A 229572-nucleotide genomic window follows, 5' to 3' on the forward strand; every position below is an offset into this window, starting at 1 on the left:
TCCTGGTCGACGATCTTGAGGCGGGGCTGCGGGTGGTCGACGCGTACGCGGCCGAGCACCTGGAGATCCAGACGGTCGACGCCCGGGAGTGGGCACTACGGGTACGCAACGCCGGGGCGATCTTCGTGGGCGCCTGGTCGCCGGTGTCGCTCGGCGACTACTGCGCCGGCTCCAACCACGTGCTGCCCACCGGCGGCTGCGCCCGGCACTCCTCCGGCCTGTCGGTGCAGTCCTTCCTGCGTGGCGTGCACCTGATCGAGTACACCGAGGCCGCGCTGCGCGACGTGGCCCCGCACGTGGTCACCCTGGCAAACGTGGAGGATCTGCCCGCGCACGGCCAGGCGGTTCAGGCCCGCTTCCCGGGCGGGACGGCATGAGCGACCTGGACGATCTGCCGATCCGTGACGACCTGCGGGGGTTGTCGCCGTACGGTGCGCCGCAGCTGGACGTGCCGGTACGGCTCAACACCAACGAGAATTCGCACCCCGTGCCGGAGCCCGTGGTGGAGGCGATCGGCAAGGCGCTCGCGGCCGAGCTGCGCGAGCTGAACCGCTACCCGGACCGGGACGCGGTGGCGCTCCGCGCCGACCTGGCCGAATATCTCGGGCACGGGCTCACGGTCGAGCAGGTGTGGGCGGCCAACGGCTCCAACGAGATCCAGCAGCAGCTGCTCCAGGCGTTCGGCGGGCCGGGGCGCAGTGCGCTCGGCTTCGTTCCGGCGTACTCGATGCACCCGCTGCTGGCTCTCGGCACCGGCACCCGGTGGGTGCCCGCCGAGCGCGGCGTCGACTTCGGGTTGACCGCCGACGAGGCGGTCGCCCAGGTCCGCGAACACCGGCCCGACGTGGTCTTCCTCTGCTCGCCGAACAACCCCACCGGCACCGCACTGGACCCGGCGGTGATCGCCGCGGTGCTCGACGCCGCGCCCGGCATTGTGATCGTCGACGAGGCGTACGCCGAGTTCGCCCGTCCCGGGACGGTCAGCGCCCTCGCCGTGTTGCCCGGCCACCCGCGGCTGGTGGTCACCCGGACGATGAGCAAGGCGTTCGGCTTCGCCGGCGGGCGGCTGGGCTACCTGGCCGCCGACGCGGCGGTGGTGCGGGCGGTGCAGCTCGTCCGGCTGCCGTACCACCTCTCCGCGCTGACCCAGGCCGCTGCCCGCGCGGCGGTGTCCCACCGCGACGCGCTCCTCGGTACGGTGAGCGCGATCATGGCGCAGCGGGACCGGATCGTGGCGACGCTGCGCGAGCGCGGGATGCGGGTCGCCGACAGCGACGCCAACTTCGTGCTCTTCGAGGTGGGCGGCGACCAGACCACCGTCTGGAAAGCCCTGCTGGCCCAGGGGGTGTTGGTCCGCGACGTCGGCCTGCCCGGCTGGTTGCGCGTCACCGCCGGCACCTCCACCGAGACCGACGCCTTCCTTTCTGCAATGGAGACTGTGCAGCGGGAGCGCGAGGAGTGAGCTTGCGAGCCCCGCAGTCGCGACCGAGAGGTGAGCAATGAGCCGGACCGCCCGGGTGGAGCGGATCACCAAGGAGACCAAGGTCCTCGTCGAGATCGATCTCGACGGCACCGGCACCGCCGAGATCAGCACCGGCGTCGGCTTCTACGACCACATGCTGCACCAGATCGCCCGGCACGGCGGCTACGACCTGACCGTGCGCACCGTGGGTGACCTGGAGATCGACGCGCACCACACCATCGAGGACACCGCGCTCGCCCTGGGCGCCGCGTTCGACCAGGCGCTCGGCGACAAGGCCGGCATCCGGCGGTACGGCTCGGCGACGGTGCCGATGGACGAGGTGCTGGTCCGGGCCGCGGTGGACCTCTCCGGCCGCCCGTACGTGGTGCACGACGAGCCGGTGCTGGCCCCGTACATCGGGCCGGTGTATGCGACCAGCATGACCCGGCACATCTGGGAGTCCTTCGGTCAGGCGGCCCGGGTCACGCTGCACGTCGACGTGCTGCGGGCGGCCCGGCCGGGCGGTCACCCGGACGCGCACCACGTGGTGGAGGCACAGTTCAAGGCGGTCTCCCGGGCGTTGCGTGAGGCCACCGCGATCGACCCCCGCGCGGCGGGCGCGATCCCGAGCACGAAGGGTGCGCTCTGATGAGCGCGAGGAGTGCAGCGAAGCGGAGCCCCGCAGTCGCGAATGGATGGGGGCACTGATGGGGGCCGCGTTGCCGACGTTGTTGCTGATCCTGGCCGGGGTGCTGGTGGGTGGCGCGTGGTCGCTGTACCGCCAGGGCGCGTCGAAGGGCGCGGTGCTGGTCACCGCGGTGCTGGCGGTGCTGGCCACCGCAGGCGGGGTGCTGTGGTTGCTCCCGGAGGCGGGCGCATGAGTGACGTGGTGGTGCTCGACTACGGTTCGGGAAACCTGCGCTCGGCGGAGCGGGCGCTGGCCGCCGCCGGCGCGGACGTACGGGTGACCGACGACCTGGCCGCCGCGGCCGCCGCCGATGGTCTGGTCGTGCCGGGGGTTGGTGCGTACGCCGCGTGCATGGCCGGGATCGAGGCGCTCGGCGCCGGCCCGGTAATCGCCGAGCGGGTTGCCGCAGGCCGGCCGGTGCTCGGCATCTGTGTGGGCATGCAGGTGCTCTTCGAGCACGGTGACGAGCACGGTGTGGTGACCAAGGGGCTCGGGCTGCTGCCCGGCGGGGTGACCCGGCTGGCCGCCACCCGGTTGCCGCACATGGGATGGAACACGGTCCGGGCACCCCGGGAGTCGGTGCTCTTCGCCGGCCTGCCGGAGCAGAGCCGCTTCTACTTCGTCCACTCGTACGCGATGGGCGACCCGGCGGGACTGGCCGCTTCCGGGGCCACGGTGACCACCGCCCACCACGACACGGATTTCGTGGCCGCGGTGGAGCGTGGTCCGCTCTCGGCGGCCCAGTTCCACCCGGAGAAGTCCGCTGACACCGGTGCCGCGCTGCTGCGCAACTGGCTCGCCACGCTGCCCAGCGGTGGCTGAGCGTCGTCGCCCGGCGCCCGGCCGGAGGGGGTCGCGGTGAGCCGGGAACGGGCCCGTCGGCGGGCGGAGCGTGAGGCGGAGCAGGCCCGGGAGCGGGCGGTCCGGCAGCGTCGGGTGGCTCGCCGGCAGCGTCGCCGCGCGGTGGTTCGCCGGTTGACGCCGCGGCTGCGGCGGGGCCGGTCCGGGCGGCTGGCCCGGCACACCCGGGGTGAGCGGGCCGCGATCGTGCTGCTCACCGGCGCGGCACTGATTCTGATCTGGACGTTCGTCGACAACCTGGCGTTGCGTATCGCGCTGGTCGCGCTGCTGCTGCTCGTACTGCCGGCGATCGTCGTGATCGCCCTGGACCGTCGTACCTGATCGAGGAGAAGACGTTGAGCCTCACCCTGTTACCCGCTGTGGACGTCGCCGACGGCCGGGCCGTCCGGCTCGTGCAGGGCGCCGTCGGTAGCGAGAGCATCTACGGCGACCCGTTGGACGCCGCGCTGGCCTGGCAGCGGGACGGCGCCGAGTGGATTCACCTGGTCGACCTGGACGCGGCGTTCGGTCGGGGCACGAACGCGCACCTGCTCGCCGAGGTGGTGCGTCAGTTGGACGTGAAGGTGGAGCTCTCCGGCGGCATTCGTGACGACGAGTCGCTGCGCGCGGCGCTGGGCACCGGGGCGGCCCGGGTGAACATCGGCACCGCCGCCCTGGAGGACCCGGTCTGGTGTGACCGGGTGGTGGGGGAGTACGGCGACCGGGTCGCCATCGGCCTGGACGTGCGTGGTCGTACCCTCTCCGCGCGTGGCTGGACCCGCGACGGCGGCGACCTGTACGAGGTGTTGGAGCGGCTGGACAAGGCTGGCGCGAGCCGGTATGTGGTCACCGACATCACCAAGGACGGCACGATGCGGGGGCCGAACCTGGACCTGTTGCGCGAGGTGTGCGCTCGTACCGACCGGCCGGTCATCGCCTCCGGTGGCGTGTCCACCCTGGACGACCTGCGGGCGCTGGCGACCCTGGAGTCGCTCGGGGTGGAGGGCGTGATCGCCGGCAAGGCGCTCTACGCGGGCGCCTTCACGGTGGCCGAGGCGCTGCGAACCCTGGCCGAGGCGTGACGGTCACCCGGCTGGGCTCGGGCGGTCCGTGGGAGCAGCGGTACGGCTACTCCCGGGTCGTGCGGGCCGGTGACCGGGCCTGGACGGCGGGTTGCACGGCCACGGTGGACGGCCGTGTGGTGCACGTGGGCGACGCCGCCGCGCAGACCGCCCAGGCGCTGCGGATCGGGTTGGCGGCGCTCGCCGAGGTGGGTGTGGGGCCGGGCGACGTGGTCCGGACCCGGATGTACGTGACCGACCGGCTGCACGCCGATGAGGTGGGCCGGGCGCACAACGCCGTCTTCGGCACGGTTCGGCCGGCCGCGACGCTGGTGCTGGTGGCCGGTCTGCTGGACCCGGAGCACCTGGTCGAGGTGGAGTTGGAGGCGTACCTCGGCGATCGCTGAGGTTGCTCGGCATGACCGTCGTCATGGTCGACTGGCGCGCTGATCAGTTGTGCACAATCTAATTGTGGGCTACGGTTCAGCGGTGACCGATGATCTGGTGCTGCGCCGGCAGGTGTGCTTCGCGCTCTACGCCGCGTCGCGCGCACTGACCGACGTCTACCGGCCGATCCTCGACGAGTTCGGGCTGACCTACCCGCAGTACCTGGTGCTGCTGGTGCTCTGGGAACGCCCCGACGACGCCCCCACGGTGTCCGAGCTGGGCGCCGAGCTGCGGCTGGACTCCGGCACGCTCTCTCCGCTGCTCAAGCGGCTGGAGGGGGCGGGCCTGGTGGTCCGGCGGCGGTCGGTCCTCGACGAGCGGCGGGTCGAGGTGGGCCTCACCGAGCAGGGCCGGGCACTGCGCGAGCAGCTCTGCGACGTCCCGCTGCGGATCGCGCAGGCCACCGGGCTGGGCATCAGTGAACTCGTCGCGCTGCGCGACACCCTCACCCGGGTCACCGACACCATCCACCGACAGAAGGAGCAGTGACCACCATGCAGGTGCTCTACACCGCGTCCGCGACCGCCAGCGGCGACGGCCGCGACGGCCACGTCGAGACCTCCGACGGCACGTTCACGCTCGACCTGGCCGTGCCGAAGGAGATGGGTGGCGCCGGTGGCGGCGCGAACCCCGAGCAGCTCTTCGCCGCCGGCTACGCGGCCTGCTTCCACGGGGCGCTGCGGCTGGTGGCCCGCCGGGCCAAGGCCGACGTGACCGGGTCGGTCGTCGGCGCCGAGGTCGGCATCGGTCCGAACGGCAGCGGCGGCTTCGGGCTCACCGTGCAGCTCGTCGTCGACCTGCCCGCCGTGCCCCGCGACACCGCCGAGCAGCTGGTCGAGCAGGCCCACCAGGTCTGCCCGTACTCGAACGCCACCCGCGGCAACATCGACGTCGCACTGACCGTCCGCGAGACCCTGGCCGCGTGACGTCGCGGGCCCGGGCACGAACCGCGGACGAGAGGACGACCACCCCGTGACCAGCAACCGCGAGATCCACCTGGCCAGCCGCCCCCAGGGCTGGCCCACCGAGGACAATTTCCGGCTCGTCGAGACCGACGTCCCGACACCCGGCCCGGGCCAGATCGTGGTCCGCAACCAGTACATGTCCGTCGACCCGTACATGCGCGGACGGATGAACGACGTCAAGTCGTACGTGGCACCGTTCGCGGTCGACGCGCCGCTCGACGGTGGCGCGATCGGCGAGGTGGTGGCCAGCCAGGCGGCGGACATCGCCGTCGGGGCCACCGTCCTGCACGGGCTGGGCTGGCGGGAGTACGCGCTGCTCGACGCCACCGCCGCCCGTACGGTCGATTCGAACCTCGCCCCGGTCAGCGCATACCTCGGCGTGCTCGGCATGACCGGGCTGACCGCGTACGCCGGGCTGCTCGAGGTGGCCGCGATGAAGCCCGGCGAGACGGTCTTCGTCTCCGCCGCGGCCGGCGCGGTCGGTAGCCTGGTCGGCCAGATCGCCAAGCTCAAGGGTGCCGGCCGGGTGGTCGGCAGCGCCGGCTCGCCGGCCAAGGTCGAGCGGCTGCGGGCGTTGGGCTTCGACGCCGCTTTCGACTACCACGACGGGCCGGTCCGCGACTCGCTGCGGGCGGCCGCGCCGGATGGCGTCGACGTCTACTTCGACAACGTCGGCGGCGATCACCTGGAGGCGGCGATCTCGGCCATGAACCTGCATGGCCGGGCCGCCATCTGCGGCATGATCGCGCAGTACAACGCCACCGAGCCGCCGCCCGCGCCGCGCAACCTGGCGCTGGTCATCGGCAAGCGGCTCACCCTGCGCGGCTTCCTGGTCAACGACCACAGCGACGTCCGCGCGGCGTTCGTCCGCGACGTCGCCGGCTGGCTACGCGAGGGCACGCTGTCCTACGACGAGACGATCGTGGACGGCATCGAGAACGCCCCGGCGGCGTTCCTCGGCCTGTTGCGCGGCGACAACCTCGGCAAGATGCTCGTCCGGGTGTGCGGAGAGGCCCCCTGTTGACGCCTGCGGCATAGCAAAGGCGCCATATTGGCAGGAACAGCACCAACGGCACCGACGGTGGCCGGCCCCACACGGGCCGGCCACCGTCGTGTTCGGGAGGGATAGGCTGGCGGCATGACGGTGGCGGTACGGGTGATCCCCTGTCTCGACGTGGATGCCGGGCGGGTGGTCAAGGGGGTCAACTTCCTCGACCTGCGTGACGCTGGCGACCCCGTGGAGTTGGCCGCCGCGTACGACCGGGCCGGTGCCGACGAGCTGACCTTCCTCGACGTCACCGCCTCCTCCAGCGACCGGGGCACGATGCTCGACGTGGTGCGCCGCACCGCCGAGTCGGTGTTCATCCCGCTGACCGTCGGTGGCGGGGTGCGGCAGGTCGCCGACGTGGACACTCTGCTGCGCGCCGGGGCGGACAAGGTCGGCGTGAACACCGCCGCCATCGCTCGTCCGGAGCTGATCGCCGAGATCGCCGACCGGTTCGGCCGCCAGGTGCTCGTGCTGTCCCTCGACGTACGCCGGGCGCCGGGCGGCGGTACGCCCAGTGGCTTCGAGGTCACCACGCATGGCGGCCGGCGCGGCACCGGGATCGACGCGGTGCGGTGGGCGCGCCGGGGTGCCGAGCTGGGCGCGGGGGAGATCCTGCTCAACTCGATGGACGCCGACGGCACCAAGGCGGGTTTCGACCTGGAGTTGATCGCCGCGGTGCGAGCGGTCGTGGACGTGCCGGTGGTGGCCAGCGGGGGTGCCGGTGAGGTGGCCCACTTTCCGCCCGCGATCGGTGCGGGCGCGGACGCCGTGCTCGCCGCCAGCGTCTTCCACTTCGGCGAGCTGACGGTGGCCGAGGTCAAGGACGCGCTGCGGCACAGCGGCCACCCGGTGCGCTGAGCCGGTCAGTGCCCGCCGGAGTGCCCCTCGGGTGACCGGCGGGGCGTAGGAATCGAGCGGACGGCGTACTCCTGGACGGCCGCCGCGTGGTCGGCCTCGTCCAGACTCCACTCGGCCCTGCCCGGTGCGTGCCGGCGGGTCAGCACGCCCTGCACGGTGTCCACCATGGTCGCCACGCCGGCGCGCGGCCGGGTACGCCAGAGCTGCTCACCCTCGGCGGTGATCCGGAACCAGCCGTCGGTGACGCTGACCAGGCCGGCGCCGACCAGCCGCTGGACCGCGGCCTCCACCTCGTGTCGCTGCGGGATCGCGTGGTTGAGGTGGTCGGCGGTGGAGAGCACGTCGGTCAGGCGGACCCCCTCCGGCCGACGACTGGTCGCCGACCGACGGTGTCGTCCGGCGCCGCTCGCGATGACCAGCGACACGAAGATCCAGGCGTCCGTCCAGCGCCAACCGTTCTCCCCCATGCAGAGATGATGACGGCGCGCGTCGCGGAAGGGAACACCCACCCTCCATCCGGCACACTGCGCCACCACGCCGTACCGTTTCGCGGACGGTCGGTGCGGGCTCAGCCGGCGGGAGCGGGCGCGGCGGCGCCCGGCGCGGGCGCGTCGGGCCCGGGTGCGGTGGCGTCGGCGGTGGCCGCCGCGTCGGGCACCGAGAAGAGCGGGATGAAGAGCTGCGCCAGCGGACCGATGGCCAGCGCGTACGCGACGGTGCCCACGCCGACCTTGCCGCCGAGCAGCCAGCCCAGCGCCAGCACGGTGACCTCGATGACGGTGCGCACCAGCCGGATCGATCGGCCCGGCCGGCGGGCCACGAAGCCGGTCATCAGCCCGTCTCGGGGGCCGGGCCCCAGCCGGGCGCCGAGGTAGAGGCCGGTGGCGGCGCCGTTGGCGACGATGCCGGTGATCAGCAGCGCGATCTGGACGCCGAGCGGGCCGCCGGAGGGCAGCAGGGCCAGGGCGGCGTCCACGACCAGACCGATGACCACGACGTTGCTGACCGTGCCGAGGCCCGGCCGCTGTCGCAGCGGGATCCAGAGCAGCAGCACCAGTGCGCCGACGCCGATGGTGACGGTGCCGAAGGAGAGCCCGGTCAGCTCGGACAGCCCCTGATGGAACACGTCCCACGGGTCGAGGCCCAGGTCGGAGCGGATCATCAGGGCCATGCTGGCGCCGTAGAGGGCGAGCCCGAGGTAGAGCTGGACCAACCGTCGAACCGGCCGGTGCCGCAGATTGCCAATCAGTGCCATGCATGCCACTCTAGGTGCCAATCCTCGCGGAGGAAGAAGCCAATATTCGAGGAGTGGCCATGACTGGTCAGGTGCGTGGCGTCCAATTGGCTCGCCTGCTCGGGCAGTGGCACGCCCTGCCGGGCCGTCGGCGCAGCCCCGACTACGCCGCCCTGGCCGGCGCGGTCCGTGGTCTGCTCGCCGACGGCCGGCTGCCGCTGGGCGTCCGCCTTCCCGCCGAACGGGAGTTGGCCGAGGCGCTGCGGATCAGCCGGACCACGGTCACCGCCGCGTACCGGCAGCTGCGCGAGACCGGACACCTGGCCAGCCGCCGGGGCGCCGGCAGCTGGACGATGCTGCCGGGCAACCACCGGGTGGCCAGCACCGGCCTGTGGACCCCGCTGGACGACCACGAGATGATCGACCTCGGTGCGGCCGCGCCGGCCGCCCCGCCGCAACTGCTGACGGCCGCCCGGGCCGCCGCCGAGGACCTGCCCCGCTACCTGGGCGGAGCCGGCTACCACCCGACCGGCATCATCGAGCTGCGCGAGGCGGTGGCCGACGCGTACACCGCCCGGGGTCTGCCCACCTCGGCCGACCAGATCATGGTCACCAGCGGCACCCAGCACGCACTGGACCTGGTGTTGCGACTCGCCCTGGCACCGGGCGGCAGTGTGCTGGTCGAGTCCCCGACCTACCCCAACGCGCTCGCCGCACTGGCCGGCCGGCGCGCCCGGATCACCACCCACGGTCTGGCCGCCGACGCCGGCGGCTGGGAATCCGACCTGCTCCTGGGCAGCCTCCGACAGACCCGGCCCAAGCTGGCCTACCTGATCCCGGAGTTCCAGAACCCGACCGGGCACCTGATGCCGGCGTCACTGCGCGAACGCGTGGTGGCCGCCGCCCACGCCGTCGGCACCGACCTGGTCATCGACGAGTCCTTCGTGGACCTGCCGCTGGACGGCACCGAGCTGCCGCCCCCGGTGGCCACCTTCGACCGGCACTCCCGGGTGGTCTCGATCGGAGGGATGAGCAAGCCCTACTGGGGTGGCCTGCGGATCGGCTGGGTGCGCGCCTCCGCGCCGCAGGTGCAGCGGCTGGCGGCCGTGCGGGTAGGGGTGGACATGGCCAGCCCGGTGCTGGATCAACTGGTCGCGGTGCACCTGCTCGCCGACGCCGACGCCATCGTCGCCGATCGTCGCGTCCAGTTGGCCGCCCAGCGCGACGCCCTGCTCGGCGCGCTGGCGCAGCAGCTGCCGGACTGGCGGGTCACCGTGCCACGGGGTGGCGTGACCCTCTGGGCCGAGTTGGACGGCCCGGTCTCCAGTGCGCTGGCCCGTGCCGCCGAGGAGGTCGGCGTACGACTGGCACCCGGCCCCCGGTTCGGCCTGGACGGCACCCTGGAGCGCTTCCTGCGGCTGCCGTTCACCCTGCCCGCCGCGGACCTGGTGGAGGCCGTCGGGCGGATCGCGGCGGTCCGCTACGACCTGGACCGGGCCGGCCGTCAGCGGTGGCGGGAGCCGGCCGTCATCGCCTGAGGCCCCCACCGCGCCGCGCGGGAGTGTCGGGTGGATCGGCGGCGCGCCGCCGGCGCGGGCACCACCGGCTCGCGCCGGCCTGCCAGACTGTCGGCCGTGGCGGATGGCGGCAGGACGCGGCGTGCGTCGCGGATGCGGGTGATGACCGAAGGTTCCACGGTGACCCCGCTGGAGCTCTTCTTCGATCTGGTCTTCGTCTACGCGCTCACCCAGGTGACGGCGCTGATGGCCGACGACCTCACCGCGCGTGGCCTGCTGCGAGGGCTGCTCCTGCTGGCCCTGCTCTGGTGGTGCTGGTGCTGCTACGCCTGGCTGGGCAACACCGTCCGGGCCGATGAGGGCCTGGTACGGGTGGTGCTCTTCGCCGTGATGGCCACCATGTTCGTGGTCGCGTTGACCATCCCGGAAGCCTTCGACGACCTGCCTGGTGGGCTCTCCGGCCCGGTGGTCTTCGCCGCCTGCTACCTGGTCGTCCGGGTGCTGCACCTGGTCCTCTACTTCTTCGCCGCGCGCGGTGACGCCGGGCTGCGCCGACAACTGCTGCGCGCCGCACTGCCGATGCTCGCGGGCGCACTGCTGCTCTTCTCCGCGGCGCTGGTGCCGCAGCGGCTGACCGACTCGCCGCAGCAGGTCGGCACGATCCGCACGGTGCTGTGGGTGCTCGCGCTGGCCGTCGACTACGGCGGGATCATGGCGATCGGGGCGCGGGGATGGCGGATCTTCTCCGCCGCGCACTGGACCGAACGCCACGGCCTGATCATTATCATCGCGCTCGGCGAGTCGTTGGTGGCCATCGGCGTGGGGGTCACCGCGCTGCCCATCTCCTGGCCGATCATCATCGCCTCGGCGCTGGCTATCACGGTCACCGCCGCGCTCTGGTGGGCGTACTTCGACGTGGTGTCGATCGCGGCCGAGCGGGTGCTCCAGCGGGCCGAGGGCGCCGCCCGCGCGGGGCTGGCCCGCGACTCCTACACCTACCTGCACCTGCCGATGGTGGCCGGCATCATCCTGCTCGCCCTCGGGTTCAAGAAGGTGCTGGCGTACGTGGGGGACGATACCGAGCACGACCTGAGCGACCCGCTGCACGGGCTGGGTCTGCTGGCCCTCTACGGCGGCGTGATCCTGTACCTGCTCGCCCACCTCGGCTTCCGGCTGCGCACCATGCGCTCGGTCAACTGGCTACGGGTGGTGACGGTGCTGCTGCTGGTCGTCCTGCTGCCGGTTGCCGACCGCCTGCCGGCGCTGGCCGCGCTGGGTCTCCTGGCCGCCGCCTGCGCCGTGATGGTGGTCGCCGAGGTGGGGCTGTTCGGCACCGCCCGCCGCGAGCTACGGGACACCTTCCTCGCCGAGCACGGCGCGGGGCCCGCACCCGGCGACTGACCGAGCAGGACACCCCCGAGGCCGACCGGACACCGTGGCGGGGCGGCACCTGTGACGCCGGTGGTCCCGCACCCCAAGGGTGGGCGGGACCACCGACGGCGGACTCAGAGCTCGGCGAGGGTGCCGGCGTACATCTTGTCGATCTCGGCGGCGAAGTTGCTCTCCACCCCACGCCGCTTGATCTTCAACGACGGTGTGATCTCGCCGTCCTCGATCGTCAGGTCGCGCGGCAGGATCGCCACCTTCTTGATCGTCTCCCAGCGGTTGAGCTGGGCGTTGAGCTGGGCGACGTACTCCTCGACCATCGTCTGGGCCTCCGGTGAGGCCACGATCTCGGTGTAGCTGCGCCCCTCCAACGGACCGCCGGCGACCCAGCCCCGGATCGCGTCCGGGTCCAGCGTGACCAGCATCGTGCAGAAGTTGCGGGCCTGACCGACGACGACCGCCTGCGAGGTGTACGGACAGATCGCCTTGAACATCCCCTCGATGTGCGACGGTGCGATGTACTTGCCGCCCGAGGTCTTGACCAGGTCCTTCTTGCGGTCGGTGATGCGCAGGTATCCCTGCTCGTCGAGGGTGCCGATGTCGCCGGTACGGAAGAAGCCGTCCTCGGTGAACGCGGCGGCGGTCTCCTCCGGCAGGTTGTGGTAGCCGCGCATCACCGGCCGACCACGCACCAGGATCTCCCCGTCGGTGTCGATCCGGCACTCCAGGTCACCCATCGCCCGGCCCACCGTGCCGATCCGCAGCCCGGAGGGCGGGTTGACGAAGTTGCCGGCACTGGTCTCGGTCAGGCCGTAGCCCTCGGAGATCGGCAGGTTCGCCGCCGCGAAGAAGGTGGCGATCTCGGGGCTCAGCGGCGCGGCACCGGACACCAGCACCCGCATCCGGCCACCCAGACGGGCCTGGAGCTTGCTGAACACCAGCTTCTCGGCCAGCCCGTAGCGCAGCCTCAGCCCGCCCGGCACCGGCTTGCCGGCCTGTTCCAGGGTCACCTTCTCCTTGCCGACCCCGACGGCCCAGGCGAAGATCTTCGCCTTCGCGCCGCCGGCGCCCTGCGCGGTGGTCACCGCCCGGTTGTAGACCTTCTCGAACACCCGGGGAGCGCCGCACATCAGCGTCGGGCGGATCACCGACAACAGGTCGACCAGCTTCTCCACCCGCCCGTCGACGTAGGTGGGCAGCCCGACATGGATGGCACCGCAGAGCAGCGTCTTTCCGAACGAGTGGGCCAGCGGCAGCCACAGGTACTGCAGGTCGTCGTCGCGCAGCAGCCCGACCTCCGCCTGCGCCACGGCCTCCCAGCACCAGCCGCCGTGCAGCAGCTCGACGCCCTTCGGCCGGCCGGTGGTGCCGGAGGTGTAGATCAGGGTGGCCAGGTGGTCCGGGCCGATGCCGGCCACGAGCATGTCGATCAGATCCGGCTCGGCGGCCAGCGCTCGGGTGCCCCGCTCCTCCAACTCGGCGAGCGTCAGTTGCGGAATCGCGGCGGCCGGGTCGACGGCGCCGTCGAGGAGCACCACGTGGGTCAGCGCGGGCAGGGTCGCGCCGGCGATCTTCGCCGCCTGCGCCGGGTTCTCCGCGAACAGCACCTTCGACCCGGAGTCGGCGATGATGTACGTCGCGTCCGCCGGCTCGGTGGTGGGGTAGACGGTGGTGGTCGCACCGCCGGCGCACATGATGCCGAGGTCGGCGATCACCCAGTCCAACCGGGTGTTGGCGAGGATCGCGACCGGGTCCTCCTGGCCGACGCCCAGACCGTGCAGGCCGGCGGCGACCGCCTTGGCGCGCTGGCCGACCTGGTCCCAGGTCAGCCAGACGGGCCCCGAGTCGTCGGGGGCCGGGGAGGCGAACGCGTCCCGGTCGGGGGTAGCCGCCACACGCTTGAGGAACATGTCCGGGATGGAGCGGTACGGTACATCGAGAGCCATCGCTGTAGCCGCCTTCGGGGGTGGTGGCGTGACGGTCGTCACGTCATGGTGGTTACCGAAGAGTATTGCCTGGCACCGTGCATCGGCTAGCCCTGGTGATCGTCCGGCCGGCCCATCCCGCCAATCGGTACGGTCGGATCAGGCGTACCGGGCAGCCACGAGTGACCAGTCGTAGGTGGCCCGCACCCAGTTGCGCCGGGTGGCCAGGGCGTGGCGCAACCTGTCGTCGCCGCTGGCCAACAGTGCTTTCTCCGCGTCCAGGTACGCCGCCAACCCCTGGTTGAACCGGTCCGCCGCGGCCCGGAGCGCGGCCGCCTCGTCCGTGCCGCTGTCGTGGGCGATCACCGTCACCAGGTTGTGCGCGTCCGGGTCGGCCCGGCTCTCCTTGCCGTAGGAGAAGAGGTCGTTGCACCAGCAGACCAGGTCGACCGCCAGCAGATCCAGGGCGACCAGCGCCGGATCGGCGCGCTGGGCCGGCCCGGGTGGTTGCGCCGACGCCAGGTCGGTCAGGGTGAGGCACGGGCGTACGCCGCCGATGTGTCGCCGTAGCTGCACGTACTCCGCCACGTCGGGCACCCGCCGGCGTTCCCGGTTCCCGGCCTCCCAGAGCAGTGCCAGCAGGTACTCCCGCACCTGGCTGACGAACCGCAGCAGGAGTTCCGGTCGGCCCTGGGCCCGGGTTCGGCGGCACAGGTCGTGCAGCGCCGCGCCGAGCGGGCCGGCATCGTCGGCTGGCGGGCTGTCCGGTTCGCCGCACCGGTCCAGCACGTCGAGCAGGCCGCCGATGGCCGACGCCAGCCGGGCCGGGTCCGCGCCGAGGCCGTCCTCGTCGCAGGCGTCGTCCATCACGAACAGCCAGGAGATCAGGTCGGTGAGCAGCCGCAGCCCGTCCACCGGCCCGTCCGGGCATGCCCGGCCGGCCAGGCCCGCGGCATCGGCCCGTCGCAGCCGATGGACCGGATGGCCGGAATCGATCAGGCCGAAGGCGCGCGCCCACTCGACGCTCTCGGTCGCCACCCGATCCGTGGCCTCGTGGCGCCCCACCGGAAACGGTGGCTCCCGCAGCGCTGAGATCGCGAAACTTCGCACAGTCCGCCCGCCCCCACTCGTGCCGCCCGGCAGGCGCGGCGCGGCGCGGTGAAGCGTACGGGAAGGAGGTATCAGCGGGTGTCGCTGGGTGTGGGAAGTTCCACACTGTACCTGTGACCGCTTATGCGCAGAGAGTCACATGCCCAGGCCGGCGGCGCGTAACCGTCGAGTGGCCTCCGTCGGACCGTCCACTTGGACCCTCGCCACCCGTTGCCGGCCGGAGAGGAACAGGACCAGCTCGGCCGGGGCACCGACCACGCGTAGCCGTTCGCCGCCGCGACCGACGGAGATCTCGCCGTGACCGGGCGCCTGCACGTAGAGGTCCGCCGGAAAGCGGCGCAGTGCCAGGCGGGCCATCGGGGTCGCACGCTTCCAGAGCGTGCGCTGCAGGCCGGCGGGCAGGTCGCGCGGCTGCCACCCGGAGCCGGCGCGCCGCACGTCCTCGTGATGGATGAAGAACTCCATCGTGTTGGCCAACTCGTCGGTCACCGGGTTGCTGACCGGGCTCCACAGCGGCGGTCGCCGTACCTGCGCCACCAGCTCGGGGTAGGGTCGCGCGGCGAGCCGGCGACGGACCCGTTCGGCGTAACCGCGCAGTGGCGCCAGCACGATCCCGCCCGCCGCGTCCGGGCGGCGCTCCCGCAGCACCAGGTGCGCGGCGAGGTCGCGGGTCGCCCAGCCCTCGTTGATCGTCGGGGCGTCCGGCCCGAGGGCCAGCAGGAGATCGGCCAGCGCCTCGCGCTCGGCTCGGGCGTACCGCATGGCCCGATCGTAGGCCCGGCGGACCGCGGGGGCGCGACAGCGGAGGTTGGGTCGGCGCCCGCGGGGCCGCCGCCGTCCGGTACGTGACGGTCGACATATCCGGTCCGGGTCGGCGGCGCCGGTCCGGACCGGTAAGGATGAGGGAGATAATTGCGGCTTACGGCGGGGGAGAGCGTGGCGAGCAGGACAAGTCGGGATGTTCTCAGCCGGGGGCTGGGAGTCCTGCGGCAGGCGATCCGCGAGCAACCACGGATCTTCGCGGTGGCGGTCGTCGGCAGCGTGCTGTTCGGTGGGATGATCATCGTCAGCGCGCGGGTCGTCGGGACGGTCATCGGCGAGGTGGCGCTTCCGGCCATCGCCCGCGGCGAGGTGGGCGCCGGCACCCTGGCGCTGGCCGCCACCGCCCTGTTCGGGATCAGCGTGCTGCGAGTGGCGGGCATCGTCGGTCGCCGGCTCGGCGCCGGCTACATGCAGTACCGCCTCCAGGCCTCCTACCGTCGCCGGGTCACCCGCCGGTACCTGGAGCTGCCGCTGTCCTGGCACCACCGCAACTCCACCGGCACTCTGCTGTCGAACGCCAACTCGGACGTGGAGGCGGCCTGGTACCCCATCGCGCCGCTGCCCTTCGCCGTCGGCACGCTGGTGATGCTGGTCGGCGCGATCGTGTCGCTCTTCGCCACCGACTGGGCGCTCGCGCTGGTGGGCCTCGCGGTCTTCCCCGCGTTGTTCGCCCTCAACGTCGTCTACTCCCGCCGGATGGCGCCCCGGCAGGCCCGGGCGCAGCGCCTGCGCGCCGAGGTCAGCGGTATCGCCCACGAGAGCTTCGACGGCGCCCTGGTGGTCAAGACGATGGGCCGCGAGGCCCAGGAGACCGCCCGGTTCGCGGGCCGCGCCGGCGAGCTGCGTGACTCGTTGATCGCGGTCGGTCGGCTGCGCGGCATCTTCGACCCGCTGCTGGAGACGCTGCCCAGCATCGGCACCCTCGCCGTGCTGGTGGTCGGGGCGTTCCGGCTGCGACAGGGCGCGATCAGCGTGACCGAGTTGGTCAGCGTTGCGTTCCTCTTCACCGTGCTGGCCTTTCCGGTGCGGGCCATCGGGTGGGTCCTGGCCGAGCTGCCGCGCAGCGTCGCCGGCTGGGACCGGGTCCGCCGGGTGCTCGACGCCACCGGCGAGATGCCGTACGGGCAGCGCGTGCTCGACCCGGCCACCGCCGGTCCGGCCACCCTCACCTTCAGCGACGTGCACTTCTCCTACCCGCCGGCCGAGGCGCACGAGCCCGGCGCGCAGGTCCTCGGCGAGGTCGGCTTCACGGTGCCGGCCGGTCGGACGGTGGCCCTGGTCGGGCCGACCGGCGCCGGTAAGTCCACCATCGCCTCGCTGGCGGTGCGCCTCGTCGACCCGGACTCCGGCTCGGTCACCCTGAACGGGGTGGACGTGCGTGAGCTGACCGCCGCGTCGCTGGCCGGCACCGTGGCTCTGGTCGCCCAGGTGCCGTTCGTCTTCGACGACACGGTCCGCGCCAACATCGCCCTCGACCGGCCGGGCATCGACGACGAGGCCGTCTGGGCGGCGCTGCGGCTGGCCGAGGCGGACGGGTTCGTGGCCGCGCTGCCGGATGGTCTGGACACCATGGTCGGCGAGCGGGGCACCTCGCTCTCCGGTGGGCAGCGGCAGCGGCTCACTTTGGCCCGCGCGCTGGCTGGCCGGCCGCGCCTGCTGGTGCTCGACGACGCGACCAGCGCGGTGGACCCGCGGGTGGAGGCGGCCATCCTGGCCGGGCTGCGGTCCTCGACGGCCGAGCCGGGAGTGCCGGCCGCGTCGATCCTGGTGGTGGCGTACCGCCGGGCCACCATCGCGCTCGCCGACGAGGTCATCTACGTGGAGCAGGGGCGGGTGGTGGCCCGGGGCACGCACAGCGAGCTGCTGGCCACCGTGCCCGGCTACGTCGACCTGGTCACCGCCTACGAGCAGGCCGAGGTCGACCGCGCGCAGGAGAGCCCGTACGGCGACGAGGTCGCGCCGCTGCCGTCGGGCCTGGAGATCGAGGTGGACCGGTGAGCGCGAGGAGTGCAGCGAAGTGGAGCCCCGCAGTCGCGAACGAAAGGCGGGCCCGGTGAGTACGACAACAGAGACGACGGACGAGCGGGAGACGCGGGCGGAGACGACCTGGCAGACCCTTCGGCGGGGTCTGGCGCTCTCGCCGGAGCTGCGGACCGGCCTGGCCGGCACCCTGGCCCTGGCGTTGGTCTACATGGTCGGCCGGGTGGCCGTGCCGGTCGCCGTGCAGCAGGGCATCGACCGCGGGATCGTCGGTGGCCTGAATCTTGACGTGGTCTGGTCGGTGGTGGCGATCACCGCGGCGATCCTGACGATCACGACGATCTGCGGTTACCTGATGATGCGCCGGCTGTTCACGGTCAGCGAGACGGCGCTGGCCAACGTACGGACGCGGGCGTTCCGGCACGTGCACGACCTGTCGATGTTGCACCAGCAGTCGGAGCGGCGCGGCTCGCTGGTCTCCAGGGTGACCAGCGACGTCGACCAGATCACCCAGTTCCTCCAGTGGGGCGGGGTGATCCTGCTGGTCAACCTCGGTCAGCTGGTGGTCACCACCGCCGTCATGCTCGCGTACTCCTGGCAGCTGACCCTGGTGGTGTTGGCCGCGTTCCTGCCGGCGGTGTTCGTCATCCGGCAGTTGCAACGCCGCCTCGGCACGGCGTACGCGACGGTGCGTCAGCGCACCGGCACGCTGCTCGGTGCGATCGGCGAGAGCGTGGTGGGCGCGCCGGTCATCCGGGCGTACGGCATCGCGGGGCGCACCGGGCGGCGGCTGGACGAGGCGATCGACGGTCAGCGTCTGGCGCAGCAGCGGGCGATCCGGATCAGCATCGTGGGCAGCTCGGTCGGCGAGTTGGCCGCCGGGCTGGCGCTGGCGGGTGTGGTGGTGCTGGGGGTGACGCTGGGGGTGGACGGCACGCTGTCGATCGGCCAGCTGACCGCGTTCCTGTTCCTGGTGACGCTCTTCATCCAGCCGGTACAGATCGCCACCGAGGTGCTCAACGAGGCGCAGAACGCGATCGCCGGCTGGCGTCGGGTGCTGGACGTGCTGGACGTCGCGCCCGATGTGGCCGACCCGGGGGAGCAGGGGCGGGAGCTGCCGGGTGGGCCGTTGGACATCCGGTTCGCCGGTGTGCGGTTCGCCTACCCGGGTGGCCCGCCGGTGCTGCACGACATCGACCTGGAGATCCCGGCGAAGAGCCGGGTGGCGGTCGTTGGCGAGACCGGAAGCGGCAAGACCACCTTCGCCAAGTTGCTCACCCGTCTGATGGACCCGTCGGCGGGGGCGGTGCTGCTGTCCGGGGTGCCGCTGGCGGAGGTCCGGTTCGACTCGTTGCGCTCCCGGGTGGTGATGGTGCCGCAGGACGGGTTCCTCTTCGACGCGACAGTGGGGGACAACGTCCGGTTCGCCCGGCCGGAGCTGACCGACGACCAGTTGAGCGTCGCCTTCACCGAACTGGGCCTGTCGGACTGGCTGGACGGTCTGCCGGCGGGCCTGGACACGCCCGTGGGCGAGCGTGGCGAGGCGCTCAGCGTCGGTGAGCGCCAGCTGGTCGCGCTGGCCAGGGCGTACGTGGCCGACCCGGACCTGCTGGTGCTGGACGAGGCGACCAGCGCGGTGGACCCGGCGACCGAGGTGCGGTTGCAACGCACGCTGGACGCGGTCACCAGGGGTCGGACCACCCTCGCGATCGCGCACCGGCTCTCCACGGCGCAGGCCGCCGACGAGGTGATCGTGGTGGACCGGGGGCGGGTGGTGCAGCGCGGCCCGCACGACGAGCTGGTCCGCGATGCCGACTCGGTCTACGGACTGCTCTACGCCTCCTGGCTGGAGCAGACCCGGTGACGTGGTCACGTTCCACCTGCGCCGGTCTGGTGGACGCCGACGGCCAGGTGCTCTAGGCTCCGGGTTAGGTAAGCCTAACCTCTGAAGGAGTCGCGCCCATGCGGCCCAACCCCGCCGAGATCGTTCGTACCCTCGTCGCCGGCCGCCTGCCCGGTCTCGTCCACCTGGCCCACCGGCCGGGCCCGCACCACGCTCGGCACGTGACCGACCCGGACGGGCGGGTGCTGCTGCTGGTGCCGGTCGCCAGCCACCTGGCCGCCGCGCTGCAACCGGTCGCCGGGGGCACCGACGTCGCGGTGGTGCTCGACGTGCTCGACCTGCCGCCCGCCGCCGGTGCGCCCGGTCTGGGCCGGGCCTGGGTCTCCGGCTGGGCCGCCGAGCTGCGCGGCGACGAGGCCCGCCACGCCGCGGGCGACTTCGCCGTGGTGGGGCCGACCGGCGACCTGCTCGACCTGGGCACCCGGTTCCGGCTGTTCCGCTTCGAGGTGGTCGAGGTCCGCTGGGAGCGGGCCGGCGTCGTGCACCGGATCGATCCGGGGGAGTACGCCGAGGCCGAGCCGGACCCGGTGCATCCGGTCGAGGCGCGCCTGCTCGCCGACCTCGCCGCGCGTGACGGCGTCCAGGTCACCGAATACCTGCGCCGCCAGCTCGGGTTGACCGACCAGACCCCGGACGGGCCGCCCCGGGTGGTGCGCATCGACCGCTACGGGCTGGTGGTCGCCCTCGGCCGACCCGGCGCCCGGCGTCGGATCCGGCTCGCGTTCCCGTGCCCGGTGGCCGACCCGGCCGACCTGGTCCGGCTGCTGCCGCCGCTGCGCCACCGTGCCGAGGCCCGTCCACCGGGCTGACCGCCACCCGCTCGCCCCGGCGGTCGGTCCGCCGGCGCTACGTCGGCAGCGGCCCGGTCAGGTACCGCTGCACGGTCGGGCCGACGGCCGCGACCAACGTCTCCGGGTCGGCGGACGCCACCGGCTCCAGCCGGACCACGTGCCGCATCATCGCCAACCCGATCAGCTGGGTGGCGATCAGCGAGCCGCGCAGCGGCAGCTGGGCCGGCTCGACGTCGAGCTGGTCGAGCACCCGGCGCAGCACCTGCGTGGTGATGAACTCCCGCAGCAGCCGGGCCGTCCACTCGTTGCTCACCGCCGAGCGCAGCAGGGCCACCCCGGCGGTGCCGGCCGGGGAGTCCCAGACGCTGAGAAAGGTGCGTACCAGCCGTTCGCCGATGCCGTCCTGGTCGCCCGCGAGCACCTTCGGCAGCAGCTCCCCCGGGTCGACCGGCGAGTTCATCGCGGCCAGGAAGAGCTGGTCCTTGCTGCCGAAGTAGTGGTGCACCAGGGCGGGGTCCACACCTGCGGTGCCGGCGATGGCACGGATCGAGGCCGCGTCGAAGCCGCGCTCGGCGAACGTCGCCTGAGCCGCGTCGAGGATCGCCTGCCGGGTGTCCTGGTTGCCGGGTCGCCGGCCGGTCCGCCGCGCCATCGCCGCCTTTCGTTCGCCCGCCGGTCAGCCGCTTCGCCGGCGCAGGGTGGCCGCCGCGAGCACCAGCGCCAGCACCACCGAGCCGAGCACCACCGCCACGTCCCGCCACATCCTGCCGGTCGGCTCGGCGTGGGCGCCGACCTCCTGCAACGCCTCGATGGCGTACGACAGGGGGAAGGCGTCACTGAGTGCCTGGAGCCAGCCGGCCATCTGGTCGCGGGCCACGAACAGCCCGCAGAGCAGCAGTTGGGGGACCACCACGACCGGCAGGAACTGTACTGCCTGGAACTCGGTGCGGGCGAAGGCACTGCAGAGCAGCCCGAGGGCGACGCCGAGCACGGCGTCGATGACCGCGATCCCGATCACCAGGCCGATACTGCCGGCGGTGTCCAACCCGAAGATCCAGTACGCCACGCCGGCGGCGACCGCGGCCTGCACGGCGGCGGCCAGCCCGAAGGCGATGCCGTACCCGAAGAGCAGATCGAGCTTGCCCAGCGGTGTGGTGAGCAGTCGCTCCAGGGTGCCGGAGGTGCGCTCCCGGAGCATGGCGATGCTGGTCACCAGGAACATGATCACGAAGGGGAAGATACCCAGCATCACCAGCGCGATCCGGTCGAACGCCGTCGGCTGCCCGGGTGGGGTCGGCTGGTCGACGTACATGAAGTAGACCAGGGTGAGCAGGGCGGCCGGCACCACCACGAGCAGCGCGATGGTCCGCCGGTCGTGCCGGAGCTGGCGCAGGATGCGGCCGGTGGTGGCCGCCAGGATCCGCGGGTTCACGATCGCTCCTGTCCGGTCGTCGCGTCGATGGTGGCGGACGCCTCGCCGGCCCGGATCAGCCGCAGGAACGCCTCGTCGAGGTCTTCCACACCGGCGGCGGCGCGGATCGCGGCCGGGCTGTCGTCGGCGATCAACCGCCCCTGGCGGATCAGCAGCAGCCGGTCGCAGCGGGCCGCCTCGTCCATCACGTGGCTCGACACCAGCAGGGTGGTGCCGGCAGCGGCCATCGCGTGGAACCGGGCCCACAGATCGGCCCGCAGCACCGGATCCTGGCCGACGGTCGGCTCGTCGAGGATGACCAGCTCAGGCTCCCCGACCAGGGCGCAGGCCAGCGAGGCCCGGCTGCGTTGACCGCCGGAGAGGGTGGAGACCAGTTGACCGGCCGCCTCGGCCAGCCCGACGTCGCTGATCGCCCGGTCGGCCTCGACGCGCCCCCGCCCGTGCAGGGCCGCGAAGTAGCGGGCGTTCTCCCGGACGGTCAGGTCGGCGTAGACGCTCGGCGCCTGGGTCAGGTAGCCCACCTGGTGTCGCAGCGCCCGGGTGCCCGCCGGCTGACCCAGCACGGTGACGGTCCCGCCGTTGACCACCTGCACGCCGACCACCGCGCGCATGAACGTGGTCTTGCCGCTGCCACTGGGGCCGAGTAGCCCGGTGACGGCGCCGCGCGGGACGCGGCAGCTGATGCCGTCCAGCACCCGCCGCCCGCCCCGGTCGACGACCAGGTCGCGGACGGCTATCGCGTCGTCCATCACGCACCTCCCAGGAAACTCATCATCTGTTGAACTCAACGCTAGATGAAATGTCGATGCCGGCGCAAGGTCGCCTTCCGTGGGTCGGACGTCCACCGTTGCGCGAAGCGTGAGAACGGGCAGTAGGCTCCGGACCGGACACCAGGTCCGCCAACGGGCATTGCGCGCTGATCGGGCGTACGGCACGATGGCGCGGTGGGTCACGCTCCGTTACCGGACAGCGGTTTTCTCGAGGACTGGGCCGCGCGGCTGCGACAGGCCGCCGAGCGGCCGGTCGTCGGCATCCTGCTGCGCGGCAGTCACGCCCGCCGCGCCGCCACCGCGCACAGCGACGTCGACGTCGACGTGCTGGTCGGCGGCGCACCGTACGCCGCCCGGCAGGCGTACCTGGCCGAATCGGCAGGGCGGGTCACCCACGTCTCGGTGGCCGCCCGCGACGTCCGTTCCTGGGTGCACCGACTGGGCGAACCGGCCGACTGGGCGTTCGGACTGCCGGTCACCGCGCCGGCGCGGTTGCTCTGGGCCGACCCGCACTGGCGGCCCCGGATCGACCTGCCGGTGCTCTGCCAGCCCGCCGAGCCACCCCGACTCGAGGAGCTGATCGCCGCGCTGGGCAAGGCCGCGGCCGCACGGGCCGCCGACGACCGCCTCGGCGTCCGACTCGCCGTCGCCGACCTGGCCCGGCTCTGCCCATCGGTGCTGCGCCCGGCCAACCCGTCGGTGCGGGTCGACTCCCGCCGGGCGGCCTTCGCGGCGGCCCTGGAACTGCCGGTGGCCCCACCCGGCTACCGGGCGGACATGCTGCTCTGCCTCGGTCTGCGCCCGGGCGCCGCCGGCCAGCTCTGGGCCGCCGCCGTCCGGCTGGTCACCGGCACACTGCCGTTGATCCGGCCGTACGCCGAGGAGATCGCCGACGCGGCCGGCGCGGACCTGGCCGCCGCCCTGGTCGACGGGCGGCTGGACCGCTACGTGGCCCAGCTGGTCCGGCCCGCCAAGGTCGCGCCACAGTCCGGGCGGGAGCGGTCGCCGGTGCCCGCGCCGCGTGCGGGACAATTGGTCACTGTGCCCGTACCTGACGCGCCGGTGACCGGCGTCCCCAGCGATCCGAGCGACCCGGCGGCGTCCGTGCCGGCTCGCCCGTCCCGGCTCGACGCGGCCATCGCGGCCCGGCTGCGCCGCACCGCCGACGGCCTGGTCGCCGCCGTGGTCCGCGCGCACGACTCCGGCGAGGTGCTGATGGTCGCCTGGATGGACGACGAGGCGCTGCACCGCACCCTCACCACCGGCCGGGCCACCTACTGGTCGCGCAGCCGACGCGAATACTGGGTCAAGGGCGCCACCTCCGGGCACCACCAGTACGTCCGCTCGGTCGCCCTGGACTGCGACGGGGACGCGCTGCTGGTGAGCGTGGACCAGGTCGGCGCCGCCTGCCACACCGGGCACCGGACCTGCTTCTTCACCGAGCTGCCCGTCACCGCCCCGGAGGCACGCCCATGACTGACGGCACCGTCAGCCCCGATCCGGTCACCTTCACCGAGCTGGCCTCCCACTGGCGGGTGGTGCCGGTCACCCGGCGGCTGCTGGCCGACGCGGAGACCCCGGTCGGCGTCTATCGGAAGCTGGCCGGTGGGCCGGGAACGTTCCTGTTGGAGTCGGCCGAGCAGGGCGTCGGCTCGGCCGGCATGGCCTGGTCGCGGTACTCGTTCATCGGCGTACGCAGCAGCGCGACCCTCATCGAGCGGGACGGTGTGGCGACCTGGCTCGGCCAGCCGCCGGCTGGGCTGCCCACCGAGGGTGACCCGGTGCGGGTGCTGCGGGAGACGGTGGCGGCGCTGGCCGGCCCGGTCGGGGACCCGTCCGACGGCCTGCCGCCGCTGACCGGGGGCATGGTCGGCTACCTCGGCTACGACCTCATCCGCCGCTTCGAGCGGTTGCCCGAGCTGACCGAGGACGACCTGGGCGTGTCGGAGCTGGGCATGATGCTCGCCACCGACCTGGTGGTGCTCGACCACTACGACGGCTCGGCGATCCTGGTCGCCAACGCGGTGCTGCCGCCGCTGGACGCCCCGGACCGCGCCCCGCAGGTCGCCGCCGCGTACCACCACGCGGTCGGCCGGCTGGACGCCATGACCACCGCGCTGTCGAGGCCCATCCCGCCGATGATCTCCACCGTCGAGCGTCCGCCGGCCGGCGAGGTGCTCTGCCGTACGCCCGACGGCGGCTACCCGAAGGCGGTAGAGGCGGCCAAGGAGGCGATCCGGGCCGGCGAGTGCTTCCAGATCGTGCTCTCCCAGCGCTTCGAGCGGTCGACCCACGCCGACCCCCTGGACGTCTACCGGGTGTTGCGCACCAGCAACCCCAGCCCGTACATGTACCTGCTGCGGTTCGACGGGTTCGACATCGTCGGCTCGTCCCCGGAGGCGCATGTGAAGGTCACCGGCTCCGCGGACGGGCGGCGCCGGGCGCTGCTGCACCCGATCGCTGGCACCCGGCCGCGCGGCGGCACCCCCGCCGCCGACGCCGCGCTCGCCGCGGAGCTGCTCGCCGACCCGAAGGAACGGGCCGAGCACGTGATGCTGGTCGACCTGGGCCGCAACGACCTGGGCCGGGTCTGCCAGCCCGGCAGCGTGGAGGTGCCCGAGTTCGCCACGGTCGAGCGGTACAGCCACGTCATGCACATCGTCTCCACCGTCACCGGCACACTGCGTGACGACCAGACCGCGTTCGACGCGCTCGCCGCGACCTTCCCGGCCGGCACCCTCTCCGGTGCGCCCAAGGTGCGGGCCATGGAGATCATCGAGGAGTTGGAGCCGGTTCGCCGCGGCCTCTACGGCGGCACGGTCGGTTATTTCGGCTTCGGCGGCGACCTCGACATGGCGATCGCCATCCGGACCGCGCTCATCCGCGACGGCCGCGCGTACGTGCAGGCCGGGGCGGGGGTGGTCGCCGACTCGGACCCGGCCGCCGAGGACCAGGAGACCCGGAACAAGGCCGCCGCCGTGCTGGCGGCGATCGCAGCCGCCGAGACGTTGCGGCCGGCCCGGTGAGCGCGAGGAGTGCAGCGCAGCGGAGCCCCGCAGTCGCGAACGAAAGGCTCGGCCGGTGAGCGCGAGGAGTGCAGCGCAGCGGAGCCCCGCAGTCGCGAACGAAAGGCTCGGCCGGTGAGCGCGAGGAGTGCAGCGAAGCGGAGCCCCGCAGTCGCGAACGAAAGGCGTGAGTTGGCGTACGCCGTGCTGCTGTGTCTGGCCGGCGCGGGCCTGGCGCTCTGGGCGGCGACGCGGAGCTGGTCGATCGAGTTGACGGTGCGTCCGGCGCCGCTGCCGCCGGTGCGCGAGACCCGTTCCGGTGCTGCCCTGTTGCCCTGGCTGCCGGCCCTGGCGCTGGTGACCCTGGCCGGCGGTGGCGCGGTGCTGGCTACCCGGGGCCGACTGCGGCGGGTGCTCGGCGTACTGCTCGGCGCGCTCGGTCTGGCCGTGGCCGCCGGGGGTGGGTACGGGCTGGTTGCCGACATCGACGGCGCGGTGAGCCGGCAGTGGCCGGTGCTCTGCCTGCTCGGTGGTCTGCTGGCCGCCGCGGGCGGCTCGTGGACGGCGCTGCGCGGGGGCGACTGGCCGGCGATGGGCGCCCGGTACGAGCGGCCGGCGCGGACCACCCCGCCGACCGCGTCGGCGCCGGGCGACCCGGCGGGACCGTCGGCCCCGTTGGCCGGGCGGCGGACCACCGAGGCGTGGGACGCGCTGGACCGGGGCGAGGACCCGACGGCCGACTGACGCGTCGGCCACTGCGGCCGGGTGTCAGCCGACCGGTTGACGCTCTCGCTGGAGGCGGCGACTGGCGTTGCGGGCAGCGGTCAACTCGGCCACCAGGCGGTTGAGTTCGGCGCGCTGGTCGGCGCGGGCCCGGTCGGCGCAGACCGCCTCCCAGGCGTTGCCACGCGCGGTCCGCATCCGTCCCTCGCCCACCACGGCCCGCTCCACCGTGTGCACCACCCCGACGGCGAGCGACGCCACCGTCCGCGAGATGGTGGTCAGCCCGATGGTCGGGTGCGGCTCGTTACTCATGGTCACCTCGCACGAGGAGTGGCGACGGTCGGGGCAGGCGCGCCATCGAGTCTGCCCGAGGACGATGCTCGCCGGCTGAGGTTTCGCCGCCGTGACCGCCCGGTCAACTGTCCCGCCTCCGCACCGACCAGGGCCTGTCCTTTCGGCCTTGAGCTTGCTCACAGCATCGATCGCTGTCGCTGTCGTTGGGTGTCGACCGGTAACTGGTGGCATGCTCGACGGATCGGCCCGGCGCGACCGTGCCCGTCAGGCTCCTACCGCGTGACGGTGGTCGATATCGGAGGTGGCGCTGCGTGACATCCCGTTCACGGCAAGTCGGCCATTATGCCGCAGCCCTTTTCGTGAGCAGCGCCATACCCCCGGCACCCGGCGTCGGTCGGCTGCCCCTAGCATCGGCCCATGACGCCCGGAGAGGGGAGTCCGTTGGTGACTGCTGAGCATGCGCACGCGGAGGGGGACGACGCCGGTCAGGCAGCGTCCGTAAGCGTGCTCGACGAGATCCTGGCTGGCGTACGTGAGGACGTCGCCCGACGCCAGGAGCAGGTTCCGCTGGAGCGGATCCGTGAACTGGCAGCGGCGGCGCCGCCACCGCTGGACGCGTACGCGGCCCTGCGCAAGCCTGGCGTGGCCGTGATCGCCGAGGTGAAGCGCTCGTCCCCGTCGAAGGGCCGTTTGGCCGAGATCGCCGATCCGGCCGATCTCGCCGTCGACTACGCGGCGGGTGGGGCGCGGGCGATCAGCGTGCTGACCGAGGGGCGCTGGTTCGGCGGTTCACTGGACGACCTGGCGGCCGTCCGGGCCGCGGTCACCGTACCGGTGCTGCGCAAGGACTTCGTGGTCTCCAGCTACCAGGTGCACGAGGCGCGAGCGCACGGCGCCGACCTGGTCCTGCTGATCGTCGCCGCGCTCGAGCAGAACGTGCTGATGGGCCTGCTGGAGCGGATCGAGTCGCTCGGCATGACCGCGCTGGTCGAGGTGCACGACGAGGAAGAGGCCGACCGCGCTCTGGAGGCCGGCGCGCAGGTGATCGGGGTCAACGCCCGTGACCTGCGTACCCTGGAGGTAGACCGGTCGGTGTTCGAGCGGATCGCGCCCGGCCTGCCCAGCAGCGTCGTCAAGATCGCCGAGTCCGGCGTTCGCGGCCCGCACGACCTGATCCGGTACGCCTCCGCGGGCGCCGACGCGGTCCTCGTGGGCGAGGGCCTGGTCACCCAGAAGAGCCCCCGCGAAGCGGTCGCTGAGCTGGTCAACGCCGGTAACCACCCGGCAACGCCCCGGCCGGTGCGCTGACCCGCACCGGTGTGACGTCCCACCGAGAGGATTTCCGATGAGCGCCGACGCGCTGGCCCCGGTGGCCGGCCCGCAGCCCGACTCCGCCGGCCACTTCGGCCGCTTCGGCGGTCGGTTCGTTCCCGAGGCCCTGGTGGCCGCGCTGGACGAGCTCGACGGGGCGTGGCGTACGGCGATGGCGGAGGAGTCCTTCCGGGCCGAGTTCGCGGCGTTGCTGCGCGACTACGCGGGCACGCCGTCGCTGCTCTACGAGGCTCGGCGCTTCTCCGCGAAGGTCGGCGCGCGGGTGCTGCTCAAGCGCGAGGACCTCAACCACACCGGCGCGCACAAGGTGCGCAACGTGCTCGGTCAGGCGCTGCTCACCAAGCGGATGGGCAAGACCCGGGTGATCGCGGAGACCGGTGCCGGCCAGCACGGCGTGGCCACCGCGACCGCGGCCGCCCTGTTCGACCTGGAGTGCGTGGTCTACATGGGCCAGGTCGACACCGAACGGCAGGCGCTCAACGTGGCCCGGATGCGGATGCTCGGCGCCACCGTCGTCCCGGTCACCACCGGCTCGCGCACCCTCAAGGACGCGATGAACGAGGCGATGCGCGACTGGGTGGCCAACGTCGACGAGACGCACTACCTGATCGGCACCGCCGCCGGCCCGCACCCGTTCCCGGCGATGGTCCGTGACTTCGTCCGGGGCATCGGCGACGAGGCCCGCCAGCAGTGCCTCGACCTCACCGGCGCACTGCCGGACGCGGTCACCGCCTGCGTCGGCGGCGGCTCCAACGCGTTGGGCATCTTCCACGCCTTCGTCGGCGACGAGGACGTGCGGCTGTACGGCTTCGAGGCCGGCGGCGACGGGGTGGACACCGGCCGGCACGCGGCCAGCATCACCGGCGGTTCGGCCGGCGTGCTGCACGGCACCCGCACCTACGTGCTGCAGGACGCCGACGGGCAGACCCTGGAGTCGCACTCGATCTCCGCCGGGCTGGACTACCCGGGCGTCGGGCCCGAGCACGCCTGGCTGCACGACACCGGCCGGGCGAGCTACCTGCCGGTCACCGACGACGAGGCGATGGCCGCGTTCGAGCTGCTCTGCCGCACCGAGGGGATCATCCCGGCGATCGAGAGCGCACACGCGCTCGCCGGCACCGTCGCGCTGGCCCCGAAGCTCGCGGCCGAGTTGGGCCGGGAGCCCACCATCGTGGTCAACCTCTCCGGGCGGGGCGACAAGGACGTGCACACCGCCGGTGACTACTTCGGCATCCTCGACAAGGAGCGGTGAGATGAGCCGGATCGGGGTGGCCTTCGACAAGGCCCGCGCCGACGGGCGGGCACTGCTGGTCGGCTGCATGCCGGCTGGTTTCCCGACCGTCGAGGGCAGCATCGCCGCGATGACCGCCATGGTCGAGGCCGGCGTCGATGTCATCGAGGTGGAGATCCCGTACTCCGACCCGGTGATGGACGGGCCGGTCATCCAGAAGGCCAGCGACATCGCCCTGGCCGGTGGCGTACGCACCGCGGACACGATGCGCATCATCGAGGCGGTGGCGGCGACCGGCGCGCCGGTGGTCACGATGACCTACTGGAACCCGGTCGAGCGGTACGGCGTGGACGTGTTCGCCCGTGACCTCGCCGCTGCCGGTGGCACCGGTCTGATCACCCCCGACCTCATCCCCGACGAGGCGGACGAGTGGTTGGCCGCCTCGGACGCGCACGGACTCGACCGCACCTTCCTGGTCTCGCCGTCGTCCACCGATGCCCGGCTGGCGATGACCGTGCAGCACTGCCGCGGCTTCGTCTACGCCACCGCCGTGATGGGGGTGACCGGGGCCCGAGCACAGACCTCCGACGCCGCGCCGACGCTCGTCTCCCGGGTCCGCGGGGTCACCGACCTGCCGGTCGGTGTCGGTCTGGGCGTGGGCACCGGTGCGCAGGCCGGCACCGTCGCCGGGTACGCCGACGGGGTGATCGTGGGCAGCGCGCTGGTCCGCTGTCTCCTCGACGCGCCCACTCAGGCGGAGGGGCTGGCCGCCCTGCGTACCCTCAGCGCCGAACTTGCCGAGGGCGTCCGAAACCCCACCCGCTGACCATGCCGGCGCGTACCGGCGGCTGAGATCGACTCGGTTTCCCTGAAATCGGGGCATCGTCGCGGCTCGGACAGCCTGACATCCTGGAAACCGAGTCGATCATCGTTTGACGCCGCCAACGCACGCCGCGCGGGCACCGTCGCCGCGAGATCGACGCGATCAGGAACGCGGGGAGCGGTCAATATCCGCTTCGCCGCGCTGCTCCGGAGGCTGGCCGGGCCCTGGCCGCCCGTCGCGGTCGAGCGCGGGCCGTCCAGCGGGTTTGGGCGCGGGCAGGTCGGCGCGGTCGGCGGTGACGGGCGTCCACTGAGCGTCGCGCAGCACGCCGGAGTGGCCGGCCACCGCGTCGGCGACGGCGGCCCGGGTCAGCGGGGTGATCGCCTCCGGTAGCGCGGCTGGTGCGTGCCAGGAGAGCCGGCAGCCCGGCAGCGGCTCACCGGTCGGCCGGATGCCGGACACGCGGGCCCGGAAGACGTGCACCAGCACGTCCGGCGACGGGCCGGCACGCCCGGCCGGCGCGGCGGCCACAGGGCTGGTCAGGTGGTAGAGGCCGACCAGGTCGACCAGCTCGATGTCCCAGCCGGTCTCCGCGCGGATGTCCCGCAGGGCCGTCTGCACCGGGCTCTCGGCCGGACGCAGCCGCCCGCCGGGCAGCGCGTAGCGGCGCTCGCCCCGGCCCTGCCGGCAGAGCAGCACCCGACCGGTGTCGTCGGTGACGACGGCGGCGACCGCCCAGGTGAGCGCGCTCATGGACAAAGAGCTTAAGGCGGCGCAAACCAGAAGTCACCGAGATGCGCACACCAGCCGCCCGGGGTGCCGCTGTGGGGGTGTGCAGCGGTAGCGTGTGCACCCGTGACCCTCGCCTCGCTGTCCCCCCAGGCGGCCCTGCCCAGTCCCAGCACCGCGGTCTGGCAGCTCGGGCCGGTGCCGATCCGGGCATACGCGCTCTGCATCATCGCCGGCATCGTGCTGGCCTGTTGGGTGACGGAGCGCCGGCTGCGGCAGCGCGGCGTCGCGCCCGGCGCGGTGCTCGACATCGCCGTGTGGGCGGTGCCCGCGGGCATCATCGGCGCCCGGATCTACCACGTGATCACCTCACCGGAGAAATACTTCGGTGCCGGCGGTGACCCGATGAAGGCGTTCGCCATCTGGGAGGGCGGTCTCGGCATCTGGGGTGCGGTCGCCGGTGGCGCGGTCGGTGCCTGGATCGCGGCCCGGCAACTCGGCATCCCGTTCGGTGTGGTGGCCGACGCGCTGGCACCCGGGCTACCGCTGGCCCAGGCGGTCGGTCGCATCGGCAACTGGTTCAACAACGAGCTGTTCGGCGGCCGGACGACCCTGCCGTGGGGTCTGGAGATTCACCGGATGGACCCGGACAATCCGGGGCACGCGCTGCGCGACGACGCCGGGCAGCCGATCCTCGAACCGGGCCTGTACCAGCCGACCTTCCTCTACGAGGCGCTGTGGAACCTCGGCGTGGTCGCCCTGGTCCTCATCCTGGACCGCCGGTTGAAGCTGGGCCGGGGCCGGGCGTTCGCGCTCTACGTGATGGGCTACACCGTCGGCCGGTTCTGGATCGAGCTGATGCGCACCGACGAGGCCAATCAGATTCTCGGCGTCCGGCTCAACGTCTGGACCGCCGCCCTGGTCTTCCTCGGCGCGTTGATCTACTTCGTACGCGTGCGCGGCCCCCGGGACTACCTGATCCCGCTCGGCGCGGCGGCGACGCCGACCCCGCCCCCCACGTCCGACCTGTCCCAGGTCGACCTCTCCGAGCGGGAAACCGCCGCGCGGGCCTCCGCGCCGGAGGGCTACCGGGTGGTCAGCGAGGAGCAGTACGCCGCCTGGCAGGACACCGGCATCGTGCCGCCCGAGCCGGCCGGTGACGAGGGGTCCCGGCCGGGCGACGGCGAACCCCTTGGCGACGCGGCACCCGTCGACGGCTCGTCGACCGAGCCGGCGGACGATCCGTCCGCCTCCCGCACCGACCGGGCCGACGCCTCCGCCGCGCGGCCCGCCGACCGGGACAGCTGAGCGGGGACGGCACCGATGAGAAGCGCGGTGGTGGTCGGCGCAGGGGTCGGTGGCCTCGCGGTGGCCGGCGCGCTGGCCCGCTCCGGCTGGCAGGTCACCCTGCTGGAACGCGCCGAACGGGTCCGCCCCGAGCCCACCGCCGTGGTGCTCTGGCCCAACGGCGTCCGCGCGTTGCAGGCCCTCGGCCTCGGCGCGGGCCTGGCTGCCATCGCCACCCCGTTGCCCGACGGCGGGGTTCGCCGCCCGGACGGGCACTGGCTCGTGCAGCCCCGGCCCACCCCGGCCGACCGGATGCCGGTGGTGGTGCACCGCGAGGACCTGCACGACGCGCTGATCGCCGGCCTCGGCGACCGGGTCGAGCTGCGTACCGGAGTGACCGTGCGGCACGTCCGGGTCGAGCCGGGCGAGCGACCGGCGGTCAGCGACGGACGGCACAGCATCGAGGCCGACCTGGTGGTCGCCGCCGACGGCACGGACAGCGGCATCCGCCGCCAACTCGCCCCCGAGTCCCGGGTGGTCAGCTCCGGATGTGCCGCCTGGCGGGCCGTCATCCCCTGGTACCAGGCACCTCGGCTCCCCGACGACCAGCCGCTGGCCGGTGAGATCCTCGGCGCGGGTTACCGGTTCGTGGCCGCTTCGCTGGGCGAGCGCGGCTCGTCGGGCGGGTCCACCCGGGGTGGCATCTACTGGGTGGCCACCGCCGCCGGCGCACCACGCCCGGAACCGCCGGAGACCCAGCTCGCCCTGCTGCGCCGCTGGTACGCGGGCTGGCCGGCCCCGATCGGCGCGCTGCTCGACGCCACCGATCCGGCCGACCTCGTCCAGCAGGAGGTCCGCGAGCTGCGTCCGCTGCCTCGTGCGTACGGCTTTCCGGTCGGGCCGGGCGGTGTGGTGCTGCTCGGCGACGCGGCGCACGCCATGCCGCCGCACCTCGGGCAGGGCGCGTGCCTCGCCTTCGAGGACGCCGCCACGCTCGCCTCCTTGCTGCGCGAGGCTCGACTGCCCGACGCCGTCCAGGCGTACGACCGGGTGCGCCGCCCCCGGGCCGCGACCGTGGTCCGACAGACCCGGCGGATGTCGGCGGTGCTGCAGACCCGGGGCCGTTTGGCGTTGCGCGCTCGGGACGCCGCGCTCGGGACGATCAACTCGCGGCTGCTCTCCAGCGCCGCCGCCTCCGCCGCCCAATGGCGCCCCCCAACCTGACCTCGGTCCAGGTCAGGGGATCAGGGCTGCGGGTTCGGCGATGCAGGCGGTGCCGATGCGGCGGAAGCCGACCCGCAGGTAGACCCGGGCGATCTCCTCGCTGCCCGCGGAGAGAAAGATCAGGTCGGTGCCGGCCGCGAGCAGCTCTCGGGCGAGGGTGGCGGTCAGCGCGGCGCCCAGCCCGCGTCGTCGGGCAACCGGCAGAGTGGCCACCCCGGCGATCTCCGCGACGTCGTCCACACGCATGGCCATGCCGCTGGCCAGGGCACCCTCGGTCGGCGTGCCGGCCAGTACGGAGATCCGTCGACCGTCGGTGATCCGGGTGCGTTCCTCGTCGAGCGCGGCCAGATCGAGTTCGGTGACGGCGGCATCCCGCTCGGCCGGGCCGGCCTCGCCGGGGGCTGTGCCGGCGGCGGCGAACGACACGGCTGCCACCGCTCGCCGGGCGGCGACGTCGGCGGCGAAGCCGGGGGAGTCCGCCGCCAGTACCCGCACCGCCACGTCGGACAGGGCCGCCGGGTCGGGCAGCGCGGCCGGGTCGAGCACCATCAGCGGCGCCTCCAGCACGTTCAGGCCCGCCGACCGGGCCACCGCCAGCAGCTCGGGGGTCCTCTCGTGCACCCACTCGAAGGCTTCCGGCAGGCCCAGCTTCCGCTGCCGCTCGCGGACCGAGTTCACGTCGGCCAGCGACGGCGGCTCGGTCGCGTCGATCCGGGGGCGGGCGTAGAACGGCCAGCCGACCCCCTCGCGGACGAACAACACCAGCCCGCCATGCTCCTCCACACCGGCGACGTCGCGGGGCACCGCGTCGTAGAAGCGTTCCAACCGGTCGAAGACGTCCTTGTGTAGCGGATCCACCGCGCGAGACTACACGTCCCAGACTGTGGACGGTGTGATCAATCTCAGGTGGCCGTGCGTGTCCAGCCCTAACGTAGACTCAATAGACCCACGGGCCGACGTCGTCCCCACATGATCCAACCTGAGTGACGACAGGAGGCCCGGTGGCTCAGCCGTACGCGGACAGGACGCAGCCGTATCCGCACAGCCCGCAGGCGTCCCCGACGCCCGACCCCCGCCCGTCCGGCCAGGGCCTCTACGACCCGGCGCAGGAGCACGACGCCTGCGGTTTTGCCTTCGTCACGGACCTGCACGGGCGGCGTTCCCACGCGGTTGTCGCCAACGGGCTCGGCGCGCTCTGCCGGCTGGACCATCGGGGTGCCCGTGGCGCGGAGCCGAACACCGGTGACGGCGCGGGCATCATGATCCAGGTGCCCGACGCGTTCCTGCGCGCGGTGGCCGACGTCGCTCTCCCACCGGCCGGCGAATACGCCACCGGGCTGGTCTTCCTCCCCGACGACGACGCCGCCGAGGCGCGTGCCCGGCGGGTCGTCGAGAAGTACGCGCTGGTCGAAGGGGTCGACCTGCTCGGCTGGCGGGACGTGCCGATCGACACGAGCGAGCTTGGTGAGACCGCCGTGGCGGCGATGCCCCGGGTCCGGCAGCTCTTCCTGGCCGCGCACCGGCTCACCGACTCACCCGATGGACCGGCCGGTTCCGCGCTGAGCGGCATCGAGCTGGACCGGGTGGCATTCTGCCTGCGCAAGCAGGCCGAGCGGGAGACCGCCGAGCGGGGCGTGCCGGCGTACTTCCCGTCGCTGTCCAGCCGCACCATGGTCTACAAGGGGATGCTCACCCCCGACCAACTGCCGGCGTTCTACCCGGACCTGCGTGACGAGCGGGTGGACAGCGCGATCGCGCTGGTGCACTCCCGCTTCTCCACCAACACCTTCCCGTCCTGGCCGCTGGCGCACCCGTTCCGGTTCATCGCGCACAACGGCGAGATCAACACGATCCGTGGCAACCGCAACTGGATGCAGGCCCGCGAGGCGCTCCTGCGCTCGCCGAACGTGCCGGGCAACATCCGGCGGGTCTTCCCGGTCTGCACCCCCGACGCCTCCGACTCGGCGAACTTCGACGAGGTCCTGGAGTTGCTGCACCTGGCCGGGCGGAGCCTGCCGCACGCGGTGCTTATGATGATCCCCGAGGCGTGGGAGAACGACCCGGGCATGGAGCCGGCGAAGCGTGCCTTCTACCGCTTCCACGCCAGCCTGATGGAGCCGTGGGACGGCCCGGCCTCGGTGGCCTTCACCGACGGTGAGATCGTCGGCGCGGTGCTGGACCGCAACGGGCTGCGCCCGGGGCGCTGGTGGCAGACCGACGACGGGCTCGTGGTGCTCGGCTCCGAGGCGGGCGTGCTCGACCTCGACCCGGCCCACGTGGTCGCGAAGGGGCGGCTCCAGCCGGGCAAGATGTTCCTGGTCGACACCGTCGCCGGCCGGATCGTGCACGACGAGGAGATCAAGTCCGAGTTGGCCGCCGCGCAGCCGTACGGCGAGTGGCTGCACGCCGGGCTGATCGAGCTGAACGACCTGCCCGCCCGTGAGCACACCGTCTACACCCACGACTCGGTCCGCCGCCGCCAGCAGACCTTCGGTTACACCGAGGAGGAGTTGAAGATCCTGCTCGGGCCGATGGCCCGCACCGGCGCCGAACCGCTCGGTTCGATGGGCACGGACACCCCGATCTCGCCGCTGTCCACCCGGCCGCGGCTGCTCTACGACTACTTCCACCAGCTCTTCGCCCAGGTCACCAACCCGCCGCTGGACGCCATCCGCGAGGAGTTGGTGACCAGCCTGGCGTCGACGATCGGGCCGGAGGGCAACCTGCTCGACCCGGGCGCGGCGAGCTGCCGGCAGATCGTGCTGCCGCACCCGATCCTCGACAACGACGAGCTGGCGAAGATCCTCTCCATCGACGAGGACGGCGACCTGCCCGGCTTCAAGGCGGTCCGGGTCTCCGGTCTGTACCGCATCCGGGAGGGCGCCGCCGGGATCAAGGCGCGGCTGACCGAGATCTGCCGGCACGTCTCCGAGGCGATCGAGGACGGCGTCCGCATCCTGGTGCTCTCCGACCGGGACTCCAACGCCGACCTGGCGCCAATCCCGTCGCTCCTGCTCACCGCCGCCGTGCACCAGCATCTGGTGCGTGAGCAGACCCGTACGCAGGCGGCGCTGATCGTGGAGTCCGGCGACTGCCGGGAGGTGCACCACGCGGCGGTCCTGATCGGCTACGGCGCCGCGGCGGTCAACCCGTACCTGGCGTTCGAGTCGGTGGAGGACATGATCTCGACGGGCGCGTTGGCCGGGGTGGAACCGGCCGCCGCGGTCCGCAACTACGCCAAGGCGCTCGGCAAGGGTGTCCTGAAGATCATGTCGAAGATGGGCATCTCGACGGTCTCCTCGTACTGCGGCGCGCAGGTCTTCGAGGCGGTCGGCCTGGACACCCGGCTGGTCGAGCGCTACTTCCGGGGCACCCCCAGCCGCATCGGCGGGGTGGGGCTGGCGGGCGTGCACGCCGAGGTGGCCGCCCGGCACGCGCTGGCCTGGCCCCCGGCGGGCAGCGCCGCCTCCGACCGGTTGGAGGTCGGTGGCGAGTACCAGTGGCGCCGCGAGGGTGAGCTGCACCTGTTCAACCCGGAGACGGTCTTCCTGCTCCAGCACGCCACCCGCAGCCGGCAGTACGACGTCTTCCGGCAGTACACGGCGAAGGTCGACGCGCTCGCCGCGCAGGCCGGCTCGCTGCGCGGGCTGTTCACCCTGCGTACCGGGGTCCGCCCGGCGGTGCCGATCGAGGAGGTCGAGCCGGCCACCGAGATCGTCAAGCGCTTCGCCACCGGTGCCATGTCGTACGGGTCGATCTCGGCGGAGGCGCACGAGACGCTCGCCATCGCGATGAACCGCCTCGGCGGCAAGTCGAACACCGGCGAGGGTGGCGAGGACGTCGAGCGGCTGCACGACCCGGCCCGCCGCTCGGCGGTCAAGCAGATCGCCAGTGGCCGGTTCGGTGTCACCAGCGAATACCTGGTCAACGCCGACGACCTCCAGATCAAGATGGCGCAGGGCGCCAAGCCGGGCGAGGGCGGTCAGCTCCCCGGCAACAAGGTCTGGCCCTGGATCGCCCGGACCCGGCACGCCACGCCGGGCGTGGGTCTGATCTCCCCGCCGCCGCACCACGACATCTACTCCATCGAGGACCTCGCCCAGCTGGTGCACGACCTGAAGTGCGTCAACCCGGCCGCGCGGGTGCACGTCAAGCTGGTCAGCGAGGTCGGCGTCGGCACTGTCGCCGCCGGGGTGGCGAAGCTCAAGGCGGACGTCATCCTGATCTCCGGTCACGACGGCGGCACGGGCGCTTCCCCGATGAACTCGCTCAAGCACGCCGGCACCCCGTGGGAGCTGGGGTTGGCCGAGGCGCAGCAGACGTTGCTGCTCAACAGGCTGCGCGACCGGGTCACCGTGCAGGTCGACGGCCAGCTCAAGACCGGCCGGGACGTGCTGATCGCGGCGCTGCTCGGCGCGGAGGAGTTCGGCTTCGCGACCGCGCCGCTGATCGTCGAGGGCTGCGTGATGATGCGGGTCTGTCACCTGGACACCTGCCCGGTCGGCATCGCCACCCAGAACCCGGTGCTGCGGGAGCGCTTCACCGGCAAGCCGGAGTTCGTGGAGAACTTCTTCCTCTTCCTGGCCGAGGAGGTCCGGGGTTACCTGGCCGAGCTGGGCTTCCGGTCGATCGAGGAGGCGATCGGGCAGTCCGAGCTGCTCGACGTGGCCCCGGCGGTGACGCACTGGAAGGCGCACGGGTTGGACCTGGCGCCCGTCCTGCACCTGCCGGAGCTGCCCGCCGGAGCTGCCCGACGTGGGGTTCGTGCCCAGGATCACGGCCTCGAACACTCACTGGACAACGAGCTGATCGCGTTGGCCCGGCCGGCGTTGGCGGACGGCGCGCCGGTGCGGGTCGAGGTCGCGGTGCGCAACGAGCACCGCAGTGTCGGCGCGATGCTCGGCGGCGAGGTGACCCGCCGCTTCGGCGGTGCCGGTCTTCCGGAGGACACCATCGAGTTCGTGCTGCACGGCACGGCCGGGCAGTCGTTCGGCGCCTTCCTGCCGCGCGGGGTGACCCTGCGGCTGCACGGCGACGCCAACGACTACGTGGGCAAGGGCCTCTCGGGAGGGCGGCTCATCGTCCGCCCGGACGCCGCCGCGCCGTTCCTCGACGCCGACGCCGAGCCGGGGCAGCGGGCCGAGGATCAGATCATCGCCGGCAACACCATCCTGTACGGAGCCACCGCGGGCGAGGTCTACCTGCGCGGTCGGGTGGGGGAACGGTTCGCGGTGCGCAACTCCGGCGCGGTCGCCGTGGTCGAGGGCGTTGGCGACCATGGCTGCGAGTACATGACCGGTGGCACCGTGGTGGTGCTCGGTGCGACCGGCCGTAACTTCGCGGCCGGTATGTCCGGCGGCATGGCGTTCGTGCACCAACTGGACCACGCACGGGTCAACGCCGAGTTGGTCGACCTGGCACCGCTGGGCGAGCAGGAGCAGTCGCTGCTGCACGAGCTGGTCCAGCGCCACGTTGCCGAGACCGGGTCGGCGGTCGCCGAGGAGCTGCTCAAGCGTTGGCCCGAGGCGGTGGCCGAGTTCACCGCCGTGGTGCCCCGCGACTACCGCCGGGTGCTGGAGATCATGCGGGCCGCCGAAGCCGCCGGCCGCGACGTCGACGACGCGGTGATGAGCGCGCTCAGCGCGCCGTCCGCCGCGCCGGTGCCGCCCGCACCGCGGGTGGCGGCCCAGGAGGTGGCACGTGCCTGACCCGAACGGTTTCCTGCGCTACGACCGGCGGCTGCCGGCCCGCCGCCCGGTGCCGGTGCGGATCAGCGACTGGCGCGAGGTGTACCCGCCGGCCGGTGCGGACCTGGTCCGCGAGCAGGCCACCCGCTGCATGGACTGCGGTATCCCGTTCTGCCACGACGGCTGCCCGCTGGGCAACCGCATCCCGGACTGGAACGACCTGGTGCGTACCGGCAACTGGGACGCCGCCGTGGCGTCGCTGCACGCCACCAACAACTTCCCGGAGTTCACCGGCCGGCTCTGCCCGGCGCCCTGCGAGGCCGCGTGCGTGCTGGGCATCTCCGGCGGCCAGCCGGTGACCATCAAGCAGGTCGAGGTGGAGATCGCCGACGCCGCCGCGGCGCGCGGTCTCACCCCCCGCCCGGTGCCGGCGCCGTCCGGCCGGTCGGTCGCCGTCGTCGGCTCCGGGCCCGCCGGCCTCGCCGCCGCCCAGCAGTTGGCCCGCGCCGGTCACGCGGTGACGGTGTACGAGCGCGACGACGCGATCGGTGGCCTGCTCCGGTACGGCATTCCCGACTTCAAGCTGGAGAAGCGGCACATCGACAGCCGACTGGCCCAGCTCGCCGCCGAGGGGGTGCGCTTCCGCACCGGTGTGAACGTCGGGGTGGACGTCACCGCCGAGCAGTTGCGCGCCGAACACGACGCGGTGCTGCTGGCCTGCGGCGCGTTGCAGGGCCGGGACACCCCGGAGACCCCGGGTCGGGCGCTTCGGGGCGTACACCAGGCGATGGCTCACCTGGTCGCGGCGAATCGCGCGGTCGCCACCGCGGCCGCCGACCAGCCCGGCGTCCCGGCCACCGGCGAGGGCCGGCCGGCCCGCGCGCTGCTGCCGGACGGCACCCCGATCGACGCGGCCGGCAAGCACGTGGTGATCATCGGTGGTGGCGACACCGCAGCCGACTGCCTGGGTGTCGCACACCGGCAGGGCGCCGCCGGTGTGCACCAGCTCGACCTGTACCCGCAGCCGCCCGAGGCGCGCGACGAGGCCCGGGACCCGTGGCCGACCTGGCCGTGGATCCTGCGCAGCTACCCGGCGCACGAAGAGGGTGGCGAGCGGGTCTTCGCCGTGGCGGTGCAGGAGTTCGTGGACGACGGCACCGGTCAGGTGCGGGCGGTGCGGATCGCCGAGGTGACCGTGGAGAAGCGCGACGGGCGGCGGATCGTCACCGTGGTGCCGGGCTCCGAGCGGGAGCTGCCCGCTGACCTGGTGCTGCTGGCGATCGGCTTCGAGGGCACCGAGCAGCAGCCGCTGCTGGCCCAGTTCGGGGTGACCCGGAATCCCCGGGGCGCCGTCGACGCCCGTGACGACTGGCAGACCGACGCCGACGGGGTGTTCGTCGCTGGTGACATGCACCGGGGGGCCTCGCTGATCGTCTGGGCCATCGCGGAGGGGCGTGCGGCGGCCGCCGCCATCCACGGCTACCTGGGTGGCGTCGGAGCACTGCCGGCCCCGGTTGGTCCGGCCACGCAGGCCCTCGCCGCCCGCTGACCCGACGAGCCTCCGAGCAGCCGGCCGGCACGGCAGGAACCTGTCCGTGCCGGCCGGGCATTCCCGCTGGTGAAGCCGCTCACAAACATGGGCAAATGCGGTTAAAGCCGCAAGACTTGTCGGCTGCTGCCGAACCGCACCGCGATCGGCATGAATGATCATGCTGCCGATCGCCCTGGAGGTTCGTCGTGGCCAAAGGTGCCACCTTCGCCGCACTGCGCCACCGCAACTACCGGATCTGGGCGCTCGCCGGGTTCGTCAGCGTCATCGGTACGTGGATGCAGGTCCTCGGGGTCAACTGGTACGTCCTGAGGGAGACCGGTTCGGCGACGTCCATGGGCTTCGCCGTGCTGCTCCAGGCGGCGCCCACGCTGCTGCTCAGCGTCTGGGGTGGCGTGCTGGCCGACCGTCTGCCGGCCCGTCCGCTGCTGATCGCCGCCCAGGTGGCCCACGCGGCACTCGCCGCCGGCTTGGCGGCGGTCGCCCTGACCGGGGTCGGCGGCCTGCCGCTGATCTTCGCGATCTCGCTGGCCACCGGTGCCGTCTCGGCGATCGAGGGCCCGGTGATGGGGCGTTGGGCCTCCACGCTGGTGGACCGGGAGACGCTGGGCAACGCCCTGGCGCTCGGCTCGCTCACCAACTCCGCCGGCCGGATCCTCGGCATGAGCCTCGGTGCGGTGGTGGTGGCCGCCGTCGGCCCGGCGCTGCTGTTCGGTATCAACGCGGCGAGCTTCGCCGCCGTGGTGCTGGCGCTGTTCGCCGTACGCCCGGGGGTCGTCCCCGGTGCGCCGGAGTCGGTAACCGCCGGTGGCCCGACCCGTGGCGGGGCCCGCGCCGGGTTCGCCTACCTGCGCGGGCAGCCGGTGCTGCTCCTCGCGCTCGCCCTGTCGTTCGTGCTTGGCAGCCTCGGGCGCAACTACCAGGTGACGATGGCGGCGATGAGCGATGGGCCGCTGGCTGCCGGCGCGTCTGGCTACGGCTTCCTGTCGACCGTGTTCGCGGTCGGGACGGTGCTGGGCGCGCTGGTCGCGGCCCGCCGGCGTTCCCTGGGCTACCGGACCCTGGTCGTCGCGGGTCTGCTCGCCAGTGGGCTGCAGATCGTCGCCGGCCTGGCACCGGGAACCTGGAGCTTCGCCGCGGTGATCCTGCCGATCGCCGCCGCCGCGGTGGTCATCGACACCACGGTCGGCACCCGCGCCCAACTCGACACGGATGCCGCGATGCGGGGCCGGGTACTCGCCGCCCTGGCGGTCACCGGCTCGGTCTCCGCCGCGGTCGGCGCCCCGCTGCTCGGCTGGCTCGCCGAACACGCCGGGCCGCGCCAGACACTCGTCCTGGCCGGAGCCGTGGCGGCGATCGCCACGGCCGCGGCGGCGGTCGCCCTGGACCGGCAGCGCGGTCGTGGGGCCGCCCTCGCGCTGGTCGTTCCGCGGCCCCGCCATCCGGTACGACGAGCGGCGTTCAGGGCCGCCCGCATCGTCCGGCCCGCCGGGGCGGTCTGTGTCATCGCGCCCGCCGAAGCCGGTGCGGTTCGCCCGGGCGCGGTCCGGCTCAGGGAGTTGGCCACCACGGGGCAGGTGGCGAACCGCTGAGACAGCGGTCACCCTCGGCGGACAGCTCACGGGGCAGGACGATACGAAGATCATCGTTACGCTGCGAGCATGGAGATCGAAGAGCGGCTACGGCGAACCCGCCGATGGCTGTGGATCGTGCTGATCGGGCTCTTCCTGAGCGGTGTCACCGCGTTTCCGCTGGAGATCGAGGTGCGCTGGCTGCTGCGCGCGCTGGACCCGCTCGCCGGCCAACTGCCCTCGCTGGTCGCCTGGATCGAGCGGGTGCACACCGGGCTCGTGACGGCTGGCGAGGACTACCCGTTCCTGCTCTACGGCACCGACTGGTTGGCCTTCGCCCACCTGGTGCTGGCAGTGGCGTTCTGGGGGCCGCTGCGCGACCCGGTGCGCAACGTCTGGGTGGTGCAGGTCGGCATGATCGCCTGCGCGGGCATCGTCCCGCTGGCGCTGATCTGCGGCCCGATCCGGGACATCCCCTGGTTTTGGACGCTCATCGACCTCTCCTTCGCGGTCGGGGCGTTCCCACCGCTCTGGTTCGCCTACCGGCACATCCGCGCCGTAGAAGCGCGCACGGCGAAGACGACAGGTGCCCCAGCGGTTCGCTGAGTGGGTCTCGGTAGGCGGCCGGCTGGGCAGGTGAGCACCCCCAGCAGTGCCTGTAGAGCTGCCCCAGATATGGGCCAGCGATCGTGGGCATTCGCGACGAGCGAGCGGCGGGCCGTCGCGCGCGTGCGGCCACCGGCTGTCGTCGTCATCGCCCCATTTATGGGGCAGCTCTACAGGCAGGTGCCGGACGGCCGGCCGGCCTTCGCGGCCGGAGACCTCCGCGTGCGCGGCGGGTGCCTCCGGCCGACGTTGGGTCCTAGTGCGACAGCAGGTGGTGCGCCTCGCGGATCTTGGCCCAGGACTTCGGCTCGGTCGGCGGGGCAGCCGTGCGTGCGGCGGTGACCACGTCGGGTCGGCCGGCGGTGAACAGCCAGGTGGTGAACAGGTCGTCCAGGTCCAGCCCGGAGATCCGTTCGGCCAGTGCCTGGAACTGCGCGATCGTGCCGTTGCCGTACCGGTGCTCGGTGGCCCAGGCGGGCAGGATCTCGAAGAACGCGTCGTCGCCGACGGCCAGCCGCAACTGGTGCAGTGTCATCGCGCCCCGGTCGTAGACGGCGTTGTCGAAGACCCGGTCGGCACCCGGGTCGCCGGGCAGCACCTGCCAGAACTCCGAGTCGGCCGGGTAGCTGGCGTAGGTGAAGTCGAACACCTCCTGCGCGGTGCCCTCGCCCTGCTCCTCCGACCAGAGCCACTCGGCGTACGAGGCGAAGCCCTCGTTGAGCCAGATGTGTCGCCAGTCGGCCACCGAGACCGAGTCGCCGAACCACTGGTGGGCGTTCTCGTGTGCCACCACGTACGTGTTGGCGCCGCGTCGCCAGAAGCCCGGCCCGTACACCGGTCGGGTCTGCGTCTCCAGTGCGAAGCCGATGCCGTCGACCGGGCCGGCCACGCCGCCCTGTGCCTCGAACGGGTACGACCCGAAGATTCCGCTCGCCCAGTCGACGATCTCGGCGGTCCGCTCGATGCTGGCCCGCGCGGCGGGCCCGAGCTCGCCCAGCGAGGTGCTGTACGCGTTGATCACCGGCTGGCCGCCCGGGGTGGTGTCGGTGACGATGTCGTACTGGCCGATGGCCATGAAGGCCAGGTAGGTGGCGGTGGGGGAGGTGGTCCGCCAGCTCCACCGGGTGCGGTTGCCGGCCTCGGCCAGCGGCGGCCTCGGCTGCACGCCGTTGCTGATCACCTCGACGCCGGTGGGCACCGACACCGAGATGTCGAAGGTGGCCTTGTCCAGTGGGTGGTCGTTGCTCGGGAACCACCACCACGCCGACTCGGGCTCGTTGACCGCGAGGGCGCCGTCGTCGGTACGCGTCCAGCCGGTGTAGCCGCCGACCAGGGTCTCCGACGGGATGCCTGCGTAGCGCACGACGATGGTGAGCTGCTGGCCCCGGGTCACGGTGCGGGCCGGGGTGACCACCAGCTCGTGCACACCGGCGGTGCCGGTGTTCGCCGCCCAGCCGTTGACCCGCACCGACTCGACGTCGAGCAGGAAGTCCAGATTGAACGCCGAGAGGTCCTGTGTGGCGGTGGCGAGGATGGTGGTGGTGCCGGTGAGCAGGTCGGTGGCCGGGTCGTAGCGCAGCCGGACGTCGTAGTGCTCGACGTCGTAGCCGCCGTTGCCGTAGTCGGGGAAGTAGCTGTCGCCCAGCCCGGGCGCGCCGGGTTGCGGCGCGACGGTGACGATGGGCCTGCCCCAGCTCGTCGGAGCGGCGTTGCCGGGGGTGCTGGCGAGCATGGTGCCGGCGGTGGTGAGGGTCAGGGCGGCGGTGGCCGCCGTGAGGACTCTTCGCACGGGGTGGGCTCCCTCCATCGGGTGTTCGCCACGCCAACCTAATCGACAACTGTGAACGTCGCCGGCCCGCGGCGCCTGTACCCGATGCGTCACACTGAGTGGAATCGGAGGTGACGCGTGCGACGGTCGGAGGTCCCCAAGCGGGAGTTGATCGGCCAGCGGCAGTCGACAGTGAGTCGGGATCGGCTGCCGGCTGGTGGGTTGGAGTTCTTCGCGCTGCTCGCGCGGCTGCTGCGGCGTCCCCGCCGCGGTGACCGCCGGCTGCCGCTGCTCTGGTTGGTCCGCTCCGACACCCCGGATCTGATGGTGTCGCTGCGCCGATTTCTCGGCCAGGGCCCCCGGCGGCGGGTGCCGCACGCCGTGCTGGACGCCGACGCGCCGCCGGGTGCCGGTGACGTGCCCGCGCTGCTGCGCGAGTTGCACCGGCAGCTTTCCCTGGAGGCGTTCGGTGCCGCCCGGCTGCGCTTCCGGCACTACCCGCTCGCCGACTGGCTGATGCACCAGAGCCTCAGCCTCGGCATCGACGCCGACGACAGCCGCGCGGCCCTGGTGCGCCGGCTGCGGGACCGCCGGGGCCCGCGTACCCCCGAGGCGCTGCCCTCGGGCGGTGATGCGGTCAGCATCGTCTCGCAGGTGTTGCTCTGGCTGGTCCGCCGGGCCGTGCCCGGGGTGGTGTTCCGGGCCGCCGTCTCCGGTCGGGTGCCGGTGCTCGGGCGGCACTACAACTGGTTCATGCGCCAGCAGTACCTGGCGCCCCGGCAGTCGGTCACCTTCCTCGGCTTCGCCGAGCGCCTCACCGCCGGCTGGCGCGACGGCGAACAACCCGACCAGGTCAACAAGCTGCTGCTGCACGCGTTCCTGGAGGACCTGCGGCAGGCGTACCGGCGTCGCCCGTGGCGCCCGTCGGACTGGCGGCGCACCGCGTACCCGGCGCTGCTGCTCGATCACGTCGCCCCCGGCAACGTCGGCGGCGAACTGGTCCGCCTGATCGGCGACGTCCGCACCGAGACCGGCCGCAACGACCCGCTGCTCGTCATCGCGTCCGGCGGGCAACCCCCGCCGGAACTGCCCGAACCGCACCCGCTGACCGAGGCCGACGAGGCGTACGACGAGTGGGCCGAGGCGCTGCCGGAGATGCGGCGGCTGCGCCGCCCGGCCGCCTGGCTCGTGGCGCTTCGCCCCGACGACACCGACACCGGCCCGCCGTCGCGTGGTGGCGTGCGGCCGTTCTCCGCGCCCGACCCGCCCTGGTGGTCGCGGCGCTTCCTGCCGGCGGTGCTCTGCCTGGTGCTGCTGGCCGGGGCGGGCACGTGGGTGGGCAGCCGGTGGGGGCCGGGCTGCCACCCCTCGCTCACGGGCGGCCGGGTGTCGGTCGAGGTGGTCGCCAGCGGCGAGTGCGTCGGCTACAGCGACAGCGCGGCACAGGTGTTCAACAACGACCCCGGCCAGGACGGGCTGCGGACCATCCAGCGGCGCATCTTCGCGCAGAACCGCGCCGCCGAGGAGGTCTGGCAGCGCAGCGATCGACGTCGCCCCTTCCTCACCCTGGTCTACCTGGGCACCCTGACCGGCAACCGGACCCGCGCCGACGAGGAGTCGTACGTCTCCGAGCGGGAAGAGCTGGAAGGCATGGCCACCGCCCAGTACGCGTTGCTGAAGGAGTCGGCGGGCGCCGACGGTGCCGCGCTGCTGCGGATCGTGGTGGCCAACGGTGGCCGGCAGATGATCTACGCCGACCGGGCCGTGGGGATGTTGGCCGAGCTGGCCCGCGACGACCCCACGGTGCTCGGGGTGGTCGGGCTGGTGGAGAGCCGGACGAGCACCGCCCGAGCGCTGCGCGAGCTGAACCAGGTGGGGCTGCCGGTGCTGGCCCCCACGCTCTCCGCTGATCGGATGGACGCCAACTCCCGCCTCTACCTGCAGATCTCCGCGCCGAACGCCGATCAGGTGAAGATGGTCGACGCGTACGCCCAACAGGTGCTGAAGGTCGACGAGGCGCATGTCTACTACACGACGCTGGAGGGCAGTTCGCTGACCGAGGACCTCTACGTGGGCACCCTCGTCGACGGGCTCCGGCAGCGGTTCGGCGCCCGGATGACGCGCCTGGACGAGTGGCGCACCGGGCAGCGGCTCACCGACGAGTGCGGCTACCCCGGTCTTCTGTTCTATGCGGGCCGGTGGACGGAGTTCGACGGTTTCCTGCGGGCGCTGCGCGAGTGCGGCGGCAACCCGCCCCGGCACCTCGTCGCCGACGACTCGGTCAACCGCTACATGGCCAACCCCGGGCTGCGCGCCGCCGCGCCGGGCAACCTGCCGGTCACCTACGTCTCCAAGGCCGCTCTGGCCACCTGCGCCGCGCTGCGGGCCGCCCAGGGCCGGCGCGACGACGCCCGGGCCAGCTTCCTGTCCTGGATCCAGGCCGACGACCTGCTCGACCCGCCGCGCTGCCGCCCGGACACCGGCCATCAGGTCGGCGAGCGGGTCAGCCTCGCCTACGACGCGGCGATGATGATGATCCGGGCGGTGGAGAGCCTCGCCGCCCGCCTGCACCACGCCGATCCGCGGCAACGCTGGGAGCCGACCTCGGTCAACCCGGTCGCCGTGCACGCCGAGGTGCTTCGGCAGAACGCCAGCGAGGGCTACCCGGGGGTGGCCGGGCTGATCCGGTTCACGCCCGAGTCGGGCGCACCGGTCGACAAACGGCTGGCCCTGATGCGGGTGGAGCAGGTGCCCGACGTGGCGACGGCGCCGGTGTTCCGCTGCGGGGTGGCCGACGTGTCCGGCCCGGCGGGTTGCGGCCCGGGGTGACACGTCCTCGCAGGACTGTCCGGGTGCCGCCAGTGTCCGTTAGGGTTCCTGGGACCAGGCGGCCGTTGGCGTTGGGGGCAGAGGTTGAGCAGGCTCGCGTCGGCGTACGGGCAGGCGGTCACCTCCCACCGGGCGGCCCGGGCGCACCTGGACACCGCACGGGGAGCGCTCGGCACGGCACCGGCCGCCGGCACGCCGGTCGGCGCCGGTGAGCTGGTGGCCCGACTGGCCCGCCTCGGCGGCGCCCTGGCCACGCCCACCCCGGGCGCCACGCCGCTGACCGACTCGCCCGCCGCGGTGCGGATCGGTGAGGCGTCCACGTCGGACGGCGGGTTCCCGGTGCTCGTCCCGCTCGGCGGCGGCCACCACCTGGCCCTGGACACCGACGCCCGGGATCCGCAGGTCGCCGGGCTGCTGCGGGCGCTGGTGCTGCGGCTCGTCGCCACCGCACCACCCGGTCAGGTTCGGGTCGCCGGCATCGACACCGCCGCGCTGGGCGCCACCTTCGGCCCGCTGCGCCCGCTGCTCGACGCCGGGGTGCTCGACCCGCCGGCCACCGGCGAGGCCGAGGTGGCCGCGTTGCTCGACGCCGTCGAGCAGCACGCCCGCGCCGCGCAGCACGGCCAGCCCGCCGCCCGGCACCTGCTGGTGGTGGTCGCCACCGCCGCGCCATCACCGCGCGAGCTGGCCCGGCTCGCCGCTCTCACCCATGCCGGTCCCGCCGCGGCCGTCTGCGTGCTGCTCGCCGGCCACCCGTCCCGGCTGCCCGGTGAGACCGCGCCGCCGCTGGGCGGCACCACCGCCATTCGGCTCAGCCAGGGGTACGCGCACGTCGGCGACCCGCCGGGCACCCCGTTCAGCGCCGACGGCAGCGGGCTCGCCGCACCCGTCCTGCTCGACGGCGACCCGCCGCCCGCCTCGGTACGCGCGCTCGCCGAGCACCTCGGCGCCGCCGCCCGCCGCGCCGACGCGCTGCCCTTCACCGAGCTGCTGCCGGAGCGGCGCTGGGCCGAGTCCGCCGGCAACGGCCTGCGTACGGTGATCGGACGCGCCGGCGGCGCTCCTTTGACGCTCGCCTTCGACGACGCCACTCCGCACTGGCTGGTCGGTGGGCGCACCGGCGCCGGCAAGACCGTCTTCCTCCTCGACGTCCTCTACGGGTTGGCCGCCCGTTACTCCCCGGCCGAGTTGCAGCTCTACCTGCTCGACTTCAAGGAGGGCGTGAGCTTCACCGAGTTCGTGCCCACCGGTCGCGACCCGTCCTGGCTGCCGCACGCCCGTGCCGTCGGCATCGAGTCCGACCGTGAGTACGGTCTCGCCGTGCTGCGCGAGCTACGCCGGGAGGCGCAGCGCCGCGCCACCGCACTCAAGCGGCACGGCGTCACGAAGCTCGCCGACCTGCCCCGGGACAATCCGCTGCCGCGCGTCGTGGCGGTCATCGACGAGTTCCACGTGCTGCTCGCCGGCAACGACGCGCTGGCCCGCGAGTCCGTCGACCTGTTGGAGGAACTGGCCCGCAAGGGCCGCTCGTACGGCATCCATTTGGTGCTCGCCAGCCAGAGCATGACCGGCATCGAGGCCCTCTACGGGCGGGCCGAGGCGATCTTCGGGCAGTTCGCGCTGCGGGTGGCGCTGCCCGGTGGGGGTGGGGTGCTCGACCCGCTCAACGACGCCGCCGCGGCTCTGCCGATCGGCTCGGCCGTGGTCAACACCGCCGCCGGAGCGGTCGGCGCCGACACCGTGCTGCGTTTCCCCGACGCGCACGCCGCCGCGACGGACCTCGCCGCGCTGCGCCACGAGCTGTGGCAGGCCCGCCCGCCGGGTTCGCGGGCACCGGCGGTCTTCAAGGGGTACGAGGCCGCGCGGGTCGAGGACGACCCCACCTTCGCCGGGCTGCGCCCCGGTGGCCGGCGCCCGATGGCCCTGGTCGGCCGGACGGTCGACGTGGACGGCACCACCGCACTGTTCCTGATGGACGCCACCCCCGGCCGGCACCTCGCCGTGGTGGGCACCGCACCGACCGGCGCGGACGTGCTGCGCGCCGCGACGCTGAGCCTGGCCCGTCAGCACACCCCCGGCGACGCCCGGTTCGTGCTGGCCTCGCTGGTCACCGCCGCCGACCCCGTCGCCGACGAGACCGAGACCGCGCTGCGGGCCGCCGGTCACCCGGTGCGGCGCCTCGACGCGGCCGGGCTGCGCGAGCGGATCGCCGAGCTGGCCGCCGAGCCCACCGGCCGCGAATACCTGGTGGTGTTCGGTATGGACGCCGCCGCCCCGGTCCTCGGGGCCACCGACCCGGGCACGTTCCGCTCCGGCCTGGACGACCTGCGCACCCTCCTGCGCCAGGGCCCCGGGCAGGGGGTGCACCTGCTCGGGTGGTGGCGTGGGCTGCGGCGCCTCGCCGACGACCTCGGCGGTACCCAGAACCGCGACGACGTCGCCTGCCTGGTCGCGCTCAACGTGCCCGGGGCCGAGCTGGCCCTGCACCTCGGGGCGCACGACCTGGCCTACACGCCCCGCGCCGACCGGGCGTTGCTGATCGACCGGCACGACCAGCGCACGCGGCTGATCGTCCCGTTCGTCGGCGCTGGGCACGAGCCGGATGGGGAGCGGTGACGGTGTCCTTCGAGGAGTACGCGGCGCTGGCCCGACAGCTCACCGAGCAGCACCGCGCCGGTGAGCGGCACGCCGCCGCCGAGTCCGCGCGCCGCCGGGACCTGCACGCCGCCGCCGACTACCTGCAGCAGAGGCTGACCGCCCAGGGGCACCGCCTCGACCAGCTCGGCCGGGCGATCGGCGTCGACCAGCCACCGGCGGCTCCCGCGTCGGGGCACCCGGACGAGACTGCTGCCTGGCCCGGCCCGCCGTCCGGGCCTGGGCCGACCGGTGACACCGCCACCGTGTCCAGCCCTCCCGCCGCACCCGGAACGGGGGGCGGGGTGCCCGACGGCGCAGCCGGCGCGCCGGGGCGGACGGGGGTCGGGGCGTACCCCGAGGTGCCGGCGGGGGAGACGCGGCTGGCGCTGCCGACGGCGGTGAGTCCGGCGGGCGCCGGGGTGCCGGCGCAGCGCGCGGCGGCGGTCGACCCGGCGGTGGAGCTGGAGCTGGCCCGGCGGATGGCCGACGAGGCCGACCGGCACGGGCAGCAGGCGGAGCTGCTGGCCCAGCGGCCGGCGCTGCTGCCGACGTGGTCACCGCTGGCCCGGGCGGTCGCCGTCTACGCCGGGTGTGGGGCTGCCGCCGGGGTGCTCATGCTGGTCCTGGTCCTCGCCTCCGGGGTCGGTCTGGTGGACGGGTTCACCCTCGGCGCGTGGATCTGTGCGGGGCTGCCGGCGGTGGCGTTCTTTGCGGGTTACCTGGTGCTGGGCCGGTGGGGGCGGCCGGCCATGGTCGCCGGCACCCCGCCGCGTTACCTGCCGCTCGGGTTCCTGATCTGTTTCCTGCTGGTGCCGATGGCCTACTGCGGCTACCTGCTGCTGGTTCGCGGCCTGCGCTGAGCGTCGGCGAGGTTCTGACCGTCCCAGCCCCGTTCCAGGCCTGATCCACTCAGGTGCCCGAAGACGCCGGGCATGCCGGCCTTCCACTGTGTTCGTTCGGGTGCCGTACTCTCGCGCCCCGAGCGTTGTCGGAGCGCAATCCGTCTTCGTGAGGCCGAGGTCCTGAAACGTCAGGCCTCGACGTCTCGCAGACGGCAGGTCGAAAGGTTGGTCAGGGAATTGCATGGACAGACGTCCACCAACGTCGAGCCCCAACCAGCATGGGGAGGGGCGGTCGCTACCCGGGTGGAAGCCGATGCGGCCGGAGGGACGGCGACGCCTCGCCCCGATCAGGAGTCAGGGCTGACGGTTGTCGCGGCGTCGCAGCAGGCCAGTCTCGGCGCGGTAGTCGCGGGTTTCGGTCTGATCGCCGCCGGGGCTGCCGGCGGCTGGGTGATCTGGCGTAGCGGCGCCTCCGCGGCGAAGATCCAGCCTGCGGACACCACGGCGGTCTTCCTCACCCTGTTGGTCTTCGCCGCGGCGGTCGAGCGGATCCTGGAACCGTTCTCGCGGTGGCTGCCCGGACGCGCGGCCGAGGCCGCGTTGATGCGGACGGTGGCCGACATGGACGGCCGGCCCGACGGTCCGACGGAGGCTGACCGTCAGGCGGTGGCCGTGGCCACGGCAACGGCGGCGCGGGCGAAGGCGAACCGCACGATCGTCGCGTGGGGTCTCGCGAGCGGGCTGGCCACCGTGGCGTCCAGCGCCGGCGGGTTCTACGTTCTGCACGCGGTCGCGGGCTCCGACTGGAACGGAGTGGCGATCTGGATCGACGCCATCGTGACCGGTGTGATGGTCGGTAGCGGTACCAAACCACTGCACGATCTGATCAGCCGGGTGCAGAACGGGCCGCCGTCGCCCTAGAGCACTGCCCCGGCGACCTGTCGCCGAAGCCCCTCCACGCCGCGCGAGGGAACGGCCCTCGAAGGGCCGTTCCCTCGCACGGGCGTCGACCGGCGCCCGGCTGCCACCTAGTGGTGGGCCGGGGTGACGGGTGCGGCGTCCGCCAGTCGGGTGGCGATCGTGGCGAGGTCGCGTGCCGGCCCGGTCAGGGGACGACCGTGGGGAAAGACCAGTCGCAGGGTCCGGTTCAGGTCGAGGTCGATGACCGGCACCGGGCGCAGCGCTCCCGCCGCGATCTCGCCGGCCACCACCAGTGAGCTGAGCACCGCCGGGGCGACGCCCTCCGCGACGGCAGCCTTGATGGCGGTGGTGGACGACAGTTGCAGCACCGGGGGCACGAGGGTGAGCCCGGCCTGCCGGAACAGGGCATGTTCGAGGTAGCGCCGGGTGCCCGAGCCCTCCTCCCGGCTGACCAGGGACGTGGTGGCCAGCTCCATCGGGGTGATTCCCGAGCGGCGGCGGGCCCACGGATGGCGGTCGACGACGATGACGGTCAGTGTGTCCCGGGTGACCGTGCGGCTCCGCAGCCCCCGGGGCACCCCCGGGCTCTCGATGAAGCCGAGCTGGACCGCACCGCTCAGCACCGCCGCGGCGACCTCGTCGGAGTTTCCGGTGGTCAACGAGACCGAGACGGCGGGCGCGGTGCCGTGCAGCGCGGCGAGCCACCGGGGCAGCAGGTACTCGGCGATGGTGAGGCTGGCCGCCACCGGGAGCAGACTGTCGCGTGCGACGCGCAGCGACGTGATCCCCGCTTCCAGAACGGCGGCGGCGTCCACTGCCGTACGCGCCCACTCCGCCACCAGAGCCCCTTCGCGGGTGAGCTGCGAGCCCCGCGCGGAGCGCTGCAACAGGGCGACTCCCAGCCGGCTTTCCAGGCCACGGATGCGGGCGCTGGCGGACGGCTGGCTGATGCGGTGGGCGCGGGCCGCGGCACCGACGCTTCCCAGCTGTGCCACGGACAGCAGCAGGTCGAAGGCGGCGAGATCAGCGACTCGGCTGGGAAGGGGCATAGGCCGAGTCTATGGATGTATCAGGAGATAACCCCTGGTTGTCCGGGCTTATCGGAGTGAGTGTGGTGACATGACCGCGCTCCTCCCCGCCCCACCGGACGCCCGCCCGGCCGCCGGCCCCGCTCCGGTACGCCTGATCTGGGGGCTGCTCCGCGACCTGGAGCACCCATCGCAGCTGTTCGGCAATCTGGGCCCGAACTGGTACGCCTCGATCATGGGAACCGGCATCGTGGCGAACGCCGCCGCCACGCTGCCCGTGCACGTGGCAGGGCTGCGGCCCGCCGCCACCGTGGTGTGGGCGCTGGCCGTACTCCTGCTGATCGCTCTGACGGCCGCCTGGGCGGTGCACTGGACCCGCCACCCCGTGACGGCGCGGGGCCATGCGGAGAACCCCGTACTGGCCCACTACTGGGGTGCTCCCGCGATGGCGCTCCTGACGGTCGGCGCGGGCACCCTCATCCTGGGCCGGGACTGGATCGGCCTGACCGCCGCTCTCGCCGTGGCCGTCGTGCTCTGGGTCGGAGGCACCCTGCTGGGCCTGATCACCAGCGTCTGGATCCAGTACAGGATGATCACAAGCCACCGCATCGCACCGGACGCCGCGTTCGGCGGTTGGCTGATGCCGGTGGTGCCGCCGATGGTGTCCGCCGCGACCGGAGCGCTGCTCGTCCCGTACGCGACGGCGGGCCAGATCCGGCTCACCCTGCTGCTCGCCTGCTACGCCATGTTCGGTATCAGCCTCTTCGCCACCGTGATCATCGTCGGCCAGATCTGGCAGCGGCTCGTCCACCACGGGATCGGCCCCGCCGCCATGGTGCCCACACTCTGGATCGTCCTCGGACCACTGGGGCAGTCGGTGACCGCCGCCAACCTGCTCGGCAACGCCGCGCCGCTCGTGCTGCCCGCTCCGTACGGCTCGGCCGCGCAGGCGTTTGCTCTCTTCTACGGCCTGCCCACCTGGGGGTTCGCCATGATGTGGCTGGCGGTCGCCGCCGCGGTGACGGTCCGCACCGCGCGGATCCACCTGCCGTTCTCGCTGACCTGGTGGAGTTTCACCTTCCCCTTCGGCACGGTCGTCACCGGCACGAGCGGCCTCGCGCTGCGTACCGACTCCGTGTTCTTCCGATGGGCGGCGGTGGCCGGCTACGTACTGCTGGTTGTCGCCTGGCTGACCGTGGCGGCACGGACGGCGCGGGAGTCGGCCCGGGGCCGGATCTTCCTGCCGGCGCAGCCGTCTCCGGCGCCCAACTCCTAGTCGGCATCCTGGGACCGTCTCCTACTGGTCCGAGCTGTCGGCGGCGTGCGCGGCGGCCGCGAGGATCTCGTCGCGTTCGCGTCGGACACGATTCCGGTACGTCGAAGCCGGTCTTCGGTCGCACCCAATCGCCGGCGGACACGGGCGGCCAGCGCGGCGGCCCGGTCGGCGTCGACGCGGGCCGCAGGCAGCCCGGCGAGCACCTCACCGGCCGAGCCCGCCGGTGATTCCCGATCCGCGGCCAGGCCGGCGTAGACCAGGCTCAGTGTCCGCCAGCACTCCGTGACCGCGTCCTGCCAGGGCAGCCGCCGGCCGGGCGGCCCCGCCCCGTGCAACTGCGCGCCGGCCCGGTCGGTGGCGGCGATCGTCGCCAACCAGGCGTCGCGCAGGTCGTCCACGGTGTCAGTGCTCATTCGCCCGCCTCGGCCGTGGACTTGACCAGGAGCGCGAAGCGCACATCGGTGCAGGGGTAGTCCACGCCGCACTCGCAGAGCCAGCGGCGCACCACGCGCGGTGGATGGGTGAACAGGATGTCGTCGGCGTCCTCGACGTCCTGATCGGACACGAGGCGGTGACGTTGCTCGGGTGGGGCTGGTGGGTCGGTGGGGCTCTCGTCGGGGTCGATCGGGCATCCGGGGCTCCCGTCGTGTTGGTCTCCTTGCTGGGAACGGCTGTTGCGTCGGGGCGGTGTGCGGGCGCGCCCCGGCACGCCCGGCCAGACGGGGGGACCGACCGACCGGGCGCTCTCTGCGCGGTGGGAACGAACCAGCTCCGGGTTTGCAGACCTGGGAGACACCAATGCCCGCCAAAGCCAAGTGGGCGCTGATCGCCGACGGCATCCGCGCTCAGATCAAGTCCGGTGAAGTCGCACCGGGTGACAAGCTGCCCTCGACCTCCGAGCTGTGCCGTCAGCATGACGTCTCGGCCATCGTCGTTCGCCAGGCCATCAACGCGCTCAAGATCGAGGGCTTCGTGGAGGGTGTCGGTGGCGTCGGCGTGTTCGTCGCCGAGCGCTGAGACTCAACGCCCCCGATCCCCAGGTGCTGCTCTTGGACCTTGGACAGTTGTCGTTAGCTGGCAACGCTAAGTGTCCAAGATCTAGCCTTTCCGCAGGGACCCAGTCGAGGTCCATGGGCAACTTTCGTCGCCGTCGTCTCTCATCCACTGCCCCTCACTGACGAGAGAGCGATCGCGTGGTCGCGCTGGGTGCGCGGATCTCGTACGCTCCCATGTGGTCTCCGCCGGTGCGGTGGTGGAGGCGATGGTCGACCACGGGGAGGATGCGCGTGAGCGCAGCACAGATCATCGCGAGGTTGGCGGCAGCGTCGCAGAAGCTGGACGAGGCGAAGGCCAAGACGGCAGCGGCCGCGCAGGACGCGGCTGAGGCGCGGGCACTCGTCGCCGGTGCGCTGGAGGGCGTGGCCGCCGGCCCGCTGGTCGGCATGATCGACGCGTACCGTCAGGCGCTCGCGCAGGCATCGCAGGGTGGCGACCCGGCCAAGCAGCACGTCCAGGAGACGATCGCCAAGGTTCGAGCGCTGGGAAACTGACCACGGGTGGTGGACAAGGTGGAGGCGGCGAGGTGACTGGCGTGCCTGATCGAGTCACCCGGGACGGCGGCGAGCTGGACGGCTTTCACATTGGCTGGCTGCCACCGGACGCGGGTGACCTGGTTTCGGACTTTGCCTCCGAGTGGGAGGACGTCAGCATCGCCAGCCGTGTCTGAGAGCGCCAGGTCGAGGACGGCCATCGGGTCGACCTGAGGGTGCACGTGCTCAGGGGCGACCGGCTGGGCACCCTCGCCGAGCTACGCGATTTCCTGGCGGAGTATCACGAGCGCGATCCCGCCGACTGGGCGCTGACCGAGTTCCAGCACGGCGAGGATCACGGTCTCGTCGGTGCCGTCCAGGCGTTCTGGCTGGCCCGTCCCGGTGTCGGTATCAACGTGCTGATCGACCCGGAGCGCTTCACGACCGAGACCCTAGGGGCGATCACGAAAGGGATCGCCGGAGCTGAGTGAGCCCACCTCGACCCGCCGGCCGACGGGGTCAGCGGGTGATGCGGAACGTCTGTTCGAACCGCGGGTAGTCACAGCCTTCTTGGCTGCACAGTTCGAAGCCTCCGCTGATCAGTGCCACGCCAGGCTTGAGGACGAGGCCGCCACCCTCCACCCACGCCCGCCCGGTCACGATCTGCGGCTCGCCAGTGCAGGAGGCAGGGCCCCAACCGGAGGCGTACGCGACCTTGTTGCCCGACCGCTGTCTGATGATCAGCTCGGTGCCGCCGGACATGCCGGCTGGGCAGGTCACGGTGAGGCTGACGTCCAGGGCGACGCCCCGCGCGACCAGGGTGGCGGAGGTGACCTCGACGGTGCTCGCCGCGCTCGCTGCCGTCGGGGTCAGCAGTGCGACGAGGGACAGCCCGAGCAGTGCGATGGTGGTGAGGGTTCGGCGCACGACGATTCTCCCAATTGGAGTGAGTGGCTACCTGCGGGCACCATAACCCTCCCCGACGCTGACGGAGGTCAATCTGTCAGGGAATCGCGTTCGATGACGACGACCGGGATCTCGCGGTCGGTCTCCTTCTCGTAGCGGGCGTACGTCGGGAAGACCTTCGTCATCACCGGCCACAGCCGGACCCGCTCCTCGGCTGTCGCTGTCCGGGCCCGGCCGGCGATGTGCTCGGCGCCGACCTGGATCTCCACCACTGGGTCGGCGCTCAGGTTCAGATACCAGGCGGGGTGCCTGCTCGCGCCCCCGTTGGACGCCACCAGCAGGTAGTTGTCCCCGTCGCGCCCGTACATCAGGGCGGTGCGGCGCAGTTTGCCCGATCGGCGTCCGCGGGTGGTGAGCAGCAGCGACGGTACGCCGTGGAAGGTGGCCCCGTCGGCACCGTCGGTCTGCACATAGCGCCGGATGTGGCTGGCGACCCAGCCGACCGGGCTGTCCTCGACGGCCTCGTGCTGCTCCTGCGCGGTCACGCCATCGCCTCCGTCATCGAGCTTGGGCTGTCGAACAGTCCTGTCGATCATATGGGGAGAGTTGGCGCGATGGCCGCCGATGCGCCAGGTGCCGGCACTTCCGTCGGGGGCAGGGTGGTGAGCGTGATACCTGTGAGTCATAACGATGAGTCACAGGTATCAGGCTCACAAGGGACATGGTCCCGGGTCGTCGGCTTGGCAGCGGCGCCGCGCTACGGCCGCCGCTTCGCCTGACCAGATGCCGAGGCGCAGGCCCGCACGCGGCGGGGGAGGTCAGCCGCGCGAGCGCGGCAGGCAGCACTTCTTGTACTTGCTGCCCGATCCGCACCAGCAGGCGTCGTTGCGGCCGGGCGGCCAGGACCTGAGGTCGGGGCCGGTGAGCGAGTCGGCGTACTCGTCCTGGGTTTCCTCGTCGGTGGGGTCGCTGCCGGTGCGTTCCGCGAAGGCCGCCAGGCCCGCGACCGTGCCGGCGACCACGCCGAGGTCGGCGCCGCCCAGCCCGGACGCGTCGACGAGTGCGCGTTCGAGTTGGGTGCGGTGCTCGTCCCAGGTGGCGGGGTAGCTCTCGATCAGCGTGGGCCAGCGCACCAGCAGGGCGTCGAACTCCGCCTGCGGCCAGAACAGCAGCGTCGCCGGGCCGTCGTCGAGCGCGTCGAGGGCGTGGCTGCTCGCGGCGCGCAGCCGGTCGGCGAGGTTGTCGTACTCGTCGTGCGGCAGGCCCAGCTCTTCGCGCAGGTCGTGCCGCCGCTGACTCAGGCCGTAGATCATGGCGGCGGCCTCGTCCTGGGCGTCCTCGGACTCGTGCTGTTGGGTGCGGGTTCGTTCCAGGATCGCGTCCAGTGCGCCGGTGAGCCACTCCAGCGCCGTCTCGGTGTGGCCGGATTCGGCCAGCTCGTCGATCAGGTACGTGGCGTCGGGGTTGGTCTCCAGCAGGGGGCGCAGCTCGGTCAGCTCGGCCAGGCCCTCGTCTTCGCGGCCGAGACGCAGCAGCAGGCCGCCGCGCACCGATCGGGCGTACGCGTCCTCTTCGGGTTGTTCGGCGATGGCGCGGGTGGCCAGCGCGAGCGCGTCGGCCAGGTCACCCGCCTGCTCCAGGATGTCCGCGGCGACCAGCAGGGCGTACCCGGTGTCGTCCGGGTCGGCGACCCGTCCCTCGTCGACGGCGCCCACCAGCTCGGCGACGAGCGCGGCCGGGTCCGGGCTCTCGGATCCCAGGGCGCCGATCTCTTCGATGCGGTCGGTGGTCAGCAACTCGGACGTGGGCATGTGCTCATCCTGGTGACGGGAACGGTGGGTGGGGGAGCGGCCAGCGTACTCCCGGATACGCCGGAGCCCGGGCGGCGAACCGCCCGGGCTCCGGCCTGGGTCAGCGGGTCGCCGGCATGGTGGCGAACTCGCCGGCTAGCTCCGACTCGACGATCGTCGCGGTGGACGGCCGGCGACCGGCCGCCGCCCGCCGGGCGGACGGGACGGCCAGGGCCGCGAGCGCGGCGGCCAGGGCGATCGCCGTGAGGACGAGAAAGCCCATCGTGAAGCCGGCCTCCCGGGGCAGGCCGTTGGCCTGCGGGTTCGCGGTGATCACGCCGCTGACCACGGCGGCGCCGATCGCGCCTCCGATGGTGCGGATGTTGGCGTTCATGCCGGTCGCCACGCCGGTCTGGCTGGCGGGCACGCTGCCGACGATCAGGTTGGCCATCGACGCGAAGGCCAGGCCGATGCCGAGGCCGACCAGACCGCCGGCGATGGCGACCTCCCAGCGGGTGTCGTGCGCGGTGGCCAGCATCGCGGCGGCGGCCACATTGAGGGTGGCACCGGTGGTGAGCTGCGCCTTGGCGCTGAAGACGGCCTGCAGGCGGCCGGCGACGATGCCGGCGACGAACATCGCGACGAGCATCGGCAGCATGAGCAGACCGGCCTGGCTGATGCTGGCGCCGAAGCCGTAGCCGGCGACGGTCGGGGTCTGCACGAACTGGGGAAGGAACGCGTACACGGAGAACATCGACGCGCCGTAGAGCAGGGCGACCAGGTTGGTGGTCCAGACGCCGGGCAGGCGCATCATCCGCATGTCGATGAGCGGGTTGGCCGAGCGCACCTCGGTGACAAGCCAGCCGACCAGGAGCACCACGGCGAGCGCCAGCAGCCCGAGCACCCGGGCGGAGGTCCAGCCCCACGCCGCGCCCTGGCTGATCGGTAGCAGCAGCGCGACCAGCCAGCCGGAGAGCAGCAGAGTGGCGCGCCAGTCGATGCGCCCGGGGGTGCGGACCGGCGACTCGGGGATGAAGAGGTGGGCGGCGACGGCGGTCAGCCCCACCACGACCATCGGGATCCAGAACAGCCACCGGTAGTCCAGCGCGGCGACGATCGGGCCGGCCAACACGATGCCCAGGCCACCGCCCGCGGCGACGATCGCCGAGATGGCGGCGACGGCTGAGGAGACCCGCGCGGCCGGGAACTCGTCACGGATGATGCCGAACGACAGCGGGAAGACCGCACCGCCGATGCCCTGCACGACCCGGGCGAGGATGAGGACGCCGATGTTCGGCGCGATGGCGGCCAGCAGGCAGCCGAGGGCGAGCGCGGCGAGCGAGACGACCAGCATCCGCTCCTTGCCCACCATGTCGCCGACGCGTCCGAGGATCGGCGTGAAGATCGAGGCGGAGAGCAGGTAGGCGGTCAGGACCCAGGTCACGGTGTTCTGGGAGGTGTGCAGGTCCTGCTGGATGGTCGGTAGCACCGGGGTGATCAGCGACTGGAGCATCGCGAAGAACCCTGCGCCGGCCGCGAGCACGGTAAAGGTGAGCCGACGCGAGCTGCGTCGGGAAGTCACTGCCACGAGAGAAAACTCCCTGATTGCGTACGGAAGGAGGTTTGTCGCCCGTCGTGGGGGACGGGGCGGGCTGTCGGGTCCGGGCGATCGGGGTGGCCAGGCGGCGATCGGGCGGGTCCCGAGGTAAGCTAACCGGAGGCAGGCCTCCGGGATTCCGGAGGGGTGCCTCCACTAAGCTAGCGGAGGGGTGCCTCCGGATGCAACCAGGGTGAGGTGACGCACGTCATGACCAGCGCGGGGCAGGCGCCCGAAGTCTTCGCGCAGCGGCCCAAGCGGGCCGATGCGCGGCGCAACTATGACGCCCTGATTGCCGCGGCTCGCGACGCGTTCGCCGAGAACGGCGCCGCCGCCTCCCTGGAGGACGTGGCCCGGCGGGCCGGGGTGGGCATCGGCACCCTCTACCGCAACTTCCCCAGCCGGCGGCACCTGTTCGAGGCCGTGTACGTCGAGGAGGTCCGGGCGCTGAGCCGCACCGCAGAGGACCTGGCCGAGTTGCCTCCGTGGGACGCCCTCGTCGCCTGGCTGCACCGGTTCGTCGCGTACGTCGCCACCAAGCGGGCGCTCGCCGAGCAGTTGCTGCACGACTCCGAGATCTTCCAGAGCTGCCGGACGGAGATCTACGCCGCCGGTGAGCCGCTGATGCGCCGCGCCACGTCCGCCGGCGTGGTCCGCGACGACATCGGCTTCGACGACGTGGTGCGGCTGATCAGCGGCCTCACCATGGCCCAGTTCCCGTCACCCGAGCAGCGTGACCGGGTGCTCGGGGTGGCTCTGGACGGGCTGCGACCGCAGACCGCGTCGCGCTGACACGGCGTCAGCGGTCGACCAGCAGCAACCACTCGTCGTCGAGCTGTTCGATCAGCGTGCCCGCCGGCCAGCGGTGACCAGGATCGACCACCGCCCGGGCCTGCTCGACCTGCGGTGGCCGGCTGAACTGTGCGTCGCGGAAGCTGGCCATGCTGTGGAACCGGGCCCGGCCGAAGTTCGCGGCGTCGGTGAACCGGGCACCGTCGAACAACGCCTCCGCGCCGAACACTGTCCAGCGGAACAGCGCCATGTTGGTGAAACGGACGGAGTGAAAGCCGGCCGACCGACCGAACTCGGTGTGCTCCATCGATAGTGCGCCGTCGAAGACGGCCTCCCGGAACGTGGTGGCGTCCTCGAAGCGGGTCGCGTCGAAGCTGGTCGGCTGACCGAAGGTCGCTCGGCGGAATGAGGTCAGGCCGGCGAAGCGGGATCGCCGGCAGGACAGGCCGTCGGTGAACACGGCCCCGTCGAAGCTGGCCAGCCCGCCGACGCGAACGCCGTCCAGCATGACCTCGCCGTCGGCGGCGAGGCCCTCGAAGACCACGTCGTCGAAGGTCGCCGCCCCGAGCAGGAGACGGCCCCGCGCCGTCGCGCCCGCGAAGGTGGTCGTGCCGGTGAACGCCGTCGCCGTGAAGTTCGCGTCGACGAGTGTGCAGCCGGCGGCATCGAAGTCGACCAACCGGGCACCGGCCAGGTCGAGCGTCTGCTCCGGCCAGTAGGCCGCGTCGTCCGCGCGCAGGTGTCGGGTGAGCATGCGCTGCGCGGTGCGCCGGACCTCCGTCTCGCGCGACTCGCCGTCGGGCGCCGGCATCCGCAGGTACGCGCAGAGCACCGCCGCGATCGTCGGGCGCTGCCCCGGATTGTCCTGGCCGAGGCGCTCCAGGGCGTGCAGGCCACCGAGGCGTACCGCCGCGCTGTCGTTGCCGAGCAACTCGACCGCCCGGGTGTAGAGCTCGGTCAGCCGACGCTCCGCCGCGTCGTGCTCGACGGCTCCGGACTGCCGATCCTGGTGACGCTGCGCGGCCTCGGCCACCGACTCGGCGTGCGCCTGCACCCGGTCACGGTGTGCCTGCTCCCGTGCGGCGACGATCTCCTGGTGCCGCTGCGCGCGCTCGGTGATCCACTGCCGGCGGGCGGCCAGCAGCAGCGCCAGCCCTCCGCCGGTGCCGGCGACAACCGTCAGGCCGGTGCGGATCGCGTCGATGCGCAGGGTGGCGCGGGTGTCCGGCTGGCTGGCTCGATCGGCCTCGCTGAGCAGCAGATCCAGCACCAGCCAGCCCAGGGCGGCGGCGACCAGCAGGCCGACCAGGACCAGCCACCACGGCATCACCCGCAGTTGCTGCTCGGTGGGTTTGTCGACAGCCACGGCCACAGCATGCCAGCCACCACAGGTGTCCGATATGGAGCACGGCGGTATGCCCGTTTACACCGTCGCCGGGACAACGGGTTACCGGCGCGTAACAAGTCATTGACGTTTCTAAATTGTTGCGGGCATCATCGTCGCACGGTCGACCGGACACCCCCACCCACCCGCCCGGTTCGCCGGGTGCCTCCCCCCGGAGGTGCAGCCATGCTGCTCCGAAAGACCGCCCTCGTCCTGGCTCTCGCCACCGCCGCCCTGCTCGCGTCCACCGCCACGGCGACTGCCGCCCCCGCCGATCCCAGCCCGGCCACCGCCGCCCCCACAGTCGCCGCTGCCGCCGCCAACCCGGTGATCGTGGTCGGCGGGCTCAGCGGCATCGCCGTCGCGTACGAGCCGATCGCCGCCCGGCTGCGCGCCGACGGCTACCGCACCTTCATCTACCAACTTCCCGGGCTGGGTCTCGGCGACATCCCCACCTCGGCCCGCGCCTTCGCCACCTACGTCAACCAGGTGCGCGCCAGCACCGGCGCGGCCACCGTGGACGTCGTCGCGCACTCCGAGGGCGGCTTGGTCGCCCGCTACTACCTCAAGCGGCTCGGCGGTACCGCCACCGTCGGCCGGTACGTCAGCCTGGGTTCGCCGCAGTACGGCACCTACGTGGCCAACATCCTGGCGTTCCTCGGCCTGGGTAGCTGCGCCGGCATCGTGGCCTGCCAACAGATGACCATCGGCTCGGCGTTCCTCGCCGACCTCAACGCGGGCGACGACACCCCCGGCGCGGTGCGGTACACCACCATCCGCACGCTGCAGGACGAGCTGGTCCGACCGACCGGGAACGCCGCCGTCAACGACGGCGCGACCAACGTGCTGATCCAGGCCTACTGTCCGCTGCGGGTGGTGGGGCACCTCGGCCTGGTGCTCGACGGTACGACGTACACCATCGTGCGCGGCGCCCTGGTCGACGGCCCGGTGCGACCCAACTGCATCGCGCTCTGACCCGGTCCGGGGAGGTGGTCCCGGACACCGACCACCTCCCCGGCCCGCGGCGGTGAGTGTCGGTTGGGCGACGTTCCAACGAAACGGTATGGCAGACATCAGACGTGCTCGATAGCCTGCTCCGGCTGTCCATTCCCGACAGTGGACGCGACCCCGCGAAGGAGCAGCGCGCATGACCGAGCCGCACACCGTGGCGCCGGAGAGCACCCCGCCGACCGTGCCGCAGCTCGACGTCCGGGCCGCCGAGCCGCCGGCAGCCGACCCGCCGCCGGCCACCGGTGGGTTCGCCGACCGGCCACCCGGCTACCCCAGCGCGCTGATCTGGCTGCGCGCCGGGATCCTGCGGGACTGGCGGGGCGTGCTCGGCGCCTTCGTCGCCACCTGGTTCTACCTGCCGATCGCCCTGCTGCTGGCGTTCTGGGGTGGCCTCAGCTTCGCCGTCGTCGGCCTCTTCGCCGGCGGGTTCGGCGCCGACGACCAGGTGCCCCAGGTGCTGCGCGACGCTCCGCTGATCGGCCCGTTGCTGGAGGCGTTCCTGACCCGCTCCGGCGGGGTGCTCGGCGGTGTGGTCGGCTTCGTCGTCGGGTTCCTGGTCGGCTTCCTGACCGTGCTGGTGCTGCCCTGGCTGGGCACGGCCGACGAACCACTCGCGCTGGTCACCGGTCTCGTCGGGACGGTCGTCGCGGCGGCGCTGATCGGAGTGCTCTACACGCTCTACCGGGTGCTGCTCGAACCGCGCCTGCTGGTGGTATCCGGCGCGCGCCAGCCTAGCCGCCGAGAGGACGCGCGGTTGCGCCCCGTGCTGGACGACTGCGCCCGACGGCTCGGCCTGCCCAGCGTGCCACGGCTCCTCATGGAGGACGACCCCGTCCTGAGCAACGCCCGGACGTACGCCCGGCACGTGGTGGTCACCACCGCCGTGCTGACCGAACCGGAGGACGAGATCGCCGCGCTGCTCAGCCACGAGCTGGTGCACTGGCGTACCGGGGACGAGATCACCAGCGCCTTCGTCCGCGGTGTCGGCCTGCCGCTGACCCTCGCGCACGCTCTGCCGACCTGGCTGATGCGGACGTTCCCGCACCCGGCCACCAACCTCGTGGTCTTCCTGTTCTTCTGGCCGGTGCTGCTCACCATGCGGTACGTGGTGCTGCCGCTGCACGCCCGCGACGTGCGCGCGGCGGAGTACCGGGCCGACCTCGGCACCGTGCTCACCGGGCACGTCGACGGTATGCGGCGCATCCTGGAGCGGCGGCTGTCGTTCGAGAGTGGCCGCAGCGGCTGGGACGAGGCGGTCTGCGCCACCCACCCGCCGCACGAACTCCGACTCGACGCGCTGGAGCGCGCGGCGGTGGCCGAGGTGCCCGCCGGGGTGAGCGAGACGACCCCCGTCACCGCCGAGCGGCTGTTCGGCGGCTCTGGCCCGGTCGGCACCCGCCGCACCCGGCTGCTGGTCGGCGCCCTCGTGCTGGCGGCCTGCGTCGGCACCGGCGGGCTCGGCGTGGTGCAGTGGGCGTTCTTCCGCCCCCAGGCGGCGGTCGACGGATACTTTTCCGCGCTCGCCGACCGGGACAGCGACCCCGCGCTCGACTTCCTGGCTGATCAGAGCAGCGTGACTGATCGCAAGCTGCTCGCCCAACTGCTGCGCGGCAAGGGCTACCAACCGCCGACCGACGTCGAGATCAGCTCGTTGGAGCGCGACGGCGACAGCGCCACCGCGACGGTGGCGTACCGGCTGGCCGGCGAGCGACACACCGCCCGTGTCACCCTGCGCCGCGACGACGACGCCACCGCCGGGCTGTTTCATGGCTGGCAGCTGAGCGGCGGGCTGATCCCGGTGGACGCCCCGGTCGCCGGCCCCGGGGTGCGGCTCAACGGGGTGGCACTGCCGGTCGCCACCGAGGGTCCTTCGCTGGTGCTGCTGCCCGGCGGCTACACCGCGACCGGCCCGTCCAGTGCGCTCAGCGAGACGCCGACCGAGACCGTGACGATCGGCCCGGGGCAGAGTGCGGCCACCCTGCAACTGCTTCCGGTGCTCAAGCCGGCGGCGGTCCAGGCCGTCGAGGCCCGCGTGCGCGCCTGGTTGGACGAGTGCGCCAAGCAGACGGTCGCCGCACCGCCGGGCTGCCCGTTCCGCTACTACGGCGGCACCGCGCAGAAGGTCACCTGGAAGATCCTCGAGTACCCGCGGCTCGCCGTCGAGCTGACCAGCCCGGACACCGCCCAGGTCGCCACTCCGTACGAGACCCAGGGCAGGGTTCAGGTCAGCGGGACCACCACGTACTTCGGCACCAGCTCACCGTTCACGGATGAGGACGCGTTCACCGTCGCGGGCATCGCCACCGCCGACGGCGACGGCGTCGCCTTCCGACCCACCGCCAACTGACCGGGAGAAACCGTGACCGACAGCGACGCCGCAGCCCGGCTGCCCGTCCGGCTGACCATCAACCCCCGGCAGCGGCAGCCTCCGGCGGTCGAGCTGCTGGCCTGGATCCACCGCCGCCCGGAGTACCGGCCGGTGGTCCGCCAGGCCGGCGGTGGCGGCGGGGGACGGCCGGGCTTCAGCGACGCGGTGATCATCGCGGTGCTGGCCCAGGCGCTGCTTCCGGGGCTGTTCAACCTGTTGCAGTCCTGGGTCGACCAGCAGCGCACCGAGGCCAGCATCCGGATCCAGGCCGGCGACACCGAGGTGGAACTCCAGGTGACCGGGCGTACCGACTCGGCCCGCCTGCTGGCGCAGGCGACCGAGGCGCTGCGGGTCGCGCGGGAGCCCGGCCCGGACGCCGCCGACTGAACCGACGGCGCCCGGACCGGCGGGTCAGCTCGCCTTGGCGAGCGCCTCGAACTCGTCGTCGGTGAGCCGCACATCGGCCGCGCCCACGTTCTCCTCCAGGTGCGCCACCGACGACGTGCCGGGGATCGGCAGCATCACCGGCGAGCGGCGCAGCAGCCAGGCCAGCGCGAGCTGCGCGGGCGACGCGCCGTGCGCGGTGGAGATGGCGTCCAGCGGCCCGCCCGGGCGGGCCAGCTCACCGGTGGCGATCGGGAACCACGGGATGAACGCGAGGTCGTTGCGCTCGCAGTACTCCAGCACGTCCTCGGCGCTGCGGTTGGCGAGGTTGTACAGGTTCTGCACGGACGCGATCGTGGTGATCGCGCGGGACTCCTCGATCTGCGCGACGCTCACCTCGGACAGCCCGATGTGCTGGATCTTGCCCTCCTGCTGCAACAGCGCCAGCTCGCCCAGCTGATCGGCGAGCGGCACCTTCGGGTCGATCCGGTGCAGCTGGTACAGCGGGATGCTGTCCAGACCGAGGTGGCGCAGGCTCAGCTCACACTGCTGGCGCAGGTACTCCGGGCGGCCCACCGGACGCCAGTCGCCGGGGCCGGAGCGGCTCAGCCCGGCCTTCGTCGCGATGACCAGGTCCTCGGCGTACGGGTGCAGGGCCTCGCGGATCAGCAACTCCGAGACGAACGGCCCGTACGAGTCGGCGGTGTCGATGAACGTCACGCCCAGCTCGATCGCCCGGCGCAGCACCCGGACCGCCTCGGCCGGGTCCTTCGGGTCGCCCCACACGCCCGGGCCGGTGATCTGCATCGCCCCGTAGCCGAGCCGGTTGACGGTGACGTCGCCACCGATCCGGTACGTGCCGGACGCCTTCGCGGGCTGCTCACTGATATTGGTCGCCATTGCCCGATCCCCAATCGTCTCGTTGTGCCGGGCGTGGAAAACCCACCCACCACCCGGTAGATCATCCCCCGGAACTCGCCCGTCATACCGCTGGTCGGCCGACTGTGTGCGCGGACACGTCACCGGACCGCCGGGGGCAGTTGCCCGCAAGCGCCCGGTGGAGGGCGGTCGTACGTGCGACGCTGGCGGGGCCGGTGCGTTCCGGCGCCACGGCGGAGGGAGCACCCATGGCGGGAGTGCCGCAGGTCAACTTCGCGCTCGACACGTACGAGTGCATCGTGATCTATCCCGGCGCGGCCGGACGGGCCCTGCCCGCCGAAACCGTGCAGCGGTTGCAGGCGGAGCACGGCGAGCACATGCAGGCGTTGCAGCGACGCGGCATCATCCTGGTCGCCGGTTCGGTGGACGGCCCCGCGCGCAACCCGGATCCGCCGATCGGCTTCGGGTTGGCCCGCACCGGCAGCGTCGACGACGTCCGCAGCGTGCTGGAGGCCGACCCGGCGGTGCAGGCGGGGCTCTACCGGGTGGACGTGCTGACCTTCCTCTGCCCGGCCGGCTCCCTGGAGTTTCCGCTGGTCAAGACCCAGAGCTGAGCGGCATAGATCGGCGGCTGTCGTGATGACGACGGCGCTCGGCGGCGTGCCGGTGCTACGGTCGCGCCCAGCGAGGGCCGCCGCCGGGGCGCACCCGGCGCCATCGGTCGGCCCCGGTCGAGGAGTCGCCATGATCTCCGCCGCCACCCCCGATGTCGCCACGGCCGTCGCCCGGCTGCGCGCCCTGCTCGGCGACCGGCTCCACGAGCCGGGCGATCCCGCCTACGTCACCACCACCCGGCTCTGGAACGGCGCGGTGGAGCGCGCGCCCGCACTTGTCGCGCAATGCCTGGACGACGACGAGGTCGCCGCCGCGGTCCGGATCGCCGCCCGGTGTCACCTGCCGCTGTCGGTCCGCTCCGGAGGGCACGACTGGGCCGGCCGGGCGCTGCGCGACGGTGGTCTGGTGCTCGACCTGACCGCTCTGCGCGCCGTCCGGGTGGACCCGGACGCGGCCACGGTGACCATCGGCGGTGGCACCACGGCCGCCGAGATGCTCGCCGCCGCCCGCCCGTACGACCTGGTGGTGCCCACCGGCACGGTCGGCGACGTGGGCATGGCCGGGCTCACCCTCGCCGGCGGGTACGGCCCGCTGTGCGGCCGGTTCGGTCTGTCCCTGGACAACCTGCTCGGCGCGGAGGTGGTCCTCGCCGACGGCCGCCGGGTCACCGCCGATCCGCGGCACGACGCCGAGCTGTACTGGGCGTTGCGCGGTGGCGGCGGCAACGTCGGCGTGGTCACCGAGCTGCGTTACCGCGCGCACCGGCTGTCCGGCGTGCTGGCCGGCATGATCATGTTCGCGCTGGCCGAGGCGCCGGCCGTGCTGCGCGGCTACGGCGCGCTGGTCGCCGAGGCCCCGGACGAGCTGACCGTGATGGCGGGCTTCCTGCCCGGCCCGGGCGGCGAGCCGGTGATCTTCATCTGCCCGTTCTACAGCGGCCCGGACCTGGGCGCCGGGCTGCCGTGGATGGACCGGCTGCGCGCGCTGGGCACGCCGCTGGTCGACCAGATCGGCCCGATGCCGTACGCGGACGCGCTGCGGATGTTCGACGGCGGGATGGTCGACGGCAACCACTACCTGCTGCGTACCCGCTGGCTGCCCGCTCTCACCGGCGGCGCGGTGGACACGCTCGTCGACGCGGCCCGGCAGGTCAGCTCGCCGTTCTCCGCGGTGGCCGTGCACCACTTCCACGGTGCGGCCACCCGGGTCCGGCTCGCCGACACGGCGTTCGGCCTGCGCACCGACCATTTGCTGACCGAGATCATCGCGGTCTGGGCGCCGGGGGAGGAGGCCGGGCCGCACCGCGAGTGGGCCGAGCGCACCTCGGCGGCACTCGCCCCGCGCGCCCTGCCCGGTGGCTACCCGAACCTGCTCGCCCCGGAGGAGACCGACCGGGTCCGGCTCGCCTACGGCGCGAACTGGGCGCGGCTGCGCCGGGCCAAGCGGCGCTACGACCCCCGTGACCTGCTCACCGCGGTGCCCACCCTGCCGCCGTCGGAGCACTGATGGTGAGCCGCCGCCGGGAGCACCCCGACAGCGCGTGCCAACGGAGGCGTACGATTCCCGGCGCGCGGTCGCTGACGCCCGTCGCCACAACGTTCCCGGTGCGGTTCCGCCCGCCGGCCCGACGCGCACCGCGCGTCGTTGGACAAAAGTTCCACTGCCTGCAAGGGGTCGGCCCCGAGTCCGACCTGAAGGAGAGACTAGCCTGATGGGCGTGACACGCCGCGCGAAGATCGTCTGCACTCTTGGTCCCGCCACCTCGTCCCCGGAGCGCATCCGGGGTCTCGTCGAGGCTGGCATGAACGTGGCGAGGCTCAACTTCAGCCACGGCAGCCACGCCGACCACGAGGCGGTCTACCGAATGGTCCGGGAGGCGTCCGAGGCGGCAGGCAAGCCGGTGGCCGTCCTCGCCGACCTGCAGGGCCCCAAGATCCGACTCGGCCGGTTCGCCGACGGTCCCCACGAGTGGCGCACCGGCGACTCGGTCGTGATCACCGGCGACGACATCGTCGGCAGCAAGGATCGGGTCTCCTGCACGTACCGCAAGCTGCCGCAGGAGGTGAAGCCCGGCGACCGGCTGCTGATCGACGACGGTCGGGTCGCCGTCGAGGTCACCGACGTCATCGGCAACGACATCCGCTGCCTGGTCACCGAGGGCGGCCCGGTCTCCAACAACAAGGGCGTCTCGCTGCCCAACGTGGCGGTCAGCGTGCCCGCCATGTCGGAGAAGGACGCCGAGGATCTGCGCTTCTCCCTGGGCCTCGGCGTCGACATGGTCGCGCTGTCCTTCGTCCGCTCGGCCGACGACATCAAGCTCGTGCACAACATCATGGCCGAGGAGGGCGTGTTCCGGCCGGTGCTGGCCAAGGTTGAGAAGCCGGAGGCGGTGGAGCACCTGGAGGCCATCGTGCTGGCCTTCGACGGCGTCATGGTCGCCCGCGGCGACCTCGGTGTCGAGATGCCGCTGGACGAGGTCCCGCTGGTGCAGAAGCGCGCCGTGCAGCTGTGCCGGGAGAACGCCAAGCCGGTCATCGTGGCCACCCAGATGCTCGACTCGATGATCGAGAACTCCCGCCCCACCCGGGCGGAGGCCTCCGACGTCGCCAACGCGGTGCTCGACGGCGCCGACGCGGTGATGCTCTCCGGCGAGACCAGCGTCGGCAAGTACCCGGTGTTGACCGTCAGCACCATGGCCAAGATCGTGACGACCACCGAGTCCGGCTCGATCGGGGTGCCCCGGCTGCAGCACGACCCGCGTACCCACGGTGGCGCGCTCACCGTGGCCGCCTCGTCGATCGCCCGGGCCATCAACGCCAAGGCGCTGGTCGCCTTCTCCCAGACCGGTGACACCGTCCGGCGGCTGTCCCGCCTGCACTGTGACCTGCCGCTGCTGGCCTTCACCCCGGTCCCCGAGGTGCGCGACCAGCTCGCCCTGACCTGGGGGGTGGAGACGTTCCTGATGCCGTTCGTGCAGCACACCGACGACATGTTCCGCCAGGTCGACCAGGCGCTGCTCGGCCTCAACCGGGCCAACCCGGGCGACTACGTGGTGATCGTGGCGGGCAGCCCGCCCGGCACCCCCGGCTCGACCAACACCCTGCGTGTGCACCAGCTCGGCTCGCTGGTCGACGCGGCGTCGGCGCGGGCGCTGCAGTGAGCGACGGTCGGGTCGCGGTCGGCCAGGCGGCGGTGGACCAACTGCTGGAAGTGCTGGACCTCGATCCGACCGGAGAGATGACCTTCCGGGGGATGAGCCCCCCGGTCGGTCCACAGCGGGTGTACGGCGGCCAGGTCGCCGGCCAGGCCCTGGTCGCCGCCGGCCGCACGGTCGACCCGGAGCGGTTCGTGCACTCGCTGCACGGCTACTTCGTCCGCCCCGGTGACCCGGTCGAGCCGATCGAGTACCAGGTGGAGAACATCCGCGACGGCCGGTCCTTCTCGGTCCGCCGCGCGGTTGCCCTCCAGCACGACAAGCCGATCTTCTTCATGTCGGCGTCGTTCCAGCGGGCCGAGGAGGGTCTGGACCATCAGGCCCCGGCCCCGCTGGAGGTGCCCCCGCCGCAGGACGTGCCGACCATGACGGACCGGCTCTCCCGTTACCCGGAGCGGCTGGGCATCTGGGGTCAGATCCCGCGCCCGATCGACGTGCGCTACGTCGGCGAGCCCGGCTGGGTCCGTCCCGGCGACCGTCCCGCCGACCCGCACCAGCGGGTCTGGATGCGCATCGACGGCAAGCTGCCGGACGATCCGCTGCTGCACGCCTGCGCGCTCACCTACGCCTCGGACCTCACCCTGCTGGACTCGGTGCTCTCCGTGCACGGCGAGGTGTGGGGGCCGGGCGGGGTGGTCGGGGCGAGCCTGGACCACGCGCTGTGGTTCCACCGGCCGTTCCGTGCCGACGAGTGGTTCCTCTACGACTGCTGGAGCCCGTCGGCGTCGGGCGCGCGGGGGCTGGCCACCGGCCGGATGTTCACCACGGAGGGCCGGCAGATCGCCAGCGCCGTCCAGGAGGGTCTGCTGCGCCGCGTCGGTGCCTGAGCGCTGTCGATCATCCCCGCCAGGGACGCACCCGCACCGGAGGCGTCGTGGCGGGGATGAGGCGGGTCAGGCCTGGTAGATGGCCTCGCCGGCGATTTCGATCTGCACCGTCTTTCCGACCAGGACCCCGCCGCTTTCGAGGGCGACATTCCAGAGCAGGCCGTAGTCCTCGCGGTTGATGTCGGCCGTCGCGCTGAATCCGAAGATGTTCTGCCCGTACGGATCACGGCGAGCGCCACCGAAATTCACCTCCAGGTCGACGGCGCGGGTGATTCCCTTCACGGTCAACTCACCGGTGAGCACGAATCGTCCGGGTGTGCCGTCGGACTGGGGCGGGATAATGTGACTCCGGCCTCGTCCACCGAGCCGATGGTTGCGCAGACGTGCCCACTGGAAGATGGGGTCCTCGTTGCCCTGCCATTTGATGCCGGTGCTTCGATATTCGAGGGTGGGGTAGCGCTCCACGTCGAGGAAGTCGGCACTCTTCAGATGCGTGTCCCGGTCGACGCTCCCGGTGCTGATGCTCGCCGACACGATGGTCGCCGTCGCCGAGGAGAGCAGCGGGTCCTCCGCCACGTAGATCTGCGCCGTGGCCTCGGCGAACTCGCCGCGCACCGGGCTCACCATCATGTGCCGGGACAGGAAACCGATCCGCTTGTGCGCCTGATCGAGAAGATAGGTGCCGGCGACCGGGATGGTCATGCCATCCCAGGTGCGTGTGGCGATATCGGTCATCGTGTTGCCTTCCCCCCGAACGAACCCGGGTGTTTATCAATATGTCGCTGGAGGCCGCGCGAACGGTCAGACATTCGTACCCCCGCCCAGCATAAGGACGCTTCAGAACGGCTTTTCGGCCCCCACCGAACGGTGGATCATGACGTACTTCACCGGTCCTCGACGACTGTCGGAACGGGCGCGAATGGCGCCGTTCTCATCGATGCTTGGCCGATCAGCCGAGGGTCGCCCGTCCGGCTGGTCGACCAGCGGCTAACCTTGCCGACATGCGTCTCTCCGCCCGGGTCGACTATGCCCTCCGCGCGGCCGCCGAGCTTGCCGCGACGGCCAGCGGCCCCGGGCGCGGTCGGCCGGTCACGGCCGACCAGATCGCCCGCGCTCAGGAGATTCCGCCGAAATTCCTGGAGAGCATCCTGCTTCAGCTGCGCCGGGGCGGCATCGTGCACGCCCAACGTGGCCCGGAGGGTGGTTACTGGCTGGCCCGCCCCGCCGAGGAGATCTCCCTCGCCGAGGTGATCCGGGTGATCGATGGGCCGCTCGCCCACGTCCGCGGGCAGCGCCCCGAGCAGCTCGGCTACCACGGCCCGGCACGCGCGCTCCAGGAGGTCTGGATCGCGCTGCGGGCGAGTGAGCGGGAGATCCTGGAGCTGGTCAGCGTCGCCGACGTGGCGGCGGGCACCCTGCCCGCGCGGATCACCGAGCTGGTCGCCGATCCGCGCGCCTGGATCTGAGCGCTGTCCCGCTCGCGGGGCCCCGCGTCCCAGTCACCGATCAGGGGCTTGACCCCGGCTGCCCCGTGCCGCATTGTCGACCAAGTCGATAGGAGAAGCCGCAAAGTCAGGGGGCGCTCGTGCGCAAGCTGCTGGTCCTCGCTCTGGTGGGGCTCGCCGCACAGTTGGTCGACGGTTCACTCGGCATGGCGTACGGGCTGACCTCGTCCACTCTGCTGCTGGTCGCCGGGGTGGCCCCGGCCGCCGCCTCGGCCTCGGTGCACCTGGCCGAGATCGGCACCACGCTCGCCGCCGGGGTCGCGCACTGGCGGTTCGGCAACGTCGACTGGCGGGTGGTGTCCCGCATCGCCCTGCCCGGCGCGATCGGCGCCTTCGCCGGCGCCACCCTGCTCAGTTCGATCTCCACCGAGGCGGCCGCGCCGTGGATGGCCGGCATCCTCTTCACGCTCGGCGCGTACCTGCTGATCCGTTTCGCCCGACCGCTGCGCACCGATCGGGCCGGCGGGCGGCTGCGCGGTCGCTTCCTCGGGCCGCTGGGCCTGGTCGCCGGCTTCGTCGACGCCACCGGCGGTGGCGGGTGGGGCCCGGTGGCCACTCCGGCCCTGCTGGTCTCCGGCCGCCTGGAGCCGCGCAAGGTGATCGGCTCGGTGGACACCTCCGAGTTCGTGGTGGCCGCTGCGGCCAGCGTCGGTTTCCTGATCGGGCTGGGCAGCGAGGGGTTCCTGCTGCCCACGGTCGCCGCGCTGTTGATCGGCGGGCTCATCGCCGCCCCGCTGGCTGCCTGGCTGGTGCGTATCGTGCCCGCCCAACTGCTCGGCGCGGCGATCGGCGGCGTGATCGTCCTGACCAACGCCCGCACCCTGATCCGCGCCGCCGAACTGGACGGCCCGTTCCGTCCCGCCGTGTACGCCCTGCTGGCCGCCGGTTGGTTGGCCGCTCTGGTGCTGGCCGTGCGGGCGCTGCGCCGTACCCGCCAGGCCCGCGCCACCGCCGCCGAAGCCGCGAGCACTTCCCCCGCCGCCCCCGACGTTGCTCGTGCCGGCGCCCCTGCCGGCGCGGTCTCTGCCGAGCTGGCCGAAACGGTTACGCCCACGTCACGCTGAACCCCGCGCCGCCGGCGCGGCGCGAGGGGCGCAGGGGAGCGTGTTAGGGGGTTGGCAGGTCGTCGGCCGCGCCGGACAGTAGTGCCCACGCCTCGTCGACGTGTGTTTCGGTGCTCTGCGGTGAGCCGATCGCCAACCGCAGGGTGTACCGGCCGGCGACCCGGGTGTGCGTCAGGTGCACCCGCCCGGTGCCGTTCACCCGGGCCAGCAAGGCCGCGTTGGCGTCGTCGTCGGCGCGTAGTCGGAAGCAGACCAGCGAGAACGGGTGCGCCGCCGCCAGTTCGAACCGGTCGTCGGAGCGGACCCGCTCGGCGAACCGGGCGGCCAGCGCCACCCCGGACCGAATGTGGGCCCGCAACCCCTCGGCGCCGTACCAGCGCAGCACGAACCACAGTTTCAGGGCCCGGAACCGCCGGCCCAGCGGCACCTGCCAGTCCCGGTAGTCGATCACCGCGCCGGACTCGGAGGCCGCGTTACGCAGGAACTCCGGCAGTACGGTCAGCGCCTCGATCAGCTCAGCCCGGTCGGCCACCCAGAACGCGTCGCAGTCGAAGCCGGTGAGCAGCCACTTGTGCGGGTCGAAGCAGTACGAGTCGGCGTACTCCAGCCCGGCGTGTGACCACCGCAGCTCCGGGCAGACGGCGGCGGCGCCCGCGTACGCGGCGTCCACGTGCAGCCAGATCCCGTACTGCGCGCAGATCGCCCCGATCTCCGGCAAGGGGTCGATGGCGGTGGTGGAGGTGGTGCCGATGGTCGCCACCACGATGGCGGGAACGTCCCCGGCAGCCAGGTCGGCCTCGATCGCCGCGCGCAGCGCGGCCGGCAGGAGCGCCTGGGTGTCTGGATCCACCTCGATCGCGCGGACCCCGGTGCTGCCCAACCCGGCGATCCGGACGGCCTTCTCGATGGACGAGTGCCCGTGGGTGGAGGTGTACGCACGGTAGCGCCGGTCGATGCCGGTGTCGCGCCAGCGACCCCCGCTGGCCCGGTGCAGCGCGGCCAGGGTGGCTACCAGAGTCGCCGAGGAGGCCGAGTCCTGGATGACTCCGCCGCCGGTGCCGGTCGAGCGGAACCGCTGCGGCAGGTCCAGCAGTTGGGCCAGCCAGTCCATCATCACCGTTTCCAGCTCGGTGCAGGCGGGGCTGGCGGCCCAGAGCATGCCCTGGACGCCGAGCCCGGAGCTGACCAGGTCGCCGAGCACGCTCGGGCCGGAGGTGTTGGCCGGGAAGTAACCGAAGAAGCTTGGGTGCTGCCAATGGGTCAGCCCCGGTACGACGATCGAGTCCAGGTCGGCGAGGACCGCCTCGACCGGTTCTCCGCCGGCGGTGGGCGGCGCGGCGGGGAGAGCGGCGGCCACCGTTCCCGGTGGGTCGGCGGGGGCGACCGGTCGTTGCCCCACCGTCGTCCAGTAGTCGGCGATCCAGTCGACGACGGCGTGGCCGGCCCGGCGGAACTCGGCAGGGTCCATGTGGGGAGCGCTCACCCGAACGAGTTGATCAGGCATCGATCGGCGAGGCAAGACCGGCCGCGGTCGTCGCCCGGCCGAAATCATGCAACGGTCGTCGATGTTGCGCCGTGGAAAGCGCTTGCCCTACGATGCGCGGTGAGCCGGATCCGTGAGTTCAGGGCGTTCACCCCCGACCAGATCGCCGTCCGCCGCCGTCGCGGCAGGGCCGGTCCACCGTGCTTCCCGGGCAGGGCCGATGGGCCGCAGCGATCACCACCGGATCCCCGGAGGCAGTCCATGCACCCGTCCAGACATCGGCTGATCCTGCTCGCAGGTACGACGGCGGCCGCCGTCGTGGCCGGCACCCTCGGCCCGGTCGTCGCCTCGGCCGTCGCCGTCGGCTGCCGGGTCGACTATCAGGTCACCAACCAGTGGCAGGGCGGCTTCGGCGCCAACGTCACCGTCACCAACCTCGGCGACCCGGTCACCGGGTGGACCCTCACCTGGTCGTACGCCGCCGGCCAACAGGTCACCCAGGCGTGGAACGCCGCCGTCACCCAGTCCGGTGCCCAGGTCACCGCCCGCAACGTCGACCACAACGCCACCATTGCCGCCAACGGCACCGCCGCCTTCGGCTTCAACGGCTCCTGGACCGGCGGCAACCCGGCGCCGGGAAGCTTCGCGCTCAACGGCGTCACCTGCACCGGCACCCCACCCACCGGCGAGCCCACCACGCCTCCGCCGACCACACCACCCCCGACGACGCCGCCCCCAACGACGCCTCCGCCCACCACGCCTCCACCGTCGGCCGGGTCGATGCAGATGGAGAGCCTGGACCGAGGGCTGATCAGCGTCCGCTCCGGCAGCGGAAACCTGGTCTCCTGGCGGCTGCTCGGCACCGAGACCTCCGGTGTGGCGTTCAATCTCTACCGGGGGTCGACCAGGGTCAACGCCAGCCCGATCACCGGCGCCACCACCTACCTCGACAGCGGCGCGGCGGCCGGCTCGGCGTACACCGTGCGGGCCGTGGTCGGCGGCGCCGAACAGGCGGCGTCGGCGCCGGCGCTGCAGTTCGGCGCGGGCTTCCTGGACGTGCCGTTGCAGGTCCCGGCCGGCGGCAGCACCCCGAGCGGGGAGAGCTACACCTACAGCGCCAACGACGCCTCCGTCGGTGACCTCAACGGCGATGGCAGCTACGAGGTCGTGCTCAAGTGGGAGCCCTCGAACGCCAAGGACAACTCCCAGTCCGGCTACACCGGCAACGTCCACGTCGACGCGTACACCCTCACCGGCACCCGGTTGTGGCGCATCGACCTGGGCCGCAACATCCGGGCCGGCGCCCACTACACCCAGTTCCAGGTGTACGACTACGACGGCGACGGCCGCGCCGAGGTGGCCATGAAGACCGCCGACGGCACCCGCTCCGGCACCGGTCAGGTCATCGGATCGTCGTCGGCGGACCACCGCAACTCCAGCGGCTACGTGCTCGCCGGCCCGGAGTATCTGACCATGTTCGACGGGCGCACCGGCGCGGTGCTCTCCACCGTCACCTACGACCCGCCGCGCGGCACCGTGTCGTCGTGGGGTGACTCGTACGGCAACCGGGTGGACCGGTTCCTCGCCGGCACCGCGTACCTGGACGGGCAGCGCCCCTCGCTGATCATGGCCCGGGGTTACTACACCCGTGCGGTGATCGCGGCCTGGGACTTCCGCGACGGAACCCTGCGCAGGCGCTGGACGTTCGACTCGAACGCCTCCGGCAACGGTGCCGCCGCGGGTCAGGGCAACCACCAACTCTCCGTCGCCGACGTGGACGCCGACGGCCGTCAGGAGATCGTCTACGGCGCCGCCACCATCGACGACGACGGTCGACTGCTCTACTCGACCGGCAACGGGCACGGCGACGCCCTGCACGTCGGCGATCTCGACCCGGGCCGCGCCGGCCTGGAGGTGTTCAAGGTCGACGAGGATGCCAGCAAGCCCAGTTCCTGGTTCGCCGACGCCCGTACCGGTCAGATCCTCTGGTCCACGCCGGCCTCCGGAGACAACGGCCGTGGCGTCTCGGCGGACGTCTGGGCGGGTAGCCCCGGTGCGGAGTCGTGGTCGTCAGCGGTCGCCGGGCTGGCCAACACCAGGGGGCAGAACATCGGCCGCAAGCCATCGTCGGCCAACTTCCTCGCCTGGTGGGACGGCGACCCGGCGCGGGAACTGCTCGACGGCACGAAGATCGACAAGTACGGCACCGGCGGCGAGACCCGCCTGCTCGACGGCAGCGGGGTGGCGTCCAACAACGGCACCAAGGCCACGCCGGCGCTCTCCGGCGACATCCTGGGTGACTGGCGTGAGGAGGTGATCTGGCGAACCACCGACAGTCGGGCGCTGCGGATCTACAGCACGCCCACGCCGACGAGCACCCGGATCCACACCCTGATGCACGACCCGCAGTATCGGGTGGCGATCGCGTGGCAGAACACCGCCTACAACCAGCCGCCGCATCCGCGGTTCTTCATCGGCGATCAGATGACCAACCCACCGACCCCGAACATCTACCTACGTTGATCTGACCCCTGGTGGTCCCGACCGGGGTCGCCTAGGGTGGCAGGCACCGGGCCGCAGCCGCGGAATCCGCTCAGCTCCGGCCCGGTGCGCCACACCGCGGCATTCCCGACCCGTCCCGACCGGGAATGCCGTACCACCACCGGCACCAACATTAGGCACCGTCCGGGTCGGCAGGGTGACGCTGACGTGAAGATCGTGTTTCACGCCGTCCGGTGCAGGCCGCCCACCACCTGCTCGGCGATCAGCTCGTACGACCGCACCCGGTCCTGCACGTCGTACACCAGCGTGGTCAACATCAGCTCGTCCGCGCCGGTGCGCTCCACCAGCTCGGTCAGCTGCCGGCGCACCGTCTCCGGCGAGCCCATCGCCTGACCGTCGCGGCGCTGCAGCACGAACTCCCGCTCGATCTCGGTGTACGGGTACGCCGCCGCCTCGTCGGGCGTCGACAGCGGCTCCGGCCGGCCGGAGCGCAGCTTCAGGAACGACAACGCGCTCGGCCCCGCCAGCCACTCGGCACGCTCGTCGGTCTCCGCGCACACCGCGTTGACCGCCACCATCGCGTACGGCTTGTCCAACCACTGCGACGGCCGGAAGTTCTGCCGGTACAGGGCCAATGCCGGCAGCGTGTTCGCCGAGCTGAAGTGGTGCGCGAAGGAGAACGGCAGACCGAGCAGGCCAGCCAGTTGGGCGCTGAAACCGCTGGAGCCCAGCAGCCACACGGCTGGCTGCTCACCGCGACCCGGTGTGGCGATGATCTGCCCCGGCTTCTCCCCGCTGAAGTAGTTCATCAGGTCCGCCAGTTCACGTGGGAAGCCCTCGGCCGACAGGCCCTCCATGGTGCGCCGCAACGCCAGCGCGGTCACCTGGTCGGTGCCCGGTGCCCGCCCGATGCCCAGGTCGATCCGACCGGGGTGCAGTGCCTCCAGGGTGCCGAACTGCTCCGCCACCACCAGCGGCGCGTGGTTGGGCAGCATCACCCCGCCCGAGCCGAGGCGGATCGTCGAGGTGTTCGCGGCCAGGTGCGCCAGCAGCACCGCGGGGGCGGAACTGGCGATCGCCGGCATGTTGTGGTGCTCGGCCACCCAGAAACGGTGGTAGCCCAGCTCCTCGGTGCGGCGGGCCAGCTCGGTGGTGGCCTGCAGAGCGGCGCCCGCGGTGGCGCCCTTGGCGACCGGAGCAAGATCAAGAACAGACAACGGTACGGTGATCACACGGTCAGCCAACCCGTCGCCGACCGGATTTGTTCCGCTTGGCCGGCATCTGACGGGTGATTCACCGGCCCCCGCCGCCGCTCAGCCCATCCCACGGGCCTGTTCGAAGATCAGGCTGGTCTGGGTGTGCTGCACCACCGGATCGACGGCGAGATGATCCAGCACGAAGTCGCGCAACGCGTCACCGGACGCCGCCCGTACGTGCAGCACGTAGTCCTCCGCGCCCGCCACGTGGAACACCGACACCACCCCCGGCAGCCGCACCGACCGGGCCCGGAACGCGTCCACCGCCGCCCGCTCGTGCGCGGTCAGCCGCACCGACACCAACGCCTGCAACGGCAGACCGAGCGCGGCCGGATCGACCTCGGCGTGAAAACCACGGATCGCGCCCCGCTCGCGCAGGGCCCGCGTACGGGTCAGGCACGTCGAGGGAGCCACCCCCACCCGCTCGGCGAGGGCGTTGTTCGGCAGACGGCCATCCGCGGCCAACTCGGTCAGGATCGCGCGGTCGACCTCGTCCAGGGCCGGATACGGCCGCACATCGTTCGGCTCAGGGGGCATCCCACCATCCTCGTCCGAATCCGCCACCGAAACCAGAGACCTTGACAGAATGATCTGCCGAACCATTGCTCACCAACCGGTGGATGTTCGACGCTACCGGCATGACGACGGTGGACACCCGGGCCGTACACGCCGGCCGCGACGACCTACGCGCCCTCGGCGTGCACGTACCACCCATCGACCTGTCCACCACCAACCCACTGCCCTCGGTCGACGACGGCGGCGCCGCGTACGAGCGACTCGCCACCGGCGGCACACTTCCCACCGAGGGCGGCGCCGTCTACCAACGGCTGTGGAACCCCACCGTCGCCCGCTTCGAAACCGCCCTCGCCGAGCTGGAGGGCACCGCGCAGGCCGTCGCCTTCGCCAGCGGCATGGCCGCCCTCACCGCCACCCTGCTCGCCGCCGCCCGCGACGACCGGCGGCACGTCGTCGCCGTCCGACCCCTGTACGGCGGAACCGACCACGTCCTCGCCACCGGCCTGCTCGGTACCACCGTCACCTGGGCGCGCTCCGACGACGTCGCCGCGGCCATCCGCCCCGACACCGCGCTGATCATCGTCGAGACACCCGCCAACCCCACCCTCGACCTGGTCGACATCGCCGCCCTCGCCGCCGCGGCCGGCGACATCCCGCTGCTTGTCGACAACACCGTCGCCACCCCCGTACTGCAACAACCCGCCCGGCACGGCGCCACCCTCGTCCTGCACAGCGCCACCAAGAGCATCGGCGGGCACGGCGACGTTCTCGCCGGTGTCGTCGCCTGCGACGCCGACTGGGCAGCCCGGCTGCGCCAGGTCCGCGCGGTCACCGGCGCGATCCTGCACCCGCTCGGCGGCTACCTGCTGCACCGCGGCCTGCAGACCCTGCCGCTGCGCGTCCGCGCCCAGCAGGTCACCGCCGAGAAGCTCGCCGGCTGGCTCGCCGACCACCCGGCCGTACACCGCGTGCACCATCCGTCGGTGCACGACCCGGCGGCGCTGGTCGGCCGGCAGATGGCCGGCCCCGGCAGCCTGCTGGCCTTCGAGGTGCGCGGCGGCGCACCCGCCGCCGCCGCCGTGGCCGGCGCGTGCCGGCTGATCACCCACGCGGTGTCGCTCGGCGGCGTGGACACCCTGATCCAGCACCCCGCCTCACTCACCCACCGGCCGGTCGACGGTGCGGCGAAACCCGCCGCCGGGCTGCTGCGCCTCTCGGTCGGCCTGGAGGACCCCGAGGACCTGCGCGCCGACCTCGCCCACGCGCTCGACACAATCGCCTGATCAGCTCAGGTCGCGGTTCCCCAGCACCCGGTTGGGCGAGCCCTGCCGTGCCACCCGCAGCATCGCCCGGCCGATCCCGTCGGTGGTGGTGATCTGGTTCGGCAGCAACCGGCGCAGCACCGGAATGAGCGGACGGGTGACCGCGTACCCGATCCGGTACCAACTGGTGCGTGACACCGCCCCGTGCGTCGGCTGGATGAAACCGGGCCGCGCCGCGTAGCCGTTGGGCAGCAGGTCGATGATCGCGTTCTCGGTACGGCCCTTGACCCGCGCCCACATCAGGCGACCCTGACCCGACGAGTCGGTGCCGACACCGGAGACGTAGACGAACGTGACCTGCGGGCTCACTTCGGCCAGCAGCCGCGCCGCCGCGAGCGGGTAGTCGTAGCTGACTCGCGTGTACGCGGCCTCGTCCAGACCCAGGGAGGAGACACCCAGGCAGTAGAAACACGCGTCCACGCCGGTCAACTCGGCCCGCACCGCCTCCAGTTCGCCGACATCGGCGACGGTGAGCTCGCGCAGCTTCGGATGCCGCTGCCCGGTCGGGCGCCGGCCGACGGTCAGCACCTCCCGCACGTCCTCGGCGAGCAGACACTCGGGCAGCACGCCCTGGCCGACCATGCCGGTCGCGCCGAAGATGACCACCCGCATCAGTTCCCACCCCTGTCGTCGTCGACCCCGCCACCGGCCATCCCGCCCGCGTGCCAGCCAGGCTCCCACGGTCGGCATGACCACCGTCGCCCGGGAAAGCCGGCGTGGCCGGGGGCAGACGGGGTGCAGACCAGGCAGGTAGGAGTAGGCGGCGGGATCCGTCGGATTGTCGACATCCGGCAAGCAGCGGAAGCACCGCGATGCGGTATCGCACTTCGCCGGTTCGGGCCGATCGACACACCAGTGCCAGACCGTGTGTACGGCAATGAGAGCGCGCGGGCTACGGAGCGGATGTCGTGGCCGCGAGCGCGGAGGGTCGGGCTTGTGCCCGCATCAGCGGTGGGTACAAGCCCACAATCATCGAACAGGTGTATGACGGAGTGCCGGGAGCGGGATTCGAACCCGCAAGCCCTTTCGGGCAGAAGTGTTTGAGACTTCCGTGTATGCCGTTCCACCATCCCGGCGGGTCGCGCTTACTGTACCCGACTACTCTCATGCGGGAGCATGGGTGGTAGCCGTGCAGTGATCGATGGTGGGGGTAGGACTGGTGGCCGAGATGCCGACGGATGCCGAGCGCAGGCGCGTACTGATCGCCGAGGACGAGGCGCTGATCCGGCTGGACCTCGCCGAGATGCTGGTCGAAGAGGGTTACGAGGTGGTCGGGGAGGCCGGTGACGGCGAGACCGCCGTCCGCCTCGCCGAGGAGTTGAAGCCCGATCTCGTCATCCTCGACATCAAGATGCCGATCATGGATGGGCTGGCCGCCGCCGAGCGGATCGCCGGCGCCCGGATCGCCCCGGTGATCATTCTGACCGCGTTCAGCCAGCGCGACCTGGTGGAGCGGGCGCGGGCGGCGGGCGCGATGGCGTACCTCGTGAAGCCCTTCCAGAAGAGCGACCTGGTCCCGGCGGTCGAGATCGCACTGTCGCGCTACTCGGAGGTCGCGGCCCTGGAGGCGGAGGTCGCGAGCCTGACCGACCGCCTGGAGATCCGCAAGACCGTGGAGCGCGCCAAGGGCGCGCTGATGACCACGTACGGGATGACCGAGCCGCAGGCGTTCAAGTGGATCCAGCGCACGGCGATGGACCACCGGATGACCATGAAAGAGGTCGCCGAGCGGATCCTCACGGAGACCGCCGGCGGCGAGGTGTCGCCGCAGCCGACCGTCTGACCGCCGGGCGGGGTTCGGCGTCGGGCCATCGGATCGATAGCATCACATGCGTGTCGGTCCGGCGTGCCATCGCGGTGTTCGTGGTTGCCGTCACGCTGCTCGGCGGCTGCCGGGCCACCCGGGACGAGGGTCTTCCCGAACCGGTCCGTCCACGGTGGACGGCGTTGGAGTTGCCGATGCCGCCGGGTGCCACCGGTCGACTGATCGTGCGCGACGCGGTCGCCTGCGAGGGCCGGTGGTATGTGGTCGGCGCGGTGGGCGGGGCCGATGGCACGACCCGGCCGGCGGCCTGGGGTAGCGGCGACGGCCGTGGCTGGTCGCCGTTGTCGCTGCGTCCGATCAGCTACTACGGCGAGCGCGCGATTCTGTACGCCGTTGGTTGTCACGAGGGGCGGATCGCCGTCATCGGTGCGCGGGCGGGCGGTGCGCACGGCAACCCGCGGGTGCGGACGTGGCGGCAGGACGCCGACGGTGCTCTGACCGAGGTGCCGGCGGAGTTCGAGCTGTACGGCGGGCCGGAGGCGGTCAGCGCGAGCCGTGTCGCGGGCGGCGACCGAGGCTGGTTGATCGCGGGTGCCCGGACGAGCGGGGCGGCGGTCTGGCGTTCCCCGGACGGGGACGATTTTCAGCTGGTTGCCGGGGCTCCGGGGCTGGCCAGCGAATCAATCTTGACGACACTCGCCACGGATGCGCTGGCGGTGCCCGATGGCTGGTTGGTCGGCGGCGGGGGCCGGCCGGCCGACCGTGCCGATCGTGACCCGTTCGTCTGGTTCTCCGGTGATGCCCGGGCCTGGACGCGGCTGGCGCTGCCGGCGACCGGTGCGGACGAGATCGTGCAGCGCCTCGTGCGGGTCGGTTCCGTCGTGTACGCCCTCGGGGTGCGGGGGAGCGGGTTCCAGGCGTGGGTGCTCGACATCGCCTCCGGGGGCGTGGCGACGAGCGCGGGCCGGTGGCGGGCCGTGGGGCGGTTCGGAACGACAGGCACCGGCACGGTGGCGGGTGTGGAGTCGCTCGCCGGCGGGGGTGGTGAGGTGCTGGCCGTGACGATGGCGGCCGATGGGCACCGGCTGTGGCGGGCCGCCGCCGGCGGCGCGTCGTGGGCGCCGGTGGCCCTGCCGGTGAGTGTTTCCGCTGGTGGGGACACGTCAGCGGCGCTCACGCTGTGGGACGGTGGGATGGTGGTCACTATCGACGACGGGGTGGCGGCGAGGGTGTGGTTTGCGCCTTTGGGGGCCGACTGACGGTTTGTCGAGGCCCGCCGATGTGACATCTAAACGCGAGGTTCCCCGCCTCTGGTAACGGTTGAGTCAATGCCGCCTACGACACCTTACGGTGAGTAGTGCTTCTGGGATAACGTCCCGCCCCAGACCGGGTGAACGGTCCGGTCCGTTGCCGCCTCGCCTCTTTCGCCCGGCGGCATCGGACTCCTGGACGGAGAAGGGGTTCCAGCCTTGAGGCAAAACTTCGTGCGCGTCCTCGGCAGCGTCGCCATCGCGGCGCTCATTGCCGGCGGCGCCAGCGCATGCAAGAAGGACGAGGGCACGTCGGACGGTACCGCCAGCAAGGCGTGCGACCTCAAGATCGGTTTCTTCGGGGCGCTCTCCGGCGCTGACGCCGGCCTGGTGACCCCGATGAAGCAGGGTGCCGACCTGGCCGTGGAGAAGTACAACGCGGCGAACGCGGACTGCAAGGTCACCGTTCAGGCGTTCGACTCGCAGGGCAAGGCCGACCTGGCCGGTGGTCTGGCGACCAGTGCGGTGGCCGACACGAAGATCGTCGGCATGGTTGGGCCGGCGTTCTCCGGTGAGAGCGAGGTCGCGCTGCCGATCTTCGACACCGCGACTCTCCCCAGCATCAGCCCGTCGGCCACCCGGCCGAGCCTGTCGGAAAAGGGCTGGAAGGTCTTCCACCGGGGTGTCGGTAACGACTTCTCCCAGGGGCCGGCGATCGCCAGCTACATCAAGAACGTGCTGAAGGCGCAGAAGGCGTTCGTCATCGACGACCAGTCGGCGTACGGCGCGGGTCTGGCCGACGAGGCCAAGAAGGGCCTCGGCTCGCTGGTCATCGGCACCGACAAGGTCGTGGACAACGCGCAGGAGTTCGGTGCGCAGATCTCCAAGGTGAAGACCAGCGGCGCGACGGTGCTGTTCTACGCGGGTTACACCGAGGAGGCGGCGCCGTTCCTGAAGCAGCTGCGGGCTGCGGGCTGGACCGGCACGTTCATCGGTGGTGACGGCATCAACGACGCCAACATGCTGTCGGTGACTGGTCAGAAGGACGTCGAGGGCACCATCGCGACCTGCCCGTGTGGTCCGGCGACCGCGGCCAAGGGCACCTTCGTGACCGACTTCAAGGCCAAGTACAGCGTCGACCCGGGCGTGTACGCGGACGTGGCGTTCGACCTGGCCAACATCTACCTTGAGGCGATCAAGGCCGGCAAGACCACCCGCGCCGACATCCAGACCTTCCTGTCCACCTACAACAAGGCTGGCGCCGCCTCGGGCGTGACCTACAAGTGGGAGGCCAACGGCGAGCTGGACCCGACGCAGGTCAAGGTGTGGGCCTTCAAGGCCACCGCCGGTGCGTGGGCTCCGGACGTGGAGATCCCGAAGGCCTGATCCCGTTGGGGGTCACAGGTTTGAGGGCGTGACGATAAGAGTTGTTCCGGTGCGGTCGGGGTGTGTAACCCCGGCCGCATCGGTTCAACGCAACACCCTTCGGAGCATCGGTGGACTTTGCAGAACTCGTCCGGGGCTTCCCGGAACTAACCACGACCGGGTTGGTGCAGGGTGCGATCTACGCGCTCATCGCCCTCGGCTACACCCTCGTTTACGGCGTACTTCGCCTGATCAACTTTGCGCACTCCGAGGTCTTCATGATCGGCACCTTCGGTGCGATCTGGACCTGGGCGGCCTTCGGGCTCGATAGCAACAGTGGTGCCCCCTCGGTGGGGCGCGCGCTGCTTCTGATCGCGCTCGCGATCGTCGCGGCCGCGCTGCTGTCCGGCAGCGTCGCGCTGCTGATCGAGGTCACCGCCTACCGTCCCCTGCGTCGGCGTAACGCGCCACCGCTGGCCTTCCTGATCACGGCCATCGGCGCGTCGTACGCCCTGATGGAGCTGATGGGGACGCTGACCCAGCGTCGCCAGGTCGGCTCGCCGGCTCTGCTGCCGGCCGACACGTTGTTCAGCATCGGCGGCTGGAGCATCACGCCGGTGCAGATGCTGACGCTGAGCGTGGCCATCCTGATGATGGTCGGCTTGGACTGGTTCGTGAACCGCACCCGCTTCGGCAAGGGCATCCGCGCGGTCGCGCAGGATGCCAACACCGCCGCGCTGATGGGTGTCAACAAGAGCCGCGTGATCGCGCTGGTCTTCGTGCTGGGTGGCCTGATGGCCGGTGTGGCCGCTGTCTTCAGTGACATGAAGAGCGGAAACACCCGGTACAACATCGGCTTCCTGCTCGGGCTCAAGGCGTTCTCCGCCGCGGTGCTGGGCGGTATCGGCAACCTGCGGGGCGCGGCGATCGGTGGCGTGCTGCTGGGTCTGGTCGAGAACTACGGGTCGGCGCTGTTCGGCTCGCAGTGGCGCGATCTCATCGCGTTCGTCGTGCTGATCGTCCTGCTGATGTTCCGGCCGACCGGTCTGCTGGGCGAGTCGTTGGGGAGGGCGCGGGCATGACCGCTCTGCGAGAGCGTTGGCACTCCGCTTCGAGTGCCTTCGGTCGGCGGGTCGACGGGCTGCCGAAGTCCGCCCGGATCACCGGGTTGCTGGCCTTCGTCGCCTTCCTCTACGTCCTGCCGAACAAGTGGTTCTACGAGTACCTGAACATCCCCGGTGTGTGGATCCCGCTCTACACCACGCGGAACGACATGGCGGCGGTGCTCTTCTACTGCGCGTGGATCGTGCTGCTGTCACTCGGTCTCAACGTGGTGGTGGGTTACGCGGGTCTGTTGGACCTGGGGTTCTTCGGCTTCTTCGCCGTCGGTGCCTACACCGTGGCGTTGTTGACGTCGCCGGAGAGCAAGCTCATCACCGAGTACAACTGGCTGGAGAGCCCGTGGCCCTGGTTGGTCACGGTGCCGATCGCGGTCGCCCTGGCGCTGTTGTCCGGTGTGCTGCTGGGCGCTCCGACCCTGCGGCTGCGCGGTGACTACCTGGCGATCGTGACGCTCGGTTTCGCGGAGATGATCCGGATCATCGCGAAGAACCAGGACTGGATCCTCAACGGTGACCGGGGCATCCCGCAGGTGGGGCACCCACCGGGCAAGTACCCGGACGGGACGGCCATCTTCCAGTTCGAGTTCAAGCCGTACTACTGGCTGCTGCTCACCGTGATCATCGGCGCCGTCTTCCTGATCCGTAACCTGGCCAACAGCCGGGTGGGTCGGGCCTGGGTGGCGATCCGTGAGGACGAGGACGCGGCCGAGCTGATGGGCGTGCCGACGTTCCGGTTCAAGCTGTGGGCGTTCGCGATCGGCGCGGCGGTCGGCGGCTTGTCCGGCACGTTGTGGGCCGGTCAGGCCAACTTCGTCAACTCCTCGACGTTCTCGTTGGAGAATTCGATTCTGGTGTTGGCGGCGGTGTTGCTCGGCGGTGCGGGCAGCATCGGCGGCGCGATCCTCGGTGGCTTCCTGGTCATCTACATTCCGGAGTGGCTGCGGTCGGTGGGTGACGTGTTCGGTCTGCCGGAGACGGCCACCGTCTTCGGCAACGACTTCGACGTGAGCCCGACGTCGTTGCGCTACTTCATCTTCGGGATCCTGCTGATCATCGTGATGATCTTCCGTCCGCAGGGTCTCTGGCCGAACCGGCGGCGGGCCGCCGAGCTCAAGGACCGGCAGAAGGAGGTGGCTGTCGTTGAGTGAGCCACGGATGGGTAGCGAGCGCGACGCCACCAGCGAGCGCGACATGGCGATCGACGCGCGCACGACGGTGGGTAGCCCGCCGGAGACCTCGTCGACGCCGGACGAGGCCGTCAGTGAGCCGGCCCCGGCGACCGACGGTCGCAAGCCTCTGCTGGAGGTCGACCACGTCACGCTGCGGTTCGGCGGTGTGGTGGCTCTCAACGACGTCAACTTCACCCTCTATGAGGGGGAGATCCTCGGGCTGATCGGCCCGAACGGCGCGGGCAAGACCACCTGCTTCAACGCGATGACGGGCGTGTACACCCCGACGACCGGTCAGATCCGGTTCCGGGGCGAGAAGGTCAGCGGCCGGAAGCGGTTCCAGATCACCAAGATGGGCATCGCGCGTACCTTCCAGAACATCCGTCTCTTCCCGGAGATGACGGCCCTGGAGAACGTGCAGGTCGGCGCGGACGCCAACCATAAGACCAGCGTCCCGAGCGCCCTGCTGCGGTTGCCGCGGCACTGGCGGGAGGAGCGGCAGGGCAAGGAGAAGGCCCGCGAGCTGCTGGACTTCGTGGGCATCCAGGGTCGCTCCGGCGACCTGGCGCGCAACCTGTCGTACGGTGACCAGCGTCGGCTGGAGATCGCCCGGGCCCTGGCCACCGATCCCACCCTGCTCTGCCTGGACGAGCCGGCGGCCGGCTTCAACCCGGCCGAGAAGGTGGCCCTGCTGCAGCTGATCCGCAAGATCCGCGACTCCGGGGTGACCGTCCTGCTGATCGAGCACGACATGCGTCTGGTCATGGGCGTGGTGGACCGGCTGGTGGTGCTGGAGTTCGGGCAGAAGATCGCCGAGGGGTCGCCGGCCGAGGTGCGCGACGACCCCAAGGTGATCGCGGCTTACCTGGGAGGTGCCGAGGATGCTGCTTGAGATCGAGAACCTGAAGCTGCTCTACGGCCGTATCGAGGCGTTGCACGGCATCAGCCTGCACGTCGAGCAGGGCGAGATCGTGGCGCTCATCGGCGCGAACGGCGCCGGCAAGACCACGACGATGAAGGCGATCTCGGGGCTGCACGCCATCTCCGGCGGCAGCATCAAGTTCGACGGCACCGATGTCAGTCGGCTCCGTGCCGACCTCCGGGTGATCCGGGGGATCGGGCAGTCGCCCGAGGGCCGTGGCGTCTTCCCCGGCATGACCGTGCTCGAGAACCTGGAGATGGGGGCCTACACCCGCAGGGACAAGGCCGACATCGCCAAGGACCTGGCGATGGTCTTCGACCTGTTCCCGCGGCTGCACGAGCGGCGTAAGCAGGCCGGCGGCACGCTCTCCGGCGGCGAGCAGCAGATGCTCGCGGTCGGCCGGGCGCTGATGACCCGTCCCAAGCTGCTGCTGCTGGACGAGCCGTCGATGGGGCTGGCACCCAAGTTGATCCAGCAGATCTTCGAGATCATCACCCAGATCAACGAGCAGGGCACCACGATCCTGCTGGTCGAGCAGAACGCCCAGCAGGCGCTCTCCCGGGCCCACCGGGGGTACGTGTTGGAGACCGGCCGGATCGTCAAGGAGGGCACCGGCCTGGAACTCCTGCACGACCCGGCGGTCAAGGAGGCGTACCTCGGCGTGGCCTGAGCTACCCGTGCGACGGCCGGTCACCCCACGCGGGTTGGCCGGCCGTCGCCGTTGCGGCCGGGCTGTCCGTTTTGGCGTCGGGTCGTGCGGTGCCGCCACCCGGGGATGTCGGTGCGACGGACTAGAGTCGCTGCCGTGACAGCTACGACACCGCGCCTGCTTCTCGTCGACGGACATTCCCTGGCATACCGGGCCTTCTTCGCCCTGCCGGTGGAAAACTTCTCCACCACGACGGGTCAGCCGACCAACGCGGTGTACGGCTTCACCTCGATGCTGATCAACGTGCTGCGCGACGAGCAGCCCACCCACATCGTCGTGGCCTTCGACGTCTCCCGCCGTTCCTTCCGCACCGAGAAGTACGCGGAGTACAAGGCCGGCCGCAGCGAGACCCCGACCGACTTCAAGGGCCAGGTCAGCCTGGTCAAGGAGGTCCTGGCCGCGCTGCAGATCCCGGTGGTGGAGAAGGAGGGCTTCGAGGCCGACGACGTCATCGCCACGCTCGCGTGCCAGGCCCGCGACCAGGGCATGTCGGTGCTGATCAGCAGCGGTGACCGGGACGCGTTCCAACTGGTCGACGACCAGATCACCGTCCTCTACCCGCGCAAGGGTGTCTCCGACCTGGCCCGGATGGACCCGGCGGCGATCGAGGCGAAGTACGGCGTCGGGCCACAGCAGTATCGGGACCTCGCCGCGTTGGTCGGCGAGACCAGTGACAACCTGCCCGGCATCCCCGGCGTCGGCCCGAAGACCGCGGCGAAGTGGATCACCATGTACGGCGGGGTGGAGGGCGTGATCGCCCGCGCCGACGAGATCAAGGGCAAGGCCGGCGACAGCCTGCGCGAGCGGCTCGCCGACGTGATCCGCAACTACGAGATCAACCGCCTCGTCTCCGACCTGGAGCTGCCGCTCCGCCCGGAGGACACCCGCTGGGCCGGGTGGGACCGCGAGGCGGTGCACCAGGTCTTCGACACACTGGAGTTCCGCATCCTGCGTGACCGGCTCTACCAGTACCTGGAGGCGGTGGAGCCGGAGGCCGAGTCCGGGTTCGACCTCGCCGGCGAGGTGCTCACCGAGACCGGCGCGTTGGCGGGCTGGCTGACCACGCACGCCCCGACCGGCACCCCGGTCGGGTTGGCGGTCAAGCTCGACACCGGTCCCAACCGCCGGCACACCGCCTCGATCACCGGTCTGGCGCTGGCCACCGCTGGCGGCGCGGCGGCCTGGGTCGACCCGGCGGGGCTCGACCCGACCGACGAGGGCGCCCTGGCCGGTTGGTTGGCCGACGCGCAGCGGCCCAAGGTGCTGCACGACAGCAAACCAGCCGTGCTGGCCTGCGCCGCGCACGGTTGGCAGCTCGCCGGCATCGTCCGTGACACGCAGATCGCCGCGTACCTGGCCCGCCCCGATCAGCGGTCCTACGACCTGACCGACCTGGCGCTGCGCTACCTGCACCGGGAGCTGCGGGTGGACGTCCCGGAGTCCGGCCAGCTCACCCTCGACGGGCTGGGCGACGAGGGCGTGGCCGAGCAGAACCTGATGCTCCAGGCCCGGGCCACCCTCGACCTGGCCGACGCGATCGACGCCGAGCTGTCCCGCGACGGCGAGCAGTCCGCCCGGCTGATGGCCGGGGTGGAGCTGCCCCTGATGCGGGTGCTCGCCGGCATGGAGAGCACCGGCATCGCCGCCGACACGCACTATCTGTCCGAGTTGGAGGCGCACTTCGCCGCCGAGGTGAAGGCCGCCGCGCAGGGCGCGTACGAGGCGGTGGGTCGGGAGTTCAACCTCGGCTCGCCCAAGCAGTTGCAGGAGATCCTCTTCACCGAGTTGGGCCTGCCGAAGACCAAGAAGATCAAGACGGGTTACACCACCGACGCTGACGCCCTGCAGTGGCTCTACGCGCAGCAGCCGCACCCGGTGCTCGCCCACCTGCTGCGCCATCGGGACGTGGCCAAGCTCAAGTCCACCGTCGACGGGCTGCTCAAGTCGGTCTCCGACGACGGTCGGATCCACACCACCTTCAACCAGACGGTGGCGGCCACCGGTCGGCTCTCCTCCACAGAGCCCAACCTGCAGAACATCCCGATCCGCACCGAGGAGGGCCGGCGGATCCGCCGGGCCTTCGTGGTGGGGGAGGGCTACGAGTGCCTGCTCACCGCCGACTACAGCCAGATCGAGATGCGCATCATGGCGCACCTCAGCTCGGACGACGCGCTGATCGACGCGTTCAACTCCGGCGCCGACTTCCATGCCGCCACCGCCTCGTCGGTCTTCGGGGTGCCGCTCGACGAGGTCACCCCCGACCAACGCCGCAAGATCAAGGCCATGAACTACGGCCTGGCGTACGGGCTGAGTGCGTTCGGCCTGTCCCAGCAGCTCAGCATCGGCACGGACGAGGCCCGCGGGCTGATGGAGAACTACTTCGCCGGCTTCGGCGGGGTGCGCGACTACCTGCAGCAGGTGGTCGCCCGGGCACGCCAGGACGGCTACACCTCGACCATCCTGGGTCGCCGCCGCTACCTGCCCGACCTGGTCAGCGACAACCGGCAGCGCCGGGACATCGCCGAGCGGATGGCACTCAACGCTCCGATCCAGGGCTCCGCGGCCGACATCATCAAGATGGCGATGCTGCACGTCGACACCGCGCTCGGTGCGGCGGGCCTGCGCTCGCGGATGTTGTTGCAGGTGCACGACGAGCTGGTCTTCGAGGTCGCCCCCGGTGAGCGGGAGGCGTTGGAGGCACTGGTCCGGCGGGAGATGGGCGGGGCGTACCCGCTGTCGGTGCCGCTGGAGGTGTCGGTGGGCGAAGGCCGGGACTGGAACAGCGCTGATCACTGATCTTGCTGGTCGCGGTGGGGGTTTCGGGGCAGTCCGACCCGCTCCGGGCGGTCAGGCTTGATCCCTGTGCGGGTCGGGCTGCCCCGGAACCCCGACGAGGTTGCTGTGGTCGGTGCTGTTCGGCGTTGTGACCAGAGCGGTGGCGTCAGAGTGTGGGGTCAGCGTCCGGGTCCCCGGCGCTCCTTTGGCGGTGTGCCGTGCCGGTCCAGAGCCCGCCGAGACGGGCCGCCCGGGGCCGGAAGTGGCCCCTTCAGGGGGTCGTGGCCCCAGTTCATGAGGGACCAGCGCCACTTGGTGTCGCGGACGTCGCCGGACGGGCGCTGTGCCATGTGCCGGCGTACGTAGCCGACCACCTTGCGCATGTGTGTGTAGTCGCCCTCGGACAGGTCGCCACGCTTGCGACGCAACAGGTTGATGATCTTCCGGCCGGACTCGTGCCCAACGGACTCGCCACCACCGGAGCGGCCACCCTTGTGCCAGCCGACCTGTTTCGACTCGTCGGTCTCCAGCCAGCTGGACAGCTCGGCGGGCTTCATGTTCACCGCCTCGGTGAACTCCCGGTAGGTGTCCCGGCCCTGGTCGTCAACCCTGCTCATGGCGCAGCGCCTCGGGGCGGTGGGCCACGTCGCGGCCCGAGTCGTCGTTGCGGATCCGGTACTGCGGCTCATCCTCCGTCGCGTTCACGGCGTGTCCACGTACGTGCGTCCGGTCAACCAGCTTCTCCTTGACCACGCCGTGCGCCCGGCCGCTGTGACTGGCCCAGGAGACGTGGTCGCCCTCGCGGAATTCCCTCTGCTCGGCCATGAACTCCGGCTACCCGGCATCAGCGGAGCGAAACGACCAGCCGAAACAGCCGACTACGGCGTGATCTCGGCGATCGGTAGTTTGATCTCGAACGGCTCGGTCAACTCGATCACGTCGGCGCCGTCGGCGACCAGCTCGTACTGCCGCTCACCGCCGGGCCCCACCCGGTCGCCGATCCGGTACGCGTAGATGTGCACGGGGTCCTGCTCGATGCGCCAGTAGAACGGAATGCCGGCGGCGGCGTACTCACCCGGTTTGGCGAAACGGTCGACCCGCCGGGTGCCCGGCGAGACGATCTCCACGGCGAGGACGACGTCTTCCGGTTGCAGCATGGATCGTGTGGGAGTCACGCCCGCTCGCCGCAGCAGCACGTCCGGCTGTCGGCTGGTGTTGCGGCTGAGCCCGACTCCGATGGCCTGGACGACCCGAAGGTCGGTCGGCACATGCTGCAGCAGCCAGTGAGCGAGTAGCAGCGAAATGTCCTGATGGCCCAGGGTGGGGGAGGGTGTCACCTGGATAACTCCGTCGACGAGTTCGACGCGGGGGGCGTCGTCCGGCAGGGTGAGCAGGTCCTCCAGCGTGTAGTCGGCACGCTGCTGCCGCATCGGATCCGGACACCAGGGGCCAGGTGATGTCGGGATGGGCTCGGCGCTCATGGGGACGAGCCTACCGGCGATCGATGGTTCGCAGGTCGGACCGCGGGTGCGACGCGCTCACCCGGCCGGCTTCTCGGTGACGAAGATGGCGGTACCGGGGAAGAGGCGACCCCGCAACGGGCTCCACTGCCCCCAGACCCCCTCGTGGCCCTCCGGCCACTCCGGCTCCACCAGGTCCAGCAGCCGGAACCCCGCGCCGACCAGCTCCCGGACCCGGTCGCCGAGCGTGCGGTGCTGCTCGACGTAGGTGGCGACGCCGGATTCGTCCTGTTCCACGTAGGGGGAGCGGTCGAAGTACGAGTGAACGGCGGTCAGCCCGCCCTCGCCCGGGTCGTCGAGGAAGATCCAGCGCATCGGGTGGGTCACCGAGAACACCCACCGGCCCCCGGGGCGAAGCACCCGGTGCACCTCGGCGAGCAGGGTCGCCGAGTCGTCCACGAACGGGATCGCGCCGAAGGCGGTGCAGGCGAGGTCGAACGACCGGTCGGCGAACGGCAGGGCGAGCGCGTCGGCCTGCACCAGCGGTACGCGTACCCCGGTGCGGTCGGCGGCCTCGGCGGCGTGCCGCAGCATGCCGGCGGACAGGTCGAAGGCGACCGGCCGGGCACCCTGTGTGGACAGCCAGCGGGCGGCGGCCGCCGCGCCGCAGCCCACCTCCAGCACCCGCCTGCCGGGCAGGTCACCGAGCAGCCGGGCGTCGGCCTCGCGCAGCCCCTCCGGGCACCAGACGAAGTCCACGTCACCGAGGAACGCGCCGTGCTCAGCCTGGTAGTCGTCGGCGTCGGTGTCCCACCAGCCGCGGTTGGCCCGCCGGGCCTCGGCGTCACCCACCCGGCGCCGGGTGACCCGGCTGTCGTCATCCACGCGCTCACGGTAGGCCCCACCCACCCCGTTCGGCGCGGCGGCGCGTCCAAGATCTGCGCTGCTTCTCGCGCGGTGACGCATGATCGACTCGGTTTCCGTGAAGTCGCGGTGTCCGGGCCGGTGGGACGCCCCGATATCCAGGAAACCGAGTCGATCAAGCATGGCGTGGGAGTGGGGCCGCCTGTGCGGCAGGCAGGGTGCCTGGGGTTGGTGTGACGCACGAGACAGCAGGGGTGGTTTCCTGGCGATTGTTCGGCTTTCGCAGGTCACCGCATGGAGAGAAGCCGGGAGGGCTTGCACGCTGTGGTAATGCGCACGGTAGGCTAGACGATGCGCTCGCGGATCGTGTGTCTCGGCAGGGAGCAGGTGCGCGGTCGACGGAGCCACATCATGATCTCACTGTGATCGTTCGGTGTGCCCGGCGACGGATCCGCTGGCGCGAACAGGTCACTGCGACACCAGCCTGCTGTGACAACCCACCGACCGGAGCAACCGCCCACATGACGAGCAGCATCGAGGCCCCCTCGAGCGCCACCCGGGTCACCCACGACGATCTCGGTTCCGAGGAGGCATTCCTCGCCGCGATCGACGAGACCATCAAGTACTTCAACGACGGCGATATTGTCGAAGGCACCGTCGTCAAGGTCGATCGGGACGAGGTCCTGCTCGACATCGGCTACAAGACCGAGGGTGTCATCCCCTCTCGGGAGTTGTCGATCAAGCACGACGTGGACCCCGCCGAGGTTGTGACGGTTGGTGACCACATCGAGGCCCTGGTCCTCCAGAAGGAGGACAAGGAGGGTCGTCTGATCCTCTCCAAGAAGCGGGCACAGTACGAGCGGGCCTGGGGCACGATCGAGAAGATCAAGGACGAGGACGGCGTCGTCCGCGGTTCGGTCATCGAGGTGGTCAAGGGCGGCCTCATCCTCGACATCGGGCTGCGCGGCTTCCTGCCCGCGTCCCTGGTCGAGATGCGGCGCGTGCGCGACCTGCAGCCGTACGTCGGGCGAGAGCTCGAGGCCAAGATCATCGAGCTGGACAAGAACCGCAACAACGTGGTCCTGTCCCGCCGGGCCTGGCTGGAGCAGACGCAGTCCGAGGTGCGCACCGAGTTCCTCAACAAGCTGCAGAAGGGCCAGGTCCGCAAGGGCGTCGTGTCCTCGATCGTCAACTTCGGCGCATTCGTGGACCTCGGCGGCGTCGACGGTCTGGTGCACGTCTCCGAGCTGTCCTGGAAGCACATCGACCACCCGTCCGAGGTCGTCGAGGTGGGCCAGGAGGTCGAGGTCGAGGTCCTGGACGTCGACCTGGACCGCGAGCGGGTCTCGCTGTCGCTGAAGGCGACCCAGGAGGACCCGTGGCGGCAGTTCGCCCGCACCCACGCGATCCAGCAGATCGTGCCGGGTAAGGTCACCAAGCTGGTCCCGTTCGGTGCGTTCGTCCGGGTGGACGACGGCATCGAGGGCCTGGTCCACATCTCCGAGCTGGCCGAGCGCCACGTGGAGATCCCGGAGCAGGTCGTCCAGGTTGGCTCCGAGGTCATGGTCAAGGTCATCGACATCGACCTGGAGCGCCGCCGGATCTCGCTGTCGCTCAAGCAGGCCAACGAGGGCTTCGTCGAGGGCGAGGAGCACTTCGACCCGACCCTCTACGGCATGGCCGCGACGTACGACGCCGAGGGCAACTACATCTACCCTGAGGGCTTCGACCCGGAGACGGGCGAGTGGCTCGAGGGGTACGACAAGCAGCGCGAGACCTGGGAGAACCAGTACGCCGAGGCTCGTGTGCGCTGGGAGGCCCACACCAAGCAGGTGCAGACCTCTCGGGCTGCCGACGCCGAGGCCGCTGCCAACCCGACTCCGGCCGTCCCGGCCGCCGGCGGCGGCGGTGGCACCACCTCTTCGACCAGCCCGGCCCCGAGCCGGCAGGCCGAGGAGCCGGCCGGCACCCTGGCCACCGACGAGGCGCTCGCCGCACTGCGGGAGAAGCTCGCCGGCGGTAAGTGACCCGCTGAACGACGACGGGCCCCGTCCCCGCGATCTCCGGATCGCTGGGGGCGGGGCCCTCGCCGTACCCGGCGAGTTGCGGCTGGCGCGCCGCGCGCGGAGGCGGCTCCGACCGACAAGATCGTGCTCCATCCAGGATTGAGGGGCCTCCCGGCCGCCAACACACCACCACGTCCTGGATCGCGCACGATCTCGCGGGACCGGGGTCGGGGTCGGATGGGCGAGCGTGATCTCGCCGGGCCGTCGGTGGGTTTGGCGGCCGGGCTCGTGATCCGGTTGACTGGTCGGGTGCTGAGGGTGGGGTTGACCGGCGGGATCGGTTCGGGCAAGAGCGCGGTGGCCGCGCGGCTCGTCGAGCGGGGCGCGGTGCTCATTGACGCCGACCGGGTGGCCCGGGAGGTCGTCGCGCCGGGCACCGAAGGGCTGGCCGAGATCGTCGCCGCCTTCTCCGACGCGGTGCTGGATGCCGACGGCGCGCTGGACCGCGCCGCACTGGGCGCGGTGGTGTTCGCCGACGAGACCGCCCGCCGTCGGCTGGAGGCGATCACCCACCCCCGGGTCCGGGCCCGCACCGCGGAGCTGGCCGCCGCGGCGGCACCCGACGCGATCGTCGTCAACGACGTACCGCTGCTGGTCGAGGTGGGTCTCGCGCCCACGTACCACCTGGTGATCGTGGTGCAGACGGCCGTGACGACCCGACTGGAACGGCTGGCGCGTGACCGGGGGATGAGTCGCGCGGAGGCCGAGCGGCGAATCGCCGCCCAGGCCGACGACGCCCGTCGCCGGGCGGCTGCGGACGTGGTGCTGACCAACGACGAAAGCCTGGCGGCGCTCCACGACGCCGTCGACGCGCTCTGGCGGCAGCGGCTGCTGCCCTACGAGGACAACCTGCGTGAGCGTCGGGTGGTCCCGCCGGGCCGGGGCGACCTGGTGGCCGGGGCCGACGCGAGCTGGCCCGAGCAGTACGCGCGGCTGGCCGCCCGGATCCGGCATGCGCTCGCCTCGGACGACCTGCGGATCGATCACATCGGCTCTACCGCGGTGCCCGGCCTCGTCGCTCAGGACGTCATCGACGTGCAGGTGGCCGTGCCCAGCCTCGCCGACGCCGACGGGGCGTTGGTCGACCGACTGGCGAACGCCGGGTTCCCGCGGGTGCCGGGGCAGTGGTGGGACGACCCGCGCCCGGCCGGCAGTGGCCGGTGGGAGAAGCGGCTGCACGGCAGCGCGGACCCGGCCCGTCCGGTGCGCCTGCACCTACGGGTGGACGGCTCGCCGGGCTGGCGGTACGCGCTGCTGATGCGCGACCACCTGCGCGCGGACCCGGATCAGCGAGCCGCGTACCTGCAGTTCAAGCGGGACCTGGTCGACGCGGCTCCGGTGGTCGGCGACTCCGGCACCGCCCGGGACCCGTGGTTCGACGAGGAGTACCTGCGGGCCGAGCAGTGGGCCGCGCAGACCGACTGGCGGCCCTGACGGGCACGGCTCAGCGGGCGCCCGGCCGAGGGATGGCGGCCGGGCGGGGAACCGGGGTCAGTCGGGGCACCACGGCAGGGGTGAGATCCAGTTGGGCCCACGCGCCGGCGTCGGTGTGCAGCTCCAGCCGGCGTAGCGACCCGCCCCGGTCGATCCAGTAGCGCAGCCGCGCGTCGGCCGGGCCCACCTCGACGACGTCCACGGTTCGCCCGGCGGCGACGTCCTCGCGGATCCGCACGGCCGGGCCGCGCTGCCCGACCGACCCGGCGGTCACCGCGGCGTCGACCAGCAGGCTCAGGTCGTCCCCGCCGGATCGGGAGAACCGCCACGCCCCGGCCGGGGGCGGCAGCGGTGGCCGACCCGGCGCCTCCGCGGTGCCGCCACCGGCGGCGGCCGCCGGCAGGCCCGCCCGGGCCGCACCGGCGCTGTCGCGCCGCAGCAGGGTCCGGCGATCCGGTACGCCCAGGTCGGCGACCGCGAGATACGCGGTCCGCGCGGTCCAGCTCAACCAGCCTGTGCCCCGCAGGTTCGTGTCCGTGCCCACCGGCGCGGTCAGCGTCACCGTGGCACCACCCTGGGCGCGTAGCCGGGCCGGCAGCCGGTCCAGCCGGCGCTGCTCGACGTCGGTCAACGCGCGGGGCAATCCGGGCCGACCGCCCAGCGCGTCCACCGGCCGCAGTGTCGGCCGATCCGCCCGGTTGAGGATCATCGTGACCGGGCCGACGCCGGGCAACCCCGTCACCAGCTTGTGCAGCCGGGCGTCCTGGTCGAGCCAGTACCGGGTCCGGGTGTTCGCGACGGTGCCCGCCGACCCGGCGTCCGGCGTGGGCGCCCCGGTGTTACCCGGTGCTGCGCCGGCGGCAGGTGGTGCCCCGGCGGGCAGTGGCGCCTCAAGGACGTCCACCGGACTGCCCGCCATGGTGTCCCGGGCAATCCAGCGCGCGTTGCCACCCGGCGCCGTCCGGGTCGGGTCCGGGCGGTCGGAGGCGATGCCGAGGAGCAGATCGAGCACCGGTGCCAGGTGCGCCCCGGGTGCCAGGCGGTGCAGCCGCCAACGGTCCGTCGGAGGCACCAGTGGTGGTGCGGCGGGGGTGGGCACCGCCGCAGGGTCAGGCCGGATCACCAGCACCGGGCCGGCTCGCTGCACCAGCCCGCGCTCGGCACCCGCGCCCGGCCCGCCCACGTCGAGGTAGAGCAGTGACCGGGACCAGTCCACCCAGCCCACCAGTTCGATCCGGGCGGCGTCGCTGCCGGCCGTGACGCGGACCCCGCTGCGCAGGTCCCGCAGGTTGGTGACCCGCATGGCGGCCAGCCGCTCGCCCTCCGCGAGGGTCAGCGGCCGGGCCGGCTCGGGCGGCTCGGGTGCCCAGCTCAACAGCCCGAGCACCAACGCCGTCGCGGACGTCACCGCGGTCAGACCGAGCAACAGCAGCACCGTACGCCTGCGCCGGCTGGCCGGGGTGGGACCGGCGGTGTCCGCCGTTCCGGTCGCGGGGTCTGCGGTGTCGCCGAGGCGGGTGGTCGCCCGGTTTACCTCGGGATCCCGGCCGGAGGCGGAGGCGGTCGGGCGGGCGGTGGCGGGTCGGCTGGTGGCGGGTCTGACCGCGGCGTCGGTGTCCCGGTCGGTGTCGCCTCGCCGGGCGTCGGTGTCCCGGCCGGTGGCGGCCCGGCGGGCGTCGGTGTCCCGGCCGGTCGTGGACCCACTTCCGGTGTCGGTGGTGCGGGGGGTGGCCTCGGCGGCGCCGGCCGACCCGGTGCGGTGCCGCCCGGTGCCCGGCCGCCCGCTGGCGGGGGCGTTCGCTCGCCCGGCGGCGGGGGTGCCGGGTCGCCCGCTGGCGGTGCCGCCCGGCCGGGGCGTGCCTCTGGGCGTGGTGTCAGGTGCCGGGGTCGGAGAGGTGTCCACGGAGGTGAAACGGGCGGGGAGGCGCCGGGGTGACGAGCAGGGGCGCTCGCGGCGACCGGTCTGCGCCTCGAGCGCGACCACCCGGGTGCGCACGCCGGACGAGCCGGGTGCTGCGACCGCAGTGCCGGGGGCCGCCGGCTGTGATGACAGCCTGGCAACCGGCCCGGTCGGCCGCCGCGAGCGGCCTACATGGAGAGGGTAGTCCCGGTGACATGTGCCACACAATGGGAATATTGAAGCTGATCACGTACCTGGCGTGACGGCCGTTCCTGTCGGACCTCCGGCGTACCGTTGACGGCATGGCGCTCGACATTCCCCGGCTCGACAGCCGCTTCCAGGTCGTCAGTGAATTCCAGCCGGCCGGCGACCAGCCAACCGCCATCGACGACCTCGAGCGTCGAGTTCGGCGCGGCGACCGCAACACCGTGCTGCTCGGCGCGACCGGCACCGGTAAGAGCGCCACCACGGCGTGGCTGATCGAGCGGCTGCAGCGTCCGACCCTGGTGCTCGCCCCGAACAAGACGCTCTGCGCGCAGCTGGCCAAGGAGTTCAGCGAGCTGCTGCCGCACAACGCGGTCGAATACTTCGTCTCGTACTACGACTACTACCAGCCCGAGGCGTATATCCCGCAGACCGACACCTACATCGAGAAGGACTCCTCGATCAACGAGGAGGTCGAGCGGCTGCGGCACTCGGCGACGATGTCGCTGCTCACCCGCCGCGACGTGATCGTGGTGGCGACCGTCTCGGCGATCTACGGCCTGGGCACCCCGGAGGAATACCTCGACCGGGCGGTCCGGGTGCAGGTCGGCCAGGAGCTCGACCGCGACCAGCTGCTGCGCCGGTTGGTCGACATCCAGTACACCCGCAACGACATGGCGTTCCAGCGGGGCACCTTCCGCGTCCGCGGCGACACGCTGGAGATCATCCCGGCGTACGAGGAGCTGGCGGTCCGGATCGAGCTGTTCGGTGACGAGGTGGAGAAGCTCTACTACCTCAACCCGCTGACCGGTGACGTGGTCCGCGAGGTCGACCAGCTGGTGATCTTCCCGGCGACGCACTACGCGGCCGGTCCGGAGCGGATGGAGCGGGCGATCCGTGACATCGAGGTCGAGCTGGCCGAGCGACTCGCCGAGCTGGAGCGGCAGGGCAAGCTGCTGGAGGCCCAGCGGCTGCGGATGCGCACCACCTACGACATCGAGATGATGCGCCAGGTGGGCTTCTGCTCCGGCATCGAGAACTACTCGATGCACATGGACGGGCGACTGCCCGGCAGCCCGCCGCACTGCCTGCTCGACTACTTCCCCGACGACTTCCTCACCGTGGTCGACGAGTCGCACGTGACCATCCCGCAGATCGGCGGCATGTACGAGGGCGACGCGTCCCGCAAGCGGATGTTGATCGACCACGGTTTCCGGCTGCCCAGCGCGGCCGACAACCGACCGTTGCGCTTCGACGAGTTCCTGGAGCGGGTCGGCCAGATGGTCTTCCTCTCCGCGACCCCCGGTTCGTGGGAGATGGAGCAGGCCCAGGGCGAGTTCGTCGAGCAGGTCATCCGCCCCACCGGCCTGATCGATCCCGAGGTCGTGATCAAGCCGACCAAGGGGCAGATCGACGACCTCATGCACGAGATCAAGCTGCGTACCGAGCGGGACGAGCGGGTGCTGGTCACCACTCTCACCAAGAAGATGGCCGAGGACCTGTCCGACTACCTCCTGGAGAACGGCATCCGGGTGCGTTACCTGCACTCCGAGGTCGACACGTTGCGCCGGGTGGAGCTGCTGCGGGAGCTGCGCAAGGGCGACTACGACGTGCTGGTCGGCATCAACCTGCTCCGCGAAGGTCTGGACCTGCCCGAGGTGTCGCTGGTGGCGATCCTCGACGCCGACAAGGAGGGCTTCCTGCGCAGCGGCAGGTCGTTGATCCAGACGATCGGCCGGGCCGCCCGTAACGTCTCCGGTCAGGTGCACATGTACGCCGACAAGATCACCCCGTCGATGGCGGCGGCGATCGACGAGACCGATCGGCGCCGGGCCAAGCAGATCGCCCACAACGAGGCGCACGGGATCAGCCCGGAGCCGCTGCGTAAGAAGATCCACGACATCCTGGACGACATCTACCGCGAGGCGGAGGACACCGAGAACTCCCGGGTCGGGGGCGCGGTGCGTCAGCTCTCCCGGGGCAAGGCGCCGGTCAAGGAGACCCGCAGCCGGAGCCGGGCCGCGGCCACCACGACATCCCGCGAGGGGATGGCCCGCGCCGACCTCGCCCAGCTCATCCAGGAGCTCAACGACCAGATGCTGGCCGCGGCCCGCGAGCTGCAGTTCGAGTTGGCCGCCCGGATCCGCGACGAGGTCTCCGACCTGAAGAAGGAGCTGCGCGGGATGGACGCCGCCGGCGTGAAGTGACGACCATGCCCTGCGGAGCGCTAGGTGGCGGATTCGGTGGATCTTCTGCTCTTCTTTGATGATCGTCGGTTGGGGGCCCGGTCGGGGTCGGGTGGTGTTGGCTCGCCGGGGCGGGTCTGCTGGACGGCGTCGTGCAGCGCGGTGACAAAGGCCGCGGTGGCGGGTGGATCCGGTGGGTCGCCGTAGGTGGCGAGGTAGACGCGTCGGCGGAAGTCGGGCAGTTGGGTGGCTTCGATTCCGGGCGCCCAGTGCGTGCGTAACGTCAGGCCGGGCATGGTGGTGACGCCCATGCCGGCGGCGACGAGGGATTGTTGGACGATCACGTCGTCGCTGGTGTAGACGATGTGCGGGGTGACGCCGGCCCGCTCGCATGCGTCGATGAACTCGCGGCGGCAGTTTTCGCAGCCGGCGATCCAGGCTGAGTCGCGATGGTCCGGCAGCGTCTGCCCGGGTTCGAGGCTGAGCAGGTACATCGGGTCGTCGAACAGGTGCGTGGCGCGGACGTCGTCCGGTGTGGTGTCGTCGTAGCGGAAGATGATGGCGGCGTCGACCTGCCCGTCGCGCAGCAGGTTCAGTGCCACCTGCGGGTGGGCGTCGGCCAGGTGCAGCTCGATGCCGGGGTGGTCACGGCGCAGGCTGACGGCGGCGTGCGGCACCAGGGCGGCGAGCGCCGACTGGAAGCCGGCGACCCGGACCCGACCGGTTCGCAGGCCCACCATCGCGGACAGTTCCGCGGCAGCGGTGTCGACCCGTCCGACGATTTCCGCGGCGCGGCGGGCGAGGTGCTCGCCTTCCGGCGTGAGTCGAATGCCCCGCCCGATGCGCTGGACGAGCCGGGCGCCGGTCTCGGCTTCCAGCCGGGCCAGATGGTGGCTGACCGCTGGCTGGGAGTACTTCAGGTGCTTGGCGGCCTTGGTGACCGAGCCGTGCGCGGCGACAGCCGCGAGGATGCGTAGCCGCACGATGTCCAGCATTCATCCATGGTAGTTATGGGTAGCCGCAGAAGTTGGCATTGGACGAATGAGTCTTGCTCGGTAACGCTGAACGGGACGACCCCGCTCGCGAACGAGGAGGACGATATGGCGGGCACGGTTCTCCAGTACGTGATCACGCCCCCAGGCCGCTTCATCGCCCGCTCCACCGACGATCTCATCGCCGCGGTGCGCCACGTGATCGGCATCCGGGCCGACTGGACGCGGAACGCGGAACTCGTCGCCGATCAGCTCCGCGCGTATCTGCCCGGCCCCGACATCCTGACTCCCGAGCAGCAGCACGGTGACCCCGACGGACCGGCCGGTCACGTTCTGCACGTCGAGCTGGACGGCACGTTCTCCATCCTCGGCCTGGTCTGGCGACCTGGTCAGAGCACCAGGATTCACGACCACATCACCTGGTGCGTCGCGGGTGTCCTGCAGGGCGTCGAGCACGAAGACCTCTATGACGACGAACTCAACCTCGTCGGCACTCGGGAGAACCCCGCGGGCGAAGTCAGCGGCTTCGCCCCGCCGGGCGACATCCACCGGATTCGCAACACGGGCCCCCGCACCGCCATCAGCCTGCACATCTACGGCACCGACATCACCCGGACCGGGTCCAGCGCCCGCCGCTACTACAACTGACCCCAAACCGCCAGCAGGTCCGGGAACTCAGCACACTTGCGGTGTCGCGAACGTGGCGCTGGCTGCGTCCCCGGAAACAACATCGGCCATGACGTGCCGTGTGAGGAAGCAGGAGAACCACCATGATCAAGCGGATGGACAACGTCCTCATCGTTGTCGACGACCTTGCGGCTGCTATCGCGTTCTTCGTCGAACTCGGTATGGAGCTGGAGGGCACGGCAGCAGTCGAGGGTGAATCGGTGGACCAGCTCGTCGGGCTGGACGGCGTCCGAGCGGACATCGCCGTGGTGCGGACCCCGGACGGCCACGGCCGCGTCGAGCTGACGAAGTTCCACAGCCCGAAGGCGATCAGCGCCGAGCCGAAGGATGCACCGGCGAACACGCTGGGCATACGGCGCATCATGTTCGCCGTCGACGACATCGAGGACGTCGTTGCCCGCCTGCGCACCCACGGTGCCGAACTCGTCGGCGAGCTGGTCCAGTACGAGGGCAGCTATCGGCTCTGTAACGTCCGTGGTCCGGAGGGCATCATCGTCGCCTTGGCCGAGCAGCTCAGCTGACGGTCCGTCCAACAAGAAGCGACAGGAGCCGCCCGCCTCCACGTTGGACTCGGGCAGGACAAGCGCCCGAGTCGCTGGGACAGCGCGGATTGACCTGATTGCAGTGTGCGAGCAAGCTATTGCACTGGGTGATCGTCCTGCGTAGTCTCCCTCGGTGGGGAGGCCGGGATGCCGCTGCCAACGAGTCCTGTCATTCGACGTGTACGTCTCGGCGCAGAGTTGCGCCAGCTACGTCGGCGCGAGGCGCTGACCCTGGAGCAGGTCTGCGACCGGCTGGGCTGGGCCTCGACGTCGAAGTTGTCCCGCATCGAGCTGGGTCAGAGCCGTCCGGACCTCGCCGATGTGCTGGATCTGCTCGACATCTACAAGGTGTCGGCACCGGCCCGCGACGCGCTGATCGTGATCGCCCGGGACGCGGCGACCAGCCGAGGCTGGTGGAAGACGCTGGGCGAGATGAGCGAGCGGCAACGCACCTACGCCGAGTTGGAGGCGGGCGCCGCTGACATCGTCGAATACCAACCGGCGGTGGTGCCGGGACTGCTCCAGACGCCCGCGTACGCCCGGGTGCTGGTCGCGGCCGGCGTACAGCTCACGCCGGACGTCGACGTGGAGGCCGAGGTGCGCGCCCGGGCATTGCGGCAGGAGATCCTGCGCCGGGCGTACCCGCCGCGCTACACGGCGGTGCTCGCCGAGGAGGTCTGCGAGCCGGGTGACCTGCCGGTAGCGGTCTGGCGTGAACAACTGCGGCACCTGGTCGCCGTGACCGGGCTGTCCCACGTGACGGTGCGACTGCTGCCGCACGGGGCGGCCGGTGGTGGGCTGCGCCCGCTCACGCCGTACTCCTGCTATGCCTTTCCCGACCCGGCGGACCCGCGGACGGTGATGCTCGAGGCGTTGACCACCGACGTGCGGCTGGCCACGGTGCTCGACGTCGACCGCTACGAGCGGATGACCGAGGCGCTGCTCGCGGCCGCGCTGTCACCGGAGGAGACGGTCACCGTGCTGGCCCGCCGCGTCGGCGAGTGAGAGTCGCCGGCGGGACAACGCCCAGGCTGGAGCACCGCGCGGCCACCGGGCCCGGCGCCCCCGAGCCCGTCGGGACCGGCGGCCGGCGCGTGCGGAGAGCACGATAACCGCGGGGTACGACAGCTCGGCTCAGGCCGGTACGTCGAGGAAGTGCTCGACCAGGGGCGGCCCGGCGAAGTGCGGCCCGATCAACGCCCGCCACTGATCGAACCGCTCGGTGGCCCGGAAGTTCTCCTCGTGCGCCTCGACCGAGTCCCATTCGACCAGCAGCACGAAGCGGGTCGGAGACTCGATCCCCCGGGTCATCCGCACGGTCCGGCAGCCGGGTGCCCCGGCGAGCACCGGGTGACCCTCGGCGTACGCGGCGGCGAACGCGTCCTCGTGTCCGGGTAGTACGTCGATCAGCGCGACCTCAAGCACCATGTCGGCAAGCCTCCCACGGCGGGCGGGGCCGGTGGTGTCGCGGGGTCTGTCCCGGTGTCGGTGGTGCCCCTAGGGTGGCATCGTGATCATTGATTGGCTCACCGGCACGGCGTTCCGGGTGGCGGGTACGGGCACCACCTCGCTCACACTAGCCTCCTAGGATGCTCAAGCGGGTGTGGCCCGCGGGACGCCCGGCCCAGAGGGTGGTGGGCGCCACCGGCTGCCCGGGGTGTGATCACGGGGCGTGGTGAGCAACAATGGTCACCGAGGAGGGGAGTATTCCCCCGCAACGGAGTCGTCAGCACGGTCGATCGCCGAACATTCGGCGGCCCGACCCGGCCCCGTAGGTCGCCGCCCCGTTCACGGGTGGCGGCGGAAGAGACCTCCGACAGTCACCAGAGTGAGCGACAGCGGCACACCGGCCCCTCCGGGGGCGTACGGTGTGCCCGACGCCGCGTGTCTGCCGGAGGAATGAACGTTGGACGTGTCCGGATTGGTGTGGGCGGGGACGCTGGTCGTACTGACCGCGGTTCTGCTCGTCGACCTGTTGATCATCGGTCGGCGCCCGCACGAGCCGAGTGTGCGCGAGTCGAGCCTCTGGGTCGCGTTCTACGTCGGTCTGGCCCTGCTCTTCGGGGCCGGTGTCTGGTTGACCTCGGGTGCCAGCGCGGCCGGGCAGTTCTACACCGGCTGGCTCACCGAGTACAGCCTCTCGGTCGACAATCTCTTCGTCTTCGTGATCATCATGGCTCGCTTCGGCGTGCCCCGGCAGTACCAGCAGAAGGTGCTGCTCGTCGGCATCGTGCTGGCGCTGGTGATGCGCGGCGGGTTCATCGCCGCCGGAGCCGCGTTGATCTCCCAGTTCTCCTGGGTCTTCTACATCTTCGGCGCGTTCCTGATCTACACGGCGGTCAACCTGGCACGGCAGGGTGAGCCGGACGAGGACGAGTTCTCCGAGAACGTGCTGATCAGGTGGAGCCGCAAGGCGCTGCCGATCTCCAAGGACTACGACGGCGCGAAGCTCACCACCCACGCGAACGGCAAGCGGCTGTTCACCCCGATGCTGATCGTGATGATCTCGATCGGCACCACCGACCTGATCTTCGCTCTGGACTCGATCCCGGCGATCTTCGGCATCACCCAGGAGCCGTACCTGGTCTTCACCGCGAACGTCTTCGCGCTGATGGGTCTCCGTCAGCTCTACTTCCTGCTCGGTGGCCTGCTCGACCGGCTGATCTACCTGAGCTACGGCCTGGCCGTCGTGCTCGGCTTCATCGGGGTCAAGCTGGTGCTGGAGGCGCTGGCCGACAACAACCTGCCGTTCATCAACGGTGGCGAGCACGTCGGCTGGGCACCGCACATCCCGATCTGGCTGTCACTGCTGGTCATCATCGGCACCCTGGGCATCGCCACCGCGGCCAGCCTGATCAAGTCCTCCCGGGACCGCCGCCGCGAGTTGGCCGACGCCCGAGGCTGACCGGCCACCGGCCGGGTGCGGAACGCGCCCGGCCGGTCAGACCCGGTGTGCGCCCACCAGCGTGGCGGTCCGCTCGGCCGGCAGTGGCTCCTCGACGACCCGCCGCCGCCGGTAGCAGGCGTGCAGCATCCTCCGCTGGCCGGCGTCGCCGGGCATGGCGGTGACGATGCCGATGTGATGGATCTTGCGGCCGGGTCGGGCGAAGAAGTAGAGGTCACCGGGGCGTTCCGCGCCCATCGGCAGCGGGGTGGTGGCCACGGCCTGGTCGTCGGCGTCGCGGGGCAGTAGCACCCCGAACCGGCGCCAGGCCAGGTGCACCAGCCCCGAACAGTCGATGCCGTGCGCGGAGAGACCACCCCAGATGTAGACGACGTCGAGCAGTCGCTGCGCCACCGCGAGCGCCTGCTCGGCGGTCGGGGACGCGGCTGACGCCGCGACGAGTTGGCCGTTCGGCAGCCAGAGCGGCACGGCCTGGCCGGGGACGTGTACCGGCTGCCACCCCGCGCGTGCGGGGCCGGCCGGGACGAGGCGGGTGCCGACGACCACGCCGGGCAGCACCACCGGCCCGTCCGGCGCGGCGTGCAGCCCGGTGACCGTGGCGTCCACCACCAGCGAGGCCTCGGTGTCGGTGGTGCCGGCCGGGCCGACCGCGGCCAGTTGGTCGGTGGGGAGCCAGCCCGGGTAGCCGCGCGGGTCCAGCTTGGCGGCGGGCTGCTCGACGGCGACGACTCGGGCCCAGCCGTCCGGGCGCAGCTCGCTGACGAGGACCCGCTCGCCGAGCAGGAGCTGACTCAGCACGCAGTCGCCGACCTGCTGGTCGGTGTCCATCCCGGAGATCCAGGCCGAGATGTCGGCACCGGCGGTCAGTGCCGGGCCGTCGACCGGGCGGACCGCCTCGGGGGAGGTCCACAGCGTCGCCACCGCGACCCGGACGACGGCCTCGCGGCCCGGTTGCAGCTCCACGTCAACCCCCAGATCGTGTCGGCTGTCCAGGGAAAACCCTATGAAAGAAACCAACGATCATCAACCGTTGGTCTGCACCTTTGCTTCAGCAAGGCCGGAGATGCCCAGGCCAGGAGCATCAGGCAGCACCACTGTCGCCCCGTCGTAGCGAATTCCTCCCCGCACCGGCGACCAGGCCAGCCACCAGGCGGCGTCCAGGTCGGCGACCGCGGTGGTGCCGTACGCGGCGACCAGGCTCGCCGCCGCCCCGATGCCGACCTGACTCTCCATCATCGAGCCGACCACCGTGCCGAGCCCGTGGGCGGTGGCCAGGTCGAGGAGGGTGCGCGCCGGGTGCAGCCCGCCGCACTTGGCCAGCTTGACGTTGACCAGGTCGGCGGCCCGCCGGCGGATCACCTCCACCAGGTCACGGACCCCGAAGACCGCCTCGTCGGCCAGGATCGGCACGGACACCCGGTCGCTGACCCAGGCCAACCCGTCCAGGTCCCAGCGGGCCACCGGCTGCTCGACCAGCTCCACGTCGAGCCCGGCGTCCTCGATGCCACGAATCACCCGGACCGCCTCCCGGGGCGTCCAGCCCTGGTTGGCGTCGAGCCGGATCCGGACCCCGGGGCCGACGGCCGCGCGGACGGCCCGCACCCGGTCCAGGTCGCCGGCCGCGTCGGTGCCGACCTTCAACTTGAGTACGCCGAAGCCGTCGGCCCGCCGCTGCCGCGCGGCCCCCGCCAGGTCCACCGCGTCGCCCGCCGCCAGCGTGACGTCCGTCGGCACCCGCAGCGTGGTGCCCCCCAGCAACCGCACCAGGGGTACGCCCAGCCGCCGGGCGGCGAGGTCGTGCAGGGCGACATCCACCGCCGCCTTCGCGGCCTCGTTGCCGACCACGGCGCGCTGCACCTCGGTGCACCGGGTCACCAGGTCGTCCGGGTCGCGGCCGATCAGCCGCGGGCCGAGCAACTCCTGTACGCACGCCTGCGCTCCGGCGACCGACGCGCCGGTGACCTGCCAGACCTGGGGCGCCTCGCCGAAGCCGGACCGGCCGTCGGCGTCGACCAGTTCGACGACCAGCGTGTCCACTGTGGTGGTGCGCCGCAGCGCGGTGACGAACGGGGTGTGTAAGGGGGCCGAAACCCGGTGGGTGCGTACCGCCGAGATCGTCATGTGGGGCACCCTATACGTAGGTGAACAGCGGGAGGGGAGACCGGATGACCGGGCAGGGCTGGGAGCTGGTGGGCGCACCGAACGCACGTGACCTGGGCGGCCTCGCCGGCGCCGGCGGGCGGCGGGTCCGCCACGGTCAGCTGATCCGCACTCCGGCGCTGGGTCGGCTGACCGACGAGGACCTGCCGGTGCTCGCGAAGCTGGGGCCGGCGTGCGTGCTGGATCTGCGCGACTCCTCGGAGATCGCGGTGGCCCCGGCGGATCGGCTCGCCGGTGAGCCACGGGTGGTGTGCCTGCCGGTGCACGACCCGGAACACCCGGTCTTCACGTACGTCTCGGCGGTGCTGCTCGGCCACGACCTGGACGCGTACGCGGAACTGGCCCGGCAGGGCACGGCGGGGGCGATGGCGGCCATCTACCGGTGGTTCGTCACCGGCGAGTCGGCGCGGGTCGGCTTCGCCGAGGCGGTGCGGCTGGCCGCCCAGCCGCAGAACCTGCCGCTGGTCTACCACTGCTCCGCCGGCAAGGACCGCACCGGTTGGCTCACCGTCATCCTGTTGACCGCGCTCGGGGTGGACGAGGCCGCGATCCGCGCCGACTACCTGCGCAACAACGACCTGACCGACAGCCTGCGCGCGGTGATCGTCGAGGCGATGCGACGGCGGCAGCCCGAACTGGACGTCGACGCGGTGCTGCCGGTGCTGGAGGTCCGTGCCGAGTATCTCGACGCCGGTTACGACGAGGTACGCCGGGTGCACGGCTCGTTCGACGCGTACCTGCGGGACGGGCTGGGGCTCGCCGACGAGACCCTCACGGCGCTGCGGGCGCGACTGCTGGAGTGACCAGCGCGCCGGGCGGTGTGCTGGCGCGGGCGGCCCGGCCGATGACGATCAGCGCCTGGCCGGCGGCGTAACTCGCCATGACCAGCACCGGCGCGCCGGGCGGGTCGGCCACCCCGGCGACCCCGGCGGCGATCAACAGGTCGGACCCGAGGAACAGCGCGGCGCCGACGCCGACCCGCCAGCCCTGGGTGGCGGCGGTGCTGGCCATCGCGGCCAGCGCGAGCGCGTAACCGGCCACCGGGACGGCCAGCCCGGCGTCGGTCAGCCCCGCCCACATCCAGGTCAGTGCGACGACGGTCAGCACCGCGTACCCCAGCGGGACCGCGACCAGCGGCGCACGGCGCAGCGGGGTCGCGGCGCCGTGCCGGGTGAACGCGGTGAGATAGCAGAGGTGCGCGGCGAGGAAGCACGCCATGCCGGCCACGAACCAGCCGGTGCCGTCGCCCAGCAGCGCCACGTCGCCGCCGGTGGAGCAGGCCAGCGCGGCGAGCACCAGCCGGTCCGGCCGGGCCCCGCGCTCGGTGGTGGCCCGCCAGAGGTACGCGGCCAGCAGCGGCATCAGCAGCGGTTTGGTGATCAGCTCGGCCACGCCGCCGCCGGTGGCGTTGGCCAGCAGGTTCGCCGCCGTCACGACGAGGAAGGCGACCAGCAGGGTGCGGCTGCGGGGCATCGGCGGCTCCGGAGTGGGGGTGCGAGCAGCCTAGCCGCAATCGGTGGGATCAGAGTTGGTGGCGGGCGGCCCAGACCTGCGCCGAGATGTGCGCGAGCATCCGGCAGGCGTCGTCCTCGACCTCGTCGTCGCCGCCGGCCAGGTCGGTGGTGGTGCAGACGGCGATCAGGTACGGCGGGGCGTCGTCGGGCAGCACCAGGCCGGCGCCGTGGCGCACACCGCGTACCCACCCGTTCTTGTGTGCGATGCGGGTGCCGTCGGGCAGGCCGGCGGCCAGGTCCTCGCGGTGCTCCTGGGCGAGCAGGACGTCCAGCATGGCCGAACAGGCGGCCGGCGAGGCGAGCCGGCCCGGGGCGGTGGCGCCGGTGGCCAGCGCGCCGAGCAGGGCGGCCAGATCGGCGGCGGTGACCGTGTTGGTGATGCCGGCCTCGCGGGCGGCGAAATCCTCGATGCCCCGGCCGGTGATGCTGGTGCGGGCACCGGCGAGCGCCCACACCTCGGCCAGCGCGGGCAGCCCGACGTGCCCGATGACCAGGTTGGTGGCCAGGTTGCTGGAGCGCACGATCATCCGGTCGGCCAGCCAGCGCAGCGACGCCGTGCCGCCCAGCCGGTCCCAGACCGCGTCGTCGTTGTCGTACGGCCGCGCGCAGGAGAACCGGGGCGTTCCGGGTTGGGCGGAGTCGAACTCGTTGACGATCGGGACCGGGGCGTCCAGGTCCAGCGTGCCGGCATCGGCGGCGCGGTGCAGCGCGGCGAGCACCGCCACCTTCATCGTGCTGGCGGCGTAGTGGGCGGCGTCCGGGTGCCGGGTCCAGGTCGGTGGTGCGTCGAGCCGGCCCACGTACGCCGAGACGGTGCCGGGCACCTGATCGAGGTGGGCGTCGAGATCATCCCAGGTCATGCGGGTGACCGTAGCGGATCAGCGGCGGCCGGTCGGGCCGGCCCGCGTACCCCTGCCGGAAACGGACGGGCGCGCCGACCGCAAGCGGTCGGCGCGCCCGGTGTCGGGTGCTGGTGGGGTCAGCCGGCGTGCTTGCGGCGGGCGGCGGCCCGGCCCCGCTGCTGCTGGTCGAGCACCACCTTGCGGATGCGCACCGCGGTCGGGGTGACCTCGACGCACTCGTCCTCGCGGCAGAACTCCAGCGCCTGCTCCAGGGACAGCTTGCGCGGCGGGATCAGCTTCTCGGTCTCGTCGGAGGTCGACGCCCGCATGTTGGTGAGCTTCTTCTCCTTGGTGATGTTGACGTCCATGTCGTCGGAGCGGGAGTTCTCCCCGACGATCATGCCCTCGTACACCTCGGTGGTCGGCTCGACGAAGAGCTGGCCGCGCTCCTGCAGGTTGATCATCGCGAAAGCGGTGACCGCGCCGGCCCGGTCGGCGACCAGCGAACCGTTGTTGCGGGTACGCAGCTCGCCGAACCACGGCTCGTACGACTCGAAGACGTGGTGCAGGATGCCGGTGCCCCGGGTGTCGGTGAGGAACTCGGTGCGGAAGCCGATCAGGCCACGCGCCGGAACCAGCCACTCCATCCGGATCCAGCCGGTGCCGTGGTTGACCAGCTGCTCCATCCGGCCCTTGCGGGTGGCGAGGAGCTGGGTGATCGCACCGAGGTACTCCTCGGGGGCGTCGATGGTCAGCCGCTCGACCGGCTCGCAGGTCTTGCCGTCGATCTCCCGGGTGACCACCTGCGGCTTGCCGACGGTCAGCTCGTAGCTCTCTCGGCGCATCTGCTCGACCAGGATGGCCAGCGCCAGCTCGCCGCGGCCCTGCACCTCCCAGGCGTCCGGCCGCTCGGTGGGCAGGACCCGCAGCGACACGTTGCCGATCAGCTCCTTGTCGAGCCGGTCCTTGACCATGCGTGCGGTGACCTTGGAGCCCTTGACCCGGCCGACCAGCGGAGAGGTGTTGGTGCCGATGGTCATCGAGATGGCCGGCTCGTCGACGGTGATCAGCGGCAGCGCCACCGGGTTCTCCGCGTCGGCGAGGGTCTCACCGATCATGATCTCCGGGATGCCGGCGACGGCGATGATGTCGCCCGGACCGGCGGTCTCGGCCGGCTTGCGCTCCAGCCCCTCGGTCATCAGCATCTCGGAGATGCGGACCCGCTGGGTGCTGCCGTCGGTGCGGCACCAGGTCACCGTCTGGCCCTTGCTGATGGTGCCCTGGCGGACCCGGCACAGCGCCAGCCGGCCGAGGAACGGCGAGGCGTCGAGGTTGGTGACGTGCGCCTGCAACGGCGCGCCGTCCTCGTACGCGGGTGCCGGGATGGTGTCCAGCAGGGCGCGGAACAGCGGCTCCAGGGACGTGCTGTCGTCGGGGACCGAGCCGTCGGCGGGTTGGGTCAGCGAGGCGATGCCGTCGCGGGCGCAGGCGTAGACGATCGGGAAGTCGATCTGCTCCTCGTCGGCGTCCAGGTCGAGGAAGAGCTCGTAGGTGTCGTCCACGACCTCCTTGATCCGGGCGTCGGGACGGTCCACCTTGTTGATCACCAGGATGATCGGCATCCGGGCCCGCAGCGCCTTGCGCAGCACGAAGCGGGTCTGCGGCAGGGGGCCCTCGCTGGCGTCGACGAGCAGCACCACACCGTCGACCATGGTCAGGCCGCGCTCCACCTCGCCGCCGAAGTCGGCGTGACCGGGGGTGTCGATGATGTTGATGGTGACCGGGTCGGAGCCGTCCGCCGGCAGGTAACGCACGCCGGTGTTCTTGGCCAGGATGGTGATGCCCTTCTCCCGTTCCAGGTCCCCGGAGTCCATCACCCGCTCGGTCGTCTCGCCGCGTGCGCCGTACGCGCCGGCCTGCCGCAACATGGCGTCGACCAGGGTGGTCTTGCCGTGGTCGACGTGAGCGATGATGGCGACGTTGCGGAGGTCGGTGCGAAGCTGCATACCCTCTATCCTTCCGCCTGCGCTCGCGCAGGCTGCGTCGGGGTCACCCCTAGGTGCCCCTGATCTATGGTGAAACTGCTGTCCCGGTGGTTCCCCCGGCTGGCATGCTGGCTCCCGTGTCCCGGGGGCCTGAGTGCACGACCTGCTGACCTTGGTGCAGGGTCTGCCCACCCTGTGGATCTACCTGGTCGCCGCGCTGATCGTGGCGGGCGAGACCGCGGTGATCTTCGGCCTGCTCGTGCCGGGCGAGGCTACCCTGCTGCTCGTCGGTTTCCTCACCTACAACGGTACCTTGCGGCTCGGGCCGGCGTTGCTCGCGATGATCGTCGCGGCGGTTCTCGGCGACGGGCTGGCGTTCCGTGCCGGACGGCGGTACGGCCCCCGGCTGCGTGCCGGGCTGGGTCAGCGGGTCGGGCCCGAGCGGTGGGCCCGGGCCGACGCGATGCTCGCCCGGCTCGGTGGGCGGGGCGTGTTCGCCGCCCGTTGGGTGGCTTTCGCCCGCACGCTGGTGCCCCGGCTGGCCGGTGCGGCCGGCATGCCGTACCGACGGTTCGCGCCGTGGAACCTGGCCGGGGTGGTGACCTGGGTGGGTGGCTCGGTGCTGCTCGGCCACCTCGCAGGTGAGTCGTACGACACGGTCTCCCGACTGCTCGGCCGGGCCACCGGCGTGGCGCTGCTGCTGCTGGCCGGGCTGGTGGGTGTGGTGCTGGCCGGCCGGTGGCTGGGTCGCAACCCCGACCCGGTGCGCGCGCTGCTGTCCCGGGCGGGCGCGTTGCCCCCGGTGCGCTGGCTCACAGCCCGGTACGGGGTGCTGTTCTTCCTGGTGGCGATGCGGATCGGCCCGGCCTGGACGCTGCTGCTCAACCTGGCCGCCGGGCTTGTACTGCTCTTCGCCGCCGGGTTCGCCATCGCCGGTCTGCTCTCCGTGGCGGTACGCAACAGTGGGTTGGCCGCGGTGGACGGCGCGATCGCGGGCTGGTTCGCGGCCCGGCGCACCCCGGACGCCGCCGACGCCACGATGGTGCTGGTGTCGGTGGTACGCGGGTCTGTGCTGATCGTGATGGTGGCGCTGGTGGCGGCGGTGCTGGCGTGGCGCAACCGGCCCTGGCGGGCGGATCTGCTCAGCGTGGTGGGCACGGTTGGCGCGTTCGTGCCGCTGGTGGTGCTGGCCGTGGTGGCCGAGCTGACCGGGACCGCCCCCGGCGGCGGCGAGGCGGCCCCCCTGCCGACCCAGAACGCGGTGGCCGCGGCGAGCTTCTGCACCCTGGCCTGGCTGGTGTCGCGCAGTGCTCGCTGGCCGGTGGCGGTGGCCGCGTGGACGGCCGCCGTCGTGGGAGTGCTCGGGGTCGGCGGCGCGCGGCTCTACCTCGGCCTGGACACGGCGAGCGGGACCGCCGCGGCGGTGCTGCTCGGGGTGCTCTGGACGGTGGTGTTCATGGTCGCCTGGGCCACTCGGGACCGGGCGGTGGGGGATCGTGAGCAGCCGATGGGCCAGGCCCGGCCGCCGTCGCAGGGTCACCGCCGCCCGGTGGAACCTTGCTAGGGTGCGGCGACGATCACACGGGGGAGGCACCGGCATGGTTCGACGGACCGCTCGGCTGGGCGCGGGGGCGCTCGCCGGGCTCCTGCTGGCGAGCGCGCTGGTCGGCTGCGCCGCCAAGGGGGAGAGCCCGCAGGATCTGGCCGCGCCGGTCGCGGTCACCGACGCGCCGACGGACAGCCCCGCCGATGACGTCACCGGGGAGCCGAGCCCGTCGGTGAGCGCCGTGGCGTTGATGGGTGCCGCACCGAGCCGCAGCGCGTCCCCCACGCCGAAGCCGACGAAGAAGCCGACCCGCGCGGCGCCGAAGCCGCTGGCGGTGGCGAAGCCGCCCACCGAGACCGAGGCCCCGCCGGCCCCGCCACCGCCGCCGCCGCCCTCCTGTGAGCCGAGTTACAAGGGCACCCAGGCGACCCGGGCCGAGGTGAAGGTGGCACTGACCAACGCGGCCGGCCGCACCTACTGGCCGGTCTCCGCACCGGACATCAAGATCCCGCTCAACCTGCTCAAGGCCACCGCGTGGCAGGAGAGCGGCTGGCAGTCCAACATCTACGCCTGCGACGGCGGTGTCGGGCTGATGCAGGTGATGCCGGACACTGCGGCCTGGATGAACCAGCGTTTCGAGAAGAGCTACAAGATCGACGCCTACCAGGACAACGCCTACCTCGGCGCCACCTACCTGGCCTGGACGACCAAGTACATCGGCGACATGTACTTCGAGTCCGACTTCCGGTTGGACCCGGCCCTGTGCACCGCCGAGCTGAATTCCTGCCTGCTCAACGCGGTCATCGCCGCGTACAACTACGGGCACGGTGCGGTGGCGCAGGAGGGGAAGCCGCTGGCCATCCCCAACCCGTCGTACGTGCGCAACGTGCGGGCGCTGATGACCGAGTGCGTCTGCCTGGACTACTGACGCCGACGCCGGCCGTGGTCACCTCGGAGTATTTCGTGAGCGAGTCTCTGCGGGCCCACCGGGACGCGGTGCGCGCCGACCGGCCCCGCCGCCCGACCGGCTGACCATGCCGCACCGGCTTCTCACCCGCCTCGCCTCCGCCGCGCTGCGACTGCCACCGACCCGTCCCGGCCCGGTGCGGGTCACCCGCGGCATCCCCGTCCGGACCCGCGACGGTGTGGTGCTGCGCACCGATCACTACGCCCCGGTCGTGCGTGACGCGCCGACCGTGCTGATCCGCACCCCGTACGGGCGGGGCGGACCGCTGCGGCTGCTCGGCCGGCTGCTCGCCGCGCGGGGCCGGCACGCCGTGATCCAGTCGTGCCGGGGCACCGGCGGCTCCGGTGGGACGTTCGCCCCGCTCGTGCACGAGCGCGACGACGGAACGGACACCCTGGACTGGCTGCGTCGCCAGGCCTGGTGGTCGGGGCAGCTCGGGATGTTCGGGGTCAGCTACCAGGGCTTCGCGCAGTGGGCCCTGGCCGCCGACGCCGGCGAGGACCTGCGCGCGATGGTCGCGGTGGTGACCGCCTCGGCCACCCGGGACTCGACGTACGCGGGGGAGTCCTTCGCCCTGGACACCGTGCTGACCTGGGCGGAGCTGCTGCACGCGCAGACCGTGCCCTGGCTGGCCCGGCAGTGGGAGCTCAAGCGGGGGCAACCCCGGCTGGCCGCCGCGCTGGAGCACCTACCGCTGGCGGACGCCGACCGGGTGGCCACCGGCGTGACCATCCCGTTCTTCCAGGAGTGGCTGCGTCACCACACCCCGCAGGCCGCGTACTGGCGGACCCGGGTGTTCGCCGACCGGGTGGCCCGGGTGCGGGCGCCGGTGGTCATGGTCACCGGTTGGCACGACATCTTCCTGCCCGCCCAGCTCGACGACCACGCCACCCTGCGCGCCGTCGGCGCGCAGCCGCGTCTGGTGATCGGCCCGTGGACGCACGGCAGCCCCGGCCTGTTCGTGGCCGCCCTGCGCGAGGGGTTGGCCTGGCTCGACGAGCACCTGACGGCTGCGCCGGCGGCGGGTGGGCGGTCGGGCCGTGCCGCGTCCGCCCCGGTCCGGCTGCACGTGGGTGGTCCCGGCGGTGGCTGGCGGGACCTGCCGGACTGGCCACCGCCGACGGTCGAGACCAACTGGCACCTGCATCCGGGTGGTGAGCTGGCGGTGCGCCCGCCGGTCGTCTCGGCCCCGGACGAGTTCCGGTACGACCCGGCCGACCCCACGCCGTCGCTGGGTGGGCCGCTGCTCGTCGCCCAGCGGGCCGGCCCGGTGGACAACCGGCGCGTCGAGGCCCGCCCCGACGTGCTGACCTACACCAGCGCCCCGCTGACCGGGCCGGTCGAGGTGATCGGCCCGGTACGCGCCGAGATCCACGTCCGCGCCGAACTGCCGCACCTGGACGTCTTCGTCCGACTGTGCGACGTGGACCGTCGGGGTCGCTCGTGGAACGTGTGCGACGGTCTGGTGCGGGTGACACCCGAGCGCTTCGAGGCTGACCCGTCCGGGGTGCTGCGGATTCCGGTGCCGCTCTGGCCGACCGCGTACCGGTTCGCCGCCGGGCACCGGCTGCGGGTGCAGGTCGCCGGTGGGGCCCATCCGCGGTGGGCGCGCAACCCCGGCACCGGCGAATCCCTCGGTGCGGCGGTGACGCTGCGTGCCGGCTGGCGGCAGGTTCTGCACGACCCGGCACACCCCTCGGCGCTGCTGTTGCCGATCGTCCACTCTGCCCCGCCGTCTGCTCCAATCTGAACAGAGCCATCCTGAGCTGGGCGTTCACCGAAAATGCGGGCTATGGTTGGGTCAACGCCCGGCGCCGTGCATCAGTAGGCCGGGCTCGCCTGAAGCCCAGCACCGCGTACGCGGTGTAACGCCGTGCCCGGTCCCCGCTCGTCAGAAAGGGGGACCCCATGACCCGGGCCCCGGCTAACCTGTTGGCCGTTCGAAGCCTGCTCCTCACTCACCTCGACAACGCCCCTGGACCAGACGACCTGGATCCGGGCGAGGTCGGCATTGTCGGCGACGCGTCCCATCGGGGCGGCTACCACTGCGGATCGGACCGCGTGGTCACCAACGACTACTCGGTGGTGGAGTCACCCCGGGACCGGGCCGGCCTGACCCTCGACGCGGCGGCGCTGGACGTCGGCCAGTTCGAGGTCAGCTCCGGTGGTCGGACGCACACCATGGCCAGCTTCTCGGTCTGGTGTGTGGGGCAGTGCGCCGCGAACGCGGCCGACACCCGGGACATCCGCGAGATCATCTACAGCCCCGACGGCACCACGGTGAAGCGGTGGGACCGCCTCGGCAAGCGCAGCACCGGCGACAGCTCACATCGCTGGCACACCCACTTCAGCTTCTTCCGTGACGCCATCAAGGCGGGCCGCGACCAGCGGCCATTGTTCCGCCGCTACCTCAGCTCCATCGGACTCCTGGAGGACGACGACATGACCCCCGAAGAGCACAACTGGCTGGCCACCGTCCACAAGAACCTCACCGTGCTGGACGGTCGTAACCCGATCGGACAGATCTACACCCGGATGGCGCAGGGCGACGACCACACCGGAGCGCCAGTGACCGGCCACCCGAACCTCAAGAGCCTCGGCGCGCAACTGACCGCGTTGCAGGCGACGCTGAACACGTTGTCCGGCCGGGACTTCACCGACGAACCGGCGATCGTCCAGGGCGTGCTGGCCTCGTTGACGCCGGAGAAGATCGCCGCGGCCATCCCGCCCACCATGGCCAAGCAGGTCGCCGACGAGTTGGCCCGCCGGCTGGTCGCCTGAGCGGGGGGCGGCCCGTAGCCGCCGGGCCGCCCCTCTCCCGCTCTCCACTTCGCAACGGTTCTTGAGCAATAACTGTTGCGCAACAGTCATTGCGGATGTCACCCTGGCGGTATGGAGACCCCCGACGTACGCCAGATCACCGACTCGCGGGTGCTGGCCGCCATGGCCCACCCGCTGCGCCGCCGGCTGATGGACGTGCTCAAGGTGCACGGGCCCTCGACCGTCGGCCTGCTCGCCGAGCGCACCGACCAGGCCCCCGCGAACGTCAGCCACCACCTCAAGGTCCTCGCCGCCGCGGACCTGGTCACCGAGGCGCCCGAGTTGGCCCGGGACCGGCGCGAGCGGTGGTGGCGCCTGGTCGCCCGGCGCCTGAGCTGGTCCAACGCCGACTTCGACGCCGACCCGGCCTCCCGGGCGGTCGCCGACGCCGCCACCTCGCTCAACCTGGACCGGCACGTCGCCCTGGCCCGGGCGTGGCACGCCGTCGACGAGACCACACAGGCCACCTGGAACGACGCCCCGTTCTCCACCGACCACTGGCTGCGCCTCACACCCGAGGAACTGGCCGAGCTGAGCCGCGAGATGATCGACGTTCTCCGCCGCTGGGCCGACCGGGACCTGCCCGACGACGACGCCGACCGTCGACCGGTCTTCGTGTTCGTCCACGGCGTACCGGCCCGACCGTGACCCTCACCGGCCTGACCCCGGTCCGGCCGGCCGGCGGGTTGCTGCGGCACCGCGACTTCCGGCTGCTCTGGGCCGGCCAGGCGGTCAGCAGCGTCGGCAGCAACGTCACCACGGTCGCGCTGCCCCTGGTCGCGGTCGCCGTCCTCGACGCCGGCACCTTCCAGGTGGCGGTGCTCACCGCCGCGGCCTGGCTGCCCTGGTTGCTCATCGGCCTGCCGGCCGGCGCATGGGTGGACCGGCTGCCCCGCCGACCGGTGATGGTGGTCTGCGACCTGCTCTGCGCCGTGGCGTTCCTCAGCGTGCCGATGGCCGCCGCGCTGGACCGGCTCACCGTCGCACACCTGCTGGTGGTCGCCCTTGGCGCCGGCACCGCGCGGGTGTTCTTCGAGACTGCCGACCAGGTGTACCTGCCGGTGCTGCTGCGACCCGACCAACTACCCGAGGGCAACGCGAAGCTGCAGGCGACCCAGACCGCGAGCTACGTCGTCGGGCCTGGCCTGGCCGGCCTGATTGCCCAGCTCACCGGTGCCGTCGCCGCGCTGCTGCTGGACGCGCTCACGTTCCTGCTCTCCGCGGTCCTTCTGCTACGGATCCGCACCGTCGAACCACGCGGACGCCGAGCGGACCGGTCCCGGTCGCTGCGGCGGGACATCGCCGAAGGGCTGCGCTTCGTCATCCGGGACCCGTACCTGCGGGTGCTGGCGGTCTTCGGCGCGGCCAGCAACATCGGTCTGACCGGCTACCAGGCCGTCCTCGTGGTCTTCCTGGTCCGCGAGTTGCGCCTGGAGCCCGGCCTGGTGGGCGCGCTGGTCGGTGTGATGAGCGCCGGCGGGATCATCGGAGCGCTGCTCGCCACCACGCTGGCCCGGCGCTGCGGTACCGCGCGGGCACTGCTGATCGGGGCGGCGCTCACCGGCCCGCCCGCACTGCTCATCCCGCTCGCCGCACCCGGCATCGGGCTGGCCTGGCCGGCCCTCGGGGGTCTGCTGATCGGTCTCGGGGTGGCCATCGGCAACGTGGTCAAGGGTGCCTTCCGGCAGACGTACACGCCGCATCACCTGTTGGGCCGGGTGACGGTGAGCATGCAACTACTCAACTACGGCACGATCCCGCTGGCGGCCGTGCTGGCCGGTGCCATCGGCGCGCGGTTCGGCGCCGGGACGGCGATCATCGTGATGACCGCCTGGCTGGCGCTCACCCCGTTGACACTGCTGATCGGGCCAATCCGGAGGCGGCGGGACCTGCCCGCCGCCCCGGTGGCGTCTTGAGTGCGCTGCGACGGCGGCCGGAGACCGGCCGCCGTCACCGGCACGGAGCTACATCGGGCGGACGTTGTCCGCCTGCGGGCCCTTCTGCCCCTGGGTCACCTCGAACTCGACCTTCTGGCCCTCGTTGAGCTCCCGGTAACCGCTCGTCGCGATGGCGGAGTAGTGGACGAACACGTCCGGCCCTCCACCGTCCTGCTCGATGAAGCCGAAGCCCTTTTCCGAGTTGAACCACTTAACCGTGCCGGTTGCCATGCATCTCTCCCTGTTCAAAGCGGCTGACCCTCGGCCTCTGGCCGATGATCGCCCGTACCTGTTCGACAGTAACGGGCAAAACCCCGATCCGCTGGCCGAAGTGCCGTAGGTCTTCGTGTGATGTCGGGTGAACTCTGCGCGGCGGCACGCGAAACGCGCCCCGGCCACCCGCCGCTGGGGCATGCTTGCGCCGATGAAGGGTGCCGCAGGCGACGCGTTGACCGAGCTGGAGCGCGAGATCCACGCGCCCGGCGCGGGCCTGGACCGGCTCCGGTTGGTGCCCACCCCGTTCGTTCCCGAGGTGCGCCTGCACCTGGCCGAGGACGCGATCGTCTGGTGGGCCCGGATGGAGGCCGCTGTCGGGCACGCCCTGCCGGCGCCGTACTGGGCGTCCGCCTGGGCTGGCGGCCAGGCCCTGGCCCGCCACCTCCTGGACCACCCGGAACTGGCCGCCGGTCGCCGGGTGCTCGACCTCGCCGCCGGGTCGGGGCTGGTGGCCATCGCCGCCGCGCTGGCCGGCGCGGCGGAGGTGGTCGCCAACGACATCGACCCGTACGCCGTCGCCGCCGTCACGCTCAACGCCCGGGCCAACCGGGTCGCCGTCGACGCCGTCGGGGACGACCTGCTCGACTGCGCCGACGCGGAGGCCGACCTGGTGGTCGCCGGGGACGTCTTCTACGACCCCGCGATGGCCGACCGGATGCTGCCGTTCCTCCAGAGGGCTGCCGCCGCAGGTGCCGAGGTGCTGGTCGGCGACCCCGGCCGGGGGCACCTACCGGCGGACCGCCTGACGGTGCTGGCCGACTATCCGGTGCCCACCACCGAACCGTCGGTCGACTCGTCGCTACGCCGGGTGCAGGTGCTGCGACCCACCTGAGTGGAGACACCGCCTCAGGGGCGACCCCGAGGCGGATACCAGGGGTGGGTGGGGGCTACGACCGGATGTCCAGGGTGGTGCGGCGGTCATAGCGTACGAGGCATGACGCAATGGCTGGCCCAGATCGGAGAACTCCCCGTCCTGCTGCTGATGGGTGCGCTCGGGCTCGTCATGCTCTTCGACGCCGTACCCCTGCTGGGTGTCCTGGTCCCCGGCGATGTGGCGATCCTGGCCGCCGTCGGGGTGGGCCGCCCGACCACCGGCCTGGCCACCTTCGTCGCCGTACTGGTCGGCTGCCTGGCGGGCTGGTCGCTGAGCTTCCTGGTCGGCCGCCTCTACTCCGAGCGGCTGCGACACAGTCGGGTCGGCGGCTGGATCGGCGAGACGCGCTGGACAGCGGCGGAGGGAATCCTGCGTCGCGGTGGCGGCCGGATGATGATCGTCGCGCCGTTCCTGCCGGTGTTCAACGCGCTTCTTCCGCTGGCCGCCGGCGGGCTGCGGATGTCGTACCGTCGATTTCTCGGCTGCGCGGCGCTCGGCGCGGCCGCCTGGGCCGGTCTCTACCTCGCGCTGGGCACCGCGTCCCGGTCGCTGGCCGGGCTGCTGCCGGGGGAGCCCAGCCCGCTGCTGGTCACCATGGGGGTCGGGCTGGTGTTGGCTTCCGTCGTGCTGCTGGGGGCTCGGCGGCGGCTGTTCTCTCTGGCGGGCTGAGTTTGTTCGTCGCTTCTGCTGGTGTGGGGGGGTGCGGGGGCGGGGCCGGGTTGCGGTGGTGGGGCGGGGGCCCGCCGTGCCCGGCTCCGGGCGGTCAGGCTTGATCCCTCCGCCGGGCACGGCGGGCCCCCGCCCCCGTCGCGGTGGCGGCTCGTGCTTGGGTGCCGCCTTCGCCCTGGTTTGTTGATCTTGGTGGTCTGCGTTTGGTGGAACTGGTGGGGCTCCCGGCTCGCGGCTTCGGCTGGGGGTTTACCAGCCTCTGGCTTTCCACTGGGGGAGGGCTGGGCGTTCTGCTCCCAGGGTGCTGTCCTTGCCGTGGCCCGGGTAGAACCAGGTGTCGTCCGGTAGTCGGTCGAACAGCTTGTGCTCGACGTCGTCGATCAGCGCGGCGAAGCGCTCCGGGTCCTTGTCGGTGTTGCCCACACCACCCGGGAAAAGACTGTCGCCGGTAAAAAGGTGCGGGGTGCCGGCCGGATCGCGGTAGAGCAGCGCGATCGAGCCCGGGGTGTGCCCCTTGATGTGGATGACCTCCAGCGCGCAGTCGCCGACCGGCACGGTGTCGCCGTCCGCCAGACGCTCCGCCTCGATCGGCAGCCCGGCCGCGTCGTCGGCGTGCACCAGTGCCCGGGCGCCGGTCTTGGCGACCACCTCCTCCAGCGCCACCCAGTGATCCATGTGCTGGTGGGTGGTCACCACGGCGGTGAGCCCGCCGTCGCCGATCAGGTCCAGCAGCCGGGGAGCCTCGTTGGCGGCGTCGATCAGCACCTGCTCGCCGCTACCTGTGCAGCGCAGCAGGTAGGCGTTGTTGTCCATCGGGCCCACCGACAGCTTGCTGATGGTGAGCCCGCCCAGCTCCCGTACCGCCGGCGCGCCGCCGGGGGTGACCTCTCCGCTGTATGTCATGACGTTTTCTAGATCCATTCCGGTGGAGTAGGTAGGGGTCCGTCGGGGATGACGGAGAGATGGTCGCCGTCGCCCCGGCCGATCAGCCAGGCGGCGAGGTCGGGGACGGGGCCGGCGACGATCGGGGCGCCGACGCCGTCCCCGATCACCACGTCGTGCTCGCTGCCGTCGAGGCGTAGCACCATCGACGGCGGTGTCGGCCCGTTGGCGTGGTGGCTGGCCGCCTCGCGCAGCAGCCGGTGGGCGAACGTCGCCGACCAGTCGGCCGGCCCGTAGTCGGCGGCCAGGTCGAGGTGGTGCACCTCGATCTCGCGCAGGCGGCCCCAGACGAGCAGGGCGGCGGGCCACGGGCCGCGTCGTGCCTGCACCGTCGCGGCCCAGGCCTCGGCCGGCATCGCCGCGACCGCCTCGCTGAACAGGTCGGCGGTGCGCCGCAGGTCGTCCAGGTGCTCGGCGGGTGGCCGGCCCGAGCCGGCTTCGATGTCCGCCGTGCGGGCCGCCAGTGAGGCGTACATCGGCAGCGACTCCCCGGTGCGGGCCGAGGTGAGCAGGTTGACGAAGCCGTCGGCGTTGCGCGCCAGATGCGCCAGCACATGGCCGCGCGTCCAGCCCGGCAGCAGCGACGCGGCGGCCAGGTCCGCGGCGTCGAAGGAGGCTGCGGTACGGAGGAGCCGGCTGGTGGCCGCATCCACCTCGCCCATCAGCAGCAGCGGATCCGTGGTCACCCGTCGACCCTAGCGGTCCGCCGTCGCGCCGTCGCCGGGGAAATCGCTTTCGGCGCGTCGGCGCGCGTCCTACCGTCAGCGGCGTACGCGGCGCCGGGACATCGGACGGAGGTGGTGATCATGCCGGACGTGGCACGTGTTCCGCCATCACCAGCTTCGACACCGATGAGGATGCCATGACGATCGATCTGACCGCGCTCGGCTGGGACGCCGAGCGGGCGACGTACGCCGCACGACGCGGCGAGCACCACCCGGGTCGGGTGGCCCGGGTGGACCGGGGGGTCTGCACGGTGCTCACGGCCGCCGGTCCGGTCCGGGCCAGCCTGGGCGGGGCGGTGTTGGCCGCCGCCGCCCGTGACCCGTCCGCGCTGCCCTGCGCCGGCGACTGGGTGCTGCTCACGCACTGGCCGGACCGCCGCACCACCGTGGAGGCGGTGCTGCCCCGGCGGGCCGCGCTGATTCGGCGTACCGCCGGCAAGGACGCCAGCGGCCAGGTGCTGGCCGCCAACCTCGACGCGGCGGCTGTGGTGGAGCCGGTGCACCCCGAGCCGGACGTGGGCCGGATCGAACGGCTGCTCTCCCTGGTTCACGAGTCCGGCGCCCGGCCGCTGGTGGTGCTGACGAAGGCCGACCTCGCGGCCGACCCAGCCGCGCTGGCCCGCCAGTTGGCCGTGGTCGCCCCCGGAGTGCCGGTGCTGCCGGTCAGTGCCGAACGTGGCGTCGGTCTGGACCCGCTGCGCGCCGAGGTGGTGCCCGGCCGCACGCTCGGCCTGCTCGGACCGTCGGGTGCCGGCAAGTCGAGCCTGGTCAACGCCCTCGCCGGGGCGGTGATGATGCCGACCCAGGCGATCCGGCGGGTGGACGGCAAGGGCCGGCACACCACCACCTGGCGGGCCCTCGTGCCGATCCCCGGCGGCGGCGCGGTGATCGACACCCCCGGTGTGCGGGCGGTCGGCCTGCTGGACGGCGCCGCCGGGCTCGACCGGGCGTTCGCCGATATCGCCGGGCTGGCCGAGGGCTGCCGGTACGCCGACTGCGGGCACGACGGCGAGCCCGCCTGCGCGGTCCGCGAGGCGCTGCAGGCCGGCGAGCTCTCCACCCGACGGTGGGAGAGCTGGCGGCGGCTGCAGGGGGAGGTGGCCCACGAGAGCCGACGGCGGGAGGCGCGAATGGCGGCGGAGCGGCGCGGCGGGTGGCGTTCGGCTCGACGTCGGGCAACCCGGCCACCGGCGCCCGGCGGCTACTGACCGGCGGGTCTCGGTCGGCGCTGCCGGCGGCTGCTGATGTACGCCACCGCGGCTTTCGGCCGGCGCGGCCGGCGGCCTCTCAGGTGCGGTGCCGCGGCTTCCGATCGGCGCGGCCGACCGGGCTGAGCTGGGGGAATGTGCGGGCGGGGAAAACTGTCGTACCTCGGGGCTAGAGTTGCCGAGGCGTGTTTTCCGCGCCCGCACGACCGCTCAGAACCACCCCAGAGCGGGACAGATCCTTCGCTTCATCTTCACCCGGGAGTACACGCACCGTGGCCGACCGACTGATTATCCGTGGCGCGCGCGAGCACAACCTGCGTGACGTCAGTCTCGACCTGCCCCGGGACGCACTCATCGTGTTCACCGGGCTGTCCGGGTCGGGCAAGTCGAGCCTGGCCTTCGACACGATCTTCGCTGAGGGGCAGCGCCGCTACGTCGAGTCGCTCTCGTCGTATGCCCGGCAGTTCCTCGGTCAGATGGACAAGCCAGACGTCGACTTCATCGAGGGCCTGAGCCCCGCCGTCTCGATCGACCAGAAGTCCACCTCGCGCAACCCGCGCTCGACCGTCGGCACCATCACCGAGGTCTACGACTACCTGCGCCTGCTCTACGCCCGCATCGGCGAGCCGCACTGCCCGGTCTGCGGCGAGCGGATCTCCCGGCAGAGCCCCCAGCAGATCGTCGACCGGGTCCTCGCCATGGCCGAGGGCACCAAGTTCATGGTGCTCGCCCCGGTCATCCGCGGACGCAAGGGCGAGTACGTCGACCTCTTCGCCGAGCTGCAGGCCAAGGGCTACGCCCGGGCCCGGGTCGACGGCGTGGTGCACCCGCTGACCGAGCCGCCGAAGCTCAAGAAGCAGGAGAAGCACACCATCGAGGTGGTGATCGACCGGCTCACCGTCAAGCCGAGCGCCAAGCAGCGGCTGACCGACTCGGTCGAGGCCGCCCTGGGCCTGTCCAGCGGCCTGGTGCTGCTCGACTTCGTCGACCTGCCAGAGGACGACCCGGACCGGGAGCGCCGCTACTCCGAGCACCTGGCCTGCCCCAACGACCACCCGCTCGCCATCGAGGATCTTGAGCCCCGGGTCTTCTCCTTCAACGCGCCGTACGGCGCCTGCCCGGAGTGCACCGGCCTGGGCACCAAGAAGGAGGTCGACCCGGAGCTGCTGGTCCCCGACCCGGAGCGCAGCCTGCGTGAGGGCGCCATCCAGCCCTGGTCCACCGGGCACAACCTCGAATACTTCCTGCGCCTCCTGGAGGCGCTCGGCGAGGCCCAGCACTTCGACGTCGACACCCCGTGGCGGGCCTTGCCGGCGCGGGCGCAGAAGACGATCCTGCACGGCTCCGACGACCAGGTGCACGTGCGCTATCGCAACAAGTACGGCCGTGAGCGCTCCTACTACACCGGCTTCGAGGGCGTGGTGCAGTGGATCGAGCGCCGGCACTCCGACACCGAGTCCGAGTGGTCCCGCGACAAGTACGAGGGCTACATGCGTGACGTGCCGTGCGCGGCGTGCGGCGGTGCCCGGCTCAAGCCCGAGGTGCTCGCCGTCACACTGGCCGGCAAGAGCATCGCCGAGGTCTGCAACCTGTCCGTGGGGGAGTGCGCCGACCTGCTCGCCGGCATCGAGCTGACCGACCGGCAGAAGATGATCGCCGAGCGGGTCCTCAAGGAGATCAACGCCCGGCTGCGGTTCCTGCTCGACGTCGGTCTGGACTACCTCTCCCTGGACCGGCCGGCGGGCACCCTGTCCGGCGGTGAGGCTCAGCGCATCCGGCTCGCCACCCAGATCGGCTCCGGCCTGGTGGGCGTGCTCTACGTGCTGGACGAGCCGTCGATCGGGCTGCACCAGCGCGACAACCATCGGCTGATCGAGACCCTGATCCGGCTGCGCGGGCTGGGCAACACGCTGATCGTGGTGGAGCACGACGAGGACACGATCCGTACCGCCGACTGGATCGTCGACATCGGGCCCGGCGCCGGCGAGCACGGCGGCAAGATCGTGCACAGCGGCTCGGTGCCGGCACTGCTGGAAAACCCGGAGTCGGTCACCGGGGCGTACCTGTCCGGGCGTCGGTCGATCCCGACCCCGACCAAGCGCCGCCCGCAGACCAAGGACCGGGAGCTGGTGGTGCACGGCGCGCGGGAGCACAACCTGCGCAACCTGACCGTCTCGTTCCCGCTGGGCCAGTTGATCGCCGTCACCGGGGTCAGTGGCTCGGGCAAGTCGACGCTGGTCAACGACATCCTGTACGCGGTGTTGGCCAACCAGATCAACGGTGCCCGGCTGGTGCCGGGCCGGCACACCCGGGTCGGTGGCCTGGAGCACGTGGACAAGGTCGTCGGCGTGGACCAGTCGCCGATCGGCCGGACCCCGCGCTCGAACCCGGCGACGTACACCGGGGTCTGGGACCACGTCCGCAAGCTCTTCGCCGAGACCACCGAGGCCAAGGTGCGCGGGTACGGCCCGGGTCGGTTCTCGTTCAACGTCAAGGGCGGACGCTGCGAGGCGTGCTCCGGCGACGGCACCATCAAGATCGAGATGAACTTCCTGCCCGACGTGTACGTCCCCTGCGAGGTCTGCAAGGGCGCCCGGTACAACCGGGAGACCCTCGAGGTGCACTACAAGGGCAAGACCGTCTCGGACGTGCTGGAGATGCCGATCGAGGAGGCCGCCGAGTTCTTCTCCGCCATCCCGGCCATCCACCGGCACCTCAAGACGCTGGTCGACGTCGGCCTGGGCTACGTACGCCTCGGCCAGCCCGCGCCGACCCTCTCCGGTGGTGAGGCGCAGCGGGTCAAGCTCGCCTCCGAGCTGCAGAAGCGCTCCACCGGGCGGACGGTCTACGTGCTCGACGAGCCGACCACCGGCCTGCACTTCGAGGACATCCGCAAGCTGCTGATGGTGCTGGAGGGGCTGGTCGACAAGGGCAACACGGTGATCACCATCGAGCACAACCTCGACGTCATCAAGACGGCCGACTGGCTGATCGACATGGGTCCGGAGGGGGGCCACCGGGGCGGCACCGTGCTCGCCACCGGCACCCCCGAGGAGGTCGCCGAGGTGGCCGAGAGCCACACCGGCCAGTTCCTGCGCCAGGTGCTCAAGCTCGACGGTGAGGCCAAGGGCGCGGCCGCCGCCACCACCCGGGCGGCCAAGGCCAACGGCGTGACCAAGGCGCGGGCCGGCCGGAAGGTGCCGGCCGGCGCACGCTGATCTCGATCTCCGGGGCGGGTCCGACCGGGCTCGTGCACACCGGTTGCGGTGTGGGCGAGCCGGTCCTGGCCCGTCCCGTCCCATTTCCCGGGTCGGACGGATGCCGCGGTGAACCATCCGGCACAGTTGCCCGTGTGGAGAAGTGTGGCCGGCTTTCCGACCGGCGCAGCGGGCTAGAGAGAGGCGAGGCATGAGTGACGATCAGGCGCTGACCGGTCCGGGGACGCAGACCCGTCGTACCCTGCTCACCGGCGTCGGGGCCGTCGGCGCGGCTGTCGTCCTGGCCGCCTGCGGCAGCGACGGCGGCAATGGCAGCGACGCCCCGACCAGCGGCGGCCCCGCGGTGCCCAGCACCGGTGACGCTGGCGGTGGTGACCGGCAGGGCGCCCAGTCGCTGGCGACCACCGCCGACATCCCGGTCGGCGGCGGCAAGGTCCTCGCCGCCGAGGGTGTGGTCATCACCCAGCCCACCGCCGGCCAGTTCAAGGGCTTCAGCCCGATCTGCACCCATCAGAACTGCCCGGTGACGAACGTCGACGGCGGCACCATCAACTGCACCTGCCACGGCAGCAAGTTCTCGATCGAGGACGGCTCGGTGAAGGCCGGCCCGGCCACCAAGCCCCTGCCGCCCAGAGACATCAAGGTCACCGGCGACCAGATCTCGCTGGCCTGACGCGCACCTCGCCCGCTTGATCGACTCGCGTTCCTGGAGGCCGGGGCGTCCCGGGCCCGTCGACCACCCGGCCTTCCGGGAACCCGAGTCGATCAAGCGGTGGCGGTCGGGTGTCGGTGCCGCGGACTAGGCTTGTTGGTGTGGCTGACCCCTCGACCTACCGTCCCGCACCCGGCACCATCCCGGAGTCACCGGGGGTCTACCGCTTCCGCGACGGCACCGGCCGCGTGATCTACGTCGGCAAGGCGAAGAACCTGCGCAGCCGGCTCAACTCCTACTTCGGCGACGTCTGGAACCTGCACGAGCGCACGCGGCAGATGGTCACCACCGCCGAGTCGGTGGACTGGATCACCGTCGGCACCGAGGTCGAGGCGCTCCAGCAGGAGTTCACCTGGATCAAGCAGTACGACCCCCGGTTCAACGTCCGCTACCGCGACGACAAGTCGTACCCCTACCTGGCCGTCACCCTCGACGAGGAATACCCGCGGCTGCAGGTGATGCGCGGCGCGAAGCGCAAGGGGGTGCGCTACTTCGGGCCGTACTCGCACGCCTGGGCGATCCGGGAGACCCTCGACCTGCTACTGCGGGTGTTCCCCGCCCGGACGTGCTCCGCCGGGGTGTTCAAGCGGGCGGGCCAGGTCGGTCGTCCGTGCCTCCTCGGCTACATCGGCAAGTGTTCGGCGCCCTGCGTGGGCACCGTCTCCGCCGACGAACACCGGGCCATCGTCGACGGGTTCTGCGACTTCATGGCCGGGCGCACCGACACCATGGTCCGCAAGATCGAGCGCGAGATGACCGAGGCGAGCGAGCAACTGGAGTTCGAGCGGGCCGCCCGGCTGCGCGACGACGTGGCCGCACTGCGCCGGGCCATGGAGAAGCAGACCGTGGTGCTGGGCGACGGCACCGACGCCGACGTGGTCGCGTTCGCCGACGACCCGCTCGAAGCGGCCGTGCAGGTCTTCCACGTCCGCGACGGTCGGGTCCGCGGCCAGCGCGGTTGGGTGGTGGAGAAGACCGAGGACCTGACCACCGGCGACCTGGTGCACCACTTCTGCACCCAGGTGTACGGCGGCGAGCACGGCGAGAACGACGTGCCCCGGGAACTGCTGGTGCCCGAGCTGCCGGCGGACGCCGACGCGCTGACCGAATGGCTCTCCAACCACCGGGGGAGCCGCGTGTCGCTGCGGGTGCCCCAGCGTGGCGACAAACGCTCACTGATGGAGACGGTGGAGCGCAACGCCAAGGACGCGCTGGCCCGGCACAAGCTCAAGCGGTCCGGTGACCTGACCACCCGGGGCAAGGCACTGGACGAGATCAGCGAGGCGCTGGGTATGCGCACCTCGCCGCTGCGCATCGAGTGCTTCGACATCTCCCAGATCCAGGGCACCGACGTGGTCGCCAGCATGGTGGTCTTCGAGGACGGGCTGCCCCGTAAGAGCGAATACCGGCGGTTCATCGTCCGGGGCGCCACCGACGACCTCTCCGCGATGTCCGAGGTGCTCCGCCGCCGCTTCGCCCGCTACCTGGACGCCCGCGCCGAGACCGGCGAGGTGGGAGTGGAGTCGGCCGACGACCCTTCCGCCCCGGCGGATGAGGTCGAGCCGCAGGTCGGTGTCCTGATCGATCCGACCACCGGCCGGCCGCGGAAATTCGCGTACCCGCCGCAGTTGGTGGTCGTCGACGGCGGTGCCCCGCAGGTCGCGGCGGCCGCGCAGGCCCTCGCCGACCTGGGCATCGACGACGTGGCACTGTGCGGGCTGGCCAAGCGGCTGGAGGAGGTCTGGCTCCCCGACGACGAGTTCCCGGTCATCCTGCCGCGCACCTCGGAAGGGCTCTACCTGCTGCAACGGGTCCGTGACGAGGCCCACCGGTTCGCCATCACCTTCCACCGGCAGCGCCGCTCCAAGCGGATGACCGAGTCGGCACTGGACCACGTGCCCGGCCTGGGGGAGGTGCGGCGTAAGGCGCTGCTGCGTCACTTCGGTTCGCTGAAGCGGCTCTCCGCCGCCACGGTCGAGGAGATCACCGAGGTGCCCGGGGTGGGCAGGCGTACCGCCGAGGCGATCCTGGCCGCCCTCGACAAGGACACAAGGGCCGGCGACGGCGCGACAGCGACGCCGGGTTCGTGACCTCGCCGTCATTCGGTATCACCGCCACGCCCTGACCGGTGCCGGCCCCATCTGCCGACAATCGCCGAACGGTGCGGGTGTGGCCGATGATCGTGCTCGATCCTGGATGTGGTGGCCTCGTCCGCGCGGGGAGGGACTGTTGCCTGGATCGCCTTGGGCCAGCGGGCCAGCGGGCGGGCGGGCCGTCGGGCCCGCGGACAAGCCAGCGCGCAAGTGAGCGGGCGGGCCAGCGGGCTGAGCGGAGGGGCCGGCGCGCGAGCGGGCGGGCCAGCGGGCTGAGCGGGCGGGCCAGCGCGCGAGCGGTGGTGCCCGCTCGGGTCCCGGGGGTGGTCCGAGGGTCGGCGCGTCAGGGTGACACCCTCAACCGAGGTAGGCCCGGAATAGGTGGTATCGGAATATTTGTCCGGGTCGAGTCACGGTGCACAAACCAGTCGATTCATCGAGGCCCAGCCCGACGTGGTCAACCGGACGACGCGGACGTGATCCACTCGGTATCACCGATATCGCGGTGTCCCTGGCGTGCGGAGACCGCGATATCGCCAAACCGGAGTGGATCACGGATCGTCGCCTGCTACACGGAATCGGCCTACGGTTGATTTGTTCCGTATGGGGGATTCATCCCGTGGTCGATGCCACCCTCGGCGTGGAATCGGGGGGCGGCCGGGGTCGTTATACCTGGCATGCCGCCGTAGCCCCCGGGCTCTGGCGTGCGGCGCCCCAACCGGGAACACCCGACCGGCCGCCACGGTTACATCCCCCGTAACCGCCAGCCGCCGGGAACACCGGCCGGGCCGCCACGGTTACATCCCCCGGACACCCGAGCAGGCCCCCCGAGCCGCCGGGCAGATCCCCCTTTTTCTGAACTTCCCCGCACGGTCGCCGTCCCCCGTTGGCGTCGTGTGTATCCCCCATTGCAGAGGAGCACGCCATCATGCGTACCGATCTGATCCGTAAGACCGCCCTGACCGCTGCCGGGCTCGCCTTCACCGGCGGCGCCATCGCCGGCCCCGTCACCGCCGCGTACGCCGCGTCGGACGCCAAGCCCGCCACCCAGACCCAAACCGACCGCAAGCCCTCGGGTGAGCGTCAGCTCGGTGTGCGCTACGAGGCCCAGCCGAACTTCTACTACTGCGGCCCCGCCGCCGCCCGCAACGCCCTGTCCGTACAGGGCAAGGACATCAGCGTCGACGCCATGGCCAAGGAAATGGGCACCACCGAAGCCGGCACCAACTCCATCAACGACATCACCCCGGTCCTGAACAAGGAAACCGGTAAGAACGACGCCTACCACTCGGTGGAGATCAGCAACCCGAGCGCCGACGACAAGCAGACCGACAAGCTGCGCGGCGACATCGTGCGGACCGTCGACGACGGTCGGGCCGTGGTCGCGAACATCGCCGGTACCACCACCGATGTTGATGGTGGGGTGCACTCCTTCGAGGGTGGGCACTACATCAGCGTCGTCGGGTACCGCGACAACGGGAACGTGGTGAAGATCGCCGACTCCGCCGACCCGAACACCGCCTCCTACGAGGTCACCGTCGAACACCTCGCCGACTGGATCGCCACCCGCGGCTACGCCACCAGCTGACCCGCACCACCGCACCACCGCACCACCGCACCACCGCACCACCGAAGGGCCGGACCCCACCACGGGGCCCGGCCCTTCGTCATGTCGTCAGTGGGTGCCGAGGACGGCCAGGATCTGCTCGCCGTACTTGGCGAGCTTGTTCTCGCCGACCCCGCTGACCCGGGACAGCTCGGCCAGCGTGCCGGGCGCGTCGCTGGCGATCTGTCGCAGCGTGGCGTCGTGGAAGATCACGTACGCCGGCACGCCCTGTTCCTTGGCGGTGGCCGCCCGCCACCCGCGTAGCCGCTCGAAGACCGGCGCGGCGGCCGGGGTCAGCTCGGCCACGACGGTGGACGAGCCGCGCGGTTTCGACGAGCGGCTCGACGCCGGCCTGTCCGGCTCGCGGCGCATCGTGACGGTACGGCGGCGGCCCAGGACCTCGGCGCTCGCCTCGGTGAGCGCGAGCGTGCCGTAGTCGCCCTCCACGGCGAGCAGCCCCTCGGCGAGCAGTTGCCGGACCACGCCCCGCCACTCCGCCTCGCTCAGCTCGGAGCCGATGCCGAAGACGGTCAGCGAGTCGTGGCCGTACTGGCTGATCTTGTCGGTCTGCTTACCGAGCAGGATGTCGACGCAGTGCCCGGCGCCGAACCGCTGGTTGCGTTCGCGGTCGAGGCGGAAGACGGTGGAGAGCAGCTTCTGGGCGGCGACCGTGCCGTCCCAGGATTCCGGCGGGGTGAGGCAGGTGTCGCAGTTGCCACAGGCGGATGTCGTCGTCTCGCCGAAGTATTCGAGCAGCTGGACCCGCCGGCAGCGCACCGTCTCGCAGAGGGCGAGCATCGCGTCCAGGTGCGCGGCGAGGTTGCGGCGGTGTGCGAGGTCGCCGTCGGACGTCTCGATCATCTTGCGTTGCTGGACCACGTCCTGCAGCCCGTACGCCAGCCAGGCGGTGGACGGCAGGCCGTCCCGCCCGGCGCGGCCGGTCTCCTGGTAGTAGCCCTCGACCGACTTGGGTAGGTCGAGGTGGGCGACGAACCGTACGTCGGGCTTGTCGATGCCCATGCCGAAGGCGATGGTGGCCACCATGACCAGGCCGTCCTCGCGCAGGAAGCGCTGCTGGTTGGCGGCGCGGGTGGCCGCGTCCAACCCGGCGTGGTACGGCAGGGCGGCGACCCCGTTGGCGGTGAGGAACTCCGCCGTCTTGTCGACCGAGGCCCGGGACAGGCAGTAGACGATCCCGGCGTCGCCGGGGTGCTCGTCGCGCAGCAGGGCCAGTAGTTGCTTGCGGGGCTCCCGCTTGGGCACGATCCGGTACTGGATGTTGGGCCGGTCGAAGCTGGCCACGAAGTGCCGGGCGTCGTCGAGCTTGAGTCGGGTGGCGATCTCGGTGCGGGTGGCGCTGGTCGCGGTGGCGGTCAGCGCGATGCGGGGCACCTGCGGCCACCGCTCGTGCAGCATCGACAGCGCCAGGTAGTCGGGGCGGAAGTCGTGCCCCCACTGGGACACGCAGTGCGCCTCGTCGATCGCGAACAGGGAGATGCGCCCCCGGTCCAGCAGGGCGAGGGTGGAGCGGACACCGAGCGCCTCCGGGGCGAGGTACAGCAGATCCAGCTCACCGGCGACGAAGGCGGCCTCGACCCGGCGCCGGGCGTCCGGGCTCTGGGTCGAGTTGAGGAACCCGGCGCGTACGCCGACCGCGGTGAGCGCGTCCACCTGGTCCTGCATGAGCGCGATCAGCGGGGACACGACGACCGCGACGCCGTCGCGGACCAGGGCCGGGATCTGGTAGCACAGGGACTTGCCGCCACCGGTGGGCATCAGCACCAGCGCGTCGCCACCGGCGACAACGTGGTCGATCACGTCCTGCTGGAAACCGCGGAAGGCGTCGTAGCCGAACACCCGGCGCAGCACCGGCAGCGCGCCCTCGGTACGCAGGTCGGTGGGAGAAGCCATCCGCGGAGTCTACGAGTCGATGCCGACAGCGCCCGCCCGGCGCACCCGAGGGGCGGGCGCTGTCGGATGACGCGTCCGTCAGCCGGGCTGGCTGGACCGGTTCGCCAGACCGCGCGGCGGAGCCTTCATCCCGACCACGATGTCGACGATCTCGATGTAGCGGGCCTTGTTGCCCATTCGGAAGGCGGTGGCCGCCGCGTTGATCTCCTCCAGGGTGTCGGCCTCGACCATGGTCACCTGGTCGTACGTGCCGTTCACTCCGGTGCACACGACGTGGGTGAGCTGCTTGGCGAATCGGCCCAGGTCCCGGGCGTGCTCGGCGGAGATCTCGTGGATGCCCTCCCGGCCGAGGGCGAAGTACTCCGGGCTGATTCGCATGAACAGGAAGCCGATGTATTTGTTCTTGTCCGCCAGGTCGTGCATCGCATCCTCCAGATGTCGGTCTGACCTGCGACGATCACCATGAGCGTATTGACAGTTACTGATCGTCATCAAGGGTGGCGACTGTCGGGAGAGCGACCGCTCCTCGTCGATCGTCCGCCGACCCGTGACGGGTGCCCGGCCGCGGCCCGGCGGCGGGATAGAGTCGCTGATTGACCAATCGCGGCCGACGGCGGCCGCGGCGCCACGGCTTGGGGGTACGGGTGAGCGAGGCGCGCACAGCTGGTGACCGGATCGACGACCCGGCGGGCGTCGACGGGCGGTTGGCGGCGGAGTCGGAGACGACACTCGTGGTGGTCACCGGCGTCTCCGGGGGTGGCCGCAGCACGGTCGCCCGGGCGTTGGAGAACGTCGGTTACTACGTGGTCGACAACCTGCCGCAGGCGCTGATGCTGGACATGGCGGAGCTGGCGTTCAAGGCGGGCGGCGCGGCGCGTCGTACCGCGATGGTGCTGGACGTGCGATCGCGGGCCTTCTCCACGGACCTGGCCGGGGCGATCCGGGAGCTCAAGGAGCGCGGGTTCTCGCCTCGGGTGGTGTTCGTCGACGCCGACGACGAGGTGCTGATCCGGCGGTTCGAGAGCGTTCGCCGTTCGCACCCGTTGCAGGGCGACGGGCGCCTGGCCGACGGCATCGCCGTGGAGCGTGGGCTGCTGGAGGAGGCGCGCGACCAGGCCGACGTGATCATCGACACCAGCCACCTGAACGTCAACCAGCTCCGTCGGCGCATCGAGGAGCTGTTCGGCGGCGAGGACGCCCGCCGGCTGCGGGTCACCGTGTTGTCGTTCGGTTTCAAGTACGGCCTGCCGCCGGACGCCGACTTCGTGCTGGACGCCCGGTTCCTGCCCAACCCGTACTGGGTGCCGGAGCTGCGCGAGCACACCGGGCGGGAGGAGGCGGTCAGCGCGTACGTGCTGGGCCAGGAGGGCGCGGACGCCTTCGTCACCTCGTACGCCGACCTGGTCAACGCCACCACCGCAGGCTTCGAGCGGGAGGGTAAGCGGTACCTCACGGTCGCCGTGGGCTGCACCGGCGGCAAGCACCGCAGCGTGGCCATCGCCGAGGAGTTGGCCAGCCGACTGCGCCACTCCGGGCTGGCGGCCAACGCCCAGCACCGCGACCTGGGGCGGGAATGACGGCCCGCCGGGTGGTGGCGTTCGGCGGCGGGCACGGGCTGTCCGCCTCGCTGCGCGCGCTGCGCCACTGCGCCCCCGAACTCGACCTTGACATCACCGCGGTGGTCACCGTGGGTGACGACGGCGGCTCCAGTGGCCGCCTGCGCGCCGAGCGAGGTGGCCTGCCCCCGGGTGATCTTCGCCAGGCTCTGGTGGCGCTGGCCGGGGACCACCCGGCGACCCGACGCAGCGCCGGGCTGTTCCAGCATCGCTTCGCCACCGTGCCCGCGGACGCCGCGTGCGCGGACACGGTGGCGGACAGCGCCGACGGGCTGGCCGGGCACGCGGTGGGAAACCTGGTGCTCTGCGGCCTCATGGAGTTGCTCGGCGACCCGGTGGCCGCGCTGGAGCACGCCGGCGCGATGCTCGGCGCGGTCGGCCGGGTGTTGCCCATGTCCCGCCAGCCGGTCGACATCGAGGCGCGGGTACGAGGCGCGGACCCGGCCGCCCCCGACGAGGTGCGCACCGTGCGCGGCCAGCACCAGGTGGCCGTCACCACCGGGCGCGTCGAGTCGCTGCGGCTCACCCCGGCCGCCCCGCCGGCCTGCGCCGAGGCCCTCGCGGCGATCCGGGCGGCCGACTGGTTGATCTTCGGGCCGGGCAGCTGGTATACCAGCGTGCTGCCGCACCTGCTGGTGCCGCAGTTGGCCGACGCGATCGTGTCCAGCTCGGCCCGGCGGCTGGTCACGCTGAACCTCGCCGCGGAGAAGGAGACGCTCGGGCTCTCCGTCGCCGACCATCTCGCGGCTCTGCGCTGGTATCTGCCCGAGCTCAAGGTGGATCTCGTGCTCGCTGATGCCAAGGCGGTGGGTGACCCCGAACCGGTCGAACGTGCGGCAGAATCGCTGGGTGCCCGCCTGGTCCTCGCCCCCGTCGCCGTCACCGACGGCACCCCCCGCCATGATCCGGCTGTCCTGGGCGCCGCGCTGGTGCCTGTCCTGGGCTCCGATCGTTAGACACGTACGTAATCTCCGGCGACACGCCGGTACCGGTCCGTGAGGGGACGCACAATGGCGATGACGGCCGCGGTCAAGGACGAGCTGAGTCGGGTCGACGTGCCCAAGCCCTGCTGTCGGCGGGCGGAGATGGCCGCACTGCTGCGCTTCGCTGGCGGGCTGCACATCGTCTCCGGCCGCGTGGTGGTGGAGGCCGAGCTGGACACCGGGGCGGTGGCCCGGCGGCTGCGCCGGGAGATCGCCGAGGTCTACGGCTACCCCAGCGAGATCCACGTGCTGGCCTCCGGTGGGCTGCGCAAGGGCAGTCACTTCATCGTGCGGGTGGTCAAGGACGGCGAGGCCCTCGCCCGGCAGACCGGCCTGCTCGACGTGCGCGGCCGCCCGGTGCGCGGGTTGCCCCCGCACGTGGTCGCGGCGAACGTCTGCTGCGCGGTCTCGGCGTGGCGGGGTGCGTTCATGGCGCACGGCTCGCTCACCGAGCCCGGCCGCTCCAGCGCCCTGGAGATCACCTGCCCCGGGCCGGAGTCGGCTCTGGCGCTGGTCGGCGCCGCCCGCCGTATCGGCATCACCGCCAAGAACCGCGAGGTACGCGGGGTGGACCGGGTGGTGGTCAAGGACGGCGACGCGATCGCCGCGCTGCTCACCCGGATCGGCGCGCACTCCAGCGTGCTGGCCTGGGAGGAGCGCCGGGTGCGCCGTGAGGTGCGGGCCACCGCCAACCGGCTCGCCAACTTCGACGACGCCAATCTGCGCCGCTCGGCGCGCGCCGCGGTGGCCGCCGCCGCCCGGGTCACCCGTGCACTGGAGATCCTCGCCGACGAGGCGCCCAACCACCTGACCGACGCCGGGCGGCTGCGCCTGGAGCACCGGCAGGCGTCGCTGGAGGAGTTGGGCGCGCTGGCCGACCCGCCACTGACCAAGGACGCCATCGCCGGGCGGATCCGCCGGCTGCTGGCGCTGGCCGACAAGCGGGCCCGGGACCTGGGCATCCCGGATACGGAAGCAGCCGTCACGCCCGACATGCTCGTGGTCTGATAGGACGGTGGGACCGCACGGTGCGTCCGGGAGCACGACCCGGCGCAGCGTGGTCCCGCACGCTCGGATAGGGTCGCTGCGTACGGCAAGGGGGCCGACACAGGCACTCCTCGTCGTGCCCACCGCCTCGGGCGGTCAGGTCCTCAGACCGCGGCGGGGTGGCCGAGATGAACCGTCAACGGCCGGCTCCAACGGTCGGCGCACACCACTCCGCCGGCCCGTTGTCTGAAGCCGGCAGACCAGAACGCGAGGAGATGGGACCTGTGACCATCCGGGTTGGCATCAACGGCTTCGGCCGGATCGGCCGTAACTTCTTCCGGGCAGTGCTGGCGTCCGACGCCGACATCGAGATCGTGGCGGTGAACGACCTGACCGACAACGCCACGCTCGCCCACCTGCTCAAGTACGACAGCATCCTGGGTCGCCTGCCGTACGAGGTCAAGGCCACCGCCGACGAGATCACCGTCGGTGGCAAGACCATCAAGGCGTACGCCGAGAAGGACCCGTCGAAGCTGCCGTGGGGCGAGGTCGGCGCCGACGTCGTCATCGAGTCGACCGGCTTCTTCACCGACGCCACCAAGGCCAAGGCGCACGTCGACGGCGGTGCCAAGAAGGTCATCATCTCCGCCCCGGCGAAGAACGAGGACGTCACCGTCGTCATGGGTGTCAACCACGACACCTACGACCCGGCGAAGCACACCATCATCTCCAACGCTTCGTGCACCACCAACTGCCTCGCCCCGATGGCGAAGGTCCTGCACGACACGTTCGGCATCCAGCACGGTCTGATGACGACGATCCACGCGTACACCCAGGACCAGAACCTCCAGGACGCGCCGCACTCGGATCTGCGTCGGGCCCGTGCCGCCGCGCTGAACATCGTGCCGACCTCCACCGGTGCCGCCAAGGCGATCGGCCTGGTCCTGCCGGACCTCAAGGGCAAGCTCGACGGGTACGCCCTGCGGGTGCCGATCCCGACCGGCTCGGTCACCGACCTCACCGTCAACGTGGGTCGCGAGACCACCGTGGACGAGGTCAACGCCGCGCTGAAGGCCGCCGCGGACGGCCCGCTCAAGGGCATCCTGGTCTACAACGAGGACCCGATCGTCTCCACCGACATCGTCACCGACCCGGCGTCGTGCATCTTCGACGCGCCGCTGACCAAGGTCGTCGGCAACCAGGTCAAGGTCGTCGGCTGGTACGACAACGAGTGGGGCTACTCCAACCGCCTGGTCGACCTGGTCAAGCTGGTGGGTTCCTCGCTGTGAGCATCCGGACCCTCGACGACCTGCTCGCCGAGGGGGTGTCGGGTCGGCGCGTGCTGGTGCGCGCCGACCTGAACGTCCCGCTCGACAAGCAGACCGGTGACATCACGGACGACGGGCGTATTCGCGCGGTGCTGCCGACGCTGGGCGCGCTGGTCGAGGCCGGCGCGAAGGTGGTCGTCTGCTCGCACCTGGGTCGCCCGAAGGGCGCCCCGGACCCGCAGTTCAGCCTCCGCCCGGTCGCGGGGCGGCTCGGTGAGCTGCTCGGCGCGCCGGTGCACTTCGCCACCGACACCGTCGGTGACTCCGCCCGTTCCACCGTCGCGGACCTGGCCGACGGCCAGGTCGCCCTGCTGGAGAACCTGCGCTTCAACGCGGGTGAGACCAGCAAGGACGAGGCCGAGCGGGGTGCCTTCGCCGACCAGCTCGCCGCGTTCGGCGACGCGTACGTGGACGACGCGTTCGGTGCCGTGCACCGCAAGCACGCCAGCGTCTACGACGTGCCGGCCCGGCTGCCGCACGTCGCGGGCCGACTGGTGCTGCGTGAGGTCGAGGTGCTCTCCAAGCTCACCGGCAACCCCGAGCGGCCGTACGTGGTGGTGCTCGGTGGGTCGAAGGTGTCCGACAAGCTCGCCGTGATCGAGGCGCTGCTGCCCACGGTCGACCGGCTGCTCATCGGTGGCGGGATGTGCTTCACCTTCCTCAAGGCCCAGGGCCTGGAGGTGGGCACCTCGCTGCTCGAGAAGGACATGGTCGAGACCTGCCGCAACCTGCTGGAGCGGTCCGGCGGCAAGATCATGCTCCCGGTCGACGTGGTGGTCGCGGACGCGTTCGCCCCGGACGCCGCGCACGACACGGTCCGCGTCGACGGCATCCCGAGCCACCGTCTCGGTCTGGACGTCGGCCCAGAGACGGTGGCCGGCTTCGCCGCCGCGCTGTCCCAGGCGAAGACGATCTTCTGGAACGGCCCGATGGGCGTGTTCGAGATGCCGGCCTTCGCGGCCGGCACCCGGGGGATCGCCGAGGCGATCACCAAGGCCGACGCGTTCAGCGTCGTCGGCGGCGGCGACTCCGCAGCGGCGGTCCGTGCGTTGCGGCTGGACGAGACTGATTTCAATCACATCTCGACGGGCGGCGGCGCCTCCCTGGAATACCTCGAGGGCAAGACCCTCCCCGGCATCGCGGCCCTGGAGAACTGAATGGCGAGCACCACCCGCCGGCCGTTGATGGCCGGCAACTGGAAGATGAACCTCAACCACCTCGAGGCCAACCTGCTGGTGCAGAAGCTGGCGGCGAGCCTCACCGAGAAGCAGCTCACCGACGTCGAGACGGTCGTGCTGCCGCCCTTCACCGACCTGCGTACCGTGCAGACCGCGGTCGACGGGGACAAGCTGCTGATCGGCTACGGCGGGCAGGACCTCTCCGCGCATGCGTCCGGCGCGTACACCGGGGAGATCTCCGGCGCGATGCTGGCCAAGCTCGGCTGCACGTACGTGGTGGTCGGGCACTCCGAGCGGAGGGCCTACCACCACGAGGACGACGCGCTGCTGAACGCCAAGGTGAAGGCGGCGCTGACGCACGGCCTGACCCCGATCCTCTGCGTGGGGGAGGGGCTGGACGTGCGCGAGCAGGGCACTCACGTGGCGCACTGCGCCGACCAGCTCGACGGTGGCCTCGCCGGGCTCACCTCCGAGCAGGTGCGGCAGGTCGTGATCGCGTACGAGCCGGTCTGGGCGATCGGCACGGGCAAGACCGCGACCCCGGAGGACGCCCAGGAGGTCTGCGGGGCGGTTCGTCAGCGACTGGCGGAGCGCTTCGACCAGGACACCGCCGACCAGGTCCGGGTCCTCTACGGCGGCTCGGTCAAGGCGTCCAACGTCGCCTCGATCATGGCCCAGCCGGACGTGGACGGGGGCCTCGTGGGGGGCGCCAGCCTGGACGCGGAGGAATTCGCTCAGATCTGCCGGTTCCCGGAGCACCTCGCCCGCTGATCGCTCGGTATCCTGGACACCGCCCGTCCGCTGGTCGGTGCCACCGTGCCCGATCAGACCGGGCGAGGATCGCTACGAGAGGAACTGACCCCAGCCATGCCGATCTGGTTCGCATACACGTTGATCGTGTTGCTGGTCATCACGAGCATTCTGCTCACCATGCTGATCCTGCTGCACCGCGGCAAGGGCGGCGGTCTGTCGAGCATGTTCGGCGGTGGCGTCAGCTCCAGCCTCGCCGGCTCCTCGGTGGCGGAGAAGAACCTGGACCGATACACCGTTCTGGTGAGCGTCGTCTGGTTCGCCGCCATCGTCGGGCTCGGGCTCTGGCTACGCCTCCAGATGAACAGCGGCGCCTGATCAGGCCCGTCAAGTCGTACAATCTGCGCGCGGTCCGTCTCCAGACGGGCCGCGCGCAGGCTTTTCTCCGCTGCACCGCGTCGCCCGCCGCCCCACCCCTGAAGACGGCGGGTCCCCTCCGACGACAGGAGCGAGCAGCCGTGCCGAGTGGCAACGTTATCCGCGGCGCCCGGGTCGGGTCCGCGCCCATGCGCCCGGACGAGCGGCACCAACCCGCCCCCCGACAGGACGTCACCTACTGGTGCCGCAACGACCACCGGATCGACATCCGGATCGCCGCGGAGGCCGAGGCGCCGCCCCTGTGGGACTGCCCCCGCTGCGGCCTACCCGCCGGCCGGGACGCGCAGAACCCACCCGGCCGGGTCCGCGCCGAGCCGTACAAGAGCCACCTGGCGTACGTGAAGGAGCGGCGTACCGCCGAGGAGGGGGAGGCGCTGCTGGCCGAGGCGCTCGCCGCGCTCCGCCGCCGCCGAGGCGAGTGAGAGGACGGGCCCCTTCTCGACGCCAGGCGTCACGAAGGGGCCCGTCCCGCGCTCAGCGCAGGCTGCGCAGTCGGGCGGGTACGTCGGCTGCCGCCGCCCGGTCCAGCAGCCAGCGGGTGCGGCCCACGCCGTGCACCCCGGCGGCCGGCAACTGCACCGGCCCGGCACCGGCCAACGCCATACCCACCGCGCGGGCCTTGTCGGCGCCGCCGGCCACCAGCCAGATCTCCTCGGCGGTGTTGATCGCCGGCAGGGTGAGCGTGGTCCGCACCGGCGGTGGCTTGGGGCTGCCCCGCACCGCGCTGCACGGCCGGGTCTCGTAGTGCACCGGGTGCTCGGGGAAGATCGAGGCCACGTGCCCGTCCTCGCCGACACCCAACATCAGCACGTCGAAGTGCGGCAGCGTGGCGTGCCCGGGCCGGGCCGCGCGGGCCAGTTCCTCGGCGTACGCCGCCGCGGCCGCCTCGGGGTCGTTGCCGGCCGGCCCGTCGGAGGCCGGCATCGGGTGCACCCGGGCCGGGTTCAACGGCACCACGTCCAACAGGGCGGCACGGGCCTGGGTCTCGTTGCGCTCCGGATCACCGGCGGGCAGGAACCGCTCGTCGCCCCACCACACGTCGACCCGGGACCAGTCCACCGCGTCGCGGGCCGGCAACGTCGCCACCGCCCGGTACACGGCCGCGGCGATCCGACCACCGGTCAGCACCACCGAGGCCTCGCCCCGGTCGGCCTGGGCGTCGAGCAGCTTCACCAACAGCCGGGCCGCCACGGCCTGCGCCAGCAGGTCGGCGTCGGCATGTACGGCGACACTCGCCTCACTCATGGGTTGCGCCTTCGTTTCCCGACCGCGGGGCGGTCGCTGTTGCGTCATGCCCGGGTCGATACGCCCGGATCTGGCGGGGGCGGACCGCCCCCGGAGGTTTCGGGGCAGGGCCCGGTGTCACCCCGGCCCTGCCCCGACGTCGTGCACCGGCCGGTTCAGCCCTCGCCGCTCGTACCGGCGTGCGCGGTGACCCCGGCCTCGGCGCGCTGCGCGGTGGCCGGATCCTTCCAGACGTGCACCCGCTGCGCGGGACGCTGCTCCAGCCCTCGCAGCCCGACAGTCGCGCCGAGCGCCTCGGCGTACACCTGGTCGGCGTCCAGGCGACGCAGCTCCTCGGCCAGCTCGTCACCGAGCGGTCGGCGGACCAACGGCAGGGTCCGGTCGTCCTGGCCGGTCCGCCGGAACACCGCCATGCTGTCCTCGCGGGACAGGGACAGCTGGTCGCCGTTGGCGCAGCTCAACTGCACCTCCCGCATCCGGGGGAACTCGTCGGTGTCCACCCGATGCGGGGTGATGCCGAGCCGGCTGGACAGCCAACCCACCATCAGCGCCGCCGTCGGGTCGGTGGGCGGCGCGACGACGGTCGCCTCGGTGACCCTCGCTTCGGTGGTGTCGAACGCCCCGGCGACCAGGGTCCGCCACGGGGTGATCCGGGTCCACGCCAGGTCCGTGTCGCCCGGGGCGTAGTCCCGGGCACGCTGCCGCAGGGCCTCCACCGGGTCGGCGGCCTGCGCCGAGTCGGTGATCCTCCGATCGGCGACCACACCGAGGAAATCGGTGGCGATCTCCGCCGGTGGTTCACCGTGCCACCAGGTGACCACCGGCACGTCGGGGACGAGCAGCGGCATCACGACCGACTCGGCGTGCAGGGCCAGCCGACCGTACATCCGGGTGACCACCGCCTCGCACGGACCGAGCCGGCCACCGACCACGATCTCCGCGTCCAGTCGGTTGCGGTCCCTCTCGATCTCCGAGCGGACCACCACCACCAGCCGGCACGGGTGTGCGGCGGCGGCGATCGTCGCCGCCGCCTCCGCCTCCCGGACCCGCTTCTCGTCCACGACCACGATGAGGGTGAGCGCCATGCCGCTGGCCACCCCGCCGGCACTGCGCCGCTCGGCGGCGAGCGCCTTGACCACCTCGTTGCCGGTGGTGTCCCAGAGCCCGATCACTGGAGCCTCCTGGTCTGCGTCATCGTTGGCCCGCTGCTGTGCCTGCTGATTCGCTCGCTCACGCGCGCCGCCAGGCACGGCCCTCGCGGGCCAGCATCTCGTCGGAGGCCCGTGGACCCCACTCGCCGGCGCGGTACGGCTCCGGCTTGGTGCCCGCCCAGGCGTGCTCCAGCGGGTCGATCACCTGCCAGCTCTGCTCGACCTCGGCCGCGTCCGGGAAGAGGGTGCGGTCCCCGATCAGCACGTCCAGCACGAGGCGCTCGTACGCCTCCGGGCTGGACTCGGTGAACGCCTCGCCGTACTGGAAGTCCATCGCGATGTCGCGGACCTCCATCGTGGTGCCGGGCACCTTCGAGCCGAACTTGAGCACCACGCCCTCGTCCGGCTGCACCCGGATGACCAGCTGGTTGTTGCCCAGCGACTCCATGTCGGCGTCGTTGAACGGCAGGTGCGGCGCCTTCTTGAACATGATGGCGACCTCGGTGACCCGCCGGGGCAGTCGCTTGCCGGCCCGGATGTAGAACGGCACCTCGGCCCAGCGGCGGTTCTGGATGCCCAGCCGCACCGCCACGTACGTCTCAGTGGTGGAGTCGGCGGGGACGTCCCGCTCGTCCAGGTAACCGACCGCGCGTTCACCGCCCACCCAGCCGGGCAGGTACTGGCCGCGTACGGTGTCGCGGGCCACGTCCTTGGGCAGGGTGATCGCCTTGAGCACCTTGAGCTTCTCGGCCCGGATCTCGTCGGCGTCGAAGCTGGTCGGCTCCTCCATCGCCACCAGGGCGAGAAGCTGGAGGAGGTGGTTCTGTAGAACGTCGCGGGCGGTGCCGACGGTGTCGTAGAAGCCGGCGCGGGTGCCGATGCCGACGTCCTCGGCCATGGTGATCTGCACCGAGTCGACGTACTTGGAGTTCCACAGGGGTTCGAACAGGTTGTTGGCGAACCGCAGGGCGAGGATGTTCTGGACCGTCTCCTTGCCCAGGTAGTGGTCGATCCGGAAGACGTCCTGCCGGGTGAACACGTCGTCGACGAGGTCGTTGAGCGCCTTCGCCGAGGGCAGGTCGTTACCGAACGGCTTCTCCACCACGACCCGGCGCCACCCGCCGGACTTGTCGTTGTCGGCCATTCCGGTGCGCGCCAGCTGCTTGAGCACGGTGGGGAACGCGGCCGGAGGGATGGAGAAGTAGAACGCCGCGTTGCCGGTGATGCCGTGGGACTGCCGCAGCTCGTCCAGCGTGGCCGCGAGGTGGTCGAAGGCGGCGTCGTCGTCGAACGACCCACCGACGAACTTGATGTTGCCGGCCAGCCGCGCCCACACCTCGTCCCGCCAGGGGGTACGGGCGTGCTTGCGGGCAGCCTCGCAGGCCAACGTCTCGAAGTCGCCGTCACCCCAGTCGCGGCGCGCGAAGCCGAGCACCACGAAGCCGGGCGGCAGCAACCCCCGGTTGGCCAGGTCGTAGACCGCGGGGAGCAGCTTCTTGCGGGCCAGGTCGCCGGTCACCCCGAAGATCACCAGAGCGCACGGCTCCGGGATCCGGGGCAACCGGCGGTCCTGCGGGTCGCGCAGCGGGTTCACCGAGCCACCTTCGGTTCGCGACTGCGGGGCTCGTAACCCCGGCTCACTCCTCGCGCTCACGGTGCCCCCTCGCTTCCGCTTCAGTCACGTCGTCCATCCTCACGCCCGCAGCTCACCGACCGCGTCGAGCAGTTGGGCGACGCCGGAGGCCCGGTCGGTCAGGTGCAGCCGCAGCACCGGCCGCTCCCGTCCGGCGAGGGCCTGCCGGTCGCCGGCCGCCTGCGCCGCCTGCAGTTCACCGAAGGTGTACGGCTTGCCCGGCACCTCCAGGTCCTCGGCGACCGCGCCGGTCACCTGGAGGTAGCTGCCCACCTGCGGGCCGCCCTTGTGGTACTGGCCCGTCGAGTGCAGGAACCGGGGCCCCCAGCCGAAGGTCACCGGCCGGCCGCTCGCCTGGGCCAGCAGCGGCCGCAGCCGGGCCGCGTCGGCGTCTGCGAACCGGTCGAGGTACGCCATCACCGCGAGGTAACCGTCGTCGCCCAGCCCGTCGAGCAGCCAGCGCAGCACCCCGGCCAGGTCGCCGGGAGCGCCCTGCGGCGCATACACCTCGATCGCGCCCTCGGTGAACGACGGCGTCTCCGCCGGCAGGCCCGAGGCCAGGATCTTGTTGGTGTTCTCCTTGGACTCGGTGACGTTCGGCTGGTTGAACGGGTCGATGCCGAGCACCACACCGGCCACCGCCGTGGCGTACTCCCAGGCCAGGAACTGTGCGCCGAGCGGGCCGTTGACGGCCACGTCCGGGTCGGCGCCGCCGCCCGGCACGTCGCCGGGGGCCAGCGCGCCGCCGTAGCTGACGGTCAGTACGTCCGACCCGCTCACGCCGGGGCTCTGCGGTGACTCCACGACCACCGGGAGGATGCCCACCCCGGCCTTGCCGGTCGACTCGGCGATCAGCTGCTCAGCCCAGTCGCCGAGCCCGTCGATGCCGGTGCCGTCGGACACCAGGGCGACCTTGTCCCGGGCCAGCGTGGCGGCGGCGCCCAGGGCGGCCCCCAGCGCCAGCGCCGGATTGTCCCGGTCCGCGCCGAGCGACGCGGCCAGCGCGTCGGCCTGGTCGAGCAGTTCCCCGACCTCGACCCCGGCCAGCGCCGAGGGGACCAGGCCGAACGCGGTCAGCGCCGAGTACCGACCGCCCACGTTCGGGTCGGCGAGCACGGTGAACGCGCCCATCTCGGTCGCGGTGGTCTCCAGCGGCGAGCCCGGGTCGGTGACGATGACGAAGTGCCGGCCGGCCTCCGCCTCGGTCATCCCGGCGTCCAGGAACGCCTGCCAGTAGGCGCGTCGGTGGCTGTCGGTCTCCACCGTCGAACCGGACTTGCTGGCCACGACCACCACGGTGCGCTCCAGCCGGTCACCGAGCGCCGCCCGGACCTGACCCGGGTCGGTGGTGTCCAGCACCGTCAGCGGGCGACCCAGGGTGCGGGTGATCACCTCGGGGGCCAGCGACGAACCGCCCATGCCGGCGAGCACGACGTGGTCGAGATCGGCCAGCTCCGCGGTCAGCTCGGCCAGCTGTACCAGCAGCTCCCGGCTGCGCTGGTGGGTGTCCACCCAGCCGAGCCGGATCTTCGCCTCGGCCTCGGCGTCCGGGCCCCACAGGCTCGCGTCCTTGGCTGCCAGCTTGCCCGGAACGCCGGCCTTGACCAGCGCGTCCCGGGTCGAGGCGGGCGCGGACTTGTCGACGGCGTCCGCGCCGTACACGGCAAGCCCGGCAGCCGCCTCCACCGGCCCGGCCAACAGATCGCTCATGCCTCGCCACCAGTCTTCTCGGCGGCCTTCGCGTTGGCCTTCGCGGCCTTGTTCGGTGAACCCTTGCCGGCACCGGCCGCCGCCAGCGACTTGCGGACGCCGTCGAGGAGCTCCTGCCAGCTCGCCTCGAACTTCTCCACGCCCTCGCGCTCCAGAGTGGCGATCACGTCGTCCATGTCCACCCCGACCGACTCCAGGTCCGCGAAGACCTTGCGGGCCGCGTCGTAGGAGCCGGTGATGGTGTCGCCGCGGGTCTCGCCGTGATCGGCGTACGCGTGGATGACCGACTCCGGCATGGTGTTGACCGTGCCGGGGGCGATCAGCTCCTCGACGTAGATGACGTCGCGGTAGTCCGGGTTCTTCGTCGAGGTGGACGCCCACAGCGGCCGCTGCGGGTGCGCGCCGGCGTCGGCGAGGGCCCGCCACCGGTCGGAGGCGAACACCTCGGAGTAGCGCTCGTACGCCAGCTGGGCGTTGGCGATAGCGGCCTTGCCCTTCAGCGACTTGGCCTGCTCGGAGCCGATCTTCTCCAGCCTCTTGTCGACCTCGGAGTCGACGCGCGAGACGAAGAACGACGCCACCGAGCCGATGGTGGACAGGTCATGGCCGTTGGCCTTGGCCTGCTCCAGGCCAGCGAGGAACGCCTCCATGACCGCCGAGTAGCGGTCCAGACCGAAGATCAGCGTCACGTTGACGCTGATCCCCTCGGCCAGGGTGGCGGTGATCGCCGGCAGGCCGGCCTCGGTGGCCGGGATCTTGATGAAGAGGTTCGGGCGGTCGACCAGCCACCACAGGGCCTTGGCCTCGGCGACCGTCCGGTCGCTCTCGTGGGCCAGCCGGGGATCCACCTCGATGGAGACCCGCCCGTCGACGCCCGCGCTCTTGTCGTACGACGGGCGCATGACGTCGCAGGCCCACCGCACGTCGTACGTGGTGAGCATGCGTACCGACTCCTCGACCTCCACCCCACGGGTGGCGAGGTCACGCAGCTGCCAGTTGTACTCGTCGGCGTCGCTCAGCGCCTTCGCGAAGATCGTCGGGTTGGTGGTGACCCCGGCCACGTGCTTCTCGCGGCGGAGCTGGTCCAGCCCGCCGGAGCTCAGTCGTACCCGGGAAAGATCGTCGAGCCACACCGCCACGCCCGCGGCGGTGAGCTCACTCAGCTTGTCCGTCATGCCGTCCACGCTCCCTCAGTTGCCGGTCGTGAAACCGGTGATGTCGCCCACCCGGGCCAGCGAGGCGTGCGCCGCCGCCACGATCCGGTCGGGGGTGAAGCCGAACTGCTCGAAGAGCACGGTGTGCGGGGCGCTCGCGCCGTAGTGCTCCAGGCTGACGCTCTCGCCGAGGTCGCCGACGATGCCACGCCAGGACATCGCGATGCCCGCCTCCACGCTCACCCGTGCCTTTACCCCGCGTGGCAGGACCGACTCCCGGTACGCCTCGTCCTGCTCGTAGAACCACTCCTGGCAGGGCATCGAGACCACCCGGGTCGGGGTGCCGTCGGCCTCCAGCCGCTCCCGGGCGGTCAGGCAGAGCTGCACCTCGGAACCGGTGCCGACGATGATCACCTGCGGCTTGCCGTTGGACGCCTCGGCCAGCACGTAACCACCCTTGGCCACGCCGTCCGCGCCGCCCAGCACGTCCCGGTCCAGGGTCGGCAGTGGCTGACGGCTCAGCGCCAGCGCGGTGGGCCGGTCGGTGTGCTCCAGAGCCAGCCGCCAGGCCCAGGCGGTCTCGTTCGCATCCGCCGGGCGGACCACGTCCAGGCCCGGGATGGCGCGCAGCGCGGTCAGGTGCTCGACCGGCTGGTGGGTCGGGCCGTCCTCGCCGAGGCCGATCGAGTCGTGCGTCCACACGTAGGTCACCGGCAGCTTCATCAGCGCGGCCAGCCGGACCGACGGGCGCATGTAGTCGCTGAACACCAGGAACGTGCCGCCGTACGGGCGGGTGCCGCCGTGCAGCGCGATGCCGTTGAGGATCGCCCCCATGGCGTGCTCACGGATGCCGAAGTGCAGCGTGCGGCCGTACTCGTGACCGGGGAAGTCCTTGGTGGCGTGCACGGCCGGGATGAACGACGGCTCGCCCTTCATGGTGGTGTTGTTGCTCTCGGCCAGGTCGGCCGAACCACCCCACAGCTCGGGCAGCACCGGCGCGAGGGCCTCCAGCACCTTGCCGGAGGCGGCCCGGGTGGCCACGCCCTTGGCGTCGGCGGGGAAGACCGGCACCGCGTCGGTCCAGCCGTCGGGGAGTACGCGGCCGGCCATCCGCTCGTAGAGGGCGGTGCGCTCCGGGTTGGCCTTCTTCCAGGCGTCGAACGCGCCGGTCCACTCCTGCTGGGCGTCGGAGCCGCGGCTCATCACCGTGCGGGCGTGGGCGAGTACGTCCTCGTCGACCTGGAAGGTCTGCTCCGGGTCGAAGTCGAGGATCCGCTTGGTGGCCTTCACCTCGTCGGCGCCGAGCGCCGAGCCGTGGATCTTTCCGGTGTTCTGCTTGTTGGGGGCGGGCCAGCCGATGATCGTGCGCAGCGCGATGAAGGAGGGACGGCCGGTCTCCGCCTTGGCGGCCAGCAGCGCCGCGTACAGCGCCTCGGCGTCCTCGTGGTAGTCGCCCTGGTCGGCGTCGCCGCTGCGCCAGTCGACGGTCTGCACGTGCCAGCCGTACGCCGCGTAGCGGGCGGCCACGTCCTCGCTCTTGGCGATCCGGGTGTCGTCCTCGATCGAGATCTCGTTGTCGTCGTAGATCACCGTGAGGTTGCCCAGCTGCTGGTGCCCGGCCAGCGCGCTGGCCTCGTGGCTGATGCCCTCCTCGATGTCGCCGTCGGAGACGATGCACCAGATGTCGTGGTCGAAGACCGACGCGCCGGGCTCGGCCTCGGGGTCGAGCAGGCCGCGCTCGCGGCGGGCGGCCATGGCCATGCCGACCGCGTTGCCCAGGCCCTGCCCGAGCGGGCCGGTGGTGGTCTCCACGCCCGGGGTGTGCCCGTGCTCGGGGTGACCCGGGGTGAGCGAACCCCACTGCCGCAGCGACTGCAGGTCGGTCAGGCTCAGCGGGTAACCGGACAGGAACAGCTGAATGTAGAGAGTCAGGCTGGAGTGCCCGGCGGAGAGGACGAACCGGTCCCGGCCGGGCCAGTTCGGGTCGGCCGGGTTGTGCCGCATGACGCGGTTGAAGAGGAGGTAAGCCGCGGGCGCAAGGCTCATCGCGGTGCCCGGGTGGCCGTTGCCGGATTTCTCCACGGCATCCATGGCCAGCACGCGGACGGTATCGACGGCCCGGCGATCGAGGTCGGACCAGTTCAGTGCGGGGTGCTCGGGTCGTTTGACAGCCACGATGGTTGTGCTCCTCGGCAGATGGGCGGAACCCTCACTGATGACCCTATCGAGCGTCGCTAAACACGCGCCCAGGGATCACTGCATGGTGTGCGGTACGTGACGCTCCCGATGCCCGGTTCAACCCGGTGGTGTGACGGTCCGCACCGTTGTCGGGTCGGCCGGGCAGCCAAAACGACGACGCGTAGTGTGTGGGTCGGTGTGCGGACCCGAGCGGCCCCCGCCGATCCGATCTCCCCGCGCCAATGCCGGAAGGTGGCAATCCGTGAGCATGATCACCGAGCGCCCCGCGAGCAACCCAGCCGGGCATCCGGCACGGGCTGTCGAGGGCACGGTGGCCCGGCGGGACGTACGCGGCGTCATCTCGGCGTACGTCGCGCTCACCAAGCCGCGGATCGTCGAACTGCTGTTGGTCACCACCGTCCCGGCGATGATGCTCGCCGACGGCGGGCTCCCGTCGCTGTGGCTGATGGCCGTCGTACTGATCGGTGGCTCCCTCGCCGCCGGCGCGGCCAGCGTGCTCAACTGCTACATCGACCGGGACATCGACCAGTTGATGAGGCGTACCAAGCGTCGCCCGCTGCCGGCGCACACCGTGTCGCCACGAAACGCGCTGATCTTCGGTCTGGTGCTGGCGGCGGTGTCCATCGCCCTGATGGCGGCGTTCACCAACCTGCTGGCCGCCGGGCTGACTCTCGCGGCCATCGCCTACTACGACCTCGTCTACACCCTGTGGCTCAAGCGGTCCACCCCGACGAACACCTTCTGGGGCGGGGCCTGCGGGGCGGCTCCGGTGCTGATCGGGTGGGCGGCGGTGACCGGCTCGCTGGCGCCGGCCGCCTGGGGGCTCTTCGCGGTGGTCTTCTTCTGGCAGATGCCGCACTTCTACCCCCTCGCCATGAAGTACAAGGACGACTACGCCCGGGCCGGCATTCCGATGCTGCCAGTGGTGGCCTCGACCCGTCGGGTGAACGCCGAGATCCTGATCTTCGCGTGGCTCACCGTGCTCACCTCCCTGGCCGTCTGGCCCCTGGGGCTCAGCGCGATCTACGGGGTGCCGACCCTGGTCGTGGGCGCCATCTTCGTGGTCGAGGCGCACCGGCTCTGCCGGCGCGCGACGCGCGGCGAGGCGGTCAAGCCGATGCGGCTGTTCCACTGGTCGACGACGTACCTGACGATCGTGTTCGTGGCCGTCGCGCTCGACGCGCTGATCTGACCGACCCGCCGTACCCGCGCCGCACCCCCGGGTGCGGCGCCAGCCTACGGTCGCCCGTCGGGCGCCGATCATCTGCTGACTAATCATGGCCATGGATGAGTTGTCCGGGTTTAACGTCACATCAGCGTAACTTTCGGCATGAGTCGGATCGGCTCAACCTTCGATGGCTAGGCTCAGGTTTGCCGCTCCGTTTCGCGCTGAAAAGTCCTGATAAAAGCGGACAGCAAACCTGTGGTGTTCCTTAAACCTGTAGGTAATTGGCATCACAAAAGGTTCATGGTTCTCACCCGAGTGGGTGCGAGTCTGCTTAGGCTTCGCGTCATGGCAGATGGTTCCGATACGACGCTGACGGCCGAGCAGACCGCCGGCGAGCAGGCGCCCCACGGCCTGGTCGCGGGCCTCAAGGCATTCGCAGCCGAGCACGGCGGCGCCAAGGCGGTCATCGAGTACGTCGGCAAGCGTGGCGCGCGAATCGTCCTCGTGGGTTCCGACGGTGAGTGGGGCGACCAGTTCGCCGACGACACCGTCACGGCCCGGGAGGCGTGCGCCAAGGCGGGAGTCACCGTCGAGAACGCCTGGGAGCGTGAACTGATGGACCAGATGCGTCCGAGCAACGACCTCTGGCGGTCGATGGCCCGGCGCACGATGGCCCGCTGAGATAGACACCTGAATTGACCAACTACCAGCCGGCCCGGGGGAAACCCCGGGTCGCTCTCGTCACCTGTACCGAACTGACCGACCTCGACCCGGACGACCGGCTCGTCCTCGCCCCACTCGCCGCCCTCGGGATCGCCACTGAGCCGGTCGTCTGGGACGACCCCGACGTCGACTGGTCCGCCTACGACCTGGTCGTGCTCCGCTCACCATGGGACTACGCGCTGCGTCGCGACGAGTTCGTCGCCTGGGCAGCCTCCGTCTCCGCGCTGGTCAACCCGGCCGACGTGGTGCGCTGGAACACCGACAAGCGCTACCTCGCCGAGCTGAGCGCCGCCGGGGTGCCGACCGTGCCGACGTCCTGGGTCGAGCCGGGGGAGAGCTGGCAGCCGCCCGCCGAGACCGGCGAGTACGTGCTCAAGCCCGCTGTGAGCGCCGGCAGCCAGGACACCGGCCGGTACGACCTGGCCGACCCGGAGCACCGGGACCTGGCCGTGGCGCACGTCCGACGGCTCTCCGACGCCGGCCGGGTGACCATGGTCCAGCCGTACCTGCGCGCCGTCGACACCGAGGGTGAGACGGCACTGCTCTTCCTGGCCGGCCCGGACGGGCTCGCGTTCAGTCACGCGATCCGCAAGGGCCCGATGCTGACCGGCCCGGACCTCGGCCCGGACGGGCTCTACAAGGAAGAGGAGATCAGCGCCCGCACGGCCCGACCCGAACAACTGGCGGTGGCCGAGAAGACCCTCGCCGCGGTGCCTGGCGGCACGCGGCGGTTGCTCTACGCCCGCGTCGACCTGATCCCCGGCCCGGACGGCGAGCCGGTCCTGGTCGAGCTGGAGCTGACCGAGCCGTCGCTCTTCATCGGGTACGCCGACGGCGCCCCGGACCGTCTCGCCGCCGCGATCGCCACCCACCTGGCCCGCCGCACCTGATCGCCCCTGGCCTGGGGCGGGGCGTCAGGCGGTGACCGGGACGGGGGCGGAGTCGGCCGGGGTGGCCTCGGGTGCCGGGGCGACCGGGCGGCGCTCGCGGGTTGACCACTGCACCGACAGGGTGGCCAGCAGGACCAGGCAGGAGCCGAGCATGTGCGCGCCGACCAGGAGCGCCGGCACGTGGGTGAAGTACTGCACGAAGCCGATCACACCCTGACCCAGTTCCACGGCGACGAGGACGATCGCGGCACGGGTGGCCCGCCGCGCACCGACGGCGCGGAACGCGAAGATCAGCGCCACCGAGAGGCCGATCAGCAGGAAGACGCCGTCCGCGTGCACCTGGGAGATCGTCTCCGGGTCCAGCCCGTTGCGGGCCGCGCCGTGGTCACCGGCGTGTGGGCCGCTGCCGGTGACCCAGGTGCCGACGACCAGCACCGCGACGCCGACGCCGGTGGTGACCCGGGCCAGCGCGCGCAGCGGCGCGGGCACCATGGCCACGCTTGGGCCGTCCGGGTCGGCGATCCGCCGCCAGAGGGCGTACGCGGCGCCGATCACCGCCATCGAGGCGAGGAAGTGCAGCCCGACCACCCACGGGTTGAGGTTGGTGAGCACCGTGATGCCGCCGATCACCGCCTGGGCCGGAATGCCCAGGAATACCGCGACGGCCAACGCCAGGAGCCCGGGTCGACGCGGTCGGTGTGCCAGCACGGCCAGCACGGTGGCCAGCGCGATCAGGCCCACCGCGAAGGTCAGCATCCGGTTGCCGAACTCGATCACCCCGTGCATGCCCATCTCGGACGTGGTGACGTACGACGCGTCGGTGCACCGGGGCCAGGTGGGGCATCCGAGGCCCGAGGCGGTCAACCGGACGGCCCCGCCGGTGATGACGATGCCCACGTTCGCGATGATCGAGGCGAACGCGAGGCGGCGCAGCAGGGTGCCGGAGACCGGACGGACGATTCGGTTCACGGCGCAAATCCTACGCACCGTAGTGATCGAGGTTCGTCCGACTCCGTCGGCTCGGTGGTTCGGATCACCGGGGCCCGGGTTTGCGACCGTCAGGGTAATTACGTAACGTTGGCGTTGTGAAAAACGCGGCGGCGCTCTCCGGGCACCAGCCGACGGCCGTTCCGGCCGTCGGTGCGTCCGCGTCCGCACCCGTCGTGACCACATCGGCGGCGCTTGGCGGCGCCGCGGCGACCGAGATCTCCACCCGGGATCGGGTCACCCAGCTGCTGCTGGAGCGGGGTGCCACCACTGCCGCGCAGCTCGGCGTGGCCCTCGGGCTCAGCCCGGCGGCCATCCGCCGGCACCTGGACGCGATGCTCGCCGACGGTGACGTCTACGCCCGCGAGCAGACCGTGCAGGGCAGCCGGGGGCGGGGGCGCCCGGCCAAGGTGTTCCTGCTGACCGAGGCCGCCCGCGTCCGCTGTGGCACACACCACTACGACAACATGGCCACCGCCGCGCTGCGCTGGATCGCCCGCAGCGGCGGCTCGGACGCGGTCGAGGCGTTCGCCACCGAGCAGGTGTCCGCCCTCGAGTCCCGCTGCCGGACGGCCATGGAGGACGCCGGCGACGACCCCCTCGCGCGGGCCGAGGCACTCGCCGCGGCGCTCACCGCCGAGGGTTACGCTGCCAACGCGACCACGATCGCCTCCGGCGGTCAGCTCTGCCAGCACCACTGCCCGGTGGCGCACGTGGCCGCCGAGTTTCCCCAGCTGTGCGAGGCCGAGACCGCGGTGATCTCCCGTCTGGTCGGCACCCACGTGCAGCGCCTGGCCACCATCGCGCACGGCGACGGGGTGTGCACCACGCACATCCCGACCCAGCCGGGCCGTGTTCAATCCGGTAATCCCGTCACCACTGTGAGGACAGATAGATGACCGAGCAGATCGTCCAGCCCCTGACCCAGGAAGAGCAGCTCGCCGCCCTGGGTCGCTACGAGTACGGCTGGTCCGACCCGGACGCCGCCGGGGCGGTCGCCCAGCGCGGCATCAACGAGGCGGTGGTGCGGGACATCTCGGCCAAGAAGAACGAGCCGGCGTGGATGCTCGACCTGCGGCTGAAGGGTCTGCGGCTGTTCGGCCGCAAGCCGATGCCGGCCTGGGGCGCGGACCTCACCGGGATCGACTTCGACAACATCAAGTACTTCGTGCGGTCGACCGAGAAGCAGGCCACCAGCTGGGAGGACCTGCCCGAGGACATCAAGAACACCTACGACCGGCTGGGCATCCCGGAGGCGGAGAAGCAGCGACTGGTCGCGGGTGTCGCGGCGCAGTACGAGTCCGAGGTCGTCTACCACAAGATCCGTGAGGACCTTGAGGAGCAGGGTGTCCTCTTCCTGGACACCGACACGGCGCTGCGCGAGCACGAGGACGTCTTCAAGGAGTACTTCGGCACGGTGATCCCGGTCGGCGACAACAAGTTCGCCGCGCTGAACACCTCCGTGTGGTCCGGTGGCTCGTTCATCTACGTGCCGAAGGGTGTGCACGTGGAGATCCCGCTGCAGGCCTACTTCCGGATCAACACGGAGAACATGGGCCAGTTCGAGCGGACGCTGATCATCGTCGACGAGGGTGCGTACGTGCACTACGTCGAGGGTTGCACCGCGCCGCTCTACTCCTCCGACTCGCTGCACAGCGCGGTCGTGGAGATCATCGTCAAGAAGAACGCGCGCTGCCGCTACACGACCATCCAGAACTGGTCGAACAACGTCTACAACCTGGTGACCAAGCGCGCCGTCTGCCACGAGGGCGCGACCATGGAGTGGGTCGACGGCAACATCGGCTCCAAGGTGACCATGAAGTACCCGGCGGTCTACATGACCGGTGAGCACGCCAAGGGCGAGGTCCTCTCGGTGGCGATGGCCGGCGAGGGTCAGCACCAGGACGCCGGCGCGAAGATGGTGCACGCCGCGCCGCACACCTCCTCGACCATCGTGTCGAAGTCGATCGCCCGGGGCGGCGGCCGCACCTCGTACCGGGGTCTGGTGCAGGTGCTGGAGGGTTCGCACCACAGCCGGAGCACGGTCAAGTGCGACGCGCTGCTGGTCGACACCATCTCCCGCTCGGACACCTACCCCTACGTCGACATCCGTGAGGACGACGTGTCGATAGGGCACGAGGCGACCGTCTCCAAGATCAGCGACGACCAGCTCTTCTACCTGATGAGCCGGGGCCTGAGCGAGGACGAGGCGATGGCCATGATCGTGCGCGGCTTCATCGAGCCGATCGCCAAGGAACTCCCGATGGAGTACGCCCTGGAGCTGAACCGGCTGATCGAACTCCAGATGGAGGGCGCGGTCGGCTGACGCCGGCCGGCCGGCGCGCGGCTCCGACCCGTCGCCTCGCGCCGCGACCAGCCCAACCGACCCTCCGACTCATCGCAGAACAGACCAAGGAAGACATGACTACCCAGGCTTCCGCGCCGCCCAGCACCAAGTCGCAGGCGCTGCGCTCGTACGACGTCGCCGACTTCCCGGCCCTCACCGGCCTGGAGGAGGAGTGGCGTTTCACCCCGCTGAAGCGGCTGCGCGGCCTCGCCGGTGAGCCGCGGCCCGCCACCGGCACGATCCGGCACGAGTACGCCGACCTGCCCGAGGGCGTGGCCGTCGAGCGCATCGGCACCGACGACCCGCGGGTCGGCCGCGTGCTCACGCCGGTCGACCGGGTGAGCGCGCTCGCGTACGGCGGTGCCGGCGAGGCGCTGCTGTTCACCGTGGCCAGCGACGTCGTGGTCGGTGCGCCGGTGAGCCTGCGGGTGGTCGGCGACGGCGCGGAGGGTCTGGCCTTCGGGCACACCGTCGTCGAGGTGGGCCGGTTCGCCGAGGTGACCCTGGTGCTGGAGCACGTCGGCTCGGTGACTCTGGCCGACAACGTCGAGGTCTCCGTGGCCGATGGGGCGAAGCTGACCCTGGTCACCGTCGCGGACTGGGCCGACGACGCGGTGCAGGCGCAGCACCTCAAGATCAAGCTCGGTCGGGACGCCCGCGTGACGCACGTCCAGGTCAGCCTCGGCGGTGACCTCGTCCGGCAGTACACCTCCGTGGAGTACACCGGCCGGGGTGGCGAGGCCGAGCTGTACGGCGTCTACTTCGCCGACTCGGGCCAGCACCTGGAGCACCGCCAGCTCGTGGACCACAGCGTGCCGGACTGCCGCAGCTACGTCGGGTACCGGGGCGCTCTGCAGGGCGAGGACGCGCACACCGTCTGGGTGGGCGACGTGCTGATCCGGGCCGAGGCGACCGGCACCGACACGTACGAGATCAACCGGAACCTCCTGCTCACCGACGGCGCGCGGGCGGACTCCGTACCCAATCTGGAGATCGAGACCGGCGAGATCGCCGGCGCCGGCCACGCCAGCGCGACCGGCCGCTTCGACGACGAGCAGCTGTTCTACCTGATGGCCCGGGGCATCCCGGAGAGCGAGGCCCGCCGCCTGGTGGTCCGCGGCTTCTTCGCCGAGCTGATCAACAAGATCCCGGTGGAGTCGCTGCGCGAGCGGCTCGGCGACGCGATCGAGGCCCGCCTGACGAAGGCCGGCGCCTGATGATCCGGATCTGCTCCACCGAGGACGTGCCGAAGGGCACCGCGGTCAGCGCGGACGTCGACGGCACCCCGATCGCGCTGGTGCACGGCGAGGACGGCCAGTTCTACGCCGCCTACGACGAGTGCTCGCACGCCTCGGTCGCCCTCTCCGAGGGTGAGGTCGACGGCTGCACGCTCGAGTGCTGGCTGCACGGCTCGCGCTTCGACCTGCGTACCGGGCAGCCCTCCGGGTTGCCGGCCACCGAACCCGTACCCGTCTACCCCGTCGAAGTCCGCGACGGCGACATCTACCTCAGCCTGACGCCGAGTAATGGAGTGACCCGATAATGAGCACCCTGGAGATCCGCGACCTGAAGGTGTCGGTCAAGCTGCCCGAGGGTGAGCTCAAGCCGATCCTGGCCGGCGTCGACCTGACCGTGAAGTCGGGCGAGACCCACGCGATCATGGGCCCGAACGGCTCCGGCAAGTCCACCCTGGCGTACTCGATCGCCGGTCACCCCAAGTACGAGATCACCGGCGGCACGGTGACCCTCGATGGCGAGGACGTGCTGGCCATGACGGTCGACGAGCGCGCCCGCGCCGGCCTCTTCCTGGCCATGCAGTACCCGGTCGAGGTGCCCGGCGTCTCGGTGGCCAACTTCCTGCGGACCGCGAAGACCGCCATCGACGGCGAGGCGCCGAAGCTGCGTACCTGGGGCGGCGAGCTGCGCAGTGCCATGGAGCGCCTGCAGATGGACCCGGCGTTCGCCCAGCGCAACGTCAACGAGGGCTTCTCCGGCGGTGAGAAGAAGCGGCACGAGATCGTCCAGCTGGAGCTGCTCAAGCCGAAGATCGCGATCCTCGACGAGACCGACTCCGGCCTCGACGTGGACGCGCTGCGCGTGGTCAGCGAGGGCGTCAACCGGGTCCGCGACACCGGCGACACCGGCGTGCTGCTGATCACCCACTACACGCGGATCCTGCGCTACATCAAGCCGGACTTCGTGCACGTCTTCGTGGCCGGCCGGATCGTCGAGCAGGGCGGCCCGGAGTTGGCCGACAAGCTCGAGGCCGAGGGCTACGAGCGGTACGCCGCCGGAGCCGGCACGGCGCGGGCCTGAGTGGGAGAGGCGCTGCCGAGATGACCAGCATCGCGATCCCGCCGGGGATGCCGCAGTACGACGACGTGCCGCGTTTCGACGTGGCCCGGGTGCGCGCCGACTTCCCGATCCTGGACCGGGAGATCAACGGGTACCCGCTGGTCTACCTCGACAGCGCCAACACCTCGCACAAACCCCGCCAGGTACTCGACGTGCTCGACGAGCACTACGCGCGGCACAACGCCAACGTGTCGCGCTCGGTGCACACGCTGGGCACCGAGGCCACCGAGGCGTACGAGGGGGCGCGGGCCAAGGTCGCCGCGTTCATCAACGCACCGAGCACGGACGAGGTGGTGTTCACCAAGAACTCCACCGAGGCGATCAACATCGTGGCATACGCCTTCTCCAACGCCTCGCTGCGCCCGGACGCCGACCCGCGGTTCCGGCTCGGTCCGGGCGACGAGGTGGTGATCTCCGAGATGGAGCACCACTCGAACATCGTCCCGTGGCAGCTGCTCTGTGAGCGCACCGGCGCGACCCTGCGCTGGTTCCCGGTCACCGACCAGGGGCGGCTGGACGAGTCGGGGCTGGAGGACCTGGTCACCGAACGGACGAAGATCGTCTCGCTGGTGCACATGTCGAACATCCTCGGCACGGTCAACGCCACCTCGCGGATCACCGCGCGGGTCCGCGAGGTGGGCGCGCTGCTGCTGCTGGACTGCTCGCAGTCGGTGCCGCACCTGCCCATCGACGTGGTCGACCTGGACGCCGACTACATCGTCTTCACCGGGCACAAGATGTGCGGCCCGACCGGTATCGGTGTGCTCTGGGGCCGGGGCGAGCTGCTGGCGGCCATGCCGCCGGTCTTCGGGGGCGGCTCGATGATCGAGACGGTCACCATGGCCCGCTCGACGTTCGCCGCGCCGCCGGCCCGCTTCGAGGCGGGCACCCCGCCGATCGCCGAGGCGGTCGCGCTCGGTGCGGCGATCGACTACCTCACCGGCATCGGCATGCGGGCCATCCAGTGGCACGAGAAGGAGCTGACGGCGTACGCGCTGGACGCCCTCGGCTCGGTGTCCGACCTGCGGATCTTCGGCCCGACCGTGCCGGTGGGCCGGGGCGGCACCATCTCGTTCGCGCTCGGTGACGTGCACCCGCACGACGTGGGTCAGGTGCTCGACTCGCTCGGCGTGCAGGTACGCGTGGGTCATCACTGTGCCAAGCCGGTGTGCAACCGGTTCGGCGTCCCGGCGATGACCCGGGCCTCGTTCTACCTCTACACCACCACCGAGGAGATCGACGCTCTGGTGGCCGGTCTGGAGCAGGTGCGGAAGGTGTTCAACTGATGCAGCTCGACCAGCTCTACCAGGAGATCATCCTGGACCACTACAAGCGCCCACACGGGCGTGGCCTGCGCGACGCCGACGACTCGGGCGACCGGGTCGCGGAGGCGCACCACGTCAACCCGACCTGCGGTGACGAGGTCACCGTCCGGGTGGCCACCGACGGTGACGTGCTGCACGACATCTCGTACGACGGGATCGGCTGCTCGATCAGCCAGGCCTCGGCGAGCGTGTTGCACGAGTTGTTGCGCGGTCGGGGCGCCGGGGAAGCTTTCGAGGTGCACGAGGCGTTCGTGGAGTTGATGTCCGGGCGTGGTCAGGTCACGCCGGACGAGGACGTGCTCGGTGACGGGGTGGCTTTCGCGGGTGTGGCCCGCTACCCCGCCCGGGTCAAGTGCGCGCTGCTGCCGTGGATGGCGTTCAAGGACGCCGCGGCACGCGCCGGTGTGGGCGTGAGCCCGGAGGTGAAGGCATGAGCGAGAACACCGCTACCGCAGCGACGCCGGAGGCCGGTGACGCCACTACGGTGCCGCAGACCGACGCCGTGACGACCGACGGTGCCGCGACGCCGGGTGCCGGCGACGCCGCCGCCCCGGCGGGCGGCGTCAGCAAGGCCATGATCGCCGACATCGAAGAGGCGATGAAGGATGTCGTCGACCCGGAACTCGGCATCAACGTCGTCGACCTGGGCCTGGTGTACGGGGTACACGTCGACGACGAGAACATCGCGACCCTGGACATGACGCTCACCTCGGCGGCCTGCCCGCTGACCGACGTGATCGAGGACCAGGCCCGGCAGGCCCTGACCACCGGCCCGGGCGGTGGCCTGGTCAACGACATCCGGATCAACTGGGTGTGGCTCCCGCCATGGGGCCCGGACAAGATCACCGATGAGGGTCGGGACCAGCTCCGTTCCCTCGGCTTCAACGTCTGAACCGACCCCGGTCGGCTCTGCCCGTCGAGCGAGGCACCCCGAGGGTGCCTCGCTCGTGTGCGTCTCCGACCGTGATCAAGTGATGAGAAATAGCTCTCAGGATCGGTCGTTGACCTATTTCTCATCACTTGATCACTGCGGGCGCGGGAAATCTGGTGGCGAGGGCGAGGCTTCCGCGACCAGGATGACGGGGTGACTGAGGCGTACCCGAAGCAGGTTCCTGTCCGCGCGGCCACCGCCGCGCGTCGACAGCGCACCGTGCCCGGGGTCGCCTCGATCCGTCGCCCGTCGTCGTGACCGGGGCGTTCCTCGCCGGTCTCGTCGCCGGTTACGGCGTCGCCATCCCCGTCGGCGCGATGGCGATCCTCATCCTGGGGCTCAGTGCCCGTACCTCGTTCCGGGTCGGTGCGGCCGCGGCGCTCGCGGTGGCGACGGCCGACGGGCTCTACGCGGCGGTCGCCGCGTTCGGCGGCACCGGCCTGGCCGGGATCATCGCGCCGGTCGCCGGACCGCTGCGGGTGGTCGCCGCCGTGGTCCTGCTGGGTCTCGCCGCGCACGGCCTGTGGCGGACCTGGCGCTCCCACCGCTCGCGGCACCTGCCGACGGCGACCGTCGGACGGGGTCTGAGCACGCCCGGGCGGGCCTACGCGGCCCTGCTCGGGCTGACCCTGCTGAACCCGACGACGGTGCTCTACTTCACCGCGCTGGTGCTCGGCCGCCGGGACACCGCCGACGCGGGCCTCGGCTCCGCGGCGCTCTTCGTGACGGGTGTGGTCCTGGCGTCGGCGAGTTGGCAGTTGCTCATCGCCGGCGGCGGCACCGTGGTCGGCCGGGCGCTGACCGGCCCGCGCGGCCGGCTGGTCACCGGCCTGGTCTCCAGCGCGCTCATCGCCGCGCTGGCGGTGGCCGCGCTGCTGCCGGGCTGAGCGGTCCCCGCCCGACGGCCCGGCCGGGCCCGCCGTGCCGTACGGTCGGGCGGTGACCAGTCGACCCGCAGCCGGGGGCGGCCGGTGGGTCGAGGTCGACCCGGCCCGCGTCGGCCGCTGGGTCGAGGGCTTCGCCGACCGGCACGGCCCGCCCACCACCACCGCCCGGGAGTACGGGCTGCTGCTCACCGCCCCCGACGGGTCCACCGCCGAGCTGTACGCCCCACCCGGGGCGCCGCCCAGCGTCGACGTCGCCGGGTTCGTGGCCTCCGCCGTCGCGCCGCGACGGATCGGCCTGCTGCTGGCCCGCAAGGGCGCGGTGGCCGTCGGCGTGGCCGAGGGCGCGGACCTCGTCGTCTCCAAGGTGGACACCCGGTACGTGCAGGGGCGCACCGCCGCGGGGGGATGGTCGCAGCAGAGGTTCGCCCGGCGGCGCGACAACCAGGCCAAGGCGGCGTTGGGTGACGCGGCGGACCTGGCCGTACGGCTGCTGTTGCCGGAGGCGGCGGCCCTCGCCGCGCTGGTCTGCGGCGGTGATCGGCGGGCGGTGGACACGGTGCTGGCCGACCGCCGGCTGGCCCCGCTCGTGCCGCTGCGTGCCGAGCGGTTGCTCGACGTGCCGGAACCCCGGCACGCGGTGCTGGTCGCGGCGGTGGCCACGGCCCGAGCGGTACGGATCAGGCTGCGCGACCCGGCACCGGACTGACCTCACCGGTCGACGGTGACGCCGGGGCGGAGACGACCGCCACGCAAAACGGGTTTCCTGGCGTGGTGCCCTGCTGGTGGTCGGAGTATGGGCACGTGGAGTTTCTGGTGGACATGGTGACGACGGTGCCGGAGGGCACGTCGGAGGACGAGGTCGCCGACATGCGTCGGCGTGAGGCGGCCCGCTCGGCCGAGCTGACGGCACAGGGCAACCTCCTGCGTCTGTGGCGGCCACCGCTTGCACCGGGGGAGTGGCGGACCTGGGGGCTGTTCCGTGCCGACGACGCGGACGAGCTGGAGCGGGTCCTCGCGTCGATGCCGCTGCGCGCCTGGCGGCGCGAGACCATCACTCCGCTGACGCCGCACCCGAACGACCCCGGTCAGCCGTCCCGGTGAGCCTGGACGGGCCCGCCACTGCCACCTGACCCAGCAGGGAGATCACCATGTCCAGCGCCGAGGCCCAGATCCTGCGGACCGTCCTCGACCGGTGGAAAGCGGCGCTCGACGCCCACGAGCCGGATCGCGTCGCGTCGTACTTCACCGACGACGCGATCTTCCAGGGTCTGCACCCGTACACCGTCGGCCCTGCCGGCGTCGCCGCCTACTACGCCGCGCAGCCGCTCGGCCTGACCGCCGCGTACGACATTCGGGAGACCCGCCGTCTCGCCGACGACCTGGTCCTCGGCTACCTGGAGGTGGAGTTCGGCTTCACCGACCGGCCGGCCCTGACCGTCCACCTCGGCGTGCTCGTGCGCCGGATCGGCGAAACCTGGCTGATCAGCCACTACCAGGTGTCGCGGCTCAACTGACCGGGTCGACACGACACCGCAGCCCTCGGCCGTGTCGACGGCCGAGGGCTGCCCGGTGCGCGGGAGGGGCTACGGAGTGACAGTGGCCTGGTAGGTCAGGATCTCCGTGCCGTTGCCTTCCTCGCCGTTGTCCGGTGCGGCCCACATCGTCAACCGGTTGCCGTCGGCGGCGAGCTTGACCGGGTTGCGGGTGGCCACGTGCCCGGCGGTGGACCACTGCTGGAAGGGCACCTCGCGGAGCACGTCGTGGCTGTGCAGGTCGATCAGGGCCAGGCCGCCGAGCTCATAGGTGGCCGTGCTGCCGCCGGCGGTGGGGGTCTGGGGCAGGTTGGTGACGCCACCGCAGATCATCTTGCCGTTCGGCACGTACTGGCAGTCCTGGTAGTCGACGAAGAAGCTCTCGTTGTCCCAGGTGCGCAGCTGCTTGCCGCGTGGGTTCCACTCCGCGAAGCGACGCGATCCCCAGGTGTTGCCGACGAGGTGGCCGGTGGTCTTGTCGAGGACCACGCCGCCGAAGTGGTCGGTCACCTCGAACTGCTTGTGCACCCGCAGGCTGGAGGCGTCGACGCGGTAGACGATCGTGCTGCTGTTGGGGCGGTACTGCGCGACCGGCACCCAGACGTTCGTCCCGTCGAAGTCGATGCCGCCCGGGTGGTACATGTCGCCCTCGCCGAGGACGATGTCCCGTTGCAGGTTGCCCTGGCGGTCCATGACGAACAGGTGTCCGACGCCCTTGCCGGGGCTGCGGTCGTACCCGTTCTGCGGGGTGGGGTACTTGACGGTCGGCTCGATGATCTCGACCGAGGAGAGGAAGATCCGGTCGCCGGCGAAGGCGATGCCCTCGGTGTGGAACGTGGGGAAGTTCAGCTTCAGTTTGCCGGTCTGCTGCCAGGAGGTGTTGCGGTCCACGGCACCGAAGGCGGTGGCCAGCGCGGTGTCCCGGGAACGGCCCGTGTCGGTGTGCCCGGCTGCCGGGCCGGTGGCCTGGGCGGTGGCGGTGCCACCGAGGACGGCGGCCAGGGCCACACCGACGGCCAGGGTCCACCTGGTGGTCGTCTTCATCGTTACCTCTTCACAGCGGGTTGCAAGGGACCCGGTGAACGTAGGTAGCCGTCGTGAACGTCTTCTGATGCTGGCGTGTCACAGCCCCGAATGATCGTGGCGGGCCCGCCGAGGAGCCTGCCACGATCCCGCAACGGTGTCAGAGCCGGTCAGAGCTGGTCGGTGCCGAAGGTGTCGCAGGTCTTCGGGTCGCCGCGGTCGTAGCCCCGCTGGAACCAGCGCTGCCGCTGCTCCGAGGTGCCGTGGGTGAACTGGTCGGGGTTGATCTGCCCACCGGAGCGCTCCTGGATGCTGTCGTCACCGATCGCCTCGGCGGCCTGCACCGCCTCGCTGATGTCGCTCGGGGTGATCGACGTGAACAGCGGTTCCTGGCCGGTCTTGTCCCTGCTCTCGGTGGCGTGCCTGGCCCAGGAACCGGCGTAGCAGTCGGCCTGCAACTCCAGCCGCACCGAGGCGGAGCGGGGGCCGCTCTGCTCGCCCTGACCGGCCCGCTCGTTGGTGCCGAGCAGGTTCTGGACGTGGTGGCCGTACTCGTGGGCGAGTACGTAGGGCTGGGCGAACTCGCCCTTGGCGCCGAACCGTGAGGCCAGCTCGTCGTAGAAGCTCAGGTCGATGTACACCTGCCGGTCGGCCGGGCAGTAGAACGGGCCGACGCCCGAGTCGGCCTGCCCGCAGCCGGTGTTCACGGCGGCCTGGAAGAAGTTGGTGTCGGTCGGCTCGTACGGTCCGTTGCCCAGCTCCGGGTACGCCTTCTGCCAGTAGGCCTGGATGCTGTTGACGAAGAGCAGGTTGCGGCAGCGTGCGTCGTCGAAGCGCTGGGGGTTGTCGCGCGAGCACAGTTGCTCCAGGTCGGTGCCGCCGCCCTGCCCGCCCTCGTCGCCGTTGGTCATCGCGTTCAGGCCGAAACCGCCGCCGAGCAGTGCGACCAGTACGGCCACCACGATGCCGATCAACCCGCCGCGACCACCGCCGCCGGGCAGTGGAATGCCGATGCCACCGCCCGCCCCACCGCCTCGGCCGCGGTCGTTGACCTGGGAAGTGTCGAGTTCGGCCCGCTCGTTGAGTTCCATGCTGACCCCGATCGCCGTATGTCCGTGATTGTCGTCTGGATGTCGTTGTGTCGCCCACCTGCCGGAAGGGGTCCGGACAGCGGTTCCGGTACCCGATGATCTTGGTTGGTAATCCGGGCGGGCCGTCCAGCGGCGCCCGGTACACTTGTCGGGTGCTGCGCTGCGAAGGCTGACCGCCCCGCGCCGTCGGGCCCCCTTGAGCCCGCCGGCCGTTTCGCGTGCCCCGAGTCAGCCTTCAGACCCCGAGAGCGAGCCCGAAAACATGATCACTGCCACCGGCCTGGAGCTCCGTGCCGGCTCCCGGATCCTGCTGTCCGACACCACGCTGCGCGTGCAGCCCGGTGACCGGATCGGCCTCGTCGGCCGCAACGGCGCCGGCAAGACCACCACGCTGAAGGTGCTCGCCGGTGAGGGGCAGCCGTACGCCGGCCAGATCGACCAGCGCAGTGCCATCGGCTATCTCCCGCAGGACCCGCGCACCGGCGACCTGGAGGTGACCGGCCGCGACCGGGTGCTCTCCGCGCGCGGTCTGGACGTGCTGATGTCCCAGATGCAGGAGATCGAGGCCCGCCTCGCCGAGGACACCGACGAGAAGCTGGTCCGCCGCTACGGCGCGCTGGAGGACCAGTTCGCCGCCCTGGGCGGGTACGCCGCCGAGGCCGAGGCCGCCCGGATCTGCGCCAACCTCGGCCTGCCGGACCGGGCGCTCGCGCAGACCATCGGCACTCTCTCCGGCGGTCAGCGCCGGCGCATCGAGCTGGCCCGGATCCTGTTCCGCGACGCCGGCGAGAACGGCGGCGGCATCCTGCTGCTCGACGAGCCGACGAACCACCTCGATGCCGACTCGATCACCTGGCTGCGCGGCTTCCTCGCCAACCACAAGGGCGGCCTGATCGTGATCTCCCACGACGGCGCGCTGCTGGAGTCGGTGGTCAACAAGGTCTGGTTCCTCGACGCCACCCGCTCCGTGGTCGACGTGTACAACCTGGGTTGGAAGGCGTACCTGGAGGCGCGCGAGACCGACGAGCGGCGTCGCCGCCGGGAGCGGGCCAACGCGGAGAAGAAGGCCGGCGCGCTGATGGCGCAGGCCGACAAGATGCGGGCCAAGGCGACCAAGACCGTCGCCGCGCAGAACATGGCCCGCCGCGCCGAGAAGCTGATCTCCGGCCTGGAGGAGGTGCGGGTCGCCGACCGGGTGGCCAAGGTGCGCTTCCCCAACCCCGCGCCGTGCGGCAAGACCCCACTCACCGCGACCGGCCTGTCCAAGTCGTACGGCTCGCTGGAGATCTTCACCGACGTCAACGTCGCGGTGGACCGGGGCTCCCGGGTGGCCATCCTCGGGCTCAACGGTGCCGGTAAGACGACGTTGCTGCGGATGCTCGGCGGCCTGCTCACTCCGGACACCGGCGAGGTGCACGCCGGGCACGGTCTGCGGTTGGGCTACTACGCCCAGGAGCACGAGACGCTGGACGTGGAGCGGACCGTGCTGGAGAACATGCGCGCCGCCGCCGTCGAGCAGTCCGACACCGACCTGCGCAAGATTCTCGGCGCGTTCCTCTTCTCCGGCGACGACGTGAACAAGCCGGCCGGGGTGCTCTCCGGTGGCGAGAAGACCCGGTTGGCCCTGTCCACCCTGGTCTGTTCCGGCGCCAACGTGCTGCTGCTCGACGAGCCGACGAACAACCTCGACCCGGTCAGCCGGGAGCAGGTGCTCGACGCCATCGCCAACTACCCGGGCGCGATCGTCCTGGTCACCCACGACCCGGGCGCGGTGCTGGCGCTCAAGCCGGACCGGGCGATCCTGCTGCCCGACGGCGACGAGGACGCCTGGAGCGACGACCTGCTCGAGCTGGTCGAGCTGGCCTGACCGGGCCGGTTCGGGTCGTCCGGCTCGGGCCGTCCGGCCCGGCTCTCAGCCGAGCAGGTCGACCAGTCGGCCGAGCACGCCGGAGCTGACCAGGATCACCACCCCGATCGCGACGAATATCGCCGGCACCAGCCAGTGGCCCGCGCGCTCGACCAGCCGGACCACCCGGGGGTGCCCGCCCAGCCAGGCTCCGGCGGCGCACCACAGCGCTATGAGCAGCACGAAGACCAGCAGGAAGGCCGCGCTGTCGGTGGGGCCGAGGGCGCGGAAGACGGGTACGTACACGGCCACGTTGTCGGCGCCGTTCGCGATCGTCACCCCGGCCACCCCGAGCGTGGAGGCCACCACGGCGGGCGTCTCGTCGTCGTCCCGTCGCACGAGAGCGCGGACGCCGAGCACGATCGGCAGCAGTCCGAGCAGCCCGGTCCACGGGTCGGGCACCACCAGCAGGCCGGCGGCGATCACCGCGCTGGCCAGCGCCAGCGTCCCGATGCCGAGGTACTGCCCGGCCACGATCTGCCAGGGCCGTGGTCGGCCGGTGCGGCGGGCGGTGACGAAGAACAGGGTCAGGATGACGATGTCGTCGATGTCGGTGGCAGCGAAGACCGCGGCTGCCCCGGCCGCCGTGCCCAACAGGTCGATCATGACCGCAGGGTACGGGTGGTCGACGGGTGCTGCCGCGCGGCGGCGGTACGGCGGGCCGGTGTGGTGGGGCCCGTCGGGAGGATCACTCTATCGGGAAGCTGACATTGCATAGCGTGTCGGTTGGCGAAGAGTTGATATCTGGCGCATGATCGTTCGAGGCGGTCTAATAGGTGGGACCGTATCCGAACCGCACAGTCTGGGACGTGAGGACACAGCATGGCAGCCACTGGCACAGCCACCAGCACTGAGAAGGGTCGCCGGATCGTCGGAGCCGAGCGTCAGACGCTCGCCAAGGACCTGGTAAAGCGGTACACCTCGGGGGAGAGCATCCGCGCGTTGGCGGCCTCGACCGGCCGTTCCTACGGGTTCATCCACCGAGTGCTCACCGAGTCCGGGGTGCAGCTGCGTCAGCGCGGTGGTGCCCGGCGCCGCAAGAAGGCGTGACCCGCCCCTCAGCGTCGTCCACCAGCGCCGCGCCCCGGGCCGCCCGGTGACCGCCGAGGCGACCGGGGTCCGGCTGACCTGCGACGGGCCGGTTGCCACGGTGACGTTGTGCCGGCCCGACGTGCTCAATGCTCAGACGCCCGCGATGTGGCGGGCGATGAGCGACTTCTCCCGCGACCTGCCCGGTGACGTGCGGGTGGTGGTGGTGCGGGGCGAGGGGCGTGCGTTCTCCGCCGGCCTCGACCTCGCGGTGGCTGGCGCTTCCGGCCCGGGCTCCTTCGCCGAGCTGGCCACGCTGCCCGAGCAGGAGTGCGCGGAGCGCATCGCGGGGTTCCAGGCCGGCTTCACCTGGCTGCATCGCCCGGACGTCATTTCCGTCGCGGCTGTGCAGGGCCACGCGATCGGTGCTGGCTTCCAGCTGGCGCTCGCCTGTGACCTGCGAGTGCTGTCCGCGGACGCGAAGCTGTCGATGGCTGAGGTGACCCTCGGCCTGGTGCCCGACCTGGCCGGCACGAAACGCCTCGTCGAGTTGGTCGGCTATGCGCGGGCGCTGGAGATCTGCGCGACCGGCCGCCGGTTGGACGCCGCCGAGGCGGACCGGATCGGGCTGGCCACCCTTGTCGTGCCACCGGCCGAGCTGGACGGCGCGGTCCAGGACCTGACCGCCGGCCTGCTCTCCGGGGCCCGCGACGCGGTGGTGGAGATCAAGGCGTTGCTCGCCGGTGCGGCCGGGCGGTCGCACGCCGACCAGCAGCGCGCCGAGCGGGAGGCGCAGACCCGCCGGCTGCGTGACCTGGCTGGCCGGGGAGAATAGGTAAGGACCGCGCGGGAAGATCCGGGTTACGACAGAGGTTGTCACAGTCGTCGGGAGAATTGACCTGACGGTGCGGTCTGCCCGACGACCCGGAGGTGAGCGGTGTCCAACCCGATGTCCGGCGGTGGCATGGCCGGTTGGAGCATGCTCCGGTCGATGCGCAACAGCGACGAGGTCTCCAGCCACCGCCTGAAGCGCGGGGTGGCCCGGCGCATCGTGGCCTTCGCCCAGCCCTACCGGCGCGACATCGCCGTCTTCCTGGCCACCGTGGTGCTGGCCGCCATCATCGGCGTGGCCACCCCGGTGCTCGCGGGTGACGTGATCAACGCGATCAACAGGGGCGGCGCCGAGGCCGGCCGACTGGTGGTGCGGCTGGCCCTGTTCATCGCCGCGCTGGCGGTCGCCGACGCACTGCTGTCGCTGGCCCAGCGCTGGTATTCCGCCCGGATCGGCGAGGGCATCATCCTCAACCTGCGCACCCGGGTCTACGACCACGTGCAGCGGATGCCGTTGCAGTTCTTCACCCGTACCCAGACCGGTGCCCTGGTCAGCAGGCTCAACAACGACGTGCTCGGTGCCCAGCGGGCTTTCACCTCCACGCTGTCCGGTGTGGTCAGCAACGTCATCCAGCTGGTGCTCACCGCGGCGGTGATGTTCACCCTCTCCTGGCAGATCACCGCGCTCTCCCTGGTGCTGTTGCCGATCTTCATCATTCCGGCCCGCCGGGTCGGTCGACGGCTGGCCGACATCACCCGCGAGGCGTACAACCTCGACGCCAAGATGAACGCGACGATGACCGAGCGGTTCGGGGTGGCCGGCGCGCTGCTGGTGAAGCTCTTCGGCCAGCCCGAGATCGAGGCCCGTCGGTTCGCCGGCCGGGCCGAGCGGGTCCGCGACATCGGCATCCAGTCCGCGATGTACTCGCGGACGTTCTTCGTGGCGATGCTGCTGGTCGCCTCACTGGCGCAGGCGCTCACCTACGGCCTCGGTGGCTGGCTCGCGGTGACCGGCGGCGTCAGCGCGGGCACCGTGGTGACGCTCGCGCTGCTGCTCACCCGCCTGTACGGCCCGCTCACGGCGCTCTCCAACGTCCGGGTGGACGTGATGAGCGCGCTGGTCTCCTTCGACCGGGTCTTCGAGGTGCTCGACCTGAAGCCGGGCATCGTGGAGAAGCCGGACGCGGTGCCGGTGCCCCGCAGCGCCGGCCGGGTCGACTTCCGCGATGTGCGGTTCCGCTACCCGAGCGCCGCCGAGATCTCCCTCGCCTCCCTGGAGGAGGTCGCCACCCTCGACCGGACCGTCAACGAGCCGGTGCTCAAGGGGGTCTCGTTCAGCGTCGAGCCCGGGCAGATGGTCGCGCTCGTCGGCCCGTCCGGCGCCGGCAAGTCGACACTGTCGATGCTCATCTCCCGGATCTACGACGTCACCGACGGGCAGGTGCTGGTCGGTGGGGTGGACGTGCGCGACGCGACGCTCGCCTCCCTGCGCGACGAGATCGGTGTGGTCACCCAGGATTCGCACCTGTTCCACGAGACGATCGCCGAGAATCTCCGCTACGCCAAGCCGGATGCCACCGACGACGAGATCTGGGCCGCGCTGGCGGGTGCCCAGGTCGCAGACCTCGTCCGGTCCCTGCCCGACGGGTTGGACACCACCGTCGGCGAGCGCGGCTACCGGTTCTCCGGCGGTGAGAAGCAGCGCATCGCCATCGCCCGGCTGCTGCTCAAGGCCCCGTCGATCGTCATCCTCGACGAGGCGACCGCACACCTGGACTCGGAGAGCGAGGCGGCGGTGCAGCGCGCGTTGTCGGTGGCGCTGGCCGGGCGGACCGCCCTGGTGATCGCGCACCGGCTCTCCACCGTCCGCGACGCCGACCAGATCCTGGTCCTCGATGGCGGACGGATCGTCGAGCGGGGGCGGCACGACGAGTTGGTCGCCGTCGGCGGGCTGTACGCCGAGCTGTACCGGACCCAGTTCGCGGTCGCCGACTCGCCCACCCCGTTCGTCGACGCGACCGGCCCCGAACCGGTGGTCATGCCGCTCGGCACCTACCGCGCCGACGAGGTGCTGCCGCCCGCCGCCGCCAACTGACCGTCGGGCGGCCCGGGTCGGTCCGTCCTGGTCACTCCGGCGTGCCGCGATCGACTCGGGTTCCTGGAAGTCGGGGTGTCCTAGACGCCTCGACAGCCCGACTTCCTTGAAGCCGAGTCGATCACCGGCCGGGTGGCCGCCACCCGTAGCTCTGCGAACGCCAAGCCCAGCGTGACCGGGGTGAAGTGGGCGTTCAGGCCGCTCGGGTTGGGCAGCACCCACAGCCTCGCCCCGGCCAGCGACTCCGGTTGCCGCCCGAAGGTGGCTTTCGGCCGCTGAAAACCGATCCGGTACGCGGTCACCCCCACCACCGCCACCCAGTGCGGCCGGTACCGGGCCACCTTCTCGGTCAGGATCGCGGCACCGTCGAGGAGTTCCTGGGCGCTCAGCTCGTCGGCGCGAGCGCTGGCCCGGGCCGCCATGTTGGTGATGCCGAGCCCGAGTGCGGGCAGCTCGTCCTGCTCGCTGGGGTGCAGCAGCCGGGGTGTGAACCCGCCCCGGTGCAGGGCCGGCCAGAACCGGTTGCCCGGCCGGGCGAAGTGCCACCCCGTCGCGGCCGACCAGAGGCCGGGGTTGATGCCGACGAAGAGCACCGCCAGCCCCGGCGCGAGGACGTCGGGGATGGTCCGGTCAGCGGCCGCCGCCAGCTCCGCCCGGGTCGGCCGGGCCGTCCCGGGCGTCGCCGTCAGGTGACCGGCCTGGTTCCCGGGTCCCGGCCGTCCGATGTGCCGCGCGTTGATCGACTCGGGTCCCTGGAAGTCGGGGTGTCCTGGTCGCGTCGACCGCCCGGTTTCCTTGGGGCTGAGTCGATCAATGGCCGGGTGGTCGGGCTGGGCCGGCTCACGCGGCGTCATGGCACGGGCAGGTCGGGCCCCGTCGCGCGTCACAGCCCGCGCAGCGCGCCACCGTCGACCGGCACGGTGAGCCCGGTCAGGTAGCTCGCGGCGGGGGAGAGCACGAACGCGGCCACCCGGCCGAACTCGGCCGGGTCTCCGATGCGGCGCAGCGGGATGCCGGCCTCCGCCTCGGCGCGGGCACGCTCCGGGTCGCCGGTGGCGGCGAAGAGCTCCCGGTTGCGGTCGGTCAGGATGCGGCCGGGCAGCAGGCCGACCACCCGCACCCCGCGCGGGCCGTAGTCGTCGGCGATGTCCTTGGCGGCCCCGACCAGACCGGGCCGCAGACCATTGGAGATGCCGAGGCCGGGCACCGGGCCGCGGGCCGAGGTGGAGAGCACCAGCCCGATCGCGCCACCATCGGGCAGCGCGCCGGCGATCGTGCGTACCGCGCGGATGGTGCCCAGGAAGACGGTCTCGAAGGACAGCCGCCACTGCTCGTCGGTGATCGCCGCGGCGTTGCCCGGCGGTGGCCCGCCGACCGAGATCAGCGCGCCGTCGAGCCGGCCGAAGTGCTCCCGGGCCGCGGCGACGAGCTGTCCCGGGGTCTCCGGGTCGGCCAGGTCGGCGGTCAGCCCGACGGCCCGCTCCGGGCCACCCAGCTGCTGTGCGGCGGCGGCCACGGCGTCCGGGTCCCGGGCCGAGAGCACGACCCGCGCCCCGTCGGCGACCAGGCACTGCGCGGTCGCGTAACCCAGGCCGCGGGAGGCGCCGGTGAGGACGTACACGCGGTCGGTCAGTCCGAGATCCATAAGGCCGATCCTGCCGCATCCGGCACGCCGTCGCCACCGGCGGTGGACGCCGTCGGTGGACGCGGAGCGGCGCGCAGCAGGCGTACCCGCCCGGCGATCTGCACCGCGGCGGCGCCACCGGCGCGGCCCACCGCCGGCAACCGGCGCGGACGTGGCGCCCGAAGCCCGTCGTAGCGCAGTCGCGCCTCCCGGACGGCCAACTCCTCGGCCGCTGGCGGGGGCAGCGCGCGCTGGTCGTGCAGTGCACGGGCCAGGTCCCAGCCGTCGCGCAGTGACCCCGCGGTCGGTCGCCGGGCGGCCCAGCCGGCGAAGGTCGTCGACCAGCTGGCACCGAGGCCGGCGGCGAGCAGCGGCCAGTGCCGGGCCACCTCACCGGCACGTTTGCGTAGCAGGGCCGCCCGGGTGGCGGCCAGCTGGGCCGGTGCGAACCCCGGCGGTGGTGGCCCTCCGGCGACCAGCGTCGCGACCAGCGCCGCCTGCCGTTCGGCGAGCCCGGCGAGATCGCCGGATGGCCGTTCGCCGGTGCCGTCTCGCGGTTCGCTCATGTCACGGCCGGGAAGCCGGCGGCGGCGGCCAGGGCGTCCAGCTCGGCACGGAGTTCGACTGCCGGTGGGTAGTGGCCGTCCCGTTCCAGCAGCAGCGCCGGTGGTCGCCGCCGGGCGCAGAGCGCGCCCACCAGCTCCAGCACCGCCGCGGGCACCGGGTCGGTGTGGGTGTCGTGGTAGAAGCCGCCGTGCTCCGCGCCGCCGGCCACGTGGGCGTACGCGACCCGCTCCAGCGGCAGACGGTCCAGCAGCGCGAGCGGGTCGGCGCCCCGGTTGCGGGCGTTGGCGTGCACGTTGGCCACGTCCAGCAGCAACAGCGCCCCGGTCCGGTCGAGGATCTCGGTGAGGAAGTCCGCCTCGTCCAACTCGTCGTCGGGCCAGTCGACCAGCGCGGCGATCGGTTCCAGCGCGATCGGTACCGGCAGCTCGGCCTGTGCCCGTGCCACGTTGGCGCAGACCGCGTCGACGGCCTCCCGGCTGCGGGGCAGCGGCAGCAGGTGCCCGGCCTCCAGGCCACCGGCTCGGACGAAGGCGATGTGTTCGCTGACCAGCGGTGCGTCGAGGCGTTGCGCCACCGCCGCCAGGTGGGCGACCCGGGCCGGGTCGACCGGCTCGGCGCCGCCGAGGGAGAGCCGCACCCCGTGCGGTACGACCGTCACCGCGCGCTCCCGCAGCCGCGCCAGGCCTGGCGGGAGCGGCCCCGATGCCGGCACCGCCTCGGCCACCACCTCGACGAAACGTAGCCCGGGTAGCTCGGCCACGAAGCCGGCGATCTCCGGACGCCAGCCGATGCCGACGCCGGACGGCCCGGTCATCCGCCGCACCCCCCACCGCCGCAGCCGCCACCTCCGCCTCCGCCGCACGAGCTGCCGCCGCCGGAGCTGTCTCCGCCCCCGCCGGAGGACCCGTCGGAGCCCCCGGTCCAGCCGGAGTTGCCGATCGCCTGGCGCTGAATCTCGGCCTGCTCGGCGAAGCCCGGGTCGAGCGCCCAGAGCGAGGCGGTGCCGTAGAGGGCCACGCCCATCGCCGCGCCGGCCGCTCCGTAGGTCGCGTAGGCCGGCGCGGAGGCCGGGGCGAGGTGGGTGTGCTCGCGGCGGACGTCGCGCAGCGCGGCCCGACCGGCTCGGGTGCGTACGGGCGCCCGGCCCAGCAGCAGCGCGACACCCAGGAGCGCGGCCAGGGTGAGCAGCAGGTAGCCCACCGGGCGACCATTCGCCACGCCAAAGAACAGCCGGAGCACACCGAGACCCAGCAGGGCGATCAGGACCGTGGTCCAGAGGCGGGCACGCCTGCGCTGCATGTCGTTCGTGAGCAACCCGCGCTGCTCCAGGCCGTAGCGGATCTGGTGCAGCGCGATGCGTACGCGTTCGTCCTGCGGCAGGTCCTGGGCTCGCGAGTGCTGGTGAGCGGCCCAGTGGATGGCCTGCTCCAGTGGGGTGAGCCCGGCCGGCGCGGCACCGGCGGTGGTCAGTCGGCGGTCCGGTCGTACGCCGATCGCGCCGCTGCCGCGCAGACCGCCGAGCGCGGCGTGCACGGCGAGTCGAGGTCCACCGTTGAGGTACGCGACCTGTTGCGGCCCGAGTGGGTCGGCGGTCGGGGCAGTCCCCGCGCCGGCCGCGAGGCGGATCCGGTGGTAGACCGCGATCGCCACCACCACGGCGGCCGCCACGATGTAGTACCGGAGGAAGGTCGGGCCGGAGATGCCCCAGGTGTCGCCGGACGCGGCGTGGACGATCATCGACTGCTCCTGTCACCGGAGGGATCGGCGGCCCCATTGTGGAGCAGCCTCGCCACGGTTGGCAGACCGGTGTCCGCGCGGTCAGCGGCGGCGGACCGCCTCCTCGACCAGGTCGAGCACCGGGCCCAGGTCACCGGCGGGTCGGCCCATGGCCAGGTGCAGCACCAGCCCGTCGTAGGCCAGCTCCAGGAACTGGGCCAGCACGTCGATGGGTACGTCCTCGCGCAGCACCCCGGCGTCGCGTTGGCGGGCCAGTCGGTCGCGGGTCGCCTCGGCGATCGCGGCGGACCGCTCCGCCCAGCGCCGGGCGAACGCCGGGTCGGTGCGCAGGCGGCGGGAGACCTCCAGTTGGCTGCCCAGCCAGCCGGTGGTGTCCGGGGAGACGGCGCGGGCGAGCAGGTCGCGCATCACCTGCACCAGGCCGTTGCGGGCCACCGTCTCGACCATGGCCGCGGCGTCGTCCTCGGCGACGGCCAGGAAGAGCGAGTCCTTGTCGCGGAAGTGGTGGAAGATGGCGCCGCGGGACAGGCCGGTGGCCTCCTCGAGGCGGCGCACGGTCGCCCCCTCGTAGCCGAGCCGGGCGAAACACGCCCGCGCGGCGGCGAGGATCTCCTGCCGGCGCGCGTCGAGCTGGTCCTGGCTTACTCTGGGCACGCGTCGATCGTCGCAGGTCACCCCGGGGCATGCAAACCGTACGTACGGCTTGGTATGTCGCCGACTACCATCGCCCGGTGACCCTGCCCCGCACCGTGCCCACCGCCCCGCTGTCCGTGGCCACCGTTCAGGCCACGCCGACTCCGGGTGACGTCGCCGGTAACGCGGTCGCCGCCGCCGACCTGGTCCGCCAGGCCGGCGAGCTGGGCGCCCGGGTGGCCGTCCTGCCGGAGCTGTTCCTCTGCGCGTACCACCCGCCGACCCTCGCCGCGGACCCGGCCGGCACCGACGTCGCGGCCGACCCGGCCGGGGAGGTCGCGGATCCCCGGCTCGACCCGCTGCGCGCCGCGGCGCGCGAGGCCGGCGTCACCGCGTTGGTCGGCGCCGCGGCCCGGCACCCGGACGGCCGGCGGACCATCGCCGCGCTGGTGGTCGACCGTGCCGGCGCGGTCCGGGTCGGGTACGACAAGCAGCAGCTGTGGGGCGACGAACGCGAGCTGTTCAGTGCCGGCGGTCGGGGTGCCACGCTGCTCGTCGACGACTGGCGGCTCGGGCTCGGCATCTGTTACGACGGTTGCTTCCCCGAACACGGCCGGGCCGCCGCCCTCGACGACGCGCACGGTTACCTGTGCCCGAGCGGTTACCTGGCCGGCTCCGAGCACCGCCGGGACCTGTACTACGCCGCCCGGGCCCTGGACAACACCATGTTCGTGGTCTTCTCCAACGCGGTCGGCGGCGCCGACCCGTGGCGGTTCAACGGCGGCGCGGCGATCTACGACCCGCAGGGACGGGTGCTGGCCCGGGCGGGCGACGACGGTTCGGCGGTGCTGGTGGCGACGTTGGACCCGGCCGTGCTCGCGGCCACCCGGGCGGCCCATTCGATGCTCGCCGATCGCCTGCCGGACCAGGGCGGGCCTCGGGTGTCGATGTCCGGCTGAACCCGTCGTCAGGTCGATACCCGCTGGATCTGTTGGCGGACACGTCGGTCCCGTAGGGTGCCCGAGTGCCACTGCTCCTGCTGGACCTGGACAACACCCTGCTGGATCGGGCCGGGCCGTTCCGCCGCTGGGGTGAGCGCTTCCTGGACGGCATCGGCGCGCCCCCCACCGACATCGACTGGCTGATCTCGCTCGACGCCGACGGGTTGACCGACCGCTGGGATCTCGCCGACGCGATCCGGGACCGCTACGAGCTGCGCATCCCCTCGATCGACCTGGTGGAGGAGCTGCACGACGGGGTGGTGGCGGAGACCCGGCTCGATCCGCTGACCGCGTGCGCGCTGCGGATCGCCGACGACGCCGGCTGGGTGCCGGTGGTGGTCTGCAACGGCACGGTACGCGTCGAGGACACCAAGATCCGCAAGACCGGTCTGGACCGCTACGTCGCCGACTGGGTGATCTCCGAAGAGGCCGGAGTCAGCAAGCCCAATCCGCGGATCTTCGCGCTCGCCGCCCAGCGCGTCCGGATGCCGCTCCGCGGCGCCTGGGTGGTCGGCGACAGCCCGGAGGCGGACATCGGCGGCGCCGCCGCGGTCGGGCTGCCCAGCGTCTGGCTGCACCGGGGGCGCACCTGGTCGGACGTCCGGTTCGCGCCGAGCCGCACCGCGGACGGGCTGATCGCCGCGGTCGCGACCGTACTCGCCCGCTGAGCGCTTCGCCTCCCGGTCGAGGCGGGGCGGACGGCGGTTCGGTAAATCGGTTGACCGGCTGCCGCGCGGCGGCGAGCATTGTCGGCGCATCGTGCATCCGGGCGTGCGCCCGGTCGAGGAGAGGGGGTCGGTCATGGCCGTCTTCGCAGGTCGCTTCCAGCTGCCTTTCTCAGCCTCGACCAAGGGAACCTCACCACAGTGCGCGATCACGACCTTCCGGCGCTGGAGCGCCGGAGCCGCGGCAAGAGCCGCTTCGACGACGACGAACCACAGTTTCTGAAGCGCGGGCGGCCGACCGAGCCGCCCGCGGACCCGGACAGCGAACCTGATCCGGACACCGGCGCACGCTGGTCGTCCTGGGACGACGCCGTGCACGGGCCCCAGCCGCACCCGGCCTGGCTGGTCACCGAGTTGGCCGCCAGGGACACCGAGCTGGGTGTGCTGAAGACCGGCAAGGAGGCGGACGTCCACCTGGTCCGCCGGGCGGTGCCCGACACCGACCGGTCCTGCCTGCTGGCGGTCAAGCGCTACCGCGACCCCGAGCACCGGCTGTTCCACCGGGACGCCGGCTACCTGGAGGGTCGCCGGGTGCGCCGGTCCCGGGAGAACCGGGCGATGGCCGGCCGGACGGCTTTCGGGCGGCAGATGATCGCCGGGCAGTGGGCCGCCGCAGAGTTCGACGCCCTGTCCCGGCTCTGGGAGATCGGCGCCGGGCACGACCGGATCGCCGTGCCGTACCCGGTGCAGCTGCGGGGTACCGAGCTGATGCTGGAGTTCGTCGGTGACGCCGAGTCGGGGCAGGCGGCGCCCCGGCTGGCTCAGCTACGACCCGGCCCGACCGAGTTGCGCGATCTGTGGGCCCAGTTGGTGGAGGCGCTGCGGGTGCTGGCCCGGGCCGGCTACGCGCACGGCGACCTGTCGCCGTACAACCTGCTCGTGCACCAGGGTCGGTTGGTCGTGATCGACCTGCCGCAGGTGGTCGACGTGGTGGCGAATCCGCAGGGGCCGGAGTTCCTGGCCCGCGACGTGCGGGTGGTCGGCGCCTGGTTCGCGGCACGGGGGCTGCCCGCCGAGCAGGTCGATCCCGGCACGCTGACCGGAGAGCTGCTGCGCGAGGCGGGCCTCCGCTGATCGGAGCGGGTCGGGCGGCCACACGCCCGACCCGCCACGCCGGTTACTGCAGGTATCGCTCCACCTCGGGCTTGGGGCGTTCGCCCTGTGCGTCCGGGTCGCCGTGGGTCTCCCGGGCGGCCCGCCGACGGCGCAGCAGGTCCCAGCACTGGTCGAGGGACTCCTCCAGGTTGCGCAGTCGCTCGCTGGCCTCGCCCTCGGTGCCCGACTCGTGGGCCTGGGCCTCCGCACGCAGCTTGTGTTCCTCGTCGACCAGTTCGGAGATCCGGTTCAGGATGGTCTTGTCGTCCATGCCACAGAGCCTGGCACAGGGCGCCCGGCGTCGCCCGGATTCGGGGGTACCGGTGCGTCCCCGGTCACGCTCGCGGGTGGGCCGTTCCGAGGCCGTTCGCCCGTGTCGATGTCGCCGCCGCTCCGGGGCGACGGCGCCGGGCGTCCCGCCCATGCCGTCGGGCCGTTGACGCGCACGTCCGCAGGTGATCCTCCATTCAGGACCACGGCGGCGCGGTGTCGCCGACCCGAGCCCCGCCCCACGAGTGGAAATTCCACCGTACGCAAGTCTGGAGGTGCCCAACGTTTGGTGAGATGCTTCCGTCGGCCCAGAAGGTGAAAGTTTCATCAACCTGCCCGACCGAAGTGGACCGCTGCGGTCGCCGGGACGACGAGGAGACGTGGTTCGATGTCGCAGGTGTCCGAGGCGCGCCCCGCCACCGTCAGCACCGAGCCCCGGACGATCCCGTTACGACGCGCTCTGCCGGCACTGGTCCGCGATCCGCTGGGCGCGCTCGTCGACTTCGCGCAGGCCGCCGACGGCGAGGTCATCCGGCTGAACCTCGGCACGTTCCGCCCCTATCTCGTCAGCCACCCTGAGCACCTGCAACGGGTGCTGAGGGACAACGTTGCCAACTACACCCGCGACGGCGACGGGTTGCTCTGGCGACCGGTCCGTCGGATCGTCGGCGACGCCATCCTGGTCGCCGAGGGTGAGATCTGGGAGTCCAGCCGAGGCGCGCTGCAACCGTTGTTCACCGCCAAGCGGGCCGAGACGCTCGTCGACAAGATGGCCGAGGCGATCAACGAGGCGGTCGACGAGTGGTTCGAACCGGCCCGCGACGGTCGCCCGATCGACGGCGGCGCCGAGCTGACCCGGATCGTCCTGCGCACCACCATGCGAGTGCTCTTCGCCGACCGCATCTCGGTCCCCGATGCCCTGCGGATCAGCGCCGCGCTGGACACCCTCACCACCGCGATGCTTCCGCGACTGCTGGTGCCGTTCGTGCCGTACGCGGTGCCGATGCCCGGCGACCGGCGATTCCGCGACGCGGTGCGCACCATCGACGAGGTGGTGCTGCCGATCATCCGGGAGGCCCGGGCCCGTCCCACCGACGGCGACGACATCATCTCCACGCTCTGCCGGCCGCGTGCCGACGGCAGCGAACCCGACGAGTACGCGATCCGCGGCGACGTGGTCGCGATGTTCTCCACCGCCACCGAGACCACCATCGCCCTGCTCTCCTGGCTCTGGCCGGTGCTGGCCTCCCGACCCGACGTGGCCGAGCGGATGACCGACGAGATCGAGCAGGTCGTCGGCGCCGAACGGGTCGGCCGTGAGCACCTGCCCCGGCTGCGCTACGGCCGGATGGTGCTCGACGAGATGCTGCGGCTCTACCCGGCCGGCTGGATGATCCCACGGACCGCGGTCGGCGAGGACGTGCTGGGCGGGGTGCGGATCAAGGCCGGCGGCACGGTGCTGGTCAGCCCGTACGTCACCCAGCGGATGTCGACGTTCTGGAACGACCCGGCGCTCTTCGACCCCGAGAGGTTCGCGCCGGAGCTGCCCCGGCGGCCCTACCGCTACTCCTACTTCCCGTTCGGCGGAGGCCCGCACCAGTGCCTCGGGCAGTACCTGTTCCTGCTGGAAGCGCAGCTCATCGTCAGTACCGTGCTGAGCCGCTACCGTTTCCGGCTGCGCGAACCGGCCGACCTCACGCCTCGGGTGGGCGCCTCGCTGCAACCCAAGCAGCGGGCTGAGCTCATCCTCACCCCGGTCGAGCGTCCGGTCGCATCGTGACGGAGACCCCGCGACCGGCGCGGGCCGGTCAGGACGCGGTCGCCGAGCAGGGCCGGGTGTGCGCGCTCGCCGTGCGCGGCGTACGCGACCTCCAGGACGTCACCGCCGCCCACCCGGAGCTGTTCGAGGCCGCACCGTTCGACCCGGCGCTGCTCAGCTCGGTGGCCACCGTGGTCGCCTTCATCGCACCCTGGCACACCGCCGCCGAACTGCGGATCACCACCCGTACCGTGCTCTGGGTCTTCGCGGCCGACTGGCAGGTCGACTACCTCGCCCGGTCCGTGGACGACGTCCGGCAGGTGGTGACCGACTGCCTGGCGGTGGCCGACGGCGCGGCACCCCCACCGGGGCGACACCTGGCACGGCTGCTGGCCGACCTGCGCGACGAGCTGACGACCGTGCCGGCGTTCGCCCGGCTTCGCCCGATCTGGCGCGACGAGCTGGCCCGGATGCTCGCCGCCGCGGCTCGGGAGTGGGACTGGAAGAACCTGCCGGCCGACCCGACCACCGGGCAACGCCTGCCGGACCTCGACCGCTACCTGGAGAACGCCGACAACTCTGGCAGCTCCTTCGTCAACGTCACCCACTGGATCGCCACCGGCGACGAGAAGACCCTCGCCCAGTTGACCGACCTGCTGGACGCCGGACGTGGCGTGCAGCGGGTGCTGCGGCTGGTCAACGACCTCGCCACGCAGGGGCGCGACGCCGAGTGGGGTGACCTGAACGCCCTTTCGCTGGTCGACGACCCGGCGCAGGTGCACGACCGGCTGGCCGAGCTGACCGCCCGGTCCCGGGGGGACCTGGCCGCCCTCGCCGAGCGGTGTCCCCGCCAGGCGGACTACCTGAACCGGCAGATCTCCTTCACCGGCGGCTTCTACCAGCTGTCGGACTTCTGGGGGGTGCGCGATGAGTGACGGCGCATCCCGGGTGCTCGCCGCCGCGACGACCGGGGGCGGCCCGGCCACCGACGCCGCCCGCGAGCTGATCGCCGGCCTTGCCCTGCGGCCGTGGGGGCGGGTCGCCCCATCGGTGTACGAGACCGGTCGGCTGGTCGCCGGCGCTCCGTGGCTGGCCGGGCACCACCAGCGGATCGGGTTCCTGCTGGACGCTCAACGCCCGGACGGGGCGTGGGGGCCACCCGAGGGGTACGCCCTGGTGCCCACCCTGAGCGCCACCGACGCGCTGCTCGCCGCGCTCGTCGACGGCCGGGCCGGGACGGACCTGCTCGCCCCGGTGGCCCGTGGGCTCGGCGCGCTCACCGGCACCCTGCTCGCCACCGACGCGCGGGCGTTGCCGGACACCCCGGCGCTGGACCTCATCGTCCCGGCGCTGGTGAACTCGATCAACGACCGGCTCGCCGGGCTGGACCGGGTGACCGGGGACCGACTGCCTCGCCCGCCGTTGGCGCTGCCCGTCGGGCTCAACCCGGACCGGCTGCACGCGGTGCGGTCCGCGGTGGCCGCCGGCGCGGAACTACCGCCGAAGCTGGCCCACTTCTACGAGATCCTGGACGCGGCACCCGTCGACGCCGGGCCCACCCTCACCGCCGTCGGCGCGTCGCCCGCCGCGACCGCGGCCTGGCTGACCACGGCCGGTCCGGATGCCGGCCCCGCCGCGCACGCCTTCCTGCGGACACTGATCCGAGACAGTGGCGGCCCGGTGCCCTGCCCGGCCCCGATCACCGTCTTCGAGCGGGCCTGGGTGCTCAGCAGCCTGCACCGCGCCGGCGTGGCGATCAACCCGCCGAGCGCCGTCCTGGCGAGCCTGACCGGCGCGACCGGCGCCCAGGGCATCGCCACCGGCGACGGCCTGCCGAGCGACGCCGACACGACCTCGGTGGCGCTCGACGCGCTGGCCCGGCTCGGCCGCCCGGCCGACCCGTCCAGCCTGTGGGCGTACGAGACGACTGAGGGTTTCTGCACTTGGCCGGGGGAGGACGGGTTCTCGGTCACCACCAACGCCCACGTGCTGGACGCCTTCGGTCAGCACCTGACCCGGCACCCGGACGCGGACGCGCGCTACCGCCGGGCGGTCGACCGGCTGAGCGTGGTGCTGCCCGCGCACCAGCGTGCGGACGGCGCCTGGCAGGACCGCTGGCACGCCTCGCCGTACTACGCCACCGCCTGCTGTGTGCTGGCGCTGGCGGAGTCCGGCACAGGCGCGGCGGCGGCCGAGGCGGTGGACCGGGGGGCCCATTGGGTGCTGGACAGCCAACGCCCGGACGGCTCGTGGGGGAGGTGGGCCGGCACCGCCGAGGAGACCGCGTACGCCCTGCAGGTGCTGCTGGCGGTGCCGACGACGGTGCCACGGGTCGACGACGCGGTGGCCCGGGGGCACGCCTACCTGCATGCGTACGCCGGCCGGGAATACCCTCCACTGTGGTACGGCAAGGAGCTGTACTGCCCGACCGTCATCGTGCGCGCGGCAGTGCTCGCCGCCTGCCGTTTGGCTGCCATTCGCACCTCCGACGTCAGCCATTCGGTGGTGGATTGTGGTTACCGGGCAATAAAAACAACAACTTGAGGGGTTGTGTGGACACTGCTAGCGTACGCAGAGCCTCAGCCCCGTATGCCCCGCTGCGGTGGGACGTCGCCCCCCTCTGATCACCCGTTGATGAGCTGAGTCAACGCCCGGCCTGGGACGGTTCAATGCGTTCTCGCGGTACGAGTATCCGCACCAAGGTTGTCGCCCTGCTGCTCTCCCTGGTCGCGCTCTGGATGTTCGCGGCATGGGTGACCCTGCGCGACGGCTTCAACCTGCTCGGTGTCCAGCTGATCAACAGCAAGGTCTACACGCCGAGCGAGCCGCTGCTCCAGGAGCTCCAGTTGGAGCGGCGGTTGACCCAGGCGTACCTGAGCAACCCCAACGCCGCGCAGCGGACGGCACTTGAGGCCGAGCAGCGCAAGGCCGCGCAGCTGGCGGGGGACTTCGGCGACTCGGTGCGCAACTGGCAGGTCGACGTGGCCGGCAGCACGGCACTCGACGCCCAGCTCGACGCGACGATCGCTGAGATCGACGCGCTTGAGCAGACCCGCGCGGAGGTGCTGGACCGCAAGATCGACCGAGTCGCCGCCGCCGAGGCGTACACCGACGCGATCGAGTCGATCTTCCAGATCTACGACGTGACGGGCAGCCTGGACGACAAGCAGATCGCCGGCGAGGCCGCGGCCCTGATCCAGCTCAACCGGATGAAGGAGCTGATCTCCCAGGAGGACGCGCTGCTCAGCGGCCTCTTCGGCAACGGCCGGATGAGTGGGCCGGAATACGCCCGCTACGTCAGCCTGGTCGCCGCCGAGCGGTTCCTCGGCGAGGAGGTCCGGGCCCGCCTCGCCGACGCCGACCAGCGCCGCTACCAGGAGCTCGTCGAGGGCGAGGCGTTCACCCGACTGCGCGCCGTGCAGGACAGCATCATCCGCGAGGGCCGACCGTCGACCCAGTTGCCGATCGGCGCCGAGCAGTGGCGCGGCACGGTCGAGCCGGCGCTGGCCGAGGTGAACGACGCGGTGACCGCCGGCGGTGAGGGCATCGTGGACCGGGCCACCGGCGTGGCCGTTCTGGTCGTCGTCCGGCTGGTGCTCGCCACCGGTCTGGGCCTGCTCGCCGTCATCGCCTCGGTCGTCGTCTCGATCACCACGGCCCGGACGCTGCTGCGCCAGCTGGACCGGCTGCGCCAGGCCGCCTGGCAGCTCGCTGACGAGCGGCTGCCCCGGGTGGTGGAGCGGCTCGGGCGCGGCGAGGAGGTCGACGTGGCCACCGAGGCGCCCCCGCTGGAATTCGGCACCGACGAGATCGGCCAGGTCGGTAAGGCGTTCAACGCCGTGCAGGAAACCGCCCTGCGGACGGCCGTCGAGCAGGCCGACCTGCGCCGCAACGTCCGCGAGGTCTTCCTCAGCCTGGCCCGACGCACGCAGGCGCTCGTCCACCGCCAGCTCACCCTGCTGGACGCCATGGAGCGCCGCGAACACGACGCGGAGGAGCTGGAGGACCTGTTCCGGGTCGACCACCTGGCCACCCGGATGCGGCGCAACGCGGAAAACCTGATCGTGCTCTCCGGCTCCACTCCCGGTCGGGCCTGGCGGCGCAACGTCGCCATGGTCGACGTGGTGCGCGGCGCCGTGGCCGAGGTGGAGGACTACACCCGGGTCAACGTGCTGCCGCTCGGGCCGGTCTCGCTCGCCGGCCGCGCGGTCGGCGACATCATCCACCTGCTCGCCGAGCTGATCGAGAACGGCCTGTCGTTCTCCCCGCCGCACACGACGGTCGAGGTCCGTGGCCAGTTGGTGGCCAACGGGTTCGCCATCGAGATCGAGGACCGTGGCCTCGGTATGAGCGAGGAGGACCTGGCGGCGGCGAACCACCGGATCGTCGACCAGTCCGAGCTGAACCTCGCCAACGCCGCCCGGCTCGGGCTCTACGTGGTGAGCCGGCTGACCGAGCGGCACGGCGTGCGGGTACGACTGAAGGAGTCCGCGTACGGCGGTACCACCGCGGTCGTGCTGATCCCGCTGGAACTGGTCACCGACGACGGTGCTGACCCGGAGGACTCCGGCGCGTTCCGGGCCGGTTCGACCATCCCGGTGCCGTCGGCGCCCTCCGCCGACACCGGCCGCCCGGCCTTCCTCGCACCGGTCGCGCTGGCCGCACCGGCGAGCACCACGCCGGACGTACCGGAACCGGCCAACCCGGCGGCGCCGATCCAGGCCGACACCGCGACCCCGACGACGCCGGCCGACGAGGCCGGGGCCGAGACCCTCCTGCCCACCCGACAGCGGACAACCCTGACGCCGGAGTTGCCCACCCGGGCCCGCCGTGGGCCGGGCCAGCCGGCCCTGGAAGCCCCCACGGTGCCCACCGGCCTACCCGCGGTCGACCGCGTCCGACCGGCGGACCACGCCAACGTGCCGGTCGCGGGCGGCGATGGCGGTCCGATGCCAGCCCGAGCCGAGGCGGACCGGACCGACTCGGGCCTGCCCGTCCGGATCCGACAGGCGAACATCGTCCCCGAGCTGCGGGACGACCCAGCGGTGTCCGAGGCCGACGACGAGGATGTGGTGCGCCCACCGGATCAGGTGCGCCGGATGATGAGCTCCTACCAGACCGGCACGCGGCGCGGTCGGACCGACGCGGCCCGGCTGCTCGGCGGCGGTTCCGGCGCCCCGGCGGCGCCTCTCGAGCCGACCGACGAAGACCCACAAGCGACCTGACCGAGCACTGATGACGCGGGTTCCCGCGCGTGTGACGGTCAAGCCCCAGACGAATACGGCGCACAGCCGGGCGAGAAGAGGACGACGAAGTGACCCAGAAGACGGCTTCGAGTGCCGACCTGACGTGGTTGCTGGATGACCTGGTGGGCCGGGTGAAGCAGGCCGAGCACGCGGTCGCGCTCTCCACCGACGGCCTGTTGATGGCCTCCTCCCAGGGGTTGAGCCGGGACGACGGCGAGCACCTCGCGGCGATGGCTGCCGGTATCCAGAGCCTGGCCCGAGGCGCCGGTAAGCGCTTCGGTGGCGGGCAGGTGCAGCAGACCATCATCGAGATGCAGTCGTCGTTCCTGTTCGTCACGGCAGCCGGCCGCAACGCCTGCCTGGCGGTCCTGGCCACGGAGGACGCCGACGTCGGCCTGATCGCCTACGAGATGGCGATGCTGGTCACCCGCGTCGGCAAGTACGTCGCATCCCCGTCGCGCGGCACCGAACAGCCGGCCGGCGAGAGGTAACGGCGATGACGGTCCAGGGGGAGTCCGCAGACCAGCAGTGGGTGGATGACCATGCCGGTCCGGTGGTGCGCCCGTACGCGGTGACGCGCGGTCGGGCCCGCCCGGTCACCGGCACGTTCGATCTGATCTCCCTGGTCACCGCGACCCGAGCCGAGGTCACGCCGGAGGTCGGTCTCGGTCCGGAGCATTTGGCGATCGTCGGGCTGTGCCAGCGCATACAGTCCGTCGCCGAGATCGCCGCCCATCTCGACCTGCCGGTGGGCACCATCCGGGTGCTCCTCGGTGATTTGGCGGCCCGCAGCCTGGTACAGGTCCGTGAGCCGCAGACCACGGCCGGTCTTCCCGACAACAGCATCTTCGAGGCGGTAATCAATGGACTACGGGCACTCTGACCGGCCGGCGGGAGCGACCCCACTGCCCACCGCGATCAAGATCCTGGTCGCCGGGGGTTTCGGCGTGGGAAAGACGACCATGGTCGGTGCGGTCAGCGAGACCCGACCGTTGCGCACCGAGGAGGTGCTGACGGAATCGGGGGTCGGCATCGACGACCTGTCCGGGGTGGAGGGTAAGACCACCACCACCGTGGCCATGGACTTCGGTCGGATCACCATCAGCGAGGACCTGGTGCTGTACCTGTTCGGTACGCCCGGCCAGGACCGGTTCTGGTTCGTCTGGGACGAGCTGGCGTTGGGCGCGATCGGCGCGGTGGTGCTGGCCGACACCCGCAGGCTCGCCGACTGCTTCCCGTCGATCGACTACTTCGAGGGCCGGGGCACCCCGTTCGTGGTCGCGGTGAACTGCTTCGAGGGTGCCCGGGCGTACCGGCTCGACGAGGTGCAGGCCGCGCTGAACCTGGACCCGGGGGTGCCGGTGCTGCTCTGCGACGCCCGCCAGCGTGAGTCCAGCAAGGAGGTGCTCGTCACGCTGATGGAGCACGCCATGAAGACCCGCGAGGCCCGCCGCCGCGCCGCCGGAGGAAACTGATCGAATTTTCTCGGGGGAGGGTGTCCGGAACGCTCCCGGCCGAACGTCATGCTGGCGATACCCCGAGAAACCAGGGAGCGACCAGATGAAGTACATGATGTTCGTGTGCAGCGACATCGAGCCGGACACCGACCCGACCGATCTGCCCGACATCCACAAGTGGGTGGAGGAGAACGACGCCAGTGGTCGCCGCCTCACCGGCGACGCGCTGGCACCGACCAGTGCCGCCACCACGGTCCGCGTCCGTGCCGGTGAGCTGCTCGTCTCCGAGGGGCCGTTCGCGGAGACCACGGAGGTGATCGTGGGTTTCGACCTGCTTGAGTGCGCCGACCTGGACGAGGCGATCGAGGTGGCGCGCGCCCACCCGATGGCCCGCGAAGGCCGACTGGAACTGCGCCCGTTCGCCGGCCTGCCCGGCTGACCGGATGGCCCGCACCGACACACCGGCCGGCGCGCACGCGGGCGCCGGCCGGGTGCCCGGCGCGCAAACGGCCGTGGCGGCGGACGCCGTCGCGGCCGCCAGCGTCGAGGCGTACCCCCGGATTGTCGCGACCCTGATCCGGGTGACCGGGGACTGGGCGTTGGCCGAGGACTGCGCCCAGGAGGCGTTGGCCGTCGCCCTGGAACGCTGGCCTGCCGACGGCGTGCCGGCCAACCCGGGCGGCTGGCTCATGACGGTGGCCCGCCACCGGGCGATCGACGTGCTGCGCCGGGCCACCGTGGAGCGCCGAAAACTCCACGACCTGGCGCTGCTCACGCCGGTCGACGCGCAGCCCGAGCCGGAGGTGGGGCAGGACGTGGTGGACGACCGACTGCGACTCATCTTCACCTGCTGCCATCCTGCGCTCGCGATCGAGGCCCGGGTGGCGTTGACGCTACGAACCGTCTGCGGGTTGCCGACCGCGGCCATCGCCCGGCTCCTGCTGGTCAGCGAGTCGACGATGACCCGACGGTTGACCCGCGCCCGCACCCGCATCGCCGAGGCCGGCATCCCGTACCGGGTGCCCACCGGGCCGGCGCTGACCGAGCGGCTGCCCGGCGTCCTGGCCGTGTTGTACCTGCTGTTCACCCGGGGCTACGTCGCCGACGGCGAGCCGGCCTTCGCCGACGAGGCGATCCGGCTGGCTCGGCTGCTCGACCGGCTGATGCCCGAGCAGTCCGAGGTTGCCGCGCTGCTCGCGCTGTTTCTGTTGCAGCACTCCCGAGCCGACGCCCGCCGCGACGCCGCCGGCAACCTGCTGACCCTCCAGCGGCAGGACCGCGGCCGGTGGGACCGCGCCGCCATCGTCGAGGGCCTGGCCGTCCTCGATCGGGTACGCCACGACGGGCCGTACGCGTGGCAGGCCCGCGTCGCCGCCTGCCACGCCACCGCCGCCTCTGCCGACGCCACCGACTGGCTGACGATCGCCGGAGCCTACGACGCGCTGGCCGACATCCGGCCCTCGCCGGTGATCGCGCTCAACCGCGCGGTCGCGCACGGCTACGCGTACGGGCCGGCGGCCGGGTTGGCGCTGCTCGACGCGGCACGTGCGGGCGGCGCGCTGGACGCGTACCCCCTGGCTCTCGCCGTCGAGGCGGATCTGGTGGCCCGGCAGGGCGACCGGGTGCGCGCCGCCGCCCTGTTCCGGCGGGCCGCGACCGAGGTGGCCTCCGCCGCCGAGCGCCGCGTGTTGCTCGACCGCGCCGCCGACCTCATGCCATAGCCGTCCGGTGCCGCACGCTCGGAGCGGGATCGGCAGGTCCGCTCGGCGGTGCGATTCGTGAGAGGATCCCGCGCATGATCGACGTGGATGTGCGGCCGATGTCCCGGGCCGAGTTCGATCGGTGGCAGACCGACGTCGTCGACGCCTACGCCCAGGATCAGGTCACGGCGGGCACCTGGACGGCCGACGAGGCTCTCCACCGTTCCGCGGAGGCCAACCGGGTCCTGCTGCCCCAGGGTATGGCCACACCCGGCATGTTCTTCCTGCTGGGCGTGCTGCCCGACGGGACGACGATCGGTCGCCTGTGGATCTCGCTGACGCATCCGCGCGGCGTCTCGCACTGCGCCTACCTCTACGACATCGAGGTGGTCGCCGAGCACCGCGGCCGGGGCCTGGGGCGGGCGCTGCTCACGGCCGCCGAGCGGACGGCTCGCGAGGAGGGTGCCCACGCCCTCGAACTCAACGTGTTCGGGAGCAACACGACGGCCCTCGGTTTGTACCAGAGCTCCGGTTATCGGGTGACGACCCAGCAGATGCGCAAGAACCTCCGCACGGACGCCCAGTAGGAAACCGTCGTCAATCCAGGAAATCGACGCCGACGAGCGTGGCGGCGCGGTACGCGGCGAGGCGCTCGACCTGCTCGACGACGCCCCTGCGCCTGCTCTCGGGAAGCTCCTGCCAGGGCTGGACGGTGACCGTCATCCGGGCGCCTGACGTGCGGGGCCGCCAGGTGCCGACCAGCTCACCGTCGACCAGGACGGCACCGGGGCGACCCAGCACCGGCCACAGTTCCTTGGCGCGGGCGGCGTCGGGCACCAGCATCGCCCGGTCCCTGGCCTGGAGGAAGAGGTCGAACGGGCCGAGCAGGCGGGTCGCCGCCGCCCCGGACGATCCCAACGCCTGCTCGTCGGCGGCCAGGATCCAGCGCCTCTCCCCGTCGACCGTCACCTCGACCGTGTCCGCCGGCCAGTGTGCCCTGACCTCCCGGACCGGTGCGTCGAGGTAGGCGGCCACGTGGCCGGGGGTGGCCGGACCCAGCAGCCGCAGGTACGCGCGCACGAGGTCGAACCGGTCGCCCGCGCCGTCCGGCGCGCCGAACCCGGGGATGCGCCGCAGCACCGGCGGCGACGTGCCGCGCCGCAACTCCAACCCGGCACGCACGGCGGCCAGCCGGAACGGCATCTCGAAGATGTGCGTGGCGTTGCACGGACGGCAGAACCGCAGGTACGGCTCGGGCAGCACCGAGTTCAGGCGGCCCGAGACGTCGCCCTTGACCATCGGCTCGGTGACGATGGCCCGCAGCTGGGCGGCCACCGTGTCGAGTGCCGCCAGGTTGCCGATGCCGGCGGCCTTCAACGGCTTGGCGGCGTCGTAGATGCGCTTACCCGCGTCGGCGTCGGACCACGGTGCGACAGCCGCCGCCACCGCCGCCACGTCGGCCCGCCGGTAGAGGTGGGGTGCGCCGCGCACGGTCCACAGTAGGACCAGGTCGTCCTCGGAGGTCACTGCCGCGTCGACCCCACGCACGGCCAGCGCCCAGCCGCCGCCGTCCGGGCCGGTGTCCTGCACGCCGATGTCGAGCACGGCCGTGTCGGACAGCGAGCCGCGCGCCCGGGCGAGCTGCTGCGCCTGGACGCGGAAGGCCATGACCTGACGCCGATTGATCATCCCGCCACCATATGCCGCCAGCGGCTTGGCCCGTCGGACGCGCGGAACCACTCCCGGAACGCCGCAGGGCCCCTTCCCGCCGTGGCGGGAAGGGGCCCTGGTGGACGCCGTACGTCAGTTGGCGATCATGCGGCGCAGCACGTACTGCAGGATGCCGCCGTGCCGGTAGTAGTCCGCCTCACCGGGAGTGTCGATCCGCACCACGGCGTCGAACTCCACGCCGGTGTCGGTGCTGACCCGTACGGTGCGCGGGGTCTCGCCGTCGTTGAGCGCGGTCACCCCGGTGATGGTGAACGCCTCCGTGCCGGTGAGACCGAGCGACTCGGCGGTGGTGTCCACCGGGAACTGCAGCGGCAGCACGCCCATGCCGATGAGGTTGGAGCGGTGGATCCGCTCGTACGACTCGGCGATGACCGCCCGGACGCCCAGCAGCATCGTGCCCTTGGCCGCCCAGTCCCGCGACGAGCCCGAGCCGTACTCCTTGCCCGCCAGCACGACCAGCGGGATGCCGGCCTCCTGGTAGGCCACGGAGGCGTCGTAGATCGAGGACTGCTCGCCGGTGAGGTGGTTGACGGTGAAGCCGCCCTCCACCCCGGGCACCAGCTGGTTGCGTAGCCGGATGTTGGCGAAGGTGCCCCGGATCATCACCTCGTGGTTGCCGCGGCGGGAGCCGTACGAGTTGAACTCGTGGCGCGGCACACCGTGCTCGGCGAGGTACGTACCGGCCGGGGAGTCGGCCTTGATCGCACCGGCCGGCGAGATGTGGTCGGTGGTCACCGAGTCACCCAGCTTGGCCAGCACCCGGGCGCCGGCGATGTCGACGACCGGGCTCGGCTCCGGCTGCATGCCCTCGAAGTACGGGGGCTTGCGCACGTAGGTGGAGTCGTCGGCCCAGGCGAAGGTATCGCCGGTCGGGGTGGGCAGCGACTGCCACCGCTCGTCGCCGGCGAAGACATCGGCGTACGCGGCGCTGAACCCGGTCGCGCCGATCGCCTGGGCGATGACGTCCTGGATCTCGGCGCTGTTCGGCCAGATCTCCCGCAGGTAGACCGGGTTGCCCTCGCTGTCCTCACCGATCGGCTCGTTGGCCAGGTCGATGTCCATCGTGCCGGCGAGCGCGTACGCGACCACCAGCGGCGGGGACGCCAGGTAGTTCATCTTGACGTCCGGGTTGATCCGGCCCTCGAAGTTCCGGTTGCCGGAGAGGACCGAGACCACCGACAGGTCGTGCTCGTTGACGGCGGCGGACACCTCCTCGGGCAGCGGACCCGAGTTGCCGATGCAGGTGGTGCAGCCGTAGCCGACCAGGTTGAAACCGAGCTTGTCCAGGTACGGCGTGAGACCGGCCCGCTCGTAGTAGTCCATGACGACCTTCGAGCCGGGCGCCAGGGTGGTCTTCACCCACGGCTTGCGGGTCAGGCCCTTCTCCACCGCGTTACGGGCCAGCAGCGCGGCACCGATCATCACCTGCGGGTTGGACGTGTTCGTGCAGGAGGTGATCGCGGCGATCACCACGGCGCCGTGGTCCAGCTCGTACTCGACGCCGTCGGCGCCGGTGACCCGGACCGGGTTGCTGGCCCGTCCACCCGCGCCGACCGCCGCGGTCTCCAGGTCGCGCGGCTCGTCGGCCGGGTCGCTGAACTCGTTGGCCGGCGGGTCGCTGGCCGGGAAGGACTCGGCGCTGGCCTCGTCGGCCGGGCCGTTGGCACCGCGCGGCAGCTCCTCGCGGGGAACGCCCGGCTTGAGGTCGCGCTCACCGACGGAGTCGTCGGCGACGTAGTCGGTCAACGCGGAGCGGAACAGCGTCTTCGCGGCGCCCAGCGGCACCCGGTCCTGCGGGCGCTTCGGGCCGGCGAGCGACGGCTCGATGGTGCCGAGGTCCAGCTCCAGGCGCTCGGAGTACTCCGGCTCGTGGTTCGGGTCGTGCCAGAGGCCCTGCTCCTTGGCGTACGCCTCGACGAGCGCGACCTGCGCGGCGTCGCGACCGGTCAGCTCCAGGTAGCGGACCGTCTCCGCGTCGATCGGGAAGATCGCGACGGTGGAGCCGTACTCCGGGGACATGTTGCCGATGGTGGCCCGGTTGGCCAGCGGCACGGCGCTCACACCGGGGCCGTAGAACTCGACGAACTTGCCGACCACACCGTGCTTGCGCAGCATCTCGGTGATGGTGAGCACCAGGTCGGTGGCGGTGGTGCCGGCCGGCATCTCGCCGGAGAGCTTGAAGCCCACCACCCGGGGGATCAGCATGCTGACCGGCTGGCCGAGCATCGCGGCCTCGGCCTCGATGCCGCCGACGCCCCAACCCAGCACGCCCAGGCCGTTGACCATCGTGGTGTGCGAGTCGGTGCCGACCACGGTGTCCGGGTACGCCTGGCCGTTGCGCTCCATGATGGTACGGGCCAGGTACTCGATGTTGACCTGGTGCACGATGCCGGTGCCCGGCGGGACGACCTTGAACTCGTTGAACGCGGTCTGGCCCCAGCGCAGGAACTGGTAGCGCTCCCTGTTGCGCTCGTACTCCAGCTCGACGTTGCGGGCGAACGCGTCCTCGCGGCCGAACAGGTCGGCGATCACCGAGTGGTCGATGACCAGCTCGGCCGGGGCGAGGGGGTTGACCTTGGTGGCGTCGCCGCCCAGGTCACGCACGGCCTCGCGCATCGTGGCCAGGTCGACCACGCAGGGCACGCCGGTGAAGTCCTGCATGAGCACCCGCGCCGGGGTGAACTGGATTTCCACGCTCGGGGCTGCGGTGGAGTCCCACCCGCCGAGCTGGCGGATGTGGTCGGCGGTGATGTTCGCGCCGTCCTCGGTCCGCAGCAGGTTTTCCAGCAGGATCTTCAGGCTGTACGGCAGCCGGTCGTGGCCGTCCACCTTGTCGATCCTGAAAATCTCGTAGCTCGCGTCTCCGACGCGTAGCTGGGTCTTCGCACCGAAGGTGTCGAGGCTCGCCACGTCGTACTCCTTCACACCAGCGACCGTGAGTAGTCCTGAGCAGTCTGTCGCACCGGTCGGAGTGCCGCCGAGGTTAGGTGACACTTACCGCCGATTCCGCTCTCAACAAAACCGTACGTCCGTCTTGCTAGTTGCGCAACTCGCCGCAGGCATCCGCGCGCCCCATCTGACCCCTAGCCCCCTAGGACGCGATAGGGGGTGTGCGCGAACTCGACGCCGCCGAGCCAACCCCGGGCGCCGAGCCGGCCCGCGCGGCCGGACGGGCCTGACCCGAACGACGGCGAAGGGCCGGGCCCCGTGGTGGGGTCCGGCCCTTCGGTGGTGTGGTGGTGCGGGTCAGCTGGTGGCGTAGCCGCGGGTGGCGATCCAGTCGGCGAGGTGTTCGACGGTGACCTCGTAGGAGGCGGTGTTCGGGTCGGCAGAGTCGGCGATCTTCACCACGTTCCCGTTGTCGCGGTACCCGACGACGCTGATGTAGTGCCCACCCTCGTAGGAGTGCACCCCACCGTCAACATCGGTGGTGGTGCCGGCGATGTTCGCGACCACGGCCCGACCGTCGTCGACGGTGCGCACGATGTCGCCGCGCAGGGTGTCGGTCTGCTTGTCGTCGGCGCTCGGGTTGCTGATCTCCACGCTGTGGTAGGCGTCGTTCTTACCGGTTTCCTTGTTCAGGACCGGGGTGATGTCGTTGATGGAGTTGGTGCCGGCTTCGGTGGTGCCCATTTCCTTGGCCATGGCGTCGACGCTGATGTCCTTGCCCTGTACGGACAGGGCGTTGCGGGCGGCGGCGGGGCCGCAGTAGTAGAAGTTCGGCTGGGCCTCGTAGCGCACACCGAGCTGACGCTCACCCGAGGGCTTGCGGTCGGTTTGGGTCTGGGTGGCGGGCTTGGCGTCCGACGCGGCGTACGCGGCGGTGACGGGGCCGGCGATGGCGCCGCCGGTGAAGGCGAGCCCGGCAGCGGTCAGGGCGGTCTTACGGATCAGATCGGTACGCATGATGGCGTGCTCCTCTGCGATGGGGGATACGCGCGGCACACAGAAACGGGGGGGTGTGCCGTGCGGGAAGTTCAGAAAGGGGGATCTGCCCGGCGGCTCGGGGGCCTGCTCGGGTGTCCGGGGGGTGTAACCGTGGCGGCCGGTCGGGTGTTCCCGGCTGGGGCGCCGCACGCCAGAGCCCGGGGGCTACGGCGGCATGCCAGGTATAACGACCCGGGCCGGCCCCCGATTCCACCGTCAGGGTGGCCCCGGTCACGGGAGGCGACGCCTACAACCGGACAGCACACCCGGTTGGGTGGCAACCCGACCCGACATCCGGCGCGACCGGGCGCGGACCGGACATCCGACGCGACGAGGTTGTCGAGGCGGCCCAGCCGCCGGACGACCCCACTGGCGCGCTGACGGGGCGAGTAGCTGGTCCAGGACGTACTGCCCTCAGGCAACGTTTAGGCTGTGACCGAGAAGGGTGGATCATGATCGCTGCATGTTGCCGGGCGTTGGCTCCTTCCCTCCCCGAGGGCGGCCGATGAGCGCAGTGGCATTCCTGAACATCGCCATGCACGGGCACATCAACCCGACGCTGCCGGTCGTGGCCGAACTCGTTCGTCGCGGTCACTCTGTCACCTACCACACGACGCCCGCCTTCGCCGAGAAGATCGCGGCCACCGGCGCGCGAGTGCTCCTCTACGCCGGGGACGACGTACCGCTCTCCGGCCCGCCGACGCCGGTCACGCTGATGGAGCAGCTTGCGCGCACCGCCGTACGCGTGCTGCCCGCCGTCCTGACCGACCTGCGCGGCGCCCGGCCCGATCTGATCGTGCACGGCTCCCTCTGCCCGTGGGGGCCGGTGGTCGCCCGGGAACTCGACGTGCCGGCCGCATCGTCGTTCACCACGTTCGCGTTCAACCGGCAGGTGCCCAGCCCCACCCGCGGCTCCTGGGAGCTGCTCGCCGCAGCGGCGTCCCTGCCCCGCCCCGCCGGGGGGTACCTGAGGTCGCGTTGGGAGCTGCGCCGCCGGTACGACACGCGTGCGGTTCCCCTGATCGACCTGGCGAACATCCGTCAGCCGCTCAACCTGGTCTACACCTCGCGGGCGTTCCACCCCGAGGCCGACAGTTTCGACAAGTCCTACCAGTTCGTCGGACCGAGCATCGGCGCCCGCCCGGCAGACTCGGCGTTCCCGGTCGATCAGCTACGGGACCCGGTGATGTACGCCTCCATGGGCACGGTGTTCGACGCTCCCCGGCTGCTGCGCTGCTTCGCCGACGCGCTCGCCCCGCTGGGTGGCACCGTGATCGTCTCCACCGGACACACTGATCCCGTCGCGCTCGGTCCGCTGCCGGCCAACGTGATCGCCCACCGTTCGGTACCGCAGTTGGAGGTGCTGGCCCGCGCAGCGCTGTTCATCACCCACGGCGGGGTGAACAGCGTCAACGAGGCTCTGTACACCGGCACCCCGATGCTGGTGGTCCCGCAGGGCGCTGACCAGCTGTTGGTGGCTTCCCGCATCGTCGAGCTCGATGCCGGCCTGTCGATCCGTACCGAGGACGTCTCGGTGGAGGGGGTGCGCGCCCTCGCCCAGCGGCTGCTCGACGAGCCCCGATTCCGGGCCGCCGCGAGCACCCTGCAGGTCGCCCAGCGTCAGGCAGGCGGCTACTCGCGTGCCGCCGACGTACTTGAGCGCTTCGTGCAGCAGACCGGCTCGGTCACTCAGCCGGGCTCGGCCGATCTGCCACCGCAGGGCTGACCGATGTCCCCTGTCGTCGCCGTCCTGCTGCTGTTCGCCGGGCTGTCCGAGGCCGCCGGGCGTCTCCTGCCCGTGGTGGCACGCCTGTCCGGTGTGTCGCACACCAGGGTGGTCGGGATGGTGCTGGCCGGTGCCGTCGTCGACGGCGCGGTATTCGCGCTCTGGCCGCTGTCCGCATGGGCCCTAGCCAATCTGGTACTGCCTACCTCGCCGTCCGACGAGGTCGCGCTGGTCTGGACACCAGGCCTGGCCGCCCCTCTGCTGCTTGCCGCAGTCCTCGCGTTCCCGCTGCTCGGGCCGCTGCTGCACCTGTTGCTCATGGTGGGGGTGGGGGCCGGCCTCGCCGGTGCGCTCGCGACGGCGACCGGGGTCGGCTGGTGGGATGCCGCCGGCTGCGTGGCGATCGCGGGAATCGGTCTCGGCATCTCCGTCGAGGCCGTCCGCCGCCTGGTCGTGAGGCTCAACAGACCACGAGCACCGGAGCCGCTCACGTGATCGAGCTTGCGCTCCTGCTGCTGCTCGGCGGGCTCGGACTGGTGCTGCTCGCCGAAGCTCTGCTTGCCCGCTACGAGGTGCTGGTCTATGCCGCTGGCTGGCGGACGCCCACCATCGCACGCCCCACGGGCATGCCGTACGCCCGAGGTGCGGAGCCCGACCGCCCTCCGGCCGCCTACCTGGTCTATCTGGACGGCATCGGGAAACGCCGTTTCCACGACACCCGTGACGGCGGCCGGCTGGTTAAGTCCTTGATCAACGGCGCGCCGGAGCTCAGGGTGCTGGGCCAGGTGCAGCCCTACTCTCCGCTGGCCGTTCCACTCGCCAATCGGCCGGTGTGGACATGGCTGCGTCGCCACATCGGGCTGCTGCTGTTCCTGCACAACGTGATGCAGATCTTCGTTGCCGCGGATCGCCGGTACCGTCCCCTGTACAACCGCGCCGTCGGCTCGCAGATCGCCACCGAGCTCCGGGGCGCCGGTTACCAGCGTGACAGCGGTATCCCCGTGGTACTGCTCAGCTACAGCGGTGGCGCCCAGGTGGCCAGTGGCGCCGTGCACGAACTGTGGTCCCAGCTGCGTACCCCGCTCTGGCTGATCACTCTCGGCGGGTTCCACAACGGTGCCAACGACATCAGCCACGCCCAGCACCTCGACCAGCTCACCAGTGCCGGCGACTGGATCGAGCGAGTCGGCACCTGGATCTTCCCGCAGCGGTGGCGGCTGTTCCGCTGGAGCGGATGGAACCGGGCCGACCGCGAAGGGAAGATCACGGTGCACGGGCTCGACCCCGCCACCCACATCGGTCCGCGCAGCTACATCTCCCCGGAGGCCCGGTTACCCGATGGCCGCAGTCACCTCGACCGGACCACCGACACGGTGATCGCGCTCATCCGGGATCGCCTCCGCGTGACCGCGGAAACCGACGGTCCGCTGCCATGAAACGCTCGACCATGACGTTCTCGTGGTGAGCGGACCGCGGCAGCGGTCCAACCGCCGATGCGTCAGTTAGACGTCGGCGTTCAGACCCGCTTGCTGATTCGCCTGTTTCTGCGGGAGTCCGGAGACCTGGAGCAGTTGACTGACGACGACGCGCAGTTGCGAGACGACGACAGCCCCGGAGGCCTCGACACCCTCGGCGGACGCCTCGTCGACGTCTTTGATCGCTTGTAGCGCCCGCTTCCGCGCACCGTCGGGCTCTCGGCCGGCGAGGAAGTCGCGATGCACAAGCCGGAACGCTTGGCCGAAGTGCTCGATCGCTGTTGAGAGGCCGGTCGGCAGAGGCTCTCGGGCACGTAAGGCCGACACGGCCCATTGCAACATCTCGCGGCTGCTGGCGTAGGCGAGTTCAAGGTGCTCGGCCGAGTGCGCGTACCGGCGCATGATGCCCAGCCGTCGTCTCCGCCACGGCGACAGAAGCGCGACCTCGCATGCCGCGGCGACAACGTCGGCCGTGTTGCGTCTCTCCGCCTCTGCCACACGCAGTCGTTGCAGCGCCTCCTCGGCCTGCTTGACGTCGCGTTGAACCAGCGCGTTCGCGGTAGCGGTCATTTCACGGGCAATGGCATCGACTGTCGGGCCGGCGGCCCGGTGGACGATCCGCACCGGATTGAGCGGCAGGATCAGCAAGGCCACGACGATGGCCACCACTACGCCGACCAGCGCATTCGCCGTCCGCGGCACGGCCAGGTCCGGCCTTTCCGGAGACACCGTTCCCAGCAGGACGGCGGTACTTCCTGCCTGCACCATGACGGCGCCGGTACCGCGAAACACGGCTGCCGCCGAAATGGCCAGTGCCACGACCACGCCGGTCTGTATGGGGCCTGCCCCGATGAACCGTATGATCCCGTTTCCGACCAGCACGCCCAGGATCACTCCGGCGAGAAGCTCCAGGGTCCGCCTGGCCCGATTACCGATGGCCGCCGCGATCGTGCCGACCGCGGCTGCGGGCGCGAACAGTGGCTGCGCATTGTGCAGCACGTCGCTCGCGATGAACCAGGCCAACCCGGCGGCCAGACCGGCCTGCACCGCGAGGATGAGGTACGTGCGAAGCCGTTCGTAGGCGTTCCTGCTTTCCCGCAGCGCGGTCTTGGCCGGTCGGGCACCCCGACGTCTGCTGCGCACCCTCGCCCCCCACCGTCGATCGGCTCTCTGACGATCGTCGTACGCCGGTGAACCTCGGGTGCGAGAGATCCCCAATCTGATGCGTCGCCGCCGGGAGCCTGCTCAACCGCGGATGGATGTGAGCGCGGGGTCAGCCGGCGTAGCGGGTAGGTCAGCGCGGTCAGGGGCGATCGGCGGGCTTCGCGCCGTCGCCGGCCTGGGCGTGCCGCTCCAGCAGCCGCTGCCGGATCTCCTCCGGGGTGTACGCGCGCCGGCGCCGTTCCGCCCGCGCGATGACCACGCCGGTCGCCGCGACGCCGGCGAGGCCGGCCAGTCCGAGGACCTTCCACCACCGCATTCGTTGCCCCATCGGCCTAGGCTAGACCCTCATGAGCATCAGCCTGGATGAGGCCGTCGAGTTGACCCGCACCGGCGACGTGTGGGTGTTCCGGGGTCGCAGCGTGCCGGACCGGGCGATCCAGTTCACCACCAACAGCCCGGTCAACCACGTCGGGATGGCGGTGGTGCTGGACGACATGCCGCCGCTGATGTGGCACGCGGAGCTGGGCAGGTCGTTGCCGGACCTGTGGTCGGGCACCCACCAGCGCGGCGTTCAACTGCACGACCTGCGGGACGCGGTCGGCGTCTGGGCCAATCGGTACGGCCAACGGGCCTGGCTGCGGCAGCTCGATCCGCCGGCCGACGGGGAGATGGAGCGGGCGGTGCTGCGGACGATCGCGCGGTTGGACGGAACACCGTTCCCGTCGACGGCCCAGTTGGCGTGGCGGTGGGTGCGTGGCCGGGTGCCGGTGCTTCCGCGCCCCGGTCGGCCGGCACCTCGGTCGACTCCGCCCACCGCGACCACCTCCCCGGTGGAGCGGGACCGGGCGTTGGAGACGGCGTACTGCGCCGAGGTGGTTGCGGTGACCTATGAGGCGATGGGGTTGCTGCCGGCGGGACGGCGTCCAAACTGGTACGACCCGGGGCGGTTCTGGAGCGGGGACGACCTCGGTCTGGCCGCCGACGCCCGCCTGGGCTCGGAGATCGAGGTGCGGGTGCCGCCGCGCTGAGGTTCGTTCTGGGCGGTGACCGATGACTGCTGGCGCCGTGAACCGTTTTCCGTCGTCGGTGGGCCGGTCGGACGACCCGTACCCGTCTGGTTTCCGGTCTGCCCGGCGCTGGCTACGCTGTCGCGTCGGTGGGGACGAGGGGAGAGCTGATGGCGGTTCGGCCGGGCGGTGCGGCGGGGTCGCGGGCGGCCCGCATGTTGGTATCGGTGCCGTGGATCGTGGTGCTGCTCGGTGTGTGTGCGCTGGTGGTGCTGCTGGTGGTCGCGTTGCTGTCGTTCCGGACCAGGGAGCGGGACGCACCGCCGCAGGCCGCGCCTCCGGTGTTTCTGCCGACGATGCCGGCTGCCGCGTCAGCCACGGGTGGTCCGACGCCCGCCGGTGTGGAGCGGCGCACGACGTCGCCGCAGCCGTCGCGCAGCAGTCGGGCGCCGTCGCCGCGGGCGACCGTGACCGGCTCGCCGACTCCGGGGCGGACGAGCGCCCGGGCGGTTCCGGTGGTGCCGGTGGACGACACGGTGAGCGCCCGGTACCAGGTCGGCACGGACGGTTGGGACGGGGACGCGGCGGTGCTGTCGATCGCCAACGAGTCGAGTCGGTCGGTGGACTGGCTGGTGGAGTTGGCGTTCGACGATGACCTGTGGGTGCTGCGGGTCGCTGACGACTCGGGTATCTCGGTGCGGGGGCTCGGGAACGGCGAGTTCGAGTTGCGCGGCACCCGTTCGCTGGACCCGGGTGACTCCCGGACGTTGCGGCTGCGCCTCGGCTGGGGTGAGTCGGCGGAGCGGCCGCAGCGGTGCACGATCAACGGGGTCGACTGTCAGCTCGGCTGAGCTGAAGCCGGGTCGGTGCCGCGGCGGGTGCGCTGTCGGCGCTTCCCGGCCTGCCCGCCGATCGCTACGCTGCCCGGACGGTCCGCTGAGGGAGGTACATGTTCGGCATGCGTCGCGCCCCGCGACTGTCGCACGGCCCGGTCGCGATCGTGTCATCGCCCTGGATCGTGGTGGGCGCTGGTGTCGTCGTGATGGTGGTCCTGCTCTTCGTGGCCCTGGGCGCGTATCGGGGGCGTAGTCCTGCGCCGGACGACGCGCCGGCGCCGCCGGCGGTGCCGCTGCCGTCGGCGGTGGCCGCGCCGAGCGCGCCCACACCGGTGTCGTCCCCGGTGTCGCCGGCGCCGGTGCAGCCGGGGTTGTCCGGGCGTGCGAGCGGGCTGCCGCCGAGCGGTGCGGCCGGGTCGCGATCACCGTCGGCCGGCCCGTCTGTTGGTCCGACAACTGGGCCGACGGTGGCGCCGCCGCCGAGCCGGGCTCCGCAGGGGCAGCCGGCAATGAGTGGGCGGTACCGGGTGGTGCAGAGCTTTGACGGGGGTTTCATCGGCGAGGTGTCGATGGTCAACGCGTCCGCCGAGAGCCGTGGTTGGACGGTCAGGTTGGAGTTCTCCGGTGGGCGGTTGGTGACCGCCTGGGTGGAGGGCGTACCACAGGGGACGGTTCGGCAGTTCGACGGCGGTTTCACGTATGTCAGCGGGGTGGACGTGCGGCCCGGCGGTTCGGTGTCGTTGCGGTTCCACCTGGAGCGAGCGCCCAGCACTCCCCGCGAGTGCACGGTCGACGGGGTGCGTTGCAGCGGGTTCTGACCGGGACGGGCGCGGCCCTTCCGCAAGGATGCTGCTTTGTTGCGACCATGTTTGCAAGGCATTGCAGAATGTTTCGGCAAGGGTTAGCGTGCGGCCATCCGCGACCAGAGGAAGGCGTCGATGAGACCCCCGCCGATACCGCGCACCGCCCTGCTGGCCCTCGTCTCTCTGCTCACTCTCACGCTCGTCGGCACCCCGGTCGCCGTGCGTCCCGCCGTCGCGGCCACCGGGCCGTCCGGCGGTGTCCCGCTCGCCGTCGGCGGCGCCGCGCAGTGGCGCGTTGAACCCAGCGCCGACGCGCTGCTGAAGGCGGGCAGCAACTCCGCGCGGGCCGAGCAGTTCTACTTCGTCCTGCCGGACCGGTTCGCCAACGGTGACCCCCGCAACGACCGCGGTGACCTCGCCGGTGACCGGTTGCGCACCGGGCTCGACCCGACCGACAAAGGCTTCTACCACGGCGGCGACCTCAAGGGCGTCATCGACAAACTGGACTACATCCAGGGGATGGGCACCACGGCCATCTGGCTCGCCCCGATCTTCAAGAACCGGCCGGTGCAGGGCGCCGGCAACGACATCTCGGCCGGTTACCACGGCTACTGGATCACCGACTTCACCCAGGTGGACCCGCACTTCGGCACCAACGAGGAGATGAAGCGGCTGGTCAGGCTCGCCCACCAGCGTGGCATCAAGATCTACCTCGATGTGATCGTCAATCACACCGCCGACGTCATCAAGTACGCCGAGAACACGTACGGGTACGTGGACAAGGCGACCTCGCCGTACACGGACGCGCAGGGGCGGGCGTTCGAGGACCGTAACTACGCCGACGGCAGCCGCGCGTTCCCGCCGGTCGACCAGGGGTCGTTCCCGTACACCCCGGCCTTTCCCGATCCGGCTGACGCGACCGTCAAGGTCCCCGCCTGGCTCAACGACGCCACCATGTACCACAACCGGGGTGACTCCACCTTCGCCGGCGAGAACAGCGAGTACGGCGACTTCTTCGGTCTCGACGACCTGTGGACCGAGCGCCCCGAGGTGGTCCAGGGGCTGACCGAGGCGTACGGAGACTGGATCGGCGCGACCGGCGTCGACGGGTTCCGACTGGACACCGTGAAGCACGTCAACATGGACTTCTGGCCGCAGTTCAGCCAGGGCATCGAGCGGGCCGCCGAGAAGGCCGGCAAGAAGGACTTCTTCATGTTCGGCGAGGTGTACAGCGCCGACCCGGAGATCAGCTCCAGCTACGTCCGGCAGGGTGGCCTGCCGGCGACCCTCGACTTCGCCTTCCAGGAGGCCGCGCGCGGGTACACCGCCGGCGCCGGCTCGGCGAAGGCGTTGGCCGACGTGTACGCCCGCGACGACCTCTACGCCGCCCGGGACACCGACGCCGGCCGGTTGACCACCTTCCTCGGCAACCACGACATGGGCCGGATCGGTTCGTTCATCGCCGCCGGTGGCACCGACCCGGCCAGTCACCTGCGCCGCGACCAGCTCGCCCACCAGCTGATGTTCCTCACCCGCGGCCAACCGGTGATCTATTCCGGCGACGAGCAGGGCTTCACCGGCCCCGGCGGTGACAAGGACGCCCGGCAGGACATGTTCGCGTCGTCGGTCCCCGACTACCTCGACGACGACCTGCTCGGCACCGACCGCACCCATGCCGACGACCAGTTCGACACCAGCCACCCGCTGTACCGGACCATCGCCGAGCTGGGCCGGCTGCGGCAGGCGCACCCGGCGTTGCGCGACGGCGTGCAGGTCACCCGGTACGCCGCCGACGGCCCGGGCGTCTTCGCCGCGTCGCGGATCGCCCCCGCCGACCGGGTGGAGTACGTGGTGGCGGTGAACAATGCCGACACCGCGCAGACTGTCACCGTGGACACCTGGTCGGCTGGCGCCACCTTCACCGGCATCTACGGCGCCGACGGCGGGGCCGAACAGGCGGGCGCCGACGGCAAGCTGACCCTCACCGTGCCGCCGCTGTCGGCGGTGGTGCACCGGGCCGGCACCCCCGTCGCGCGCCCGGCCGGCGCGCCGCGCATCACCATCACCGCCCCCGCCCCGGACGCGCCCGTCGCCACCCGGGCCACGGTCACCGCTCAGGTGACCGGTGACCCGCTGGCCACCGTGACCGTCGCCGCCCGGGTCGCGGGCGGCCGGTGGACCTTGCTGGGCAGCGCGGACCACGCGCCGTACACCGTGCGGCACGACCTGACCGGCCTGGCCGGCGGCACCCGGGTCGAGTACAAGGCGGTGGTCCGCGACGGCCGGGGCCGCACCGCCACGGCCCGCTCCACCGCCGTCGTGGGCACCCCGCCACAGGGCGAGTCCCGGGAGTGGGCGGTGGTGCACTACCAGCGCCCGGCCGGTGGGTACGACGACTGGGGGTTGTACGCGTGGGGTGACATCGACCCGGCGTACGTCACCGAGTGGCCGAAGGGGCAGCCGTTCGCCGGGGAGGACTCCTACGGGCGGTTCGCCTGGGTGAAGCTCAAGCCGGGCGCGACGTCGGTGAGCTTCCTCGTGGTCGACTCCGACGGTGACAAGGACGTCGCCCAGGACCGCAGCATCGACGTCACGTCCACCGGCGAGGTCTGGCTCAAGCAGGGCGACCCGGTGACCTACCCGAGCAGGCAGGCGGCCGCCGGTGAGCCGGACCCGCCGGTCGAGGAGGGCACCGCCGTGATCCACTACCGGCGGGCCGACGGCAACTACGACGGCTGGGGCCTGCACCTGTGGGACGGCGCGGCCAACCCGACCGAGTGGCCCAGCCCGCTGCGGCCGACGTCCGTCGACGCGTTCGGGGCGGTGTTCCGGGTGCCGCTGGCGGCCGGCGCCACCGGGCTGAACTACATCATCCACCAGGGCGACACCAAGGATCTGCCGGACGACCAGCGGCTCGACTTCGCCAGTGCGGGCCGTGAGGTGTGGCTGCTCGCCGCCACGTCCGGCCGGTTGCTGCCCTCAACGGCGACCAGCGCCAACGGGGACACCGACATCAGCAAACAGAAGGCGCACTGGATCGACCGGTCCACCGTGGCGTGGCGGACTCCGCCGACCGACGGCAAGACGTACGCGCTGGTCGCCGCGCCCACCGGCGGGGTCAGCGTGGTCGACGGCGAGCTGACCGGGACGTACACCACGCTGCCGTTGCGGGCGCAGCGCAACGGGCTCACCGAGGCTCAGCGCACCGCGTTCCCGCACCTGTGGTCGTACCGCAGCTTCGCCCTTGATCGGGCGGACCTGGCCAAGGTCCCGGCGGCGCTGCGGGGGCAGGTGCTGGTCACCGAGCGCGACGCGGCGGGTGCCCTCCTCGCCGCGACCGGCGTGCAGATCCCCGGCGTGCTCGACGACGTGTACGCGCGGGCCACCGACGCCACCCTCGGGCCGACGTTCGCGGGCCGCACGCCGAGCGTCGCGCTGTGGGCGCCGACCGCCCGGACGGTGACGCTGCACCTGTTCGACTCGCCCACCGCCGCGCCGAGGACGGTGCCGATGCGCCGAGACGACCGCACCGGCGTCTGGTCGGCGCGCGGCGACCACACCTGGACCGGGAAGTACTACCGGTACGAGGTGCAGGCGTGGCAGCCGGCGGCGCAGAGGATGGTCACCGCGTCGGTGACCGACCCGTACTCGGTGGCCCTGGCGGCGGATTCCACCCACAGCCAGTTGGTCGACCTGAACGACCCGGCGCTGGCGCCGGCGGGCTGGCGGACGCTGCGCAAACCACCCCCGGTGCCCGCGGCGAAGGCGCAGATCTCCGAGCTGTCGGTGCGGGACTTCTCCGTCGCCGACGACACCGTGCCGGCCGAGCGGCGGGGCACGTTCCTGGCCTTCACCGACCCGAAGACCGCCGGCATGACCCACCTGAAGGCGCTCGGCGACGCCGGTGTCACCCACCTGCACCTGCTGCCGGCGTTCGACTTCGCGACGATCCCGGAGAAGCGGACCGACCAGCGTCAACCGGCCTGTGACCTGGCGACGCTTCCGCCGGATTCCGCCGAGCAGCAGAAGTGCGTGGCGGCGGTCGCCGAAACCGACGGCTACAACTGGGGGTACGACCCGCTGCACTACACCGTGCCGGAGGGCGGATACGCCGTCGACCCGGTCGGCGCGGCGCGGACCGCCGAGTTCCGGCGGATGGTGGCCGGGGTGAACGACGCCGGGCTGCGGGTGGTCATGGACGTGGTCTACAACCACACGTCGGCGGCCGGCACCGACGCGAAGTCGGTGCTCGACCAGGTGGTGCCCGGCTACTACCACCGGCTGCTGGAGGACGGCACGGTGGCCAACTCCACCTGCTGCGCCAACACGGCGCCCGAGCACGCCATGATGGGCAAGCTGGTGGTCGACTCGCTGGTCACCTGGGCCCGGCAGTACAAGGTGGACGGTTTCCGCTTCGACCTGATGGGTCACCACCCGAAGGCGAACATCCTGGCCGTACGCACGACACTGGACCGGCTGACCGTTGCCCGCGACGGCGTGGACGGCAGGTCGATCCTGCTCTACGGCGAGGGCTGGAACTTCGGCGAGGTCGCCAACGACGCCCGTTTCGTGCAGGCCACCCAGGCCAACATGGCGGGTACCGGAATCGGTACCTTCAACGACCGGCTTCGCGACGCGGTGCGCGGCGGTGGGCCGTTCGACGCGAACCCGCGGGTGCAGGGTTTCGCCTCCGGGCTCCACACCGACCCGAACGGCGACGCGGTCAACGGGTCACCGGCCGAGCAGAAGGCCCGGCTGCTGCACGCCCACGACCTGATCAAGGTGGGGCTGACCGGCAACCTGCGCGGGTACCGGTTCACCGACACCGCCGGGCGGCAGGTCACCGGGGCGCAGGTGGACTACAACGGCTCCCCGGCCGGCTACACCGCGGCGCCGGGGGAGGCCGTCACCTACGTCGACGCGCACGACAACGAGATTCTGTACGACGCGCTGGCGTACAAGCTGCCGCAGGCCACCACGGTGGCGGACCGTTCCCGGATGCAGGTGCTGGCGTTGGGCACGGTGGTGCTGGGGCAGGGCACCGGGTTCGTCACCACCGGCACCGAACGGTTGCGGTCGAAGTCGCTGGACCGCAACTCGTACAACTCCGGTGACTGGTTCAACCAGATCCGCTGGGGTTGTGAACGGGGCAACGGGTTCGGCGCCGGTCTGCCGCCCGCTCAGGACAACGAGGACAAGTGGTCGTACGCCAAGCCCCTGCTGGCGGATCCGGCCCTGGTGCCGGACTGCGCGGCGATCACCACCACCGACGCCCGGTACGCCGAGTTGCTGCGCATCCGGGCGTCGTCGCCGGTGTTCGGGCTGGCCACCGCCGAGCAGGTGCAGCAGCGGGTGGCGTTCCCGCTGTCCGGGACCCAGGAGACGCCGGGCGTGCTGACCATGACCCTGGACGCCCGCGGCCTGGGCGGGGCGTGGACGTCGGTGACCGTCGTCTTCAACGGCACCCCGGAGACGGCGAAGCAGACGGTGCCCGGTCTGCGCGGGGCGGACGTGGCACTGCACCCGGTGCTGGTCGACTCGGCCGACCCGGTGCTGCGTACGGCCTCGTTCGACCGGGCGGCCGGCACGTTCACCGTGCCGGCGCGCAGTGTGGCGGTCTTCGTCCAGAAGTAGAACGTGAACCGGCCCCCTTCCGCGTCCTGCGGAAGGGGGCCGGTCCGGTTGCCTGCCCGTTGTGCCGCCGTCACCGGCCGCACGTCACCCGAGGGTGATCAGGCGAAGCAGTTCTCGATGGTGCCGCCCGGGATGGCCAGGCAGTTCGTCGGGCGGTTCGCGGTGATCGCGGACTTGTCGTCCACGTTCACGTCCCCGAAGAAGCTGAAGACACCGCCCGGAGCGAAGGTGGAGAAGTTGTGCGCGACCTTCGTCTTCGACAGGTTGACCTGGCCGAAGATGTTGAAGATGCCGCCGCCGACCCCGATCGGGCCCACGGCCCGGTTGCCGACGACCTCGCTGTCGCGCAGCGTGGTGACGCTGCCGAGGTTGAAGAGCCCGCCGCCGAAGAAGCCGGCGGTGTTGTCCTTGATGCTGCTCTTCTCGAACGTGACCGCGCTGTCGAAGGCGATGGCCACACCGCCACCGACGCCGGCGGTGCTGTTCTTCTCGATCGTGACGTGGTGCAGGTTCAGCTGGCTGTCCGCCGCCGCCAGACCGCCGCCGGCGAGAACCGCCGTGTTCGAGACGAACTTGGTCTCGTACGCGGTGGTGTTGCCCTCGATGTCGAGGAGGCCGCCGCCGAAGCCCAGCGTCTTGTTGTCGCTGATCTCGGCCTTCTTGAGCTCGACCGTCCCGCCGTCGACGTCGTCGGTGAAGATCTCCGCGGCGCCGTTGGAGATACCGCCACCACCGATGATCGCGACGTTGTCGTTGACCTTCGACTCCTCGACCTTGAGCAGGCCGGCGTTGAAGACACCGCCGCCGAAGAAGAAGGCGGTGTTGCGGGTGACGGTGCTGTGCCAGATCTTCGTGGTGCCGAAGTTGGCCACGCCACCGCCGTTGCTGCCCGACTGGTTGAGGACGACCTCGGACTCGAGGATCTCGGCGGTGCCGCCCGGCTGGACCAGGATGCCCGCGCCGTCGGTGTCGTCCGGGTACTCGACGAGCGGCGTGACGACGCCGCCCTGAGCGGTCGGCGCGGCCTTCGGCGCGACCTTCGGCGCCGCCTTCAGGCCCGCCTTCGGGTTGGCCTGACGGGCGGCGAGCGCCTCGTTCAGCGGAACGCCCGCCTTCACCTGCGCCGCGATCGCCTCGGAGTCCGAGTAGGACGCCCAGACGGCGGCCGGCTCGACGGTGTTGAACAGTTCGAGGGTCTGTCCACCCTTGATGGTCAGGCCCTTGATGGTGAGGTGCCCACCACTGCCGACGTTGAGGATCCGGAAGTAGTCAGCCGTGGCGTCCCGGGCGATCGTGGTGTGCTCGCCCTTGAGGGTGATCCGCTCGGTGATGACCGGCAGGCCGTTGCCCTCGTAGTCGTTGCGGGTCAGGTTGTAGGTGCAGCCCTTGGCCAGTTCCAGTACGCCACCGTGCTTGCTGTTGGCGAAGACGATCGCCTGGATCAGCTTGTCGGTGTCGCAGGGCACCTCCTTCCCACGCTCGTGGTCCTTGTCCTTGTCCCGGTCCTTGTCCCGGTCCCGGTCCCGGTCGTTGTCCCGGTCCTGGTCCTTGTCCCAGTTGCGCCCCTCGTCACCCCGCTGGTCGCCGTCCTTGCTGACCTGCGCGGTGTTCCAGTTCAGGCCGCCCGCTCCGGCGCTGCCCGCGACGCCCACCGCCGCGAGACTGATCACGCCCGTCAAACCGGCCACGCCACTGGCGAGCCAGAGCTTGCGGCGGCGCTTGGCCGTCGCCCGCCCGGAGGCTTCGTTGTTCGTTAGGTAGTTGGACATCGGAGCTCTCTGCCCTCTCCTCGTACCAGACAGGGTCGCCGCCCTCAGACGGACGTCCCCTGCTACAAATCGGTTGTAGCTCCCAAAGCCAACTTATGAGAATGTTCCTCGCCTCGCGGGCTTATCCGAAAGAACCCCACATTAGGTTCATGTTCGGTCCGGAGCGGTCGGGAAGCCCCGCAGGGGGACGCGGCCCCCAAGCCGGTCGCAGGGCCGGTGAGCTGCCCAAATGGGTACGCCCCTCCGTGCCGCGGACCGGCTCGGAGGGGCGCGCCCTCTATGTGGATCAGCCATCCGTTCCGGTCAGAAGCAGCCGGGAACGTTCAGGCAGTTGGTGGGGCGGTTGGCGGACACCGCGGACTTGTCATCCAGCCTCACGAAGCTGCCGAGGCCGTTGGAGATCCCACCGGGCGGCAGGGTGGCGAAGTTGTGCGTCACCTTCGTCCGGTGCAGGGTGATCTCGCCGCCGTCCGTGTTGTAGATGCCGCCGCCGCTGCCGAACGGGCCGACGGCCCGGTTACCCGTCACCTCGCTGTCGCGCAGCGTGGTGACGCTGTCCTCGTTGAAGAGGCCGGCGCCGAAGAATCCGGCCGTGTTGTCCTTGATGGCACTGCTCTCCACGGTCGCGGTGCTGTCGAAGGCCACCGCCAGGCCGCCACCCACACCGGCGGTGCTGTTCTTGACCACCGTGGCGTGCTTGAGGGTGAGCTGGCTGTCCGCGACCGCCACGCCGCCGCCGGCGAGGACCGCCGTGTTGCCGCTGACCGTCGTCTCGTGCAGAGTCGTGGTGCCCTCGACGTCCAGGACACCGCCACCGAAGCCGAGCGTCCGGTTCTCGGTGACCTCGCTCTTGTAGACCCAGATCGAGCCGCCGTCGACGTCCTCGGTGAAGATCCGCGCTGCGCCGTTGGCGATGCCGCCGCCGCCGATGATCGCGTTGTTGTCCTTGATCTTCGACTCGTCGACCTGCAGCACCCCGGCGTTGAAGATGCCGCCGCCGAAGAAGAAGGCGGTGTTGTGTGCCACGGTGGTCTTGCTCAGCCTGGTGTTACCGAAGTTGGCCAACCCGCCGCCGTTGCCACCCGACTGGTTGTAGAGCAACTCGCTGTCCAGGATCTCCGCGCGACCACCGGGCTGCACGAGCACCCCGGCGCCGTCGGCGAACCCGGGCTGCTCCACCAGCGGCGACACCGCTGGCCCGGCCGTCGCCGGCTTCGTCGACTTGGCGGTCGTCGGCGCAGCGGGCTTGGCCGTCGTCGCTGCCGCAGCGGCCTTGGCGGCGGTCGCGGCGGCCTTGGCCGTGGACTTCGCGGCCTCGGCGGCGGTCGCCGGCTTGGCTGCCGCCGTTGCCTTGGGCGCGGCCGTGGCTGCGGACGCCGGCTTTGCTGCGGTCGCCGGCTTGGCGGCTGGCTCGGCTTCGGTCTTGGCGGCGGTCGTCGGCGTGGTCTCGGCCGGCTTGGCCGCCGCGCCCGGTGCGGTGATGGGGTCGGCCGGCTTGGTTTCGGCCGGCTTGGCCGTGGTGGCCCGGACCGACGCCGAGTAGGGCGCCCAGGCCGTCACCGGGTCAGCCGCCATGACCTGTTGGAGGGTCTGGCCGCCCTTGATGCTCAGGCCCTTGAGGGTGAGGTGCCCACCCGGCCCGACGTTGAGGATCCGGAAGTAGTCGGCCGTGGCGTCGCGGCCGATGGTGGTGTGCTCGCCCTTGAGGGTGATCCGCTCGGTGATGACCGGCAGGCCGTTGCCCTGGTAGTCGTTGCGGGTCAGGTTGTAGGTGCAGCCCTTGGCCAGTTCCAGTACGCCACCGTGCTTGTTGTTGGCGAAGACGATCGCCTGGATCAGCTTGTCGGTGTCGCACGGAACCTTTGTGGTGCGCTCCTTCTCGTCGCGCTTGTCGTCCTTCGCCGACCGGTCGTCGAAGCCGCTCCAGTCGTCGCCGCTCCACTCGTCGTCCCCACCGGCGTCCTCCTTGGCGCCGTTTTCCTTGGCGCCGCCGTCGTCGCTGACGTTCTGCCGATTGGTCGACGGCTGCGCGTCGGACACCCGGCCGGAGTTGGGCTTGTCGTCCCGAGCGGCCACGCCGCCGAGAGCCGCCAGGCCGACCACGCCGGTCAGCCCGGCCACGCCGGCGACCCAGAGCGCCCGCCTTCGTCGTGTCGGCGGAGCTGTCGAGGCCCCGCCGTCGGTACTCGTTACGTCGTTGGACATCAGAGCCTTCCGCCCTTTCCTGCTATCAGACGGGGTCGCACCGCCCGGGGCGCCACGACCAGCTACAAATCGGTTGCAGCCTCTGATCCCCACCGTATGAGAACCATCTTCGCAATGTGGACGTATCCGAGATAAGCCCGCATTTGGCTCAGGTTAACGCAGGAGTGGGCAACCGGTCCGGGCGGGCAGGAAGGGCGTGAGCAGCGCAAACCCTTGGAGGGCGTCGGTTCGGGCGCACGGTTCAGGCGCACCGTCGTCGCCCGTCGAGGGTGCGAACGTCGCCGAGCTGCGCATGATGCCGACCGGGATGCGGATCGTCTCGTCCGAGGTGCGGATGCCGACCAGGGATGCGGATCGCCCGGGGTGCGAATGTCGCACGTTGCCCGCCGCCCGACGTGATCCACTCGGTTTCCCTGAAGTTGCGGCATCCGGGCGATGTGGAGACCACAAATTCATGGAAACTGAGTGGATCATGGCTGGGTCTTGTCGCCAGCCCCAGGCGGCCGATGGGATGCGACGCGGTCTCGCTGGGAGACGCGGGGACACCCCGACATCCGCAAACCGGAGCGCTTGGGGGACCGGCGGTGCCTCACTCCCCGGCGGGCTTGATCCACTCGGTATCGCTGATACCGGCCCATCCACCCCGGCCGGATGCCGCAACTTCAGGGAAACCGAGTGGATCTTGGGCTCGGCGGGTCGGGCTGGGCTGCGGGGGGCGGGACTGGGCCGGGCTGGCAGGACTGGCAGGACTGGGCACGGGCTGGGCCGCGCGAGGCTGGGGTGGGCCGCGCGGGGCCGCACTGGGCGGGGCCGGGCCGCACCGCACTGGGCTGGGCCTCATGGGCTGGGCGGGTCTGGGCTGGGCCGCGCAGGTCTGGGCTGGGCCGCATTGCGCTGGGCGGAGCCGGGCTCGGCGGGTCGGGCTGGGCGGAGGCCGGGCTGGGCGGAGGTCGGCTGGGCGGAGGTCGGGCTGGGCGGAGGCGGAGCGGCTCGCCGGCCGGGCGCGCGGACGTTCGGAACGTCGCGGCCCGGCGGCGAGGTCCGCTGCGGGTCGGTGTCGGAGCCCGCGGTCAGCCAGGCAGGCGGGGACCAGCCTCGCGCTGCTCGGCCAGCCAGGTCTCCACCTCGTCGGAGGTGCGCGGCAGCCCGGCCGAGAGGTTCACCGCGCCGGTCGCGGTGACCAGTACGTCGTCCTCGATCCGGATGCCGACGCCACGCAGTTCGGCGGGGACCAACTCGTCCTCCGGCTGGAAGTACAGCCCCGGCTCGACGGTGAGCACGTAGCCCTCGCCCAGCGCGCCGTCGCGGTAGGTCTCCTTGCGGGCGTTCGAGCAGTCGTGCACGTCGATGCCGAGCATGTGGCCGAAGCCGTGCAGCGTCCACCGTCGGTAGACCGTCGACTTCTCGTCCATCGCCTCGTCCACGCTGACCGGCAGCAGGCCCAGCTCGGCCAGACCTTCGGCGAGCACCCGCATGCAGGTGAGGTGGACGTCCTTGAACTTCACCCCGGGCCGGATGGCCTCGATGCCGGCCTGCTGTGAGGCGTACACGATGTCGTAGACCTGGCGCTGCAGGGCGGTGAACCGGCCGTTCACCGGCAGCACCCGGGTCACGTCGGCGGTGTACAGGTTCCGGCCCTCGACACCCATGTCCATGAGCAGCAGGTCACCCGGCCGGGTGGCGCCGTGGTTGTGCACCCAGTGCAGGATCGTGGCGTGCTCGCCGGCGCCGACGATCGAGTTGTACCCGACGTCGTTGCCGTCGTGTCGGGCCCGTAGCGCGAAGACACCCTCCAGCAGCCGCTCCGAGACGGGGCGGTCCGCCGGCAGGATCCGGGCCACGTCCTCGAAGCCGCGTACGGTGGCGTCGATCGCGTCCTGGAGTTGGCCGATCTCCCACTCGTCCTTGACCAGCTTCTGCTCGGAGATGGCGATCGCCAGCTCCCGGTCCCGGGGCGGCTGCCCCTCGGTGCGGACCCCGTCGTACGGGTGGACGGCCGCGTCCACCCGGGCGTCGAACCCGCGCAGCACCCGGGTACGCCCCGGCGCGAGGTCGGCGAGCGTCGCCTCCAGGCCGGTCAGGTCGGCGGTGGGCAGGCCCAGCTCGGTCGACTTCTCGCTGAGCGTGTGCCGCCGGCCCACCCACAGCTCGCCGTTGCGGCTGCGGAAGAACTCGTCGGTCTCGCGCGACGACCGGGGCCGCATGTACAGCGTCGCGTCGTGCCCCGAGCCGTTCGGACGCAGCACCAGCACGCTGTCCGCGTCGTGGTCGCCGGTCAGGTAGGCGAAGTCACTGCCTGGCCGGAACGAGTAGTCGGTGTCGTTGGCACGGACCTTCTCGGGGCCGGTGGGGATCACCAGCGTCTCGCCGGGGAAGGCCGCCGAGAGCGCGGCCCGCCGCTTGGCGTAGTTGGGCGCCTCCGGACGGGGCGCCACCGGGAGCGCCGTGTCGCGCCAGCCCTGCCGCATGAAGGACAGGAACGCCTCCGGGAAGTCCGGATCGTGCGATTCCGTACCGTCCGTCGGCGTACCGTCGGTGCGTCCCTCGGTCATTGCGCCGCTCCCTCCGCTTCTTTGCTGGTCCCGACGGTACCGTGCGCCCGGTTCGCAGTGACGGCCGCCGGGAGCGGGGCGGATCGACGGACGGCTGCGAGGGCCGGCAACGCCCGTGGGAAGATGACCACCATGTGCGGACTCCTGGCCTTCTTCAGCGCGAACGGTAACGCCGCCGCGCACCGCGACCACATCGCCGGAGCATTGGAATGCCTGCATCACCGTGGCCCCGACGAGACAGGGGTCGAGGTGGTCGGCGACGCCTCCGGCCGGTACGCGGACGGAGTGTTCGCCCACAAGCGGCTTGCCATCATCGACGTCGCGTCGAGCCACGAGCCGCTGCCCTACGCGAACGGCCGTTACCTGCTCACCTTCAACGGTGAGATCTACAACTACATCGAGCTGCGCGAGGAGTTGATCAGGAACTTCGGCGCCCAGTTCGCCACCGCCGGTGACGGTGAGGTGATCGTGGCGGGCTACCACTTCTGGGGCGAGCAGGTGCTCACCCGGCTGCGGGGCATGTTCGCCTTCGTCATCTGGGACCGACAGGAGCGGCGTGCGTTCGGCGCCCGCGACTACTTCGGCATCAAGCCGATGCACTACCTGGAGACCGCCGACGGCCTCTACCTGGCGTCGGAGAAGAAGGCGCTGCTGCCGTTCGCGCACAGCAACTACCAGGGTGACGCGGGCGTCGACACGGCCAACCTCAGTCACTACCTGACCCTGCAGTACGTCCCCGAGCCCGGCACCCTGCACAAGGGCATCAGCCGGATCGGCTCCGGGGAGTACCTGAACTGGACCCCGGGCGGGCGGATCGACGTACGCCGGTGGTACCGCCCGGTGTTCCGGCCCGCGCCGGTCGACGACGAGCAGAGGCTCTACCACGAGATCCGGGAGACCCTGCGCGAGAGCGTGCGCATGCACATGCGCTCCGACGTGCCGGTCGGCTCGTTCCTGTCCAGCGGCATCGACTCCACGGCGGTGGTCGCGCTGGCCCGGGAGTTCAACCCGAACATCCTCACCTTCACCGTCGGCTACGACGTACCGGGGTATTCGGAGATCGACGTCGCTCAGGAGTCGGCCCGGCACCTGGACGTCACCACCATCCCCACCAAGATCGGTCCGCAGGACATGATCGACGCGTTGCCGAAGATCGTCTGGCATCTGGACGACCCGGTGGCCGATCCTGCGCTGGTGCCGCTCTACTTCGTGGCCAAGAAGGCCGCCGAGCACGTCACGGTGGTGCTCTCGGGTGAGGGGGCGGACGAGTTCTTCGGCGGCTACACGATCTACCGCGAGCCGCTGTCGCTGGGCACCGTCAACGGTCTGCCCGGCGGGGTGCAGAAGGGGCTGCGTGCGGTCTCCAAGGCGATCCCGCAGGGGGTCAAGGGCAAGAGCTTCCTGGAGCGCGGCACCACCCCGATCGAGGAGCGCTACTACGGCAACGCCCGGATGTTCACCGAGGAGGAGAAGCAGCACCTGATGCGGCGCTACGACCCCTCGGTGCGTTACACCGACGTCACCGCCCCGATCTACGCCGAGTGCACGGAGCTGGACGACGTCACCAAGATGCAGTACGTCGACCTCTACACCTGGTTGCGGGGCGACATCCTGGTCAAGGCCGACCGGATCTCGATGTCGCACTCGCTGGAGGTGCGGGTGCCGTTCCTCGACCGTGAGGTCTTCGACGTCGCGGCGAAGATCCCGGTCGACCTGAAGTTGCCGCCGCGCTCCGACGCCACCAAGTACGCGATGCGCCAGGCGTTGCAGGGCGTCGTGCCGCCGGCCATCGTGAACCGGAAGAAGCTCGGCTTCCCAACTCCCACCCGGGTGTGGCTGCGCGGGGAGATGTACGAGTGGGCTCGGCACGTGCTGAGCACCTCGGGTGCGGGCGACCTGCTCGACCTGTCGTACGCGCTGCGGCTGCTCGACGAGCACAAGCGGGAGGAGGCCGACCACTCCCGCAAGGTGTGGACGGTGCTGATCTTCTGCATCTGGCACGCCATCTTCGTGGCGAAGACGCTCGACCCGGGCATCCAGCGTAACCAGTCCGCCCTGCTCACGAAGCCGGTCGTGGGCTCCATGGTGCGCTGACCCCGGGGAACCCTCCCGGCCCTGCGGTCGACCCTGTTGATCAAGAGGTTTGCGTCATCCGGAGCCGTTCCGGTGACGCAAACCTCTTGATCGTTTCAGGGGGTGGCGGTCAGCGACGGGCGCAGGTGACCGTGGGAAGGGTGTTCGTGCCTGTGCTGCTGGCGAGGAAGCCGAAGGTCGCGCTGCCTTCCGGTGCGACCGTGCCGTTGTACGAGACGTTGGCCGCCGTCACCGACGAGCCGGACGACGTCTGTGTCGCGCCCCAGATCTGACTGATCGACTGCCCGTTGGGCCAGGTCCAACTCGCGGTCCAACCGGCGAACGGCGTACTGCCGTGGTTCATGATCATTATCTCGCCCTGGAAACCGCCCTGCCAGGCGCTGACCACCTTGTACGTCGCCATGCAGTCCCCACCGGCCGGCGGCGGGGTGGTCGTCGGTGGCGGGGTGGTCGGGTTCGGCGGCGGAGTCGTCGGGTTCGGCGGAGGGGTCGTCGGGTTGGGCGGCGGGGTGGTCGGGTTGGGGGTCTGCGTGCCACCCGGACCCACCCCGGTCACCTGACCGTTGCCACCGTCGAAGGTCACGTCGGAGCAGCCGAAGAAGTTCTCCTGGGAGTCCGAGCGCACCCAGCGGGAGTAGATGATGTGCCGTCCGCTCTTGCCCGACGGCAGGTTGCCACTGAAGTAGTAGTGCCCCTCGTTCGTACCGACGCCGCCGCGCTGCGGCGGGTTGGTCACCGTGAGGAACGGCTCCTCCAGGTCACTCCAGGCCAGCGCCCGGGTCGGGCTCCAACTGTTCTTGGTCACGTAGAAGTAGAAGGTGCCCGGGTGGTGCGCCCAGTTGCTGTACCGGAAGTCCAACCGCGCCCCGGCGGTCAGGTGGGTCACCGGCCAGTCGGTGCGGGCCAGGTCGTAACCCCGGTAGCCGGGGTTGCCGCCGCTACAGAGCTGCCCGTCCGGGATGAAGCCGGTGGTGCGGCCGCCGGCGTCGGAGCGCAGCACGCTGAACCAGTTGTAGAGCGAGTTCGCCCCGCTCTGACCCACGGCGGCGGAGCACGCGGGGTTGTTCGGCCTGATCTCACCGGTCGGGCTGAGGCCGTCCTGCCAGCAGAGGAGGGTACGGCTGCCCGGGGTCATCGCGGCCCCGTGCGCGGCGGCCGGTTGCGGATTGGACGCCAGGGCGACAGCGCCCAGCGCGATGGTTACGGCCGCGGTGAGCAACGCGGCCGTACGGGAACGGTTCACGGGTTCTCCTGACTCGCGAGGCGTGCCGCTTGAGCCGCCCCGCCGCAATCGGGTGGGATGTGGCCTGATCGCCCCGCTCTCGTGAGCGGTGCGACGATCACGGCGACGTGCCCGGCGGGAAACGGCCGGTGGACGTGCGCCATCAGCGGTCCTGTCCTGGACCGGTGCCCTCGCGTCCAACGAACCCGGCAACCGGTGGCGCGGCAGCCCCTCGCACCACCCGGTATGCGTCATCCCACCACGCCGCGCGGCCACCACGCAATAGTCGTTGCTCGATGGATGAGATGACCCGCCGGTCGCGGTTGGACGCCATATCCTGCGTACGGGGACGACGTGACGGAGAGGCGCAGCCGGTGCCGGACGTGTTCGACGAGGTGCACCGCCGTTGCCGCGCCGGCGAGCCGGTCGCACTGGCCACCGTCGTGGCCACCTGGCGCTCGGCGCCGCAGCCGCCCGGCGCCACCATGCTGGTCGCGGCCGACGGCACGGTCACCGGCAGCGTCTCCGGCGGCTGCGTGGAGGCGGACGTGTACGAACGGGCCCGCCGCGTGCTCGACACCGCCACACCCGAGCTGGCGCGCTACGGGATCAGCGACGACGACGCGTACGCCGCGGGCCTGACCTGCGGCGGCATCCTCGACGTGTTCGTGGAGCGCGTCGACGCCCGCGCCCTGCCGGCGCTGGACGCGGTCGCCGCCGCCCGCCGGGCCGGGCAACCGGCGGCAGTGGTCACCTGCGTGGCGGCCGATGCCGGCGACCCAGCGGGCATCGTGCCGAGTGACCCGGCGCGGCGGCTGGGTCGGCGGCTGGTGCTGGTCGGCCAGCGGGTGATCGGCTCGCTCGGCGACGACCGGCTCGACGACGCCGCCAGCGCCGACGCCCGCGGTCTGCTCGCCGCCGGGCACAGCGGGGTGCTCCGGTACGGCTACCACGGGCAGCGCCGCAGCGGCGGGATCAGTCTCTTCGTGGCCGCGTACGCCACCCCGCCCCGGATGATCGTCTTCGGGGCGATCGACTTCGCCGCCGCGGTGGCCCGGATCGGCGCGTTCCTCGGCTACCGGGTCACCGTCTGTGACGCCCGGCCGGTCTTCGCCACGGCGCGGCGCTTCCCGGAGGCGGACGAGGTGGTGGTGCAGTGGCCCCACCGCTACCTGCGTGCGGAGCTGGACGCCGATCGGGTCGACGGGCGGACGGTGGTGTGCGTGCTCACCCACGACCCGAAGTTCGACGTGCCGTTGCTGGAGCTGGCGCTGCGCCACCCGCTGGCGTACGTCGGCGCGATGGGCTCGCGGCACACCCACGACGAGCGGCACAAGCTGCTGCGGGAGGCGGGACTCAGCACGGCGCAGCTCGCCCGGCTCGCCTCCCCGATCGGGTTGGACCTTGGTGGGCGTACACCGGAGGAGACCGCGGTGAGCGTGGCCGCGCAGATCGTCGCGGCCCGCTGGGGCGGCACCGGTCGCCCGTTGGCGGCGCTCGACGGGCCCATCCACCAGCCGGGGTAGCCCACACCGTTGCACGGCCTTCGGCGCCCGCCGAGCGGCCCGCTGTGCCAGCCTGGTGCCACGGCGATCGGCTCGGCCTGCGGCGGCCGGTGGCGGTTGGCGACGACGAGAGGATCGGCATGGGATACGCGGTGGTGCTCGGCGAGGCGCTCGTCGACCTGCTCGACAGCGAACGCGACGGCGAGCGGGTCTACCGGCAGGCGATCGGCGGGGGTCCGCTCAACGTCGCCGTCGGGGTGGCCCGACTCGGCGGCGCGGCACAGTTCGTCGGCTCGCTCGGCGACGACGTGCTGGGCGGCCGGATCCGCGCCTTCCTGACCGAGGCCGACGTCGGAGTGGCCGGTGCGGTCACGGTGCCGGCGCCGACCACGCTCGCGGTGGTCACGTACGCCGGGCCGGAACCCGACTTCCGCTTCTACGGCGAGCCGGCCTCCTATGGTCTGCTCGGCCCCGATGATCTGGATCTCGCGTTGCAGGAGGGCGCCGACGTGCTCTACTGCGGCTCGATCGTGCTGCTGCAACCCGCCACGCTGGCCGCCGCCCGGCGTGCCTGGTCGCTCGCCACCGGTCTGCGGGTCTTCGACCCGAACGTGCGCCCCCGGCTGCTGAACGGGCCGGCCGCACTGGAGGGGCTGCGCGAGGTGGTGGCCGAGTTCGCCGCCGGCGCGCACCTGGTCAAGGTGAGCGCCGCCGACGCCGAGCTGCTCTACCCGGGTGAACCGGTCGAGGGGGTCGCGGCGTACCTGCGCGAGTTGGGTGCCACCACCGTGGTGGTGACGCTCGGCGCGGCCGGTGCGGTGCTGGCCGCCGCCGACGCCGACCCGGTCCGGGTGCCGGCCCCCAAGGTCAACGCCATCGACGCCACCGGTGCCGGCGACTCGGTGATGGCCGCCCTGATCGCCGACCTGCTCGTCGACGGGGAACCGGCCGACCCGCAAGGCTGGATCGGGCGGGTCGCCTTCGCGCTGCGGGTAGCCGGCCTGGTCTGCGAATCCCCGGGCGGCGCCACCGCCATGCCCACCCGCGCGGAAGTGGAACGCCGCTTCCCGACCTGACCACGCCCCCTTTCTCCCGCGTCGATCTTGCGCTTTCGGTCAGCACTTAGACCCGATTCGCCACCTTTTGTCGGGGCAGCAAGTGCAAGATCGGCGGGGCGGGGCGGGGCGGGGTGCGGGTGGGGGTTAGACCGTGCCGTTGAGCTCCCGGTAGCCGCGCCGGGCGGCGATCAGGGCGGCGCGGGCACCGAAGGGCGCCTCGGCGGCCACCCGCTCCACCGGCGCGCTGCCGGTGTGCGCGGCCCGGATCAGCCAGGCCAGTTTCGCCAGGTCCGCGTGCTGGGCGCGGACGAAGTCGACGTCCACCGGGTCGCCGTGGCCAGGCACCACCACCGTGCGCGCGGTGGTCAGCCGCAGCAGGTCCGCGACCGCGTCCGGCCACTGCAGGGGGTACGAGTCCTCGAAGGCGGGTGGTCCGCTCTGCTCCACCAGATCCCCGGCGACCAACACATCGGCGTCCGGCACGTGCACCACCAGGTCCGCCTCGGTGTGCCCCCGCCCGGGATGCCGCAGCAGCACCCGCCGGCCGCCCAGGTCGAGCGCCGTTTCGGTGTGCACGGTGTGCGTCGGAGCGAGCAGCGGAGTGTCGGCCAGCTCGGCGGCGAGCGTCGGGTGTTCCGTCCGCACCTCCTCGTACGCCTCCCGGCGCAGCCGCTCCGGCTCCTGCCGCAGGGCCGCGGCGGCCAGCTCGTGCGCGTACACCGGGCGGGGCGGGTCGCCGGCCAGAACCGCGTTACCGAAGCAGTGGTCGTAGTGGTGGTGGGTGTTGACCAGCGTCAACGGGCGGCCGGTAACCGCCCGGACGGCGGCGGCCAGCGCGGTGGCCTGGGAGGCCGACGAGAGAGTGTCCACCAGTAGCGCCTCGTCCTCGCCGACGACCAGGGTGACGTTGACCCGCAGCAGCGGCTCGCGCAGCACGTGCACCCGGTCGGCGACCTCGACGAAACCGGCGTTCACGACGCCGACCCGGCGCGCTCGACGAAGCGTTGCCGGTCCACCAGGATCCGGTCCACCCGGCCCCGGGCCACCGTCTGGTCGCCGTCGCTGACCGTGACCTCGAACGACAGCCGACGACCGTCGACGGTCGCCAGCAGGGCCTGCGCCCGGACCGTCCGGCCGACCACGGTCGGCACCAGGTGCGCCAGCTCGACCCGGGTCCCCACGGTCGTCGACCCGGGCGGCATCCCGGTCGTCGTCGCCGCGACCGTGGCCGCCTCCGCCAGGGCGAGCACCCGGGGCGTGCCCAGCACCGGCACGTCGCCGGAACCCACCGCCTGGGCGGTGTCCGCGTCGGTGACGGTCAACTCGACCTGGGCGGTCAGACCCGGCGCGAAGGCCGGCTCGGGCTGCTCCTGCATGGTCGTCAGCCTAGGTCCTCACCGAGCCCGCCGAACACGCGCCCGGGGATCCCGGCACCGACCACCTCCGCACCCGTGCACGGCCTCGCCGGGTGGTCCCCGTCGGTCGATGCCGCCCCCGTCGTTAACCTTGACCACGATGGCCGTCGTGACTGACCCCCAGCCCCCCGCCCGGACCGACCCGCCCGCGTCCCCCGACGGGGGTCGTCGGCGCGTCATGGCGATGACTGTCTGGGCGGTCTCCTTCGTCGCCGCGTGGCTGGCCATCGGGCTGCCCACCGACCCCACGTACGCCTTCGTCTGGATCTGGGCGGCGACCATCGCCTGGAACAGCAGCCGGCCGTGGCGCAGTCACCTGCGCTTCGCCCGGGACTGGGTGCCGGTGGTGCTCCTGTTCGTCGTGTACAACCTCTCGCGCGGGTTCGCCGACAACGGGGCCACCCCGCACGCGATGGAGTTGATCGTCGCCGACCGGTTCATGTTCGGCTGGGCCACCGGCGGTGAGGTGCCCACCGTCTGGTTGCAGCAGCACCTCTACCACCCGCAGGTGCACTGGTGGGATGTCGCGGCGAGCTGGGTGTACTTCTCGCACTTCGTGGTGGCGCTGACCGCCGCCGCGGTGCTCTGGCTGCGCGACCGGCATCGCTGGGCCGCGTACATGCGGCGCTGGGGCTTCCTCTGCGCCGCCGGCCTGGTCACCTACTTCGTCTACCCGGCCGCCCCGCCCTGGTGGGCGGCGCAGAACGGGCTGCTCACCGAGGTCGCCCGGATCTCCACCCGGGGCTGGAAGGCGTTCGGCATGCACGGCGCCGGCAACGTGCTCAACGCCGGCCAGATCGCCTCCAACCCGGTCGCCGCGATGCCGTCGCTGCACACCGCGTGGGCGCTGTTCGTGGTGCTGTTCTTCCTGACCGCCACCCGCCGCCGCTGGTGGCCGCTGCTGCTCGCGTACCCGCTGGCGATGACCTTCACCCTGGTCTACTCGGGTGAGCACTACGTGATCGACGTGCTGGTCGGCTGGGCGTACGTGGGGCTGACCTTCCTGGTGGTCGGCCTGGCCGAGCGCGGCTGGGCGGCGCTGAAGGCCCGTCGCGCGGCGGCCGCCGGGGGAGCGTCGGAGGCAATGAGCGACCCCGACGACCCCGCCGGACCACCTGCCGGCGCCCAACCGTCACCCCGCCATCCCCGCACCACCACCGACCAGCCAGCGATACCCGCCGACCACTGACCCCGCCCACCCGGCGACCCACCCACCCGGCGACCCGCCCACCCGCCCGCCCGCGTGGCGATCATGACGTTAATGCCTTCATCGACGGCGTGTCGGGGCAACAACTTCATGATCACCAGGACGGGGGTGGGGTTGGTCAGGCGGGGGTGGGGTCAGGTTGGGTTGCGGGCGGCGTGCGCGCGGGCAGTCAGCTCGGCTGCCAGCGCCCACGCCTCCGCCAGGTCCCGGTCCTGGGCCGTGGCACCGGACCCGCCCGCGGTGTCCGCGTGCACGGAGGCCAACCCCAGCCGGCGCTGGACCGGCCCCTGCACCACCCGCACACTCTGAATCCGGGCGTACGGCACGATCACCAACTGCCGGGTGAGCCGCCCGGATCGGGTGGCGAACACCCGCTCGAAGAGCCCCGCACCGAACGCGCCACGGCCCAGCGGATGCAGCCAACGGGTCCGGTACGGCGGCGGGCTCAGTGCCAGCGCGTCGAGGCGTACTCCCGGCAGCACCTCGGCGACGATCATCGTTGCCGTCGGCAGGTCGCCGACCGGCAGCAGCCGGTCGGGCCGGTTACGGTCGTCGGCCTCCGCGACGGAGTAGCCGGCCACCTCCAGGCGCAGCCGCAGCCAGCCGTTCGCCCGCCACAGCAACGGCCAGGTGGCCCGCACGGTCTGCACCCGATCCAGCGGCACGGTCTGCGCCCGCGTCTCCAGCAGGCCGTTGTGCACCCTCAACGTGCCGCCGTCGCGGGCCAACCGGAAGTTCCAGTCGTCGAGGACCCGGCGGACCGGTTGCAGCAGCACACCCGCCATCGCGGTCAGCGTGCTCGCCACCGCGACGAACGACCACGACCCCGCGGTGAGGAACTGCACCACGACGAAGGCCACACCGAACGGGAGCAGGAACGCCTGCGGGGTGAGCAGTTGGCTGACCAGCAGGCTCTGGTTGCGTACCGCATGCAGTGGCCGGCCCGGCGTGGCCGCCGGTGGCACCACCGCCCCCGGGGCCACCGCGGGCGCCGCGTGCCCCGGCGTGGGCACCTGCGCCACCCGTCCGGCCAGCGCCAGCAGACGCTCGCGCAGCAGGGCCGCGTCGGCCACCCCGAGGTACGCCAGCGGCGCCTCGGTCTTGCCCCCGCCGACCACCTCAAGACGCAGTTCGGCCAGGCCGGTGAGCTGGGCGAGCAGCGGTCTGACCACCTCCACGGCCTGCAGTCGCTCCAACGGGATGGCCCGGGTACGCCGCCAGAGCAGGCCTTCGTACACCCGTAGCTCGCGGCCCACCACGTGGTAGCCGGTGTTGTACCAGCTGATCACCGAGAGCACCGTCGCGCCGAGCGCCAGCACCGCCACCATGGCGGCGAACCAGCCGAAGCCCACCCGGGACAGCGTGGACCACGACAACCCGGCGATCACCACGACCAGTGACTTGGCACCGTGCAGGACCGGGCTGAGCGGATGCAGTCGCCGCCGGATCTCGCCCTCGCCACCGCCCGGCGGCGCCGGCCACGGATAGGACACCCCCGGTGGCACCGGCCCGTGCGGTATCGGGCCGGCGGGTGGCACCGGCCCGTGCCGCATCGGGCCGGCGGGTGGCACGGTGCTCGGCTCGGCGGGGCCGTCGCTCATCGGATGGGCCCCCGGCACGGCCAGCGGACACCCGCTCGGGTGTTCACAACCCCTCCGCCCGGTCCTCACCGAGCGCGGTGAGCCGGTCGCGTAGCCGGGACGCCTCCGTCGGGCGCAGCCCGGGCACCCGGGCGTCGCTCGCGGCAGCCGCCGTGTGCAACTGCACGGTGGCCAGGTCGAAGGCGCGCTCCAACGGCCCGGCGCTGACGTCGACGAACTGCATCCGCGAGTACGGCACGATGGAGAGCCTGCGGACCAGCAGCCCGTGCCGGACCAGCAGGTCGTTCTCCCGCTCGGCGTACCCCCAGGCCCGGACCGCGCGGACGATCGCGACGGCGCGCCACACGCCGAACACCAGCACGAGAGCGACGGCGAGCCCGAACAGCCAATGGCCGCTCAGCGCCCAGCCGACCGCCGTCACCGCCAGACCGATGGCGACCACGACGGCCAGCCGGATCAGCTCCACCCAGATCAGGTCAGTGGAGATCGGCTGCCAGTGGACCGTGTCCGGCCAGGGCTCGAGTGGACCTCGTCCCACCGTCCCACCGGTCAACAGCGGGCCGGGGGGCAGGAGGCCGGGTGCCGGCAGGCCGGGCGGGCGCTGGTCGGTGACCGGTGCCGGCCGGTGGCCGGGCGGCGGCAGCGCGCCCGGCGGCAGCAGGGCAGGCGACGACACGTCGGGCGCGGCGGGCTCCGGGCCGAGCGTGCCGGGTGCCGGGAACGCGCCGGGCGGCGGCGCGACGCCGGGTGGGGTGGCGGGGTCGGGTGAAACCGGTGGGCCGACGTGGTCCTCCGCGCTCACCGATGGGGTCCGTTCCGCGCGACGCGCACACCGCCGCGCTCCGCTCGGCGGCGGCGCGAGACGACACTGCTGTGCCTGCCGGTTCGCTCGCTGCGCTCGCACCGCACCGCTGCCTCGCTGCGCTCGGCGGCGGCGCGATGCGCCACGCTGCTGTGCCTGCCGGTTCGCTCGCTGCGCTCGCTCACGTGTCGAGCGTAGGCGATCCGGGCACCGGAGTGACGGCACGCAGGAAGCCGCGAGCGTCCAGGAAGTCACCGAGGCTGCCCCGGTGCTCGGCGCAGGCGAGCCAGGTCTTGCGGCGACCGGCGTCGTGCAGGCGGGGGTTGTTCCATTGCAGGGCCCACACGGCGGGAGCCCGGCAGCCCCGCGCCGAGCAGACCGGTGCCTCGTCGGCGGAGGAGGGGATGCTCATCCCGGCCAGTCTAGGGCGGCGGGACGGAGAGCTTGAGCGCCGGGCGACCACGGGGGGAGCCGCCCGGCGACGGGGTGAATCGTACACGCGGCGGGCCGGTCCGCGCACACCCGCGGCGCGCGATTCGGCTGCTGGGGACGGCGCGGCGAAAATCGGCTTCTCCCCACCTCGACACTCAGCAAGGCGTGCGAGTCTTGATACCGCACGAGCCGCGACGACCGACCAACGCTGTGGAGGACCGGTGGCCCAGCCGACCATGCCCGACGCCCCGACGCCGAACGGGGCGGCACCGCAGACACCTGCGCCGGTGACCACACCCGCGCAGGACGCCACCCTGCTGGAGCGGGCGCTGTTTGAGATCAAACGCGTGATCGTCGGGCAGGACCGGATGGTGGAGCGGATGTTCGTCGCGCTGCTCGCCCGCGGTCACTGCCTGCTCGAAGGGGTGCCCGGGGTCGCCAAGACCCTTGCGGTGGAGACCCTTGCCAAGGTCGTCGGCGGGTCCTTCGCCCGGGTGCAGTTCACCCCGGACCTGGTGCCGGCCGACATCATGGGCACCCGGATCTACCGGCAGTCGAGCGAGAAGTTCGACGTCGAGTTGGGCCCGGTCTTCGTCAACTTCCTGCTCGCCGACGAGATCAACCGGGCCCCGGCGAAGGTGCAGTCGGCGCTGCTCGAGGTGATGAGCGAGCGGCAGGTGTCCATCGGTGGGGAGAGCCACCGGGTGCCCGACCCGTTCCTGGTGATGGCCACCCAGAACCCGATCGAGCAGGAGGGCGTCTACCCGCTGCCGGAGGCGCAGCGGGACCGGTTCCTCATGAAGATCGTGGTGGGCTACCCGACCGACGCGGAGGAACGGGAGATCGTCTACCGGATGGGCGTGACCGCGCCCGAGCCGACCGCGGTCTTCGACACCCCCGAGCTGATCGCCCTGCAACGCAAGGCGGACCAGGTCTTCGTGCACAACGCCCTGGTCGACTACGCGGTCCGCCTGGTGCTGGCCACCCGCGCCCCCGCCGAGCACGGCATGCCCGACGTCGCCCAACTGATCCAGTACGGGGCCAGCCCGCGAGCCTCGCTGGGCCTGGTCCGGGCGACCCGCGCGTTGGCGTTGCTGCGTGGGCGGGACTACGCACTGCCGCAGGACGTGCAGGACATCGCGCCGGACATCCTGCGGCACCGGTTGGTGCTCAGCTACGACGCGCTCGCCGACGACGTGCCCGCCGACCACATCGTGCACCGGGTGATGTCAACGATCCCGCTTCCGGCGGTCGCTCCCCGGCAGCAGGCCACCCCGTCGTCGACCGCGCCGCCGCCGGGCGCTGGCTGGCCCGGGCAGCGGCCGTGACCTCATCCACCCCTCGTCCCGCCCCTCTCGGTGATCGCAGCGAGGCCGTGCTGTCCCGGCTTCAGCTGCTCGTCACCCGCAAGCTGGACGGTCTGCTGCAGGGCGACTACGCCGGCCTGCTGCCCGGACCGGGCAGCGAGGCGGGAGAGTCCCGGGAGTACCGCCCCGGCGACGACGTCCGCCGGATGGACTGGCCGGTCACGGCACGGACCACGACACCGCACGTGCGGCGTACGGTCGCCGACCGGGAACTGGAGACCTGGCTCGCGCTGGATCTCTCCGCCAGCCTGGACTTCGGCACCGGGCAGTGGCTCAAGCGGGAGGTGGTGGTCGCCGCCGCGGCCGCCATCACCCACCTGACCGTGCGCGGCGGCAACCGGATCGGCGCCGTGATCGGCACCGGCGGTGGTGCGTCCGCGCCGGCCCGCCGCTGGCGAGGCGGACCACCGCCGGCCGGGCCCGGTGTGCTCACCCGGCTGCCGGCCCGCTCCGGTCGTAAGGAGGCACAGGGCCTGCTGCGTGCCGTCGCCGGCACCGCCATCCAGCCCGGCCGTGGTGACCTGGGTGCCCTGATCGAGATGCTCAACCGTCCGCCCCGCCGGCGCGGGGTGGCCGTGGTGATCTCGGATTTCCTCGCGCCGGCCGAGCAGTGGAGCCGGCCGATGCGCAAGCTGCGGGTCCGCCACGACGTGCTGGCGATCGAGGTGATCGATCCGCGCGAGCTGGAGCTGCCCGACGTGGGCGTGTTGCCGGTGGTCGACCCGGAGAGCGGCGAGCTGCACGAGGTGCAGACCGCCGACCCGCGGCTGCGGCAGCGCTACGCCGATGCCGCCACCGCCCAACGGGCCACGATTGCCGCCGCCCTGCGTGGCGCCGGCGCGGCCCACCTGCGTCTGCGTACCGACCGAGACTGGCTGCTGGACATGGTGCGATTCGTGGCCGCGCAGCGGCACGCCCGCACCAGGGGGACGACACGATGATCCGTTTCATGCAACCGTGGTGGCTGCTGGCCGTGCTGCCGGTGCTCGCACTTGCCGCGTTCTACGTCTGGCGGCAGCTACACCGTCGGGCGTACGCGATGCGGTTCACCAATGTCGACCTGCTGCGCACGCTGGCGCCGAAGGGGCTCGGCTGGCGTCGGCACGTCCCGGCGACCGCGTTCCTGCTCTGCCTGCTGGTGCTGGCCACCGCGCTGGCCCGGCCCGCGGTGGACACCAAGGAGCCGCTGGAGCGGGCCACCGTGATGCTCGCCATCGACGTGTCGTTGTCGATGCAGGCCGATGACGTGGCACCGAACCGGCTGGAGGCGGCACAGGAGGCGGCCAAGCAGTTCGTCAGTGAGCTGCCGGAGAGCTACAACCTGGGCCTCGTGTCGTTCGCCAAGGCCGCCAACGTTCTGGTGCCGCCCGGCAAGGACCGGGACGCCGTGACCAGTGCCATCGACGGGCTGGTGCTGGCCGAGGCGACCGCGACCGGCGAGGCGGTGTTCACCTGTCTGGAGGCGATCCGGTCGGTGCCGGCCGACGGCGCGGCGGGCATCCCGCCGGCACGGATCGTGCTGCTCTCCGACGGGTTCCGCACCTCCGGGCGGGCGGTGGAGGAGGCGGCGGCGGCCGCGCAGGCGGCCAACGTGCCGGTCTCCACCATCGCCTTCGGCACCGACACCGGCCAGGTCGACATCGGCGGGCAGTTGCAGCGGGTGCCGGTGGACCGGATGGCCCTGGCCGAGCTTGCCGAGACCACCGAGGGTTACTTCTACGAGGCGGCCTCGGTGAGCGAGCTGAAGCAGGTCTATCAGGACATGGGCAGCTCGATCGGCTTCCGCACCGAGCCGCGTGAGGTGACCCAGTGGTACGCCGGGCTGGCGCTGCTGCTGGCGCTCTGCGCCGGTGCGCTCAGCCTGCTCT

Annotated in this window: 207 protein-coding genes, 1 tRNA gene and 1 pseudogene (2 of these 209 cut by a window edge); 134 read left to right on the forward strand and 75 right to left on the reverse strand. The window is 71.9% G+C overall.

Annotation, left to right across the window (positions count from 1 at the left end):
- The 12 genes from hisD to hisF all read left to right on the forward strand — a co-directional run.
- Nucleotides 1–377, forward strand: the 3' portion of a protein-coding gene (hisD, locus tag ACQEUX_RS01050; protein WP_433039803.1) for a histidinol dehydrogenase. 946 nt of this gene lie to the left of the window's left edge; 377 of the gene's 1323 nt are visible here — the last part of the coding sequence; its start codon lies beyond the left edge, outside the window; it ends in the stop codon at nt 375–377.
- Nucleotides 374–1462 (forward strand): histidinol-phosphate transaminase, encoded by a 1089-nt coding sequence (locus ACQEUX_RS01055; protein WP_433039805.1) that lies wholly within the window; start codon nt 374–376, stop codon nt 1460–1462. Before hisD ends, ACQEUX_RS01055 begins: the two co-directional genes overlap by 4 nt.
- 37 nt (nt 1463–1499) lie before the next feature.
- Nucleotides 1500–2111 (forward strand): imidazoleglycerol-phosphate dehydratase HisB, encoded by a 612-nt coding sequence (hisB, locus tag ACQEUX_RS01060; RefSeq protein WP_204941261.1) that lies wholly within the window; start codon nt 1500–1502, stop codon nt 2109–2111.
- Nucleotides 2112–2169: 58 nt separating this feature from the next.
- A complete protein-coding gene (locus tag ACQEUX_RS01065; protein WP_433039807.1) occupies nt 2170–2343 on the forward strand; it encodes a hypothetical protein in 174 nt (57 codons plus the stop codon).
- The gene (hisH, locus tag ACQEUX_RS01070; protein WP_433039809.1) at nt 2340–2972 is read left to right on the forward strand and encodes an imidazole glycerol phosphate synthase subunit HisH; all 633 of its coding nucleotides are present in this window, start codon (nt 2340–2342) and stop codon (nt 2970–2972) included. Before ACQEUX_RS01065 ends, hisH begins: the two co-directional genes overlap by 4 nt.
- A gap of 36 nt (nt 2973–3008) precedes the next feature.
- Complete coding sequence (locus ACQEUX_RS01075; protein ID WP_433039811.1) at nt 3009–3332, forward strand: hypothetical protein; 324 nt, start codon at nt 3009–3011, stop codon at nt 3330–3332.
- A 14-nt stretch (nt 3333–3346) separates the two neighbouring features.
- A complete protein-coding gene (priA, locus tag ACQEUX_RS01080; RefSeq protein ID WP_433039813.1) occupies nt 3347–4072 on the forward strand; it encodes a bifunctional 1-(5-phosphoribosyl)-5-((5-phosphoribosylamino)methylideneamino)imidazole-4-carboxamide isomerase/phosphoribosylanthranilate isomerase PriA in 726 nt (241 codons plus the stop codon).
- A complete protein-coding gene (locus ACQEUX_RS01085) occupies nt 4069–4458 on the forward strand; it encodes a RidA family protein (RefSeq protein ID WP_433039815.1) in 390 nt (129 codons plus the stop codon). Before priA ends, ACQEUX_RS01085 begins: the two co-directional genes overlap by 4 nt.
- 82 nt (nt 4459–4540) lie before the next feature.
- Nucleotides 4541–4987, forward strand: coding sequence for a MarR family winged helix-turn-helix transcriptional regulator (locus ACQEUX_RS01090; RefSeq protein WP_433039817.1), 447 nt, complete (start codon nt 4541–4543; stop codon nt 4985–4987).
- A 5-nt stretch (nt 4988–4992) separates the two neighbouring features.
- A complete protein-coding gene (locus ACQEUX_RS01095; protein ID WP_433049490.1) occupies nt 4993–5424 on the forward strand; it encodes an organic hydroperoxide resistance protein in 432 nt (143 codons plus the stop codon).
- 46 nt (nt 5425–5470) lie between these two features.
- Nucleotides 5471–6487: an NADP-dependent oxidoreductase gene (locus ACQEUX_RS01100; protein WP_433039819.1), complete on the forward strand. Its 1017-nt coding sequence runs from the start codon at nt 5471–5473 to the stop codon at nt 6485–6487.
- A 114-nt stretch (nt 6488–6601) separates the two neighbouring features.
- On the forward strand, nt 6602–7369 hold the full coding sequence (gene hisF / locus ACQEUX_RS01105) for an imidazole glycerol phosphate synthase subunit HisF (RefSeq protein ID WP_433039821.1): 768 nt from the start codon (nt 6602–6604) through the stop codon (nt 7367–7369).
- Nucleotides 7370–7374: 5 nt separating this feature from the next.
- On the opposite strand, the gene ACQEUX_RS01110 is transcribed toward hisF, so the two are convergent.
- Nucleotides 7375–7836: a hypothetical protein gene (locus tag ACQEUX_RS01110; RefSeq protein WP_433039823.1), complete on the reverse strand. Its 462-nt coding sequence runs from the start codon at nt 7834–7836 to the stop codon at nt 7375–7377.
- Between the two features lie 101 nt (nt 7837–7937).
- Complete coding sequence (locus tag ACQEUX_RS01115) at nt 7938–8624, reverse strand: YczE/YyaS/YitT family protein (RefSeq protein ID WP_433039825.1); 687 nt, start codon at nt 8622–8624, stop codon at nt 7938–7940.
- A 59-nt stretch (nt 8625–8683) separates the two neighbouring features.
- Here ACQEUX_RS01115 and ACQEUX_RS01120 point away from each other — a divergent pair, with 59 nt between their 5' ends.
- The gene (locus ACQEUX_RS01120) at nt 8684–10141 is read left to right on the forward strand and encodes a PLP-dependent aminotransferase family protein (RefSeq protein WP_433039827.1); all 1458 of its coding nucleotides are present in this window, start codon (nt 8684–8686) and stop codon (nt 10139–10141) included.
- Nucleotides 10142–10282: 141 nt separating this feature from the next.
- Nucleotides 10283–11521: a low temperature requirement protein A gene (locus tag ACQEUX_RS01125; RefSeq protein WP_433039829.1), complete on the forward strand. Its 1239-nt coding sequence runs from the start codon at nt 10283–10285 to the stop codon at nt 11519–11521.
- A 104-nt stretch (nt 11522–11625) separates the two neighbouring features.
- On the opposite strand, the gene ACQEUX_RS01130 is transcribed toward ACQEUX_RS01125, so the two are convergent.
- The 3 genes from ACQEUX_RS01130 to ACQEUX_RS01140 form a co-directional block, all read right to left on the reverse strand.
- Nucleotides 11626–13452 carry an AMP-dependent synthetase/ligase gene (locus ACQEUX_RS01130; RefSeq protein WP_433039831.1) on the reverse strand — a complete coding sequence of 609 codons (1827 nt, stop codon included), beginning with the start codon at nt 13450–13452 and terminating at the stop codon, nt 11626–11628.
- A gap of 138 nt (nt 13453–13590) precedes the next feature.
- Nucleotides 13591–14469, reverse strand: a complete 879-nt coding sequence (locus ACQEUX_RS01135) for a terpene synthase family protein (RefSeq protein WP_433039833.1) — start codon at nt 14467–14469, stop codon at nt 13591–13593.
- A gap of 207 nt (nt 14470–14676) precedes the next feature.
- The gene (locus tag ACQEUX_RS01140; protein WP_433039835.1) at nt 14677–15303 is read right to left on the reverse strand and encodes a TIGR03085 family metal-binding protein; all 627 of its coding nucleotides are present in this window, start codon (nt 15301–15303) and stop codon (nt 14677–14679) included.
- Nucleotides 15304–15477: 174 nt separating this feature from the next.
- Between ACQEUX_RS01140 and ACQEUX_RS01145 the strand changes: the two genes are divergently transcribed.
- The 3 genes from ACQEUX_RS01145 (at nt 15478) to ACQEUX_RS01155 (ending at nt 20055) form a co-directional block, all read left to right on the forward strand.
- Nucleotides 15478–17361, forward strand: a complete 1884-nt coding sequence (locus tag ACQEUX_RS01145; RefSeq protein WP_433039837.1) for an ABC transporter ATP-binding protein — start codon at nt 15478–15480, stop codon at nt 17359–17361.
- Between the two features lie 55 nt (nt 17362–17416).
- Nucleotides 17417–19207 carry an ABC transporter ATP-binding protein gene (locus tag ACQEUX_RS01150; RefSeq protein ID WP_433039839.1) on the forward strand — a complete coding sequence of 597 codons (1791 nt, stop codon included), beginning with the start codon at nt 17417–17419 and terminating at the stop codon, nt 19205–19207.
- 98 nt (nt 19208–19305) lie between these two features.
- Nucleotides 19306–20055 carry a DUF2470 domain-containing protein gene (locus ACQEUX_RS01155; protein WP_433039841.1) on the forward strand — a complete coding sequence of 250 codons (750 nt, stop codon included), beginning with the start codon at nt 19306–19308 and terminating at the stop codon, nt 20053–20055.
- Between the two features lie 37 nt (nt 20056–20092).
- Here ACQEUX_RS01155 and ACQEUX_RS01160 read toward each other — a convergent pair whose 3' ends face one another.
- Genes ACQEUX_RS01160 through ACQEUX_RS01170 form a run of 3 tightly spaced genes read right to left on the reverse strand, consistent with a single transcriptional unit; the run spans nt 20093 to nt 22218 of the window.
- Nucleotides 20093–20689: a TetR family transcriptional regulator gene (locus ACQEUX_RS01160; RefSeq protein WP_433039843.1), complete on the reverse strand. Its 597-nt coding sequence runs from the start codon at nt 20687–20689 to the stop codon at nt 20093–20095.
- 24 nt (nt 20690–20713) lie between these two features.
- On the reverse strand, nt 20714–21469 hold the full coding sequence (locus ACQEUX_RS01165; protein WP_433039845.1) for an ABC transporter permease: 756 nt from the start codon (nt 21467–21469) through the stop codon (nt 20714–20716).
- On the reverse strand, nt 21466–22218 hold the full coding sequence (locus ACQEUX_RS01170) for an ABC transporter ATP-binding protein (RefSeq protein WP_433039847.1): 753 nt from the start codon (nt 22216–22218) through the stop codon (nt 21466–21468). The genes ACQEUX_RS01165 and ACQEUX_RS01170 overlap by 4 nt, the downstream gene beginning before the upstream one ends.
- Before the next feature lie 558 nt (nt 22219–22776).
- On the opposite strand from ACQEUX_RS01170, the pseudogene ACQEUX_RS01175 reads away from it, so the two are divergent.
- The 4 genes and pseudogenes from ACQEUX_RS01175 to ACQEUX_RS01190 form a co-directional block, all read left to right on the forward strand.
- A pseudogene (locus ACQEUX_RS01175) lies at nt 22777–23100 on the forward strand (phosphoribosyl-AMP cyclohydrolase); the annotation flags it as partial.
- A gap of 180 nt (nt 23101–23280) precedes the next feature.
- Entirely contained in the window at nt 23281–23715 is a 435-nt protein-coding gene (gene hisI / locus ACQEUX_RS01180; protein ID WP_433049493.1) for a phosphoribosyl-AMP cyclohydrolase, read from the forward strand.
- Complete coding sequence (locus ACQEUX_RS01185; protein WP_433039849.1) at nt 23712–25265, forward strand: anthranilate synthase component I; 1554 nt, start codon at nt 23712–23714, stop codon at nt 25263–25265. The genes hisI and ACQEUX_RS01185 overlap by 4 nt, the downstream gene beginning before the upstream one ends.
- Nucleotides 25266–25379: 114 nt before the next feature.
- Nucleotides 25380–25988 carry a Trp biosynthesis-associated membrane protein gene (locus ACQEUX_RS01190; RefSeq protein WP_433039851.1) on the forward strand — a complete coding sequence of 203 codons (609 nt, stop codon included), beginning with the start codon at nt 25380–25382 and terminating at the stop codon, nt 25986–25988.
- A 24-nt stretch (nt 25989–26012) separates the two neighbouring features.
- On the opposite strand, the gene ACQEUX_RS01195 is transcribed toward ACQEUX_RS01190, so the two are convergent.
- A complete protein-coding gene (locus ACQEUX_RS01195; RefSeq protein ID WP_433039853.1) occupies nt 26013–26279 on the reverse strand; it encodes a hypothetical protein in 267 nt (88 codons plus the stop codon).
- 486 nt (nt 26280–26765) lie between these two features.
- On the opposite strand from ACQEUX_RS01195, the gene trpC reads away from it, so the two are divergent.
- From trpC to trpA, 3 genes are read left to right on the forward strand one after another with little or no spacing between them, the layout of a single operon-like run.
- Nucleotides 26766–27569, forward strand: coding sequence for an indole-3-glycerol phosphate synthase TrpC (gene trpC / locus ACQEUX_RS01200; RefSeq protein WP_172862221.1), 804 nt, complete (start codon nt 26766–26768; stop codon nt 27567–27569).
- Between the two features lie 37 nt (nt 27570–27606).
- On the forward strand, nt 27607–28845 hold the full coding sequence (trpB, locus tag ACQEUX_RS01205; RefSeq protein WP_433039855.1) for a tryptophan synthase subunit beta: 1239 nt from the start codon (nt 27607–27609) through the stop codon (nt 28843–28845).
- A 1-nt stretch (nt 28846) separates the two neighbouring features.
- Nucleotides 28847–29650 carry a tryptophan synthase subunit alpha gene (gene trpA / locus ACQEUX_RS01210; RefSeq protein WP_433039857.1) on the forward strand — a complete coding sequence of 268 codons (804 nt, stop codon included), beginning with the start codon at nt 28847–28849 and terminating at the stop codon, nt 29648–29650.
- Between the two features lie 159 nt (nt 29651–29809).
- On the opposite strand, the gene ACQEUX_RS01215 is transcribed toward trpA, so the two are convergent.
- Complete coding sequence (locus tag ACQEUX_RS01215) at nt 29810–30400, reverse strand: NUDIX hydrolase (RefSeq protein ID WP_433039859.1); 591 nt, start codon at nt 30398–30400, stop codon at nt 29810–29812.
- 102 nt (nt 30401–30502) lie between these two features.
- On the opposite strand from ACQEUX_RS01215, the gene lgt reads away from it, so the two are divergent.
- Both lgt and ACQEUX_RS01225 read left to right on the forward strand, forming a co-directional pair.
- A complete protein-coding gene (lgt, locus tag ACQEUX_RS01220; RefSeq protein WP_433039861.1) occupies nt 30503–31684 on the forward strand; it encodes a prolipoprotein diacylglyceryl transferase in 1182 nt (393 codons plus the stop codon).
- A 15-nt stretch (nt 31685–31699) separates the two neighbouring features.
- Nucleotides 31700–32887 (forward strand): FAD-dependent oxidoreductase, encoded by a 1188-nt coding sequence (locus ACQEUX_RS01225; RefSeq protein ID WP_433039863.1) that lies wholly within the window; start codon nt 31700–31702, stop codon nt 32885–32887.
- A gap of 12 nt (nt 32888–32899) precedes the next feature.
- Here ACQEUX_RS01225 and ACQEUX_RS01230 read toward each other — a convergent pair whose 3' ends face one another.
- Nucleotides 32900–33745, reverse strand: a complete 846-nt coding sequence (locus ACQEUX_RS01230) for a GNAT family N-acetyltransferase (protein WP_433039865.1) — start codon at nt 33743–33745, stop codon at nt 32900–32902.
- A 143-nt stretch (nt 33746–33888) separates the two neighbouring features.
- Here ACQEUX_RS01230 and gltB point away from each other — a divergent pair, with 143 nt between their 5' ends.
- From gltB to ACQEUX_RS01250, 4 genes are all read left to right on the forward strand, one after another.
- The gene (gltB, locus tag ACQEUX_RS01235; protein ID WP_433039867.1) at nt 33889–38595 is read left to right on the forward strand and encodes a glutamate synthase large subunit; all 4707 of its coding nucleotides are present in this window, start codon (nt 33889–33891) and stop codon (nt 38593–38595) included.
- On the forward strand, nt 38588–40123 hold the full coding sequence (locus tag ACQEUX_RS01240) for a glutamate synthase subunit beta (RefSeq protein WP_433039869.1): 1536 nt from the start codon (nt 38588–38590) through the stop codon (nt 40121–40123). The genes gltB and ACQEUX_RS01240 overlap by 8 nt, the downstream gene beginning before the upstream one ends.
- A gap of 188 nt (nt 40124–40311) precedes the next feature.
- Complete coding sequence (locus ACQEUX_RS01245; RefSeq protein ID WP_433039871.1) at nt 40312–41715, forward strand: MFS transporter; 1404 nt, start codon at nt 40312–40314, stop codon at nt 41713–41715.
- A 69-nt stretch (nt 41716–41784) separates the two neighbouring features.
- Nucleotides 41785–42300, forward strand: coding sequence for a hypothetical protein (locus ACQEUX_RS01250; RefSeq protein WP_433039873.1), 516 nt, complete (start codon nt 41785–41787; stop codon nt 42298–42300).
- Nucleotides 42301–42556: 256 nt separating this feature from the next.
- Here ACQEUX_RS01250 and ACQEUX_RS01255 read toward each other — a convergent pair whose 3' ends face one another.
- A complete protein-coding gene (locus ACQEUX_RS01255; protein ID WP_433039875.1) occupies nt 42557–44089 on the reverse strand; it encodes a M1 family metallopeptidase in 1533 nt (510 codons plus the stop codon).
- A gap of 117 nt (nt 44090–44206) precedes the next feature.
- Between ACQEUX_RS01255 and ACQEUX_RS01260 the strand changes: the two genes are divergently transcribed.
- The 4 genes from ACQEUX_RS01260 (at nt 44207) to ACQEUX_RS01275 (ending at nt 51297) form a co-directional block, all read left to right on the forward strand.
- Entirely contained in the window at nt 44207–46897 is a 2691-nt protein-coding gene (locus ACQEUX_RS01260; protein WP_433039877.1) for a hypothetical protein, read from the forward strand.
- An 84-nt stretch (nt 46898–46981) separates the two neighbouring features.
- Nucleotides 46982–49513 (forward strand): FtsK/SpoIIIE domain-containing protein, encoded by a 2532-nt coding sequence (locus ACQEUX_RS01265; protein ID WP_433039879.1) that lies wholly within the window; start codon nt 46982–46984, stop codon nt 49511–49513.
- A gap of 2 nt (nt 49514–49515) precedes the next feature.
- The gene (locus tag ACQEUX_RS01270; protein WP_433039881.1) at nt 49516–50394 is read left to right on the forward strand and encodes a hypothetical protein; all 879 of its coding nucleotides are present in this window, start codon (nt 49516–49518) and stop codon (nt 50392–50394) included.
- Nucleotides 50395–50679: 285 nt separating this feature from the next.
- Nucleotides 50680–51297 (forward strand): hypothetical protein, encoded by a 618-nt coding sequence (locus ACQEUX_RS01275; RefSeq protein WP_433039883.1) that lies wholly within the window; start codon nt 50680–50682, stop codon nt 51295–51297.
- 107 nt (nt 51298–51404) lie between these two features.
- On the opposite strand, the gene ACQEUX_RS01280 is transcribed toward ACQEUX_RS01275, so the two are convergent.
- Nucleotides 51405–52346 (reverse strand): LysR family transcriptional regulator, encoded by a 942-nt coding sequence (locus ACQEUX_RS01280; RefSeq protein WP_433039884.1) that lies wholly within the window; start codon nt 52344–52346, stop codon nt 51405–51407.
- Nucleotides 52347–52416: 70 nt separating this feature from the next.
- On the opposite strand from ACQEUX_RS01280, the gene ACQEUX_RS01285 reads away from it, so the two are divergent.
- Entirely contained in the window at nt 52417–53601 is a 1185-nt protein-coding gene (locus ACQEUX_RS01285; RefSeq protein WP_433039886.1) for a TDT family transporter, read from the forward strand.
- On the opposite strand, the gene ACQEUX_RS01290 is transcribed toward ACQEUX_RS01285, so the two are convergent.
- Nucleotides 53598–54014: a hypothetical protein gene (locus tag ACQEUX_RS01290; RefSeq protein WP_433039888.1), complete on the reverse strand. Its 417-nt coding sequence runs from the start codon at nt 54012–54014 to the stop codon at nt 53598–53600. The two genes, ACQEUX_RS01285 and ACQEUX_RS01290, sit on opposite strands and share 4 nt — an antisense overlap.
- Entirely contained in the window at nt 54011–54166 is a 156-nt protein-coding gene (locus tag ACQEUX_RS01295; RefSeq protein WP_433039890.1) for a hypothetical protein, read from the reverse strand. The genes ACQEUX_RS01290 and ACQEUX_RS01295 overlap by 4 nt, the downstream gene beginning before the upstream one ends.
- Nucleotides 54167–54399: 233 nt before the next feature.
- On the opposite strand from ACQEUX_RS01295, the gene ACQEUX_RS01300 reads away from it, so the two are divergent.
- From ACQEUX_RS01300 to ACQEUX_RS01315, 4 genes are all read left to right on the forward strand, one after another.
- Entirely contained in the window at nt 54400–54618 is a 219-nt protein-coding gene (locus ACQEUX_RS01300; protein ID WP_433039892.1) for a winged helix-turn-helix domain-containing protein, read from the forward strand.
- A 263-nt stretch (nt 54619–54881) separates the two neighbouring features.
- Entirely contained in the window at nt 54882–55151 is a 270-nt protein-coding gene (locus tag ACQEUX_RS01305; RefSeq protein WP_377505811.1) for a DUF6244 family protein, read from the forward strand.
- A gap of 41 nt (nt 55152–55192) precedes the next feature.
- Nucleotides 55193–55327 (forward strand): hypothetical protein, encoded by a 135-nt coding sequence (locus tag ACQEUX_RS01310; protein WP_433039894.1) that lies wholly within the window; start codon nt 55193–55195, stop codon nt 55325–55327.
- A gap of 45 nt (nt 55328–55372) precedes the next feature.
- The gene (locus tag ACQEUX_RS01315) at nt 55373–55621 is read left to right on the forward strand and encodes a hypothetical protein (protein ID WP_433039896.1); all 249 of its coding nucleotides are present in this window, start codon (nt 55373–55375) and stop codon (nt 55619–55621) included.
- Between the two features lie 28 nt (nt 55622–55649).
- Here ACQEUX_RS01315 and ACQEUX_RS01320 read toward each other — a convergent pair whose 3' ends face one another.
- The 4 genes from ACQEUX_RS01320 to ACQEUX_RS01335 form a co-directional block, all read right to left on the reverse strand.
- On the reverse strand, nt 55650–56057 hold the full coding sequence (locus ACQEUX_RS01320) for a hypothetical protein (protein ID WP_433039898.1): 408 nt from the start codon (nt 56055–56057) through the stop codon (nt 55650–55652).
- A 68-nt stretch (nt 56058–56125) separates the two neighbouring features.
- Nucleotides 56126–56581 (reverse strand): nitroreductase family deazaflavin-dependent oxidoreductase, encoded by a 456-nt coding sequence (locus ACQEUX_RS01325; protein ID WP_433039900.1) that lies wholly within the window; start codon nt 56579–56581, stop codon nt 56126–56128.
- A gap of 273 nt (nt 56582–56854) precedes the next feature.
- The gene (locus ACQEUX_RS01330; protein ID WP_433039902.1) at nt 56855–57847 is read right to left on the reverse strand and encodes an SEC-C domain-containing protein; all 993 of its coding nucleotides are present in this window, start codon (nt 57845–57847) and stop codon (nt 56855–56857) included.
- 100 nt (nt 57848–57947) lie between these two features.
- Nucleotides 57948–59414, reverse strand: a complete 1467-nt coding sequence (locus ACQEUX_RS01335) for an MFS transporter (protein WP_433039904.1) — start codon at nt 59412–59414, stop codon at nt 57948–57950.
- 219 nt (nt 59415–59633) lie between these two features.
- On the opposite strand from ACQEUX_RS01335, the gene ACQEUX_RS01340 reads away from it, so the two are divergent.
- On the forward strand, nt 59634–60215 hold the full coding sequence (locus ACQEUX_RS01340; protein WP_433039906.1) for a TetR/AcrR family transcriptional regulator: 582 nt from the start codon (nt 59634–59636) through the stop codon (nt 60213–60215).
- A 7-nt stretch (nt 60216–60222) separates the two neighbouring features.
- On the opposite strand, the gene ACQEUX_RS01345 is transcribed toward ACQEUX_RS01340, so the two are convergent.
- Nucleotides 60223–61581, reverse strand: a complete 1359-nt coding sequence (locus ACQEUX_RS01345; protein WP_433039908.1) for a pentapeptide repeat-containing protein — start codon at nt 61579–61581, stop codon at nt 60223–60225.
- Nucleotides 61582–61785: 204 nt separating this feature from the next.
- Between ACQEUX_RS01345 and ACQEUX_RS01350 the strand changes: the two genes are divergently transcribed.
- The 3 genes from ACQEUX_RS01350 (at nt 61786) to ACQEUX_RS01360 (ending at nt 65365) form a co-directional block, all read left to right on the forward strand.
- Entirely contained in the window at nt 61786–62574 is a 789-nt protein-coding gene (locus ACQEUX_RS01350; protein WP_433039910.1) for an esterase/lipase family protein, read from the forward strand.
- Between the two features lie 172 nt (nt 62575–62746).
- The gene (locus ACQEUX_RS01355) at nt 62747–64957 is read left to right on the forward strand and encodes a M48 family metalloprotease (protein ID WP_433039912.1); all 2211 of its coding nucleotides are present in this window, start codon (nt 62747–62749) and stop codon (nt 64955–64957) included.
- 12 nt (nt 64958–64969) lie between these two features.
- Nucleotides 64970–65365, forward strand: a complete 396-nt coding sequence (locus tag ACQEUX_RS01360) for an effector-associated constant component EACC1 (RefSeq protein WP_433039914.1) — start codon at nt 64970–64972, stop codon at nt 65363–65365.
- Between the two features lie 24 nt (nt 65366–65389).
- Here ACQEUX_RS01360 and ACQEUX_RS01365 read toward each other — a convergent pair whose 3' ends face one another.
- Nucleotides 65390–66262 (reverse strand): aldo/keto reductase, encoded by an 873-nt coding sequence (locus ACQEUX_RS01365; RefSeq protein ID WP_433039916.1) that lies wholly within the window; start codon nt 66260–66262, stop codon nt 65390–65392.
- A gap of 227 nt (nt 66263–66489) precedes the next feature.
- On the opposite strand from ACQEUX_RS01365, the gene ACQEUX_RS01370 reads away from it, so the two are divergent.
- The 4 genes from ACQEUX_RS01370 to ACQEUX_RS01385 all read left to right on the forward strand — a co-directional run bounded on the left by ACQEUX_RS01370 (nt 66490) and on the right by ACQEUX_RS01385 (nt 70897).
- The gene (locus ACQEUX_RS01370; RefSeq protein ID WP_433039918.1) at nt 66490–66855 is read left to right on the forward strand and encodes a YciI family protein; all 366 of its coding nucleotides are present in this window, start codon (nt 66490–66492) and stop codon (nt 66853–66855) included.
- A gap of 130 nt (nt 66856–66985) precedes the next feature.
- A complete protein-coding gene (locus tag ACQEUX_RS01375; protein WP_433039920.1) occupies nt 66986–68362 on the forward strand; it encodes an FAD-binding oxidoreductase in 1377 nt (458 codons plus the stop codon).
- A 205-nt stretch (nt 68363–68567) separates the two neighbouring features.
- A complete protein-coding gene (pyk, locus tag ACQEUX_RS01380) occupies nt 68568–70016 on the forward strand; it encodes a pyruvate kinase (RefSeq protein ID WP_433039922.1) in 1449 nt (482 codons plus the stop codon).
- Entirely contained in the window at nt 70013–70897 is an 885-nt protein-coding gene (locus ACQEUX_RS01385) for an acyl-CoA thioesterase (protein WP_433039924.1), read from the forward strand. The genes pyk and ACQEUX_RS01385 overlap by 4 nt, the downstream gene beginning before the upstream one ends.
- 66 nt (nt 70898–70963) lie before the next feature.
- Here the strand turns inward: ACQEUX_RS01385 and ACQEUX_RS01390 are convergent, their stop codons facing one another.
- Nucleotides 70964–71632 (reverse strand): YceI family protein, encoded by a 669-nt coding sequence (locus ACQEUX_RS01390; RefSeq protein ID WP_433039926.1) that lies wholly within the window; start codon nt 71630–71632, stop codon nt 70964–70966.
- A gap of 266 nt (nt 71633–71898) precedes the next feature.
- Between ACQEUX_RS01390 and ACQEUX_RS01395 the strand changes: the two genes are divergently transcribed.
- Together ACQEUX_RS01395 and ACQEUX_RS01400 are read left to right on the forward strand one after the other, a co-directional pair.
- Nucleotides 71899–72363: an RrF2 family transcriptional regulator gene (locus tag ACQEUX_RS01395; protein WP_357410768.1), complete on the forward strand. Its 465-nt coding sequence runs from the start codon at nt 71899–71901 to the stop codon at nt 72361–72363.
- Nucleotides 72364–72482: 119 nt separating this feature from the next.
- Nucleotides 72483–73466 (forward strand): sulfite exporter TauE/SafE family protein, encoded by a 984-nt coding sequence (locus ACQEUX_RS01400; protein ID WP_433039929.1) that lies wholly within the window; start codon nt 72483–72485, stop codon nt 73464–73466.
- A 43-nt stretch (nt 73467–73509) separates the two neighbouring features.
- On the opposite strand, the gene ACQEUX_RS01405 is transcribed toward ACQEUX_RS01400, so the two are convergent.
- Nucleotides 73510–74949 (reverse strand): pyridoxal-dependent decarboxylase, encoded by a 1440-nt coding sequence (locus ACQEUX_RS01405; protein WP_433039931.1) that lies wholly within the window; start codon nt 74947–74949, stop codon nt 73510–73512.
- 261 nt (nt 74950–75210) lie between these two features.
- On the opposite strand from ACQEUX_RS01405, the gene ACQEUX_RS01410 reads away from it, so the two are divergent.
- The gene (locus ACQEUX_RS01410; RefSeq protein ID WP_433039933.1) at nt 75211–77472 is read left to right on the forward strand and encodes a cellulose binding domain-containing protein; all 2262 of its coding nucleotides are present in this window, start codon (nt 75211–75213) and stop codon (nt 77470–77472) included.
- A gap of 200 nt (nt 77473–77672) precedes the next feature.
- Here the strand turns inward: ACQEUX_RS01410 and ACQEUX_RS01415 are convergent, their stop codons facing one another.
- Nucleotides 77673–78683: an LLM class flavin-dependent oxidoreductase gene (locus ACQEUX_RS01415; RefSeq protein WP_433039935.1), complete on the reverse strand. Its 1011-nt coding sequence runs from the start codon at nt 78681–78683 to the stop codon at nt 77673–77675.
- A gap of 81 nt (nt 78684–78764) precedes the next feature.
- Complete coding sequence (locus tag ACQEUX_RS01420; protein WP_030334356.1) at nt 78765–79244, reverse strand: Lrp/AsnC family transcriptional regulator; 480 nt, start codon at nt 79242–79244, stop codon at nt 78765–78767.
- Nucleotides 79245–79327: 83 nt separating this feature from the next.
- Between ACQEUX_RS01420 and ACQEUX_RS01425 the strand changes: the two genes are divergently transcribed.
- Nucleotides 79328–80506, forward strand: coding sequence for a trans-sulfuration enzyme family protein (locus ACQEUX_RS01425; protein WP_433039937.1), 1179 nt, complete (start codon nt 79328–79330; stop codon nt 80504–80506).
- On the opposite strand, the gene ACQEUX_RS01430 is transcribed toward ACQEUX_RS01425, so the two are convergent.
- Nucleotides 80507–81157, reverse strand: coding sequence for an NAD-dependent epimerase/dehydratase family protein (locus ACQEUX_RS01430; RefSeq protein WP_433039939.1), 651 nt, complete (start codon nt 81155–81157; stop codon nt 80507–80509).
- Between the two features lie 381 nt (nt 81158–81538).
- A tRNA-Leu gene (locus ACQEUX_RS01435) sits at nt 81539–81621 on the reverse strand.
- An 83-nt stretch (nt 81622–81704) separates the two neighbouring features.
- On the opposite strand from ACQEUX_RS01435, the gene ACQEUX_RS01440 reads away from it, so the two are divergent.
- The 8 genes from ACQEUX_RS01440 (at nt 81705) to polA (ending at nt 91642) form a co-directional block, all read left to right on the forward strand.
- The gene (locus ACQEUX_RS01440; protein WP_433049497.1) at nt 81705–82328 is read left to right on the forward strand and encodes an ANTAR domain-containing response regulator; all 624 of its coding nucleotides are present in this window, start codon (nt 81705–81707) and stop codon (nt 82326–82328) included.
- A gap of 50 nt (nt 82329–82378) precedes the next feature.
- Nucleotides 82379–83569, forward strand: coding sequence for a hypothetical protein (locus ACQEUX_RS01445; RefSeq protein ID WP_433039941.1), 1191 nt, complete (start codon nt 82379–82381; stop codon nt 83567–83569).
- 210 nt (nt 83570–83779) lie between these two features.
- A complete protein-coding gene (locus tag ACQEUX_RS01450) occupies nt 83780–84946 on the forward strand; it encodes a branched-chain amino acid ABC transporter substrate-binding protein (RefSeq protein ID WP_433039943.1) in 1167 nt (388 codons plus the stop codon).
- A gap of 110 nt (nt 84947–85056) precedes the next feature.
- The gene (locus tag ACQEUX_RS01455) at nt 85057–86007 is read left to right on the forward strand and encodes a branched-chain amino acid ABC transporter permease (protein ID WP_433039945.1); all 951 of its coding nucleotides are present in this window, start codon (nt 85057–85059) and stop codon (nt 86005–86007) included.
- Nucleotides 86004–87194, forward strand: a complete 1191-nt coding sequence (locus ACQEUX_RS01460) for a branched-chain amino acid ABC transporter permease (protein ID WP_433039947.1) — start codon at nt 86004–86006, stop codon at nt 87192–87194. Before ACQEUX_RS01455 ends, ACQEUX_RS01460 begins: the two co-directional genes overlap by 4 nt.
- Nucleotides 87195–87237: 43 nt before the next feature.
- Complete coding sequence (locus ACQEUX_RS01465) at nt 87238–88107, forward strand: ABC transporter ATP-binding protein (RefSeq protein WP_433049500.1); 870 nt, start codon at nt 87238–87240, stop codon at nt 88105–88107.
- The gene (locus tag ACQEUX_RS01470) at nt 88097–88807 is read left to right on the forward strand and encodes an ABC transporter ATP-binding protein (RefSeq protein WP_433039949.1); all 711 of its coding nucleotides are present in this window, start codon (nt 88097–88099) and stop codon (nt 88805–88807) included. Before ACQEUX_RS01465 ends, ACQEUX_RS01470 begins: the two co-directional genes overlap by 11 nt.
- 135 nt (nt 88808–88942) lie before the next feature.
- Nucleotides 88943–91642 carry a DNA polymerase I gene (polA, locus tag ACQEUX_RS01475; RefSeq protein WP_433039951.1) on the forward strand — a complete coding sequence of 900 codons (2700 nt, stop codon included), beginning with the start codon at nt 88943–88945 and terminating at the stop codon, nt 91640–91642.
- Nucleotides 91643–91800: 158 nt separating this feature from the next.
- On the opposite strand, the gene ACQEUX_RS01480 is transcribed toward polA, so the two are convergent.
- From ACQEUX_RS01480 to ACQEUX_RS01495, 4 genes are read right to left on the reverse strand one after another with little or no spacing between them, the layout of a single operon-like run.
- Nucleotides 91801–92238, reverse strand: coding sequence for a DUF3140 domain-containing protein (locus tag ACQEUX_RS01480; RefSeq protein ID WP_433039953.1), 438 nt, complete (start codon nt 92236–92238; stop codon nt 91801–91803).
- Nucleotides 92225–92446 carry a DUF2945 domain-containing protein gene (locus tag ACQEUX_RS01485; protein WP_433039955.1) on the reverse strand — a complete coding sequence of 74 codons (222 nt, stop codon included), beginning with the start codon at nt 92444–92446 and terminating at the stop codon, nt 92225–92227. Before ACQEUX_RS01485 ends, ACQEUX_RS01480 begins: the two co-directional genes overlap by 14 nt.
- 53 nt (nt 92447–92499) lie before the next feature.
- A complete protein-coding gene (locus ACQEUX_RS01490) occupies nt 92500–93102 on the reverse strand; it encodes a Uma2 family endonuclease (protein WP_433039957.1) in 603 nt (200 codons plus the stop codon).
- Nucleotides 93103–93159: 57 nt separating this feature from the next.
- A complete protein-coding gene (locus ACQEUX_RS01495; RefSeq protein WP_433039959.1) occupies nt 93160–93966 on the reverse strand; it encodes a class I SAM-dependent methyltransferase in 807 nt (268 codons plus the stop codon).
- 401 nt (nt 93967–94367) lie between these two features.
- Here ACQEUX_RS01495 and rpsA point away from each other — a divergent pair, with 401 nt between their 5' ends.
- The gene (rpsA, locus tag ACQEUX_RS01500) at nt 94368–95972 is read left to right on the forward strand and encodes a 30S ribosomal protein S1 (protein ID WP_433039961.1); all 1605 of its coding nucleotides are present in this window, start codon (nt 94368–94370) and stop codon (nt 95970–95972) included.
- Between the two features lie 288 nt (nt 95973–96260).
- A complete protein-coding gene (gene coaE / locus ACQEUX_RS01505; RefSeq protein WP_433049503.1) occupies nt 96261–97445 on the forward strand; it encodes a dephospho-CoA kinase in 1185 nt (394 codons plus the stop codon).
- Nucleotides 97446–97455: 10 nt separating this feature from the next.
- Here the strand turns inward: coaE and ACQEUX_RS01510 are convergent, their stop codons facing one another.
- Nucleotides 97456–99441, reverse strand: a complete 1986-nt coding sequence (locus ACQEUX_RS01510; protein ID WP_433039963.1) for a hypothetical protein — start codon at nt 99439–99441, stop codon at nt 97456–97458.
- Between the two features lie 206 nt (nt 99442–99647).
- Here ACQEUX_RS01510 and uvrB point away from each other — a divergent pair, with 206 nt between their 5' ends.
- The gene (gene uvrB / locus ACQEUX_RS01515) at nt 99648–101756 is read left to right on the forward strand and encodes an excinuclease ABC subunit UvrB (RefSeq protein WP_433039965.1); all 2109 of its coding nucleotides are present in this window, start codon (nt 99648–99650) and stop codon (nt 101754–101756) included.
- Nucleotides 101757–101776: 20 nt separating this feature from the next.
- On the opposite strand, the gene ACQEUX_RS01520 is transcribed toward uvrB, so the two are convergent.
- Nucleotides 101777–102730: a LysR family transcriptional regulator gene (locus ACQEUX_RS01520; protein WP_433039967.1), complete on the reverse strand. Its 954-nt coding sequence runs from the start codon at nt 102728–102730 to the stop codon at nt 101777–101779.
- Nucleotides 102731–102835: 105 nt separating this feature from the next.
- Between ACQEUX_RS01520 and ACQEUX_RS01525 the strand changes: the two genes are divergently transcribed.
- The 3 genes from ACQEUX_RS01525 (at nt 102836) to ACQEUX_RS01535 (ending at nt 104961) form a co-directional block, all read left to right on the forward strand.
- A complete protein-coding gene (locus ACQEUX_RS01525) occupies nt 102836–103375 on the forward strand; it encodes a hypothetical protein (RefSeq protein ID WP_433039969.1) in 540 nt (179 codons plus the stop codon).
- A gap of 122 nt (nt 103376–103497) precedes the next feature.
- Complete coding sequence (locus ACQEUX_RS01530) at nt 103498–103935, forward strand: VOC family protein (RefSeq protein ID WP_433039971.1); 438 nt, start codon at nt 103498–103500, stop codon at nt 103933–103935.
- A gap of 168 nt (nt 103936–104103) precedes the next feature.
- Complete coding sequence (locus tag ACQEUX_RS01535; protein WP_433039973.1) at nt 104104–104961, forward strand: helix-turn-helix domain-containing protein; 858 nt, start codon at nt 104104–104106, stop codon at nt 104959–104961.
- 129 nt (nt 104962–105090) lie between these two features.
- Here ACQEUX_RS01535 and ACQEUX_RS01540 read toward each other — a convergent pair whose 3' ends face one another.
- Entirely contained in the window at nt 105091–105384 is a 294-nt protein-coding gene (locus ACQEUX_RS01540) for an antibiotic biosynthesis monooxygenase family protein (protein ID WP_433039975.1), read from the reverse strand.
- A 478-nt stretch (nt 105385–105862) separates the two neighbouring features.
- Between ACQEUX_RS01540 and ACQEUX_RS01545 the strand changes: the two genes are divergently transcribed.
- Nucleotides 105863–106861, forward strand: a complete 999-nt coding sequence (locus ACQEUX_RS01545; RefSeq protein WP_433039977.1) for a TerC family protein — start codon at nt 105863–105865, stop codon at nt 106859–106861.
- A gap of 36 nt (nt 106862–106897) precedes the next feature.
- On the opposite strand, the gene ACQEUX_RS01550 is transcribed toward ACQEUX_RS01545, so the two are convergent.
- Together ACQEUX_RS01550 and ACQEUX_RS01555 are read right to left on the reverse strand one after the other, a co-directional pair.
- The gene (locus ACQEUX_RS01550; RefSeq protein WP_433039979.1) at nt 106898–107824 is read right to left on the reverse strand and encodes an NlpC/P60 family protein; all 927 of its coding nucleotides are present in this window, start codon (nt 107822–107824) and stop codon (nt 106898–106900) included.
- A 60-nt stretch (nt 107825–107884) separates the two neighbouring features.
- Complete coding sequence (locus tag ACQEUX_RS01555) at nt 107885–108982, reverse strand: mandelate racemase/muconate lactonizing enzyme family protein (RefSeq protein ID WP_433039981.1); 1098 nt, start codon at nt 108980–108982, stop codon at nt 107885–107887.
- Nucleotides 108983–109026: 44 nt separating this feature from the next.
- Between ACQEUX_RS01555 and ACQEUX_RS01560 the strand changes: the two genes are divergently transcribed.
- Nucleotides 109027–109824 carry a tyrosine-protein phosphatase gene (locus ACQEUX_RS01560; RefSeq protein WP_433039983.1) on the forward strand — a complete coding sequence of 266 codons (798 nt, stop codon included), beginning with the start codon at nt 109027–109029 and terminating at the stop codon, nt 109822–109824.
- Here the strand turns inward: ACQEUX_RS01560 and ACQEUX_RS01565 are convergent.
- From ACQEUX_RS01565 to typA, 3 genes are all read right to left on the reverse strand, one after another.
- Nucleotides 109793–110494 (reverse strand): lysoplasmalogenase, encoded by a 702-nt coding sequence (locus ACQEUX_RS01565; RefSeq protein ID WP_433039985.1) that lies wholly within the window; start codon nt 110492–110494, stop codon nt 109793–109795. The genes ACQEUX_RS01560 and ACQEUX_RS01565 overlap by 32 nt on opposite strands.
- Before the next feature lie 49 nt (nt 110495–110543).
- Entirely contained in the window at nt 110544–111395 is an 852-nt protein-coding gene (locus ACQEUX_RS01570; protein WP_433039987.1) for a serine hydrolase, read from the reverse strand.
- A 119-nt stretch (nt 111396–111514) separates the two neighbouring features.
- Nucleotides 111515–113383: a translational GTPase TypA gene (gene typA, locus ACQEUX_RS01575; protein ID WP_433039989.1), complete on the reverse strand. Its 1869-nt coding sequence runs from the start codon at nt 113381–113383 to the stop codon at nt 111515–111517.
- Nucleotides 113384–113516: 133 nt separating this feature from the next.
- On the opposite strand from typA, the gene ACQEUX_RS01580 reads away from it, so the two are divergent.
- From ACQEUX_RS01580 to ACQEUX_RS01605, 6 genes are all read left to right on the forward strand, one after another.
- Nucleotides 113517–114926 carry a DedA family protein gene (locus tag ACQEUX_RS01580; RefSeq protein ID WP_433039991.1) on the forward strand — a complete coding sequence of 470 codons (1410 nt, stop codon included), beginning with the start codon at nt 113517–113519 and terminating at the stop codon, nt 114924–114926.
- Between the two features lie 34 nt (nt 114927–114960).
- A complete protein-coding gene (locus ACQEUX_RS01585; RefSeq protein WP_433039993.1) occupies nt 114961–115836 on the forward strand; it encodes a transglycosylase SLT domain-containing protein in 876 nt (291 codons plus the stop codon).
- Between the two features lie 106 nt (nt 115837–115942).
- Nucleotides 115943–117625: a CocE/NonD family hydrolase gene (locus tag ACQEUX_RS01590; RefSeq protein ID WP_433039995.1), complete on the forward strand. Its 1683-nt coding sequence runs from the start codon at nt 115943–115945 to the stop codon at nt 117623–117625.
- A 158-nt stretch (nt 117626–117783) separates the two neighbouring features.
- Entirely contained in the window at nt 117784–118656 is an 873-nt protein-coding gene (locus tag ACQEUX_RS01595; protein ID WP_433039997.1) for a hypothetical protein, read from the forward strand.
- 111 nt (nt 118657–118767) lie between these two features.
- The gene (locus ACQEUX_RS01600; RefSeq protein WP_433039999.1) at nt 118768–119343 is read left to right on the forward strand and encodes an ArsR/SmtB family transcription factor; all 576 of its coding nucleotides are present in this window, start codon (nt 118768–118770) and stop codon (nt 119341–119343) included.
- Nucleotides 119340–120611, forward strand: a complete 1272-nt coding sequence (locus ACQEUX_RS01605; RefSeq protein ID WP_433040001.1) for an MFS transporter — start codon at nt 119340–119342, stop codon at nt 120609–120611. The genes ACQEUX_RS01600 and ACQEUX_RS01605 overlap by 4 nt, the downstream gene beginning before the upstream one ends.
- Before the next feature lie 48 nt (nt 120612–120659).
- On the opposite strand, the gene ACQEUX_RS01610 is transcribed toward ACQEUX_RS01605, so the two are convergent.
- Complete coding sequence (locus tag ACQEUX_RS01610; RefSeq protein WP_007072071.1) at nt 120660–120863, reverse strand: cold-shock protein; 204 nt, start codon at nt 120861–120863, stop codon at nt 120660–120662.
- A 181-nt stretch (nt 120864–121044) separates the two neighbouring features.
- Here ACQEUX_RS01610 and ACQEUX_RS01615 point away from each other — a divergent pair, with 181 nt between their 5' ends.
- Nucleotides 121045–121740 (forward strand): class I SAM-dependent methyltransferase, encoded by a 696-nt coding sequence (locus ACQEUX_RS01615; RefSeq protein ID WP_433049506.1) that lies wholly within the window; start codon nt 121045–121047, stop codon nt 121738–121740.
- Nucleotides 121741–121842: 102 nt separating this feature from the next.
- Nucleotides 121843–122451, forward strand: a complete 609-nt coding sequence (locus ACQEUX_RS01620) for a DedA family protein (protein WP_433040003.1) — start codon at nt 121843–121845, stop codon at nt 122449–122451.
- Nucleotides 122452–122700: 249 nt separating this feature from the next.
- Here the strand turns inward: ACQEUX_RS01620 and ACQEUX_RS01625 are convergent, their stop codons facing one another.
- Together ACQEUX_RS01625 and ACQEUX_RS01630 are read right to left on the reverse strand one after the other, a co-directional pair.
- A complete protein-coding gene (locus ACQEUX_RS01625) occupies nt 122701–123354 on the reverse strand; it encodes an MBL fold metallo-hydrolase (protein ID WP_433040005.1) in 654 nt (217 codons plus the stop codon).
- An 8-nt stretch (nt 123355–123362) separates the two neighbouring features.
- The gene (locus tag ACQEUX_RS01630; protein ID WP_433040007.1) at nt 123363–124079 is read right to left on the reverse strand and encodes a maleylpyruvate isomerase family mycothiol-dependent enzyme; all 717 of its coding nucleotides are present in this window, start codon (nt 124077–124079) and stop codon (nt 123363–123365) included.
- 176 nt (nt 124080–124255) lie between these two features.
- Here ACQEUX_RS01630 and rsgA point away from each other — a divergent pair, with 176 nt between their 5' ends.
- From rsgA to ACQEUX_RS01655, 5 genes are all read left to right on the forward strand, one after another.
- A complete protein-coding gene (rsgA, locus tag ACQEUX_RS01635) occupies nt 124256–125326 on the forward strand; it encodes a ribosome small subunit-dependent GTPase A (protein ID WP_433040009.1) in 1071 nt (356 codons plus the stop codon).
- A 272-nt stretch (nt 125327–125598) separates the two neighbouring features.
- Nucleotides 125599–128544, forward strand: coding sequence for an excinuclease ABC subunit UvrA (gene uvrA, locus ACQEUX_RS01640; RefSeq protein ID WP_433040011.1), 2946 nt, complete (start codon nt 125599–125601; stop codon nt 128542–128544).
- A 190-nt stretch (nt 128545–128734) separates the two neighbouring features.
- Entirely contained in the window at nt 128735–129217 is a 483-nt protein-coding gene (locus tag ACQEUX_RS01645) for a Rieske (2Fe-2S) protein (RefSeq protein ID WP_433040013.1), read from the forward strand.
- A 140-nt stretch (nt 129218–129357) separates the two neighbouring features.
- On the forward strand, nt 129358–131346 hold the full coding sequence (uvrC, locus tag ACQEUX_RS01650) for an excinuclease ABC subunit UvrC (protein WP_433040015.1): 1989 nt from the start codon (nt 129358–129360) through the stop codon (nt 131344–131346).
- 931 nt (nt 131347–132277) lie between these two features.
- The gene (locus tag ACQEUX_RS01655) at nt 132278–132937 is read left to right on the forward strand and encodes a C39 family peptidase (protein WP_433040017.1); all 660 of its coding nucleotides are present in this window, start codon (nt 132278–132280) and stop codon (nt 132935–132937) included.
- Nucleotides 132938–133024: 87 nt separating this feature from the next.
- On the opposite strand, the gene recQ is transcribed toward ACQEUX_RS01655, so the two are convergent.
- Together recQ and ACQEUX_RS01665 are read right to left on the reverse strand one after the other, a co-directional pair.
- Nucleotides 133025–134866, reverse strand: a complete 1842-nt coding sequence (gene recQ / locus ACQEUX_RS01660) for a DNA helicase RecQ (RefSeq protein WP_433040019.1) — start codon at nt 134864–134866, stop codon at nt 133025–133027.
- Between the two features lie 78 nt (nt 134867–134944).
- Nucleotides 134945–135289, reverse strand: coding sequence for a hypothetical protein (locus ACQEUX_RS01665; protein ID WP_433040021.1), 345 nt, complete (start codon nt 135287–135289; stop codon nt 134945–134947).
- A gap of 221 nt (nt 135290–135510) precedes the next feature.
- Here ACQEUX_RS01665 and rapZ point away from each other — a divergent pair, with 221 nt between their 5' ends.
- From rapZ to ACQEUX_RS01705, 8 genes are all read left to right on the forward strand, one after another.
- Nucleotides 135511–136443, forward strand: a complete 933-nt coding sequence (rapZ, locus tag ACQEUX_RS01670) for an RNase adapter RapZ (protein WP_433040022.1) — start codon at nt 135511–135513, stop codon at nt 136441–136443.
- Nucleotides 136440–137438, forward strand: a complete 999-nt coding sequence (locus ACQEUX_RS01675) for a gluconeogenesis factor YvcK family protein (protein WP_433040024.1) — start codon at nt 136440–136442, stop codon at nt 137436–137438. The genes rapZ and ACQEUX_RS01675 overlap by 4 nt, the downstream gene beginning before the upstream one ends.
- Before the next feature lie 54 nt (nt 137439–137492).
- Entirely contained in the window at nt 137493–138473 is a 981-nt protein-coding gene (whiA, locus tag ACQEUX_RS01680) for a DNA-binding protein WhiA (RefSeq protein ID WP_030337350.1), read from the forward strand.
- A gap of 263 nt (nt 138474–138736) precedes the next feature.
- Nucleotides 138737–139741: a type I glyceraldehyde-3-phosphate dehydrogenase gene (gap, locus tag ACQEUX_RS01685; protein WP_433040026.1), complete on the forward strand. Its 1005-nt coding sequence runs from the start codon at nt 138737–138739 to the stop codon at nt 139739–139741.
- Nucleotides 139738–140937, forward strand: a complete 1200-nt coding sequence (locus ACQEUX_RS01690; protein ID WP_433040028.1) for a phosphoglycerate kinase — start codon at nt 139738–139740, stop codon at nt 140935–140937. Before gap ends, ACQEUX_RS01690 begins: the two co-directional genes overlap by 4 nt.
- Nucleotides 140938–141729 carry a triose-phosphate isomerase gene (gene tpiA / locus ACQEUX_RS01695; RefSeq protein ID WP_433040030.1) on the forward strand — a complete coding sequence of 264 codons (792 nt, stop codon included), beginning with the start codon at nt 140938–140940 and terminating at the stop codon, nt 141727–141729. It begins immediately after the preceding gene.
- Nucleotides 141730–141825: 96 nt separating this feature from the next.
- Nucleotides 141826–142086 carry a preprotein translocase subunit SecG gene (secG, locus tag ACQEUX_RS01700; protein WP_124816438.1) on the forward strand — a complete coding sequence of 87 codons (261 nt, stop codon included), beginning with the start codon at nt 141826–141828 and terminating at the stop codon, nt 142084–142086.
- A 140-nt stretch (nt 142087–142226) separates the two neighbouring features.
- On the forward strand, nt 142227–142568 hold the full coding sequence (locus ACQEUX_RS01705; protein ID WP_433040033.1) for an RNA polymerase-binding protein RbpA: 342 nt from the start codon (nt 142227–142229) through the stop codon (nt 142566–142568).
- A 52-nt stretch (nt 142569–142620) separates the two neighbouring features.
- On the opposite strand, the gene pgl is transcribed toward ACQEUX_RS01705, so the two are convergent.
- The 6 genes from pgl to tkt all read right to left on the reverse strand — a co-directional run bounded on the left by pgl (nt 142621) and on the right by tkt (nt 151214).
- Complete coding sequence (gene pgl, locus ACQEUX_RS01710; RefSeq protein WP_433040035.1) at nt 142621–143391, reverse strand: 6-phosphogluconolactonase; 771 nt, start codon at nt 143389–143391, stop codon at nt 142621–142623.
- A gap of 155 nt (nt 143392–143546) precedes the next feature.
- The gene (locus ACQEUX_RS01715) at nt 143547–144563 is read right to left on the reverse strand and encodes a glucose-6-phosphate dehydrogenase assembly protein OpcA (protein ID WP_433040036.1); all 1017 of its coding nucleotides are present in this window, start codon (nt 144561–144563) and stop codon (nt 143547–143549) included.
- A gap of 58 nt (nt 144564–144621) precedes the next feature.
- On the reverse strand, nt 144622–146136 hold the full coding sequence (gene zwf, locus ACQEUX_RS01720) for a glucose-6-phosphate dehydrogenase (RefSeq protein WP_433040038.1): 1515 nt from the start codon (nt 146134–146136) through the stop codon (nt 144622–144624).
- 99 nt (nt 146137–146235) lie between these two features.
- Nucleotides 146236–147885: a glucose-6-phosphate isomerase gene (locus ACQEUX_RS01725; RefSeq protein WP_433040040.1), complete on the reverse strand. Its 1650-nt coding sequence runs from the start codon at nt 147883–147885 to the stop codon at nt 146236–146238.
- On the reverse strand, nt 147882–149060 hold the full coding sequence (gene tal, locus ACQEUX_RS01730; RefSeq protein WP_433040042.1) for a transaldolase: 1179 nt from the start codon (nt 149058–149060) through the stop codon (nt 147882–147884). The genes ACQEUX_RS01725 and tal overlap by 4 nt, the downstream gene beginning before the upstream one ends.
- Nucleotides 149061–149075: 15 nt before the next feature.
- The gene (gene tkt, locus ACQEUX_RS01735) at nt 149076–151214 is read right to left on the reverse strand and encodes a transketolase (RefSeq protein WP_433040044.1); all 2139 of its coding nucleotides are present in this window, start codon (nt 151212–151214) and stop codon (nt 149076–149078) included.
- 265 nt (nt 151215–151479) lie between these two features.
- Between tkt and ACQEUX_RS01740 the strand changes: the two genes are divergently transcribed.
- From ACQEUX_RS01740 to ACQEUX_RS01750, 3 genes are all read left to right on the forward strand, one after another.
- Nucleotides 151480–152430 carry a heme o synthase gene (locus tag ACQEUX_RS01740; RefSeq protein ID WP_433040047.1) on the forward strand — a complete coding sequence of 317 codons (951 nt, stop codon included), beginning with the start codon at nt 151480–151482 and terminating at the stop codon, nt 152428–152430.
- A 321-nt stretch (nt 152431–152751) separates the two neighbouring features.
- Nucleotides 152752–153087 carry a hypothetical protein gene (locus ACQEUX_RS01745; RefSeq protein ID WP_433040050.1) on the forward strand — a complete coding sequence of 112 codons (336 nt, stop codon included), beginning with the start codon at nt 152752–152754 and terminating at the stop codon, nt 153085–153087.
- A 14-nt stretch (nt 153088–153101) separates the two neighbouring features.
- Entirely contained in the window at nt 153102–154019 is a 918-nt protein-coding gene (locus ACQEUX_RS01750; protein WP_433040053.1) for an ATP-grasp domain-containing protein, read from the forward strand.
- Between the two features lie 24 nt (nt 154020–154043).
- Here ACQEUX_RS01750 and ACQEUX_RS01755 read toward each other — a convergent pair whose 3' ends face one another.
- Nucleotides 154044–155006 carry a COX15/CtaA family protein gene (locus tag ACQEUX_RS01755; RefSeq protein ID WP_433040056.1) on the reverse strand — a complete coding sequence of 321 codons (963 nt, stop codon included), beginning with the start codon at nt 155004–155006 and terminating at the stop codon, nt 154044–154046.
- Nucleotides 155007–155104: 98 nt separating this feature from the next.
- On the opposite strand from ACQEUX_RS01755, the gene ACQEUX_RS01760 reads away from it, so the two are divergent.
- The 12 genes from ACQEUX_RS01760 to ACQEUX_RS01815 all read left to right on the forward strand — a co-directional run bounded on the left by ACQEUX_RS01760 (nt 155105) and on the right by ACQEUX_RS01815 (nt 164365).
- On the forward strand, nt 155105–155905 hold the full coding sequence (locus tag ACQEUX_RS01760) for a helix-turn-helix transcriptional regulator (protein ID WP_433040059.1): 801 nt from the start codon (nt 155105–155107) through the stop codon (nt 155903–155905).
- Nucleotides 155902–157332, forward strand: a complete 1431-nt coding sequence (sufB, locus tag ACQEUX_RS01765) for a Fe-S cluster assembly protein SufB (RefSeq protein ID WP_433040062.1) — start codon at nt 155902–155904, stop codon at nt 157330–157332. Before ACQEUX_RS01760 ends, sufB begins: the two co-directional genes overlap by 4 nt.
- Nucleotides 157333–157427: 95 nt before the next feature.
- Nucleotides 157428–158570 carry a Fe-S cluster assembly protein SufD gene (gene sufD, locus ACQEUX_RS01770; RefSeq protein WP_433040065.1) on the forward strand — a complete coding sequence of 381 codons (1143 nt, stop codon included), beginning with the start codon at nt 157428–157430 and terminating at the stop codon, nt 158568–158570.
- Entirely contained in the window at nt 158570–158896 is a 327-nt protein-coding gene (locus ACQEUX_RS01775; protein ID WP_433040068.1) for a non-heme iron oxygenase ferredoxin subunit, read from the forward strand. Before sufD ends, ACQEUX_RS01775 begins: the two co-directional genes overlap by 1 nt.
- Nucleotides 158896–159669, forward strand: coding sequence for a Fe-S cluster assembly ATPase SufC (gene sufC, locus ACQEUX_RS01780; RefSeq protein ID WP_433040071.1), 774 nt, complete (start codon nt 158896–158898; stop codon nt 159667–159669). The genes ACQEUX_RS01775 and sufC overlap by 1 nt, the downstream gene beginning before the upstream one ends.
- 20 nt (nt 159670–159689) lie before the next feature.
- Nucleotides 159690–160994: a cysteine desulfurase gene (locus tag ACQEUX_RS01785; protein ID WP_433040074.1), complete on the forward strand. Its 1305-nt coding sequence runs from the start codon at nt 159690–159692 to the stop codon at nt 160992–160994.
- Nucleotides 160994–161467: a Fe-S cluster assembly sulfur transfer protein SufU gene (sufU, locus tag ACQEUX_RS01790; RefSeq protein ID WP_433040077.1), complete on the forward strand. Its 474-nt coding sequence runs from the start codon at nt 160994–160996 to the stop codon at nt 161465–161467. The genes ACQEUX_RS01785 and sufU overlap by 1 nt, the downstream gene beginning before the upstream one ends.
- The gene (locus ACQEUX_RS01795) at nt 161464–161925 is read left to right on the forward strand and encodes a metal-sulfur cluster assembly factor (protein WP_433040080.1); all 462 of its coding nucleotides are present in this window, start codon (nt 161464–161466) and stop codon (nt 161923–161925) included. The genes sufU and ACQEUX_RS01795 overlap by 4 nt, the downstream gene beginning before the upstream one ends.
- Nucleotides 161926–162218: 293 nt before the next feature.
- A complete protein-coding gene (locus ACQEUX_RS01800) occupies nt 162219–162851 on the forward strand; it encodes a LysE family transporter (RefSeq protein WP_433040083.1) in 633 nt (210 codons plus the stop codon).
- A gap of 52 nt (nt 162852–162903) precedes the next feature.
- Entirely contained in the window at nt 162904–163557 is a 654-nt protein-coding gene (locus ACQEUX_RS01805) for an acVLRF1 family peptidyl-tRNA hydrolase (RefSeq protein ID WP_433040086.1), read from the forward strand.
- A gap of 95 nt (nt 163558–163652) precedes the next feature.
- A complete protein-coding gene (locus ACQEUX_RS01810) occupies nt 163653–163952 on the forward strand; it encodes a muconolactone Delta-isomerase family protein (RefSeq protein WP_433040089.1) in 300 nt (99 codons plus the stop codon).
- A gap of 47 nt (nt 163953–163999) precedes the next feature.
- Nucleotides 164000–164365 (forward strand): YybH family protein, encoded by a 366-nt coding sequence (locus ACQEUX_RS01815; RefSeq protein ID WP_433040092.1) that lies wholly within the window; start codon nt 164000–164002, stop codon nt 164363–164365.
- Nucleotides 164366–164434: 69 nt separating this feature from the next.
- Here the strand turns inward: ACQEUX_RS01815 and ACQEUX_RS01820 are convergent, their stop codons facing one another.
- Nucleotides 164435–165427, reverse strand: a complete 993-nt coding sequence (locus ACQEUX_RS01820; RefSeq protein ID WP_433040095.1) for a DUF6454 family protein — start codon at nt 165425–165427, stop codon at nt 164435–164437.
- 149 nt (nt 165428–165576) lie between these two features.
- Nucleotides 165577–166497, reverse strand: a complete 921-nt coding sequence (gene ypfJ, locus ACQEUX_RS01825) for a KPN_02809 family neutral zinc metallopeptidase (RefSeq protein WP_433040098.1) — start codon at nt 166495–166497, stop codon at nt 165577–165579.
- A gap of 262 nt (nt 166498–166759) precedes the next feature.
- Between ypfJ and ACQEUX_RS01830 the strand changes: the two genes are divergently transcribed.
- A complete protein-coding gene (locus ACQEUX_RS01830) occupies nt 166760–168364 on the forward strand; it encodes an ABC-F family ATP-binding cassette domain-containing protein (RefSeq protein ID WP_433040101.1) in 1605 nt (534 codons plus the stop codon).
- A gap of 45 nt (nt 168365–168409) precedes the next feature.
- Here ACQEUX_RS01830 and ACQEUX_RS01835 read toward each other — a convergent pair whose 3' ends face one another.
- Nucleotides 168410–169009 (reverse strand): cadmium resistance transporter, encoded by a 600-nt coding sequence (locus ACQEUX_RS01835; protein WP_433040104.1) that lies wholly within the window; start codon nt 169007–169009, stop codon nt 168410–168412.
- A 216-nt stretch (nt 169010–169225) separates the two neighbouring features.
- Between ACQEUX_RS01835 and ACQEUX_RS01840 the strand changes: the two genes are divergently transcribed.
- The 3 genes from ACQEUX_RS01840 to ACQEUX_RS01850 all read left to right on the forward strand — a co-directional run bounded on the left by ACQEUX_RS01840 (nt 169226) and on the right by ACQEUX_RS01850 (nt 172358).
- Nucleotides 169226–169453, forward strand: coding sequence for a helix-turn-helix domain-containing protein (locus tag ACQEUX_RS01840; RefSeq protein ID WP_007462679.1), 228 nt, complete (start codon nt 169226–169228; stop codon nt 169451–169453).
- Nucleotides 169454–169499: 46 nt separating this feature from the next.
- Entirely contained in the window at nt 169500–170267 is a 768-nt protein-coding gene (locus tag ACQEUX_RS01845) for an enoyl-CoA hydratase/isomerase family protein (protein ID WP_433040107.1), read from the forward strand.
- A gap of 114 nt (nt 170268–170381) precedes the next feature.
- A complete protein-coding gene (locus ACQEUX_RS01850; RefSeq protein ID WP_433049509.1) occupies nt 170382–172358 on the forward strand; it encodes an ABC transporter ATP-binding protein in 1977 nt (658 codons plus the stop codon).
- An 80-nt stretch (nt 172359–172438) separates the two neighbouring features.
- Here ACQEUX_RS01850 and mug read toward each other — a convergent pair whose 3' ends face one another.
- The 6 genes from mug to ACQEUX_RS01880 form a co-directional block, all read right to left on the reverse strand.
- Nucleotides 172439–173212, reverse strand: a complete 774-nt coding sequence (mug, locus tag ACQEUX_RS01855; protein ID WP_433040110.1) for a G/U mismatch-specific DNA glycosylase — start codon at nt 173210–173212, stop codon at nt 172439–172441.
- A 29-nt stretch (nt 173213–173241) separates the two neighbouring features.
- A complete protein-coding gene (locus ACQEUX_RS01860; protein WP_433040113.1) occupies nt 173242–174003 on the reverse strand; it encodes an SDR family oxidoreductase in 762 nt (253 codons plus the stop codon).
- On the reverse strand, nt 173988–174548 hold the full coding sequence (locus tag ACQEUX_RS01865) for a hypothetical protein (protein ID WP_433040116.1): 561 nt from the start codon (nt 174546–174548) through the stop codon (nt 173988–173990). Before ACQEUX_RS01865 ends, ACQEUX_RS01860 begins: the two co-directional genes overlap by 16 nt.
- Entirely contained in the window at nt 174545–175363 is an 819-nt protein-coding gene (locus ACQEUX_RS01870; protein ID WP_433040119.1) for a DUF692 domain-containing protein, read from the reverse strand. Before ACQEUX_RS01870 ends, ACQEUX_RS01865 begins: the two co-directional genes overlap by 4 nt.
- Complete coding sequence (locus ACQEUX_RS01875; protein ID WP_433040122.1) at nt 175360–176286, reverse strand: TIGR04222 domain-containing membrane protein; 927 nt, start codon at nt 176284–176286, stop codon at nt 175360–175362. Before ACQEUX_RS01875 ends, ACQEUX_RS01870 begins: the two co-directional genes overlap by 4 nt.
- A gap of 81 nt (nt 176287–176367) precedes the next feature.
- Nucleotides 176368–176940, reverse strand: coding sequence for a TetR/AcrR family transcriptional regulator (locus tag ACQEUX_RS01880; protein ID WP_184176807.1), 573 nt, complete (start codon nt 176938–176940; stop codon nt 176368–176370).
- A gap of 77 nt (nt 176941–177017) precedes the next feature.
- Between ACQEUX_RS01880 and ACQEUX_RS01885 the strand changes: the two genes are divergently transcribed.
- The 3 genes from ACQEUX_RS01885 to ACQEUX_RS01895 all read left to right on the forward strand — a co-directional run bounded on the left by ACQEUX_RS01885 (nt 177018) and on the right by ACQEUX_RS01895 (nt 179719).
- A complete protein-coding gene (locus ACQEUX_RS01885) occupies nt 177018–177878 on the forward strand; it encodes a carbon-nitrogen hydrolase family protein (RefSeq protein WP_433040126.1) in 861 nt (286 codons plus the stop codon).
- Nucleotides 177879–177943: 65 nt separating this feature from the next.
- The gene (locus ACQEUX_RS01890; RefSeq protein WP_433040129.1) at nt 177944–178588 is read left to right on the forward strand and encodes an HAD family hydrolase; all 645 of its coding nucleotides are present in this window, start codon (nt 177944–177946) and stop codon (nt 178586–178588) included.
- Between the two features lie 198 nt (nt 178589–178786).
- Nucleotides 178787–179719: a serine protein kinase RIO gene (locus ACQEUX_RS01895; RefSeq protein WP_433040132.1), complete on the forward strand. Its 933-nt coding sequence runs from the start codon at nt 178787–178789 to the stop codon at nt 179717–179719.
- Nucleotides 179720–179762: 43 nt separating this feature from the next.
- On the opposite strand, the gene ACQEUX_RS01900 is transcribed toward ACQEUX_RS01895, so the two are convergent.
- A complete protein-coding gene (locus ACQEUX_RS01900; RefSeq protein WP_433040135.1) occupies nt 179763–180011 on the reverse strand; it encodes a DUF2630 family protein in 249 nt (82 codons plus the stop codon).
- Nucleotides 180012–180452: 441 nt separating this feature from the next.
- Between ACQEUX_RS01900 and ACQEUX_RS01905 the strand changes: the two genes are divergently transcribed.
- The 10 genes from ACQEUX_RS01905 (at nt 180453) to ACQEUX_RS01950 (ending at nt 190759) form a co-directional block, all read left to right on the forward strand.
- Nucleotides 180453–181790: a cytochrome P450 gene (locus tag ACQEUX_RS01905; protein WP_433049512.1), complete on the forward strand. Its 1338-nt coding sequence runs from the start codon at nt 180453–180455 to the stop codon at nt 181788–181790.
- Complete coding sequence (locus ACQEUX_RS01910; protein ID WP_433040138.1) at nt 181787–182704, forward strand: terpene synthase family protein; 918 nt, start codon at nt 181787–181789, stop codon at nt 182702–182704. Before ACQEUX_RS01905 ends, ACQEUX_RS01910 begins: the two co-directional genes overlap by 4 nt.
- A complete protein-coding gene (locus ACQEUX_RS01915) occupies nt 182697–184313 on the forward strand; it encodes a prenyltransferase (RefSeq protein WP_433040141.1) in 1617 nt (538 codons plus the stop codon). Before ACQEUX_RS01910 ends, ACQEUX_RS01915 begins: the two co-directional genes overlap by 8 nt.
- 125 nt (nt 184314–184438) lie before the next feature.
- Complete coding sequence (locus tag ACQEUX_RS01920) at nt 184439–186994, forward strand: nitrate- and nitrite sensing domain-containing protein (protein WP_433040144.1); 2556 nt, start codon at nt 184439–184441, stop codon at nt 186992–186994.
- A gap of 89 nt (nt 186995–187083) precedes the next feature.
- Entirely contained in the window at nt 187084–187506 is a 423-nt protein-coding gene (locus tag ACQEUX_RS01925; RefSeq protein WP_433040147.1) for a roadblock/LC7 domain-containing protein, read from the forward strand.
- Nucleotides 187507–187511: 5 nt separating this feature from the next.
- Entirely contained in the window at nt 187512–187898 is a 387-nt protein-coding gene (locus ACQEUX_RS01930) for a DUF742 domain-containing protein (protein ID WP_433040150.1), read from the forward strand.
- On the forward strand, nt 187879–188490 hold the full coding sequence (locus ACQEUX_RS01935) for a GTP-binding protein (protein WP_433040153.1): 612 nt from the start codon (nt 187879–187881) through the stop codon (nt 188488–188490). Before ACQEUX_RS01930 ends, ACQEUX_RS01935 begins: the two co-directional genes overlap by 20 nt.
- Nucleotides 188491–188575: 85 nt before the next feature.
- On the forward strand, nt 188576–188911 hold the full coding sequence (locus ACQEUX_RS01940; protein WP_433040156.1) for a YciI family protein: 336 nt from the start codon (nt 188576–188578) through the stop codon (nt 188909–188911).
- Nucleotides 188912–188915: 4 nt separating this feature from the next.
- Entirely contained in the window at nt 188916–190193 is a 1278-nt protein-coding gene (locus ACQEUX_RS01945) for an RNA polymerase sigma factor (protein WP_433040159.1), read from the forward strand.
- Between the two features lie 74 nt (nt 190194–190267).
- On the forward strand, nt 190268–190759 hold the full coding sequence (locus ACQEUX_RS01950) for a GNAT family N-acetyltransferase (RefSeq protein ID WP_433040162.1): 492 nt from the start codon (nt 190268–190270) through the stop codon (nt 190757–190759).
- Nucleotides 190760–190769: 10 nt separating this feature from the next.
- Here the strand turns inward: ACQEUX_RS01950 and ACQEUX_RS01955 are convergent, their stop codons facing one another.
- From ACQEUX_RS01955 to ACQEUX_RS01965, 3 genes are all read right to left on the reverse strand, one after another.
- A complete protein-coding gene (locus tag ACQEUX_RS01955; RefSeq protein ID WP_433040165.1) occupies nt 190770–191861 on the reverse strand; it encodes a winged helix DNA-binding domain-containing protein in 1092 nt (363 codons plus the stop codon).
- A gap of 114 nt (nt 191862–191975) precedes the next feature.
- Nucleotides 191976–194828, reverse strand: coding sequence for an aconitate hydratase (locus tag ACQEUX_RS01960; RefSeq protein WP_433040168.1), 2853 nt, complete (start codon nt 194826–194828; stop codon nt 191976–191978).
- Nucleotides 194829–195149: 321 nt separating this feature from the next.
- Nucleotides 195150–195809, reverse strand: a complete 660-nt coding sequence (locus ACQEUX_RS01965) for a C39 family peptidase (protein ID WP_433040171.1) — start codon at nt 195807–195809, stop codon at nt 195150–195152.
- Between the two features lie 526 nt (nt 195810–196335).
- Between ACQEUX_RS01965 and ACQEUX_RS01970 the strand changes: the two genes are divergently transcribed.
- The 3 genes from ACQEUX_RS01970 to ACQEUX_RS01980 are packed head-to-tail and all read left to right on the forward strand — an operon-like array spanning nt 196336 to nt 198992.
- Nucleotides 196336–197556, forward strand: coding sequence for a macrolide family glycosyltransferase (locus ACQEUX_RS01970; protein ID WP_433040174.1), 1221 nt, complete (start codon nt 196336–196338; stop codon nt 197554–197556).
- Between the two features lie 3 nt (nt 197557–197559).
- Complete coding sequence (locus ACQEUX_RS01975; RefSeq protein WP_433040177.1) at nt 197560–198051, forward strand: hypothetical protein; 492 nt, start codon at nt 197560–197562, stop codon at nt 198049–198051.
- Nucleotides 198048–198992, forward strand: a complete 945-nt coding sequence (locus tag ACQEUX_RS01980; protein WP_433040180.1) for a hypothetical protein — start codon at nt 198048–198050, stop codon at nt 198990–198992. The genes ACQEUX_RS01975 and ACQEUX_RS01980 overlap by 4 nt, the downstream gene beginning before the upstream one ends.
- Before the next feature lie 66 nt (nt 198993–199058).
- Here the strand turns inward: ACQEUX_RS01980 and ACQEUX_RS01985 are convergent, their stop codons facing one another.
- Both ACQEUX_RS01985 and ACQEUX_RS01990 read right to left on the reverse strand, forming a co-directional pair.
- Nucleotides 199059–200174, reverse strand: coding sequence for an FUSC family protein (locus ACQEUX_RS01985; protein ID WP_433040183.1), 1116 nt, complete (start codon nt 200172–200174; stop codon nt 199059–199061).
- Between the two features lie 160 nt (nt 200175–200334).
- The gene (locus tag ACQEUX_RS01990; RefSeq protein WP_433049990.1) at nt 200335–200523 is read right to left on the reverse strand and encodes a hypothetical protein; all 189 of its coding nucleotides are present in this window, start codon (nt 200521–200523) and stop codon (nt 200335–200337) included.
- A gap of 19 nt (nt 200524–200542) precedes the next feature.
- On the opposite strand from ACQEUX_RS01990, the gene ACQEUX_RS01995 reads away from it, so the two are divergent.
- The 4 genes from ACQEUX_RS01995 (at nt 200543) to pulA (ending at nt 208475) form a co-directional block, all read left to right on the forward strand.
- Complete coding sequence (locus tag ACQEUX_RS01995; protein WP_433040186.1) at nt 200543–201223, forward strand: hypothetical protein; 681 nt, start codon at nt 200543–200545, stop codon at nt 201221–201223.
- A 149-nt stretch (nt 201224–201372) separates the two neighbouring features.
- A complete protein-coding gene (locus ACQEUX_RS02000; protein WP_433040189.1) occupies nt 201373–202053 on the forward strand; it encodes a hypothetical protein in 681 nt (226 codons plus the stop codon).
- Nucleotides 202054–202151: 98 nt separating this feature from the next.
- The gene (locus tag ACQEUX_RS02005; protein WP_433040192.1) at nt 202152–202856 is read left to right on the forward strand and encodes a cellulose binding domain-containing protein; all 705 of its coding nucleotides are present in this window, start codon (nt 202152–202154) and stop codon (nt 202854–202856) included.
- 120 nt (nt 202857–202976) lie between these two features.
- The gene (gene pulA / locus ACQEUX_RS02010; protein ID WP_433040195.1) at nt 202977–208475 is read left to right on the forward strand and encodes a pullulanase-type alpha-1,6-glucosidase; all 5499 of its coding nucleotides are present in this window, start codon (nt 202977–202979) and stop codon (nt 208473–208475) included.
- Nucleotides 208476–208573: 98 nt separating this feature from the next.
- Here pulA and ACQEUX_RS02015 read toward each other — a convergent pair whose 3' ends face one another.
- From ACQEUX_RS02015 to ACQEUX_RS02025, 3 genes are all read right to left on the reverse strand, one after another.
- Nucleotides 208574–210244 carry a hypothetical protein gene (locus tag ACQEUX_RS02015; RefSeq protein WP_433040198.1) on the reverse strand — a complete coding sequence of 557 codons (1671 nt, stop codon included), beginning with the start codon at nt 210242–210244 and terminating at the stop codon, nt 208574–208576.
- 303 nt (nt 210245–210547) lie between these two features.
- Nucleotides 210548–212449: a hypothetical protein gene (locus ACQEUX_RS02020; protein ID WP_433040201.1), complete on the reverse strand. Its 1902-nt coding sequence runs from the start codon at nt 212447–212449 to the stop codon at nt 210548–210550.
- A gap of 1070 nt (nt 212450–213519) precedes the next feature.
- Nucleotides 213520–215001: an aminopeptidase P family protein gene (locus ACQEUX_RS02025; RefSeq protein WP_433040204.1), complete on the reverse strand. Its 1482-nt coding sequence runs from the start codon at nt 214999–215001 to the stop codon at nt 213520–213522.
- 132 nt (nt 215002–215133) lie between these two features.
- Here ACQEUX_RS02025 and asnB point away from each other — a divergent pair, with 132 nt between their 5' ends.
- Nucleotides 215134–217095: an asparagine synthase (glutamine-hydrolyzing) gene (gene asnB, locus ACQEUX_RS02030; protein ID WP_433040207.1), complete on the forward strand. Its 1962-nt coding sequence runs from the start codon at nt 215134–215136 to the stop codon at nt 217093–217095.
- 109 nt (nt 217096–217204) lie between these two features.
- On the opposite strand, the gene ACQEUX_RS02035 is transcribed toward asnB, so the two are convergent.
- Nucleotides 217205–218338 (reverse strand): lytic polysaccharide monooxygenase auxiliary activity family 9 protein, encoded by a 1134-nt coding sequence (locus ACQEUX_RS02035; protein ID WP_433040209.1) that lies wholly within the window; start codon nt 218336–218338, stop codon nt 217205–217207.
- 353 nt (nt 218339–218691) lie between these two features.
- Here ACQEUX_RS02035 and ACQEUX_RS02040 point away from each other — a divergent pair, with 353 nt between their 5' ends.
- Nucleotides 218692–219843, forward strand: a complete 1152-nt coding sequence (locus tag ACQEUX_RS02040) for an XdhC family protein (protein ID WP_433040212.1) — start codon at nt 218692–218694, stop codon at nt 219841–219843.
- A 119-nt stretch (nt 219844–219962) separates the two neighbouring features.
- Nucleotides 219963–220898, forward strand: coding sequence for a PfkB family carbohydrate kinase (locus ACQEUX_RS02045; protein ID WP_433040215.1), 936 nt, complete (start codon nt 219963–219965; stop codon nt 220896–220898).
- 126 nt (nt 220899–221024) lie between these two features.
- Here ACQEUX_RS02045 and ACQEUX_RS02050 read toward each other — a convergent pair whose 3' ends face one another.
- Together ACQEUX_RS02050 and ACQEUX_RS02055 are read right to left on the reverse strand one after the other, a co-directional pair.
- Nucleotides 221025–221855 (reverse strand): MBL fold metallo-hydrolase, encoded by an 831-nt coding sequence (locus ACQEUX_RS02050; RefSeq protein ID WP_433040218.1) that lies wholly within the window; start codon nt 221853–221855, stop codon nt 221025–221027.
- Nucleotides 221852–222256 (reverse strand): thioesterase family protein, encoded by a 405-nt coding sequence (locus ACQEUX_RS02055; RefSeq protein ID WP_433040221.1) that lies wholly within the window; start codon nt 222254–222256, stop codon nt 221852–221854. The genes ACQEUX_RS02050 and ACQEUX_RS02055 overlap by 4 nt, the downstream gene beginning before the upstream one ends.
- A 139-nt stretch (nt 222257–222395) precedes the next feature.
- On the opposite strand from ACQEUX_RS02055, the gene ACQEUX_RS02060 reads away from it, so the two are divergent.
- Nucleotides 222396–223484: a phosphatase PAP2 family protein gene (locus ACQEUX_RS02060; protein ID WP_433040224.1), complete on the forward strand. Its 1089-nt coding sequence runs from the start codon at nt 222396–222398 to the stop codon at nt 223482–223484.
- A gap of 152 nt (nt 223485–223636) precedes the next feature.
- On the opposite strand, the gene ACQEUX_RS02065 is transcribed toward ACQEUX_RS02060, so the two are convergent.
- The 3 genes from ACQEUX_RS02065 to ACQEUX_RS02075 all read right to left on the reverse strand — a co-directional run bounded on the left by ACQEUX_RS02065 (nt 223637) and on the right by ACQEUX_RS02075 (nt 226317).
- A complete protein-coding gene (locus tag ACQEUX_RS02065; RefSeq protein WP_433040227.1) occupies nt 223637–225103 on the reverse strand; it encodes a PH domain-containing protein in 1467 nt (488 codons plus the stop codon).
- Between the two features lie 43 nt (nt 225104–225146).
- Nucleotides 225147–225674: a PH domain-containing protein gene (locus ACQEUX_RS02070; protein ID WP_433049515.1), complete on the reverse strand. Its 528-nt coding sequence runs from the start codon at nt 225672–225674 to the stop codon at nt 225147–225149.
- A 412-nt stretch (nt 225675–226086) separates the two neighbouring features.
- Nucleotides 226087–226317, reverse strand: coding sequence for a hypothetical protein (locus ACQEUX_RS02075; RefSeq protein WP_433040230.1), 231 nt, complete (start codon nt 226315–226317; stop codon nt 226087–226089).
- A gap of 241 nt (nt 226318–226558) precedes the next feature.
- On the opposite strand from ACQEUX_RS02075, the gene ACQEUX_RS02080 reads away from it, so the two are divergent.
- The 3 genes in view from ACQEUX_RS02080 to ACQEUX_RS02090 are tightly spaced (each overlapping or abutting the next) and all read left to right on the forward strand, a layout consistent with a single transcriptional unit that may run on beyond the window.
- Entirely contained in the window at nt 226559–227665 is a 1107-nt protein-coding gene (locus ACQEUX_RS02080) for an AAA family ATPase (RefSeq protein ID WP_433040233.1), read from the forward strand.
- The gene (locus ACQEUX_RS02085; protein ID WP_433049518.1) at nt 227644–228645 is read left to right on the forward strand and encodes a DUF58 domain-containing protein; all 1002 of its coding nucleotides are present in this window, start codon (nt 227644–227646) and stop codon (nt 228643–228645) included. Before ACQEUX_RS02080 ends, ACQEUX_RS02085 begins: the two co-directional genes overlap by 22 nt.
- A protein-coding gene (locus ACQEUX_RS02090) for a VWA domain-containing protein (RefSeq protein WP_433040236.1) crosses the window boundary here: on the forward strand, nt 228642–229572 show its 5' portion. The gene runs 20 nt beyond the window's last position; the window shows 931 of its 951 coding nt (coding positions 1–931); its start codon is at nt 228642–228644; the stop codon falls past the right edge of the window. The genes ACQEUX_RS02085 and ACQEUX_RS02090 overlap by 4 nt, the downstream gene beginning before the upstream one ends.

The organism is Micromonospora sp. CA-259024 (assembly GCF_050936255.1).
Lineage (GTDB): Bacteria > Actinomycetota > Actinomycetes > Mycobacteriales > Micromonosporaceae > Micromonospora.

Coding starts and splice junctions, on each gene's coding strand:
- ACQEUX_RS02025 (WP_433040204.1), bottom strand. CDS start 215,001: ATGACCGAGGGACGCACCGACGGTACGCCGACGGACGGTACGGAATCG.
- ACQEUX_RS01110 (WP_433039823.1), bottom strand. CDS start 7,836: ATGGGGGAGAACGGTTGGCGCTGGACGGACGCCTGGATCTTCGTGTCG.
- hisH (WP_433039809.1), top strand. CDS start 2,340: ATGAGTGACGTGGTGGTGCTCGACTACGGTTCGGGAAACCTGCGCTCG.
- ACQEUX_RS01490 (WP_433039957.1), bottom strand. CDS start 93,102: ATGAGCGCCGAGCCCATCCCGACATCACCTGGCCCCTGGTGTCCGGAT.
- typA (WP_433039989.1), bottom strand. CDS start 113,383: ATGCAGCTTCGCACCGACCTCCGCAACGTCGCCATCATCGCTCACGTC.
- pulA (WP_433040195.1), top strand. CDS start 202,977: ATGAGACCCCCGCCGATACCGCGCACCGCCCTGCTGGCCCTCGTCTCT.
- ACQEUX_RS01290 (WP_433039888.1), bottom strand. CDS start 54,014: ATGAGCACTGACACCGTGGACGACCTGCGCGACGCCTGGTTGGCGACG.
- ACQEUX_RS01970 (WP_433040174.1), top strand. CDS start 196,336: ATGAGCGCAGTGGCATTCCTGAACATCGCCATGCACGGGCACATCAAC.
- ACQEUX_RS01250 (WP_433039873.1), top strand. CDS start 41,785: ATGGAGATCGAAGAGCGGCTACGGCGAACCCGCCGATGGCTGTGGATC.
- ACQEUX_RS01280 (WP_433039884.1), bottom strand. CDS start 52,346: ATGCCCCTTCCCAGCCGAGTCGCTGATCTCGCCGCCTTCGACCTGCTG.
- ACQEUX_RS02015 (WP_433040198.1), bottom strand. CDS start 210,244: ATGTCCAACTACCTAACGAACAACGAAGCCTCCGGGCGGGCGACGGCC.
- ACQEUX_RS02075 (WP_433040230.1), bottom strand. CDS start 226,317: ATGAGCATCCCCTCCTCCGCCGACGAGGCACCGGTCTGCTCGGCGCGG.
- ACQEUX_RS01875 (WP_433040122.1), bottom strand. CDS start 176,286: ATGATCGTCCACGCCGCGTCCGGCGACACCTGGGGCATCTCCGGCCCG.
- pgl (WP_433040035.1), bottom strand. CDS start 143,391: ATGAGTGAGGCGAGTGTCGCCGTACATGCCGACGCCGACCTGCTGGCG.
- ACQEUX_RS01590 (WP_433039995.1), top strand. CDS start 115,943: ATGCCGCACCGGCTTCTCACCCGCCTCGCCTCCGCCGCGCTGCGACTG.
- ACQEUX_RS01975 (WP_433040177.1), top strand. CDS start 197,560: ATGTCCCCTGTCGTCGCCGTCCTGCTGCTGTTCGCCGGGCTGTCCGAG.
- ACQEUX_RS01460 (WP_433039947.1), top strand. CDS start 86,004: ATGACCGCTCTGCGAGAGCGTTGGCACTCCGCTTCGAGTGCCTTCGGT.
- ACQEUX_RS01185 (WP_433039849.1), top strand. CDS start 23,712: ATGACTGACGGCACCGTCAGCCCCGATCCGGTCACCTTCACCGAGCTG.
- rsgA (WP_433040009.1), top strand. CDS start 124,256: ATGACGATCGATCTGACCGCGCTCGGCTGGGACGCCGAGCGGGCGACG.
- mug (WP_433040110.1), bottom strand. CDS start 173,212: ATGACGCCGCGTGAGCCGGCCCAGCCCGACCACCCGGCCATTGATCGA.
- ACQEUX_RS01835 (WP_433040104.1), bottom strand. CDS start 169,009: ATGATCGACCTGTTGGGCACGGCGGCCGGGGCAGCCGCGGTCTTCGCT.
- ACQEUX_RS02045 (WP_433040215.1), top strand. CDS start 219,963: ATGGGATACGCGGTGGTGCTCGGCGAGGCGCTCGTCGACCTGCTCGAC.
- ACQEUX_RS01675 (WP_433040024.1), top strand. CDS start 136,440: ATGACGGCCCGCCGGGTGGTGGCGTTCGGCGGCGGGCACGGGCTGTCC.
- ACQEUX_RS01920 (WP_433040144.1), top strand. CDS start 184,439: ATGCGTTCTCGCGGTACGAGTATCCGCACCAAGGTTGTCGCCCTGCTG.
- ACQEUX_RS01350 (WP_433039910.1), top strand. CDS start 61,786: ATGCTGCTCCGAAAGACCGCCCTCGTCCTGGCTCTCGCCACCGCCGCC.
- ACQEUX_RS01340 (WP_433039906.1), top strand. CDS start 59,634: ATGACCAGCGCGGGGCAGGCGCCCGAAGTCTTCGCGCAGCGGCCCAAG.
- ACQEUX_RS01430 (WP_433039939.1), bottom strand. CDS start 81,157: ATGCGGGTGGTCATCTTCGGCGCGACCGGCATGGTCGGCCAGGGCGTG.
- ACQEUX_RS01375 (WP_433039920.1), top strand. CDS start 66,986: ATGATCTCCGCCGCCACCCCCGATGTCGCCACGGCCGTCGCCCGGCTG.
- ypfJ (WP_433040098.1), bottom strand. CDS start 166,497: ATGGAACTCAACGAGCGGGCCGAACTCGACACTTCCCAGGTCAACGAC.
- sufC (WP_433040071.1), top strand. CDS start 158,896: ATGAGCACCCTGGAGATCCGCGACCTGAAGGTGTCGGTCAAGCTGCCC.
- ACQEUX_RS02000 (WP_433040189.1), top strand. CDS start 201,373: ATGGCGGTTCGGCCGGGCGGTGCGGCGGGGTCGCGGGCGGCCCGCATG.
- ACQEUX_RS01485 (WP_433039955.1), bottom strand. CDS start 92,446: ATGGCCGAGCAGAGGGAATTCCGCGAGGGCGACCACGTCTCCTGGGCC.
- ACQEUX_RS01870 (WP_433040119.1), bottom strand. CDS start 175,363: ATGACCGGGCCGTCCGGCGTCGGCATCGGCTGGCGTCCGGAGATCGCC.
- ACQEUX_RS02060 (WP_433040224.1), top strand. CDS start 222,396: ATGGCCGTCGTGACTGACCCCCAGCCCCCCGCCCGGACCGACCCGCCC.
- ACQEUX_RS01130 (WP_433039831.1), bottom strand. CDS start 13,452: ATGGCTCTCGATGTACCGTACCGCTCCATCCCGGACATGTTCCTCAAG.
- tpiA (WP_433040030.1), top strand. CDS start 140,938: ATGGCGAGCACCACCCGCCGGCCGTTGATGGCCGGCAACTGGAAGATG.
- ACQEUX_RS01525 (WP_433039969.1), top strand. CDS start 102,836: ATGGCGGGCACGGTTCTCCAGTACGTGATCACGCCCCCAGGCCGCTTC.
- ACQEUX_RS01195 (WP_433039853.1), bottom strand. CDS start 26,279: ATGAGTAACGAGCCGCACCCGACCATCGGGCTGACCACCATCTCGCGG.
- pyk (WP_433039922.1), top strand. CDS start 68,568: ATGGGCGTGACACGCCGCGCGAAGATCGTCTGCACTCTTGGTCCCGCC.
- ACQEUX_RS01860 (WP_433040113.1), bottom strand. CDS start 174,003: ATGGATCTCGGACTGACCGACCGCGTGTACGTCCTCACCGGCGCCTCC.
- ACQEUX_RS02020 (WP_433040201.1), bottom strand. CDS start 212,449: ATGTCCAACGACGTAACGAGTACCGACGGCGGGGCCTCGACAGCTCCG.
- ACQEUX_RS01625 (WP_433040005.1), bottom strand. CDS start 123,354: ATGACATACAGCGGAGAGGTCACCCCCGGCGGCGCGCCGGCGGTACGG.
- ACQEUX_RS01955 (WP_433040165.1), bottom strand. CDS start 191,861: ATGATCAATCGGCGTCAGGTCATGGCCTTCCGCGTCCAGGCGCAGCAG.
- trpA (WP_433039857.1), top strand. CDS start 28,847: ATGAGCCGGATCGGGGTGGCCTTCGACAAGGCCCGCGCCGACGGGCGG.
- ACQEUX_RS01555 (WP_433039981.1), bottom strand. CDS start 108,982: ATGACGATCTCGGCGGTACGCACCCACCGGGTTTCGGCCCCCTTACAC.
- ACQEUX_RS01390 (WP_433039926.1), bottom strand. CDS start 71,632: ATGACCGATATCGCCACACGCACCTGGGATGGCATGACCATCCCGGTC.
- ACQEUX_RS01540 (WP_433039975.1), bottom strand. CDS start 105,384: ATGGTGCTTGAGGTCGCGCTGATCGACGTACTACCCGGACACGAGGAC.
- ACQEUX_RS01125 (WP_433039829.1), top strand. CDS start 10,283: ATGACCGAAGGTTCCACGGTGACCCCGCTGGAGCTCTTCTTCGATCTG.
- hisF (WP_433039821.1), top strand. CDS start 6,602: ATGACGGTGGCGGTACGGGTGATCCCCTGTCTCGACGTGGATGCCGGG.
- ACQEUX_RS01930 (WP_433040150.1), top strand. CDS start 187,512: ATGACGGTCCAGGGGGAGTCCGCAGACCAGCAGTGGGTGGATGACCAT.
- ACQEUX_RS01725 (WP_433040040.1), bottom strand. CDS start 147,885: ATGAGCGATCTGTTGGCCGGGCCGGTGGAGGCGGCTGCCGGGCTTGCC.
- ACQEUX_RS01560 (WP_433039983.1), top strand. CDS start 109,027: ATGACCGGGCAGGGCTGGGAGCTGGTGGGCGCACCGAACGCACGTGAC.
- ACQEUX_RS01620 (WP_433040003.1), top strand. CDS start 121,843: ATGACGCAATGGCTGGCCCAGATCGGAGAACTCCCCGTCCTGCTGCTG.
- ACQEUX_RS01225 (WP_433039863.1), top strand. CDS start 31,700: ATGAGAAGCGCGGTGGTGGTCGGCGCAGGGGTCGGTGGCCTCGCGGTG.
- ACQEUX_RS01585 (WP_433039993.1), top strand. CDS start 114,961: ATGGTTCGACGGACCGCTCGGCTGGGCGCGGGGGCGCTCGCCGGGCTC.
- ACQEUX_RS01815 (WP_433040092.1), top strand. CDS start 164,000: ATGTCCAGCGCCGAGGCCCAGATCCTGCGGACCGTCCTCGACCGGTGG.
- tal (WP_433040042.1), bottom strand. CDS start 149,060: ATGACGGACAAGCTGAGTGAGCTCACCGCCGCGGGCGTGGCGGTGTGG.
- ACQEUX_RS01915 (WP_433040141.1), top strand. CDS start 182,697: ATGAGTGACGGCGCATCCCGGGTGCTCGCCGCCGCGACGACCGGGGGC.
- ACQEUX_RS01655 (WP_433040017.1), top strand. CDS start 132,278: ATGCGTACCGATCTGATCCGTAAGACCGCCCTGACCGCTGCCGGGCTC.
- ACQEUX_RS01330 (WP_433039902.1), bottom strand. CDS start 57,847: ATGCCCACGTCCGAGTTGCTGACCACCGACCGCATCGAAGAGATCGGC.
- sufD (WP_433040065.1), top strand. CDS start 157,428: ATGACTACCCAGGCTTCCGCGCCGCCCAGCACCAAGTCGCAGGCGCTG.
- ACQEUX_RS01120 (WP_433039827.1), top strand. CDS start 8,684: ATGACTGGTCAGGTGCGTGGCGTCCAATTGGCTCGCCTGCTCGGGCAG.
- ACQEUX_RS01420 (WP_030334356.1), bottom strand. CDS start 79,244: ATGCCCCCTGAGCCGAACGATGTGCGGCCGTATCCGGCCCTGGACGAG.
- ACQEUX_RS01395 (WP_357410768.1), top strand. CDS start 71,899: ATGCGTCTCTCCGCCCGGGTCGACTATGCCCTCCGCGCGGCCGCCGAG.
- ACQEUX_RS01155 (WP_433039841.1), top strand. CDS start 19,306: ATGCGGCCCAACCCCGCCGAGATCGTTCGTACCCTCGTCGCCGGCCGC.
- ACQEUX_RS01965 (WP_433040171.1), bottom strand. CDS start 195,809: ATGCGTACCGATCTGATCCGTAAGACCGCCCTGACCGCTGCCGGGCTC.
- ACQEUX_RS01940 (WP_433040156.1), top strand. CDS start 188,576: ATGAAGTACATGATGTTCGTGTGCAGCGACATCGAGCCGGACACCGAC.
- ACQEUX_RS01615 (WP_433049506.1), top strand. CDS start 121,045: ATGCTTGCGCCGATGAAGGGTGCCGCAGGCGACGCGTTGACCGAGCTG.
- ACQEUX_RS01355 (WP_433039912.1), top strand. CDS start 62,747: ATGACCGAGCCGCACACCGTGGCGCCGGAGAGCACCCCGCCGACCGTG.
- ACQEUX_RS01900 (WP_433040135.1), bottom strand. CDS start 180,011: ATGGACGACAAGACCATCCTGAACCGGATCTCCGAACTGGTCGACGAG.
- whiA (WP_030337350.1), top strand. CDS start 137,493: ATGGCGATGACGGCCGCGGTCAAGGACGAGCTGAGTCGGGTCGACGTG.
- ACQEUX_RS02005 (WP_433040192.1), top strand. CDS start 202,152: ATGTTCGGCATGCGTCGCGCCCCGCGACTGTCGCACGGCCCGGTCGCG.
- ACQEUX_RS01840 (WP_007462679.1), top strand. CDS start 169,226: ATGGCAGCCACTGGCACAGCCACCAGCACTGAGAAGGGTCGCCGGATC.
- ACQEUX_RS01795 (WP_433040080.1), top strand. CDS start 161,464: ATGAGCGAGAACACCGCTACCGCAGCGACGCCGGAGGCCGGTGACGCC.
- ACQEUX_RS01170 (WP_433039847.1), bottom strand. CDS start 22,218: ATGGACGACGCGATAGCCGTCCGCGACCTGGTCGTCGACCGGGGCGGG.
- ACQEUX_RS01115 (WP_433039825.1), bottom strand. CDS start 8,624: ATGGCACTGATTGGCAATCTGCGGCACCGGCCGGTTCGACGGTTGGTC.
- ACQEUX_RS01160 (WP_433039843.1), bottom strand. CDS start 20,689: ATGGCGCGGCGGACCGGCCGGCGACCCGGCAACCAGGACACCCGGCAG.
- ACQEUX_RS01520 (WP_433039967.1), bottom strand. CDS start 102,730: ATGCTGGACATCGTGCGGCTACGCATCCTCGCGGCTGTCGCCGCGCAC.
- ACQEUX_RS01065 (WP_433039807.1), top strand. CDS start 2,170: ATGGGGGCCGCGTTGCCGACGTTGTTGCTGATCCTGGCCGGGGTGCTG.
- ACQEUX_RS01665 (WP_433040021.1), bottom strand. CDS start 135,289: ATGCACGACCTGGCGGACAAGAACAAATACATCGGCTTCCTGTTCATG.
- ACQEUX_RS01480 (WP_433039953.1), bottom strand. CDS start 92,238: ATGAGCAGGGTTGACGACCAGGGCCGGGACACCTACCGGGAGTTCACC.
- uvrB (WP_433039965.1), top strand. CDS start 99,648: ATGGCGCTCGACATTCCCCGGCTCGACAGCCGCTTCCAGGTCGTCAGT.
- ACQEUX_RS01595 (WP_433039997.1), top strand. CDS start 117,784: ATGACCCGGGCCCCGGCTAACCTGTTGGCCGTTCGAAGCCTGCTCCTC.
- ACQEUX_RS01990 (WP_433049990.1), bottom strand. CDS start 200,523: ATGGGGCAACGAATGCGGTGGTGGAAGGTCCTCGGACTGGCCGGCCTC.
- ACQEUX_RS01850 (WP_433049509.1), top strand. CDS start 170,382: ATGTCCGGCGGTGGCATGGCCGGTTGGAGCATGCTCCGGTCGATGCGC.
- ACQEUX_RS01785 (WP_433040074.1), top strand. CDS start 159,690: ATGACCAGCATCGCGATCCCGCCGGGGATGCCGCAGTACGACGACGTG.
- ACQEUX_RS01425 (WP_433039937.1), top strand. CDS start 79,328: ATGTTCGACGCTACCGGCATGACGACGGTGGACACCCGGGCCGTACAC.
- ACQEUX_RS01995 (WP_433040186.1), top strand. CDS start 200,543: ATGAGCATCAGCCTGGATGAGGCCGTCGAGTTGACCCGCACCGGCGAC.
- ACQEUX_RS01820 (WP_433040095.1), bottom strand. CDS start 165,427: ATGAAGACGACCACCAGGTGGACCCTGGCCGTCGGTGTGGCCCTGGCC.
- hisB (WP_204941261.1), top strand. CDS start 1,500: ATGAGCCGGACCGCCCGGGTGGAGCGGATCACCAAGGAGACCAAGGTC.
- ACQEUX_RS01215 (WP_433039859.1), bottom strand. CDS start 30,400: ATGAGCGCGCTCACCTGGGCGGTCGCCGCCGTCGTCACCGACGACACC.
- ACQEUX_RS01830 (WP_433040101.1), top strand. CDS start 166,760: ATGATCACTGCCACCGGCCTGGAGCTCCGTGCCGGCTCCCGGATCCTG.
- secG (WP_124816438.1), top strand. CDS start 141,826: ATGCCGATCTGGTTCGCATACACGTTGATCGTGTTGCTGGTCATCACG.
- ACQEUX_RS01365 (WP_433039916.1), bottom strand. CDS start 66,262: ATGGCGACCAATATCAGTGAGCAGCCCGCGAAGGCGTCCGGCACGTAC.
- ACQEUX_RS02065 (WP_433040227.1), bottom strand. CDS start 225,103: ATGAGCGACGGCCCCGCCGAGCCGAGCACCGTGCCACCCGCCGGCCCG.
- sufU (WP_433040077.1), top strand. CDS start 160,994: ATGCAGCTCGACCAGCTCTACCAGGAGATCATCCTGGACCACTACAAG.
- ACQEUX_RS01300 (WP_433039892.1), top strand. CDS start 54,400: ATGCCCGCCAAAGCCAAGTGGGCGCTGATCGCCGACGGCATCCGCGCT.
- recQ (WP_433040019.1), bottom strand. CDS start 134,866: ATGGCTTCTCCCACCGACCTGCGTACCGAGGGCGCGCTGCCGGTGCTG.
- ACQEUX_RS01140 (WP_433039835.1), bottom strand. CDS start 15,303: ATGCGGTACGCCCGAGCCGAGCGCGAGGCGCTGGCCGATCTCCTGCTG.
- ACQEUX_RS01935 (WP_433040153.1), top strand. CDS start 187,879: ATGGACTACGGGCACTCTGACCGGCCGGCGGGAGCGACCCCACTGCCC.
- ACQEUX_RS01950 (WP_433040162.1), top strand. CDS start 190,268: ATGATCGACGTGGATGTGCGGCCGATGTCCCGGGCCGAGTTCGATCGG.
- sufB (WP_433040062.1), top strand. CDS start 155,902: ATGACCGAGCAGATCGTCCAGCCCCTGACCCAGGAAGAGCAGCTCGCC.
- ACQEUX_RS01305 (WP_377505811.1), top strand. CDS start 54,882: ATGCGCGTGAGCGCAGCACAGATCATCGCGAGGTTGGCGGCAGCGTCG.
- ACQEUX_RS01600 (WP_433039999.1), top strand. CDS start 118,768: ATGGAGACCCCCGACGTACGCCAGATCACCGACTCGCGGGTGCTGGCC.
- ACQEUX_RS01745 (WP_433040050.1), top strand. CDS start 152,752: ATGGCAGATGGTTCCGATACGACGCTGACGGCCGAGCAGACCGCCGGC.
- trpB (WP_433039855.1), top strand. CDS start 27,607: ATGAGCGCCGACGCGCTGGCCCCGGTGGCCGGCCCGCAGCCCGACTCC.
- ACQEUX_RS02055 (WP_433040221.1), bottom strand. CDS start 222,256: ATGCAGGAGCAGCCCGAGCCGGCCTTCGCGCCGGGTCTGACCGCCCAG.
- ACQEUX_RS01530 (WP_433039971.1), top strand. CDS start 103,498: ATGATCAAGCGGATGGACAACGTCCTCATCGTTGTCGACGACCTTGCG.
- ACQEUX_RS01410 (WP_433039933.1), top strand. CDS start 75,211: ATGCACCCGTCCAGACATCGGCTGATCCTGCTCGCAGGTACGACGGCG.
- ACQEUX_RS01285 (WP_433039886.1), top strand. CDS start 52,417: ATGACCGCGCTCCTCCCCGCCCCACCGGACGCCCGCCCGGCCGCCGGC.
- ACQEUX_RS01055 (WP_433039805.1), top strand. CDS start 374: ATGAGCGACCTGGACGATCTGCCGATCCGTGACGACCTGCGGGGGTTG.
- ACQEUX_RS01775 (WP_433040068.1), top strand. CDS start 158,570: ATGATCCGGATCTGCTCCACCGAGGACGTGCCGAAGGGCACCGCGGTC.
- ACQEUX_RS01565 (WP_433039985.1), bottom strand. CDS start 110,494: ATGCCCCGCAGCCGCACCCTGCTGGTCGCCTTCCTCGTCGTGACGGCG.
- ACQEUX_RS01465 (WP_433049500.1), top strand. CDS start 87,238: ATGGCGATCGACGCGCGCACGACGGTGGGTAGCCCGCCGGAGACCTCG.
- ACQEUX_RS01865 (WP_433040116.1), bottom strand. CDS start 174,548: ATGAGCGAACCGCGAGACGGCACCGGCGAACGGCCATCCGGCGATCTC.
- ACQEUX_RS01945 (WP_433040159.1), top strand. CDS start 188,916: ATGGCCCGCACCGACACACCGGCCGGCGCGCACGCGGGCGCCGGCCGG.
- ACQEUX_RS01095 (WP_433049490.1), top strand. CDS start 4,993: ATGCAGGTGCTCTACACCGCGTCCGCGACCGCCAGCGGCGACGGCCGC.
- ACQEUX_RS01570 (WP_433039987.1), bottom strand. CDS start 111,395: ATGACCTGGGATGATCTCGACGCCCACCTCGATCAGGTGCCCGGCACC.
- ACQEUX_RS01535 (WP_433039973.1), top strand. CDS start 104,104: ATGCCGCTGCCAACGAGTCCTGTCATTCGACGTGTACGTCTCGGCGCA.
- ACQEUX_RS01370 (WP_433039918.1), top strand. CDS start 66,490: ATGGCGGGAGTGCCGCAGGTCAACTTCGCGCTCGACACGTACGAGTGC.
- ACQEUX_RS01610 (WP_007072071.1), bottom strand. CDS start 120,863: ATGGCAACCGGCACGGTTAAGTGGTTCAACTCGGAAAAGGGCTTCGGC.
- ACQEUX_RS01645 (WP_433040013.1), top strand. CDS start 128,735: ATGAGTGACGATCAGGCGCTGACCGGTCCGGGGACGCAGACCCGTCGT.
- ACQEUX_RS01470 (WP_433039949.1), top strand. CDS start 88,097: ATGCTGCTTGAGATCGAGAACCTGAAGCTGCTCTACGGCCGTATCGAG.
- asnB (WP_433040207.1), top strand. CDS start 215,134: ATGTGCGGACTCCTGGCCTTCTTCAGCGCGAACGGTAACGCCGCCGCG.